Here is a 227,667-nt window from a genome sequence, read left to right on the forward strand (position 1 = left end):
TCGCGCTTCGCCGGGGCACCGAACGACATGAGATCGCCGACCTGAACGTCAGCATCGCGCTCTCCGGCGACCTCGCGGACACCCACCACACCGGCGACAACAGCAACGTGTTGCCAACCGATACGCAGAAGAACACCGTCTTCGCCTTCGCTCGTAAGCACGGCATCGACCAACCCGAAGAGTTCGGCCTGCTGCTCGCGAAGCATTTCGTCGCCAGCCAGCCGGCGATCACCCATGCCAGGGTGGCGATCGAGGAGTACTCCTGGCGAAGGTTGGGTGAGCACTCCTTCGAACGTGCCGGCGACGAGGTACGCACCTGCGTGGTACACCACGATGCGCGGGAAACCCACGTGGTATCCGGACTGCGCGAGCTGGTGCTGCTGAACACCACGAACTCGGAGTTCTGGGGTTACCCCAAGGATGCCTACACCACCTTGCCCGAAGCCTCCGATCGAATCCTGGCTACCGCGGTCACCGCGAACTGGCGACACAGCACCGAATCGGACTGGGCCGATTCCTACTGGGTCGATTCCTACTGGACCAAGTCCTATGCGGACGCCCGCAGCAACCTGATTGCCGCCTTCGCCGAAACCTACAGCTATTCCCTGCAGCAGACGTTGTACGAGATGGGCAGGCGAGTGCTCGACCAGCAATCGGGGCTCTGCGAGATCCGGCTTTCGCTGCCGAACAAGCACCATTTCCTTGTCGATCTCAGTCCCTTTGGGATGGACAATCCCGGCGAGGTGTTCTTTGCCGCCGATCGGCCGTACGGGCTGATTGAGGGCAGTGCGCTGCGCCAGGGCGCACCGGATGCCGGCAGGGCTTGGGAGTAAGTCATGGAATTCTATCGCCCGACCAGCTGGCGCGAAGCACTCGAGATCCGTGCGGCACAACCCGATGCCCTGCCGATCACCGGTGGCACCGACGTCATGGTCGAACTCAACTTCGACCGGGCCCGACCAGCAGCGCTGCTCGATCTGACCGGCGTCCCGGAGATCACCGGATGGTCCGAACGCGAAGGGCAGATCCAGATCGGCGCGTCGATGAGCTACACCGCGATCATCGCCGAGCTGGCCGACCGGCTGCCCTGCCTCGCGCTGGCCGCCCGAACCGTTGGCTCGCCGCAGATCCGGAACAGGGGCACCGCTGCGGGTAATCTCGGCGCCGGCTCGCCAGCCGGTGACTCGCATCCACCGCTGCTCGCCACCGGCGCGAAGGTCCATCTGGAATCGGTTCGCGGCAGCAGGGAACTATCCATTGATCAGTTCTATCTCGGGGTCAAACGCACCGCGCTGGAACCAGACGAGCTGATCCGCTCGATCGAGGTGCCTGCCGCGCGTGGTCCGCAACAGTTCGCCAAGATCGGCACCCGCAACGCCATGGTCATCGCGGTTTGCTCGTTCGCGATCGCATTGGACGCCGGCAGTCGCACGGTCGGTACCGGACTCGGCTCCGCCGCGCCCACGCCGCGCCAGGCTACCGATGCGCAGGATTTCCTGGCCGAAGCCTTGCCGTGGGCGGACCGCGACCCACTCGCCGAGGAGCTGGCCAACCGGTTCGGCGAGCTGGTCGCCGCGGCCGCGGTGCCCATCGACGATGTGCGCGGCAGCGCCCGCTACCGCAGGCACGCCCTAGCCGTACTGGCCCGCCGCACCCTTGGCTGGGCATGGGAGGAGTACCGATGCGCCTGACGATCCAGATCAATGGCGAGCAGCACCAGGTCGACGACGTATGGGCTGGGGAGAGCCTGCTCTACGTACTACGCGAACGCCTCGGGCTGCCCGGCTCGAAAAATGCCTGCGAGCAAGGCGAATGCGGATCCTGCACGGTATACCTCGACGGGACCGCGGTATGCGCCTGCCTGGTCGCGGCCGGGCAGGCACAGGACCGCGAGGTCGTAACCGTGGAAGGACTCGCACCCGGCGCCGGTGAACTGCATCCGGTACAGGAGGCCTTCCTTGCCGCCGGTGCCGTGCAATGTGGATTCTGCACGCCCGGGCTCGTGGTCGCGGCACACAACCTCGTGCGGCGCAACCCGGAGCCGAGCGATGCGCAGATCCGCGAGGAACTGGCCGGGAACCTCTGCCGGTGCACCGGCTACGAGAAGATCATGGACGCGGTACGGATGGCTGCCGCCAACACCCAGGAGGCCGGCGCGTGATTGTCATCGAGAACTGTGCCATCGCGACCGTGGACGGCGCCGGCACCGAGTACGAATCCGGGCATATCGCGATGGAGGGCGCGCAGATCACCTCGGTCGGCGCCGGGCCCGGCCCCAAGGGCGGTAAGCGGATCGATGGCAGCGGTTGCCTGGCCACTCCAGGGCTGGTGAACAGCCACCATCATCTCTATCAGTGGGTGACAAGGGGGCTTTCCGTCGAGTCCACTTTGTTCGAATGGCTGACCGAGCTGTATCCGGTGTGGGCGCGGATCGACGCGGAAGCCGTTTCGGCGGCCAGCCGCGCCGGGCTCGGCTGGCTCGCACTGTCCGGCTGTACTACGAGCAGCGATCACCACTACGTGTTCCCGGAGGGCGCGGGAGATCTACTCGCCGCCGAGATCGCGGCGGCACGGGAGATCGGGCTGCGCTTTCACCCCACCAGGGGTTCGATGGATCGCGGTCGCTCCGCGGGCGGGCTGCCCCCGGACAGTGTGGTTGAGGATGTGGACACCGTCCTCGCAGCTACCGAAGCGGCGATCGACGCCTACCACGACCCCTCACCAGAATCCATGCTGCGGATCGGTATCGCGCCGTGTTCGCCGTTCTCGGTTTCCAGCGAGCTACTGGTCAGTGCACGGGAACTGGCCAGTGCACGTAATGTCCGTCTGCACACCCATCTGGCCGAAACGCTGGACGAGGACGAGTTCTGCCTCGCCACGCACGGCTGCACGCCGACCGAGTACCTTGACTCCCTTGGTTGGCTCGGCGAAGACGTCTGGCTCGCGCACTGCGTGCACCTTTCCGACGCCGCGGTGAAGCGACTGGGTGCCACCGGCACGAGCGTGGCACACTGCCCCAGCTCCAACGCGCGGCTCGGCGCCGGCCTCGCCCCGGCACGCGCGCTTCTCGACGCGGGAGTCTCGGTTGGACTCGGCGTGGACGGCGCCGCGTCCCAGGAGTCCGGGATGCTCATCGAGGAGCTTCGGCAGGCGCTCTACGTGGCGCGGCTGCGCGGCGGCCCAACCGCACTGCGTAGCAGGCAGGCATTGGCCATGGGCACCATCGGTGGCGCGCGGGCACTCGGCAGAGAGCAGGAGATCGGCTCGCTGGAGCCGGGCAAGCTCGCCGATATCGCGCTGTGGCGTGTGGACGGTCTTGGACACGCGGACATCACCGATCCGGTCGCCGCACTCGTACTCGGCCCACCCGCGCCAGTCGAGCTGCTGACCGTGCAAGGCGAAACCATCGTGGAACGCGGCGAGCTGCGTACCGCCGACCAAACCGAGTTGGCCAGGCAGGCCCGCGCCACACATCTGCGGCTGACCAGGGAGGAGCAACGATGAGCGCCCCCGCGAATATCGACGCACCAACCAGGGACGGGGTAGGCGACAGTCCACAGCGGCCAGACGGGATCGGCAAGGTAACCGGCGAGTTCGCCTACGCCTCGGATCTGTGGCATGACGATATGCTGTGGGGCGCCACCCTGCGCAGCCCGCATCCGTACGCCCGGATCCGGTCGATCGATATCAGCGCGGCCCTTGCCCACCCCGGCGTTTACGCCGTACTGACCCACGAAGACGTTCCTGGCGCCAAGTACTACGGGCTGGACCATGTCGATCAACCCGTGCTCGCCATCGACACGGTGCGCTATCAGGGTGAACCGGTGGCACTGGTTGCCGCCGAGCATCCGGAGATCGCCCGGCGGGCCCTCGCCAAGATCGAGGTCAGCTACGACGTACTCGAACCGCTGACCGACCCGCGCAAGGCGGCATTCGACGCTACCGCGCCGGCTCTGCACGAACACGGCAACATCGTCCGCCACCAGCCGGTCCGGTTCGGCAAGATCAGCGAAGGGCAGCGCGCGGCAGAGGTAGTGGTGCGCGGCGAGTACCAGGTCGGTATGCAGGATCAGGCGTTCCTCGGCCCGGAGGCCGGCCTCGCCGTACCGACCGAGGACGGCGGGATCGAGCTCTACGTGGCCACCCAGTGGATGCACGTCGATCTGCGGCAGATCGCGCCATGCCTTGCCCTGCCCGAGGACAAGGTCCGGATGACACTGTCCGGTGTGGGCGGTGCGTTCGGTGCGCGCGAGGACCTGTCCATGCAGGTACACGCCGCCATGCTGGCGCTGCACACCGGTAAGCCGATCAAGATCGTGTACAACCGCGAGGAGTCCTTCTTCGGACATGTGCACCGGCACCCCGCGCTGATGCGCTACGAACACGGCGCGTGGCGGGACGGCACGCTGGTGTATGCCAAAGCTGAGATCATCCTGGATGGCGGCGCCTACACCTCGTCCACCATGAACGTGGTTGCCAACGCCGCCTCGCTTGGCGTTGGCCCGTATTCCGTGCCGCATATCGAGATCGACACCTACGGCGTGTATACCAACAACCCGCCGTGTGGCGCGATGCGTGGTTTCGGCGCGGTGCAGGCCTGCTACGGGTACGAATCGCAGATGGACAGGCTGGCCGCCGAACTCGACATGCATCCGCTCGAGGTGCGCCGGATCAACGCGATCAGCCAGGGCAGCGTGCTGGCGAACGGTCAGGTCGTGGATACGCCGGCCCCGCTCGCGGAGATGCTCGACCGGTTGGCCGCGACGCCGCAACCGGAACCGGCGGATCAGACGGATATCCGTAATCTGCCCGGTGGCGCGGCCAACACGACGCATGGCGAGGGTGTCCGGCGCGGCATCGGCTACGGCGTGGGGTTGAAGAACATCTGCTTCTCCGAAGGCGCCGACGACTACTCGACGGCACGGGTCCGGTTGGCCGCGGTCGGTGGCGAGCCGACGGCGCTGGTGCACACCGCCGCCGCCGAGGTCGGTCAGGGTCTGGTAACCCTGCAGGGCCAGATCGTGCGCACCGAGCTCGGCATCGAACGCGTCGTCATCGCGCCGGCCGACACCCAGATCGGCGACGCCGGTTCCACATCGGCTTCCCGACAGTCCTATATGACGGGCGGTGCGGTCAAGGTCGCCTGCGAAGCGGTTCGCGAGATGATCTTCGAACGAGCCGCCGACCAGTTCGGCGTGCCGGCCGACGAGCTGTCCCTCGCCGGCGGCAAGATCGTTGCCCAATGCGCCGGAGTGCTGGCCGCGCTGGCTGATTTCCTTGGCACGGAGCCGATCGAGGCGGTCCGCGAGTTCCATCACCGGCCAACCCAGCGCATGGATCCGGTAACCGGACAGGGCGACTCGCATACCCAGCTCGCGTTGTGCGTGCACCGCGCCGTGGTCGATGTGGACGTCGAGCTCGGGCTGCTCAAAGTGGTCGAGCTCGCCGCCGTGCAGGACGTCGGCAAGGTCCTGCACCGCAACTCCCTTGAAGGACAGATCCACGGTGGGACCGCACAGGGCCTTGGTCTCGCCGTCCTCGAGGAGATCCAGGTCGTGGACGGGTTGATTCGCAATCCGTCCTTCACCGACTACCTGATTCCAACCATCCTTGATATGCCGCCGATGCGGCTGGACATTCTGGAAAACCCCGATCCGCACGCGCCCTACGGGCTACGCGGTGCGGGCGAGCCGCCCACGCTTTCGTCCACCCCGGCGATCGCGGCGGCCATCCGGGACGCCACCGGTCTCCCGCTGACCCGGGTACCGATTGGCCCCGAGGACATCATCCACAGCGTCAAGTAGCAACGAGGCTAGCTCCCCAGCCCGTACGGATAGCCGCACGGGTGGGACAAGTATGTCCATTTCGGGAGGACGTAACCATGAGCACCACCGAAGCTCGCCGGAGTCAGCGCGGCTCCTTAGCCGATCGCTGGTTCCAGATCAGCGCGCGTGGCTCCACCCCCGGCCGTGAGGTACGCGGCGGCATCACCAACTTCGTCGCCATCGCCTACATCGTGGTGCTCAACCCGCTGATTCTGAGCGGTGCCACCGATGTCAACGGCGAACGGCTCTCGCTTGCCGGGCTCACCACCATGACCGCGCTGTCCGCTGGGCTGATGAGCCTGCTGATGGGCATCGTCGGCCGGGCACCGCTGGCCATGGCAGCCGGGTTGAGCGTGAACGCGGTAGTCGCCTACCAGGTGGCCCCGCAGGTCACCTGGCCACAGGCGATGGGCCTGGTCGTGGTGGAGGGCCTGCTGATCCTGTTGCTCGCCGCGAGCGGGATCCGCACCATGATCGTGAACGCCATCCCGCGCAGCCTGAAGCTGGCTATTGGCGTCGGTATCGGCATGTTCGTCGCGCTGATTGGCCTGGTACACGCCGGGTTCGTCAGCCGGAGGCCGGATGCCGCGGACACCGACGTTCCGGTACAGCTGGGCGAAGGTGGCCGGCTGGTCGGCTGGCCGATCGTGATATTCGCGTTCGGACTGATCCTGATGTTCGCGCTCTACAGCCGCCGCACCCCTGGCGCGATCCTGACCAGCATCCTCGGCGCCACGGTGCTCGCGGTAGTGGTCGAGGCCATCTGGCACCCGGGCGGCTGGGGCCTGGTCACGCCGACGCTGCCGGATCAAGTGGTTGCGCTGCCGGACTTCTCACTGTTCGGTCGGATCGACATCATCGGCGCGTTGACCACGATCCCGCTGGTGACGCTGCTGGTTTTCGTCTTCACCCTGGTGCTTTCCGGCTTCTTCGACGCGATCGGCGCGGTACTCGGTGTCGGCGAGGAGGCCGGACTGGTCAACGAGGACGGCCGGATGCCGACGCTTGGCCGGATCATGGTGGTGGACGGGATCGCCGCCGCCTTCGGCGGTGTCACCTCCAGCTCGGCGAACACCGTGTTCGTCGAATCGGCCGCCGGGGTGAAGGAAGGCGCGCGCACCGGGCTGGCCAGTGTGGTCACCGGTGGCCTGTTCCTGGTCGTGATGTTCATGGCGCCGCTGGCCGCGGTGATCCCGCAGGCCGCAGCGTCGCCGGCACTGGTGCTGGTCGGCGGATTGATGGCGATGCAGTGCCGGAATATCGACTGGTCCGATGTGGAGATAGCGCTACCCGCGTTTCTGGTCATCGCGATCCCCGCGTTCACCTACTCGGTCACCACCGGGGTTGGTGCCGGCGTGCTCGCCTACACGGTGATCAAGGCCGCGCGCGGCAAATGGCGGGAACCTGGCTGGCTGATCTGGTCGCTTTCCGTGGTGTTCCTTGCCTACTTCGCGATCGACGGTTTGGAGCGGCTGGCCAGCTGACCTTCCTCAAGGAGTCCTCGATGGTGCACATGTTTCTGAACGGTGGCGGGATGCGTGGCGGGCCACTGCACCACCAACTGTGTGGCGCCCCGCTGGTACGCGAAGCACGGACCGCGCCAAGGTACCGGTTCTACTCGGTGAACGACCAGTTCCCCGCGCTGGACCCGGTTCCGGCTGGTGGGGTCGCGGTACACGGCGAGGTTTATGACGTGCCGCTGGAGACCTTGCGGGATTCACTACTGCCGGCCGAACCGGCCGAGTTGGAGTTCGGGGTGATCGAGTTGGACGATGGCAGCGCCTCGCTCGCGGTGCTGCTGCGGCGCGAGTATCACCATACGGCGAGGCTGACCGAGATATCCGAGATCGCCGCATGGCGGACCTATCAGGAGGGACAACGAGAATGACCGCAGCGAGCATCCGCTTCGACCTGAACTGCTCGATCCAGCTCACCGACCTACCGCTGGCCAACCGCCCGGCGGCGGCGAAGGCCGCTGGTTTCGACGCGGTGGAGTTCTGGTGGCCGTTCTCCTCGGCCACCCCCGGTGACGCCGAAGTGGACGCTTTCGTGCGCTCGATCAACGACGCCGGGGTAGCGCTGGTGGGGTTGAACTTCGTGGATGGCCTGCCGGAGCATCGCGGGTTCGCCTCGGTTCCCGATGCCCGGCAGCGGTTCCGGGACAACGTGGATATCGCGGTCGGCATCGCCGAGGCGACTGGTTGCCGCGCTTTGAACGCGCTGTACGGAAACCGGATACCCGGTGTCGATCCGCGTACACAGGACGAGCTGGCACGGGAGAACCTGGTACACGCCGCGGCGGCGGCTGATCGGATCGGCGCGGTTGTGCTACTCGAGGCGCTGAACTCCTACGAGTCGCCGGACTATCCGATCGTCTCCGCCAAGGCGGCACTGGACCTGATCGCGGAACTGCCCGCGGGAAACATCCGGTTTCTCGCGGATCTCTACCACCTGGCCCGGATGGACGAGGACCTGCCCGCGCTGATCGCGGCGCATGCCAGCGAGTTCGGCCACGTGCAGATCGCCGACACGCCAGGAAGGGGCGCGCCAGGGACAGGAGAGCTGGACTTCGCCGCGCTGCTGAGCGGGCTGGTCGAACACGGCTACACCGGCTGCATCGGCGCGGAATACAAGGGATCGGCCAGCTTTGCCTGGCTACCGGAACTGAAGGGAAGTCAATGAGCAGTAGTGCGCAGACGATCGCGTTCATCGGGCTCGGCATCATGGGCGCGCCGATGGCCGGGCATCTGGTAGCCGCGGGGCACCAGGTGCGCGGGCACGATATCGCGCCGGCCGGACTGGCCCAGCTGTCCGCCGCTGGCGGCGAAACCGCCGGCAGCGTGGCCGAGGCGGTAGCCGAGGCCGATGTGGTGATCACGATGCTGCCGAACCACCCGCAGGTGGAGGCCGTGGTGCTCGGCGAGGACGGCGTGCTCAGCCACGCGAAACCGAACACCCTGCTCATCGATATGAGCACCATCCGTCCGGAGAGCTCGCAAACCATCGCCAGGCAGGGCGCGGAACGCGGCATCCGGGTACTCGACGCACCGGTTTCTGGCGGGCAAGCTGGCGCCGTCGAAGCTTCACTGTCCATTATGGTTGGTGGTAGCGACGATGACTTCGCCTCGGCGGAGGCCATCCTGGAATCACTCGGCACAACCATCGTGCACGTCGGGCCGGCCGGTGCCGGCCAGGTGGTGAAGGCGGCCAATCAGCTGCTTGTCGCCGGCATCATCGCGCTCAACGCGGAGGCGCTGCTGTTGCTGGAATCCTCCGGATTGGACGGCCGGAAGGGAATGGAGGTACTGGCCGGCGGGCTGGCCGGCAGCACCGTGCTGAACCGGAAGATCGACAACTTCGCGAACCGGGAGTTCAGCCCAGGATTCCGGATCGATCTGCACGACAAGGACATGGGCATCGTCGAGTCCGCCGCGCGGACGGCCGGTGTCGGGCTGCCGCTCGCCGGCCAGGTCGCACAGTTGGTCGCCGCGGCGAAGGCGCACGGCCTTGGCGGCCACGACCACTCGGCGCTGCTCGCGCTCATCGAGGACCTGAACGGAAAGGCGGCCGCATGACCGAGATGTGGGCATGCGAAGCGGTTGTCGGCATACTCGAATCGGAAGGCGTCGACACGGTGTTCGGCTGCCCCGGCGCGGCCATCCTGCCGTTGTACGCGGCGCTGCGCGGGAGCGGGATCGAACACCTCATCGTGCGCCATGAAGAGGGCGCCACCCATATGGCCGACGGTTGGGCACGTACCAACGGCAACGTCGGCGTCGCCTTCGGCACCTCGGGTCCTGCTGGCACGAACATGATCACCGGCCTGTACACCGCGCAGGCGGACTCCATCCCGATCATCTGCGTTACCGGCCAGGCGCCCACCACGAAGCTGCACCAGGAAGCTTTCCAGGCGGTGGATATCGTGGAGATCGCCAAACCGGTGACCAAATGGGCGGTGCAGGCGAAGGAGGCCGCGCAGCTGCCCTGGCTGTTCCGCGAAGCGTTCCGGATCGCCCGCTCGGGCCGGCCAGGGCCGGTACTCATCGATCTACCGCTGGACGTGCAGCGGCAGCGCATCGAATGGGACCCGGAGATCGACGCGCCGCTCGCGGTCAACCCGGTACGGCCGCATCAGCCACGGGTCGAGCGCGCACTGGACATGCTGCTCGCGGCACAGCGCCCGCTGCTCCTCGCCGGTGGTGGGGTGATCGGCGCGGAGGCAACCGAGGTGCTGCGCGAGGTGGCCGAGCTGCTGAACCTGCCGGTGCAGGCGACGCTGATGGGCAAGGGCGCGTTCCCGGAAGATCATCCACTTTATGCCGGGATGACCGGCGTGCAGACCACCCAGCGCTATGGCAATGCCTCCTTTTTGGAGTCTGATCTGGTGCTCGCCGTCGGGGCCAGGTTCGGTGATCGGCACACCGGCGCCCTCGATGTCTACAAGGGACAGCGGCAGTTCATTCAGGTGGATGTGGAACCGACCCAGCTGGGCAAGGTGTTCGGCCCAGACCTCGGAGTGGTTTCGGACGCTCGGTTGTTCCTGGAATCGCTACGGGATGCGGCACGCCGCCGGACCGAGATGCCGGAACGCGCCGGCTGGGTCGATCGGGTCACCGAGCTCAAGCAAACCCTGGTGCGCAGGGAAGACTACGACCAGGTACCGATCAAACCGGCGAGGGTGTTCGCCGAGATCAACGCGGCGTTCGAGCCGGACACGTATTTCGTGACGGCGATCGGGCTGTACCAGATCTGGTCCGGCATGTTTCAGAAGGCCTACCTGCCACGGCGTTATCAGGTGTGCGGGCAGGCCGGACCACTTGGCTGGGAGATACCTGCGGCGATCGGGGTGAAGAAGGCGAAACCCGAAGCCGAGGTGGTCGGCGTGGTCGGCGACTACTCGTTCCAGTTCCTGGTCGAGGAACTTGCCGTGGCCGCGCAGTACGACGTGCCGTTCGTACTGATAATGCTGAACAACACCTATCTAGGGCTGATCAGGCAGGCCGAGCTCGAGTTCGAGATGAACTACGAAGTGGACATTCACTACGACGAGCACGGCACGGACAACGTCCGGCTGATGGAAGCCTACGGATGTTCCGGGCGCCGGGTGCGCGAACCCGGCGAGATCGCCGATGCCCTTGCCTGGGCGCGGAAACAGGCGGAGGCGACGAGCCGGCCGGTGCTGGTGGAGATCATGGTGGAGCGGGAGGCGAACTCGGCGCGCGGCCCGGCGATCAACGCGGTGATCGAGCCGGAGCCGGTGCCGTGACCTCGGTGCTGGTCGCGCCGGACAAGTTCCGCGGGTCGCTGTCCGCGGCCGAGGTGGCCGAGCACGTGCTCACCGGGCTGCGCCGAACCCGGCCAGCGCTGGTTGGTGCCGCGTTGCCGGTGGCCGACGGCGGGGAGGGCACGGTCGACGCCGCCGTGGCCGCCGGCTTCCGGCGACAGGAGCGCACCGTGTCCGGCCCGGATGGGCGACCGGTGCGCGCGGCCTTCGCGGTGCGTGCGGACACCGCGATCGTCGAGCTGGCGCAGGCCTCCGGGTTGGCGTTGCTCGGCGGGAACCGAGCGCCGCTGACCGCGTGCAGCGGCGGGACTGGCGAGTTGATCCGTGCGGCGGATGCGTTTGGCGTCCGCCGGATCGTGCTTGGCCTTGGCGGTTCGGCGAGCACGGACGGTGGCGCGGGGATCGCGCGCGCGTTCGGCGCGCGGTTGCTGGACGCCCACGGGCAGGACCTGCCCGTGGGCGGCGGGGCCTTGGCCCGGCTGGCTCGGGTGGACCTCAGCGGGTTCACCCGGCCAGCCGCCGAGGTAGTGATCGCCTCCGATGTGAACAATCCGCTGCTCGGGCCGGCCGGCGCGGCGCCGGTGTTCGGCCCGCAGAAGGGCGCCAGTGCCGCACAGCTCGACACGCTGGCCGCGGGGTTGACCCGCTGGGCGGAGGCGCTGGCCGCGGAGCTGGGTCCGGTCCCCACCGAGCAGCGGGGCGCGGGGGCCGCGGGTGGCGCCGGGTTCGCCGCGCTCGCGCTGTTCGGTGCCCGGTTCGAGCCGGGTATCCAGGTACTGCTCGACCTGCTCGGGTTCCCCGAGCTGGTGGCCGGGGTGGATCTGGTGATCACCGGGGAAGGCTCGTTGGATGAGCAAACCCTGCGTGGCAAGGTGCCGGCCGGAGTCGCCGCGGCCGCGGCCGCTTACCAGGTACCGACCGTCGCGGTCGCCGGACGGTGCACCCTCAGCGCGACGCAGCTGCGCGGTATTGGCCTGCGCGCCGCGTATGCGCTCACCGATCTGGTTGCCGACGAGCGGCGCTGCCTCCGCGAGGCCGCCCCGCTGTTGACCCAGCTCGCCGCCACCATCCCGCTACCACCGCAAGATTACTGAAGAACGCGGTCACGGAGCGTGCTTTCGGTGGATCGGCGCGGGGCGATCTAGCATGGTGGGGACCTGAACTGCAACGACCGGGGGCGAGCCATGCGTGTCGCGTTATTCACCACGTGCCTCGCGGACACCCTGTATCCAAACACCCTGCGCGCCACCGTGCGCCTGCTGGAACGCCTCGGCTGCGAGGTGGCGTTTCCCGAGGAGCAGACCTGCTGCGGGCAGATGCACTACAACACCGGCTACCGGGAGCACGCGCGCTCCCTCGCGCGGCGGCACAACGAGGTGTTCCATGGCTACCAAGCCGTGATCGCGCCATCCGGGTCCTGTGTGGGTATGGTTAGCGAGCTGTATCCGGGACTGGCCGGCACACCGGCGCCCACCTACGAGCTGACCGAGTTCCTTGTCGATGTACTCGAGGTCACCGACGTTGGCGCCTACTTCCCGCACCGGGTGACCTACCACCCGACCTGCCATTCGCTTCGCATGCTTGGCGTCGGCACCCGACCGCACCAGCTACTTGCCGCGGTTCGCGGGCTTGACCTCATCCCGCTGCCGGAATCCGAGTCCTGCTGCGGTTTCGGCGGCACGTTCGCGCTGAAGAACGCGGATACCTCGACCGCGATGCTCGCGGACAAGATGCGCCAGGTACTCGGCACCGGCGCCGAAGTCGTGTCCGCCGGCGACAACTCCTGCCTGATGCACATCGGCGGCGGGCTGTCCAGGCTGCACAGCGGCGTACGGCCGGTGCATCTGGCGGAGATCCTGGCAAGCACGGAGGAGGACCCATGGCTGCCCGAAACCCGGTGACCTGGCTCGGTTCCCCAACCTTCCCAGCGGCGGCCAGAACCGCGCTGGATGACAGCCAGCTACGCAGGAACCTGAAGCACGCGACCGGAACCATCCGGACCAAACGCGCCGCTGCCGTATCCGAATTAGACGATTGGGAACAGCTACGGCTCGCCGGCGAGGCGATCAAGAACGAAGTACTGACCAGATTGGACACTTACCTAGTCCAGTTCGAGGAGGCGGTGACCGCACGCGGCGGGGTGGTGCACTGGGCAAGGGATGCCGCTGAGGCAAACCAGATCGTGCTGCGGCTGGCCAGGCAGGCTGGCGCCGGAGACGTAGTCAAGGTCAAGTCGATGGCCACGGCGGAAATCGAGTTGAACGAGGCGCTACAGGCCGGTGGCGTCACCGCGATCGAGACCGATCTTGCTGAGCTGATCGTGCAGCTCGGCAACGACCGGCCATCGCATATCCTGGTGCCGGCGATTCACCGCAATCGCGCGGAGATCAGGGAGATCTTCCGGCGCACCATGCCTGACGTGGACGCCGGGCTCTCCGACAATCCAGCCGAGCTGGCCGGGGCCGCGCGGGAGTTTCTCCGGCGCAAGTTCCTCACCACCAACGTCGCCGTCTCCGGAGCGAATTTCGGCGTGGCGGAAACGGGTTCGGTCGTGGTGGTCGAATCCGAGGGCAACGGTCGGATGTGCCTCACCGTGCCGGAGACGCTGATCACCGTCATGGGACTGGAGAAACTGGTGCCCAGCTGGCGGGACCTGGAAGTCTTCCTCCAGTTGCTGCCGCGATCCTCGACCGCGGAGCGGATGAACCCGTACACCTCGGTGTTCACCGGCGTGACCGAAGGCGACGGGCCACGCCAGTTTCACCTGGTACTGCTGGACAATGGCCGGACAAGCACGCTCGCCGACGAGGTTGGCCGGCAGGCATTGCGGTGCATCCGTTGCTCGGCGTGCCTGAACGTCTGCCCGGTTTACGAGCGGACCGGCGGTAAGGCCTACGGGTCCGTCTATCCCGGACCAATCGGCGCGATCCTCGCGCCGCAGCTTGCCGGCGATATGCACGATCCGCATGCCGCTTCGCTGCCTTACGCCTCCTCGCTGTGCGGCGCCTGCTTCGAGGCCTGTCCGGTGCGGATCGATATTCCCGAAGTTCTGGTGCACCTGCGGGAGCGGTCGGTCGAAGCCAAGGGACGCTCGCCAGAATCCGCCGCGATGGCAGCGGCAGCATGGATGTTCGGCTCCCGCGCGCGTTACGAGGCCGCGCAGCGGGCCGGTTCGCTCGCGCGGTTCGTCGCGCCGCGTGGCAAGCTCAGCCACCTGCCATGGCCTGGTTCAAAGTGGACAAATGCGCGCGATGTGCCTGTCCCGCCGAAGGAGTCGTTCCGCGGTTGGTGGAGGCGTAATCGTGGCTGACGCGCGCAGCGAGATTCTCGGCAGGATCGCGGCCGCCCAACCGGATCGCGACGGGGTAGCCATCCCGAGGGAATACCGGCGAAGTCGCGACTACCGCGATGTGGTCGAGTTGTTCACCGAGCGGGTAGCGGAGTACCAGGCCTGTGTGCACCGGGCAACGCCGCCCGAGACGATCGGCGCGCTGCTCCGTGCGCGCGGCCTGCGGCGAATCGCCGTGCCAGCCGACGTACCGCCGGACTGGCTGGTGGACGGGATCGATTGGCAGCCGGTCGAGGGCCGGCCAGACATCGAGCAGCTGGCCGGCTGCGACGGTGCGCTCACCGGATGTGCCCTGGCGATCGCGGAAACCGGCACGATCGTCCTGGACGCGGGCGCGGCACAGGGCGCGCGGGCGGTCACGCTGATCCCGGACTACCACCTCTGCGTGGTCCGACCGGAACAGATTGTTGGCACCGTGCCGGAAGCGATCGCCGCACTACCGCCCACTCGCCCGCTGACCTTCATCTCCGGACCATCGGCAACGAGTGATATCGAACTGGATCGGGTGGCAGGCGTGCATGGACCACGTACGCTCGATGTGCTGATTGGCTAAAGCTGAAGGACGGACGGGTATGGCGACCATCGTGCTGTTTCACGCGCATCCAGATGACGAGTGCATCGGCACCGGTGGGGTGATGCGCAAAGCAGCCGACGAGGGACACCGGGTGGTGCTGGTGGTTGCCACGCGCGGCGAACGCGGCGAGGTACCGGATGGTTTCCTCGCCGAGGGCGAAGCGCTCGCCGAGCGCCGGGTGCGGGAGACACATGCGGCGGCGGACATTCTCGGCGCGCACCGCGTGGCCTTCCTCGACTACGTGGACTCCGGCATGATGGGCGAGCCCACCAACGACACGCCGGGCTCGTTCTGGACCACGCCGGTCGACGAAGCGGCGGAAAAGCTAGCCGGTCTGCTCCGCGAGGAGCGCGCCGACGTGTTGACCTGCTATGACGATAACGGTGGCTATGGGCATCCGGACCATATCCAGGTGCACCGGGTCGCGCTGCGCGCGGCCGAGCTCGCCGGGGTCTCGCGGGTCTACCAGGGCACGATGAATCGTGACCAGGTGCGCGAAGGCATGGCCGCGCAGGCCGAGCAGATGCGCGCGGCTGGTCAGGAACCACCCGACTTCGAGGACAACAACGGCGCCGAATTCGGGAAACCCGCCGCGGAGATCACCGCGGCGGTGGACGTACGCCCGTACCTGGCGGCCAAGCGAGCCGCGATGCGCGCGCACGCGAGCCAGATCAGCGAGGAATCGTTCTTCCTCGCCATGCCGGATGAGGCGTTCGCGGCGGCCTTCGGCACCGAGTGGTTCATCCGCGCGGGCCAGGGCCCAGGAATCACCGAAACCACCCTGCTCCCCTAGAACCGCAAGATCCCTAAAGATTGCTGTTACTGGGCGCTAGCGGAGTTCGCGGCGGAGGATCTTCCCGGTCACCGTCTTGGGCAGCTCGGCAAGCAGCTCGACCGAGCGCGGATACTTGTAGGCGGCGAGGCGTTCCTTGGCGAAGGCGATCAGTTCGGCGGATTCGGCCGCAGTGCCCGGTTTCAGGCTCACGAAGGCCTTCACGGTTTCCCCACGGTACTCATCCGGCACACCGACGACGGCCACCTCGCGCACGGCAGGATGCTCGTAGAGAACATCCTCGACTTCCCTCGGCCACACCTTGTAACCTGCCGCGTTGATCTGGTCCTTCTTTCGATCCACCAGGTAGAACCAACCATCGGCGTCCATATAGCCAACATCGCCGGTGTGCAGCGCCCCGCCGGGTAATGCCTTCGCGGTCTCCTCCGGCTTGTTCCAGTAGCCGGGCACCACCACCGGACCGGAGACGACGAGCTCGCCGATCTCACCGGGAGGCAGCTCAGCCCCCGCGTCGTCCACGATGCGCACCACCGTGCTGTACACCGGAACACCGATGGACATCGCGCCGGTAGCCGGATCGACCGGCGCCCTGGTGTTCAGCGGCACCATATGCGCTGGCGAATTGGTCTCGGTCAGACCGTAGGCACAGTGAATATAGTGCCCGAACTTGTCGATGAACTGTTCCACTGTAGATGGTGGAATGGGCGCGCCGCCGGAGTACACCTTGGTAAGCGAGGCAAGGTGCTCGCGTTCCGCGCCCGGCGTGTTCAGCAGCGCGATGAACACGGTTATCGAGCCGATGGTGAAGGTGGCGCGGTGCTCGCGCACCGCTTCGAGCACGACGTTGGGCTCGAAGCGGCACGCGATGATCAGGGGGCACGGGATGAGCAGCGCCACCGCGACATGCCCAACCAGGCCGGTGATGTGGAACAGCGGAGCCACCCCGAAAATGGCGTCCCGCTCGTCGAGTTTGAGCCAGTCGCGGTAGGTCTGCGCGTTGAACACCATGTTTCCGTGCGTGTTCATCGCGCCCTTCGGCGGCCCGGTGGTACCCGAGGTGTAGGTGAGCACGGCGATATCGCTCGCCTCCAGCTCCACCGGTGCTGGCCGGTCGCGGCGGTGGGCCTCGATCAGCGTCGCCATATCCTCGGTGCCCTGCTGGCGGACCCTGCTGACACCGGCGAAGATCCGCTCGTCGTTGCGGGTCTGGTACTCCAGCTCCGAGGTGGTGATCGTCAGCCGGACGCTGGTCTTCGGCAACACCGCCCGCGCGATGTCGTAAAGGCTCTCCAGACACACCAGGGCGACGGCGCCGGAGTCGGTGAGCAGCTCGGTCAGCTCACGTTCCTTGTTCATCGGATTGATGGACACCGCGACCGCGCCGATCTTCCAGGAACCAAGCAGCGCGATCACGAACTGCGGCACATTCTGCAGGTAGAGCCCTACCCGGTCGCCCTTGCGCACGCCGCGCTCGCTCAGCGCGACCGCGAACGCATCCGCCATTTCGTCCAGTTTGGACACCGTGCAGGCGTAGTCGAAATACCTGATCGCCACGGCGTCGGGCGACCGGGTGGCCGCTGCCTGCCACGCGGCAAGCATCGTCGGATAGTCCGGCGCGGCATCGGCGGGCTGATCATCGGCATATCGCGCCAGCCAGGGTCGTTGCCCGTAGCTCATCGCTGCCTCGACGGTGCCGCCATGCCCGGGCTCCTTCCCGCTTCGCGGGGCCTGCTGCGCGAGCGCCGCACAGGGCCCGTCGCAAGCCAGTATTGGCCCCGTCGAGTGATAGTGTCAACGGTCACAAACCGATCGCGGCAACACGCCAGAATCAGTGGGGCATGCTCGACTCCGTGCGTACGCTCGGGGAAGGTGGCGCTGATGCGAGAAATGTTTGTGGCTGGCCTCCAGGTGGACGAGGAAGCAAGTGAGCACCTGCTCGTACTACAGGAGCGGGAAGGCAAGCGCGGGCTCGCGCTGTGGATTGGCGCGCCCGAAGCGGTAGCCATCGCCGTGGAGCAGCAGGGCACCCGGCCGGAACGACCCCTGACGCACAGCCTGCTCGGCGATACCGTGCAAGCCTTCGGCCGGAGCCTCGAACGGGTGATCATCACCGATCTACGCGAGGGCACCTTCTACGCCGAGCTGGTCTTCGACGGCGATGTCCGGGTTTCCGCCCGACCGAGTGATTCGGTGGCGCTCGCCCTGAACCTCGGGGTGGCGATTCACGCCGAGGAGGCGGTGCTCGACGAGGCCGGCGTGCTCGTGGTGACGGAATCCGACCGGGATACCGACGCGGAAGGGGCGGACGCCGAGGAAGAGGTACGCCAGTTCCGCGAGTTCCTTGATTCAGCCACGCCCGAGGACTTCGGGTCGAACTGAAGCACGGCCAGCAGAGGAGACGGCCCGTGCCCACCCCCATCGGGCACGGACCGCCAGTCCAGGAAGGCTGCGGGGAACGTCAGCTTGAGTTAACATCTTGCACGAGAAGGTTAGGACAGTAGCAATTGATGTCAACTGAAGCTGTCATTTCCTTTGTTGTTCACCCGGACGGCCCAGAGGTGAACTTGCTGGGGAGGACGTGCCATGGCTGAGCAAGCGACCCATCAGCTCGGCGCCAAACTCAACGCGCTTTTCGACATGATCCGTCGCCCGGACGGCAAGCCACACTCGAACGAAGAGGTGGCGGAGTGGTGCAGGGAGCACACCGGGGAACCGTTCAGCAGGGCCTACGTATCCCAGCTGCGCAAGGGTGAACGCAGCAATCCGACCAAGCGCAACCTCGAAGCATTGGCCTCGTTCTTCGACGTCAGCCCCGGCTACTTCTTCGACGACGCGAAGAGCGAGCAGATCAAGGCCGAGCTCGAGCTGCTCGGCGCGATGCGGGACAACGCGGTACGCCAGGTCGCGCTGCGCGCGATGCGCCTTTCCCCCGAGGGCCTGAGCACGGTCACCGATCTCATCGAGGCGATCGGCAAGCGAGAGGCCCAACGCAAGCAAGCCCATCGTGAACAGACCCATCGTGAACAGGCCCAGCGCGACCTCCCGCACGCTGGCGACTGATCATTTGTCGGCATTCCGTGCGACTATCAGATGACAAGCACGGTTGATCGACGAGGGACTGGTTGGCATGCGGGGTGCACGGCAGCTGCGGCGCGACTGCGCCCTCGCCGTGGCCAGCCTGGATTTTCCGGACCCTTTCGAGCTACCGACCTTCGTAGCTGACTTTGCCGCCAAGCGCGGCGAGGACATCCAGCTCGTCCCGGTGCACGCCGAGCCGGGCGCGCCATACGGCGCGACCATCCAGACCGACGACACCAGCTACATCTGTTACCCGGCCAACACCACGCCGCTGCATGCCGAGCACATCGTGTTGCACGAGATCGGCCATCTGGTGTTCGAACACGTCGGCCAGCCTCGACCGGTCACCGCCGACTGGGCTGCCTGGTTACCGAACGTCTCTCCGGAGCTGGCCAAACGGGTGTTGCGCCGCTCCGAGTACACCGCGGAGCGGGAGCTGGCCGCGGAAGTATTCGCCACTATCGCGCTGCACCGGGTCCGCAGGGTCCGCCGCATCGGCACGCCCGCGCGGACAGCGCCGCGTCCCGAGGTGGCGTTTCCGGTGGCCGGGCTAACCGCGGTATTCGACTCCCCGCCCCGGCCACCAGCCGATGGCTAGCGCGGTCATCTTCCCGGTCGCCGCGCTCGCGCTGCTCGTGGTCGGCTACAAGTTTGTCCGGTCAGGGGCAACCGCGGCACCTGTCGGGGTGCGTCATCTCTGTTTCGCGATCGCGCTGTTCAGTATCTCGCTGGCGCTGCTGACTCCGGCTAGCCTCCGGCTGGCCAGCGAGATCGAGCCGTTCCCACATTTCACCCAGCTACTCGCGAACGGCCTTGGGCTGATCGGTGCGCATCGGGTGCACGCCATGCTGGCCTACTCACTCGAACCGCCGGACCGGGCGCGCCGCCGGTTGCGCGCGCCGAGCTGCGCGCTGCTGCTGGTGCTCGCGGTGTTGATCGTCTGTGCGTTCGGTTCGCGCACCCCGGCTGGCGAACCGTTTGGTCCAGCCAAGATCGGGGACCCGTATGTCCTCGCATACCTACTTGTCCTGCACAGTTACCTGACCTGGACCATCGCCCTGCTGGTCAGCCGGATGCGGCGCTACCTCCCTGAGGTGACCGCGGCCGAGGTGCGCGCCGGACTGCGCGTCGCGGTCATCGGCGGGTGGTTCGGCCTGTGCTGGGTGCTCTGGCGCGGTGTTTCCCTGCTTACCGTGCATTTACTCGGGATGCCGGTATCGCTGACCAGGCTGGTGGATACGGTGCTGGCGGCGTGTGCGGTCGCGCTGCTTGCTATCGGGGGTTCACTCACCTCGCTTGGCGCTTGGTGGCAGCGACCGGCAAGCTGGTTGCGGCGCCGCCGCGCGCTACGCGCGATTACCCCGCTGTGGCTGGATATCCGCGCCACCGTGCCGGAAGTCGTGTTGCCAAGCGGCGGGGTGGTTGGCACGGAGTTGACGCTGTACCGGCGGATCATCGAGATCAGGGACGCGCAGCTGGCGCTGCGCTGGCATGTCCATCCCTCGGTCGCGGATTGGGTGCGCGAGAAGGAGATCGAGGATCCGCGCCAGCTCGCGGTGCTGACCGAAGCGGCCGCGTTGGCCACGGCACTGCTCGCGAAGGACGTGGGAAAGCGGTACGCGCAGGACGCGCCGATTGCTGAGCCGCCGGTAGCCGACGCCGATATCGACGCGGAGACAACTTGGCTCAGCGCCGTGGCCAGGGCATACGCCCAGGACCCGAGCATTGACGCGGTGCGCGAGCGGATGCGCGACACCTTGTCAATAGGTGAAGTTGTGGCTTAACAGCCTTGTCTTTTCGGCCGGACCGGTCAGGATGGCGGGTGTACCGGGGAGGTGCGTTAGCTTCCTGGATCGGCCGTGAACTATGTGGGGTTGCGGTCGGCCTAGGTTGCGGGGCCCGGTCAGCGTGGTCGTCCCGGCCACGCTGGCGCGGGAACCCCCACTATCCCGGAAATCGACTAACCGGGAAGCCTTCCTAACTCAACGCGGCCCGCACGTGTTCCGGAACCGGGGTCGGTTCGTGGGTGCCAGGACTGACGCTGACATAGACCAGATCCGCGCGGGCTATCTCTTGCGCACCGACGCGCATGATCACCCTGGGGTCAAACGAGGTGCGGCCCCAGCGGCCGACAAACGGCGTCGCCTCGACGATGTCGAAGGCCTTCGCCGGCGCGGTCCAGTCCAGCGTGACGCGTTTGACCATATAGTCGAACTCGGTCAGGAAATTCCCGCCGAGCGCGTGGCGGAACCAGTTGGCCAGGGCATGGTCCACATAGCCGAGGTAGTTGGCGTTGAATACCACGCCCTGCATATCGCAGTCGCCGTAGCGCACCTCGATCCGCTGGACGAACCCGTCCTTGTTCGCAACGTCAGCCATCCTCGCAGCCTAAGCGGTAGCCAGAGCTAGGCGAGGTCGCGGCGGCGAAATGCGGTCAACCCGACTCCGAGTGCCAGCGCCACGAGCGCGGTGAGCCAGACCAGTGGCGTCGCGGTGATCTCCGCGCCGGGCAGCTTGGGCACATGCGTGAACGGGGACGCATCCACGATCAGCTGCGGCAACCGCAGTACCGGCCCGAACAGGCTCAGCAGGATGGCTACCGCGACCAGCCCCCACGCCGCCGTCGCAAAGTGCGGCAGCGCCCCGAAAAGCACTACCGCCAAGCCCACGAGCAGCCAGCTTGCCGGCAGCTGCACCAAGCTGCCGGCAAGCACATCGGTCAGCCCGCCGCCGATATCCGCGCTCCGGAAGCCGTGCGCCAACCCCATCGCGAACCCGGCGGCCAGCAGTACCACCGCCGTGCCGAAGAACGCGAACACCAGATGACCCGCGGCCCACCGCAGGCGGGAAAGTTTGGTGGCAAGCAACGGTTCCAGCCGCAGCGTGGCTTCCTCGGCGCGCATTCGCAGCGCCGCCTGCACCCCGTACATCGCCGCGAGCAACCCGAAAACGCCGGCGACAGTAGCCAGGAAGGCATCCACCATCGCTTGCTGGCCACCAAGTTGGCGCATGATCTGCCGAACCTGCGGGCTATCCCCGAGCAGCTGGCCAATCCCGTCCGCCAGAGCGCCCATGATCGCGCCGCCCAGCATCATCGCGACCAGCCAGCCGATCAGCGATCCGCGTTGTAGCCGCCAGGCCAGCCCGAGCGAACCAGTCAACGCGCCGCCTGCCCGCGCCGGGCCGGCGCGCTCCGGGAGCAGCCCTGCCGCCAGATCCCTGCGCGGCAGCAGGAGATAGCCGATCAGCCCGAACAGTACGGCGCAGCCAACCGGCAGCGCGAACACCCACCAGCGCTCGCCCGCGAACGGGCGCAGTTGCTGTGTCCAGCCAATCGGCGACAGCCAGGACAACCAGGGCACGTCCGCGGTCGCATCGCCGACACCGCGCAGCACGAACGCGACCGCGACCACGGTGGCGGCAAGTGAGTTGGCGCTGCGCGCGTACGTCGCCAGCTGCACCGAGATCGCCGCCAACCCAGCGAACACCAGGCCGGCGCTGGCCATCCCGAATCCCAACGCGAGCGACCCTGCTACCGGTTCACCGATCCCGATCAGCCCGAGCGCCTGCAACACGCCGATCAGCAGGCTAGCGCCGCCTGCCACGATCAGCGCGGCGGTCAACATCGCGTACCGGCCGAGCACGGTGGAACCGAGCAGCTCGGCGCGTCCGGAGTCCTCCTCCGCCCTGGTGTGCCTGGTGACGGTGAAAATCGCGAACAGCGCGATGAGCACGGCACCGAACCCGCCGATCCGCCAGGCTACGAACCCACCGGGGCTGGACAGGTCGAAGGCGGGACCGTAGAGCAGCGCGATGGACGGATTAGCGCCAAGCGTGTCGGTCAACGCCGCGCGTTCGGCGACACTCGGGTACAGCTCGGTATAGGTACTGCCCATCATCGGTGGCAGCACGGAAAGCACCACGATCCAGCAGGGCAGGCTGACCCGATCCCTGCGCAGCGCCAGCCGCACGAGCTGGCCGGTACCAAGCAATCCAGCGCGGCTCATCCCCGGTCACCGTCCCCGGCCGCATAGTGCCGCAGGAACAGCTCCTCCAGTGTCGGCGGCTGGCTGACCAGGCTGCGCACGCCGACTTTGGTAAGCGCGGCAAGGGATTCGTCGAGCGCGGCCGTGTCCACATCGAAGCTCACCTGGCTGCCGTCGACACGTAGATTGTGCACACTGGGTAGCTCGGCAAGGCCGTTCGGGGATCCAGCCAACTCGGCGATGATGCTCGTCCTGGTCAGGTGGCGCAGTTCGGCAAGGGTGCCGGTCTCCACCGTCTTGCCAAGTCGGATGATGCTCACCCGCTGGCAGAGCGCTTCCACCTCGGCCAGGATGTGACTGGACAGCAGGACGGTCCTGCCCTGCTGGCGCTCCGCGCGAATCACCTCGCGGAAACTCTCCTCCATCAGTGGATCGAGGCCGGCGGTTGGTTCGTCGAGCACCAGAAGTTCCACATTGGACGAAAGCGCTGCGACGATCGCCACCTTCTGCCGGTTGCCCTTGGAGTAGGCGCGCCCCTTCTTCGTCGGGTCGAGGTCGAACCGGTCGAGTAGGTCCTTGCGGCGGCGTTCATCCAGCCCACCGCGCAGCCGCCCGAGCAGATCGATCGCCTCACCTCCGGAGAGGTTGGGCCACATGGTGACATCGCCAGGCACATAGGCGAGCCGGCGATGTAGTTGCGCCGACTCGCGCCAGGGGTCACCGCCAAGCAGCTCGACAGAGCCGCCGTCGGCACGCAGCAGACCGAGCAGGATCCGGATCGTGGTCGATTTGCCCGAACCGTTCGGCCCGAGGAAGCCATGCACCTCGCCGGTAGCCACGGAGAGGTCCAGCCCGTTCAGCGCTCTGGTCGCGCCAAAGGATTTCGTTAATCCGCGCACCTGAATCGCCTCGGTCATGACATTGAATGTAACGTCCTTTACAATGTTGTGAAATAAAGAAAATATATGGATTGACCGGGCAAACGGGATACGGAGAAGGTTAACCAGATGGCCAGCGACCAGCACGAGCGGCGGCGATTTGTGGAGAATGCGGCATTGTTGCTCAGCGACGCCGGCTTTCCCCGAATGCCGGCGCGGGTGTTCAGTGCGGTGCTTGCCTCCGAACCGGGCAGCCTGACCGCCGCGGAGATCGCGGAATTCCTGCAAGTCAGTCCGGCCGCCGTATCCGGCGCGGTGCGCTACCTGACCCAGATCCAGATGCTCAACCGGGAACGCACCCCAGGTGAACGGCGCGACCACTACAGCGTGCTGGATAACCAGTGGCATCAGATGTTCCTGGATCGAGACCAGATACTCGACGCATGGGCCACCCGGCTGGCCGAGGGAATCGACGTGGTCGGCCCGGACACCGCGGCCGGTACGCGGTTGCGGGAGACCGCGGAGTTCCTCGAGTACCTTGGCAAGGAACTCACCACGATCTACGAACGCTGGGCGGCCAGCCGAGGCTCCGCGACCGACTGACCGGCCGCGCTGCGCGCTATGTCGGATTTCCGGTAAACAGGTGCTGTGCGCCCGGTGGGGCGCGTGGATCTGTCGACGGAGGATGGATGACCGACCAGCCGGACACCGTAGCGACGCTCGGTGCGCAACTACAGGATGCCCAGTTCACCACGGAGCCGATCGGCGCGACCCTGCTCGGCGTGCCTGGCTACGACGACCAGCTTGGCGATCCCAGCGCCGCCGCCGAAGCCGAGATCCGCGCCCGGCTGGTGGATATCCGGGATCGAGCACGGGCGCTGCCAGCGCAGCCGGCGGATGCGGTTTCCCATGCGGTGTTGCTCCAGCAGGCCGAGGCAGCCATCGAACAGCTGGATGCCCGCCTGACCGAATACACCATCGCGGCACAGTTCTGGGCGCCCGCTACCCGGGTGGCCTACCTGGCGCCGATGGCCCCGCTTTCCACCGCACAGCGCGCCAGGGACTATCTGGCCAGGCTTGCCGGCATCCCGGACTACCTGACGGCACTGGCCGAACGGCACCGGGAGGGGCTGGCCGCCGGACGGACACCCATCGCACATCTGGTTCGCGGCACGATCGACTACTTCGGCAGGTACCTTGCCGCGCCGCAGGACGACCCATTCACCAAGCCGCGGCCACAGGAAGGCGACCCCGCCGCGTTCGCGAACCAGCGGGACCAACTGCTCAGCGAACTCGTCCGGCCGGCCTTCGCGAACTATTGCCGGGTACTCGCCGAGGAGATCGAACCGCACGCGCGGGACAAGGACAGGACCGGGCTGTGCTGGTTGCCGGACGGCGAGGCCAGCTACGCGGCGATGATCCGGGTGCACACCACGACCGAACGCACCGCCGACGAGCTGCATCAAACCGGCCTGGACATCATCGCGGGGCTGACCGAGGAATACGCCGAGGTTGGCGAGCGGGTATTCGGCACGAGAGACCAAGCGGAGATCTTCCGCCGGCTCCGCGAGGACCCCGCGCTGCGCTGGTCCAACGCGGCGGAAATACTCGCGGGGGCGCGTAAGGCGATCGAGAAGGCGGAGGCGGAAGCGCCCCGCTGGTTCGGCCGGCTTCCCGTGCAGCGCTGCCAGGTCGAGGCCATCCCGGACAGCGAGGCACCTGGCGCGCCCGCGGCGTACTACGTGGAGCCGGCCCTGGATGGCACCCGGCCGGGCACCTACTTCGCGAACACGCACCTGGCGACCGAGCGGGACCGCTTTACGAGCGAGGTCATCGCCTTCCATGAGGCGGTACCCGGCCACCATTTTCAGCTTTCCCTAGCCGGTGAGCTCACTGAGCTGCCGCTGTTCCGCAAGACGGCTTCGGTGAATGCCTACACCGAGGGTTGGGGGCTCTACAGCGAACGGCTCGCCGACGAGATGGGCCTGTACAGCAGCGATCTCGACCGGCTCGGCATGCTCGCCGAAGATTCGCTGCGCGCCGCCCGGCTGGTCGCCGATACCGGGCTGCACGCGAAGGGATGGACTCGCCAGCAGACGGTGGATTTCATGGTGGCGAACACGCCGACCGCGCAGGTGGATATCGAGTCCGAGGTCGATCGGTACATGTCCTATCCGGGGCAGGCCCTGGCGTACATGGTTGGTCGGCTGGAGATCCAGCGGGCCAGGGCGCGGGCCGAGGAACGACTCGGGGCGCGCTTCGATATCCGCGCGTTCCACGATCTGGTGCTCGGCAACGGTCCGCTGCCGCTGACGGTGTTGCACGATCAGGTGGCCGCCTGGACGCCCTGACCGCGTTCCTTGGGATACTTGCGGTTACGGAGCGCAGCCGTGGGCCGCGAGCTGGCCCCGAATGATGCCGGGCGGGCAACTGTGTCAGGACACTAGAATGTGGGTATCCGGCGAGATACCAGCCAATCATTGAGGAGTGCCAGATGGGTATCGATTTCAACGAATTGAAAAACAAGGCACAGAAGGCGGCCGAGGCCGCCCGAACCAAGGCCGGCGAACACACCGACAAATTAGATAAGGCCGCGGATTACGCAAAAACGAAATTCCATGGGCAATCGGACAAAATTGATGGCGCGGTAGGCAAGGCAAAGGAATTCCTCCGCAACGACAAGGATGGCGGAGCCGACGGCGGTACAGATGGCGGCCAGCCGAAGAACTCCTAGGGCGCCGGATCCGCCGCGGGGACCTGGCCGAATGCCGTGGTGCCGTCCACCGCGGTGATTCGGCCACCCTGGCTACCAAGTGCGGCCAGCGCGGCATGCGCGCCCGGCGCGCCCAGATCGATCCGCAGCTGCGCGGACCTCGCCTGCCGTGCCGCGTCAAATGCCCGCCGGCCGCGATGTCCCTCGCCGATCGTCGCGCCAAGCGATCCGGTGGAAGCGAGCGCGCCGCGTGCGGCACCCAGCTTGCCGAGCGCATCGTCCACAACAGACAGTAAAGCCGTCCCGTTTCCCTCGCACATCGCGCGAACCAGCTCCGGGTCGCTGCCTGCCACCCTGGTGCCGTCCGCGAAGGAACCGGCGGCGAGCGATAGCGCAAGCGGGCCACCGGCCGCGCCAACGGAGGCAAGAACAGCGGCAAGCAGATGCGGCAGATGCGAGATCCTGGCCACCGCGGCGTCGTGCTCCGCGCCGGCGACCGGCACAACCTCGGCGCCACAGGCCAGCGCCAGGGCAGCAACTTCGCGCCATACCGCCAGATCGCTGGTTTCGTCCACTGTGGCCACCCAGGCTGCACCATGGAACAACTCGGCCGAACTCGCCGACCAGCCGGATTCAGCCGTGCCGGACATCGGATGCCCGCCGACGTAGTTGGCCGCTGGCACGATCCGCCGAACGGAGTTCGCAACGGGCTCCTTCACGCTGACCACGTCGGTGAGCAAGCAGCGCGGCGCGTGCTCCGCGACCTGACGCAACACATCGTCCACGGCGAACAGCGGCACCGCCAGTACGACCAGCGCGTCCTCTTCCCGAGCGCGGCGTAACGCCTCGCCCAGATCCGCGGTGGCGGTGTAGCCAGCCGAGCTGGCCGCCTCGGCGTCCGCGACGTCCGCCGCGCCCCAGGCCGGCAAGCCAGCCGCCCGCGCGGCGCGCAGCACCGAACCGCCAATCAGCCCAAGTCCAAGGACACATATGGCACGCACGCCGATATCCTCGCAGAACCGGCCAACCGCAGGGAAACCGCGGGCCGATCGGGACGTCAGCGCAGTGTGTCCAGCGCGTAGGCCGCGTACATGCTGACACCAGTGGCGAGGGCGGATTCATCGAAGCAGACCCGGTTGGAATGATTCGGCGCCGCGTCATCCGGCTGAACACCCGGCGGGCAGGCACCGATGAAGGCAAACGTACCCGGTACTTCCTGGAGCACGTAGGAGAAATCCTCACCGCCGAGTATCGGATCAGCCATCTGCTCCACATGCCGCTCGCCGAGCAGTCCGGTAGCGAGTCGACTCGCCCGATCCGTCGCACCGGGATCGTTCACGGTGACCGGGTAGCCGGTCGTCAGATTCACCTGCGCGGTGCAACCGTGCGCGATCGCGACATGTTCACAGATCCGAGTCAGCTCGGCACGTAGCTGGGCCCTGGTTTCCTCGTTCAGCGTGCGGATCGTGCCCTGCAGCTCGGCGGTCTCCGGAATGATGTTCGTGGTGGTGCCAGCCGCGATCTTCGTGACGGATAGGACCGCTGGATCGAAGGCATCTACCCGCCTGGTAAGCGCGGTCTGTAGGGCGCCGACCATGTCGGCTGCCGCCGGCACCGGATCCACCGTGCGATGCGGCGCGGAGCCGTGACCACCTTTCCCCTGCACCGTGACCCGGAAATCGTCGGTCGAGGCCAGGATCGGTCCGGAACGAAAACACAGCGTGCCTGATTCCGCGCCCGAGGTGATGTGGAGCGCGAACGCGTCGGTTACTCGCGCGCCCGCGGCGTCGAGCACACCCTCATCGAGCATGTACCGCGCGCCGTGGTGCCCTTCCTCGCCCGGCTGGAACATGAAGACCACGCTGCCGGCAAGCGCGTCCCTGCGCGCGCTGAGCACGCGCGCCGCCGAGGCGAGCATCGCCACATGCGTATCGTGTCCACAAGCGTGCATCACGCCGTCCACTTGCGACGCGAATTGGACTCCGGTCTCCTCGGTGAGCGGTAGCGCGTCCATATCGGCGCGCAGCAGTACCGTCGGCCCTGGCTTGCTGCCGCGCAGCACGCCAACCACCGAGGTGGTCGAGTCGCCAGTGGTCACCTCGATCGGCAGATCCGCAAGCACGGCAAGTATCGCGGCCTGCGTTTCCGGCAGCTGTAAGCCCAGCTCAGGGTTCTTGTGCAGGCGACGGCGCAGTGCGACGGTTTTCGGCTGGAGTGCCTTCGCCTCGCCGAGTAGTCCGGTGAAGCGGGCCTCGGTGGCTGGCTCGGTGACAACTGGCTGCGATGCGGTGTCTGCGGCGTTCATAGAATTGATACTGCACCCTGTCCGGCCCAGCGAAAAGCGCTCAACCAGGTCTTCGGCGTGGCGAATCAGTGTGTTGCGGGTGAGACACACGCCCGGAATTCCCGATTCGGCTTTCCGCAGGCGAGCGAGCCGAATACGGTGTTGCTATGGCGCAGGAGGATGGCCTCGCGGGTTTCGCACTTGCCGTGGTCCGAGAAGACGGCAAGTGGCGGTGCGCGCCGCTGGAAAGTGGCGCGCTGAGCGATCTGGACCAGGCGATAACCGAGTTGCGCAAGATCAGATCGACCGGGGCAACCTTCGGCATGCTCGCGGTCGACGACGAGTTCTTCGTGCTGCTTCGTCCCGGCCCCGGCGGGGTTTCGGTGCTGCTCTCGGATGCCGCAGCGGCGCTCGACTACGACGTGGCCGCCGATGTGCTCGACCTGTTGCGGGTAGACCCACCGGACGAGGACGACGAGACCGTCTGGCTGGAGGGGGATCTGGAGATCCTTGCCGATCTTGGCATGCCGAGTGGCGAGTTGCAGGTGATCGCCGATGAGGTCGAGCTCTTCCCTGACGAGCAGCTGCAGATGATCGCGCAGCGCTGCGGCTTCGTGGATCAGTTCCGCGAGTACCTGGACAGCGCGTAGCGGCCGTGTTCGACCCGCGAGTGGCCGCGCCCGAACTGGTCGGCGAGGCGTTGGTGGTTGCGCGCGATTCGCTGACACATGGGGATGTGCCGATCGGCGCGGTGGTGTACGGCCCGGACGGCACGCGGCTTGCCGCCGCCTGTAACAGCAGGGAAGCCTCCGGTGACCCGACGGCGCATGCCGAGGTGTTGGCGCTGCGCGCGGCGGCCCGCGCGTATGGCGACGGCTGGCGGCTGACCGGTTGCACCTTGGCGGTGACCGTTGAGCCCTGCACGATGTGCGCGGGGGCGGCCGTGCTGGCCCGGATCGAGCACCTGGTTTTCGGCGCGTGGGAACCGCGTACCGGTGCCGTGGGGTCGCTCTGGGACGTGGTCCGCGACCAACGGTTGAACCACCGGCCCGAGGTGCGTGGCGGCGTCCGGGCCGAGGAATGCGCGGGTTTGTTGGCCGAATTCTTCGCGACACGCCGAACTGGTTCCGGACCGTGACGTAATTCCCAGCTCAGAAATATTGTGGCAACGCGGTTTTTCAGTTCCACTTGTAGTGATGTCTAATGGGTTTCTCGGGTGCTCCGCCGGTTCACCGGGCGGCGGAGCCGCAGCGGATATCCGTCTGGGGGCAAGTTATGCGCGATTCGCGTGACCTGCCAAAAGCCGCCTTGACGACAGCCGTACTCGAGCCAACTCGCGAAGAATTGTCCGACGATATTATCCCTGATAGCGAATTGGCCGAACGCACAGCCAATGGCGAGAGTTCCGCATTTAGCGCTTTACACGAGCGATACTTCGGGCCGATCTGCCGGATGGCGATGCGGATGCTCGGGGACCAAGCCGAGGCCGAGGACATCACCCAGGAGGTTTTCCTGATCGCCTGGCGCCGGATCGGCGATCTGGATGAGCCGGGTGCAATTGGTGGCTGGCTGTACCGGGTTGCCCGACGACGCTGCCTGCTCGCCATCCGGCTTGCCCGTCGCCAGCAGATGGCAACGGCCGACGATCTGTCGGGTGGCCACCCGGTCGCGGCGGCACGGTCGGTTGATCCGGTCGCGCGGGCGGAGATCGAGGCCTGCGCGCGTGACCTTGAGCGCGAGCTGGCCGAGTTGACCCGGCAACAGCAGGCCGTCTGGCTACTTGTCGAGGTGGATGGCTTCTCCTACGTCGAGGTCGCGCAGGCGCTTGGGCTCAGTCAACAGGCGGTACGCAGCACGATGACCCGGATCCGAACCCAGCTCGCCAAGTCGATGCGCGCCTGGCGGTGACGGCTGCCCCGGGGGTTGTCCGGGCCGATCCACCGGTCAGGTAGCCTTTCCGGCGGTAGCGTGTCCGAGCGGCCGAAGGAGCTCGCCTCGAAAGCGAGTGTGGTGCAAGCCACCGTGGGTTCGAATCCCACCGCTACCGCTCGCTGACCAGGGCGTTCGAGCGCAAGCGACTTAGCTCGCTGAAGCGGCCGAACACCCTGGTCTCATTTTTGGTCTCATTAGCCCGCGTTCGGCGGTTCCTCTGGCAGCCCTAGCGCGGTTGGTTCGTCCCATAGATGCCCGGCCACCTGATCCGCGATCGCCTGCCGGATCGGGTCGGTAAGGTGCTGATAGCGGGCGGCCATAGCCGAGTTAGACCAGCCCATCACACCCTGCGCTGCTCGGTGGTTGACGCCCAGTTCGAGGAGCACCGTTGCCGCCGTATGCCGCGCATCGTGCAATCGCGCATCTCGCACCCCAGCCTTCGCTAGCAGCTCCTTCCAGTGACTCCAATCAGTACGAAGCTGGATCTTGTGCCCCAGCTCGTCCAGGAAGATCCAGCCCTCCCCGTTCCAGAGCTCGCCAGCCTCCGCACGTTCTGCGTCTTGCTCGGCTCGGTGCCGCGTAAGCTCAGCAACCAGGGGCGCCGGAAGTCCGATGGTTCGGCGACCTGCTTTCGATTTCGTGTCCTTGGTGTCAGGACGTGTATTGATCTTCTGTGGGCAGAACCCGGGTTGCTTTCGACCACAGGACCCCGCGCACCCATGCTTGTACTTTGGACGCAGCCGGGTCCGCCGCACGCGTATTTTCTGTTCCTGAAAATTCACGTCGGACCATTTCAGTCCAAGTGCTTCACCTTGCCGAAGACCGAGCGCGATGGCTATCACCCAACGTGTGGAGTTCCGGTATTGGCGCGCTGTACTGAATAGCCTCCTGATCTCGTCATTGGTGAATGGCTCGACTTCGTCATCATCAGGCGCGGGGGCCTTAGCGATCTTCGCTGGATTCTTTGAGATGAACTCACGATTCACGGCCTCATTCAACGCGGTACGGATTGTGCGATGTACCTGATGAACCGTTCCAGCCCGGGCGCCCCCAGCAAGCATCTTCCGGTAAAGAGCCTCCAAGTGGTTCGCTCGCAGCCGCTTCAACCTGTGCTTACCAACCCCGGCAGACAGGTGCTTAACGGCGTAGTAGTAAGCGTCCCAGCCGTTCTCGGTGGTGCTGAGCACTGATATGTCGTTCAGCCAGTAGTCAAGCCACCTTTCCACGGTCCACGAAGCGCCGGCCTTTTCAACACTCCCCTCGTCACGCATCTTTTCTAGATCAGTAACCTTTTTCTCGACAACTTCAGGATCTTTGGAGCTGACATGTCGCCTGTCTGGATCTCCATTGTCTTTGACTCCGACTGTTACGCGGCCGTGCCAGCGCTCGTCACTGTCGCTCCAATAGATGGATGATTTACCATTTGCGGCACGTCCCTCTTTTTTGCGCGGCATCGAACCTTCTCTCAAGCTGCGTTCTGCTGGGAAATTACGCGAGCTGCGTACTCGTCAACCGCGTTTCTGGACACTCTGCGCAGCGTATTAATCTGGACGCTGGCTATCTGTCCATTTCTAATTAAGTCGTACATGAGCGTTCGACCTACGCCCAGGTATTGGGCTGCTTCTTCGACGGTGAGCAAGAGCCGTTCGGGCATCGCTCGTTCGGGCTCGCGCGGCTGCTCGCGCTCGCGTTCCGCGATCTTGTCGGCAAGGTTGGCGAGCGTTGCTGCTAGCTGGCGAATCTCGTCTGCGGTTGCCATCCGGAGCCCTCCTGGGGTGATGCGTGCGGGTACGGGGGGCAACGGGCATGGCTCTGTCCTCCTGGCAGTGACGGACTGTGATGGGTTGCGCGGGTTGTGCGTGGTGCGGCTGCGCGCGGGGTGCTTGGTGGGGCCGGCGGGTACGTAGGAAACGAACTAACGAACTAATGCGTTGACCTGGGGTTTTCCCGTGGGGTGTGGGTTCATTAGTTCGTTCGTTACGAACTAATGCCGCCGCCGTGTGGGGTGTTTGTGCTGGTCAGTGAGTTAGTTCGTTAGTTCGTTTAGTTCGTGGGGTGGCGTAGCAGCGGTGTAGATCTCGATGCTTCGGCCCTTGCCGCCTTCAGGCCTGCGGTTACTGCGGGTGATTTTGTCGGCGTGGGTGAGCTGGTCGAGGATTCCGCCTATGTCGGTGCGGTCGGTGTTGCCGCCGAAGAAGTCGCGGGTGATCTCCTTGCGGCTGCGTCCTTGTTCGCCGGCTTGGGCGATCCAGGCGACGAGTTTGCTGGGGGTCGAGGTGTCGACGAACAGCGCGCGGGCCGAGTCGATGGAGTAGCGGACCAGGCCGGCGGCTGCCTGTAGGTGTGTCGTATGGATGGCTGCGGCGCCGTCGAGGGCGGCGTGGATGCCGGCGATGCGTTTGCAGTAGGGCAGGGCTCGGGACACGAACTGTGCGACTTTTGGGTGGTAGGCGTCGGTGTTGAACTCGAGGTATAGCTGTCGCCACAGTGGGGTGGCGTCTTCGGCGAAGCCGAGCCTGTCGAGCCGCCCGCCCTGGTCGAGTCGTTCGGCAAGGCGGGCCGCCAGCGAACACACCAGTCCGGGGTCGGCGCCGGCGCTATCGGGTAGGGCCTTGGACCAGCCGACCGCGAGCGGCAGGAACCGGTTGTAGGTGCCGCCGGCCATGTCGGCATCGGATAGCTTCGCCCGGAACTCATCCGGGGTGATGTGCGCGACGATTCCCACGTGTGACTCGGGTGCCATGCGTGCCTTGACTGTGAGGGTGGATAGGTCACCGCCTTCCCAGGCTGCGCGCAGGATCTGGGACAGGCTGTTGCCCTCGCGGCGCATTTTGGCCATGACTCCACCCCATTCGTTTTCGTAGGCGACGAGTCGCAGGTCACGCGGTGGTTCGTCGGGGTCGGGTTCGTCTTCGACGGCGAACTGCTCGGCGAGACCTTCGCCGGAACTCAGCCCGGATTTGATGTTGGCTGCGGCGAAGCCGCTATCGGTGCTGGAAATGATCCGTTTGGACGCTGACCAGCTCGCGCCTTTCTTGCCGGTGTTGGTGTGGCCGATGATCAGCGGCCACACCAACAGGGGGTGCCGGTCATCGCCTGCTGTGACGTGGGGAGCCTTGCCCAGGTGCACCCCGGTGATGGAGGTGAGGGTCGCGAGGATGGCGACCGGGTCGGCCTCGCTGGTCGGCTCGATCTCCCGCGTGATCTCCCCTAGGTAGCAGTCGAATACGGCGGGATCCAGGCTCGGCAGCCACGCGCGGGCACGGGCCACGGCAGCGGCGGCTTTGGCCTCGAATTCATCGGCGTCATGCGGGATCGGCGCGGGGTGCACCAGCCGCACGGAGCGGGCGGTCATGGCGTCCTCCGGTGGTTAGGCGGCGTGCTGGTTGGGCTGGCGAATATAGGGCGGTAGGTCGTGGAGGTGGATTTCGTGCCAGCCTTCGCGGTGCAGCGCAGGTAGCGCCGCGGTGATGTGGGTGTGCATGGCCCAGATGCGGTGATCGGGCACGCGGCGCGCGCGTGCGCAGGTGCGGCAGGTGCGGTTGTCGCGGCGCGCGTTGCGCCGCAAGGCGTGGATGAGCGGCGGCAGGATCACCACGGCGATGGTGCGGGCGTGGTGGGCGGCGGCACAGGCCAGCATGCTGGCGCGGGCGGGGTAGCTGGCGGCGGTGGTGTCCCACACGACCGTGCCGCCGGTTTGGAGGGCCTGGTGGGTGATGCGCAGGCCGTGCGCGGTGGCTACCTGGTTAACGCTGTGATCTGCCGAGCATCCGCACGGCGAGAACCGCGCCCGGAGTTCGTCGAGCGAGACCACCGTGGCCGGTGTGGTGGCGAGGAACTGGCGGCGCCAGGTGGTTTTCCCCGCTCCGGGCGGGCCGATGGTGGCAATCAGCGTGCCGGCCGGTGCGCTGCCGGGTGGTGTCGCAGGGGTGAGGGTCACGCGGCCTCCGTGGTCAGGTTGGCGGGCTTGGTGCTGCCGGCGGTGAGGCCGGCGTCGACGACGCGGGTGATTTCGTGGGTGGTGCAGCGGCAGTCGGCGGTGGTCATGTGGTGGGCGGCGTCGATGAGGGCGGCGCGGGCGGTGGTGTGGTCGAGCAGGCCAGCGCCGACTTTGCGGCCGATGGCATACGCGGCGGTGGAAAGCACGTTGTTGTGGTGTTCGCGGGGTGCTTGGCGCACGCGGTCGGATTCGTTGCGCAGCGCGGCGTGTGCCCATCGGCTGGGTTCGGTGCGGATCGTGGTGGGTGCTGCGCTGGTTGCGGGTGGGCGGTGTTCGTTGGCTTGGATGAGCCAGCCGGGTAGTTCGGCAGGCTTGTGGTCGTGGTCGTCGTAGAGTTCGTATCCGCCTTCGGGCAGGATCGAGCCGGGCGCCACGACGTAGCCGCCCCATCCCCGGGTGTCCACCCGGTCGGCGATGTGGCCGCTGGTGCTGCGCAGGTGGGTGCCGGCGGGGGCGCGGTAGTAGAGGTGTTGTCCGCCGGATGGGGTGCTCACGGTGTAGGTGGCGGGTACGGGGGCGCCGCGTTCGGTGGCGAGCGTGTGTAGCGCGGTGTGCCCGTCCGGGCCGGTCTCGGTGTCTTTGGGCAGGTCGAGGTCGACCACCAGGAGCCCGGCGGGGCCGGTCGCTATGGCAATGTTCCAGGGTGTCTGGGACCAGGCTTCGGTGATCAGCTCGGGGTTGGTGGTGGCGCGTTGTTCCGGGGTGACGTGCCCGCGAGCGCAGCGCCCAGTTCCGGGACAGCGCGCGTGGGCGTGTCCGGTGGGGATCTTCGTTCCCGGGCGCAGCGGGAACACGGGCCAGCCGAGCGCGGCGAAGTACAGCGCCCACTCAGCGAGCGTGTCGGCGGCACTCATCCGGACTCCGTTCGCTGCGGGGCGGTGGCGATGTGGCGCAGTAACGCTGCGGTGGGCTGGTTAAGCGCGGGTTGGATCAGGGCTTTGTGGTGTGGGTAGCGGGTGTGCACGACCACGGGCAGCCAGTCGAGCCAGCCGCGCACGTTCAGGCGCATCGACGGGGTGTGCAGGGTGTGGTCGATGCGGTCGAGAACATCAACCCACCGCGCTAACACCGTGGTTTTGTCGGGCAGGTTTTCGTCGATGCCGAGTTCGGCCAGGTCACCAATGTGGACGGTGGCGATCGGTCCGAGGTCGTGCGCGTCGGCGAACTCGGCCAGTTCACGGGTCAGAGCGAGGACACACATACGGGACAGTCCTTTCGGTGAAACACCGGTAGAAGGGGCGTGTGGGGCCGGCCGCGTGTGACGGCCGCCGGCCCCACACGCCGGCAGTGAAGGGGTCAGGTCAGGCGGCAGGTGCAGCGGTGGAGTTCGGCGCGGGCGGCCCGGTGCCGGCGTGTTTGGGTGCGCAGGAGGTCCCACAGGTGGGCGGCCCGGGCGCGGGCCTCGGCGTGTCTGGCGGCGAACTCGTTCAGAGCCATGTTGGCCTCTTCGAGCCCTGAGTCGGTGCGGTCGAGGTCAGCGTGGGCGGCGTCGAGGTCATCGTGGGCGTCGGCGAGGTCAGCTAGGGCGGCGTCGAGGTCGGCGCGTAGTGACCGGTTCTCTGCGATGAGCGCGGCGTCGACGGGCTCGGCGTGGCGGCTGGGGTTCATCGGTTCTCCTTCTTGATGCGGCGGCAGCGTGGGCAGGTCGGCCCGTTCCAGGTGATCCAGACGCGCTCGGTCCGGCTGGCGGGGTATTTCACGCCGCAGAGCGCGGTCACGGTGTCGGATAGCCAGCTACGGCGGGCTTCGGTGTGGATGTAGTCATCGGCCATCGGTGCCTCCTGGGCTTGGTCGTGGGAAAGGTGCGCGTGGCGGCGGGTACTACTTGCGGGCGCAGTTGCCGCACATGAGTTGTCCGGCGGGTACGGGGGTGCCGCATCCGGCGGCGCAGGTGGCGGTGAGGTGTGGGCGCATGAGCACTCCTAAGTGTTGGTTACTTTCTGTGTCTGGCTTTGGGTGTGTTGGGGTACCGCGAGACCTGGTGAGGGGTGTCGCGTGAGGCGGGTGGCTGGATGCGCGGCCGGTGTGCGAGCCGGAAGGTCTAGGTGCTAGAGCCCTGGCCAGGGGATGTGTGGTTGTCTAGAGGGAGGCTCTAGACCTAGAGGGTGTGGGTGCTAGGGCGCGGGGTCGGCCCTAGCACCCACCGATGGTTACTTTCTGTTGTTTATTGCGGTGGTGATGGCGTCGCGGGTGTAGCCGTTGCGGTTGCGTGCCTTGCCGGTGTTGTCGTCCATCCAGACCTGGCCGGGGGCTAGGTCGAAGGGTTTCAACGCGGTAGCGAGTTGGGCGGGTTTCCACCCCTGGTAGACCTGCGGGCGTAGCTCGGCGAGCCGTTGCACGATGACTTCGGACCACAGTTTGTCGTCGCCGTGGTCGAAGACACTGGCCACGTCTTCGAGGGTGTTGATACGTGCGGTTTCGGTGTCGGGGGCCTCGCCGGCCGCGTGTCCGGTGATGGTTCCGGCTTTTTCGCGGAGTGCTCGCGCGGTGGCCACGATCTTTTCGGCGGCGGGACCGTCGATATAGTAGGAGCGGGCGATGATGGGGTCGTCCGTGGCGCCGACCAGGTAGCCGATGCCTTTGTCTTTGGCGGTGAACGTGGTTGCGCGGGTGCCGTTTTTGTAGGCGCTGGTGCCGAGCACCATGTCGTTTTCGGTTTGTCCCATGACGCGTAGGCAGTAGCGCAGTCCCGCGTTGGCCGACACCCCGGGCGGTAGGGACTGGGCATCGGGTCGTTGCGTGGCCAGCACGAGGATGATGCCCATGGCAGGGCCTCGTTTGATCAGCCCTTCGGCGAGTTTTTTGGCTTCGTCCTTGTAGTCGTCGTGGCTGAACAGCTCTTGGCATTCGTCGATGGCGGCGAACACGAGATGCAGCCCCAACTTGGGGTTACGGGATAGGTCGGGGGTGACCTTGTTCTCGGGGCAGGCGGCCCGGTCGGTTTTCGCGATGTGGGTGATGACTTTCGAGCGGCGTTCGAGGTCCTTGTACAGCTCCCGCAGGCTGTTCATCGCCCGTTCCAGGGTTTCGTCGTCCGGGCCAGACGCGTAGTCGTGCGCGACCGGCTCGAACATGCCCAGGTCCCCGGTGCCTTTGAGCTCGAACAAGCGCAGTTCGACGGTCGGATCCAGGGCGGCGGCCAGCACCAGCACACGCAGCGAGAACGTTTTGCCCATGCGCGGCATAGCACCGATGACCATGTTGTTGAACACCAGGTCAACGCCGACCGGTCGGCCCCGCTGGTCCGTGCCGAACGGCACCGGGCTGAACAGGTCGACCCGCTGACCACCGTTTTTCGCCAATGGCCAGCTCGGCGATTTCGCCTTGGACATTTCCTGGTCGCCAACCCAGATGACCAGCCGTCCCGCGTGCTCATCACTGACCGCTTCGGGCCACACGCACCCGAGTGGTCGGCGAAGCCCCGAGGCGAGCTTGTCGCGACGTTCCAGTATGTCGGTGACCACGACCCCGTGCGGCAAGTCGACCTCGGCACGCCAGCCCGGCCCGTCCCTGGTGATCGGTGATGGGAACGTGATTCCCGGGCCTTTCGTGACTGCCTGGTTGACCTGCGAGATACCCAGCGCGCTCAAGGCGCGCACCACCATGTCGCTGGTGAGCTTCTGGGCTTTCTGGGTGACCACTGCACGTCCGATGACCGGCTTGTCGGGGCGGCGTCCGAGGAGCCCGAACACCACGGTCACCACAAGTGCTGTGGCCAGCCACAATGCGGGTGTCCCGTAGGCCAGCAGCGCGGCCAACCCACCAAGTCCTCCCAGCGCGACCGGCACGGCGAGCAAGAGCCGGTGCCGCACGTGGTTGTCGTGCTCACGCAGCAACCGCAGGTATTCGTCGGTGTTCGACCGGTCCCGCGCGGCGTCTCGCAGCGGTTTCTGCTCGGTGTCATACACCCACCGGCAGGCTGTGGTGGTCACCCGCCAGACTCCTCGCGGGGAATGCGCGAGCAAAGTCATCGCGTACTTCGGTGTGCGCAACGCGTGGTAGGCGCTGGCGTGACCGCAGTAGCGAGTGACCCAGCGCGCCCGCTCGGCCAGTTCCTGGCGGTTACGCACCCACTGCGGAACAACGGGCTGCCACGAGCCGGACGTAGCCACACGCCGCATAAACGAGGAGCCGTCCCGCTCGGCGGGTGAGTCGACCGCGACCGGCTGCCGTGGCTGCCCGTCTTCGTCCTCGTCTTCCTCGACGATCTCGCCTTCCAAGGCGTCATCGGGAACCAGTTCCTTACCCGTCGCCCCCGGCCCCGCTGTCGTCGCCGCGTCGCCCTGCTGGGTGGTCGGTGCGATCTCCGACCCCGGGTAGAGCGGGATCACCTGACCAGTCGCCGCCTGGTCGGCCTGCCCGGTCACCGGCTGGTCGGTGTCGAGCTCGTTGGACTGGTCGGCTGGCTGGTCGGGTGTGTGGGTGGTGGGGTGGTCGGGTTGTGGTTCGTGGGCGCTGGTCATGCTGCGTGCCTCCCCTGGTCGGTGACCGGTGCGGGCCGGTCAATGTCGGTCGTGCCGGTGGTGGGTTCGAGTAGGTCGCGGAGTTCGGTGGCGCGGGTTTTGCTGGTGGTGCGGCCAATGTCGGGGAGCTGTTCACGCACCCACGCGGGCGTGATCTCGGTGCCCGGCTGCCATGCCTGCCGGAGGGTGTCGAGCTGCTGCTCGCGGCCACCGGCCGGCGCGCGCCGTGTTGCCGGTCGCCGCGTGGCGGTGCGTGGCTTGCTCGGCTTCGTGTTCGCCCGTAGGGGCGTGGTGTCCTCAGCCCGGTCGGGTTGGTGTGGCTCGTGGTCCGGCCGGGTGGTGTCGGCTTGGTCGGTGCCCGGTGTGCTCGGTGGGCTTGCGGGCGGCTGGGTGACTGGTGGGGCGGGTGTGCGCGGCTGGTCGGTGGCGTGGTGCCCGGCACGCCGCACGGCCTCGGTGAGTGCTTCGCGCAGGCGCGGTGCTGCCTCGGAGGCGCTGAGCACGAGCAGGGGCGGCACGGAGTGCAGCACGATGCCGGCCGCGTCGCCGTGTTCCCACGAACGCCAGGTGTTCATCACGTAGGTCGCGACGAACGCGAACCATTTGGTGAGCCGTACCCACCCTCCGGTGCGGACTTCCCACCGGCCGGTGACTTGTTCGGCGCGCAGGACTCCGATAAGGACAACGGAAACCATGGGGTCGAGTAGCCACGCGGCCAGCCATGCCAGCGACCAGGCGGGGGCGCCTTCGGCGGCGAAGGTTTGGACGTTGACCATCGTGAACCCCAGGCCCAACAGAATCCCGATCCACATCAGGCGATCGACGAACCGGCGTACCGCCTCAGTGCGCAACGCGATCACGTCGGGATGTTCGGCCGCGTGACGTAGGTGGGTGGCCTCGGCAGCTTCACGCCGCAACCGTTCCGCAGTGGACAGTTCTGCGGTCGCGGTGGGGTCGGGGTTCATCACTGGTCCTCCTTCCGGTGCGGTAGCGGTGTTTCCTGGTGGTGGGCGGTGCGGGTGTGTTGGGCGTGCGGGTTGGCGCGGCGAGCCAGGAACAGGCCGGCGAACACACTGGGCACGCCGAGCGTGACCAGCCACATCACCGGTTGCGGCCAGGAAGCCAGCAAGACCCACTGCACGCCGGTGATGGCGGCGGCGGTGACCAACGCACGGGATGTGTGGCTGGCGTGGCGTGGCCCGCTGCGTTGGCAGGCGCGGGCACTGCGGATACGGCGGGGGCGCATCACAACTCCTTGTGCTGAGGTCAGGCAGCCACCGGGTAGGTGGGTGTGCCGTCCACGTAGTCGTGCAGGTAGTCGTCGGTGTCGAGCCGGCCGAGTCGGTAGCGGCAGGGTTCACAGGTGCGGTGGGCTTTCGGGAGCTCGATTCCGGTGTCTTCGTCGCATTCGCGGCAGGTTCGGCGCGCGGCGAGCGCCCGGTCGATGGCGGCCCACTTGGCGGGCGTCATTTGCCGTACCGGCATGGCTTTGTCCACTAGGAACAGTTCAGCGAATACCTGTTTGCAGGCTCGCCGGCAGCGGAAGTACAACAGCGCCACCGGGTCCTGCCCGCCGGGCCGAAGCCCTTGTGCCCGCAGTTGCCTGCGGGTGGCCAGTTTGTCGCGGGGACCGATTCCCCAGGACAACAACACCAGCCCGTCCAGTTTGCCCCGGGTGAACTCGGGAAACTCGGACCAGGGGACCTCGCGCAGGTCCCACGGGTACTGTCGGGAACTCATGCAACGTTCACCATCCGCAGCTCGGCCGCATGGATGCGGGCGTGGTAGGCGCGCAGCCGCGCCCGGTCTTGCTCCTCGGGTGGTGTTGTGGTGTCGGCGGCGATCGCGTCGAACACGTCGGCTTTCGCCTCGTACCAGGCGGCGATCTCCGCGCTACCGGCCGTGGGGCCGGGTTGGGCCAGCCGCAACCGTTGGAAGTCGACGACATGGGCGCTCATCACCGATCACCCACCAACACCGTGATGTCCTCGCCAGCCTGGGCAAGATCCACCTCGCCCACGGTGGGGCTGGTGGGGGCCAGTGCCGCGATCCGACCGGCTAGGGCGGCGAGCTCGTTGTGGTCGAAGACCAACACGGTGCTGCCGCCGTGACCGTGCAACACGATGCGCAGGGCGCCGTCGCCGTCGCCGACCAGCACCACGTCCCCCTCACCACACATCGACGGTGGTGCGGCCAGAACCCCGGCGGCGAGCAGTTCGCGGGAAAACACCCAGTCCCGAAACCGGGAGGCGCGCGGCCGGCCAGCGTAGATGCGCAGCAGCACCGCCCACGGGTCCCGCGAGTCGTAGCAGACGGCCACCCGCACCCGGTGGTGTGTGTCATCGATCCGGGCCACCAGGATCGTGTGGAACTCGACGGTGGGTCTCATGCCGCGACACCCCCGGCAACCCGGGTGGCCACGTCGTGAACCAGGTCGATAGCGGAGTCGTACACCTCGTTGGCCTCCGCCGGAGAACCGCAGGAAGACAGCGCCTCGGCCAGGTCGAGCAGCCACGCCACCCGATCCGAGACCGGGGCGATCGACGCTGGCTTATCGTTGAGGACCTTCTTCAGGGCAGCATGTGTCGACGTGGGTAGCATGAAGATTCCTTTCCTGACATGTGGTGTGGAGGGATAGGACGCCTGGCCCGGCCGTCACGCCGGGCCAGGCCCAGCAATCCGGGTCAGCGCGGCTGGCGAACCCGACCACTGACCGACCGCACGGACGCGGCGACCGACACCCCGGGATCGTGGGTGATGTCGATATCGCCGGAGACCGACAAAGCCCGCACAAGCGCGTCACCGGTCGCGTGGGCGGCGATGTCGCCGGATGTGGTGTTCAGCTTGGCGAACTCGACGAACCGAGCGACGCGAACGTCACCGGACACTGACCTCCCGTGCACGCGCTGCGCGGAACGGACCAGCACCCCGCCGGACATGGTGCGGGCATGAACGTCGCGAGCCGTGCCGATCGCGATCTCACCGGAGACGGTGCGAACGTCCACATCCTCGAAGGTGCCCTCTGCGTCGAGCCGCGCTGCGGCGGTGGTCACCGTCAGAAACGATCGGCGCGGGACGTAGGCGATGACCCGCACTCCACCGCTCGGCGTGAGCTGCCGGCCGGTGTTGGTGATGACCTGTCCGTCGACGATGGTCACGCCGCCATGCGAGACAACCGAATTGACATGCACCGTGCCGTTCGAGCTGGTGACCATGCCGTTCGTGGCGGGGCTGTCCGGTAGCCGCACGGTCAGCCGTGGGCCGGCGGTCTCGGACCAGGCGCGCTCGATCACCTCAGTGGCGCGCGGGTCACCAGGCTGAACGGGTTCCAGAACGACGTTCGCGGCGGTGATGGTCGCATCGGCATACACCGTGACCTGGGTGGCTGACCCTGCCGACAAGACAAGGTGCATCGGTTCCTCGGTGGTGTGGGTAAAGGTGCGCATACATGGGTCCTTTCTGGGTTATGCGGCCGCAGCCAGCACACGACCGGTCGGCGTGGCGCGTCGGTGGAGACGGGTGACGGTGGCGATACCCGGGTTGTCGGCGAGCTGCTGCAACAGCGCATCCACGCGGGCCTTGCTGGTGATCACGCGGAGACAGTCCTGGTTGCTCACCGACCGGCGAGCCTGTCGCAGGTGCTCCCACGCGCTGCCCAGCCACCGCAGCGTTTCCGCGACGAGGGCGTCATCTCGACCGGCCCGCAGGACCTCGGTCAGCCGGCGATCCGCTGCCCGCAGACCGGCGGCGATCCCGGCCAGCGCCGTACGACGGTTAGCGCTCATCACAATCACTTCCTCGTAGTGGTGGGTTCAGTCCAGCGGTGGCCACATCCCTCGTGCATGCAGCGCTTCTCCAACCGGCTACCGCGACGTTTCGTGTAGAAAAACCAGTGCGTACAACGAGCCATGACGGTGTCCTTTCCGGACAGATGGTGTGGAGGGTTACTTGCCGAGCGCCAAATCCCACGCGGCGCGACGCTCACACGCGCCCCGGTTACACACGTTGGAGCGCTTGTTACAGCCGCGCCCGCACGCGATGCACTGGCCAGGCTTGCCCTTACCGCGATGGGTCGTCTTGACCGTCTTCGAACCAAACATGGGGGTACGTCCTTCCTGAAACTGTGGTGTGGAGGGAAAAACTGTGTGTGGTGTGGAGGAAACGAGGGTGGTAGCTCGGCGCTAGGCTCCCAGCGCGACGAGCTGGCAAGCGGCGCGATAGTAGGCATCGCGGATGATGTGGTGATGGTCGAAGGCCACCGCGTTCGGGTTCACTGCGGTGTCGATCGCTACCCACTGGGCAGCCTGAGCGTCATCGCCAGCAGTCGGAGCAGGCATGCCGTCCAGCACAGTGGTGTAGGCGATAGTGACCACATCGCCACGCGGATCCCGACCCGGATCGCCATAGGCGCCGACCTGCATCAAGTCCACATCGGTCAATCCGGTTTCCTCGGCGAGTTCCCGAGCCGCTGCCGTAGCGGGGCTTTCACCGTTCTCTTTGAAACCACCCGGTAGCGCCCAGCACCCCGCGAACGGGTCCCCATCACGCTGGACCAGCAACACATGCGTGGTCTGGTCCTGCGGGCGCACCGCGAACACGACAACATCGGCGGTGACGGCAGTCGTTGGTTCATCCATCGGTATCTCTCCTTGCTATCGATCAGCCAGAAACGAGGTTGTGCCAAGGGAAACGGGCTAGGAGTCAGCGTCCGAATCGTTGCGTGCGGCCATAAACTCATCGATCCGGACGTTGGCGTAGACCTGCACTGACCCAGCAGCGACCGCAGCCGCCAGAAGCGCGACACCAACCCACGCGTAGGAGTCGGTCAGTCCGAAGAACAGGACAGCGCAACCCACGGGCAACAACACCCACGCGACAATCGTCGAGATCACATACGTCACGACAGTGAGCCGGGGACTCATGCGATCACCCCCATGGCGATCCCGACGAGCACGACACCCAGCGCGAACGCCAACGCCGTCACCGCCGCATTGATCCGAAGCCACTTCGCGTGCACCACGCCAGCAACCTCGCCATCCGCCGCTTGGCCACTAGCCGGGGGCTGCGCCTCAAACCGCGGGCGAATCGCTGCCCACAGCAACACCAGCGCCGCCACGGTCGGAACCAGCGCCGCCCGTGTCGCGCCTACCGCGACACCGTGATCCGCCAACGCCAGCAGCGCCACCAACGACGTCCCAGCCAGCGCCAACCATCCGAACGCCCGACCATCAACCTGCTGCAGCTGCCGCTGTAGGCGAGCCCGACCAGCCGGCACCACAACCGCCGCGCTCATGCCGCCTCACTCCCCGACACACGAGGCAGACCGCGTACGACACGCTGCTCAACCCGCCGACGTGACCGCGTGATCCGGCGATGCGAACCACCCAGCCACGCCCGACGTGACCGCGCATCATGCGCCGCCAACTCAGCCTCAGCAGCATCAACCAGCGAATCCACCTCACGCTGATCCCCCAACTCCTCGGCAATCACCTGCTCAAGCTCGTACATGACGTCATCCCTTTCCTGCTCAACAACAAACGAGTCCACCCGCACCGCCAGAACCCTCCTGACCTGCGGATTACCTTCAGCGAACTTCATCGGGGCCGTTCCTCTCTCGTGCTGATACGTCTAACAGTAGAGCTATTATTAGCAATAACGCAAGAGGTTGTAGTCGGGTGAGTTTGCGGTGGAACAGTTCGAGCGCTGCCGGCGTTACCCAGTAGTGCTACTGTTTGTGCTGGTAATAGCGCTCATTGGAGGAGTCGATGGCGAAAGACTGGGCTGCTGTGGCGGAAGCTGTTAACACCCGTTTGGTGGAACTCGGGATGACTCAGACCGAGCTCGTCCGCAAATCCAGAGTGGCGCCGATGACCGTTCAGACCATCCGGAAGGGGGTCGACAAGGATCGCTCGCCCCACACACTTGGTGCGATATCGACGGCCCTTGGTTGGCCGCCGCGCCATCTCGAAGATATCTCGGCGGGCACGGGGGCTAGCGCTGGCGACCGCCTCGCCACCCTTGAAGCTGAGGTAGCTTCCCTCCGTGAGCGCGTCGAGCGAATCGAAGGTACGACCTAGCCCGCCATCTGCCGGATAAACGACGCCATCCCATCGACAGCCCCAAGAACCATATCGATCAGACCCTGAAGCCACCCGGCAGCATCGCCCGGGTACTTCACCACAACCACCAACAACGCGACTGCGACCAACGTACCGACAACCTTCGGCAGCAAACCGCCGCCCCGGAATCGCGTTCTTCGCCATGATGACCTCCGCCCTGCTCGATCGGTGTTTCCCTTGCCATGACTCAAGAAAACACCAGCGAGCGGGGCGGAACTAGGCGATTCCTAGTTGGTTGCGGCCTATTCGAGAACCGACTATTCGGGAGTTGAATACTTGCCGGTCAGGGCATTCCAGCCGTCCGCGACGATCTGCGAAATTTCTGACCTACGAGGTTGCCAACCAAGCTCACGCATGATCCGCGTGCTATCAGCAAGCAGGATCTCCGGCTCATTGGCTGGCGGCCGGTAGCGTGTGCGGACCGGGCGACCGGTCGCCTTCTCGGTAGCGGCCAGCACGTCAGCCACCCGAACATGCTGCCCGCTACCGACGTTGTAGGCGCGCCACGCCCCCGGCTCGCAGGCATCCAGAGCTAACAGGAAGGCATGCGCCATATCGGCCACATGCACGTAGTCGCGAACCACGCCACCGTCGCCGTTGACGACCATCTCTGTCGCGTGGCCGATTTGAACGGCTAGGACACGGGGAATTACTCGGCTCAAATCTTCATCGGGAACGCCGTCGACTGCGCCCGCCACGTTGAAACTGCGTAGGCTGACCGCCCCGATCGAGCCCAACGCGGCTACTTGCGCCGTCGCTTGGTCAGCTGCGAGCTTGCTCGCTCCGTACGGACTCAGCGGGACAGGTACTACATCCTCCGTGATCGGTTGGAGCTCTGGGACCCCATAGACGGCCGCTGTCGAAGCAAGAACCAACCGAATCGGCTGGGAGGGTGTCGAAACTGCGCTCACTGCGTCTAGCAGGTTGAGCGTTCCGGTCATGTTGAGACGCCAGTAATGCGCGGGCTGCTCGAAAGATTCTCGTACCCGGGTGGCAGCTGCAAGGTGGCACACCGCGTCAATGTTTCGAACGGCGGCACGCAACGTGCCAGGTATTAGCAGGTCGCCTGACAGCACTTCTGAGGCATGCGGAACCACTCCATTGCTGTGCACGAGCGCTACGACCTCATGCCCACGGGCGGCTAAGGCTCGGGACACCGCACGTCCGAGGAACCCGGCTGCACCGGTCACGAGCACGCGCATGCGCTTTAACTTGCCAGCAGGTTGTGGCGGTGCGTCCAGGCCAGCTCAAGGCATGCACGCGAAATGGGTGACAGCGGCTCAGTTTGCAGCCTTTCTCGGGCGTTCGCTGTAAACGGTATTCCGTCGAGTGGCGTGCCACCGTTCGCTGTGACGGCGTCGCCTTCGTCGTTCACATCAACCATTCCGGCGAAGACACGATCGAATACCTCTGCTTCCCATACGGCTACAGTTAGGAGCTCAACCCAGAGGGTCAAAGGTTCGAGTACTACGGCTGTTACCCAGACCCGGCAATCTCCGACTTGCCGTGCTTGCCGAAACGATCGGAATGGCTCTTCGTTCTCGTAATCGATCGGATCGGCTGAGTGTCCGTCATGCTCCGGATTTCCCAGGAACTCTTCAGAGTATTCCCGCTGTATGTTCCGCCAGACGCTGAAGTCGTTTGCCTGGTGGGCCGGATTCAGTGCTGCTGGCTGGAACACGCCGGCGGGTGCCACGTGGTACATGCCGCCGGCGACCGCTACCGATTTGGCATCGCGTCGGTGTAGGTATATTCGGTGCCCCTCGATCGGATCACGCCGAATGGTCAGTGTGTTGATGCTCGGCAAGAGCGGCCGTGCCGCTAGATCGAAAGGGTCGGCGATAGCTTTCCGCAGTGGCAAATGCGCCATACTTGGCCGCTTTCGCTGGGCTTGTACCCAAGATTCGGTGAACTCGTGAGCGGCCGCCTCGCATACGTCGAGTGTTTCAAAATAGTTGGTATATGCGAAACCAAGCTGCCCGCTCGAACGCGTCCAGTCGACATCCAGTATCCGGTAGCTGACTCGATTATCTAGCAACTTTGGTCTGGTCAGGTCTCGAAGCGCGCGAGAATAGCGAGGGTACCGCTGACCGTCCGCAGTCAGTGGTCGTGTCGCTTCGGTTTGCTTGATTCCGCCCGTTATGTCAGGCGCTCTCACCTCGCCGGCGTGCCAGTACAACTTCAGGTCCTTTAGCTCGACCGGCTCTTCAGGAATCCAGTCAGGCTTCGTGAGGACGCTAGAACCACCGATGCGGGTCGCTTTCGGGTAGAGCTCGGAAGCGAGGTCACCGAGTACTGCGCGGTTGCCATTCAGCTCCGCGCGAATCGCTTTCCAGCGCTCTTGACTGTCGCGCGCAGTGCCCGGTGAGCCGCTTACGGTCGCGGGTTCGGGGATGGCATCGGCCGAGTTGTCCGGGAGAATGCCCAGGCGCTCTGGTGGGATTTCTAGCTTGGCAGCGTAGGACCGCAGCTCATCAAGCCCGAGCTGCTGACGCCCCTTCTCGACCTTGGACAGAGTCGATTGGTTCGTACTCAGCAAGGCTGCGGCGGCATGCTGTGTGAGTCCTTGCTTGTTGCGGTACCAGCGGATCACCTCGCCAGCATCGGAACCATCCGGTGGCGCGGCAGCAGAGCTTGCGACTTGCAACCATCCTCCTGGTCTAGGCCCGGTCATCTACCAGTTCCCTTCGCCGCCCGATGCTTGCTTACAGTGTCCCAGCATCCGGCTACATTCATGTAGCGGGCAGTAACACGAGACCAACTCGCCGCCCTGAAGTGACCCCCCTGGCGGCATCTACCGGAGAGCGGCTAGCCAGAGGCCTGGTCTCATTATTGGTCTCATTCGCAGCAGTTCGCAGGCGTTCGCACCTGCTTCCAGCTTCCGCTGCACCGCAGGTCAGGATGCCTGCAAACCGACGCGAACAAGCGCGATCGGGGATCGACATACCTCGAAAGCGAGTGTGGTGCAAGCCACCGTGGGTTCGAATCCCACCGCTACCGCTCACTGACCAGGGCGTTGAGTTGAACGCTCTGGTCCTTTTTTGTGATCGCAAGATCCCTAAAGATTGCGGTTACCGTCCGTCGTTCCTGTTCAGAAGAGCGGCCCGTTGTCTAACGCTGGGCGCAGCCGGCGGGCCGCGGCTCGTAGCTCGGGAACGATCACCCGGTTGTACTCGTCGGCCGCGGTGTATGCCGCTTGTTCGCTCGCATGCCGGCCGGTGCGCACCAACCATTCATCGATCCGCCGGGCGCAGGTGAGCAGCTCGCCGGCGGCTGGGTGGGCCGGCCCAAGCGCGGTCGCGCCGGCGCGGAGTCGTTGCCGGGCCTGCGCGATGTCCTCCCGGTCGGCTTGCCAATCCTGGAGTTGCGCAGGTTCCTCCAACTCACGAAGCGCGTCCCACGCCCGTTGATCAGGACGGGTCATCTCCGCACGGTAACCCGTGTCATCCCGTTTTCCCAGGTATTCACGGGCGAGTCGAACGAAGGCGGCGCGGCGGTTAACAGTGCGTAGCCGCAGCCGAACACCTTTCCGGAAAAACTTCCTTCGCTCACTCGATCAGGGGAGGATGTGCGCGACCAGGAAACGTGGAGGGTGATATGGCCAACTGGGGGCGCCGCGGCGCGATAGTGGCAGCGGGTCTGGTGATCGTTGCGTTGCCGGCCGCGCCGGCGACCGCGGCGGAGCCCGCGCGCATCGCGGAGATCCAGGGCAGCACGCGAATCTCGCCGTTGGTGGATCAGTCGGTCACCGATGTGCCCGGAGTGGTCACCGCGGTTCGCGCGTTCGGTGCGGCGCGCGGGTTCTGGTTCCAGGACCCGGAGCCGGACGGCGATCCGCGCACCAGCGAGGGGCTGTTCGTCTTCACCGGGGAGCGCACCCCCGAGCTGCGCGTCGGGGACTCGGTCGCGGTTTCCGGGCAAGTGACCGAGTATTACCCAGGCGAGCCGGAGGACGCGCTCCAGTCCGTCACCCAGCTGACCGATGCGCGGTGGACCGTTTCCGCACGCAACGTCCCACTGCCAGCGGCGGAAACCCTGCGGCCGCACACCGTCCCCGAGTCGTATGCGCCAGAGCCGGGCGGGAGTATCGAGCAACTGCCGCTGCGGCCGGATCGCTACGCCTTGGACTACTACGAATCCCGTGAGGGGATGCGACTGCGGGTGGCCGACGCTCGAGTGGTTGGCCCGACAACGCAGTACGACGAGTTCTATCTGACGAGCAAACCGAAGCAGCAGCCGAGTGCTCGCGGCGGAACTGTCTACACGGGATACGACGAACCGAACAGCGGGCGGTTGAAGATCACTTCGCTGTTGCCGTTCGCGGAGCACCCGTTCCCGCGAGTCAACGTGGCGGACCGGATCGCAGGGCAGACCGTCGGGCCGCTTGACTACGACCAGTTCGGCGGCTACACGCTGCGGGCGACCGAACTTGGCCAACCGGTTTCCGGCGGGCTCACCAGGGAGCGGGCGAAACCCCAGTTGCCCGGCGAGCTTTCGGTGGCCACGTACAACGTGGAGAACCTTTCCGCGCAGGACGATCAGGCCAGGTTCGACGACCTTGCCAGGGGTATCACCGCGAATCTGGCGAGGCCGGACATCGTGGCGCTGGAGGAGATCCAGGACGATACCGGGCCGGCGGATGACGGGGTGGTCGCCGCGGATGAGACGTTGCGCAAGTTCACCAGGGCGATCGCCGCCGCGGGCGGACCCGAGTACAAGTGGCGCCAGATCGATCCGGAGGACAAGGCGGACGGTGGGCAGCCGGGCGGCAACATTCGCGTCGCGTTCCTGTACAACCCGGCCAGGGTGTCCTTTGTGGATCGGCCAGGCGGGGATGCCACCACCGCGACGCGGGTGCACACCGAACGTGGAAAGCCGGTGCTTTCGCATTCTCCTGGTCGGATCGATCCGGGCCACCCGGCTTGGGCCGACACCCGCAAACCGCTTGCCGGGGAGTTCAGGTTTGGCGGCCGTACCGTGTTCGTCGTCGCGAACCACTTCAGCTCGAAGGGCGGCGACCAACCGATGCACGGTCGCATCCAGCCGCCGGAGCGGGTTTCCGAGCAGGCGCGCGTCCAGCAGGCGGCGGTAGTGCGTGAGTTCACTGAGGAGATTCTGGCGGTCAATCCACGGGCGAACGTCGTGGTCGCCGGGGATCTGAACGACTTCCAGTTCTCCGACACGCTGGGCGAACTCACTGGCGGCGGGCTGCGTGCGCTGGTGGACGAGCTGCCGGAGAACGAGCGCTACGGCTATGTTTTCGAGGGCAACTCGCAGGTGCTGGACCACATGCTGGTCAGCGCGGCGCCGCGCAGGGTCAGCTATGACGTTGTGCACGTGAACGCCGAGTTCACCGAGCAGACCAGCGACCATGATCCGCAGCTGCTGCGGATGCGCCCGGTAGGGCGTTAAACGCGAACTGCCGGCCAGCCCGCGTGGGACTGACCGGCAGTTCGAACGTCTGGCGGAGGATGCGGGATTTGAACCCGCGAGGGGTGTTAACCCCAACACGATTTCCAATCGTGCGCCCTAGGCCACTAGGCGAATCCTCCGCCGAAGAGGCTACCTGACGGCTACTGGCCAGCGGAAACGGGGTTGGCTCGGCTGGGCGGAACTCGGTGACCAGCGAGCACGGCGCTCCAGGACAACACGATCCGACTGGTTAGGCCTGTTCGCCAGTCCGGGGTGATCGCCAGCTGGACACATTCCGAGCTCTGGTTGCTGCGGCTGCTCTCGCGCCAGGCGACGGGCAGACTCGAAGCGCGATCACCGTTCTTCACGCCAGCGCCTTGGGGAGGGAAACGGCATACGGTGGAGTGATGGTGACGTGGGCGCAGTTGGCCGTGTTCATACCGGCCGCGGTGGCCGTAGCCGCCTCGCCAGGCGCGAACAACCTGCTGGCCTTCCGTAATGGACTGCGAAGCGGGTTCACCAACGCCGTACTGGCACTTGTGGGCCGTTTCACCGCCTTCGTGATCATGCTCGGGATGGTGATCGCTGGGCTCGGCACGGTTCTGCATACTTCGCAGTTGACCTTCGAGGTCCTGAGAATCGTAGGCGCTGCAGTCATGGTCGCCATGGGGCTCTGGATCATCTGGTCCGCTCGCGCCAAGCCCACCGAGGACGACAGCGAAACTGCCTCGACTCACCGCAACGCGGCCAACTCATCGCCCGTGAAACTGGCGATCCAGGAATTCATCACCGCCGCAGCCAACCCGAAAGCCCTGCTGCTATTCACCGCGTTCCTACCCCCGTTCGTCAACACGACACCGAGCGCCACATCCGCCGGCGCACAGCTGGCACTACTCGGTGCGCTCTACATCGCGTGCGAAGCGGCGACCGCTCTGGCCTGGGCGGGATCAGGACGATTCCTCGCCACCCACGGCATCACAAGACGCACCCTGCGCCGGCTCGAGCAAGCCTCCGGAGCCGCACTAGCCACCTTCGGCGGCGGTCTCGCAGCCACCGATCTATCGCGTGAGCTTCAGAACTAGGCGACACCGTGCCCGACGACATCGCCCATCGGGGCGCCCGGCGCGACCCCGAAATACCAGTTCTAGTTTATATAAGTAATTACCGGTACTATTCTGGTTCGGCGCTCACCGATCCGCCGGCGAAAGGAACGTGGCATGAAGGACGTAATGGACGAACTGGCCGCCGCTCGCCGGGTTATGGGCGCCGCGACCCTGCCCGCCGGCGACGCGTACACCATGGAGCTGCGACGTCGCTACAACGCACCGGTCGAGGACGTGTGGAACGCCATCACCGACCCCGTGCGACTGGGCCGCTGGTTGAAGCCAGTCACCGGGGACCTGCGGCCCGGCGGCTCGTTCGAACTGGACGGCGGCGAGCACGGCGAGATCCTCCGATGCGACCCGCCTCGGCGGCTGCGGGTGTCCTGGCTCTTCGGGCCAGAAGCCGACGAGTGGCCGGGCACGAGTGAGGTCGAGGTGCGCCTGTCGCCGGACCCTGCTGGGGGCACTGAGTTCGAACTGGTCCATGCGGCCGCTGTCGGGGAGCCCATGTTCCCGACCTACGGCCCGGGTGCCGGCGGAGTCGGCTGGGACCTGCATCTGCTGGCCCTGGCCCAATTCCTGGCTGACGGCGCGCCCCTAGACCACGACGAGTTCCGGACTTTGCCCGAGGGACGCGAGTTCGCGCGGCGCAGCGCCGCGGCATGGGGTGAAGCTCACCTGGCCGCCGGTGGCGATCCGGATCAGGTGGCAGCCGCGGCCGAGGCCACCACCGCGTTTTACGTCCCCGGAGGCGACCGAGACCAGCACACCCCTGGAAGCTGAGTTGATCCGTCGCAATCAGCGGCGGGAATCCTCCCCAGCGAAGCGCTAGGGATCGTGGTGGTCCACGACAGCCACGACCACATCCGGTTTGTCATGCGCTGTACTTGCCCACGACGGTGCACGAGCGCGGCGCCGGATCGTCGTTGGTCTGGCTGGGCAGCCAACCGCGGAAGGCCGCCGCGACGGGGATCGACGGCAGTGGGTTGTCCGCTCCATCCGGGAGTTCGAGGATCAGGGTGAACTCGGGCTCGTCGGTCTCCCGCAGTGCGATGTACCGCATCCCTTGCGGTGCCGCGGCTGTTACCGCCGCGAAAAGCGCGTCGATCTCTTCGGTCATGGCCGGGACCTGTTCGGGTGTGGTCCGGAACCGGACTATCTGTACGCTCATTGGCGGGCACTCCTTCGGACTGCGGTGGACTGTCGGACGTGAGATTGGTGGTCTCGTCCGTCCCGACGTCTCCCGCTCCGGAAAGGTGACATCTGGTGGTACCGGCCTCAGAATTCGAAGCAGCCCGGCCACAGCTGACGGCGCTTGCGTTTCGCTTGCTCGGATCCATCCACGACGCCGACGACGCCGTACAGAACACCTGGATCAAGGCATCGACCGCGGACACCGACAGCCTCCGCAATCCGGCCGCATGGTTGACCACCGTGCTCACTCGCGTGTGCCTCGATCAGCTACGAATGCGGCACCGCCGCCGCGAGGAGCCGCTGTCCGCCGACATGATCCCCGCAGAGGCCGTTGCGGCGGATGAGCGCTACCTGCGGCGGGAGCACGTCTCCCGCGCGCTGTTGGTGGTCCTCGACCAGCTCACGCCTGCCCAACGCATCGCCTACGTGCTGCATGACCTGTTCGACACCCCGTTCCGGGAAGTGGCGAACACGCTCGACACCAGCCCGGACAACGCGAAGAAACACGCCAGCCGGGCACGCAGACGAATCGAACACGCCGAACCCACGCAAGGCGGTAAACCCGCCGACAACGCGGTAGTGGACGCCTTCCTCGCCGCAGCGGCCGGTGGCGACATCAACCGGATGCTCGCCCTGATGACCGACGACTGTGTGCGCACCGCCCAGGCCGACCTCGTCCCGCCCGGCACACCCACCGCCGTCAGCGGTGCCTCCGCCGTCGCCGAGGAAACCACGCTCTTCGCCGACCGGATCCGCGCCAGCGCGCCAATGCTCGTCGACGGACACCCGGCGTACGTCATCGCCCCCGGCGGCCACCCACTCGCGGTCATCAACATCGAGACCAGCAACAGCCACGTCGCCAGGATCAACATCATCCGAGCGTCCACGCACACCACGTTCGCCATGCCGGCCGCCGACACATCGCGTGAGCCGCGGACCTAGCCGGCGCCTTCACCGCCTCTTTCGTCTATTGTGGACCTAAATGATCGCCGGTCCACTGCGGCCATGAGATCGCCGGTGCTCATTGCACACTGAGGACGGTCCCGATCTCGGATGCGTCGCCCTCGGCGGGCATGAGCGGGGCCACGGTGTCGACGACCTGGGTACTCAGCGGGGTCTGCGCGGTGCGATCGATGCCGAACCGGAAGACGTCCGGTCGCGCGTAGTGCCCAGCCCCGTCGGCGAAGAACTTGGCGAACCGGATGGTGTCGAGTTCGAGATCGGCGGTGACGATCTTCTCGGTGTCCCGATGTGGTTTGGCGAGCCACTTGCCGTTGGGGCCGACGAATCCGGTCATCCCGCCGCCGAGGGACGGAGCGTCGGGACCGTCTGGAACACCGAGCTTGTCGATGATCTCCTGGGTGATCAAACCTTGCGAGATGACGACGAAGGTCTGGGAGCAGATCGCGTGCGCCTGCGCCAGGGTGGCGGAGTAGTGATCGAAGTCCCCTGCATTGGGGTCGGCGTGAGTCGCGTTGATCGCGGGCCAGGCAGCGACGTGGATCTGCTCCCCGAGAGTGGCCAGCGCATAGCGCGGCAGATCCATGCTGTGCTCAAAACAGATCAGCCCACCAAGACGGGCGAAGCCGGTGTCGACGACGAAGATGTCCCGCCCGTCCCCACGACCCCAGACCGTGCGCTCGGCGTTGGTCGGCTGCAGTTTGCGGTGCCGCGCGAGCAGGCGGCCGTCAGGGCCGAAGTACACCTGGCTGTTGTAGAGGGTGCCGCGCGCTCGCTCGTTCACGCCGAGCACCACCCAGACCCCGGCTTCGCGCGCGGCCGCGCCGATCGCGTCGGACTCCGGGCTCGGCAGCTCGATCGAGTTGGCATGGAGCTCGGCGAACAGCGGAGCCGCGTACTTGGCCGTGTGCGACCAGATCCAATAGGGATATCCCGGGAGGAAGGTCTCGGGGAACACGACCAGACGGGCATCGGCACGCCCCGCTTCCCGGATGAACTCACAGGTCTTCGCCACGCCTGCGGACAGGTCGAGGAACGGGGCGGCCGCGTGGACAGCGGCAACACGCACGATGCTGTCTGCCATCGCGTCAGCCTAGGTGAAACCAGGCACCCTGGTTTGACGATCCGTGCAACTCACGAGGCGTCGCGGTACCCGGACGGCGACACCCCAAACATGGCGTGAAACAGCCTGCTGAAGTGCGCAAGGCTGATGAAGCCGCAGGTGGCGGCGATCTCGGTGACCGTGTCCGGCATGGTCGGGCCGGGTGAGCAGGTCGCGTGCCCGCCCTAGCCTGGCACTGCGGATCGCCGCTGCGACGGACCTGCCGTCCTCGGCGAAGGTCAGCTGGTCGGGGGCCAGCCGCCGCTCGATCAGGTCATCAGCAACCCGCCTCGAACCTGAGGAAGCCAGGAGCCGCGTAGCCGTCGCGCGGCGATCGCCGCCAGCCGACCGTCGTTCGACCGCGCATCGAGCCCATTTTGCGGAAGTGGAGGGATTCGAACCCCCGGTACCTCTCGGTACGCTCGCTTTCAAGGCGAGTGCATTCGGCCGCTCTGCCACACTTCCCGGCCGGACAAGCGTAACGGTCGCGTTCAGTGCGCCGTGCCGTGCCTGTCCAGATGATCAAGCATCCTGCCAAAGACGGCGGCAAGGGTAGCCAGCTCCTGCTCGTCGAGCAGGTCCACCAGATGCGCCCGCACCCCTTCGACATGCGTCGGCGCTGCCTCGACCAGCTTCGCCAACCCCGCATCCGTGAGCTCAGCGAACACGCCTCGACCGTCACCGGGACAGGTCGTCCTGCGCAGCAGGCCGGACTTCTCCATCCGGGCGACCTGATGCGACACCCGACTCTTCGACCCACCGATCCCGGCGGCAAGCTCGGCCATCCGCATTCGATGGTCAGCACACTCCGACACCAGTACCAGCAGCTCGTAGTCACCAAGCGCGACGTTGTGCCGATCGCTCAGCTCGGAATGCAACTGCTGGCGCAACAGCGCGCTGCCCACGATGTAGGAGCGCCAGGCCCGCATCTCCGTCGAATCAAGCCATCTGGGGCCGCCATCATCTCCGACCATCCCTGCATGCTACCGAGAGTGTGCTTCTAAATCCCCTCGGCCACCCGACGGATTGACCTAGCGCGGCTAATCCAGACAAGGCAGACTTCCGCAGCGGTACGTCCCGCCACAACTACCGGCGGGCCTGGGAGGAGACGGCCATGCCCACACGGCTACCCCGACGCCGCACGCTCGCGGTCGGCGCGCTGCTGGCCAGCGCCGCCATACTGACCGGCGGCCTGCCAGCCACGGCTGCCCAAACAACAGCTGCCCAATCAACAGCAGGCAGCACCGACGTGCGGCTGATCGCGTTCAACGACCTGCACGGCAACCTCGAACCCCCAGCTGGCTCCTCCGGTGAGGTCACGCTGGACGATGGCAGCACCGTGCCCGCGGGCGGCGCCAGCTACCTCGCGACGCATATCAACCAGCTGCGCAAGGAAGCACCGAACTCCCTTGTACTGTCCTCAGGCGACAGTATCGGCGCATCACCGCTGCCATCCGCCCTTTTCCACGACGAACCAACGATGGCGCTACTCCGGCAACTGGACGTCCGCGCCTCGGCCGTTGGCAACCACGAGTTCGACGAAGGCCTCGCCGAACTGCGCCGGATGCAGCGCGGCGGCTGCCACCCCGAGGACGGCTGCCAGTTCCGCGACTCCTACCCCGGCGCCGGCTTCCCGATCCTCGGCGCAAACGTCAAACACGACAACGGGCTACCGGCCATGCCGCCGTTCACCATCGAGCTGGTCGGCGGCGTACCCGTCGGCATCATCGGCCTGCCACTCGAGGACACCCCCGAGGTCGTGGCCCCAGAAGCCGTCGAGGGACTGAAATTCGGCTCCGAAGTCGCGGCGATCAACCGCGCGTCCAAAGCGCTCAGCGCGCTGGGCGTACGCGCGCAAACCGTACTGATGCACAACGGCGACGAGGCCGAAGGCGGCCCCAATGCCTGCGCCGGCCCAGCGGGCCCGGCAAGGGAGATCAGCGAGCAGGCCGCGCCCGAGGTCGACGTGTTCTTCCAAGCACACAGCCACTCCCAGTACAACTGCACGGTCACCGACCCAGCCGGCGAACCGCGCCCGGTTATCCAGGGCCTGTCCTACGGCCGGCTGCTTTCCGTTGTGGACCTCTCCGTGGACAGGCGCACCGGCGATGTGCTGCGCGAGCAGACCACCGCGCGGAATCTGCCGGTAACCCGTGACGTACCGCCCGATCCGGCAACCGAGGAACTGGTCAATGAGGCCGTGGAGAAGTCCGCGCCGATAGCCAACGAACCGGTCGGCAGCATCACCGAGGACATCAACCGGGAGGCCGAGAAGTCCGGTGAATCGGCACTCGGCAACGTCATCGCGGACGCGCAACTGGTCGCAACCGCGGAAGCCGGCGCCCAGCTCGCGCTGATGAACCCCGGCGGGATCAGGGAAAACCTCAGCCACGCTGGCTCACCGGCGAACGAGGGTGATGGCGTGGTGACTTACGGCGAGGCCTATGCGGTGCAGCCGTTCGGCAACATCCTGCAGACCATCACGCTGACCGGCGAGCAGCTGCGGGCCGTGCTGGAACAGCAGTGGCGGCAGGACGAGGAAGACGTCGTCCTGCAGGTCTCCTCGACGCTGCGGTACAGCTGGTCGGCATCGGCGCCGGTGGGCGCCAAGGTTTCGGATATCACCATCGACGGCAAGCCGGTGGACCCGAACGCCGAGTACCGGGTGACCGTGAACAATTTCCTGTCCACCGGCGGTGACGGGTTCACCGAACTGCGTGAAGGCGCCGACTTGCAGGGCGGCGCCGTCGACCTGGATGCCTTCACCGCCTACTTGGGCGCCAATGAGAACCTCGGCGCGCCAGCCACCGACCGGATCACCGTGCTGGACTAACAGCGCAAGGGCTGAGCTGCGAAAATTCACCAGCATAGGCGAGGCCGTGACGGTTGTCACAAGCCGTGAAGTGGCGCATCCTGGATGCAAGCGGTGGCGGGCGGTGAGCATCCCGACACGTCGACCAGCACGTGACTCGACGTCGGCCGCTGGGAAGGGTCAGGTGATGCCGTGACTGATGGCAAACCAATGCGGTCGGCACTCGGCTGCGACCCCGCGAACTGGCTCGCGATTCTTGCCAGCGCGCGAATGCGAACAGTCGACGTCTAACCGTTCCGGGTGTCATCCGGTGCGCGCGCATCGAAGATGTGGCTTCTTGCGCACTAGGCGTGGCTTGTCCGCGCTTTTGACGGCATCTTGCGTCCCGCCGGCGCGGTACCCGCGTCGTCCCGGAACAAAGTTCCGACCGCCAACAACCGAATGAGCTACAACTAACGCCCGTGGGCGCGGTGCCTCGATCCGCCGGCACCGCGCCCACGGCCGTATTCAGCGTGGTTAGCGGACCTGCTCGCTACCCGAACCCGCGGTCGCCGTGGCCATCTTCGGCGTATCGGCACGCAGCTGTGCCCGCTGCTCCCTGGACGGCACGCCATTCACGCCCTCGGTACTGAGCCCGTAGGACGCCGTCACGTAGGCGATCGCCTTGGCGTTGCGCTCCAGCGCCGTCCGATCGATGTTGCGCAGGTTGTCGCACTTCTGGTGATAGCAGGGATCGAAGTTCTCGCCCGCCTGACCGCCCCACTTCGCGGCCTGCTCCTCGGTCTTGGTGCCGTCCCCGCCGGTGAACAACCCGCCGGACGGAATACCACTGTTCACGAATTCCAGGTAGTCCGAACGCCCGTCGAACTCGGTCGGCTCGGTGGCGATCCCGGTCGAGTCGAAGTACCTGGTGAACGCGTTCTGGATGTCGTCGGAACCAACCGGCCCAGGTTCACCGAACTCCTCGCCGCTCCCGTCGTAGACGAAGTAGCCCGCATTCGGCGAGCCGACCATGTCAAAGTTCAGGTACATGGCGATATCCAGCTGCTGCTCGAAGCTCAGCGACTGCACGTACTTGGTCGAGCCCTGCAATCCGAACTCCTCGGCACCCCACCAGGCGAAGCGCACCGCGTTCGGCACGTCGGGACTGCCGCCAAGTTTCAACGCGGTCTCCAGCAATGCCACCGAACCGCTGCCGTTGTCGTTGATCCCCGGACCGTCAAAGACACCGTCCAAATGCGCGCCCGCGGTGACCACGTTGTCCGCTCGGCCGGTCCTGGTCTGCGCGATCAGGTTTCGCTCGGTGAACTCACTGGTCGTACTGACCGTCACGAAGGTCACCTCCGCCCCCGACTGGTCAGCGAGCGCGTCACCGTCGGCTTGGGAGATGCCTCCGGTCGGGATGACCGCGTTCTCCGGTCCACCGAGCGTGCCGTTCAGTATCCCCGGCTCGTTGTTGGAGATCAGCGCGCCAATCGCACCCGCATCGGCGGCGGCCCGCTGCTTCACCGCGAAGTCACAGCCGCCCCTGCGGATCAACGCGATGGTGTCCGTGTAGTCGGCACTCCCATAGTCCGCCGCGGTGCATCCGGTCGCATCGCTTTCCGGCACCACGGCAAGTGGGCCGCGCACCCCGTCCTCATCGGTCGTGGCCGCGAAGGTCATCGTCCGCACCTCGATGTCCTTGCCGGACACCGCAAGGGATTCGGAGGTCACTTCGTGGGTGGCCGCATCGAAGGTCGGGGTGCTCACCTCGAAACCGGCGGCCGTGAGCTTACCGGCCATGTAGTCCAGACTGGCGTCATAACCGCTGGTACCGGCCGCGCGGTTGCCATCGTTGCGATCGGCGATGCGCTGCAACGCGATGAGATGCCGCTGCAAGCCATCCGCGGTTACCTTTTCCGCGAGCTGATCAGGCAGATCCGCCGGAGTGTTCTCGGCGCCAGCCGGTGCACAGGTCAGCACCAGTCCCGCGGTCAACATCAGGCCAGTGGCGCCGGTTCGCAGCGCTCTTCGAGAAACGGCCATGGATTCTCCTCAGTGATATTCGGTTCGAGTAATCCCGGTCGATCGACGTCCGGTTTGCCTACAATTATGAGACTTGCCAAGAAGGTCAATACGACATTTGGGTTCCGCTGATCCCACCTAGCGCTAACCTGGCCGCTCATCAAGCAGCCAGGCACGGCATTTCTCGAATCCCACCACCTCGAGTGACCACTGTGGACGCCGAAATTCCGGTTCGGTCAACTCGACGTTGTTCTCGATCGCCAGCTTGCCCCGCACGGCATGCCGCCGAGTTCCGGTTGTCCGGTAACCGAGCTTCGCACTCACCCGGTTCGAGGCCGGGTTATCCTGAAACGCGCCGGAAACCGCCAGCTCGACGCCGAGGTAGTCAAAGGCGAACAGCAGCGCGGCCGCGCGCATTTCAGTGCCCAACCCGGCACCCTGGTAACGCATGCCGAGCCAGGAACCGGTACCCACCTCCCGAGTCGTGGCGAAGTCAATGGTGGAAATGCCCTGCGTGCCAATTACCACGCCGTCCTTGCGCACCAGCAGGTTCAACTCCCAGTCCTGCGAAGTGCGGTCCGCCCGCTTCCGCCAGTAGTGCTGCACCATGTTCCGGCCGAGCTCCTCAGGTAGCGCGTCGGTCCACGGCTCCAGGAACGGCATCCGCTCCGGCGGATGAATACCCTGCTCAGCCAGCGCGGCGAGCTCGAACAACCCGGCGTCATCATCCGGTCGCAACTCGAGGCGCGGCGTACGCAACACAAGGTGCCGAACGGGCCACGGATCCATCCCATCCTCCTTTTCCGCAGGTGCCCACAATCACCCGCGCACGGCACGGGCGGCAACCAGATTTGCGCCTCCCCGCCACGGGTGGGACACGTGGCCGGCAACCGCTACGGTCGAAGTATGTATGCGATCACGATCCGCGAGCCTGGCGAACCAGACGTACTGGAATGGACCGAACAGCCCGACCCCGAGCCGGGCGAGGGTGAAGTGCTGCTGGACGTCGTGGCCAGTGCGGTGAACCGCGCCGATCTACTACAGCGCAGAGGTTTGTACCCGCCACCGCCTGGCGCATCCGAAGTGCCCGGCCTCGAGTGCTCCGGCACGATCGCCGCGCTCGGCCCCGGAGTGACCGGCTGGCAGGTCGGCGATGAGGTCTGCGCGCTACTCGCCGGCGGTGGCTATGCCGAGCGGGTGACCGTGCCAGCCGGCCAGCTCCTGCCGCTACCGGCCGAGGTGGATCTGATCACCTCGGCCGCGCTGCCCGAGGTTGCCTGCACCGTCTGGTCCAATGTGGTGCAGACGGCTGGCCTCACCCACGGCGAGTTGTTCCTGGTGCACGGCGGCGGCAGCGGCATCGGTACGCATGCCATCCAGGTCGGCAAGGCACTCGGCGCCACGGTCGCGGTGACCGCGGGCTCGGCCAGCCGGCTGGAACTCTGCGGCCAGCTCGGTGCCGACATCCTGATCAACTACCGGGAACAGGATTTCGTCGAGGAACTGAAGCAGCACACCGACGGCGCGAACGTCATTCTGGACATCATGGGCGCCTCCTATTTGGACAAGAACATCTCGGCGCTGGCCACCGGCGGGCGGCTGGCGATCATCGGGATGCAGGGTGGCGCCAAGGCCGAGCTGAACATCGGCAAACTGCTCGGCAAACGCGCGAGCGTTTCCGCGGCCGGGCTGCGCGGCAGGCCAGTCGACGACAAGGTGCGGATCGTCGCCGATGTACGCGAGCGCCTTTGGCCGATGCTGGACAACGGCTCGGTACTACCGGTGGTGGATCAGGTCGTGCCCGCGGCCGAAGCCGCCGCCGCGCACCGCGCGCTGGAAGGCGGCGAGATCTTCGGCAAGGTGGTACTCGCCGTGAAGTCCTGAACGCCGTCTGCTCAGCGGAGTTCGGCCAGCGCGTCGACCAGCCTGGTGACCTCGGTGGCGTTGGTGTAGTGCGCGAAGCCCACACGCACCGCGCCACCAACCTCACCGACGCCGAGCGTGCCGAACACTCCGGTCGGCGTGTCGTCGGCGAAGGCGCACAGCCCGCGCCGGGCAAGGTGTTCGACCACATCGCCGGCTTTCCGGCGCGCGATGGTGAAGGCGAGTACCGGGATCCGGCGCATCGCATCGCCGATCAGCTGGACGTGCGGCAGCATGCGCAGTTCGCTGAGCAGTTCGCCGAGCAGCCCGGAGTGATACGCGCGCGCCGAGTTCAACGAGGTGAGCAAACGTTCTCTACGCGATCCGCTTGCCACGTCGTCCAGTTCGGCAAGGTAGTCGACCGAGGCGACCAGACCGGCGAGCGCCGGATGCGCATGCGGCCCGACCTCCAACCGCTCCGGCCCACTTGCCTCGGCGGCCAACGCGTAACCGGGCAGCCGATCGATCGCTCGCGGGTCGGCGAACACCAGCGCGCCGAGCGTCGGGCCGCCCCAGCCCTGCGCGGAAAGCGCGAGTACATCGGCGCCGAGCTCGTCGATATCCAACGGCATAAACGGCGCCGCGAACGAGGCGTCCACGACCAGCATGGCGCCCACCCTGTGCGCGGCGTCCGCGATGGTGCTCAGGTCAGGGCGAGTGCCGACCGAACCGGAGGCCGCCGTCACCGCCACCACCTTGGTTCGCTCGGTGACCAGCCGGTCGTACTGCCAGCTCGGCAACTCGCAGGTCTCGATATCGATCTCGCCCCAGCGCACGTTCGCCCCCACGCGCTGGGCCGCGACCTGCCACGGCGCGATGTTCAACTGCTCGTCCAGCCGAGAGCAGACCACCTCGTCACCAAGCATCCAGTTGGTGGACAGCGCCTCGGCCAGCCGACCAAGTAGCACGGGCGCGTTCGGTCCGAGCACCACCCCAGCCGGATCGGCACCGACGAGGTCGGCCACGGCACGCCGAGCCGCGGCCACGATCGCTTCCGCGCGTTGCGAGGCAGGAAAGATCCCGCCCGGCGCGGAGACCGGCGCACGTAACGCGGTGGATACCGCGGTCGCGACCTGTTCGGGCACCTGCATACCGACCGTGCCATCGAGATGTACCCAGCCATCACCCAAGGCGGGGAACAAGCCACGAATTCGAGCGACGTCGAACGCCATGAGCACACCGTACGGAGCGGCGCAAACCAGGCGCGTTCGGGTCGGCGTCCATGGGACTACCCTGAGACACACAGGCGTTGTACGGCTCGCGAGACAACCGCACGTCAGATAGCGCAACTGACTCAGGACGGAGCATATGAACCAGCCGAACCCAACCGATCGGCCCGCGGATGCCGACAAGCAACAGCATGTGGTCGTCGTCGGCCCGGACGGCTCGCCAGTCGGTGCGGCACGGGTCCCCGGCGCGGGTGAGCACGGTGAGGAAACTGGCGAATCGGTGAGCGATTTCGTCGAACAGCCAGCGAAGGTCATGCGGATCGGCACGATGATCAAGCAGCTGCTCGAGGAGGTACGCGCGGCACCGCTGGACGAAGCGAGCAGGGACCGGATGCGGGATATCCACGCCTCCTCGATTCGGGAGCTGGAAGAGGCGCTTGCCCCCGAACTACGCGATGAGCTGGAACGGCTCACCGAACCGTTCACCGGCGACCATATTCCCTCCGACGCGGAGCTGCGGGTCGCCCAGGCACAGCTGGTTGGCTGGCTGGAGGGGCTGTTCCACGGCATCCAGACGGCGCTGTTCGCGCAGCAGATGGCCGCACGGGCACAGCTCGAGCAGATGCGCCACGGGGCGCTGCCACCCGGGCTCAGCGGCGGTCAGCCCGGCCCTGGCGGCCAAGGCACGCATATCAGCGGCACCGGCCAGTACCTGTGACCGAGCAGCAGCGGCTGAGCCATCTCGACGAGACCGGGCAGGCGCGGTTCGTGGATGTATCGGCCAAGTCGGTCACGGTCCGCGAGGCGGTGGCCGGCGGCGCCGTGACCATGGCTCCGCAAACGCTTGCCACGATCCGGGCAGGCGACGCGCCGAAGGGCGATGTACTCGGCACCGCCCGGCTGGCCGGCATCATGGCCGCGAAACGCACCGGTGAGCTGATCCCGCTGTGCCATCCGCTCGGCATCGATGGCGCGGAGGTCGACTTCGAGTTCGCTTCCGAGACGACGCTGCGGATCACCGCGCGGGTGCGGGTACACGGTCGGACCGGCGTGGAGATGGAGGCGCTGACCGCGGTGTCGGTCGCCGCGCTGACCATCTACGACATGGCCAAAGCGATCGACAAGGGCATCACCATCGGCGATATCGCCCTGCACAGCAAGACCGGTGGGAAAAGCGGCAGCTGGACCCGAACCGCGGACTAACGGGCAGCGCGGCGTCCCCAGCGGCGACGGGCGGGCGCGGCCTGCCCTTCCTGACTGGCCGTGGCGCCGTTCTCGGCGGAACCGTCCTCCTGCGGTGCCGGGTCCTGGGGTTCAGGGCGGATCACTGGGGCGTACACCCGCCCGGCCAGCTCGTCCTTCGCGGCCCGCGCGGTGCTCCGGAACTCCTCGGCGAACCCACCACCGACCGGTCGCTCCGGGATCACGTCCAGGTCCTCGTGCAGCGTCCAACCGGTACCGAGCTCGGTCAACGAGCGGTGCTTGGTCGTGTAGTAGTCCGGCCGCACGGACAGCGCTACCCCGCCGGCACCGGCCATGGCCGCGCCCAGATGCACGTGAAACCGCGTGGAAAGCCAGGTCTGCCCAGGTCGCGCGGGTAGTCCGCGGTCCCAGATGTCGCAGAACGGGTAGAACCGCGCACCCCGCAGCTCGTGCTCGAACAGCGCGAACACCTCACGGTCCACCCGGGGGATGCCTTCCACCACGCCGACCGAACTCGGCGGTACTTCCCAGGCGCGCAGCGTGTCCAGTGCCAGGCCGGCCAGCTTCGCGGCGCCATCCTCGAGCAGATCCGACTGCAGGCAGAGCATCACTTCGGGGTGCTCGGGCGAACTGTCGATCCAACCGTCGTCCAACGCGAGGAAGGCATCGTCCAACCGGTACTCGGCGGGCCCCAGCCCAAGCAACTCGGCCGAGGGGGTATCGCGGACGTCCACGATGTCGAACCGCGCCGCGAGCGCGCGGATCAGCCGCTCGGCCGTGCTGTCCACCGGCACCAAGCCCTGTCCGGTCATCGCCGTGCGGCCCCCGGAGAACCGCGCGGCCTCGACGACGCCGGCGACAAGCCCGATATGTCTTGGCCAGATCGCGTTCAGGTATCCGCCGCCGAGCAGGTGCAGCACATCCGCGCCGCGCAGCGCGGCGATGCCGTGGTGCAGCCGGGCAAGCATGCCGGGGTGATTGATCACCTCGCGGACCCATGCGGCGATCTCCCATGGCTGTTCGCTCGGCGCGGCCGCGCACAACTGCCACAGCGTGTCCACGAATCGCACCCGCGGATGCAGATCGCCAAGCAGCACCGCGGCCTGGCCAGGAGAATGCGTGTCGACCAGCACCTGGGCATCCGGCGCGGTCCACGCGAGGTGGCGCAGCCAGCCCGCGGTGATCAGTTCATCGCCATAGTTCGGCACGCCGGCCGGCGCAACCAGGTAGTACCGGGACGACGGTGCTTCCAGCATCGGGTCATCCTAGCCAGTGAACGCGCCGGATAACGCAGCCGGGCACTGCGGCAAACCGGACAACTCGCCGAGAACGGCGTAGGGCTGACCTGTCCCGCGCCAAGTCGCGATACGTGAGTACCCTCGCTATCGTGCAAGCGACTAGCACGGAGCCACCGATGGCCGAGCAGCAAACTCCGCTGCCACCAGACATTGCCTCCAGCCGAAGCTGGACCAGAGCGTTCGCGGATATCCGGGAAGGCCTCCACCGTCGCGAGCTGTGGAGCCATCTGGGTTGGCAGGACATCAAGCAGAAATACCGCCGCTCGGTACTCGGCCCACTGTGGATCACGATCGCCACCGGCGCGATGGTGCTCGGCCTCGGGTTGATCTATTCGACCCTTTTCGGCCAGGAAGTCAAATACTTCCTGCCGTATCTGACCACGGGTTTCATTATCTGGCAGTTCATTCTGAACTGTGTGACGGAGGGTTCGGAAACCTTCATCTCCAACGAGGGGGTGATGAAACACCTACCCGCCCCGTTGACCGTCTACGTGCTACGCACGCTCTGGCGGCAATGCCTGATGCTCGCGCATAACGCGATCATTTATCTGATCATTCTCGCCATCTTCTTCGCTGATCTGCTTCCCGAATACACCATGGCGGCGGACGGCGACAGCCCCGTGATGCCCGGGTTGAACTGGGAGGTTCTGCTCTTCATCCCGGCGTTCTTGCTGCTACTGGTGAACGCGGCCTGGGTGGTGCTGCTGTTCGGCGTGGTGTCCACCCGGTTCCGGGACATCCCGCAGCTGATCAACTCGCTGATCACGCTGGCCTTCTATCTGACGCCGATCGTCTGGTCGCCCGATCTGCTCGCGTCTGGTGGCCGCGGCTTCAGCCACTTCGTGGTGCAGTTCAACCCGCTCTACCACTTCGTGAACATCGTGCGCGCGCCGTTGATCGGCCAGCAGGTCGAGTGGTTGAACTGGGTCGTGGTCATCGGTTTCGCCCTTGTCGGGTGGACCGTGGCCCTGTTCGTCATGCGTAATTACCGTGCCCGCGTCTCGTATTGGGTGTGACAAATGGTCAGCATTGACGTCTGGAACGCCTCGGTCGACTTCCCGATCTTCGACGCGAAGACCCGGTCGTTGAAAAAGGCGGTACTCGGCAAGGTCGGCGGAAAGATCGCCAGTGATGCGAAGGTGCCGATTATCGAGGCACTGCACGACATCACCGTGTCCATCAAGGAGGGTGACCGGGTCGGCCTTGTCGGGCACAACGGTGCGGGGAAATCCACCCTGCTCCGGTTGCTCGCCGGGATCTACGAACCGACTAGGGGCGCCGCCCGTACGGTTGGCAAGGTCGCGCCGGTCTTCGATCTCGGGGTCGGCATGGACCCGGAAATCTCCGGCTACGAGAACATCCTGATCCGCGGCCTCTACCTGGGCATGACCCGCAAGGAAATGCAGAAGCGGGTCGATGACATCGCGGAGTTCACCGAGCTCGGTGATTACCTGTCCATGCCGCTGCGCACCTATTCCACGGGTATGCGGGTGCGCCTCGCGCTCGGCGTGGTGACCTCCATCGACCCGGAGATCCTGCTGCTGGACGAGGGCATTGGCGCGGTGGACGCGGCCTTCCTGGACAAGGCGCGGGATCGGCTTGTCGATCTGGTGCGGCGTTCCGGAATGCTGGTTTTCGCCTCGCACCAGGATGAACTGCTTTTCGAGCTCTGCTCATCAGCGCTCTGGATGGACGAGGGAAGAATCGTCAAGGAGGGCTCGCTGCGCGAGGTGATCGGCGGGTATAAGGGCAAGGACCCGTTCGCGCATATGAGCAAGGAAGCGCTGGAGCGGATCGGCGAATCCCCCGTCCTCACCACCAAGAGCGGCGAGGTCCAATGAGCACACCACAGGCTGATTCGGTCGTCGCCGTTGTCGTTACCCGGCATCGGCGCGAACTTCTCGCGGACTCGCTGAAGATGATCTCCACGCAGACCCGCGTACCCGATCACCTCGTGGTGGTGGACAACGGGCCGGACGTGCCGGCCAGAGACGTCGTCGAGGCCTGCCCGTTACCGACGACCTATCTCCCTTCGCAGCACAACCTCGGCGGCGCCGGCGGTTTCGCGCTCGGCATGCTGTACGCGCTTTCTCTTGGCGCGCAATGGGTCTGGCTGGCCGATGACGACGGCCGGCCAGCCGACGAGAACGTGCTCGCGGTGCTCCTCGAGGAAGCGCGCGGCAGGGGTTTGGCCGAGATCTCGCCGGTCGTGAGCAATATGGACGATCCGGGCAAGCTGGCCTTCCCACTGCGTCGCGGGCTCACCTGGAAGCGCTCGACCGCCGAGCTCGGGACCGATTTCCTGCCGGGCATCGCCTCGCTGTTCAACGGCGCCCTGTTCCGCGCGTCCACTTTGGAAGTGGTCGGGGTACCGGATCTGCGACTGTTCTTCCGCGGCGACGAAGTTGAGGTACACCGCAGGCTGGTGCGCTCCGGGCTACCGTTCGGCACCTCGCTGCGAGTGTCCTATCTGCACCCGGACGGATCGGATGAGTTCAAGCCGATCCTCGGTGGCCGGTTCCACGCGCAGGACCCTTCGAGCGACGTGAAGCGGTACTACACCTACCGCAACCGCGGCTATCTGATGGCACAGCCAGGTATGCGTAAGCTCGGCCTGCTTGAGCGACTGCGGTTCGGGCTCTACTTCGTGGTGATCAAACGCGATCCGCGCGCCTTCCGGCAGTGGTTGAAACTGCTGCGGCAGGGCCGGCGGGAGCGGTTCTTCCGCTACTAGTTGAACTGGCGAACGAAGCGGCGCTGCCATGGCGTCTCCACCGCGCGCCGGTGGTAGTTCGCACGCACGTAGTCGACCGCCTCCTCGGCAGGTACGCCGTCCAGCACGGCGATACTGGCCAGCGCGGTGCCCGTCCTGCCTCGACCGCCGGCGCAAGCCACCTCGACCCGCTCGTACTCCGCTCGCCGCCACGCAGCGGTGAACGCCAGCCGTGCCGCCGCGGTGTCCTTGGGCAGCCGGAAGTCCGGCCAGCGAATCCAGATCGACTCCCATTCGACGCGCGGTGGTTCCTTGCCGAGCAGATAGATCGCGAACGCCGGCTGCGGGCCTTCCGGGGTCGGGTGCGCTACCAGCCCGCGACCGCGGATCAGCCGCCCGGACGGTAAGCGCAGCACGCCAGGCCCAGCCGCATCCCAGGTTTCGCTCGTCATCCAGCACTCTCCGTAACCGCGTTCGCTAAGGTTAGCGGGATTGTCTGCTGGTGGCGAAGTTGCTTGCCAGTGGTCCGCGCGGGACGCGAACCTGGGCTTATGAGTGATCCACGACCAGCACTTGTGCTGCACGTTCCCGGCGCCAGCGAGCCACTGATGTTCGCGGTCTCCGACGCGCAGGCGGAAACCCTGCGCGGCGAACTCGACCAGTTCGTCGCCCTCGGCAAGACCAAAACGCTCGCGCTGGCCAATGAGTCCACCGTGATCGTCAACTTCGCGCATGTGGTCACCGCGCATATCGACGTGGTGCCACGACTCGCCTCCGTATACGGCACGCCGCCACGCAAGAACGAGTAACGCCTCAGAGCTCGTAGAGCCGGGTCCAGTTCTCCCTGCTGGTCAGCTGCGGCAGCGCCTGCCGGTAACGCTGCTGCACGGCCGGCGCCTCCTTGCGCACCCGGTTCATCAGCTCAGCCGCCCGCTTCGCCAGCCGGAACATCTCCTGCTTGTCGTAGCGCCGGATTCGCACGCCTTCCTGGTTCGCGTCCGTCACCACCGCGGTGTTGAACAGCGAGACGTGCCACCAGTGCGCCTCGTCGGCCGGGATCGCGCCAAGGTCGTGCACATGCTTGCCGAGCAACCGGTAAAGCACCCGCTTGAGCAGCACCGCGCGCTGCATCGAGGGGCGCGGAGCGGTGTTGATGATCGCCACGTCCGAGGACCGGATACCCGGCATGTCCGTCGCGGGGTGCCGCTTCGTCTCCGGGTACTCCGCCCGGATCCGCCGGATATCCTGCATCGCGGCCGCCCCGCCGTCGTGCAGGAACTCCGGTCCGGCCAGGAAGTCCTCCACCGCCTTGAGCAGCGTCGCGGCCAGGCCGTACTGCATCCCGAGCAGGTAGCGCACCAACTGCGCGAGCAACGTTCGGATCAGCACGGTCACGTTCAGCGGGCTGTGTAGCGCCGCGGTGATCATCGAGTTACGCAGGTTGAAGTACCGGTGCCACTCGTCCCAGTCCTTCCACCAGAAGTCCATATGCCAGACGCCCGCGCCCGGCAGCGTGATGGTCGGGAACCCGTACGCCCGCGCCCGGTAGCTGTACTCCGAGTCGTCCCACTGGAAGAAGAACGGCATCGGGTAGCCAACCGCCTTGACCACCTCGTACGGGATCAGGCAGGACCACCAACCGTTGTAACCCGCGTCCAACCGCCGTTCCTGCCGGTTGGGCAGCCCGGTCTCCTCGTCCACACCGAGCAGGTCCGCGGTCTCCAGGCTGTGCTCTACCGGCTTACCCGGCTGCAGCGCGTTCAGGTCCGCGTACTCGGCGCCGACGTGTAGCTGGTTCGGGTGCAGCAGGTTGAGCATCTGGCCGCCGATGATCGCCGGCTCGGTCACCTTGTTCGAAAACGCCGTCAGCCGGATCACCAGATCGGGCTCGAGCAGCACGTCGTCGTCCATGAAAAGCACGTTCGCGTGCTCGGTGTGACTCTGCCCGGCCACCTCGTAGAGCCCTCGGGTGAACCCACCGGCACCGCCGAGGTTCGGCTGCTTGAGGTAGCGCAGCTTCGCGCCGAGCGCGGCTGCCGCCTCGTTGAACCCGTCCCGGGAATCCACCGTGTCGTTGCCCTGGTCCACCACGTACACGGTGTCCAGGGTCTCCAGCGCGGCCATCTCGCTGGCCAGCGTGCGCAGCGTGGCCATGCAGTCATCCGCGCGGTTGCAGGTGCAGATGGTCACCGCGGTCGGGCGCACCTGCTCCGGCGCATCCACCGTCCAGCGCACCGCCTGCACACTCAGCCGCTCATCCACCTGGGTCTCCAGGTCCAGCCAGAGCGCGCCGCCGTCCAGGAACCGGTCGATCTTCGCGGTCAGCGTCACGCTGCCCAGCTCGGCGGCGTGTACCCGCTCGGCGGCGACGGTGCGGTTACCGCCCTGCATGTCCGAGGCGCCGATGGAGACCCGTCCGGACCCGCTGACCAGCAGCTGCACGGTGACCTCGGAAACCCGGGTCCAGCGCTGCCAGTAGCTGGCGGGGAAACGCCCGAAGTAGGTGTTCATGGAGACCGCGGTGGACGGTTCGAGCTCGACGCTGCCCCGTTCCCGATGCGCGATGCCCTGCGTCACCTCGGCGTAGAGGTCGCTGCTGACCACATCCGATGGACCGGCGAACAGCCCGCGCTGGGCGAGCAGCCGATCTGACGCGATCCGCTCGACGAGCGAGGTTGTGGTTTCGGGTTTGGCCACCCCGTTACCTCCCACTGAACCCGTGCCGGCCGTAGCCGAGGCGCCCGTCGTTGCCTTACCGGACATTCCGCGTCAGCCTCCAATGTGTTCTTCGCACGCGCACTCAACGGTACATGCGCAAACGGCCCAGTCGGCCGTTAGGTAGCTACTTACCGCTCCGCGGTCGTTGCCTTCGGCTTGCGGTAAACGACGGTTCGCAGCATGACGAAATTAATCACTGTCGCGGTGCCCTGCGAGATCACCCAGGCCACCGTGGACTTCCAGTCCATCTCGGGCAGCAGTTGCAGGCTCAGCCGGTTCACCCCGACCGCGAAAAGGAATGTGGTCGCGTACAGCAACGCGAAACCGAGTGGCTGTTTTGCTTCGCCAGTTACTGTCGCGGAGAAAGTAAAGCGTTTGTTAAGGAAGTACGCCGTCGTCGTGCCGACGATAAAACTGATAGCTCTGGCAACGTCTTCCCACGGCGCGATATCCATACCGAGCGCGCGCAACCCGGAGTAAATCCCCAGATCGATGAGCCCGCAAAAGCCGCCGATCAAACCAAATCGGATGACCTGCGCGAAGAAACCCAGCTGTTTGCTGGATTCTCCTGCGGACTCGGTATCGGATGTTTCTGTGCCGGACGCCACGGTAGTCACCACACAACCTCGCTATTGCCTAGCCAACCGTCGGGCCAAATCAGTGTAGAAGCGGCCACATCAAGATCACGTACCGGGCATCGCTACCCTGAACCAGGTGAGCTCCCCTAGCCCCGAAATCCACACCGAGCGGCGCACCCTCACCGGCTGGGGCCGGACCGCACCCAGCGCCGCGAATGTGCTGCGTACCAGGGATATCGACACGATCGCGCGAGCCGTAACGGAGGCCGACAGCCGGGGAGTCATCGCCCGTGGACTCGGCCGCTCCTACGGTGATCCCGCACAGAATGCGGGCGGTCTAGTCGTCGATATGACCGTATTGAACGAGATTCACGAAATTGATCCGGATTCCGGCCAGGTGGACGTGGATGCCGGCGTGAGTCTGGACCAGCTGATGCGCGCGGCGCTGCCCTACGGACTGTGGGTGCCGGTACTGCCGGGCACCAGGCAGGTGACCATCGGTGGCGCGATCGCGAACGATATTCACGGCAAGAACCACCACAGCGCCGGCAGTTTCGGCAACCACGTGCTGTCCATGGAGCTGCTCACCGCCGACGGCAAGGTGCGCACGCTGACCCCGGACGGGCCCGAGGCCGACCTGTTCTGGGCCACGGTCGCGGGCATCGGGCTGACCGGCATCATGCTGCGCGCCCGGATCCAGATGAAGAAGGTGGAAACCGCCTACTTCCTGGTGGACAGCGATCGCACCGCGAATCTGGACGAAACTCTCGAGCTGTTCTCCTCGGCATCGGATGCGGACTACGAGTACTCGGCGTGCTCGTTCGACTCGATCTCCACCGGCGCGAAGCTTGGTCGCGCCGCGATCACCCGCGGCTCGCTGGCGAAACTGGATGAGCTGCCGACGAAGTTCCGCGCCGAGCCACTGAAGTTCGACGCACCGCAGTTGCTCACGCTGCCGGATGTTTTCCCGAACGGGCTGGGAAACAAGCTCTCGTTCGGTCTGATCAGCGAGGCCTACTACCGGATGACCAAACCCGGTGGGCGCAACCAGGTCCAGAACCTCACGCAGTTCTACCACGTGCTCGATCTGCTTGGTGAGTGGAACAGGGCGTACGGCTCGAAGGGCTTCCTGCAGTACCAGTTCAGCGCCCCACTGGACGCGCACGACGCGATCCGCCGGATCATCACCAAGATCGCCCACTCCGGCCACTACTCCGCGGTGAACGTACTCAAGCGGATGGGCGCGGGTAATCGCGCGCCACTGTCCTATCCGCACCCCGGCTGGATGATCTGCCTGGACTTCCCGATCAAGAACGGGCTTTCCCGGCTGTGCCAGGAGCTGGACGAGGAAGTGCTGGCGATCGGTGGCCGGCTCTACACCGCGAAGGATTCGCGGACCAGCGCGGCAACGTTCCACCAGATGTATCCACGCGCCAAGGAATTCCGCAAGATCCGCGAATCCGTAGACCCCGACGGCGTTTTCGCCTCAGATATGTCCCGAAGGTTGGAACTGTGATCGACGCTGTAGGAAACCCCCAGTCCCTGCTGCTGCTTGGTGGCACCTCGGATATCGCGCTGGCGATCGCCGAGAAGTACGCGAAGGAACGTCCGCTGCGGATCGTGTTGGCCGCGCGCAAGACGGAGCGCGCGGAGCAGGCCGCGGAACGGTTGCGCGCCACCGGTTCGGACGTGTCCATCGTGGAGTTCGACGCCAAGGACACCGATTCGCACCCCGCCGTACTCGAGCAGTGCTTCGCCGGCGGCGATATCGACATCACGGTTGTCGCGTTCGGACTCCTCGGCGACGCCGAGGAGCTGTGGCAGGACCACGCGAAGGCCGTTGAACTCGCTCAGGTGAACTACACCGGCGCCGTTTCCGTTGGGGTGGCACTCGCCGCGCAGCTGAAGCGCCAGGGACACGGCAAGGTGATCGCGCTGTCCTCGGTCGCCGGTGAACGAGTGCGCCGCTCCAACTTCATGTACGGCTCGACCAAGGCTGGTTTCGACGGCCTTTACCTCGGCCTCGGCGAGGCCCTGCGCTCGCACGACGTGCGGGTGACCGTGGTGCGTCCGGGGCACGTGCACTCCAAGATGACCGAGGGCATGGCCGCCGCGCCACTGGCGCAGACCCCGGAGCAGGTCGCCGAGATCGCGGTGGACGGCGCCCGCAAGGGCAAGGATCTGGTCTGGGCACCTGGCAAGTTCCGGTTCGTGATGTCCGCGCTGCGCCACGTGCCGCGCCCGATCTTCCGCAAGCTCCCGATCTGAACTCGCTAACCTTAAAGAACGCGGTTACTGTGCGCGCACGTCACCGCAAGATTCCTCCAGAACACGGTCACTGGGTGTGCTCAGCGGTGAAACCTGGCTGTCGCGGCCGGGCTGAACAGCACACCGACCGTGCCGATGACCAGCAGGATGTTCAGCAGGGCAAGCACCGTGCTCGCCGTGCTGGTGGGCAGCGCACCGAACACCACGGGGACGAGCAGTAACACCCAGGCCGCGCCTGCCCCGGCGAGCAGGATCCGTGCCCAGTTGCGTCCGCGATACGCGAGTAACAACAGCACCAGCCAACCGATGGCCAGCGCCCCGGCTACGGACAGCGCGACGGTCATCACCGTGCGCACGATCTCCGCTAGTTCGGCCCTACTGACGAACTCGCCGTTACTCACCAGCTCGGCCTGCACCTGTACGAGCTGAGCATTGTCGATCGACAACCAGGCCACAACGAACACCAGCAGCCCGACGATCGGCGAAAGCACCCCTAGAACCACCGCGAGCCGCGTCGGCAGCGGCGCCCGCATGGCACCATCGGCCGGCTCCGCCGGGTCCTCGGCCGGCTCCGCCGGAGACTCCGCAGGCTCCTCCTCCGGGGACTCCGTCGCATCGGCCGGATCTTCCTGATCCAGCGTGACGTCCGGGGATTCGTCGCCCGTCGACGGGGCGAGCGCATCCGACATTTCCGTGTCGGAGTTCGCCGTATCGTCGGCTACCGCTGTGTCCTCGGCTTCGGACTTCGCTGCATCATCGGACATCACTGCTTCTGGGCCGGCGGCCCTAGACCTCCTCGCGTCTGCTGCTTCCGACGGTCATGCTGCCAGTCAGCACCGACGAACGCAGAACTACCCGACCGTCGGCGAACCAACACCAGGTCATCCTGCTCAGCAGCCGGATTGGTGCCGGATAGTGTAGGAAGCGAACACCCGTCGTACACCCTGAGCGAGGCGAGAACATGCTGGCCGATGCGCTGCCGGAAAGCGCCGACCCGGATGCCCTGTTCACCGCCTTCGCGGAACGCGCCGCCGAGAACGGCCTCGAACTGTATCCAGCGCAGGAAGAAGCGCTGATCGAGATCGTCTCCGGCGCGAACGTGATCCTGTCCACACCAACCGGGTCGGGGAAGAGCCTGGTCGCGGCCGGCGCGCATTTCACCGCGCTGGCGCACGGTATGCGTTCTTACTACACCGCGCCGATCAAGGCGCTCGTCTCGGAGAAGTTCTTCGCGCTGATCGACGAGTTCGGCGCTGACCGGGTCGGCATGCTCACCGGTGATTCCAGTGTGAACCCGGATGCGCCGATCATCTGCTGCACCGCGGAGATCCTGGCGAATATCGCCCTGCGACACGGTGCAGCGGCCGAGGTCGGGCAGGTGGTGATGGACGAGTTCCACTTCTATGCCGAACCGGACCGGGGCTGGGCGTGGCAGGTGCCGTTGCTCGAACTGCCGAACACCCAGTTCGTACTGATGTCCGCGACACTCGGCGATATGTCCTTCTTCGAAAAGGACCTCACCGCGCGCACCGGCAGGGCCACCGCGGTGGTCACCTCGGCACAGCGCCCGGTGCCGCTCACCTACCGCTACGCGCTGACGCCGCTGCACGAGACGATCGAGGAACTGCTCGGCGCCCGACAGGAACCGGTCTATGTCGTGCATTTCGCGCAGGCGGCGGCGGTCGAGCGGGCGCAGGCGCTGATGAGCATCAACGTGTGCACCCGCGCGGAGAAGGCCGCGATCGCCGAGCTGATCGGAGACTTCCGGTTCGCCGCGGGTTTCGGCAAGGCACTGTCCAGGATGGTCCGGCACGGCATCGGTGTGCATCACGCCGGGATGTTGCCGAAGTACCGCAGGCTCGTCGAACAGCTCGCCCAAGCCGGGCTACTGAAGATCATCTGCGGTACGGACACCCTCGGCGTGGGCATCAACGTTCCGATTAGGACTGTCGTGTTCACCGGACTCACCAAGTACGACGGCACCAGGGTCCGTCATGTGCGCGCACGGGAGTTCCACCAGGTAGCCGGCCGCGCGGGCCGCGCCGGGTTCGATACCGATGGCTACGTCGTAGTGCAGGCGCCAGATCACGTCATCGAGAACGCGAAGGCACTGGCCAAGGCTGGCGACGATCCGAAGAAGAAACGCAAGATCGTCCGCAAGAAGGCCCCGGAAGGCTTCGTGAACTGGACGGAGTCCACCTTCGAACGGCTGATCGGCGCTGAGCCGGAACCGCTCACGTCCAGTTTCACGGTCAGCAACGCGATGCTGCTGAACGTCATCGCCCGCCCTGGCAACGCCTTCACCGCGATGCGGCGACTACTCGAGGAGAACCACGAACCACGCGACCGGCAGCGTAAACACATCCTGCGCGCGATCGCGATGTACCGGGCGCTGCGTGCCGCCGGCGTGGTTGAGCAGTTGCCCGAACCGGACCCGGACGGCCGGATCATCCGGCTCACCGTGGACCTCCAGTTCGATTTCGCGCTGAACCAGCCGCTCGCGCCATTCGCGCTCGCCGCGATCGAGCTGCTGGACACGGCCGAACCGAACTACCCGCTGGACGTTGTGTCCATTGTGGAATCCGTAGTGGAGAACCCTCGGCAGATACTGGCCGCACAGCAGGACAAGGCGCGTGGCGAGGCGATCGCGGCCATGAAGGCCGAGGGCATGGACTACGAAGAGCGGATGACGCTGATCGAGGATGTGACCTACCCGAAGCCACTCGACGAGCTGCTTGACGCGGCGTACGAAACCTACCGGCAGGGGCACCCGTGGGTGTCCGACTACCAGCCGGCGCCGAAGTCCGTGGTCCGCGATATGTACGAACGCGCGATGAACTTCGTCGAGTTCGTCGGCTACTACGGCGTCGCTCGCTCCGAAGGCTTGGTACTGCGGTATCTCGCCGACGTGTACGACACCTTGCGGCACACCGTCCCAGTGGACGCCAAAACCACGGAGCTGCAGGACCTCATCGAATGGCTCGGTGAACTCGTCCGCCAGGTCGACTCCAGCCTGCTCGACGAATGGGAGGCGCTGCGGCACCCGGGCGAGGCGCAGCCGAGCACCCGGCCGGTGGAGCGCGGACCGGAACCGGTCACCCGCAACGAGCGAGCCTTCCGAGTGCTGGTGCGCAACGAACTGTTTCGCCGGGTGGAACTCGCGGCACGGCGGAACTACACCGTGCTCGGCGAGCTCTCCGGCGGCTGGACCTCGGCCGACTGGGAATCGGCGATCGAGCCGTACTTCGACCTGCACGACGAGATCGGTACCGGCCCGGACGCGCGCGGGCCGGCGTTGTTGATGATCGACAAGGACGAGCAGGTCTGGCGGGTGCGGCAGATCTTCGCCGACCCGCAAGGAGATCACGACTGGGGCATCAGCGCCGAGGTGGACCTCCCCGCCTCGGACGAGGCAGGTGAAGCCGTACTGCGGATCACCGACGTGGGCGAGCTACGGTCGTTCTGAGCTAACCGGCTCCGGGTCCACGTCCTGGGCAACCGGTTCGGGCAGCGGCGGGGCGAGGCGGGTAACCGCCGCCACCACGATCCCCGCGGCGAGACCAAGCAAGCTACTGGTTGTCTCCGGCGCGAGCATGGCGAATCCGGCGAGACCGCCAAGCAGTCGAGCAACCCAGTGCATCCGGCGGCCAACACCAACCAGCCAGCCCTCGAAGGAGCAGGCCATCAGCCATACGCCGAGGATGGCCATCCCGAAGGCGAACACGACCTCGCCGAACCCGCCCTGCCCGACAAGCACCGGATTGAGCGCGAAACAGAACGGGATGACGTACTTGACCATGCCGAACCGCATGGCCGTCAGGCTGGTCTGCATCGGTTTGGTGCCCGCGATACTCGCCGCGGCGAACGAGGCCAGCGCCACGGGCGGGGTGATGTAGGAGACCGTGGCCCAGTAGATCACGAAAAGGTGCGCGGCGATCGGGTTCACCCCGAGCTCAACCAGTGCTGGTGCCAGCACGATCGCCAGGAACACGTAGACCGCGGACACGGTCATCCCCATGCCAAGAACGAACGAGGTCACCGCCCCGGCGATCAACATCAGCACCAGGCTGCCGCCGACCACCGCGACCAGTTCCCTGGCGAGGGAAAGCGAAACACCGGACATGGAAAGGCCGCCGACGATCAGGCCAACCCCGGCGATGATCCCGATGATCTCGGCGATCGTCTTGCCGGCGCCGAACACCAGATCCAGGAACCCGCGCAGGGTCAGCCGGTCGGCACGCTTCAGCACCGACACCAGCAGCAGGGCGGCAACGATGATGAACGGCGCCTGGGATTCGTTGCGGTACACGACAAGTAGTGCGATCAGACCGAACAGCGCGAGCAGGTACGGCCAGCCGCCGCCAAGCACCGGGAGGAACCGGGGCAACTCGGCACGTGGCATACCGCGCAGTTTGGTGCTGCCCGCATGCGCATCGACCTGCAGGAAGATCCCCAGGAAATAGAGGAACGCCGGGATTGCCGCCGCCAGCGCGATCTCCGCGTACGGCACACCGACGAAGGAGACCATCAGAAAGGCGGCCGCACCCATGATCGGCGGGGTGATCGTGCCACCGGAAGACGCCGTTGCCTCGATCCCGGCCGCGTACTTGCCAGGGAAACCAGCGCGCTTCATTGCCGGGATGGTCATCGGCCCCGTGGTGAGCACATTGGACACCGCGCTGCCGCTGAGCATCCCGAGCGTGCCGGAACTGAGCACGCTCACCTTGGCTGGCCCGCCGCGCGAGCCGCCGAGCAGGGACTGGGCGAGCTGGTAGAAGAAGGTCGCGCCGCCGGTGTAGCGCAGCGCCGCGCCAAAGAGTAGGAACCCGATCAGGATGCTGCCAGCGGTCTGCAGCGGAAGGCCCAGGATGCTCACCGTGCCCATGGCGTGCATCTGCGCCGCGCTGTCCAGCTCGAACGCGATCCCCTGCAGGAAGCCGATCGGGATGACCTCCGCGAACAGTGGGTAGATCGAGGACACCCCGGCGATCACGGTCACCGCCACACCAGCGCACCGGCGCAGCGCTTCGAGCACCAGCGCCCACAGCGCGAAACTGAACACCACGGCAAGCGGTGGCGAAGCGTAGTCCCAGCCGAAGTTGATGATCTTCTCGGTGTTATATCCGAAGTAGACATTCACCACGATGGAAGCGAGGAACAGCAGTACGTCGTACCAGGGCACACCGCCGGTCGCGGACTTGCGCGCCGGGTAGATCAGGAAAACCAGCGAGAGGAAGAAGGCGAGGACGAAGTACAGGAACTGGTGCCGCAGCATGGAAATCCCGAACGGTTGCCAGAAGAAAACCTGGCACACCGTGAGCGCCACCCCCAGCACGGTAAACGCGATGACCACTGTTCGCCAGAAGGTGTTACACCGCTCGTTGCGCACCATCGCTCCTCTCACCGGCTTAGACATCCGTGCTGGAACCCGCTAGTTCGCTGGCAGGTTGCGCTCCTTCCACTTCGGCCACTCGCGGGCGATATCCGCCGGTTCGGTTTGCGCGATGAACCGTTGCCAACCCGCACGCAGCTGCTCACCCCGCTCGGTGAGTTCCCGGTTGCGCTCTTCGGCTTCGGCCGTCCATTCGCCACGCTCGCGCAGGAACCGGACAAGCGCGGGATGGAACGGCACGGTCTTCGGCGCCTTCTGGATCCGTTCGAACGACCAGTCCTCGGTCGTCGCGGTCGCATCCCGGTAGCTGCGGTAGTTTCGGTGGATCGCATTGATCGTTTCGGCGACCATCCGCTGATCGGCGTCCGCATAAGTCACCACCGGCACGGTGTAGACCATCCCCCAGTCGGTCTCGCCGTCTTGCTGGCCGGGCGCCCCGGAGAACTCGTCGATCTCCACCGAAGGCGCGATCCGCTGCACCTCGTCGATCCGCTCGGGCGACCGGTCGTCCATGCTCAACCAGCGCACCGCGAAGGCGCTTTCCAGCTCGTACAGCGAGGATCCGTAGACCTGCTGGAAGAGCACGTCGAGCTGACCAGCTTGCAGCGCGGCGGCCTGATCGCCGTAGCCGATGTCTACCGGATTCACATCCGCCCAGGTGAGCCCGCCGTAGGCAAGGTAAGCGGTGAGCTTGCCGTTCACCGAAGGGTTCGCGGTGATCCGCGGAAAATTCTTGCCGCGCAGGTCCGCGAAGCTGTCGATACCGGAGTCGTCCCGGACGAGCAGGCCGTGCGGCGCTACCGGTGTCCAGACCACCTGAACATCCTGCGGACCCCAGTCCTCGCTGGCGAACTCGTGTTCGGCCTCGAAGGCGAACATGTACTCGTCGCCGGTGCGGGCCATATGTGCCTTGTCCTCGCGTAGCGGGATCATCCGGCCGATGGCGGTGTCGGAGGTGACGATGCGGATGTTCGCCCCGTCATTGGACGTTACGGCGTTGGCCACGCTCGCGAGATCCGCGTAGGTGGAAGTGCCGGTGCCGTAGGTCGTCCACACGACGATGTTCGGCAATCCTGCTACGGCGCTTTGGCTGGTGCCGCAAGCGGTCAGCGCGACGGTCGCGGCTAGGGCGATACTGGCCAGGGCAGTCCGGTGTCTCATCGTGCTCCCTCGGCAGCCATTGCTGAGTGAAACGAGCTCGCGGTCCAGTCGTGTCCTGGATCACTCTGCCGGGTGAACTACCATTAATCCAATACATAACCGTGCGCTCATTATGTGCCGCACGGATATCAATCGCGTACCTGCGTACTCGCTGTAACCGCGTTCTTTAAGCTTAGCGGGGTTGCGCGGGTTCGAGCCGGAAGTGCCCGACGCCCTTGTTCGCGGAGTTCACTTCCCAGGTATCCGGGCCAGATCCCGGTCCCTCTTCGTACACCAGCTCGTAGTCGACCGGGCGTGGCTGCACCGAACGGTCCAGCCACAGGTAGTTGAACCGCCAGACGGCCTTACCGATCGCGTTCGACTCGTCGATCCGCTCGTCCACCCGGTCAATCGCCTGCCCACGGTCGGAGAACACGTCGACGATCGAGCATTCACAGAAGTACGCGAGTGTGCCGATCTCACCAGGGCTGGCCACCGTCGCCCCGGCCAACCGCTGGCCAAGTTCCTCGCCGACGCGCGCGTAATCCTGCGCGCTCGCCCAGTTTCCGAAGATCACCGGCGACTCCCACGGCACGCCGTGGCGCATATCGTTGGCCAGGTTTCCCAGCCCGAGCAGTGCGACCAGACCGAGCGCGCCGAGCGGCGCGGCAATCCGCAGCCGCTCCTGCTCCCGCGCCCGTGCGAGCCACCAGCCGGCCAACACCGCGAGAGCGCTGGAGAGCGCGACCATCGGCGGCACGTAGTACCAGTGGTACGGACCAACGCCCATCACCGTGTAGACGCCGTAGTAGGCCAGCCCGCCGAGGCCCAGCGCGAGCACCGGCCCCAGCGCGGGCGGCCGATTCGTCCAGCGCACCCCAAAGCGCACCAGCAGCCAGGCAAGCAGCGCCAGCACGCCGAACACCATCGGCAGGAAGGCGAACCCGACATCCCGCATCTTCCCGATGAAGTACATGATCGGGCCGGTCAGGTAGGTCCAGATACCGAACAGCCCGCCCTGCGACTGCTTGATCACCAGCGTGTCCGGCACCGCGGAACCGAGGTAGAACCAACTGAACAGGTACCAGGGCGCGCTGACCAGAACCGCGCTGAGCGCCGCGATATGCAGCTTGCGCCGGATCGCCTGGGTACACAGCGCCAGCAGCACCACGAAGATCACCAGGTCCAGCCTGATCAACAGCGCCAGCCCGGCGACAACCCCGAAGGCGACCGGGCGCGACTCCAGTACGAAGGCCACCATCAGCACCAGCACCGCCGGCACCAGCAGCACTTCCAGTCCGACCGCGGAAAGCACGAACGGGTTGGCCAGCACGAGCAGCAGCCCGACCGCGGCGGTGGCGATACCGACCCAGCCGGTCAACCGGAGCGCGCGCACCAACCGCGCCCAACCCCAGGCCTGCGCCATGGTCACCAGCACGGTAAGCACGCCGAGCCCGAAGACCGGGCTGACCTCACCGAACCAGGTCGTCACCCAGGCAAGCGCGCCAAGCAACAGGACGTTCAGCGGGGACGTCGCGGAGTTGCTGATCTGCTGTGGGATCAGCCCCCAATGTCCATCGGTCGCGAGATTCTTGGCGTACGCCAAGGTGATGTAGGCGTCGTCCGTCAGGCTGTCCTTGACGAGCAGGAAGACCAGCGCGGCGAATACCCCCGCCACCGCGACGAGGCCGAGGGTGCTCGACTGAGCCGACCAGCCGGACCGCGCCGCTGGCGGGTCCTCGGATGTGGTCTGCTCCGGTTCCATGGTCTGCGAGCTCATCGCGTTCGTTTGGCCTGTTCTGCCTAGCTACAGATAGATGGACATCGCCAGGGTGATCAGCCAGGTAAGCCCCAACACTTGAAGCACCCGGTCGCGCAGCGCGATCTCCTCGGGTTCACCGGCGTTCCCGCCGTCCACATCGACCGCGTAGCGCAGTACCGCGACGACGAACGGCACGATCGAGACCATTGCCCAGGTTGCCCCGCCTGCCTGGTTCTCCACCAGCGCGGTGCTGGTGTCGAAGGCCCACAGCGAGTAGGACATGATCAGCGCGGCTGCCGCGGTCGCCCAGACGAACCGCAGATAGCTCGAGGTGTACTTGCGCAGTGAGGAGCGGATGTTCGCGCCGGTCCGCTCGTAGAGCACCAGCTCCGCGTAGCGCTTACCCGCGACCATGAACAGCGAGCCGAAGGTCATCACCAGGTAGAACCACTGGGAAAGGAAGATGCCCGCGGCGACACCCCCGGCAAGCGCGCGCATCAGGAAGCCCGAGGCGACGATGCACAGATCGATCACCGGCTGGTGCTTCAGGCCGAAGCAGTAGCCGAGCTGCACCAGGGCGTAGGCCACCACGACAAGCAGCAGCGGCCAACCGGCGAGCAGCGCGACCGCGCCGGAAGCCAGGAAGAAGAACACCGAAGCCGCGTAGGCCAACGGCACCGGCACGATACCGGCGGCGATCGGCCGCCGGTGTTTCGTCGGATGCGCCCGGTCCGCTTCCACGTCCACCGCGTCGTTCACCAGGTAGACCGCGGAAGCGACCAGCGAGAAAGCGATGAACGCGATCAGCGTGTCCACCAGCACGGGAACATCGCTGAGCCGGCCGGCGGCCACCGGCGCGGCCAGCACGAGGACGTTTTTCACCCACTGCTTCGGGCGCGCTGCCTTGATCAGCCCGGTGACCACATTGCCGCCGGCTGGGGGCGTGGCTGGCTGGGCTGGCACCGCCGGAGTAGCCGGCTGCGCCGGACCGGCCGACTCGGCGTCCTGCTCGCCCTCCGGCTCCGCCGCGACGACCGCGCCTTCGGTCGCTGCCGTGTTCGCCGAGTCACCAGCAGCATCGGCGGCGGTCGCTTCATCCGCCGCTGCCGCGCCGACTGGGCCGTCCTCGGTCTCGTCGATCGTCTGCTCGCTGCGCTCAGTCACTCGCCTTGCCCTTTCGCCGGCTAAGTCGGCCACGCACCACACCACCGATCGTGGCGCCGAGCGCGGAACCGACCAGCACATCGCTTGGGTAGTGCACACCGAGCACCATGCGCGAGAGCAGCATCGGCGGCACCAGCAGGGGCGTCAGATTGCGCCCGGTAAGGCCGCTGTACAGCACGGCGGCCGCGGTTGTGGAGGTGGCATGCGCCGAGGGGAAGCTCAGCTTGCTCGGCGTGCCAACCAACACCCGTACCTCAGGATCGTTCGGCCGCTTGCGCTTGACCACGCGCTTGACCACGACCGAAGCGGCGTGCGCGGCGAACACCCCGCCAGCCGCGATGATCCAGTCCTTGCGCCGCTTGCGGTCGACCAGCGCGCCAAGCGCGCCGAGCGCCAGCCAGCCGCCGCTGTGCTCGCCAAAGACGGACATCCCCTGCGCGATCCGCACCACCGCCGGTTTGGCTATGACGTCCTGCACCCGGCAGAGCAGCACGGTTTCCGGGCTGCGCCGCACTTGCGAGGCGTCTTCGGCCGTGCCGTCCTGCGCGCCGTTGGGGGCGTGTTCAAGCATCCAGTGACCCATCCAGTGGTGCGCCCTCGGTCAGATGCGGCGCCACTTTGTTGTCGAACACGCTCAGCGCGGAGCCAATCGCCATATGCATGTCCAAGTACTTGTACGTGCCGAGGCGGCCGCCGAAGATCACGTTGCGCTCCTTGGCCTCGATCTTGGCCAACTCGCGGTAGCGCTCCAGCTTCGCGCGGTTCTCCTCGGTGTTGATCGGGTAGTACGGCTCGTCGTCGTCTTCCGCGAACCGGGAGTATTCCCGAACGATTACCGTCTTGTCCTTCGGGTGCCGGTCCTCGCGCTCCGGATGGAAGTGCCGGAACTCGTGAATCCGGGTGTAAGGGACATCCTCGTCGTTGTAGTTGACCACCGAAGTGCCCTGGAAATCGCCGGTGTCCCGGAGGACTTCCTGTTCGAAGTCCAGTGTGCGCCAGCCCAACCGGCCCGCGGAGTAGTCAAAGTAGCGGTCCAGCGGCCCGGTGTAGACCACCGGAGTGCCAGCCGGAATCTGATCCTGTAGGTCGAAGTAATCAACGTTGAGCCGCACGTCGATGTTCTCGTGCTCGGCCATCCGCTCCAGCCAGGCGGTGTACCCGTCGACGGGCAGGCCTTCGAAGTCATCGTTGAAATACCGATTGTTGAAATTGTAACGAACCGGCAGTCGGGTAATGATCGCCGGCGAGAGCTCCCGCGGATCGGTCTGCCACTGTTTGGCGTTGTAGCCGCGGATGAATGCTTCGTAGAGCGGGCGGCCAATCAGGGATACGGCCTTTTCCTCGAGGTTCTGCGCATCCTTGGTGTCGATCTCCGCGGACTGCTCGGCGATCAGCGCGCGCGCTTCGTCCGGCGTGAACGATCGACCGAAGAACTGGTTGATCAGTGCCAGGTTCATCGGAAATGCGTAAACCTGTCCCTGATACCGCGCGAACACCCGATGTTGGTAATTCGTGAAGTCGGTGAACTGGTTGACGTACTCCCAAACCCGTTTGTTCGAGGTGTGGAACAGGTGCGCCCCGTAGCGATGTACCTCGATCCCGGTTTCCGGCTCCACCTCGGAATACGCGTTACCGCCGATATGCGAGCGGCGTTCCAGCACAAGGACCCGCTTGTTCAGCTGGGATGCGGTTCGTTCGGCCACCGTGAGACCGAAGAAGCCAGAGCCTACGACCACGAGGTCGTAGCCTGCGAAATTGATTGCGGAAGTATCAGGCGAGCTCACGGACGCCCAGAGTACCCGCGGGGCTACTCGGCCTCGCACCGACCGGGGGCTATTTACCTGCCATTAAGGATATTCGGCGCGATCTGCCCCATGCCCACCGCATCGCGTGGATTTCCGGCTCAGCCGTTCGACTGACGCAACGTGCCGGCGAGCTTCTTGTCCAGCGCGACCCGAACCAGCGCGGCGGCAAACCGGGCAAGATCCTCGCCGGGCACCAGAGGCGCCAGCGTCGCGGCGTCGGTGGGCAGGCCGAGCAAGCGCGCCCCGTCCAGCGCCTTGACGTCCAGGTATGGGCGCAACTCCGGCCAGATCGACTGGACCTCACGGCAGAAGATGTCCGCGCCGACCGGACCGATCCGCGGAAAGGCGCGCAGCAACTCGCGAACTCGTGCCGGCTCGCCGGCCGCGCGTGCGCGTAACCGCCGTGGATCCCCGCCGTAGTCATCGAGCAACAGTTGCGCGCCGCGCCCCAACGCCGTCGCGGTGCTCTCGTCGTAGCGCACATAATGCGCCCTGCCCAGCGCGGCTACTCGCTCCTGCCAGCTTGCCGCCCGCATTTTCCTGGCCGTACCCAACCCTGATCGCACCAGCTCATGCGTCGCGGCAACCGCGATGGACGCCTTGATCCGGGTCGAAAGCAACAGGCTTAGCACCATGGTCTGGTACAGCGGTGCCGGCTTGTCGGTCAGCTCGATACCCGCCTCGGCCGCGTAGCTTCGCCCCGCGGTCGCCAGTAGGTCCCGCACCAGGGTGGACTGGTCGGCATTGGCCATACCCCGGTTGTACCCGCACATGAACGGTGTCAACACAGAAAAGGCCCTCGCATCTGCCGACTGCCCCGGTCGACCGATGCGAGGGCAACCCCCTCATACCCCCAATTACCCCTAACCCCCGGTACCCCTGTGGACATCCCAGTGTGGATATCCCAGTGCGCGGATCCCCGATATCCCCGCCGCCGCGCACATAGGTGTTGACGCGAAGGGACCACTACCGGTTCCACCGAAAACTGATGTCACCCAGATGGAGCAACCGATTGCTCGGTGACCTGCGCTCAGCGACCCTGCACACCCGGCAGTGCATCCCTGGCCACGCGTTCCAGCACCTGCTCGGAGCCCGCGTACGGTCCGCTTTCCCGTGGCCAGTGCACCACCACGTCGGTAAAGCCCAGCTCCTCGGCCCGCCCGACCGCTTCCTGCCAGGCATCCACGCTGGACAGCGCGTACCTCGGGCTGGCATCCAAGCTCAGGTACCTGTCCACCGTGGAGCGCTGCCGCTCCGATTCGTCCAGCGCCTCGTCGAACCGCGCGGACAGCTCGGCAACACCCGTCCACCACTGCTCAACGGTTTCACTCTGCTGACCGGTGGTGACCCAGCCCGCGCCGTAATGCGCGGCGAGCCGCACGCTGCGACTACCGTTCGCGGCCACCACGAAGGGGATCCGCGGGCGCTGTACGCAGTCCGGCAGGTTCCACGCCTCATGCGCGGTGTAGTAGTCGCCGGACCAGCTCACCTTGCTGACCCGAAGCAACTGATCGAGCAGATCCAGAAACTCGGCCAACCGGTCCACCCGCTGCCCTGGCGTCAACCGCGGCATGCCGAGCACATCGGCGTCATAACCACCACCGCCGGCACCGACTCCGAGCACGAACCGACCGTCCGAAAAATCATCGAGCGCGATCAGTTCCTTAGCAAATGGCACTGGGTGCCGAAAATTCGGCGACGCCACAAAAGTGCCCAGTCTGATTCGCTCGGTGACCAGAGCAGCAGCGGTCAACGTTGGTACGGCCCCGAACCATGGACCATCCACCAAACTGCGCCAACCGAGGTGATCATACGTCCAGGCATGATCAAATCCGTATTCTTCCGCAGCACGCCATTTCGGTTCCGCCGCCCACCAACGGTGCTCCGGCAAGATCACAATGCCCACACGCATTCGCCAGACCGTAGTAGTTCACCCCGTTCGGACGGGAGGTGATAACGCACACTATTCCGGGCGAATTAACCAGCCATGCACCGTATACCCGTTGTCATACCGACAATTTCGGAACACACAGTGACACTCCCCTTGCGGTAGGTCAGCGAAGCTGGCTGATCACGTGGACAGGCCAGGCATCATGGAGTTGTGCGCAAACCTGAACTAATCGCCTCGGATATCGACGGAACGCTGCTGGACCCGCTGGAGCGGATTACCGAACGCACGACACGAGTGCTTGACAAGGTGCGCACCGAAGGTACGCCGTTCGTACTGGTGAGCGGCCGGCCACCACGCTGGATTCCGCGCGTCGCCGACCCCGCGGACCTCAATGGCTACGCGGTGTGCGCGAACGGCGCGGTGCTCTACGACATCGCCGATGACCGGGTGCTCAGCGTGCACGGCCTGGAACCGGTACTGCTGCGGGACGTGGTGGACGCGCTCGACGGCGAACTCGGCGACGTCAGCTTCGCCGTGGAACGGGTTGGCGAACGCGCACATGACCACGAACTGGCCGAGTTCGTCACCGAGACCGGTTACCGGAACCCATGGGGCGATGAGGCGAGCCAGACCCAGACCCGCGCCGAGATGCTCGGGCGCACCGCGGTGAAGCTGCTTGCCAGCAACGGCAGGATGACCAGCGACGAGATGGCCGTGATCGCGAACGAACTACTCGGCGATTCGGTGGATATCACCTTTTCCACCGGCCATGGCCTGATCGAGATCTCCGCACACGGGGTCACCAAGGCAACCGGACTGTCCGAAGTGGCGTCCAGGATGGATGTCGCCGCACGGGATTGCATCGCCTTCGGGGATATGCCAAACGATGTGCCGATGCTGTCCTGGGCGGGGCATGGCGTGGCCATGGCGAACGCACACCCGGCCGTGCTGGATGTCGCGGACGAGGTCACCGGAGCCAATGCCGAAGACGGTGTAGCGATGGTGCTGGAACGCTGGTTCTGATCAGTTACGGGCAGCGCGCCGGCGTGAACTTGTCGCTTGCGGCCAGCTGGCCGGTCAGCTGGGACGCCTCGGTGCCGCGTAGGTAGACCGTCACCCAGTCGTCGCTGTCCGCGACTCGAAAGGCTTTCGGGATGTAGTCACCGCGAAACTCGGTGGCGATCGAACAGTTCTTGCGCGTGTCGTAGCCGGACTGCGTCGGTATCACCACGGACGGCCTTCGAGTGTCGACAATGTACTCAAAGTCGAAGGCGAGACTACCGCGGCCGCCGGTCTGCTCCGGCTCGACCTCCCGCGCGAGGTACTCATCGGTCAGCCCAAGCTGATCCACCACGGGCAGCCCGTTGCCGGCACGGTAGGAAAGCGCGCCGTTGGCATACGTGGAGATCACCGTCCCCCTCGGCAGTTCTTCGCCGAGCCAGGAGCCGATCTCGCCGAGCTGGTCGACCTGTGCCCGCCATTCCCGCACAGCGGAAAGCATCCCGTTCTGCCAGATGGACGCCACGAGCGAGAACGCGCAGGCAACGATGACGAGCGCAGGCGCCACCCGGTTCGCCGGCGCCGGAGTATCCACTTTGGATAGCAGGATCAGCCCGCTCGCGGCACCGGCAGCCAGCACCGGGCCGAGCGGCGCGAGCAACCGCCACGCTGGCATCCAGTCGCCACCAACCAGCACCACGAATCCGGCGAACACCACGCACAGCGTGACGACCAGCCAGTACTGCGCCCGCAGCGTCTCGGTATCCACCGCGCGGCGCAGTACCACCAGCACCATGCCGGCCAGCGCGAGCAGCAGTAACGCGGGCACCGCAAGCAGGTAACCGCCCAGATACTCCCAGCCCTGGCCGAGTTGCCAGCTGAACTCGCCGCCCTGCTTGGCCACCAGTGGATTGGGTAGGAAATGCCCGTAGTACAGCGCGCGCCACGCCGTCCAGGGCATCAGCACGACCAGCGAGGCCAGCACGAAGGCGGTCACCTGCCACCAGTTCGCCCGCTGACGTAGCACCCGCACGATCAACCAGCCAAGCAGCACGGCGCCGACCACCACGCCGTCTGGCCTGGTCAGCACGGCCATGGCAAGTAACAAACCGCCGATCACCCAGTGCTCGTAGCAGGCTGCCAGCAGCATGCCGAGCACCAGCAGGGCGAACAGCGAGGTCTCCAGGCCGGAGGCGCCGTAGGCGGCAAGGTTGCTCACCGTCGCGGTCAACGCGGCGGCGAGCACGCCAGCCGCGGACCGGCCGCTGAGCTTGCGGGCCAGGAAGTAGGCGGCCACCACACAACCGATCGTGCTCAGTACCCCGAGCACCCTGGCACTGAGTACGACATCCGCGCCAAAACCCGCCTTGAGGACCGAAAGCAGACCAAGCAACAGGAAGTTCGTGTAGCCCTCAACCGGTTCGCCGATGTTGAACACCGGGCCATGTCCCTCGGCCACGTTCTCCGCATACCGGAAGGTGATGAACGCGTCCTCGGCGAGCATGTCGAACATCAGCTGATGGACCAGCGACAGCCCGCTGATCAGTACCAGGGCGATCATGCGCGCGGACCGTTCGGCGACCAGCCGGGGCCAGGCGATGATCACCACCAGGGCGACCGCCACCCAGCTCGCGATTACGGCTGCGACCACGGTTCCCCCCTCCCGGCACACCGTCAATCACCCGACTGAGATTAAACGTACGCATAACCGTTATCTGGTAATCCGCCGGGGTCCCACAGTCGTTACACCATTTCGCGATCCGTCACTCGCGGCGGTGGCGCGGCCACACCGAGCGCCGCTCAGCAGGGCACCAGCGGCCGCAGTGGTCCCGCGCCACGCCACCGTTCGAAGACCTGGGCCAGCTGCTCCGGCAGCCTGCCGGACGGGCGCTTGCCCGCGGCGTAGGCCTCGGTGAGGGTGCGCAGCACGGCCCGTTCCAGGCCGGCCTTGGCCACGCCGAGCTCGTGCACGCCGTGCAGCTTCGCGGGGCAGCCATAGGCTTTGCCGAACGGTGGGATATCCCGGTCGACCACCGCGCCCATGCCGACGAGCGCGCCGGCACCGAGCACCCTGCGCTGGTGCACCACGGCGTTCATCCCGAGGTTCACCGCGTCATCGAGCGCCACGTTGCCGCCGATGCTCACCCCGGCGGACAGCGTCACGCCATCGCCTAGCTGGCAGTCGTGCGCGACATAACTGCGGTTCAGCAGCCAGCAGTCCGCGCCGATGGTGGTCGGCCGGTGGCTGCCCTGGTGCACCGTGCTGAGTTCGCGGATCACCGTGCGCGGTCCGATCCGCACGCCCTGATGGGCGAGCGCGCCATCCCAGCGGCGGTTGTGCGCGGTACTGGTGATCTCCGGCGGGGTACCGATGACACAGCCGGGCCCGATCCAGCAGCCATCGCCGAGCCAGGCGGGCCCGAGCACCACGGCGCTCGGCCCGATCGTGACATCGCTGCCCAGCTCAACCCCGTCACCGATCACCGCACTGGGATGTACCGAACTGGGATGTACCGAACTGGAGCGCACCGAATCCATGCGACTAACTCTAGTGAGCGACGCGCTGGCGGCCGCGCGCAGCATATCCGACATAACCGTCCGTAATCACTTTCCTGACGGTTCTCGCTGTCACCGCGCAGCGTGCCCGACCGACCGGCGAGGGTATCCGTCACTAGGCTGTGGGCGTCCAGCCCGCCGCATCCGATAACGAGATCACGTGCCCGAAAACCTCAGCGTGTTGAGCCAAGCAAGCACGATCATCGGCTACCTGCTCGTGCTGTTTCTTCCCGGGCTACTCGCGGGATTCGCCGCGGGGTTACGCGGCTGGGTACTCGCCGGGGTCAGCCCGCTGCTCACCTGCGCGATCGCCGGCCTGACCGGGCCGTGGCTGGCGCTACTCGGCGGCTCCTTCGGACTGCTCAGCTTTACGCTCGCCACGCTACTGACCGCGGCGATCTGCGCGGGCCTGCGGCTGGCCACCGACACGCTACTGACCAGGCGCGGGTACCGGCGTCCACCCTGGCCGACGCCGTGGACCCGCGGCGGTCATCTCGCCCTGCTCGGTTGCGTGCTGCTCGCCGCCGGCATCGGGCTGGCCACCGTGCTGCGCGGGATCGGCAAGCTCAACGCGATCCCGCAGGGCTTCGACGCGGTGATGCACGGCAACGGCATCCGCTATATCGCCGATACCGGCGACGGCGGGCTGTTCGGCCTGGCCAAGATCAACTGGTACGACGACGGTTCGTTCTACCCGAACGCCTATCACCTGATCGGCGCGCTGGTCTACGAGTTGACCGGACAGTCCGTACCCGCGGCGATCAACGCGAACACCGTGCTCATCCCGGGACTGCTGGGCCTTTCACTGGTAGTGCTGGTGCGGCAGTTTCGCGGCCGGCTCGCGCTTGCCTGCATCACCCCACTGATCGCGGTCGCGGCGACCAGCGCGACCTACGAGTCGATGTATCGCGGCCCGCTGCTGCCGTTCGTATTCGGCCTCGCGCTCACCCCGATCGCGGCCGTACTGCTGCAACGCTTCCTGCAGCGTCCGGGGCTGGACACCGGTTTCTGCTTCGCGCTCGGCGCCGCTGGCCTGCTCGCGGTGCACTCCAGCACGTTGTTCGGCGCTATGCTGTTCTGCCTGCCCATGCTGGTGCAGCGCTGGCTGACGCGCAGCTCCGAAACGACAAGGCCACGCCGGTTCGGCTGGGAGTTGCTGCTCATCCTGGCGGTGGCGATCGCCGGCGGGTTACTCGCGGCACCACATCTGTTTGGCGCGCTCGCGCTTGCCGGCGGCGACTACCCCTACGCGGGTTGGGATGCCGTGTACAGCGCCGGCGAGGCGATCTGGCGGTTGGTTTCCTTCCAGCATGTCTGGGACTATCCACAGTGGGCATTGTTCGGCTTGCTCGTGCTCGGTGTGCTCAGCTGCTGGAAACTGCGCGAGCTGGCGTGGCTGGTTGGCTCGGCGGTACTCGGTGCGGTGTTCTTCGTGTACGTCGCGGCGGATGACGCGGAGTGGGTGAAGAACCTTTCCCGGCCGTGGTGGAACGATCGTTTCCGGCTGATCGCCCTGGCCATGCTCGCGTTGTGCCCGCTGGCCGCGCACGGGCTCGCCGAGCTACAGCGGTGGCTCACCGCGCTGGTGCGGCGGCTGCGCAAGCGCCGGGTTCCAGCGGTGCCGGCACTGGTTGGCACCGGTCTGGTGGCCACGCTGGTGCTGTCCACCGGCTGGCTGTACCTCGCGCCGCATGCGAACAGTATCTCCGAGGCGTACCAGCGACAGCCGGGCGAGGAAATGGCGGTGAGCCCGGAGGAAGTGGAAGCTTTCCGGGTACTGCGCACCCTGGTCGGCCCGGACGAATGGGTGCTCAACGAGCGACCGGATGGTTCCGCCTGGATGTACGCGCTGGTAGGGATCCGGCCGATCGCGGGGCATTACGACGGCAGTATGCCGCCGAAGGACCAGCAGGTGCTGAGCCAACGGTTCCGGGATTACCGGAGCGATCCCGAAGTACGCCGGATCATCGCGAAGCGCAATATTCACTATGTCATGCTCAGCACCGGAACCATTCCCGATACGTTCGTCCGCTCACCGGGCTATGTCAGCCTGTACCGGCTGCCCTTCCTCGACGAGGTCTACCGCAACTCGACATCGGTGATCTACCGGATCGACCCGGCTGGCGCGCGTGAAGGGAATGACCGGTGAGGCAACGGTTGCACCGCGCATGGCCGGCGCTCGCGATGCTTGCCACGGTAGCCATCGCGGTGGCGCTGCCGCTGCTGCGCAACACCATTTTCTACTTCTGGGACGACACCGCCGCTGCCGCCGTACCGCAGTGGCGGCGGATCGCGGAAACGGTGCTGAACGGCTACTTCCCCGCGTTCCAAGTGGACATGTGGCGCGGCGGAAACTTCGCCGCGGAGATGGCTACGGGTATCTGGAACCCGGTCGTGCTGCTGCTTTCGGTTGGCACGTACTGGATCGACAATATGGCGCTGGCGATAACCGTCGCCAAGCTCGCCTTCCTGCTGATCTCCTCGGGCGGGATGTACCTGCTTGCGCGCGAGTACGGCGCGCGGCGCGGCCTTGCCGCGGTGGTCGGCGCGGCGCTGCCGCTTTCCGGCTACTCGTTCTTCATGGACAGTACGTCCTGGCTGAACGGGCTGATGGTCACCGCGTTCCTGCCGTTCGTCTGGTTCACCGCGCTGCGCGCGTCCCGGCGCGGCGGATCGCTGCTGTGGGTGATCCTTGCCGGGTACCTGTGCTGCTCGCTCGGCAACCCGTACGGCTTTCTCGGCACCGGGCTGGTGCTGTTCGCGCTGATCGTCGAGGCGCTGGTGGCCCGCAGGTACCGGCTCGCGCTTGGGCTCACCGGCTCCGGCATCGCCGTACTGCTGCTGACCGCGATGGTGTTCCTGCCGTTCCTGCTCACCTCCACGGTGGGCTTTCGGGCCGATGCCGCGCTGTACAACGATGGGTTCCTCGCGCCGGATCTGGCGGATCTGCTGATGCTGTCCACCCCGGCGGCGCAGCCGTGGATCACCGGGTTCGGGTTGCCGAACCTGACCTTCCCCGCGATGTATCTCGCCTGGTTCGTGCTGCCCACGCTGCCCTGGTTGCGCTGGAGCGTGCTCCGTACCCAGTGGCGCACGCTGCTGGCCGTGTTCGTGTTCGGCGGGCTGATGTTGCTACTCGTGCTCGGGCCTTCGCAGGTGTGGCTGTTCCGCTGGCCGCTGCGGCTGATCACGATGCTCTGGCTGCCGGTGCTGCTGTGCTGGGTGATCCTGGCCAGCGCGGGATTCGCGCGCGAGCGGGCACGGCTGCGGGCGGCGCTTTCCGCCGCGATCGTGCTGCTCGGCGGGTATCTTGCCTGGGCTGATCTGCCGGATAACCTGCTGCATCTGCTGCCGGGGTTGCTGCTGATCACCGGTCTGTTGATGTTGTTGCTGTGGCGCGATATTGGTCAGCGTTCCGGCATACTGGTGCTGCTGTTCGGGATCCTCGCCGTGCACAGCGTGCAGCTGGTGTTCCACCCGGCGAACCAGAGTGTGGCCAACTACCGGTTCCCGACCAGCCAGGCGATGCTCGAGGAGCGGTTCCAGAAATACACCGGGGTAACCGTGCAGATCGCCGATCTTGGTGAGCTCTCCGACGCGGATCGTGCGCCGGAGCGCGGCTACCAGGATCTGCTCTTCGGCAGTATGTACGGCGTGGCCGGAGTGGACAGTCCCAACGCGTACTCCGGGATCGGTTTCACGCCGCTGGATGCCGAACTGTGCATGAGCTATCAGGGGTCGGTCTGCCCGGAGGCTTGGGATGCGCTCTGGCGGGTGCCACCCGGCGCCACCGTGCCGCTTGCCGATCTGTTGCGCGCGGAAACCATCGTGGTGCACAACGACCTTGTGGATATCCGCGAGATCGTCCCGCCGGATGGGTGGCACCGCGATCGGACCGCGGAGGCCTCTGGTCTGGTCACCGTGCTGCGCAGGACCGAACCGCTGCCGTTGCCGGACGGCCGACTGTCCGAAACCTCCGGTGGGGTCACGGTGACCACGGATGAGTCGAGCGGGAGCGCGGAAAGCCTCCGGTACAGCCGGCGGGATGCGAGCTCGCCGGGCGAGCTGACCTTTGCCCGGCTGGGCTGGCCTGGCTACACCGCGACGGTGAACGGTGCCGAGGTGCCGGTGACCCGCGGCCCCGCCGGACTGCTGCGTGTCGAGCTGCCCACCGGCGTAGAGCAGGGTCGGCTGGAAGTTTCCTGGCAGATGCCCGGCTGGCCGGCCGCGCTCACTGCCGCGGGCGGTGGACTGCTACTGGTGGTCGCGCTCGGTACCGCCCAAGCAATCCACCGCCGCACCCAAAAACCGCAAGATCCCTAAAGATTGCGGCTACGGAGCGTTAGAGCCGGACCGGTAGGGCGGCGTAACGGTAGGTACCGAAGCCGGCGTCCAGCGGCAAGTCCGCCACCGGCACACCCAGCTCGACGTTCGGATACTTACGCAACAACGCGCGGAACGCGATATCGCCCTCCATCCGCGCAAGGGCCGCGCCGAGGCAGTAGTGCGGACCGTGCGAGAACCCGACATGCGTCTCCATCGGCCCGCTCGATTCGCGGGTGATGTCGAACCGCTCGGCCTCGGGAAACCGTGCCGGATCGAAGTTCGCCCCGGTCAGTGCCGGCATCACCGCCTCGCCCTTGCGAATCACCTCGTCGCCGAGCGGGACGTCCTCCTTCGCGTAAACCACGCTTGCGATGGTGACTACGGCGCACCAGCGCAACATCTCGTGCACCGCGCGGGGTATCCGGTCCGGATCGCTTTTCACCAGCGCGAGCTGATCCGGATGACTGAGCAGCGCAGCCGTGCCACTGCTGATCAGATGCGCGGTGGTCTCGTGACCCGCGAAGATCAGCGCGAACACCAGCGCGACCATTTCCTTGTCGCTGAGCCGATCGCCGTCGGCCTCCTGGGCGTGCACCAGCACGCTGATCAGATCGTCCTCCGGCGCCGCCCTGCGCAGGTTGATCAACTCATGCGAAGCATCGACCAGCCCGCAAACCGCGTCCACGAACGGCATCATGCCTGGCTTCTCGCCCAGGTTTGGTTGCAGCAGCGCATCGCTCGCCTGCCGCCAGAATTCCCGGTCGCTTTCCGGCACCCCGACCATCTCGCAGATCACGTTGATCGGTAGCGGGTACGCGAAATGCGCCAGCAGGTCCACCACGCCGTCCTCGGCGTGGTCCGGCAACCGATCAAGCAGATCCTCGGCAAGCCGCTCCACCCTCGGCCGCAACTCGGCCAACCGGCGCACCGTGAACGCCCGCGTCACCAACTTCCGCAGCCGCGCGTGGTCAGCACCATCGAAGTTGGTGATGACGTTCAGCAGGTACTCCTGGTACTCCTCGGGAACACCGAAGTGGTCCAACCGTTTCTGCCGGAGGCTGGTGACCTCGAGGCCGGGCACGTTTGAGGCGTCCTTGACGAAGCGCGGGTCCCCGAGCACGAAGCGCACATCGTCGTACCCGGTAACTAGCAGCAGCTCACCCACGCCCGGAAAACTGGCCCGGGTGAGCCGAGATTTGTCGGCCAGCTCGCGGAACGCACGGCCGGGGGCTTTGCTGAGCATCGGGTCGGTGAGGTCGATCTGCGTGGCGGTCATACGGCAGCCCTTCTCTTGTTCGACCATATCGACCCTACAAAAATTTCAGCTATTTGTGAATATTCAGGCCCTCGTTCTTGCGGGTGAACCGACCGCCCCCTGAGCTACAGTGGGCAGCCACAAGATCCCGGCGGAGGCGGACCGGGCGAGAAGGAGACATTGGCAGCCGTGGGGAACGGTGTCTGAGCGCAGCAAGCAACTGATCACGCTGATCGCGCCCGCTTTCAATGAGGCGGCAAACGCGAGCGAGCTGGCGGAGTTCTTTCGACAGGTGCGAACCTCGCGCCCGGATGTCGACTTCGAGCTGATCGTGGTGGACGACGGTTCGACGGATGACACCGCGCGGCTGGCCCGCGCGGCACTCGCGGACCAGGATCGGGTGACGGTGCTGTCGCTGTCCCGCCGGTTCGGCTCGCATGCCGCACTTTCCGCCGGGCTCGCGCACAGCGCCGGCGACTGCGCGATCACCGTGAGCACGGATATCCAGGAGCCGGTCGAGGTTATCGGTAGGTTTCTGGATTCCTGGCATGCCGGGCATGACCTGGTGTGGGGAGTGCGGGCGACCCGAGCTGATCGCCGGATGGTGCGCAACCTGGTGTCCCGGCGCTTCTCCCCGCTGTTCCGCAAAGCGTCTGGATTGGACGGATACCCGGCCGAAGGCCCTTCGCAAGCCCTGCTCTCACGCGCGGTGATCGATGTGCTGAACCGCCTGCCGGAGCGCAACCGGAACCTGTGGGCGCTGTGCGCCTGGCTGGGTTTCAGCCAGGACACGATCTCGTTCCACCAGCGGCCACGGCAGGCCGGCGAGTCAAAGTGGACGACCGCGGATCGGCTCAAGCTGATGACTGATTCGGTGGTGGGCTTCTCCGCGAAACCGTTCAACTACGCGTTGGCGTTCGGTGCGCTACTCGGCACTGGTGGCCTGATCGCGGTGGCATTACTGCTGTTTCTCGCGCCCGCCGGCTGGGCGCTGGTGCTCGGCGCGGTGATCGCGCTTGCCGGTATCCAGCTGGTGGTGCTCGGCGGGTTGGGACTGTATGTCTGGCGGATAGCGGAAGACGCCCGTGCCCGCCCGCTGTACGTGCTGCGCGAGCACGGGCCACCTACTCAGGAAGTTCCGTAGCTCCTACCACCGCAGCCCTGGTTGGCCACGCATACCCGCAGCTCGACTTCCAGCCCTTCCTTGAGCGAAAGGTTCTTCTTTCCGCATTCGGGTTTCGCACCGTTGCCATCGGTCACCGTGTAGGTTTTGCTGCCACCCAACGAATCCCGCACGATCAGCTCGGCGGTGACCGCGTCGCCGTCCGCGTTGCGATCACACACTGTCAGATGCTCGCCATGATGCTTGAAACTCGCATCGCCAAGCGTCACGGTGCCCGGCCGGTGTAGCGCGTAAGCGTCGCCGCCAGCGGCGGCGGGCTCGGCCGCGAATGCCTGCCCTGCACCAAAGAGCGTAGCGCCCAGCATCGCCGCGGCGGCGACACCAGCGGAACCAATCCGGACAAACCTCTTCTGTCGCACTATTTTCCTCACCTTCACGCTATGCCGGCAACAATCCCGGCACAGCGTGCGACACAACACCGACCGGCGGCGGGCAGCACCGGGCTGGCGCGCTGGCAAGGAAATCCCACGTCCAACTAGGACCAATCGCGAGATACCCGCGCCAAGTACGGGATGGCTACGGAAACCGGGGTCGCTACCGCCGCGCGCCGCGCTTCTTGCCCATCCGCAGCCCGGCAACGAAAACCAACAGGCCAATTGCGACAAACCCGACGGTTGCCACCGGCAGCGGCAGACCCAGCCAGTTGCCCAGAAAGAAGCTGCCCTCCGGGTCCCTGCCGAGTAACCGCTGAACCAGCGGACCGCCGCCCTGAATCATCAGAATGACTCCAATGACCTGAAGAAGTGTGCCCATGATCGATCCCCTCCCTCTTGGTAGTACAGCTGTACAGTATCTTATATGTACGGCTGTGCTATAAAAAGGGCATGCCGAAAAAGGTCGACCACGAGAGCCGGCGCAAGCACATAGCGGAGTCGCTGTGGCGGGTCGCTGCCCGCGATGGCATCCACGCCGTATCCGTCCGTTCGGTGGCCGCGGAGGCCGAGACCTCGCCCACCGCGCTGCGGTACTTCTTCGCTACGCAGGACGAGTTGATGGAGTTCGCCATGCGGACGGCGGCGCAACGGGTCGCGGAACGCACGGGGGCACGAAGCCAGCAAGTACGCGATGTGCCGAACGCCCTGGATCTGCTGGCCGAACTGATCCCTATCGACGAGGATCGGCGGCTCGAGCAAGAGGTCTATCTCGCGTTCATCCTGCACGCCAGGGATCACCCGAAGCTGCGGGCGATCCGCGATGAGATCGAGGCGCAGCTGTCCGCGCTGGTCCGCACGACGGTCCATGGCCTTGCCGAGGCAGGCCAGCTACGCGCCGATATCGAGGTAACCGACGCGGTGGACCGGACCTACGCCATCCTGGATGGCTTGGCTTTCCACGGCGCGCTCTGGCCCGCGCGGTATCCCGCCGAACGCCTACTAGCCGCGCTGCACAGCCACCTGTACTCGCTAGCTCCCCAGCCGCAAGATCCCCAGCCGCAAGATCCCTAAAGGTTGCGGTTCGGCGGCGGGTGCCGCAGGCGCAGCCGCACCGCCACGGCCGCTGCCAGCGCGGCCAACCCGACCACGGCGAGCACCCGACGTCCCCGCCGGCCAGAATCGCGTTTCGCGGGCGAACCGTGGTCTGCAACTGCCAGCGCCCGTGTCACATTGCCGGCGAACTCTTTGACGACGCGCTCGCTCACCGCACCGATAACGCCCTTGCCGAACCGCGCTACGGCACCGCGCACCACCAGATCGGTATCCAGCGAAACCAGCGTGCCGCTCGGCACGCCCCCATCCGTCGACACCGCAGCCGTCGACACCACATCCGCCGACACCGTGGCCGCTACCCGGGCAGCCGCATCGCCCTGCCCGGTCCGCTCCGCGCCGGAGGCCTTCACCAGCACGGTGCCCGCCTCCGGGGACACCGCAAGGAAGCGCGCCGTTCCGGTGTACTCCACCGCGCGCCTGCCCAGCCGCAACCGCAGCTCACCGGCGACGGTCCGCGCATCCACCCGGCCGGTGAGCACGGCATCCGGCAGGCATTCGGCCACCCGCTCGGCATCCGCGAGCAAGGCGAACACCTCCGCGGGCGGATGGGCTACCCGAAACTCATTCCGCAGTCGCATTACACGTCCATCAACGCCTTGCGCTGCCCGCCATCAACCGGAATGTGTGCCCCGTTGATGAAGCTTGCCCTCGGCGAGGCCAGGAACGCCACCAGCGCGGCCACCTCATCCGATTCACAGATCCGGCCAAACGGGATGGAACCGGTGGCAAGTTCGTGCGCGCGCTGCTGGCTCACCTTCTTGTCCCGCGCGAACGCCTTCTCCAGACCGTCCCAGCGGTCGGTGTTCACCGGGCCCGGATTCACCGTATTCACCCGAATTCCGTGCGGCGCGTACTGTTCGGCTACCGACGAGGCGAAGTTGAGATCCGCCGCGTTCGCCGCCCCTGCGGTCATCTCCCAGTAGCTCGGCTTCAGCCCGTCGTTGCCGACCACCAGCACGATGGAACCCGCGCCGCGTTCGCGCATATGACCGATGACGGCGCGCACCGCACGCACGTAGCCCATGAACTTCAGGTTCAGACTGGCCAGCCACTGCTCCTCGGTCAGCTCCTCGAGTAGCCCACCCGGCGAGCTACCCGCGCAGGTCACCAGCACGTCGATCTTGCCGAACCGTTCGATGGTGGCATCCACGCAGCGCTGCACATCCTCGGCGACGCTCATATCGCCGGCCATTGGCACAATCGTGCGGCCGGTCTCCGCGCTGATCTCCTTGGCGGTTTCCTCCAGTGCGTCCGCGGTCCGCGCGGTGATCACCACATCCGCACCCTCGCGTGCCAGGTGCTCGGCGGTAGCCCTGCCGATTCCCTTGCTCGCCCCGGTTACGAAAACCACCTTGTCGGTCAGCTGCAAGTCCATGGCCACTCCTCCGCGTCGGTTTGATATTTGGTATACCAAACATCCCGCCTGTCTGCTACCCCGCGTTCCCGCTCGCCTGCTCGATCGACCCGGCAAGCAGGCACAACAACGATTCGGCATGCCGGGGACCGATCAGCTGGGCGCCCACCGGCAGCCCGTTCGCGGCCAGCCCAACCGGCACGGAGAGCGCGGGGAAGCCGGTCACCGAGGCGAGCCCGGTCAGCCGGACGTACGCGGCATCCACACTTTCCGGCCGATCGGCCAGCCGCACCTCGGTCGTCTCCGCTCGCGCGGCCGTTACCGGTACCGTTGGCAGTAGCAGCGCGGAAACCTGGCCGAAGGCAGCGTCCAGTTCGGACGTCACTTCGGCGGCAACTCCGCGCGCTCGCTGATAGTCCACATCGGATATCTCGCTGCCGGCGCGCAACCGCTCGACCGTCGCGCTGTCCAGCCCGGCCGGCTCCGCGCGATAGGTGTCCCACCACAGCTTCGCCGACTCGGCGAGCAGGATCGTGTACGCCGCGCCACGGGCATGCTGGCGAGCCGCCGGCAAGCGCAGCTCAACCAGTTCCGCACCGGCTGCCACCAACCGGTCGGCCGCGGCCGTGACCACCCGCGCTACCTCGGGCTCGACCCGATCCGCCCACAGCATCGCCGGCCAGCCAACGCGCAAACCGGCAACCGATTCCGGCACCGGCCGCACCTGGCCGCCGAGCTCGCCGTGCACCCGTAGGCAGTCCGCCGCGGTCCTGGCGATCGGGCCGACCGTATCCATGGACGGCGCGAGCGGCGTGAGCCCACGGGTATCGATCGCCCCGACCGTCGGACGCAATCCGGCGACCCCACACAGCGCGGCGGGCACCCGGATCGAACCACCGGTATCCGAACCGAGCGCGATATCGACGACGCCGGCGGCGACCGCGGCCGCCGAACCACCGCTCGAACCGCCGGCATCCCTTGCCGCGTCCCATGGGTTACCGCAGCCAGGAGTGCGCACCGACCAGGCGAGCGCCGGTGTGCTGGTCTGCCCGATCACCCGGTAGCCCGCGGCGTGTAGCCGGGCAACCGCGGCTGAATCAGCCTCGGCATCCCGCCAAGCGAACCCCGAGGTCCCGCTGCGCACGGGATGTCCCGCGATATCGAAAAGATCCTTCACCGCGATCGGTACACCTGGCAGCGCACGTGAATCGAAGACCGCGCTGAAGGCACCGAACTGATCCCGCGTGGCTCGCGCGCTCGCCAGTCCAGCTGGAGTGTCGAGTTCGGACCGCGCGATCTTACCCATCTGGTTGCGTGGCAGCGCATCGATAAAGTAGATCCGTTTCGGACATTTATACGGTGCGAGCAGTTCCCTGCAGTGCCCCAGCAGATCCGCTTCGGACACCTCGCCGGACGGCACCACCCAGCCGGTGACCTGCTCACCCCAGTGCGCATCGGCAAGTCCGGCAACAGCAGCCTCCCGGACCAGATCATGCTGCTCCAGGGCGAGCTCCACCTCGCGCGGGTAGACGTTCAGCCCGCCGGTGATGATCAGCTCCTTGGTGCGCCCGCGGATAACCAGATGCCCGCTCGCCGGGTCTAGCTGGCCGATGTCCCCGGTACGAAACCAGCCATCCGCGGTGAACGACTCGGCGGTCGCCTCGGGGTTGTGCCAGTAGCCTTCGAACACCTGCGGGCCACTCAGCTGGATCTCCCCGTCCACGCCGGATGGCTCGGCGGACTCACCGATCCGGACCAGCACCCCCGGCAGCGGGATACCCACGGTCTCCGCGCGCGCGGCCGCGTACGGGTTGGACACATCCAACCCCGTTTCGGTCGTTCCGTAACGCACCAGCGGCAACTGGCCGAAGGTGTCCGCGACCCGGCTGGCGAGCTGGGGGCTCAGCGGCGCCGAACCACATACACAGAGCCGTAAACCCGCGAAGTTTTCCGCCTGCTGGTCTACCAACCGTTCGTACATGGTCGGCACGGCGAACAACACCGTTGCCTCCCGCGCGGCCTCGGCAAGCACGGCAGGGTCGAAACGGGCGAACAGCCTGGCCCGGGAGCCGGCGATCAATGTGGCGTGCACCCCGCCCAGCCCGTGCTGGTGGAACAGCGGTAGGGCATGCACCAGCAGATCGTCGGCCGACCAGCGCCAGGCGAGCATCGCGGCCCTGATCGAGACCACCAGCTGCCGGTGGGTAAGCGGGACACCCTTGGGTTTGCCCGTGGTGCCGGAGGTATAGGCGAGCAGCGCGTTATCGTCCGGACCTGGCACGGGAGCTACCGGTTCGCCGGCCAGCTGCTCGGCAAGCGCGCCGAACTCGACCACTGGCAGATCCCCGAGCCGCCGCGCCGGTTCGGCGCCGGCGAAGGCAAGCACCGCGCCGGAATCCGTGCGCAGCTGGGCGAGCTCGGCCGCCGTATACGCCGGGTTGGCCAGCACCACTACCCCGCCAGCACGCAGGATCCCGAGATAACAGCGCACGAAGTCCAAACAGGACGGGCCGGCGAGCAGTACCCGATCTCCGGGCTCGATCCGCGAAGCCAACCAGCCCGCGATGCGTCCGGCAGCGTCGTCAAGCGAGCGGTGCGTGCTGGATTCCGTGTCGACCCGCAACGCGATCCGGTCGGGTACCGCCTCGGCGCTGCGCGCGGCGAGTTCCGGCAGGCTGGCCGCGCCAAGTTCGGCCAGCAGTGCCTCGGGGTCGGCGGTATCGGGAAGGTGCCGCCGCCACGCCGCGTGACTCCATTGCCGTCCGGATGTCTCCGGTAGCGCCCGATCGGTCACCCGCAACACCTCCTCGACGCAATTGAAATATGGTATACCAGAACTGTCGACCCGTTCGCCCGCGAACTGATCGACCTTGGCTCCTCGGCATCGGCAGGGAAGGAGTTCCGTGAAACCAGCGGCGTTCACCTACCACCGGGCCCATGACGTACGCGAGAGCATCGAGCTACTCACCGAGCTCGGCGAGGACGCGAAGATCCTCGCCGGTGGGCAGAGCCTCGCGCCGATGATGAACTTCCGGCTGGCCAGACCGAGCGCGCTGGTGGATATCACCAGGGTCACCGGGCTCGACTACCTGCGCCACGGCGCGGACGGGTTGCGGATCGGCGCACTCACCACGCACCGAACCGTGGAAACCGCCAGCGAGCTGGCTGGATTCGACGTACTACCCCGGTCGGCGCATTGGGTCGGGCACTACCCGATTCGTTGCAGGGGCACCTTCGGCGGCAGCATCGCGCATGCCGATCCGACCTCGGAGTGGTGTCTGCTCGCGGTACTTCTCGAGGCGAATATCGTGCTCGCCGGGCCGCGTGGCCAGCGCACGGTACCCGCGACCGAGTTCTTCCACGGATTCTTCGCCACCGCGGCCGAGCCGGACGAGCTGATCGTGGAGATACATTTTCCGGAACCCGCCAGGCAGGCCGCACTCACCGAGTTCGCCCAGCGACAGGGCGACTTCGCGATCGTCGCGGCAGCCGTCCGGCTATCCAGTGTGGACGGTCAGTGCACTGGCGGCAGGGTGGTGCTCGGTGGCGTGGACCCACGGCCACTCGTGGTGGATATCAGCAACGCGTTGGACGGTGCAGCCGTCACCGAGTCCACATGGGACGCGGTAGGTGAGCTGGTTGCCGGCCAGCTCGATCCACCCACCGACGCGCATGGCAGCGGCGCGTACCGCAAGCAGCTGGCCGCCACCCTGGTCGCGCGTGCTTTCGCCGAGGCGGCAGCCAGATGAGTGGGAACGCGCGCGAGCCACGTTTGGACACCACGGGCCGCTGGATCGGCGCCGCCCTCCCCCGCAAGGAAGACGGCCGGATGTTGCGCGGTGCGGGTCGGTTCGTGGCCGACCTCGACCGGCAGGGCACGCTGCACGCGTGTTTCGTCCGCAGCCCGTTCGGCGCGGCCACTATCGCCGGTATCGATGCCAGTGAAGCGCTGCGGCTGCCCGGTGTCCGTCAGGTGTGTACCGCGGCCGAACTGGGCTCGGCCGGCCTGTGCGCGGCGCTGGAACGCGACGAGTTCGTACCAACCACCATGCCGCTGCTCGCGGCGGACCAGGTTCGCTACGCCGGTGAACCGGTGGCCGTGGTGCTCGCGGACGATCCGTACGCCGCCGAGGACGGCGCGGAAGCGGTACAGGTCGACTACTCGCCACACCCCGCGGTCGCCGATCTCGGTGCCGCTCGAGACGGCCGGAGCGTGCACGATGCGCTCGCCCAGAACACCTTCGTCGATCTGACCATGTTCGACGATCCACGGCTCGACCAGATCTTCGACACCGCGCCGCTGGTACTGGACGAGGAGTTCAGCAGCGCCCGGCTTGCCGCGCTGCCCATGGAAGGCCGCGGCTGCCTCGCCGAGTGGGACGCGCGGGACGATCAGGTGGTCGTGCACATCTCCACGCAAGTGCCGCACCAGGTGCGTTCGGCCATCGCCCAGGCCCTGCGGCTACCAGAGCGGACGATCCGGGTGATCGCGCCGGATGTCGGCGGTGGCTTCGGGCTGAAATGCGTGGTCGGCAGGGAAGAAGTGGTCGCTGCCGCGCTGGCGAGCCGGTTTCGTACACCGGTCAAATGGATCGAGGATCGGCAGGAGAACCTGACCGCCTCGTTCCACGGGCATGAGCAGCATTACGCGGTCCGTGCGGCCTTCGGTTCGGACGGCCGCATCCTCGGGCTTGCCGCGGATATCCGCTGTGACGTGGGCGCTTACTCGGCATTCCCGTTCACCTGCGCGGTGGAACCACTGATGGCGACCACCGAACTGCCTGGGGCGTACAAGGTGCCCGCATACCGGGCGCGCGGCCGAGCAATCGCCACCAACAAGCCACCAACCGCGCCCTATCGCGGGGTTTCCCGGCCGCAGCTGGTGCTCGTGATGGAACGGCTGATGGAGATCGCGGCGACGCGCTTGGCACTTGACCCGCTCGAGGTGCGCCGGCGCAACCTGATCTCCCCCGGCGAGTTCCCCTACACCGGGGTCAACGACATCACCTACGACGAGGGCAGTTACCGGGAATCCTTGGACCGCGCGGAAAGCACCGCGCGGTCAGCTGGCTGGTACACCGAGCGGGATCGGTTGCGCGCGGCCGGCACGCCAGCTGGCATCGGCTTCGCCTGCTTCTCCGAGCGCACCGCCTACGGCACGCCAACGATGTCGCAGCGACAGATGGCCATGACTCCCGGCTACGACACGGCTCAGGTACGGATGGACCCGACCGGCGAGGTCATCGTGACCACCGGAACCTGTGGGCACGGCCAGGGACACGAAACGACCTTCGCCCAGATCGTCGCCGAACGCCTTGGCATCCACCCGGACCAGGTTCGGCTTCGCCAGGGCGATACCGACCTCGCCGCCTACGGCTGGGGTACCTTCGCCAGCCGGTCGATCGTGATCGGGGGCACCTCGGCACGGCGCGCGGCGGACGGCGTGGCCGCGCAGCTTCGCCGGATCGCCGCGCACCTGCTCGAAGCCGATGACTCCGATGTGGAACTGAACGAGGGGATGGCTCGGGTGCGCGGGGTGCCGGGTGCCGTGCTGCCCATCGCGGAACTGGCCAACACGGCGTACTTCCGGGCGCACGAACTACCACAGGACACCCCGCCGAACCTGACGGCAAGCGGGTACGCGGATCCACCGAGCACGTTCTCCAACGCCAGCCATGCCGCGCTGATCAGCGTGGACCCGGGCACCGGGGCAGTCAGGATCCACCGCTACCTGGTGGTCGAGGACTGCGGCGTGGTGATCAATCCGTTGGTGGTGGACGGGCAGGTACGCGGCGGGGTCGCCCAGGGAATCGCGGCCGCGCTGTACGAGCGACTGCTCTACGATGCGGACGCGCAGCCAGGCACCGCCTCGCTGATGGATTACCTGGCACCGACCGCGACCGAAGTGTGCACCGTGGACATCGAGCATCTACAGACGCCTTCCCAGTTCAATGAGAGCGGCGCGAAGGGGATGGGCGAGGGCGGCACCATCGGCGCGCCGGCAACCGTGCTGAACGCGGTGAACGACGCCTTGGCGGATACCGGTTCGCAGCTCAACGATATTCCCGTACTGCCAGAGAAGGTACTGACCGCGTTGCGCCGCGAGCGTGTTCCTGTTGGAGGATAAGCGATGAAGGACCAGCATCTGGTTTCGCTGACGGTCAACGGCGCCGAGCATGAGATCGTCGTGGAGGCGCGCCGCACGCTCGCTGACGTGCTGCGGCACGACCTCGGCTACACCGGTACCCATCTCGGCTGCGAGCACGGTATCTGCGGTGCCTGCACGGTTCTGCTCGACGACCAACCGGTACGGGCCTGCCTGGTCTTCGGCGTACAGGCGGACGGCTGCCAGATTCGTACCGTCGAAGGGTTGGCGGACGAGTCGGAACTGTCCGATCTGCAGCAGGCGTTCAGTGACCATCACGGTTTGCAGTGTGGTTTCTGCACACCAGGGTTCCTGATGCTCGCGGAGGCGTATCTGGCCGAATCGGACAGCACCGCCGATCCGGGGCAGGTGCGTACGGCGATGGCGTCGAACCTGTGCCGGTGCACCGGCTACCAGGGCATTGTGGACGCCGTCTGCGCGGTTGCCAAGCAACGCGGCAAAGCGGGCTCGCCGTGACCGCGATCGGGCAAAGCCTGCCGCGCAAGGAGGATCCGCGGTTGCTGCGCGGCGCCGGACGGTTCGGCGACGACCTGCAACGGCCCGGTCAGCTACACGCCAGGATCGTGCGTGCACCGCAGGCACACGGGGTGCTGCGGTCCGTGGACGTGTCCATGGCGGTCGCCGCGCCAGGGGTTGTCCGGGTGCTCACCGCGGCCGACCTGCCCGATGACCCGCGCATTCCGGTGCGGTTGACCGTGCAGGGCATCGAGCTCACCGAGCATCTGCAACCGGTACTCGCCAGGGAGACCGTCCGCTACGTCGGCGAACCGGTCGCGGTGGTGCTCGCCGAAGATCCCTACCTCGCCGAGGATGCCGCCGAGCTGGTCGCGCTGGACATCGATCAGCTGCCGGTCGCCATGGACGCGGACGCGGGCACGGTGGCCGCCGAGTTCGAGCTCGGTTTCGGGGACACCGATGCCGCCTTCGCCGAGGCGGAACACGTGGTAGAGCTGGACTTCGACGTGGGCAGGCACAGCGCGGTACCGCTGGAGCCGCGCACGTTGCTCGTCGAGCCTGATCGGGCCACCGGCGCGCTCGAGGTCTTCGGGATGACCAAGGTCCCGGTGTTCAACCGGGGCGTGCTGGCGTCCATGTTGGACATCGACGAGGCGCGGATCCGGGTACACGCGATGGACGCCGGGGGCGGGTTCGGGGTACGCGGCGAGTTCTACCCGGAGGACTTCCTCGTGGCCTGGCTCGCGCTGCACACCGGCCGGCCAGTGAAGTGGACCGAGGATCGGGCGGAACACCTGGTGGCGGTGAACCATTCCCGCCAGCAACAACACCGGATCAGCGCGGCCTTCGCCGCGGATGGTCGGCTGCTCGGGCTACGTGCTGACGTCGCGCACGACAACGGCGCGTACTGCCGAACACACGGCATCATCGTGCCGGAGTTGACCCTTGCCATGTTGCCCGGCCCGTACCGGGTGCCGGCCTATCGTGGGCGGATCGCGGTGGTACTGACCAACAAGACGCCGTGCGGCACCTACCGCGCTCCCGGCCGGTTCGAGGGCACCGTGGTGCGGGAGCAGCTGCTGGATATGGCGGCGGATCAGCTCGGTGTCGATCCGGTCCAGCTGCGCCGGCGTAACCTGCTCGAGCCGGCCGAACTGCCGCATACCCGCCCGATGAGTACCTTGGGCACCGATGTGGTGCTCGACGCCGCTGACTATCCGGGGTTGCTGGACGCGGCCGTCGCGGAGGCGAAACGGCTCGGCTACTACGCGCAGGTCGAGCAATCCCGCGCGGCTGGTAAGCGGGTCGGTCTCGGTGTGGCGATGTTCCTGGAGAAAAGTGGCCTTGGCCCGCAGGAGACCGCGGACGTTTCGGTCGGCACTTCTGGCGCGGTACGCGTGCATTCCGGCGGCACCTCGCTCGGGCAGGGCATCGAGACGGTGCTCGGCCAGATCACCGCGGACGGTCTCGGTGTATCGGCAGCCGACGTTACCGTGATCAACGGGGACACCGCGCTGCAGCCGTTCGGCGCCGGTTCCTGGGCTTCCCGTTCCACTGTGGTCGGCGGGGGTGCGGTACACGAAGCCGCGCTTGCCGTTCGAGAGCGGGCGATCGAGGTGGCCGCGCGGATCCTCGAGGTGGCCGTGGCGGATCTGACCTTGCACGATGGCGTCGTCGAGGTACGTGGCGCGCCTGGGCAGCGGGTTAGCCTTGCCGAGGTAGCGCGGGCATGCCAGCCGGGCAGCGCGTGGCTGTATGCGGGCGAGCCAGCGGGGTTGGCCGCGCGGCGCCGGTTCGAGGTTGCGCATATGACGTACCCGTACGGCGCGCATCTTGCTGTGGTCGAATTGGACGAACAGACCGGCGGGGTGCGCGTGCTGCGTTACCTGGTGGCTTATGAGGTGGGTAGGGCGATCAATCCGGAGCTGGTGCGGGGTCAGCTGATCGGTGGTGTGGCGCAGGGAGTCGGCGGCGCGCTTTCCGAGGAGTTCGGCTACGACGAGTCCGGCCAGCCGCAGGCGGTAACGTTCATGGACTACTTGATGCCGACCGCGGCGGAGATACCGGAGGTGGATGTGCTGGTGACGGAGAACGCGCCGTCGGCGGACAATCCGCTCGGAGCGAAGGGCGCGGGTGAGGGTGGGCTCACCGCGGCCGGCGCGGCACTGGCAAACGCGGTTCGAAATGCGCTTGGCGAGGCGGGTTCGGTGGCACGACTACCGATGACACCGGCCCGCGTTCGCGCGATGTTGGCAGGGGAAGCAGGTTAGTGATGTCCAGTCCGGATAGCGGGCAGCCAGTTAGTTTCGTGAGCAAGACGGATATGGTCGTCGCGCTCATTCGCGAGATGATCATTACGGGAGAGCTGCCGGAAGGTAAGCAGCTGCGGCAACGGGATCTGGCCGCTCGGTTCCAGGTCAGCCAGACGCCGGTGCGCGAGGCGATGCGCCGGTTGGAGTCCGAGGGTCTGCTGGTTGGTGATGCGCACCGCGGATTCACCGTGGTGGAGGCGGAACTCGGGCCGACTGAGGAGAACTTCCTGATCCGGGCGGTACTCGAGTCGCTTGGTGCTTCGATGGCGGCGCCAAAGATCAACCAGGAAGCGATAGCCACCCTGGAGCGGCTGAACGAGGAGATGCGGCAACTCGCCGAGGACGATCCGCGCTATGCCGAGCTGAACAGGGAGTTCCACTTTGTCATCTACGAGCACGCGCACTCACCCCTGCTGCTCTCGCTGATGCGGCTGCTCTGGCATTCGCTGCGCGGTGGCCCGAAGGTCGCGCGTACCCGGCAGGAGTCAGTCGCGCAGCACGCCAAGATCATCGACGCACTGCGCGCGGGTAACGCCGATGCCGCGTCCACCGCCACCTACCAGCACATCATGCACGTCAGCCACCTGGACCGCCCCTGAACCTCGCTAACCTTAAAGAACGCGGTCACGGCGCGTGCTTGCGTCGCGCGCTGGCACGGTTAGTGCACGGCGTCCTGGGTGGGCGGCTCGGAGCCGATCTCGTCCAGCTCACGCCCCTTGGTCTCCGGTGCGGCCACGGCCATCCACAACACCGCGAGACCAAGCAGCACACCGATCACCAGGAAGGTGAGCGGTAGCCCAAGATGCGGCCACAGCAGCGAACCGAAGATCAGCGGCACGAATCCCGCGCCGATCCGGCTTACCGTCGAAGCCCAGCCGAACCCACTGGCACGCAGCGCGGTCGGGTACAGCTCGGAAACATAGGCGTACAACGCGGGAATGGTCAGCTCGACGACGAAACCGAAGATCCCGATCCACCATTTCGCCGCGGTCGGCACGTCCAGCTGCACCGCGAACAGCACCAGCCCGACGGCGGCGAGCGGCCCGGAGAGCCCGATCACCCACTTCCGCCCGATGAGGTCCACCAACCAGGCCGATACCAGCACGCCGATGATGCCGACCGCGGTCATCAGGGTGGTGACCATGAACGCGGCGTACTCGCCGTAGCCCTGTTCGGTCAGGATGCTCGGCAGCCAGGTCAACGCCCCGTAGTACAACAGGAACACGGTCAGGAAGAGCGCCCAGGACACCGAGGTGATCTTCGGGCTGAACCGCCACAGCCCCTTCAACTGCTTGGCCACATTGGACACTGTGAGGCGCGGCGCGGGTTGCGCCTCGGGTAGCCGCCATTCGCCAACCGTGGCACCGGTGCGCTCGATCATCTGCTGGATCACCTTGCGCGCTTCCTCGCCACGTCCACGCCGGACCAAGTACATCGGCGATTCGGGGACCGAGAGCCTGATCCAGAACAACAGCAGCGCCGGCAGCACCATCATCAGCAGCATCATCCGCCAGTTATCGATGAACGTAACGGTGAGCAGCGCGGTGGAAACCACACCACACAGCGTGGCGCCAATCGGCCACCACACGTCCATCGCGGTCAGCACCCTGCCGCGCACCTTGGCCGGGGTGAACTCGCCGACCAGCGCATAGTCCACCGGGATGCACCCGCCCAGCCCGACACCGGCGAGGAAGCGGAAGGCACAGAAGGTAATGAAGTCCGGCGATAGCGCGCCGGCAACGGAGAACAGGGAGAACATCAGCAAGGTCAGGCTGAACGCGCGCTTGCGCCCGACGATGTCCGCGATACCGCCCCAGAGGAACGCGCCGAGCGCCATCCCGATCAGGTTGGACGTGCTGACCCACGCCGCTTCCCCTGTGGACAGTCCCCATTCCGCGGCGACGAGCGGCATCAGGAAACCATTCAGGGTGACATCCCAGGCGTCGAACATGAACCCGAGGCCACCGATCAAGAAGATCACGCCCTGCGTTTTCCATCGCCAGGGCAGCTCCTGCACTACCTGATCACCGGTTTTCATAGCCACGCCTCCTAGCCGCCAGGGGCAGAGTCAATCGGGCACACCGTGGTGACATTTGGTATATCAGCTGGTATACCATATTTCAACGGCTAACTTCGGGCTACGAGGTGCTTTAGCGATTCCGTTACAACTGCAGTCATGCACTACGCAGTCATGCACAACACGGAAGGGACAATCGCGGTGACCACAATCAGCACTGACGACGGCGTTGCACTGCACGTCGAGGACACCGGGACCGGCGAGCCGATCCTGTTCATCCACGAGTTCGCCGGCGATCACCGCAGCTGGGAACCGCAGGTTCGACACTTCTCGCAGACGCATCGCTGCCTCACCTATGCGGCACGCGGATACCCGCCATCGGATGTGCCCACCGAGGAGACCGCCTACTCGCAGGATCGCGCGGTCGCCGACGCGGTGGCGGTACTCGCGGGCGTGGGCATCGACCGCGCGCATATCGTCGGGCTGTCCATGGGCGGGTTCACCGCGCTGCACCTCGCGTTGCGGCATCCGGAGCTGGTGCGCTCCGCGGTGGTCGCCGGCACGGGGTACGGCGCACAGCCGGAACGGCAGGAGTCCTTCCGCGCCGAATGCGCGGCCACGGCGGCGGCCTTCGAACAGGAGGGTGCCGCCGAGGTAGCGAAGCGGTACTCGCTCGGCCCGGCGCGCGTGCAGTTCCAGAACAAGAACCCGCGTGGTTGGGCGGAGTTCGCCGGCGCGCTCGGGGAACATTCCTCGCTGGGTTCGGCGCTGACGATGCGTGGCGTGCAGTCCGGGCGACCTTCGTTGTATGCGCTTACCGAAGAACTGGCCGCCATCCGGGTGCCCGTGCTGATCCTGACTGGCGACGAGGACGAGGGCTGCCTGGAGCCGGATCTGATGCTCAAGCGCACTATTCCCACGGCTGGGCTCGCGGTGCTGCCGCGCACCGGGCATACCGCGAACCTCGAGGAGCCGGCGGTGTTCAACGCGACGGTGGACCGGTTCCTCAGCACCGTGGAGCGCGGCGCGTGGACCAGCAGGGATCCGCGCTCGCTGTCCTCCTCCACCACGGGTATGCGCTAACTGCCACCGCAAGATCCCTAAAGGTTGCGGTCACGGAGCACACGAGCTTACGAGGCGAGCTCGATGCGGGCGAGCTCGTTCCGGGAAGTGACGCCGAGTTTCGGATACGCTTTGTACAGGTGATGTCCCACGGTTCGCGGGCTGAGGAACAGCTGCGCGCCAATATCCCGATTGCTCAGCCCATCCGCCGCCAGCCGGACCACCTGTAGCTCCTGTGGGGTGAGCCTGCTGAGCAGATCGGGTGCGGATTCCTTGGCCACCAGCGTTTCCCCGGTCGCGCGCAGCTCGCTCTGTGCCCGCGCCAGCCAGGGCGAGGCACCGAGCCGTTCAAATGCGTCCGCGGCCGAACGCAGTACTGGGCGTGCGTCCACGCGCCGCCGCTGCCGTCGCAGCCATTCGCCGTAAAGCAGTTCGGTGCGCGCCAGTTCGAACGGGCGCCCGCCCGGTTCGCGGCCGGCGAGCACCGCGGCGATGTACCGCTCCTCGGCCTCGTCATCCGAGCCGAGCAGCGCCGCGCAACGCTCACCGACACCGCGCGCCCACGGCTGCTCGACCAGCTCCGCCCAGCGGATATAACGCGCGGCCGGAACCCGCACGCAATCCTGCTGGTTCAGCCGCGCCGCCGCCTCGACCAGGTCCGGCACCGCCGAGAGCGCATCCATCCGGTTGGGCCCCTCGACCAACTCGGCCAGCCGGTCGAACACCGCCTCGTAACGACCAAGTCCCACTTCCAGCAAACCGAGCGCACAACCAGCGCGGACGTAGCTGTGCCCAACCCCTGGTTTGCGCGCCGCGTCCACCAGCTCAATGCACCGCTGCTCCGCACCTTCCTGCGCGGCCGCGAAAGCGAGCACAGTGGACAGATAGGTACCGGCCTGCTCCCTGCCGATATCCCGCGCGATCCGCAGTCCCTCGGTCGCGCCGGCCACGGCGTTATGCCGCTGGCCGAGGTGTAACTGCGTGCGGGTGAGAATGCCAAGGGCTGGGAGCAACGAGCCAACCGCGCCCTGTTCCCGGCATTCCCGTTCCGCGGCAAGCGCCCATTCGTAAGCCGTGCGGTGGTCGCCAAGCATCAGCTGCCACCAGGAAACCGTGATCCCGCTTGGGATATCGGGACCAACCGCGTTATCGATCAACTCGCGGAGCGCGGACACGCCCTCGGCCAGCTCGGCGGGTTCCGCCGCGTTGAGTCCAACCGCGGCCGCACTGAGCCAGCGCACCTCGCGCCCACCGTCCGGCAGCTCGAGCTCCTCGGCGCGGCGCGCGACATCGGCCGCGACGTCGAAATCGCCAGCCATCCACGCCGTTTCCACCGCGTAGAACAACATCCAGCTCGCGGTTTCCTTGTTGTGCTCGGCAATGGCGATACCGGCGTCCAGCAGGATCTGGTGTGCTTCGAGTGGCCGGTTCAGTTCGTCAACGAGCGTCGCCCGCAACGCAACGCATTCCGCGCGCAGCGTCGGATCCCGCAGATAGGACTGCGCTTCGTCCACAAGAGCCATTACCCGGTCCGATTCACCGGCTTCATACGCGGCGTAGGCGGCGGCGAGCAACCGTGAGCCGCGCGCTTCGGGATCGGGACTGAGTGCGGCGGCCCGCTCGTAGGCTGCCGTGACCGCGGAGTAGCCGCCAAACGCTCGGTCCGCTTCGGCAGCTTCGACCAGCGCCCTGGCCACCGCTTCGTCCGGCCCCGTTGCGGCAGCGGCTAGATGCCATGCCCGCTGGCAGGGGTTCCCCAGCTCGCCGAAGGCCGTCGCGAGTTCGGTATGCACCGTGATCCGCTCATGCGAGGAAGCAGCCTGGTAGACCGCGGATCGGATCAACGGGTGCCGAAAGTCCAGCCGACCGTCCACATAGCGCACTATCTCGTTCCGCTCGGCCGGCGCCAGGTCCGCCAGACCGGCGCCAAGATTTGTCGCCGCGCGTAACACCACATCCGGTTCCCCCGTGCTGTCCGCCGCGGTGAGCAGCAACAGGGTTCGCGTGGCCGCTGGTAGGTCACTGATCCGGTCGGCGAAGGCCTGCTGGATCCGGCTGTGAATCGGTAGCGGGGTGACGCCGTTTGGCTGCGCGGACAGCCGGCCGGCCCGCTGCGCGGCGGGAAACTCGTGCAGAGCCAGCGGATTTCCCTGCGCCGCGGCGACGATCTGGACTCGGACGTGTTTCGGTAGATCACTTGCGCTGTCGTCCAGTAACCCATCGGCCGCGGCGCTGGACAACGGCGCCATCCGTAGCTCAGCCAGTCCCTGCGCTGGAAACGGTGGGCCATCAAGGTCGCGCGCGCTGAACAGCAGGGCAACCTGCTCGGCTTCCAGCCTGCGCGCTACGAACAGCAGTGCCTCGGCCGAATCCTGGTCCAGCCAGTGTGCATCGTCCACAAGGCACAGCAAGGGGCGTTCCTCGGCGAGCTCCGCGAACAGCGTGAGCACGGCGGCACCGACAAGGTAGCGGTCGTTGCGCGGTATCGGTGTCAGCGACAGCGCCGAGCACAGCGCCGCCGCTTGGGGCTCGGGCAGTTCCCGAACCCGGTCGGTGAGCCCGCGAAGCAACAGATGCAGCCCGGCGAACGGCAGGGCGGATTCGGTCTCGATCCCGGTTCCGCAGAGTACCCGCATACCGCCGGCCAGCTCGTGTGCCCGCTCGAGTATCGCGGATTTGCCGATGCCCGCTTCGCCGCGCAGGACTAGCGCACGGCTACGCCCGGCGCGGGCGTCCGCGAGCAACTGCTCGACCGCGCCAAGCTCCGCCTCCCGCCCGTGCAGCATGCCGTCACTCTACTCAAATTGCCCAGCAGGCACCGATGGCCGTAGCACGACCTTGCCAAAGCTCGCCCGTGTGGCCAGCGCGTCATGCGCCTCGGCCGCCGCGCTGAGCGGAAATGACTGCACCGCCGGCACCAGGCCGCCGGTTACCGCGGTGGCCAAGGCGCGGGCTTCGGCGGTTCGAATACCCGTGCCCGAGCAGGGCACCGTGCACACGGTCAGGCCGCGCGCGAACACCGCACGGGTGGACAGTTCCGCCGGCCCTTCGGGGCCAGCGCCGCACATGACGAACCGGCCGCCCGGTGCGAGCAGGTCGAACGCCCGCGCTCCCTGCTCGCCACCGGCACTGTCCAGCACGGCGGTCACCGCACCGGACAGTTCCGCCGGCCAGTCGGCCGCGGTGTGCTCGAGGACGAAACTCGCGCCGAGACCACGGATCGCCGAGGGTTTCACCGGTCCGTCGACGATCGCGATCACTTTCGCGCCGCTGGCGCGCGCGCCACGTACCAGCATCGAGCCAAGGGCACCGGCCGCGGCGGTCACCGCCACCACGTCGGTCGCACTGAGCGCGGCGGCGTTCAGCGCGCTCAGTGCGCTGCGGCCGGTCTCGATCATCGCTACCGCGGCCGCGGAGCTCAGCCCCTGCGGAATCGGGTGCACAGCCGCGGCTTCCCGGATGACCAGTTCGGCGTAGCCGCCGGTGGCCAACCCGAGATGGGTGACAACCCGGCGACCGAGCAGCCACGGCGGCACCCCCGCGCCGAGCGCGTCCACCACGCCGGCGACTTCCTGGCCGGGAACCAGCGGGAACTCCGCGGCTGGGCAGTCGAGCGTGCCGGCGCGGAAGGCCAGATCCGCGCCGCGTACCCCGGCTGCCCGCACGGCGATCCGCAGCTGACCGTGGCCGGGCATGGGATCGGGCACCTGCTCGTAGCTCAGCTGTTCTGGCCCGCCGAACTCGTGCAACCTGATCGCGTACATCGCTCGCCTCACCTCCGCGGGGACTGCGCTGGCTACTTGCGCGTCCGGTACAACCGCATACTCAGCGGTGCGAATATCGCGACCAGTAGCGCCGATGCGATCAGCACCCAGCCGACCTGGCCGGCGGTGAGCGTGCCGCCCATCGCGCCGCGTACCGCGTCCACAACCAGCGTGATCGGGTTCACCGCAACGATTGCCTGCAGCACCTCGGGCATCGTTTCCGGCCGGACGAAGATGTTGCTGACGAAGGTGAGTGGGAAGAGCACCAGCATGCTCACCCCGGTTACGGATTTCTCCGAACGCAGCAACAGTCCAAGCGTCGTCCAGATCCAGGAAAGGCTGAACGAGAAGACCAGCAACAGCACGAAACCGATCAGTACGCCGAGCAACCCACCTTCTGGCCGGTAGCCCATCACCAGTCCGACCAGCACGATGATCGTGGAGGCACCGAAGTAGCGGACCACGTCACCGAGCAGTGATCCGACCAATGCGGACGGTCGCCAGGCTGGCAGCGAGCGGAACCTGTCGAAGATTCCTTTTTGGATATCGGTGTTCAAGCCGGACCCGGTGTACATCGTGATCATCACGACCGTCTGCACCAGGATTCCGGGAATAAAGAACTGTAGGTAGGCACCTACCGAGCCATCCAGTGCGCCACCGAAGATGTAGGTGAACATCACCGTCATCATGATCGGGAACAACGTGACGTCGAGCAGTTGTTCCGGTACATGTTTGATCTTCAGCATGGCGCGCCAGCCATGCGTGAGCGAGGCGGACAGCGCGCTCGGTCGCTTCGTGCGCACCCCGCCGCGGAGTACCTCGTGCAGTTCCTCGGTGGTGCCCGGTGGTTCGGTCACGGTGGTAGTCATATGTCTCTCCCCTGGTTGTCGCGGAAATCAGGCAGCGGGCTGGCTGGCATTTCCGGTAAGCGAAAGGAAAACCTCGTCGAGGCTCGGTTGACCGAGCGCGAAGTCGGCGATGCTGATTCCCGAGTACGTGAGTTCGGCCAGCGCCCTTGGCACGACGTCGTTGTCCTCGACCTGCACGCTGAGCGCTGCCGGGTCGGTGTCCAGTTGAACGTGCGCACCAAGCGCGGCGCCAAGGAGCTGGGCGGCCGCGCCGCGCCGCTCCGGATCGCGCAGGCGGACCTGCAGCACCCCGGACCCCACCGAGGTCTTCAGTTCGGTTGGGGTTCCCTCGGCGATCACCTTGCCCTTGTCGATCACCGCTATCCGATCGGCGAGCTGGTCGGCCTCCTCGAGGTACTGGGTCGTCAGCAGGACGGTGGTGCCGGCGCTGACCAGTGCGCGCACGATGTCCCAGACCTGGTTCCTGCTACGCGGATCCAGCCCGGTCGTCGGCTCGTCGAGGAAGAGCAGATCGGGCGTGTTCACAATGCTCGTCGCGATGTCGATTCGCCGCCGCATGCCGCCGGAGTAGGTTTTCACCTGCCGGCCGCCCGCTTCGCTGAGTCCAAACGCGCCGAGTAGTTGGGTCGCTCTGCGCTGTGCCGAGCTTCGGGAATGGCCGAGCAGCCTGGCGATCAACACCAGGTTCTCGACGCCGGTCAGGTCCTCGTCCAGCGAGGCGTACTGGCCAGTGAGGCTGATCCGTTCGCGGACCTTGCCGGACTCGCGAGCAACGTCGTGACCGAGCACGGTGGCCTGCCCACCGTCCACAGGCAACAGTGTGGCGAGCATCCGGATGGTGGTGGTCTTGCCCGCGCCGTTCGGTCCGAGCACGCTGTATACCCCGCCGGCTGGTATCGCCAGGTCCACGCCGTCTACCGCGCGATGCTGACCGAACACTTTGGTCAGCCCTTTGGTTTCAATCGCGTACATGTGGTGATCCCCTTCACAATCAGTTGGTGTACGGGCGTTTCGCTCGCGCTTCGGCGAGCGCCTGCCCCCACCAGGCAAGCTGGTCGAGCATCGCTTTCGCGGCGAACGCTCCCTTTTCCTGCTCGACCAGCCGACCGTCGTCGTCGAACTGCTCCCAGAAATTCACGAAGGCCACGCAATCCCGGACGGTGGTGGCATGTAGTTCGGCAAACACATGCCGGAGGTGTTCCACCGCGCGCAGCCCTCCGGCGATACCCCCGTAAGAGACAAAACCAACCGGCTTGGCCTGCCATTCCGTGTGGTGCCAGTCAATCGCGGTTTTAAGCGGCGCGGGGAAACTGTGGTTGTACTCGGGAGTGACCACCACAAAGGCATCCGCCGCGGTCAACCGCGGGCTCAGCTCATCGACCTCGGCTGGCACGGCGTCGGCGATGGTATCCGGTAACTGGGTATCGGCAAGGTCAATGACATCAACATGCATATCTGTCTGCCGGCGCGCTTCGTTAGCAAACCAGGTTGCCGCGGTCGGACCGAACCGGCCCTTGCGGGTACTCCCGATGATGATCGCCAGATTCAGCTGGTCGGTTGCCACGATGCCCTCCTTCGCACTGGCGTGTTCGTCGAGTACGAAGTTAGGCAGCGCGGGTACCGGGTGGCATCAGTCAGGCGACTGGCGTACCGACTTAAGCAGTAGCTACCCGGGCCAGTACGTCGTGACCCGCCTCACCAGTCACTCAGTAACCGCGTTCTTTAAGGTTAGCGAGTCTCTCGTGGTCGCCGGCGCCCCAGGATCGCGATCTTTAGGAATCTTGCGGTCACTTTCCGTGGTCGCGTTCTTCAAGGTTAGCGATGTTCTGGGGTGCTGCCGGGAACAAGCGACCACTGGTGCGCACCGGCTGGCTGGTCAAGCCACAGGGTGTGCTCGGTGCCGTCCACGGTCAGCCCGAATCGCTGGCGTTGCGGGCGGCCAAGTCGTACCCACTCCTGGTACGACGATTCGAGCTCGTCCCACAGCCGGCGCGGCCCGCCCTGGTAAACCTGGTGGATGCCATCCGGGTCGGTGCGATGGCAGACCCAGGCGCCGGACGGCTGCGTCAGCCAAGTCTCGGTAGGGGCGCCGTCCCTGGGCGTGAACTGTACCCAGGAGAATCCACCAACCAGCAGCGCGCCGAAGAACTGGAACGACTCACGGGGACTCGTAGCAAGGTCGGCTGGCAACTCGGTCCGACGACTTGCCAACTTGTCAAGGTCAACCGAGGGAACCCGGCTAGGCGTCGCGCCTTGATTCGCGCGAACCGGCATGAAGAACCCTGTGCCGGGTAGGAAACCGCCCTGTGCCCTTTTTCGCTGGGCTTTGCCATCCTCGGTAACGGTCAACAGGGCGAGTAAGCCGCCCGTGCCATGCCGGTCGACCGGGACGAGAATCTTGCCTCCCGGTTTCGTCTGCTCGATCCACTCAGCGGGTATCCGATCAAAGCCCACGGTCGCAAGCACCCGGTCAAACGGCCCCCTTGCCGCACAACCCTTCGCGCCGTCTGCCGCTTCGAGGTGCGGCCGGTATCCGAGTACGTCGAGGCGTGTTCTGGCCAGACTCACCAAGGCCGCGTCCACGTCAAGGCTTGTGACGTTGTCCGCCCCAAGGCGGTGCGCGAGCAGGCCGGCGTTGTAACCAGTGCCGACGCCGATCTCCAGCACGGTATGTCCATCGTGCACGTCGAGGGATTCCAGCATGCTGGCCATCAGTGTTGGGGAACTCGACGATGAGGTCGGAATACCGTCGACGCGGCCATTCTGTCGCGCCTGGGAAGCCTTGCCCGTATCGCCGTCAAGCTGGGTGATGAGGGCACGGCGGCTGTAGACGCCGGCAGCCCACTCGGCGCTTTCCGCCTCAACAAGAAACCAGTCGGGTATGCCCGCTTGCTGATCGAAGAAGTAGGGCACGAAGGCCGCCCTTGGCACTTCGGTGAACGCGGCAATCCAACCAGGATCAGTGAGCGCGCCACTGTCAACAAGATCGTGCACGAACTCCGACTGAAGTTGCGGCGACTCAAGCACGGCTGGCGGCCCCTTCCAGTGCGTCGGCGATGGCGCTGGCGATCGGCATTCCGGTTTCATCCTCGATCCATGCCCACTGCCCATTGGGATTGCATTCCAAGAACCACCACTCACCGCTGGGTGAAACCACGAAATCCAGGGCGGCGAACCGGAGGCCAGCCGCCGCAGCAGCTTCCCAACCGCAGACCGTATGGAACTCGGCGTCTGCACAATCGAGTAGGTCAGCGAGTCATAATCCGCACGCCAATCCAGATAAGACTCCGGAGACCCGCTATCGATGCGCGTAGCGAAGAACTGGTCCGCCACGACGGTTAGCCGCACCTCGTGCACCTTGGGCACCCATTCCTGGAACAGGTGCATTGTCCTGGCGATGTTTTGATCCACACACTGCTCGGGGACAACCAAGGTCGCATAGACCTGGCGGGTACCGTCCGAATCGGTGATCCCCGCGCCACCAAAGGGCTTGCAGACCGCCCTACCAAGTTCGGCAACGAAGTTCCGTGCCTTGTCAGCATCGTTTGTGACCAGCGTGCGAGGTACCCGTAGCCCGACATCGCGCGCGTAGCAAAGTTGCGCAGGCTTGTACTCAGCGAGCCCGATCCGGTGTGGATGGTTGAGCCATGGGCGCAGTGCCGACAGCAGGCCACCGAAACCCATCCTGGCTTGAACCGCTGCCCAGCGCTGCTCGTTCTCGGACATGTCCGGGTGGAATTGGAAGCTTGTCGGCCGCCGGTAGTAGATGCCGGAAATCCTGGAAAGTTCGACCGAACGTCGCGCGGTCCGCAGCGAACCTTCCCACTGCTCGTCGGCCAGCTCCGCGCTGACCATTAGTTGTTCCGGGAAGTCGCCGGCGTCGAAGCGAAACAGGTTCGCCTCGCGTTCGTTCAGTTTCTCGACCACCCTGTCCGCCGTCGGATCGAACCGGTGGGTCATGATCACCACGGACCGCGCATGGTTCATCGCTAGTCCTCCCGGTGATCGGTGTCCGAGTCGTAGCCCTGGTGACCGTCGCTGTTTGTCTGTGTGTTGGTCTGCCCGTCCGTATGCCTTCCGAGGCGGACCAGCTCGCCACCATGTCGGAGCAGCCCTACCTGGGCTTCCTCGTCGTAGGACAGCTCGGCGAGGTTGAGCCGATCAACCCGCTTCGGCCTGACTCCCAGTGTGAGTCCGAACGGCCGGGCCGTCGAAGCTGGTTCGCCTGTGGAGTCCACCCGACCGTACGCGCGGCCGAGCGGGAACTGGTCCGAAGCAGGGAAGACAACCGAACCAGGCCGGCCTTCCGGTTTCGCAATTGACATATTCACTACCTCCAACTCCCGTGTGCTGATCCGTCAACTTCCCGTCGCGTCCCGGTTGAACCACACGAGGCGAGCCCGAATATGGGCACCGAACTCGAACAACCGCATCGCTCGCTCCGGGGACCGCAACCGCAACCGCGCGCGGCGACCGACCGCGATCACTTCGGCGTGATCCTCGAAAGCCATACCCCAGCCAGCGATGCGGGCATCCACCCGCTCGCCGTACTCCTGCACGATCGCGAACAACCTCGGCGCTTCCTGGGCGACCATGCGCTCCAGCTCCGCGGCGAACTCTTCCTCGTCACACAGCGGTTCTATACCCGAGGGATCCAGCAGGGACCCGTCCTGCTGGTCCACCTCGGCGGACGATGCCGTCATATTCATCTCCATCCCCATACCCAGATGCAATGCCGAACAAATTACACCGGAAATTCCAGTTGAACAGACTCGGCAGAGTAAGTTACGCCATTAGGAGGACGGTTGGTGGCGTCAAGTCCGATACGGGAGACTGCAACGGTGGCAGAACAAGATCCAGGCCCGATCGTGCAGCGAATCCTGCTTGGCGCGGCGCTGCGGGACGCTCGGGAAGACAAGGGACTCTCCTCTACCGAGGCCACGAAGAAGCTCGGTTGGTATGCCGGCAAGCTGTCCAAGGTCGAGCAGGGCGACAAGGGCGTCACCGACAAGGACCTGGCGAAAGCGGTTGCGGTTTACGAGATCGCCAAGGATCGGGAAGGCGTGCTCAAGCAGCTCGCAGCCGAAGCGCGGCGCAAACTGCCGCCTTCCCGGGTGCCCGAGTGGGCGACCAAATACGTGAACCTCGTGGCCGCTGCCGCCGAGATCAAACTTCACTTGTCGGATTCGTTTCCTGGCACGGTGCAGACCATCAACTACGCACGCGCAGTCCTGGAACGATCCGTCGTTGTTTCTCAGGCCGACGTTGAACGCATGGCCGAAGAACGAACTCGGCGCGTCGAACGGCTTATCAGCGCCAACACACGTATTTGGCTCGTGGTAGGCGAGGAAGCCCTGTACCGGGAAATCGGCAGCAGAGAGGTGCTTCGCGAGCAGTTGGAGCATGTCAGGTCGCTTGCCACAGCAGCCAACGTGACATTGCAGGTCATGCCCTATGACGGCGGTGCCCATTCGTGCCATGGCACCCCGTTCACGATCATCAGCTTGATCGAAGGGCGCCCCGGAATCGTGTACACAGAAGGGCTAACTGGCAGTGACTACCTTGGCGGGGAACACGTACGCGTGTACAACCTTGCCTACGACAACCTGCGCGCAGCAGCGTTGAGCCCAGACAAGACACTGGCGCTCATCAATCGACGGATCAAAGAGTTGACCTAGGAGAGATCGACATGGCTGTCCACAAGGAACTCGGCAACCTGCACTGGCGGAAGTCGAGCTTCAGCGCCGGCGCGGAGAACTGCGTCGAGGTAGCCACGGCCCCCAGCGGCGGGCACTACCTCCGCGACAGCAAGAACCCCAGCGCGGGCACACACCACTTCACCAACAGCGCGTGGATCACCTTCATCCACGCAATCACCACCGCTGACACCCCGTAACCGCATTCCCTGGGGATCTTGCGGTCACTTTCGGTGGTCGCGTTCTTCAAGGTCAGGCGGCGCGTTCGTCCAGGATCTCGAAGGTCAGGCCGGCGCGTTGCAGGCGGTCGATGAGTGGTTGACCGAGCGCCACTGCCGGGGTTACCTGTCCCGCCGTCTCCGGCAGCTCGTCAACCGCCAGGCAGAGCGCGGCCTCGGCGAGCATCTTCGCGGTCTCCGAGTAGCCCGGATCGCCCCCGCTGACCTGTGTCACCACCCGGCGCCCGCCACCTTCGCCGACGAAGCGCAGCTTGAACCAGGACTGCGCCCGCTGCTCGGCGCTCGGTCCTTCGCCCGGCGCCAGCCGGTTGGACAACCAGGAGCGCACCGGCGGCAACTGCGCGAGCAGCACCGCACCCGCCGCCCCCACCCCGAGACCGGCGGCCACCGGCAGCCGGCGCACCGCGAGGAAGTGGCCATACCGGAAATCCGGACCATAGGCATCCAGCGCCCGCGCCGAGCGCCGCACCACCTGCGGATCGATCGTGGGCATCGGCAACAACCAGGCACCGAGCTCGCGATCCCGACAAACCCACAGCTCGGTCGAGCCCACCTTGCGACCAGCAGGCTTCGGCTCCAGCCTGCCCCTGGCCCGCGCCGCGCTGAGCGTCTGCTTCCCCCTGGCAAACGCCGTCAGTGCGGAAGCGAGCGTGCCACCAGAAAACCGGCCGTTCATCCGCAGCGAACCGGTCACCCGCAGGGGCACATCGGCCGGCAGCTGCTGGACCGTGAAATACGCGCCGAGGTCCGGCGGGATCGACTCGAACCCGGCCGCGTGAATCAGCCGAGCCCCGGTCTGCCGCGCCCGTTCGTGATACCGCAGGTACATCCGGTCCGGAAACTCTGGCTCACCGGTCAGATCCAGATAATCAGTACCCGCCTCGGCGCAGGCCGCCACCAGCGGCTCACCGAACCGCACGTATGGGCCAACCGTACTGATCACCACCCGCGCGGACCGCGCGAGCTCGGCAAGCGAATCCGGCCGCGTGACATCCGCTTCGAGCAAGCCAAGCTCCCCGCACGCGGGGTTGATCGCGGCAAGCCTGCCCCGCAGGTCAGCAAGCTTGCCCTGGTTACGCCCAGCGAGCGCGAGCCGGCAGCCCTCGGGGAGCGCACCGGCCAAGTACTCGGCGGTCAGCGCACCGGTGAACCCGGTGGCCCCGAACAACACGATGTCGTAATCCCGTCCGTCCCGCATGGGGACAGGCTACTCGCTAGTACGTACCGACGGTATGCCCTTGGCCGGACCCCGATATCCCCTGGCGAGCAGCGCCGCGGCACCAGCGGTGACCACGTCGGCCGCGGTGAACATCGCCCGCGAGGCAATCGCGTAGGCGCCGGCGGCGACCGGCCCGATGCTGGTGGCCAGCGCGGCCGTGACAACCACCTCACGCACCCCTGCCCCGGAGGGCAGGATGAAAAAGAACAGCCCCGCGGTCAGCCCGATCGCGACCGCCCCGGTGCACAACAGCAGCCCGCCCCACCCCGGCGTACCAAGGCTGTTCGCGAGCAACCACAGATGCGTCCCGAAACAGGTGAAGGTGAACAGCGAGTAGCCAAGCGCCTTGCCCACGGTCGCCCAGCGCAACCGGTGCGCCAGCGGTGCCTTACGCAAGATCCGCAGCACCAGGTTCACCGCCCAGGTGAGCAGCCGGGGATGCAGCGCGGCCAGACCAACCGGCAGCACGGCGTAGAGCCAGATCGCGCCCGGACTCTCATCCAGCAGCACCGGCAGGGCGAGCACCCCGAGCAGCAAGGAAGCCACGGTCGACACGCCAACCTGGATCAGCGAGGACACGAAGCTGCGCGCACGCGGCAGCCCAGCCTGCTTACCCAGCTCCATCTGCAACACATAGGCCCAGACGGCGCCGGGCAGGTACTTGCCTAGCTGGCCGACCAGATAGATCTGCGGACCCCGGATCGGGCCGAGCTTGGTACCCAGGTCATCCACGATCACCTGCCAGCCGAGGGTGCTCGACGCGATCCCGAGGATGAGCACCAGCTGGCTGAGCACCGCGGCCGGCCATGGCACCCGCGCAAGCGTGTCCCATACCTCGTCCCAGCGCGTCACCAGGTAGTAGCCGGCACCAACAAGCACGGCGGCGAGCAGGATCCGGCGCGCCCAGGTAACCGCCAGCGACCGCCAGTTCCGGGAGGTCGTCGACGCGGCGGTCTCGGCGCTCATCTGGCGCGCACCGTGACGAGCCGGCTGAACTCGCGCAGCAGGTCGTAACCGTCCCAGATCGGATCGAACCGCAATGCCGAACCGAACGGGACGATCCGGTCGATCCCCTTACCCGCGGCCGCCGCCACGAACTCGGCAAGCTCGTCCTCCGTGCAACCGAACTGGATCAGCGTCTGATCCGTTCGCCGCACCAGACCGGCCAGCTCGGTGAGGTTCGACAACGCGGTATGCGCGAAGGTGCCCGCCGCCAGCCATTGCCTCGGCGGATCGGCGGGGTCGGCCAGGTCGACGGTGGCCACCCCGGCGCCGAAATCGAGCCCGCGCACCCTGCCGTCCGCCGCGAGACCATAGCCGGCCACCCGCTGCTCTACCGCCATCGCGGGTTCCAGCGCGTAGCCACGCAGCGCGACTATCTCGGCGAGCAGCGCGTTGAACTCGTCCCGCGCCTCGGCCATTTCGCCCGCACCGATCCAGTACACCGCGCGTGGCGAAGCGCAGGCGGCCTGATCGAACCAGTAGGCATCCGCGTAGAACGCCTCCACCGCCGCGCGCCGTTCGGCCGCGCTTGCCGCCTGCCAGCCGGCAAGCGAGATCACCGCGAACGACGCCCGGTCCGGAAAGGTCAGGTCTCGAGCGTTCGGGGCAAGCCGGTGCTCGCGTAGCTCGTTGATCGCCCTGTCGCCACCCCACAGCACGCGAAGTTCGCAGGCCGCGGAAAACGCCCCGGTGGCCGCGGGGTCGCGCGGGTAGCTGACCATCCGCTGGGTGCTGGCCACCGCCGGCTCGGCACTATCCGCGATCTCCGCGAGCGCATCGAGCAACACCGCGCCGGCGCCGGAAACCCTTGGCGAGACCCGGACGATATTCGGGTTGCCGGCCAGTGCGGACAGCGCCCAGGAGTAGACGAACATGGTGTCCACATTGGCCGGTGGCACGTGGAAGCAGAGCCCTCGCGGGAACCGGTACCCGCCATCCGGCGCGGGAGCGGTATCCAGCACTTTGCGAAGTTCGCCTGGCCGCAGGAAGAACCCGAGTGCGGCGAGCTCTGGGTAGGCCCGCGCGGTATCCGGGGCGAGCAGTCTCCGCGCCAGTTTGCCGAGAAAGTCGATCACCCGCTCATCGCCGAACCGCAACGGGTTCTCCCCGGAGAGCTCGGCAACAACCCGCTCGGCGGTGGTTTCGGCAGGTGCGGGAAACAGTTGCCTCATGCGGCAGTCCCCCGCGTGGTGAAGGTGTCCGAGCAACCTCGCGCTTCCGCCCGTGGCAGCCGGCCTAGCACGGAGAACCGCTTACCCGGCCAGTCACCGTCGTCGATGCCATGCAGTACACCAAGATCCTCGGTGAGCAGCGCGTGCCCGGGATAGGATCGAGGTAGCGTGCTGAGCACCTCGATCACGCCCGGCTCACCGATCGGCTGCGGTTCGAAGGTCAGCGGATCACGGATGATCACGTCGGCGAAATCCGGACAGTACAGACCATCCCCGGACGGCCCCTCCAGGTACACCGTGCCGATCTGCTCGATCATCCCGTAGTAGTTGTGGATTCGGGTCAACCCGGTATCGGCGGCGAACCTGGCGCGGAACTCGGCGTTGTCCACCGCGCGATCGGCCAGCTTCTTCCACCCACCGGAGTGGATCAGGATGCCATTGGACAGATCGAGGGAATGCTCGCGGGCCACCTCGTAGAGGTACTGCCAGACGAGGAAGGTGAACCCGAAGATCAGGAACGGCTGGTCGCCGTGTTTCGCGAGAAAGTCCTTTAGTGCGGCGATATCCGGTTCGTCGTGTTCGTCGAGCAGGTAGGTGTGCGCCCTGCCGAAGGTGGCCATGCCGAGCACTCCGGCACCGCGCGCGGAGAATTCCCTGCGGTTGGTGATGATCCCGATCGTGTCCACAAGCAACATGGGCAGCCGTTTCGGGCCGAGCACGGCTCGCAGGCTCGCGCCGAGCCGTTTGGTCTGCGCACCGGCCGCGTCCCGGTCCAGGTAGATCCGCGAGGCGCCGGAGCCGGTGGTACCGGACGAGGTGAGCACTTTGAACACGTCAGAATCCGGAATACTGCGCAACTCGTGCGTTTTGAACATGCGTACCGGCAGCCACGGGAGGTCTTCGAGCCCGGCGCCGGGCAAGCCGCGCGGCACGTCCAGCGCGCGCAGCACGCGGTCGTATGGCGGGCAGCGGTCGCGGTGGTAGTCGGTGAGTTCGACAAGTTCGCGCAGTAGTCCGGTCATCCGCGTGCTTCCAGCTCGGGGTAGTCGATCTTGCCGTTGCTCCGCAACGGCAGGGCATCCACCGAGCGTACGTCGAAACCCCTGATGTGCAGATGCAGCCGGTCGGCCAGCGTGTGCGCGGCGGACTGGCAGGACTGCTCGGCGGCGCCGGCCAGCCAGACCACCACCTTGTCCGCGCCGGCCACGACGGCCACCTCATCCACCCCGAGATCGGCCTCGCGCACCAGCTGTTCGAGATCGTCCAGGTTGACCCGGTTGCCGAAGATCTTGCCGATCCGCTTCAGCCGCCCGGTGATGAACAGGTAACCGTCCTCGTCCAGGTAACCAAGATCGCCGGTATGCAGGACGCCGGCCAGCTGATCGCCTTCGCCCAGCTCCGCTTCCTGATCCGCGTATCCCATCATCACGTTCGGTCCACGGTAGACAACCTCACCACCGATGCCAGGATGCGTGGTCTCGTTGCCGTCCGCGCGCTTGATGGAAAACGCGCCGTCCGGCAACGCGCAGCCAACCGAGCCGACCTTGTCCGGCAGCCGCTCGGCCGGCACCGTGGCCATCCGCGGCGCCGCCTCGGTTTGCCCGTACATCACGAACAACCGGCCGCCCACCGCGCGCATCTTGGCGTGGAACTCCTCGACGAGCTCGACCCGCATCCGGCCGCCGGCCTGGGTGAGCGTGCGCAGGCTCGGATAGCGCGCCGGGTCGAACCGGAGCTTGCGCAGCATCTCGTAGTGGTACGGCACCCCGGCGAAGGTGGTCACCTCGTACTCGCCGACCGCGTCCCAGAACGAGCGCGCGAACAGCCCTTCGGGGTGCAGCAGGACGGCCGCGCCGCGCATCAGGTGGCTGTTCAGCACCGAGAGCCCGTAGCTGTAGTGCAGCGGCAGGCTGGTCGGCGCCACATCGGTGTCCGCGATGCCGAGTACCTTTCCGATCGTTTCGGCGTTGTGCAGCACCGCGCGCCGGGACAGGCGCACGAGCTTCGGGTTCCCGGTGGTGCCGCTGGTCGGCAACAGCACGGCGAGTTCCGGATGCGGCACCACCCCCTCGGTCGCCTCGCGCAACCAGGTTCGGCCTTCGCCATCCGGGTAGTAGCCGGCAATCGGCGGCACTCCGACGGCGCCGAGCAGCGCGGCCGGCCGGAACCGCTCGAGCAGCCCGGCAAGCAGGGTTTCCTCGAGCGAGGGGTCGAGCAGGGCGATCGACCGGCCTGCCGCGATCGCGCCGAGGTAGTCGAGCACGCTGGACAGCTCGGTGCTCGCGCGCAGGAAGACGACCCCGGGTGGCAGGTCGGCGAGTTCATCGGCGCGGCGGCGCACCGCCGTGCCGAGCTGCGCACCGCGCAGTACCTCACCGCTCGGCGCGTGGATCAGTCGCGCGTCCTCGTGCACCAGCACGGTTACCAACTCCGTTTCCGGCCGCCGGGTTACAGAACGAGCCCGCCGTCCACGCCGAGTACCTGCCCGGTGACAAACGATGCCTCGTCGCTTGCCAGGAAGCGAATCACCCGCGCGACCTCGTCGGCCTGGCCGAGCCGGCCGAGCGGGGTATCGGCGATCCGGCGCTCGAGCACCTCCTCGCCCAGATGCGCGGTCATCCGCGTTTCGATCACGCCGGGCGCGACCGCATTCACTCGAATGCCGTAGCGCCCGAGTTCCTTCGCGGCCGAGCGCGCCACGCTGGCCACCGCGGCCTTGGAGGCGGCGTAGGCGGTCTGTCCGGCGCTGCCGCGCTCCCCGACGATCGAGGCGAGCAGCACGATCGAGCCGCTGCGCTGCCGCATCATCGCGCGGGTGGCGGCCTGCACGGTGTGGATGGTGCCAGCCGCGTTCGTGCCGAGCAGCGCGTCCACCGCCTCGGCGCGGATCATCCCGAGCAGCGCGTCCTCAAGCACACCGGCGTTGGCCACCACGATGTCCAACCGGCCGTGCTCCTTGGCCACCCCACGCACCACCGTCTGCACGGCCTTGGCGTCGGTGACGTCTAGCGCCAGCCCGCTCGCCGCGCCGGCGGCCGCAGCCCGTTCGGCGGCTTCGGCGCCGTCCCTGCCGGTAAGCACTACGGTCGCGCCGGCGACGGCCAGCGCTTCGGCCGTCGCGTAGCCGATCCCCCGCGTGCCGCCGGTGACCAGCGCGACCTTTCCCGCCAAGGAAGCCGGGATCGGGTCCGGTTCAGCCATCGAGCATGCCCCGCAGCATGTCCACCGCGACCTTGAAGCTGCTCATGTCAATCACCTGATCGGTATCGAACTGCACATCGAATTCGTCTTCGATCGCCGCGACCAGCGCCATATGTCCGACCGAATCCCACGCCTCGATATCCCGGTACTTCAGGTTCTCCACCGCGGCGCCCTCGTCGAGCTGCAGAGACTCCACGAACACCCCGCGCAACCGCTCCTCGATCGCCATGTTCACCCTTCAGTCGTTCAGCGGCGAGCGTGCCGCCCACTCCACAAGCAGTGTGCCCAACTCTCCCGCATCGCCGGCCAGCTCGGCTTCCGGCCGGGCCTGCTTTCCCTTGAGAAACGGCCCAAGCGCCTCGATCGTTGCCTCATCGCAACCCTTTCGACGCAGGCCAACCTCGTTGATCCCGGACACCCGAGCGGGATTGCCCACGGCGATGGTGAAGGCGCCGACCTCACCGCGCACCGCGGCGCTCATACCAACCATCGCGCCGGGACCGATCCGCCCGTGCTGGTGCACCGTGGTGTTCATCCCGAGGTTCGCGTCCGCCCATACGTGGGTATGCCCGCCGAGCTGTACCGCGCAGGCCAGCGTCACCCGGTCGTCCAACCGGACATCGTGGCCGGTATGGCTGCCGCGCAACAGGTAGCAATCGTGGCCGATCCACGTTTCCCGCCAGGTTCCCTGGTGCACGCTGACGTACTCGCGGATCCGGTTTCGGTTGCCGATGCGTACCCCCGCGCCGTCCTCGGTGGCCGCGCCGGTTGGCGCGTCCGCCCAACCGGCCGGATGCGGGCCGCCGCGGTCCTCGGCTGGCGTGCCAATCGTCACGTGCGGGCCGATCCAGTTGTCGTCGCCGAGCACGACCGGCCCGACGATGACCGTGTATGGCCCGATCACGTTGCCGGTACCCATTTCCACGCCCGCGCCGACTACCGCGGTTGGGTGGATCTGGTTAGTCACGATTACCCCATCGGTTGCGTTTCGTCCGGAATTAGCCGTAAAGCACGGCGCGCACCGAAGGTACGCCCCCGCGCCGTCAGCGGCGCCGCCGCGCCCTCTACTGTGGAAGCTGGTCCACCGAAGTAGTTGCGCGCACCGAAAGGCCAGCATGATTCCGATCACCGTGGTCAATGTCGGCGCCGCCGAACCACTTGTTACCGAGGTGCTCCGCTCCGGCGCGATAGCGCAGGGCAAGATGGTGCGCCGGCTCGAAGAGGGCTTCGCCGAACTGGTCGGCACCCGGCACGCGATCGCGGTGAGCAACGGCACGACGGCGCTCGTCGCCACGTTGCAGGCGCTTGACCTACCGGCCGGGGCCGAGGTGATCACCTCGCCGTTCACCTTCGTCGCCACGCTCAACGCGATCCTGGAAGCCGGCGCCGTCGCCAGGTTCGCGGATATCCGCGAAGACGACTTCTGCGTGGACCCGGATGCCGTCGAGGCAGCGGTAACCGCTCGAACTGGCGCGCTGCTGCCGGTGCACCTGTACGGCCAGACCGCGGATCTTGGCCGGCTGACCGAGCTGGCGGACCGGCACGGCATCGCCTTGGTCGAGGACGCGGCGCAGGCCATTGGCGCGGATTTCGCCGGCCGCCAGGCTGGATCGGTTGGCATCGGCTGTTTCTCGCTGTACGCCACGAAGAACCTGACCACCGCCGAAGGCGGGATGATCACCTGCGACGACGACGAGCTCGCGGACCGGCTGCGCGTGCTGCGCAACCAAGGCATGCGCGGAAAGTACGAGTACGAAACGGTCGGGCACAACTACCGGATGACCGATCTGCACGCCGCGGTGGGCATTCCACAGCTGGCGAGTATCGCCGAGCTGACCACGGCAAGGCGGGCGAACGCCGCGGCGCTTTCCGCAGGGCTCGCCGGCACCCCCGGACTCGCACTGCCGGCGACCTTGCCCGGGCGTGGACACGTCTGGCACCAGTACACGGTGCGGGTTACCCCGGACGCCACAGTGGATCGGGCCGAGCTTGCCGCAAAGCTCGCCGAACGCGGCGTCGGCACCGGGATCTACTACCCGCGGCTTGTCTTCGACTACCCTTGCTACCAAAGGCACCCCCGGGTAATGGCGGAGTCAATGCCGGTTGCCGAGGCAATCGCAAGGCAGGCTCTCTCCCTTCCCGTGCACCCCGCGCTCGACAAGTCTGATGTGGACAAGATTGTGCACGAAGTCCGCGATATCCTCGGAGGTTGACCGGTATGCACCGGATCGCGCTGATCGGCGCCGGTTCAATGGGCGCGCTGCACGCCAGAGTGCTCAGTGCGAGCAGGCGCGCCAAACTGAGCAGGATCATCGATCCGAACCCGACGATCGGTCGAGCACTCGCCGAGGATCACGAGACTCAGTGGACACCAAGTATCGACACGTTGTCTGATGTGGACGCTGTAGTGATCGCATCGCCAACGGAAACTCACTACGAGCTGAGCATGGCGTGCATTCGCGCGGGCCTTCCGATCCTCGTGGAGAAACCGTTGTGCGACAGCCTTGCCGAGTGCACCAAGGTACTCGGCGCGGCCTCGGCCGCTGACGTGCCGATCCTCTGCGGGTTACTCGAACGCTACAACCCGGCGGTGCTGACCGTGCGCTCGCTGGTAACCGACCCGGTGCAGCTGACTGCCCGCCGGCACGGGCCATATGCCCCACGCATCAAAACCGGGGTTGCCTGGGATCTGCTGATCCATGATGTGGATCTGGCGATCCAGTTCTTCGGCGCCGAGCCGGTTCGCACCATCGCGGACACCGGCCAGTTCCACCCGGATTCCCAGCCGGGCGCCGAAGACGCGGTGGAGGCGGTGCTCTCCTTCGCGCCAGGACTTGCCTCGGTCTCCGCCTCGCGGATCGGCCAGCGCAAGGTGCGCACCCTGGCGATCACCGAGCTGGACCGGCTGATCGAGATCGACCTGCTGCGGCGGGATGTCGCGATCTACCGGCACGTCTCGCATGATGCGGAGGTCGGGGACTGGCGCGGTTACCGGCAGCAGACCGTGCTGGAGATCCCCGAGTTGAGCACCGCGCGGGAGCCGCTGGCCACCCAGCTGGACCGGTTCCTGGACATCCTGGACGGCACCGTGGACGCCGACGCCGAGCGTGACTCGATCCTGCCCGCGCATCGCGTGGTCGACGGCCTCCTCGCGGGTGAGCGGAACCCGAACCGCGTTCTTTAAGGTTAGCGCGCTTAAGATGCGCTGACCTGCGACAACAACGAAACGGAGCTGCGATGGCAACGACCATTCCGATCCCGGTGAACTTCCGGTTGCCGGATGGCTGGCAGGCCACCGACCCGGACTCGGTGGGCGCGGCCGGCGCGGCGTTCGTCGCGCTGCATCCGGAATCGCGTACCGACGACTTCACCGCGAACATCACGATCAACGGGGAGTACCGGCCGGATCCCGCGACACTGCATGAGATCGCCGATGAGTCAGTCAACCGACTCACCCAGGTATCCAGCCAGGTAGCGGTCAGCAACCGTACCGAGGTTGGCAGCCCGGAGGCGCCGGGTCTGACCCAGACGTTGCGGATCAACGCCGAATTGCGGGGCAGTATGCGGGAACTGCTGCAATCCCAGGTGTTGCTGGCCATCAAGGACATCCACAGCCCGGACCGCCGAGTCGTGCTAGAGCTGGGTTTCACCGCGACGCCCACACAGGCGCAACAGCTGATCGAGGACTTCCAGACGTTCGTTTCCTCGGTTCAACCGGTGCGAAGCGAAGGCCCGGCGCCGGACAACAGCTGACGGCGGGTACGGCCCTGCCGTCAGTACTGTCGCCAGACGAAATCCGGCACCTGATCCGCGATATCGCACAGGTAGTTGACGCCGTACTCGATCTCGTGCCCGGTCAACGCACCAAGCTCCCAGCCGATGAGTTCACCACCTTCGAACCGAAACGGGATCCGCTGCGCTCGCGAATCGGCGAGTAGCCACTGCATCATCCGCGGATGCAACACATCGAAGGCGAACCGGGGGCTCGCGGACAGCACGGTAAAGCTCTCGTTGAACTGGGTGCTCTCCAGTTCCACCTGCTCGCCGCCACGAAACAGCCCGGCCAGCGAGTTCGCTCGGCTCACTTGCAGCTCCGGTCGATGCGCCGGAGTAGGGATGACCCAGACCTTGAAATGCACCAACGGTTTGAGCCCGTAGGTGTCCTGGGGCTGCCGGTAACTGAACTGGAAACAGCAGAACCAGCGACCCCGATACTGGCCGGTGACCACATGTTGCGCGGTGCGCCGGTTCGGCAATGCCAGGTCGAACGGATCACCCTTGGCGAATCGGGCCAGCAGCGTGGGGTCGACCGGCGCGTACCGCCAGCCGTGGTAATGAACAAGTTGCTGGATTGCCATCGCGGCCACCTGGTGGCGACGCCGCAAGGATCGCTTGGCGAGCTGGCGCACCGCCAACAGGACACCCACAAGGCCAAGCAGGAAGAGCGTCGATACCAGCAGAGCCCACACCATGACACGCCCCAAGTCCGAAGCCCCAGTCCGAAGACTCAGTCCGAAAACTACTTCCAGACGAACTCGGGTACCCGCTCGACGAACTCGCAGAGGTAGTCGAGGCGCGGCTGCATCCACTCCAGATCGAACTTGCCGCGTTCCCAGGTCACCAGTCCGCCGTTTTCGAACCGGACCGGGGTTTCCGGCGCGCGCGGGTCGTGCAACATCCACTCCATCGTCCGTGGATGCAGTACGTCGTAGGCGAACTTGTCGTTCTCCGTCTTGATCTTGAACGCCTTGTTGAACTCCACGCTCTCCAGCTGCAGGTCACGCACCCCGACGAAGTCGAGCATCTTGCTGCCCCAGCCTTCCTTGCTGATCTCCAAGGTTGGCCGGGTGGCCGGGGTGCTTACCGAGGCGATGCGGAAGTAATAAGTCTGCGTGCGCCTGTTCGAACCACTGCCGCTGGTGACCTTGTAGGTGTACTCGTAGCAGCAGAACGGCTTGCCCCGGTGCTGACCGCTGAACACGTGCCGGGCACGCCGGGAATGCCCCCTGCTGTTGAACGGCGAGCCGCGAAAACGGCCGAGCACGCTGCTGTCCTTCGGGCGGTACTGCCAGCCGCGTTGCTGCGCAACCTGGGTGAAGTGGGCGATCTTCTTCTTGTTGTGCTGCCACTGCCAGACCATGTAGCCGGCCAGCAGGACACCGCCGATCACGTAAAAGACCCACGTATCCATGACGCGCTTCGAACCTCCCCCTCGTCGGGCGAACCGCATTTCTTAGGGATATTGCGGTCAGAGGTTAGTTCAGTAGCTCGCCGCCTTGCCATTCGGCGCGCACCTCGACGGGTTTGCCCAGCGTAGCCGCGGGGTTGGCGGCATCGAAGGAGCCGGAATGCGGGTACACGTACAGCTTGCCGTCCCGACTACCGAGGATGTCCGGGTTGCCGTCGTTGGTGACATCGCTAACCGAAATCGCATCGAGCAGATCCCAGCCGTAGCCGATGGTGAACGTCTTGCCCTGCTCACCATGGGTGAAGGAGAACAGCTCGAGCTCGCCGTTCGGGCGTTTGGCCAGCACGTCCAGCACGCCGTCGCCGGTGAGATCCGCGACGATCTGCTGCACGTCGTCCTCCGGACCACTGATCAGCAACACCGGCTCCTTGAACGTCGCGGTGCCGTTCAGTTCCCTGGTGTGCTCGTAGACGTAGGTGTCTCCGGTGCCCTTGCGGTGCGCGACCATATCGTCGTAGCCGTCGCCGTTCAGGTCGGCGGTGGTGATCAGATCGGTGGTGTTCCAGCCGTGGCCGAGCACTTCCGGTTCGCCGAGCGTGTCCTGCCCGGCGAACTCACCGGTGTGCGGGTACCAGCGCAGCGTGCCTTCCTGGTCAACGGCGAGCGCGTCGGCGAACCCATCCGCGTTCAGATCGCCCTGCCCGACCCAGCGCTGTGTTCCCCAGCCGTTGGCGATGGTGGCCGGATCGCGGTAGGTCTGCTTGCCGTCGAACGTGCCGCTGTGCGGGTAGACCCGCAGTGCACCCGCATCGTTCCGAGTGAGCATATCGGTGATCTGATCGCCGGTGAAATCGCCGCCGCGCCCTCCGGACGGCGCCGCCTTCGCCTCGGCCCGCGGGCTCGGCTGGTAGTGCGCGACTCGCTCGGCCGAGCTGGTCGTACCCGGTTCGGCGCCGGCCAAGCCTGGCACGACCAGTCCGGGCACGACCAGCGGCGCTGCCAGCGCACAGATCCCGCCGAGCACCCCGCATACCCGCCGTATTCGCATCCCGTCACTCCCGAGGTAGCCAGTTGCCGCCGTTCGTCAGGCTTTCACGGCTGCCGGCCGAATCGCATCACTCGGACGAGCGTCAGCCGTCCAACAGTGGGATCAGCTGTTCTTCCTCGTAACGCAGGTGCTCGTGCAGCTCGGCGGCGAGCCGATCCACCTCGCCGAGCACCTGGGCGCGCTCGGGACCGTCCGCCATGATCACCCGCTGCAGCTCGTCCAGGAGTTTCGCGATGACCTCGTGTTCCGCGCGTAGTCGCGCCAGGGTCGGTTCGAGTTCCGGGAAGCGCACCGCCAGGTTGGGGAACATCCCGGCGTCCTCGGCGGTGTGGTGAAATTCCAGTCCCTTGCACAGGTTCAGGCAGTTCACCCGTAGTTGGGCGCCGATCCCCGGCCCAGAACGCGCGACCTCCGCACGGACCAACTCGATTTCCCTGCGGAACACGTCGTGGATGCCACGCAGCATCTCGCCGAAGGATCCGCCACTGACCGGTGGGCCCGCATGTACCGGATCGAGCGCGACAACCGGGATGGCGCGGTTGGTGTTGGCCTGATACTCCGCCCAGCCCGGATCGGCCTCGACCGCACGGGCGAACAGCCGGTCCCGTTCGGCGCCGGTAACTTCGACCGCGTTCGCCTGGTAGCTATACAGTCCGGTTTCGACGGTCACCTGCGGGTTGGCGAGTACATTGTGGAACCAGTCGGGATGGTTCGGCGCGCCACCCGCCGAGCCGATCACCAGTACGCGGTCGTTCTCGTCCGGCAGGTAGCCGAGTGGTGTGGTGTGCTTGCCACCCGTACGTGCGCCGGTGGTGGTGAGTAGCAGCAGCCGAGCGCCTTCGAAGGGGCCGCCGACGCGACCCTTGTTGGCGCGGAACTCATCGATGATCTGTTGGTTAAAGTCAATTGCCATAAACATTCCTCCTTTTTGGACAGCACAGGGTGACCCTGGTCAGGGCAGGAAACAGCCGCGTTCGAGCGCAGGAAAGCGCGACGCGTCGAAGGGTGAAACGGGGAGAACTTGATGGATGGGCGGGCCTCTGGCCCGCCGGAGGCTCACGGCTGGGCCGGGAACCTTACTCGCTCATGCCTATTGGCAGACCCGGCAGTCACGGAACCGACAGTAATCGACGGGCAGGGTCGAGGCAAGGTGCACGGCACCGTCACACCGATCCCAACCAAGCGGGAACCGCCGGTACATCTGGCGCGTCTATGTCACAATAGGTGCGAGCGAGAGGCGAAGGACTCCAATGACCAAGTTCGACGTCCAGACCGGGGAGCTGCTTGGCGCGGCCTCCGGGATCAGCGAAGCCGTCAGCCCGATGGAGGGGTTCGACCTGTCCGGAGCGTGCGCCGACGGCGCCGCCTTCGGCGAGGGCGAGGTACACGGCGCGCTCACGGGGCTGTGCCGCGATATGCAGAACGCCGCCCGGTCGATGACGGCGGACGCGGCCACGGCCGGCACGATGTTGCAGCTCACCGCGCGCAAGTACGCGGCGGCCGACGATGCGGCCGAGGGCTGGATTCAGCGCGCGCCGAGCAGCGAGGGAGGCAACTGATGGCCGCCGAACTCGGGCAGTCGGAGAACCCGAAGGATCTCGTTCCCGGCGAGCCGGCCGGGGTGCAACAGCAGGGAAGCCAGCTGGCGCAGCGGGGCGCACAGGTCAGCGCGGTCGGCTCGGCGCTTGGCCAGGTGAAAGTGGCTGGCTGGGAGGGCGCGGCCGCGCAGGCGTTCAACGGCAAGTTCGCCGAGGAACCGCCGAAGTGGTCGAAAGCCGGCGAAGCGCTGACCAACGCAAGCAAGGTCGTCAACGAGTTCGGCGGCGTGCTCGAATGGGCGCAGGGCCAGGCCGCGGAGGCCATCGAGTTGTGGCGCCAGGGCGAGGCGGCGACCGCGAAGGCCAAGGCGGACCACGCCGCCGCGGTCGCGAAGAACCTGGTGCTGAGCACACTCGGCGATCCTCGGGCGAAGGCGGTCCCGCCGTTCAACGACCCGGGCGAAGCGCTGCGGCAGCAAGCAAGGGAACTACTCGAGCGGGCGCGTGCCCAGCTCGCCGAGGCGGACGCCGCGACCAGCTCCGCGCTGAGCGGGCTGCGCGAGCAGGCAAGCAACGTACCCGGCTGGGTCGCCGGAGTGGGCCAGTTCCTGCAGGACGCGGCTGGCAAGGCCGGCGATGGGCTGGGCGAACTCCGCGATATGTTCGGCAACTTCCTCAGCGGCCTCTTCGATGGCGGCGGCCCGAGCCCCGATGAGCCGCCGAAACCGTTCGACTGGCGCCTGGAATGGCCGAAGCTTGGTTGGGGCGAACTCCCGAACGGCGCTGGCGGTATCAAGCTCGACTCACTCGGCGAGGTCCATCTTGGACCCTTCAGCGTGGCCGTGCCAGACCTCGTGCTGGGTGGAAAGATAGACGAGAACGGCGGAGGATTCGGGCTGTTCGGCGAGTCCCGGCCGCGTGAATTCGATCTCGGCTTTGGCCCCATCGAGCGCAAGACCAACTACTTCTTGGGTGGCGAAGCTGGACTCAGCAAACCGACCTGGGGCATCGACCACACCGGCGCGGTCAGCATGGGAGCTGGGGCGAATGCCTTCGCCGGCGGCAAGATCAGCGAAGACCTGAAGTACCAGTTCGGCGAGGACGGTCTCAACGCGGGCCTGACTGGGGAAGTCCGCTACGGCATCGGCATTGACGCCCACGCTGGATTGCACAAGGGGCCGGACGGTAAGTACGAGATCGGCCTTGGTTTCAAGGGCGCTCTTGGCTTCGGCGGTGGGGTCAGCGGGAACATCACGTTGAGCGAAGAGCAGAGCGAATGGGTCGAGAAGACCGCCAAGGAAGCCGCGGACACCTTCGAGAAAACCGGCGAGTGGATCGGGGACAGGAAAGACGAAGCTGGCGAGTGGGTCGGGAACAAGAAGGAGCAGGCCGAGGATGCCGTCGAGTCCACCAAGGACAAGATCGGCGAGGTCGGCGAGAAGATCGGTGAGAAGCTACCCTGGTAACCCCGCTAACCTCAAAGAACGCGGTCACGCTCCGTGGCCGCAATATTCCTAGAGATTGCGGTTGGCGAGGTCGTGCAGCACGGTGAGGTGCTTGGCCAGCACGGCTTCCATGGTGAAGTTGGCGTCCACCAGCGCGGAACCCGCGGCCGCCAGCTCGGCGGAGGCTGGCGGATCGGTCAACACCTCGATCAGCCGCGCGGCGAGCGCGCTCGCCGAACCCTGCGGCACCAGATGCACGTTGCTCCGGTCCACCAGCTTGATGTCCAGGAAGTTGTCCGCACGCACCGCGGCGACCACCGGCACCCCGGCCGCCATGCTCTCCAAACTCGCCGTACCGAAGCCATAGCCCTGCAACTCGTGGCTTTCCACCGCCGCCGCCGCGAGGTAGTGCGGGATATCCCGCTTCGGCACGGCACCCGTGGTCAGCACCGAATCCCGCACGCCCAGCTCGCGAGCCCGCCGCAGGAACGCGTCGAAGTACACCCCGCCGACGACGACCAGCTTCGCCTTCGGCACGGACCGCAACACCTCGGGCATCGCTTCGACGAGCGCCATCCGGTCACGCAGCGGTATCACGTGCCCGGTGGAAAGGATCACCGGCTCGGAACCGAGCCCGTGCCGCGCACGAACAAGCGCCGCGTCCCCGCCGCGCACCCATTCCGGGTGCACCCCAACCGGAATAGGCACCATGCCGGCGATGCCGCCGCGATACTTGCGTTCGATGTAGTCCCGCATCTGCACGTCCATCACCACGAACGTCGGTTTACAGCGGCGCATGAACGGCGCGACCACAAACCGGTCCAGCACGTTGAACACCTGCTGGTACAGCTTGCGCGGGCTTTGCAGTCTGGTGTGGACACTGAGCAGCATCGGCACATCGTTCTTGCGGGCCCACAGCCCGCTCGCCCAGGTCAGGTCGAAGAACTGGCCATGCGCGTGGATGACGTCCGGGCGGAAATCATCGAGCAGCTTGCGCACCCGGCGCGGCAGGCTTGGCCGCGCGGTAAAGGGGATGTCGAAGTTCACCGCGAGCCGGGTCTCCGGCATCCGGAACGCCGGCAATCGGACGACCCGGACACCGTCCGCATCCTCGTCGGCCGGCGCCTCGGCATGCCGCGCGGTGAGCACAAGCACCTCGTGCCCTTCCGCCGCGTACCCCTTCGCGAGCGATTCGGACAGGTGTGCACTGCCGCCAACCCTGGGCGGGTAGAAGTTGTTCACCACGGCGATTCTCACGCCGAACCCCCATAATCAATGGTTCCATCGTCCCGCACCGTCCCGATTGGACGCGCTGGAACACCCGCTACCGCGGTACTCGCCGGCACATCGTGAGTAACCACGGCACCGGCGCCGATCACCGCGGAATCGCCGATCGTGACGCCCATCAACACCACCGCGTTCGCCCCGAAGAACACATGGTCGCCGATCCACACCGGCGCGCGGTCCACCTGCGGGTAACGCTGCCCGGTCACGCACCTGCGCACCGTGTTGTGCGTGTAGATCTGCACGCCACAGGAGAGATCGCAGCCAGCGCCGATCCGCAGTCCACCGGAACCGTCGACCACCGTGAACGCGCCGATCCAGGTCCCCGCGCCGATTTCCGGCTCGCCGGTGATCCACGCGTGCGCGTTGTATGGATTCGCGGGCAACCCGCGAGCCGACTCAGCCACTGGCACGCACCAGGTCGGTCATACCTTGCTCCACGGTGATCTCCGGAACCCAGCCAAGTACCTCGCGAGCCCGGGAGATATCCGCCGCCCTGCGGGAAACCAGCACATCGCGCGGGTTGAACGTGGGTTGCACGTCCACGCCGACCGCATCGATCAGGATCTTGGCCAGCGTCGCGATCGAGGTGTCCACCCCGGTGCCGATGTTGATCGGCAGGTTGGCCTGTTCCGACTCGAGCGCACACACCACGGAGCGAGCCAGATCGTGCACATGCACGAAGTCCATCGACTGCTCGCCCTTGCCGTCGATCACCGGCGGCAGGCCAGCCCGCAGGCGCTCGATGAAGTGGTTGATCACCGAGGTGTAGTAGGCCTCGATCTTCTGGCCGGGCCCGTAAACATTGAAGAACCGCAGCGCGTTCCAGGACAGTCCACTGTGTCGCTGGTAGAAACCGAGCAGGTCCTCCCCGGCACGTTTACTGATGCAGTACGGGGTGAGCGGGCGCAGCTGATCGTCCTCGTGCATGGGCAGCCGTTCCGGCTCGCCGTACACCGAGGCGGAGGAGGCGAACACCAGCCGCTGGACGCCCTCGTCAGCGGCCGCGGCGAACACGTTGTGGTTGCCCGTCATGTTGATGTCGATCGATTCATGCGGGTCCGCGATGGACTTGTTGATCGACACGGTGGCGAAATGGATCACGTGCGTGCAGCCGGTCATCGCGGAGCGCACCGCCCCGCCGTAGCGCACATCGCGCTCGACCAGTTCCACCTTGCCGGTTTGCTCCCATTCCGCGACGCGCTCGCGGTCCCCGCGCGTCATGTTGTCCAGGATGCGTACCCGGTAATCACGTTCAAGCAACAGCGGGATTACATGCCCGGCAATGAATCCAGCACCGCCGGTGAACAATACCGTCTTAACGGACATGAGTCTCCCTTGTGGACAATCTGACTAGGACAGTTCATGGACGACGTCGTGCAAGGTCCGCACGACCTTCGTCACCTCGTCATCGGTGAGGTTCGCATGCATGGGGATGGCAAGGCTGCGCCGGAACAGATCGGCGGAGACCGGGCAGTCCGCCGCGCTGCCGTACACCGGTTGCAGATGCGAGGCGTAGGTGCCGAAGTTGCACTGCACGCCGCGTTCCCGCAGGCCGAGCGCGACCCGGTCACGGCTCACCGCTGGTTCGATCAGCACCAGATAGGACTGCCACGGGTGGGTCCGGTCCGCGGGCACCTGGGGCGTGCGCACCTCGGCGAGATCGGCCAGCTCGCTGGTGTAGCGAGCGGCGACCCTTTGCCGCGCGGCGAGCAGGTCGGGCAGCCGGTCCAGCTGCGCGGTCATGATCGCGGCGTGCACATCGGACATCCGGTAGTTGTAACCGAGCTCGGCGAAGCTCGGGATGGGCAGCTCGGCGGCGCCCTCCCTGCTGATCGCCGGCTCGATACCGTAGCTGTGCAGTTTGCGTACCCGCGCCATGAAGCGCGCATCGTCCGAAGTGATCGCGCCGCCCTCACCCGAAGTGATGCCCTTGCGGCCGTGGAAGCTGAAGGTGGCCACATCGGCAAGGCTGCCGGCCGACGCGTTCCGGTAGCTGGCGCCCGCCGCGCAGGCCGCGTCCTCGACCAGGAAAAGTCCGTTGGCCTCGGCAATGGACCGTAGCTCGGCGTAGTCGGCCGGTAGTCCCGCGACGTCCACGGCGATGATCCCGGTGGTCCGCGGGGTGATCGCGGCGCGCACGGCTGCCGGGTCGACGGTGCCGGTCCCGGGCAGCACGTCGGCGAATACCGGGGTGGCACCGACCCAGCGCACCGCGTGCCCGGTGGCCGGGAAGGTGAAGTCCGCGACGATCACCTCATCGCCAGGGCGCACGCCGAGGCCGAGCAGCGCGAGGTGCAAGGCGGCGCCGCAACTGCTGGTGGTCAGCGCCGCAGCCGTACCGGCGACGCTGGCGAATCGCTGTTCGAACCGCTGGCAGGTGGGCCCGGCGCCGGCAAGCCATCCGGAGGCGAAGACCTCCGCGACGGCCGCGAGCTCCGCCTCACCCACGGTGGGCTGACCCAGTACGACCTCGGACACGACACTCCTACCAGACGGCACTCCCAGCAGACTGCGACTTCCGCGCAACCTCGCTGCGCACAACGGGTCACCAGCGGAAAGGCAGTTCCGAGTCTAGCCGTCCCGGATCCCCACCCAGCGCCGGCAGGGTTGCCCCGAGCGCGCACTTGCCAGGGATATTGCCCGTATTGCCCCGTTCACCCGGTCTTGCCAGCTAGGCTGGGCGGCGTGCGGGAAACGATCGTGATCGGCGGCGGCATCCTCGGGCTCGCGGTGGCGCGCGAACTGTCCGCCCGCGGCCAGCAAGTCACCGTCCTGGAGAAGGAGCCGCACTGGGCGGGGCATCAGACCGGCAACAACTCCAATGTGGTGCACGCCGGGCTGTACTACCCGCCTGGCTCGCTGAAAGCCCGAATGTCCGTAGCTGGCAATAGATCCATTGTGGACTACGCGCGGGCACAGCGGGTACCGGTCGAGGTATGCGGCAAGCTGGTCGCGGCGACGCACACCGATGAACTCCCCGCCCTGCACGCGCTGGCCGAACGCGCCGAGGCGAACGGGGTTCCCGCCAAACTGATCGGCCCCGCACAGGCTCGCGAGTACGAACCGGAGCTCGCCTGCGTCGCCGCGTTGCGCGTGGAGACCACCGCGATCATCGACTTCCCCGGGATCTGCCAGGCACTCGTCGATGAACTTGCCGAGGCGGGCGTCGAGCTTCGGTTGAACACGCCGGCGCGCGGTATCCGCAAGCGCGGCACGCGGATCGAGGTGGCCACCGGCGACACCGTGCTGCACGCCGATTACCTGGTGAACTGCGCCGGCCTGTACGCCGACCGGATCGCGCGGATGGCTGGTATGCGGCCGAGCGCGCGGATCGTGCCTTTCCGCGGCGAGTACTACGAACTGCGGCCGGCCGCCCGTGGCCTGGTGCGCGGGCTGATCTACCCGGTGCCCGATCCGAGCCTGCCGTTTCTTGGCGTGCACCTCACCCGGATGGTGGACGGCAGTGTGCACGCCGGGCCGAACGCCGTGCTCGCGCTGCATCGCGAGGGGTACCGCTGGTCGGATTTCTCCGCGCGCGATGTGGCCGAGGTGGCCAGGTTCCCTGGGATCTGGCGGCTCGCGCGCAAGTACGCGTACCCGACGGGGTTGGACGAGGTTCGCCGTTCGCTGTCCAGGAGGCGGTTCGCGGCCAGCCTCGCCAGGCTGGTTCCGGCGATCGGACCGGCCGATATCCAGCGGCACGGTGCCGGCGTGCGGGCGCAGGCGATGCGGGCGGACGGCTCGCTGGTGCAGGACTTTCTGATCGATACCGCACCCGGTCAGGTGCATCTGCTCAGCGCTCCCTCGCCGGCCGCGACCAGCGCGTTGGAGATCGCCAAGTACGTCGCGGATCAGGTCGGCGAGTGATCGGCAGCAAGTACGCGCGGCGGGTGGTGCACCCAGGGCGGTTCGTGGTCGGCGCGATCTGTCAGTGGTTCGGCATCCTGTTCACCGGCGCGTTCATCGTCGCGGTGATCGACCAGTTCAGCACCGCCTCGGATGCCGAGGACTGGGGTGTCGCACTGGTGATCGCCGTCGTGGCGCTGCCGCTACCCAGCGCACTGCTCGTGTTCGGCACGGTGCTGCTGCGTCGCCGACCGCTGGCGACGCTCGCCTGGGAACCGCTTGTCGGTCAGGGCCCGCTGCCCGCGGAGGCGTGGTCGGAACTGCCCGACCCGCTGGATGGCCGGCCGCCGGCGGAGCGGCACTGTCCGTTGCCGCCAGTTCCGGTTCCGCCGGATGCCTTGCAGCGACAGATCATCCTGGTGCGCACCGAACTGAACTGGCTGCAGCACAACAACAAGCAGCGACACGCGCTCGGGGTTGGTCGGCCGATCGCGGCGGGGTTGCTTGTGGTGCCAGCGTTGCTGTTCACCATCCTCGGCCTGGTCATGGCGTTCGACGGGGACAGTGCCAGTAGCACCACGCTGAACTGGGGACTTTCGTTGGTGATGCTCGAACTGGGGCTGGTGATGCTCACCGCCACCGGGAAACTGATCGTCGCGATGACCAACCCGTTCCGGCGGGCCAGGCAGCTACGTGCGCTGGAATCGCAGCTACTCAGCAAGCAGTACGGCCGCTACGTCCCACCGCGCGTCTGACCGCAAGATCCCTAAAGATTGCGGTTACGGGCGGTGATGGCTACGCGGTCTCGGCCAGGAAGGCGCGGATCTTCGCGGCCAGCGCCACCGGCTGATCAAGCGGGATCAGCGTGTAGCTGTCTGGAATCTCGGCGAACCGCCCCTTCGGCAGCAACGCGGCAAGTCGGCGCCCGGTGTCCACCGGCATCATCCGGTCCTCGGCAGCCCAGACGACCAACGCCGGGCGCGGGAACGAACGCAACCCCTCCGCCGCGGTCAACATCGCCGTCCGCCGCACGTTACGCAAGTATCGGACCAGGTCCCGGCGAATCGCGGGCTGCCGCAGCACGGGACGCAGCCAGGAACGCGCCATATCTCTCGGCACGCCACGCTTGGTCATCACACCCCAGGCAATCGGTAGCCGCTGCACGGCTCGAAAACGCAAACCCTGAAATGTCAGGAAGACCCCACCGGGAATCTTGCCGGCCAGTCCGATGAGCTTGCCAGGCAGCCCCGGCGGGTAGTTCTCCAACGCCTCGCAGGAGGCCACCACCAATCGGCCAATCCGGTCCGGTCGATTCGCGGCGAGAGTTTGCGCGTGTCCACCGTCGTTTTCCACCAGAGTCACATCGGTCAGCTCCAGCTTTTTCAGGAACTCGCCAATCAGCATGGCCACCGAATACGGACTCAACGGCACGTCCGGGCGCATCGAATAACGGTGTGAGCCATACGGCACGGTGGGCGCGAGCACCCGGAAACCGGCCAACTCCGGAATCACCGCACGCCACAGCTCGGCGTTCTGCCCGAGCCCATGCAGCAACACGATCACCGGCCCGGTACCACCGGTGTCCTGGTATTCGATCCGACCGGCGGACAGTTCGATCTCCGGCATAGCGCACGCTCCGCAGACTTTGACAGGAGATTTGATAGATCGCTCTACTGATAGACTAGCACGGTGGGCACCACCAAGGAACGCATCATGCTGGCCGGGTCCAAGCTGTTCCGGCGAAACGGCTACACCGGCACCGGAATGAAGCAGATCGTCGCCGAGGCCAGTGCGCCGTTCGGTTCGCTGTACCACTTCTTTCCCGGCGGCAAGGAAGACCTCGGCGACCAGGTAATTCGCAACTCCGGCCGGCTCTACGGCCAGCTCGTCGATGCCTTCTTCGACCCCGCGCCGGACCCGGAAACGGCGGTACGCGACGCCTTCGCGGGGGCCGCGACGACGCTGCGGGAAACCGACTTCGCCGATGCCTGCCCGATCGCCACCATTGCCCTCGAGGTGTCCAGCACCAACGAGAACCTGCGCCGCGCCTGCGCGGAGGTCTTCGAAGAGTGGATCGGCACTCTCGCCGCCCGGTTCAGCGCGGCCGGCATCGCCCAGGACCGCGCCCGCGAACTGGCTGTTTCGCTGATCTGCGGACTCGAAGGCGCGTTCGTACTGAGCCGCGCGCTACGCGATACGAAACCCGTCGAGATCGCCGGAGCCTCGGCCGCGGCCGAGGTGCGCGCGGCACTAGCCGCCGGGCTGTAGCACCTCGCGCCCGCCGAGATACGGCCGCATCGCCTCGGGCACCCGAATCGAGCCATCCGCCAGCTGATGGTTTTCCAGGATCGCGACGATCCACCGGGTGGTTGCCAGCGTGCCGTTCAGGGTGGCCGCGATCTGCGTACGCCCTTCCTCGTCCCGGTACCTGATGTTCAGCCGGCGCGCCTGGAACGTGGTGCAGTTCGAGGTCGAGGTGAGCTCCCGGTAGGCCTGCTGGGTCGGTACCCACGCTTCGCAGTCGTACTTGCGCGCCGCGCTGGTGCCCAAGTCGCCACCGGCCACGTCGATCACCCGGTAGGGCACTTCCAGCTTGCCCAGCATCTCCTCTTCCCAGGCGAGCAGCCGCTGGTGCTCAGCCTCGGCGTCCTCCGGCTTGCAGTACACGAACATCTCGACCTTGTCGAACTGGTGCACCCGGATGATGCCCCTGGTGTCCTTCCCGTACGAACCCGCTTCCCTGCGGAAACACGAGGACCAGCCGGCGTAGTGCCGAGGGCCGGCGCTGAGGTCGATGATCTCGTCCGAGTGATAGCCGGCGAGCGAGACCTCCGAGGTGCCAACCAGGTACAGGTCATCGTCGCGCAGCCGGTACACCTCCGAGGAGTGCGCGCCGAGGAAACCAGTACCGGCCATGATCTCCGGGCGCACCAGTACCGGCGTGATCATCAGCGTGAAACCGTGGTCGGACGCCTGCTGCGCGGCCATGTTCAGCATCGCGAGCTGTAGCTGCGCGCCGATGCCGGTGAGGAAGTAGAACCGGGCGCCGGAAACCTTCGCGCCCCGTTCGGTGTCGATGGCACCTAGCCCGGTGCCCAGGTCGACGTGATCACGCGGGGTGAAGTCGAACTCGCGTGGCGTACCGACGTGTTTGAGCACGACGTAGTCGTCCTCGCCGCCGGCCGGCGCCTCCGGATGCACCACGTTTGGCACGACGGCGTGCAGCTCGGCCAGCTTCTCCTCGGCCGTGGTGCGCTCCGCGTCCGCGGCCTTGACCCGTGCGGCGAGCTCCTTACCCCTAGCAAGGAGCTCTTCGCGTTCCGCGCCGGAAGTCTTCCCGACCTGTTTGCCGAGCTGCTTCTGCTCGGCGCGCAGCCCTTCCGCCGTGGACACCGCGGAACGACGCGTCTCGTCGGCGGACAGCAGGGCCTCTACCAGTGCCTCGTCCTCGCCACGGGCGCGCTGCGAAGCGCGCACCGCCTCCGGGTCGTCGCGCAGTGTCTTCAGGTCAATCACGGCATATAACACTAGCGGCGGGGTCGCGTGCGGTAGCCAGGACCCGGGCGGTGCCGTAACGGGGCTACCGCCGGGCGGCGAGGGGAGGTCCGGCCGACGGTAGCCGTTGAAGGCGCTGGGGGATCCGCCTTCCTCCTCCAGTGTAGGCGTCTTTCACCCGCATGGCCGCTGTTCAACGCGGCAACTCGCGCGTTGTACGCAGCCGGTGACCGCGTTCTTCAGGAATCTTGTGGTGCGGGCGCGACGTCCAGCGCGCGCAGCAGGGTCAGCATGGTGCGGGCGAGTGGCACCTCGATCCCGTAGCGCTCGGCGTAGCGCACGATCGGCCCGAGGATGAACTCGTGTTCCAGGGGCCGCCCGGCCAGCCGGTCGTAGAGCATCGACGAACCGCCGGCCGGGTCCATCCGACCCCACATCCGCCGGATGCGGTCCAACTCCCGCTCGGTCAACTCCGCGCCGTCCGCGCGAGCCACCCGCAGTGCTTCGCGCATCAACTCGGTGGCCATGGCGCCCACCTCCGGCTCGGTGATCACCTCCATCCTGCGCATCGTCAACGCGGTCAGCGGGTTGGCTGCCACATTGCTCAGCAGCTTGCGCCAGGCGGCCGCGCGAAAGTCCGGCACGGCCTGCACAGCCAGCCCGGTGCCGTCGAACAGCTCGCGAAACCGCGCCGCATGCACGCCTTCCGGGATCACCAGCTGACCGTCGGCATGGCTGACCACCTCGCCCGGCGCCACCCGCTCGACCGGGGCATACACCACGGTCGGCAGGATCGCGGCAGGCTCGACCAGGCCGTCCAGGCGCTCCGCGTGATCCACGCCGTTCTGCAACAGCGCCACCACGGTCTCCGGGCCGACCAGGTGCCGCAGCCATTCCGCCACACCCGGGGTGTCCTGCGCTTTCGTGGTGACCAGCAGCCAGGGCACGGGTCGTTGCGCGGCCGGCTCCGAGCTGATCGCCAGCTCGGGGCTGATGCTGCCGTCCGGAGTGCGCAGCCGTAGCCGCTCGACCGGGCTGCGCACACAGAGCGTCACCGCCCGACCTGCTTCGGCGAGCAACGCGGCGGTGTAGCCGCCGATCGCGCCGCCGCCGATCACGGCTACCTCGGGTTCCCGCCGATGCTCCAGCACACGTCGAACCTACCCAGTCGCGCAAGGCAATCCGCTGGTCAGCTGCTCATGACCGGTATCACTGGCTGCCCGGCTTGCTGAACAGGCATGATGGTCTCTGATGTCGCCGTCTAACTGGTTACGCCCGAGCCGCACGGGCCCTGGCAGAACCCGGCTGTTGATGACCGGGGCCTTCGTTGGCGCGCTCGTCGTACTCGGCCTCAGCCTCACCTTCTCCTGGCCGGCGCAGGTGCAGAACCCGATCGCCGTGGTGGACGAGGAGACCAAGCGCGCCGAGGAAGCCTTCAATTCACCCGCCGGCACCTGCGTGACCTGGACCAAGGGTGACAGCAGCGATATGCGCAAGGTGAAATGCGCACAGCCACATCTGTTCGAGATGGTCGGTTCGGTGAACATCGCCTCGGACTTCGGGCCGCAAGCCCCGCCGCCGACCACGAAACAGTGGCGCGAGCTCACCGAGCAGAGTTGCGGCAAGCTGGCCGAGGAACAACTCGGCAAGAAGCTTGACCCGGAAGGCAAGCTCTCGCTCGGCACCCTGCGGCCAAGCGAGGACCAGTGGCGCGACGGGGATCGCAAGCTGCGCTGCGGCCTCCAGTACGCCACCCCTGGCGGCCAGCTACAGGAACTGGAAGGCCCGGCCGCCGAGCAGGAGCAGTCGGATATCTACGAAGTGGGCACCTGCCTCGCGCTGGACGGGAAAACCGTCGGCGACCCGGTGGCCTGCGACAAGGCGCACGCCTACGAGATGATCGGCATCATCGACCTTGGCCACGAGTTCTCCGATGGCTATCCCAGCGTGGACGATCAGAACACCTATCTGGACACCACGTGTTCGGAAGAGGTCGACCGGTATTCCGGTGGCAAGAGCCTGAAGGACAACGGGCTGGTTGTCTCCTGGGACACCAGATCGCAGGAGAGTTGGGACGCCGGCTCCAAACTGGTCAACTGTAAGATCGCCGCGGACCCGAAGGACGGCGATTCATTGGCCCCGGTGACCGGTAGCTTCGCCAAGGAACCGGAACCGTCGGAGTCCGGGAAACCAGAAGAGTCAACCGAAAGCTCCGAGAAGCCCGGGGACGGTAACTGATAGATGCCGGTGGATATGCCGCCCGCCCGGTTCGAGGAACTGGTCGGTGACGCGCTGGACGCGGTGCCCGCGCAGTTCGCGCAGATGATGGACAACGTGGTCATCCTGGTGGAAGCGCGCAACCCCGAGGAACCGAGCCTGCTCGGGCTCTACGAGGGGATCGCGCTGACCGAGCGGATGTCCGACTACGGCGGCGTACTACCCGACACGATCACCATCTACCGGGACGCGATCCTGGATATCTGCGAGACCGACGAGCAGGTCGTCGACGAGGTCAGCATTACCGTGGTGCACGAGATCGCGCACCATTTCGGCATCGACGACGCTCGACTGCACGAGCTCGGTTGGGCTTGATCCAACCGTCCTATTCGTCTAGTGGTCGGCCGCGCCAGCGCCAGCCGGTTTGCGCCGGACGGCCAGCGAGCTGCACCCGGTCGGTCGCCCAGAGCAGCGCCGTCCATGGGTCGGTATCAGCGAGCTCTTCGGCGGCTACCGGGAACATCCGGGCGAGTACCCGTTCGCAGGTGGCGCGTGGCGGATCCAGCACGAGACCGAGATTGCGCGCGACATCCTCGCCGTGCACCAGCGTCTCCACGCAGCCCATGGCGGCGAAACCCGCGGGATCGGACATCCCGCTCGGGTGGTAGCCACGCGCCGACGGCGGCGCGGTGCGCACGACCGCGCCGAGCATGCCGCCGCCGGCAACGAGAAATTCCAGCAGGTCCGCGGGCGTCGCCTCGTCATCGGCGGTGGCCAGGAAGCGCACATAACGCTCCCGCGGCTGCGCGGCAAGCTGTGCGGCGTAACCGACCAAGCAATCGGCGGCATGCGCCACGGTGTACCAGCTGCTCCACTCGCCAATCCCCGGACTGGCCAGCCAGTCCCGGTCGGTTGCCTGGCGAAGGGTGGCCACGGTATGCGAAACGGCGGCGTCAAGATCTTCAGCGGTCACTGTCACGAAGTCGTCTCCCCAGCGATACCGAGCGTATGCATTGAACCTCACTTTGCCAGCTGAACGCTTGCCGGTAAATGTGTTTGCCGAACCGGCCTGGAATGCCTAACGTATGGGTACACGGGAAAGGAGGTGGTCCAACGTTGAATACGTATCGGACTCGTGAGGTGGCTGTCCGCTAGGACGCCAACGTTTCGTTCGACTGCCCTTTCGGGTGTCGAACTCCCTTTCGCGGAATCGCGTTGAGCGTTCGGCGAATACCAGGCAGTTACCCGGCCCTCGGGGTCCCGTGTGTGGTCCAACACGGGCCCGCCTGCCGTGCGGAGTAGGCGGGAGCACCCCGGGGGCCGTCTGCTAACCAAGGGCTCTCTCGCGGTCGAGTTGTGCGCGCGAACTATGATTCTGTCGCCTTATGAATGCGGACGGAATATCCGCGTGAATCGACAGGAGAGCACGATTAACCAGATCCGTACCACCCTGCTCGGAATCTGTGCCGTATCAACCATTCTGATAGCCGGCTGCGGTGGGAATGAAACCGAAGGTAGCGATTCGGCGAACGCGGAACAGGCTAACGCGTCGGCCCCGCCCACGAGTGTCGAACCAGTCGACCCGGCGGAACTCGATATCACCGAACCCGGCGCCGAGCTGCAACTCGGCGAACAAGCGATCGTGCCGTTCACGACCATGGACGAGTCCATTCGCTACGTCGGCATCACGGTGAGCGCGATCGAAGAGGCCGACCGGGACGAGTTCCGCGCGCGGTTCGGCGAGGATGCCGAAAACGTCGTGCCCTACTTCCTCCGCTACGAGGTCGAGAACGTGGACGGCACCGACCTCACCGCCGAGTCACCGCAGGTCGCCCTGGCCGGCGCGGATGGTGGCAGCAAGGGCGCCATGGTCACCGGCCAGCTCGCCGGTTGCGAGGAAGCACGCGGCGCGATGGAGACCACGCTCGGCAAGAGCTTCGAAAGCTGCAAGCTGGACGCCGCGAGCGAAGGCACCGACGTGGTGGCGGAGTACAAGCACGTGACCCCGGAAAGCGAAGAGTATTACGACAGCCCGGTTACCTGGACACGGTAGCCACCCGCAGCACCCTCAGCCAGGGCCACAGACCACAAGTAGGTCCGTGGCCCTACTCATACCCACGTAGCGTAGCTGGCGTTCCTGCGCTGAATCGGGGAAACCATTCAATGCCAGTACAACGGCCTTGCGTTCTAAGCCTTTGACGCTCTTGACGTGCCCGTAGAACGTGCTTGAACCGTCCCAAAAGGAATCCCGGTAGCCGTTCTTACCGAGCTCGGCAATCCGGCGCGCCTGCTGCGGATGCGCGGCTCGAGTCGTCAGTACCAGCACATCCGCCGGCTTCCACCCTTCCCGCAGTAGTTCGGCGAGCATCCGGTCCGCGGTTGGCACCGCTTCCCGCACGGCGCAGCGCACGAACCGGACCTCTGGGCCATCCACCCCGCGCGGGGTCACCGGCTGCGCGCCATAGGGCTGAAACGCGCGGGCGATCTGCTTGCTGTTCCGCACGTTCTCGTCGAGTCGTAGCGTCAGGAAACCCTCTTCGGGGATGGCGCCCCGATCGAACACCCGCTGCCCCTCGTCCGCGAAAGCGATCACGCTGCCCCGGTCCGGATTACGTAGCAGCGCATGCAGCGGCTCCCACCAGGTCGGTGCGAAATCCTGTACTTCGTCGATCACCAGCGCGTCGAACCGATCCCGGTTGGACAACTCCGCCGCCCCTGTCGCCATCAGCCTGGCGGCCTCCCGCTCGTAAAACTCCGGCCCCGGCTCGTGACCACCGGCGGGTCGGCCACCAAGCCAGTACGCGAAGCTGTGGAAGGTGCCGACGCGGGCTGGTCGGTGCCCTTGCGGCAGTGCGGCGACCTCGCGCCGCAGCAGCTCGGCCAGTCCTCGGTTGAAGCAGAGCAGCGCGACCCGCTTGCCCTGCTGCGCGAACCTGCTCGCCTGCGCGACCGCGAGGAAGGTCTTTCCGGTTCCCGCCCCGCCCATGACCTGCACCCGTGGCTGCTCGCGCAGCATTTCCAGCATCCGTCCCTGCTGGAGGGTGTAAAGCCGGCACTGTTCGCTGCGCTGTGCATCGTTTGCCGCGAGTTGGCCGGCCAGATCGATCTGCGGTTGATGCGGACCGCGCAGTACGTCGACCAGTTGGGCGGCTTCCGCCTCGGTGGGCGGCGCCGGCTGATCACGCAGCGCAAGGAGCTGGTCCCGGATTCGTTCCCCGAGCCGAGCGAGATCCCGCTGATCGGAGATCAGGTAGCGAGGGCACTCCGTGGTGCCGAAATCGTCCCGCAGGGTCGTGAACGGCACCGCCACGTGATGTGCCAGCCGCGGATCGCCGCCCGACCATCGGGGCAACGTCCGCAGTGTCCCCCGCAGGCCGTACTTGAACTCGCGGGCCTGGCGAGCCGGGTTGCTGATCGGCTTGCGCTTCTTCCCGATCACGTTCACCCAGCGACCGTTGGCGTAGTCGATCTGACCGCCCTTGACCTCGATGATCGCCACCCCGACACCCGGCCAGACCACCACGGCGTCGGCCTCCCGATCCTTGTCGACCCTGGTCAGCACCAGATTGGTGACCAAACTCGCGGATTCGGGCAGTTGCTCACGCAGAGCCGTGAACACGGCGTGTTCGGCCGGGCTGAGTCCTTCCGCATCGGGTGCGGCCGGTAGCGCGCTCATGGCCCGATAGTGCCGATCGAACTCGGTTGCGAAAAGTACTCGCCCGATTACTCACCCGCACGGCCCAACCGGTCACCAGGCCCGCCCGCACGCGACAGGGCCGAGGGCCACCACACCCGTTTGCCCAGATCGATGGTCAGTGCCGGAACCAGCAGCGAACGCACGATCAAGGTGTCAACCAGCACGCCGAACGCGACGATGAAGGCGAGCTGGGCGAGAAACAGGATTGGCAGCACCGCGAGTGCCGCGAAGGTGGCGGCGAGTACCACCCCTGCCGAGGTGATCACCCCGCCGGTGACGGTAAGCCCCCGTAACGTGCCGGCTCGGGTGCCGAGCGTCTTCGTCTCGTCACGGACCCGGGTCATGAGAAAGATGTTGTAGTCGATGCCGAGCGCCACCAGGAACACGAACCCGAATAGCGGTACCACTGGATCCGCGCCGGGAAACCCAAGTATGTGGTTGAACACCAGCGCCGACACGCCCATGGTGGCGGCGAACGAGAGCACCACCGTGCCAATCAGCAGCAGGGCCGCGAACAGCGCCCGCAGCAGTAGGGCGAGTACGGCAAAGACCACGAGCAACACAATCGGGATGATCACCGCGCGATCACGCTGCGAGGTTTGCTGCGTGTCCAGCAGCGTCGCGCTCTGTCCGCCAACCTTCGCTTCCGCCCCCGGTACGGCACGGACCGCGGTCCGGATGTCGGCGACCGTTTCGGTTGCGGCTGCCGTATCGGCCGCGGCATCGAGCGTGGCTTCGATCTGCACCAGTCGCCCCTCCACCCGAGGCTCTCCGTCTCGAGTGGAGGTCAGTTCCGCGCCGGATACCCCGGGCACCTGCCGCGTGGCCGCCAGAACCGGTTCCGCCGCGGAGGCGTCGGCAATCACTATGGTGGGTGTGCCGGAACCACCCGGAAAGTGCTCAGCGAGGATCTGCTGCCCACGGACCGAGTCAACCTCGGTGAGGAACACGTCCGACTGGGCCGTCCCTTCGGCATTGAGTTGCGGCAGGAATGCCGCGCCCACAAGCAGCACCACCGTCGTACCGATCCACACCGCGCGTGGCGCTCGACCAACCGCCCCAGCGATCCGCCCCCAGATGCTCCGTTGTTCCGGATGCGCCGAGCCGTATGCCGGCCTGAATGGCCAGAACGCGGCTCGGCCACAGAGCGCGAGAACCGCTGGTAGGAACGTCATCGAGGCGAGCACCGCCGCACCGATGCCGATCGCGGCCACCGGTCCCAGCCCCTGGTTGGACCGCAGATCACTGAACAGCAAGCACAGCACGCCAAGAATGACGGTCGCCGCCGAAGCCGCTACCGGTTCGACCGTCGCGCGCCACGCCCGGCGCATCGCGGGATAGCGATCCGCGGTGTCGCGTAGCTCCTCGCGGAACCGGGAGACGAGCAGCAGTGCGTAGTCGGTGGCGGCGCCGAACACGAGAATGAACAGGATGCCCTGGCTCTGGCCATCCAGGGTCAGTACGCCGCCGTCGGTGAGCAGATACACCACACCACTCGCCAACGCCAGCCCACATAGCGCGGACAGGATCACCAGGACGGGCAGTAGCGGGCTGCGGTAGACGATCACCAGGATCACCGCTACGGCGATTCCCGCCACAAGCAGCAGCATGCCGTCGATGCCGCCGAAGGCTTCGCCGAGATCCGCCGCCTGCGCGGCAGGTCCCGTAACGAGCACCGTGAGTCCACCTGGTGAGTCGGTGACCAGCTCGCGAAGCTCCGCCACCCCGCTGTCCGGCTCGCCGGCCAGCGGTACAACGACCTGGAGTGCCTTGCCGTCCGTCGAGGGAATCGCCGGGGACGGCGGTTGGATGCCAGGAATCGACTCGGCCGCATCGACGAACTGAGCGACGTAGCCCCGATCCGCGGGCGTGATCCCGGTCGACCGTTCGGCGACCACGATCGCCGGAATTCGCTCGGCTCCGCTGAACTGCCGCTGTAGGCCGGCGACCTCGGTTGCTTCCGCCGATTCGGGCAGAAACGATGCTCCGTCGTTTTCCGCCACCTCGCTGAGCGCGCCGGCATAAGGACCGCCGACGGCGCCGACGGCCAGCCAGCCGATCAGTAGCAGCGCTGGCACCAACCAGCGAAGCCTTCGGCGAGTGGGCGAACTGTTTCCTAATGCGGTCACGTTGGCATCTGTCCAATCTAAACTATTTCGATGATTGAACTATTGAAACGGTATGCTCGTTCGCGCAACCGCGGCAACTTTTAACGGGTGAGACGAAAGTGACACCGGCCAACCGGCGCCCTGTGCCGGATTCCGACCAGCTGGACCACGACGATCAGGCGTTAGTGCGAAAACTACGCCAACTAACCGTGGAGTCTGATCATTTCGCGGAGATCTTCCGCGAGGCACATGGCATGCACCGAACGGACCTCAACGCCCTAGCGGTGATCATGGACGCGGCGGCCACTGACCGGGCGATGAGTCCTGGCGAGCTGGCCGAAGCGCTGCACCTTAGCGCCTCGGCCACGACCGCACTACTTGACCGACTCGACGCGGCCGAACTGATCGAGCGAGTGCGCAGCCGGAGCGACGGCCGCCGAGTGGAGTTACGGATGCGGGAACAGGCTAAAGACCTCGGGCGCCAGTTCTTCCTTCCGCTCAGTGCGGCGTTATCCCGCGAATGGGCACAGTTCGACTCCGCCGAACGAAGAGCGGTCGCGCGTTTCCTTTCCGCGAGTATCGCCGCGACGGTACACACCAGGAGCGAGATGGCCAGGCAGTCTTGACGGCGTCACCGGATGTCGGCGCCGACTGGTACAACGACGAGCAGCGTCAACGAAGGGAGGCGAGTGAGCAGGCGAACCGGGGTGGGCGACACCGAACAGATCGCCGCGGCGATCCTGCACGCGGCCCGCACAGATGACGAGTTCGAGTGGAACCCAGTTCTGACCAGCCCGCGTGCCCTCGGTATCGGCGCGGATATCGCGCTACACCAGGCACTCGACGAGTTGTGGCAGGCCGGCTGGCTGCCGGTAGACCTCTGGCAGATCACCCGACGCCGCACCGACGATTCGGCGGTTCGCCTGGTCATCGACGCGATCGCCGGCAACCTTGCCCGGTACGCGCAGGCGAACCTGCCAGACCAGTGGCGCACTCAACTCGCCGAACTGGACGCGACCGTGTGGTGGGATCGCGATGAGCCACTGCTGACCCAGTGGGCCCGGCGAATGCGGCTGGATCTTCCCGATGCCCTCGGTACCGTGCTCGAACTACTCGCCGAACTGCTGGAACTGCCCGAGCTACCGGTGATCGCCCCACTGCCGGGCCATCTGCCGCGCTCCGGGGCCGAGCCGCCGCGCGGGCTCGACCAGAAGGTGCTCGGGCGAGTGCGTGCACTACTTGCCAAGGCGGAGCGCACCACGTTCCCCGAAGAGGCCGAGGCGTTGTCAGCGAAGGCACAGGAACTGATGAACCGGTATGCCTTCGAACGCGCCGTGCTCGACGAGGACGACGATGAGCGCCACGAGCACGCCGCGGCGTCGAGTCGCGTGTGGCTGGACAACCCGTACCTGGACGCGAAGGCCAGTCTGGTCCACGTGGTCGCCGAGGCCAACCGGTGCCGGGCCGTGCAGCACGGCAATCTGGGCTTCCTTTCGCTGATCGGCGATGATCTTGACCTCGAGATCACCGAGCTGCTGGCGACCTCGCTGCTGGTGCAGGCAACGACCGCGATGGTGGCCGAAGGCCGCACGGAAACCCCATCCGGAACCCGTGCGTTTCGACGGTCGTTCCTGTTCGCCTACGCGCACCGGATCGGTGAACGGTTGGCCGAAGCCGAGTCGGCGGCACGGGAGGCGGCCGATGACCCTCGGCTGCTGCCCGTTCTGGCCGACCGGGAGCGCGTCGTGGACGCCACGCTGTATGAGATGTTTGGCGACCCCAAGCCAAAAACCATCTCGCTGAGCGATCCGTCCGGTTGGCATGCAGGGCGGAACGCCGCCGACCGCGCCGACCTCGGCATCGACCATCCAGCCCTGGCCGCCACCAACCAGCCGTAACCGCGTTCTTTAAGGTTAGCGAGGTTAACGCGAGCGAACGGCTTTCTCGATGCGCTCGCCGATGTCTTTGTCCACATTGCGCCAGTAGTCAAAGGCACGCTTGAGCACCGGTTCGGTCACACCACCAGCCAGGTGTCCAGCCACATTGGACACTAGACGCTCGCGGGCCGCGTCGTCCATCACCTCACGGACCAGCGTGCCGGCTTGCCCGAAGTCGTCGTCCTCGGCGTGCGGCTGATACGCGGCGTGCACCATCTCGCCACTGGTGGGCCAACCAGCCACCTCGCCGTAGCGCTCGGAATCGGCCCGCGGTCCGCCCTTGGAGTTGGGCGCATAGACCGGATCAGCGACATTCCGGATCCGCATCGCGCCATCCTTGCTGTAACTGTGCACCGGGATCTTCGCTTCGTTAACCGGAATCTGCTTGTAGTTCACACCAAGCCGGGCACGATGCGCATCGGCGTAGGAGAAGATCCTGGCGAGCAACATCTTGTCCGGGCTCGGTCCGATACCGGGTACCAGGTTGTTCGGCTCGAAGGCAGCCTGCTCTATCTCGGTGTGGAAGTCGGTCGGGTTACGGTCCAACGTCATCCTGCCGACCTCGTGCAGCGGGTAGTCGGCGTGCGGCCAGACCTTGGTGAGGTCGAACGGGTTAAACCGGTAACTCGCCGCATCGGCAAACGGCATGATCTGCACGTAGAGTGTCCAGCTTGGATAGTCACCGCCGTGAATCGCGCTATGCAGATCCCTGGTGTGGTAATCGCCGTCCTGGCCGGCAATCTGATCGGCTTCTTGCTGGGTAAGGTAATCGATGCCCTGGTCGGTCTTGAAGTGGTATTTGACCCAGAACTTCTCGCCAGCGGCATTCACCCACATGTACGTGTGGCTGGAGTAGCCGTTCATATGCCGCCAGGTTTTCGGTATGCCTCGATCCCCCATCAGCCAGGTCACCTGGTGCGCGGACTCCGGGGACAACGTCCAGAAGTCCCACTGCATATCGTTGTCCCGCAGGTTCGTGTCGGCGCGCCGTTTCTGCGAGCGGATGAAATGCTGGAACTTCATCGGATCGCGAATGAAGAAGACCGGAGTGTTGTTGCCGACCATGTCGTAGTTGCCTTCGCTGGTGTAGAACTTCACCGCGAAACCACGAGGATCACGCCAGGTGTCTGGGCTACCGCGTTCCCCTGCGACGGTGGAGAACCGAATCATCATGTCGGTTTCGACACGTGGCTGGAACACCGCCGCCTTGGTGTACGAGCTTACATCGGCCGTGACGACGAACTTGCCGAACGCGCCCCCACCCTTGGCGTGCGGCTGGCGCTCCGCGATGCGCTCGCGGTTGAAATTCGCCATTTGCTCGATCAGATAGTGATCCTGCAGCAGGATCGGCCCGTTCGGCCCGACGGTGAGCGAGTATTCGTCGCTGGCGACCGGAATACCAGCATCCGTGGTCGTGATGCGCTCGGTTTCAGTCATTTTGCCGCGTCTCCTGGCGGTAGGCGAATCAGTCGGCAGCGGCGGACGTGGCGCTCCGCCCGCACCGGCACACTGCCCTCGGGTGTACCTCCACTGCACTACCGCTCGCGGGATCAGTCAAGGAAGGCCTGTTCATCCGCCACCCATTCGGGGGATGGCGGTCACTCGACCTGCTCGCGCGATCGACTGTTGGCCGATATACATGAACTGATCTCGCGGACGGCAGGAGCGATCAGTGGCGAATTTCGAGGTGACGGCGGACCCCGGCGAGCACGGCCTGGACGCGCGACGGTTGGGCCGGATCGACCAGCGGTTCAACCAGTACGTGGCAGACGGGTTACTGCCCGGCTGGCTGGCTGCGATCAGCAGGCACGGCAAGGTCTGCTATCTCGCCAGTGGTGGACAGCGCGACATGGAAGCGGGGCTGCCCGTCGAGTCGGACACCGTCTGGCGGATCTTCTCGATGACCAAGCCGATCACGTCGGTCGCGGCGATGATGTTGTTCGAGGAGGGCGCCTTCGACCTCACCGATCCGATCGAGCGCTGGTTGCCCGAGTTCGCGGATATGCGCGTGTTCACCAAGGGCTCGGCGCTGCGGCCGGTGACCGAACCGGCGCGCGAGCCGATCAGGGTGTGGCACCTGCTCAGCCATACGGCCGGCCTGACCTATGGGTTTCACCATGCGCATCCGGTGGATGCGATGCACCGTGCGGCGGGGTTCGAGTGGAGCACACCGCCGGGTAAGGATCTCGCGGCCTGCTGCGCGGCCTGGGCGGAACTCCCGCTGCTGTTTCAGCCGGGTGCGGAGTGGACGTACTCGGTGGCCACGGACGTGCTGGGCAGGCTCGTCGAAGTGGCTTCGGGGATGCCGCTTGACCGGTTTTTCGCCGAGCGGATTTTCGCACCGCTTGGTATGACCGAAACGGGCTTTCAGGTTACTGGCGAAGCGCTGGACCGCCTTGCCGCGCTGTATGTGCCACGACCGGGCAGCCGTAAGGCCGTGCGCAATGACAAGCTGGGCGAGGCGATCACCCTGACCCCCGACTGCTTGCAGGGCGGTGCCGGTCTCGCGTCCACTGTGGCCGATTATCACCGGTTCACCCAGTTCCTGTTGCGTCGTGGGGAACTGGACGGCGTGCGGTTGCTCGCGCCGCGCACCGTGGAACTGATGACGAGCAACCACCTGCCGAACGACGCGGATCTCGAACAGTTCGGCCGGCCGCTGTTCGCCGAGATGCCGTTCGATGGTTTCGGCTTCGGCTTGGGATTCTCCGTGCTGCGCGATCCAGTGAAGGCGAAAACCCTCGCCAGCAAAGGCGAGTTTGCCTGGGGCGGCGCGGCGAGCACGGCATTCTGGGTGGACCCCACCGAAGACTTGACCGTGCTTTTCTTCACCCAGCTGTTGCCGTCCAGCACGCATCCGTTGCGCCAGCAGCTGCGCCAGGACGTGTACCAAGCACTCTGCTGACCGAGATCTTCAGACTATTTTCATTTTTGGGACATGCGTGCCCTCGCCCATTCCAATGCGACGGCGGGAGCACAGGTATGCAGGATACGGACAACAACCACACGGCCAGTATCGACAGCGCGGCGGATCGCGCGGTCAGCTTCCGGCGGGCCGGATGGGTCCTGTTCACCGTTTCGGCGGCGTTGAGCGTGCTGAGCATGGCCGTGCCCGCGCTGATCGACCATCCACTAACTACGGAACGCGGCGAGATCCGCCGCTATGTCGACGTCTTCGAGGAAGCCAATCTGCCCACTTGGTGGAGCACCGGGCTGCTGGTCTTGGCCACGCTCACGCATCTCGTCGTCGCGGTGCTCGCGCGGGCTCGACGGGCGCCAAGCGCATGGGCGTGGTTCGGCAGCGCGGTACTGCTCGGCGCGCTGTCTCTGGATGACCACACGATGTTGCACGAACGGTTGGACCGGATCGGCGAGCGGTTCGTGACCTTCGATGGTTTCCCGTTCTACTGGCTGATCCCCGGGGTATTCGCGGGGGCACTGATCGCGATCGCTTTCGCGGTGCTGGCCGTGCGACTACGAGGTGCGGCGCGGTGGTGCATCGTGCTTGGCTGTGCGGTGCTGCTCGCCTCCGCGCTGGGTGGCGAGGTGCTACAGGGTGTACTCATCGCGGTCGGCGAAAGCGGGCCACTGTACGTGCTGACGTACCACGCTGAAGAGCTCGGCGAGAACATCGGGACGCTGCTGCTACTCGCGGCCGCCGCGCAGTCGGTGACCGTGACCGAACGGTCGGGTAACTACCAGCTGGCCTACACACAGCACTCGGCGAGCCGCTAGCGACGCACCAAGAACCTGGTCAGCCCCACCGACCGCACCGGCGCACACTCGACAGCCTTCGTTAAGGATCTTGCTGTAGCAGGGCGATCGACTCCAGGAACTCCTGAGTTTCCGGATCCGTCGAGTACAAACAGACACCGCGCATGCCCCTGGTGAGCAACACCTTGTAGGTATTGCGGATCAGGTTGGCGAACTGTGCACCATCGGACTTCCGCACGGCCGGATCGTGCGAGTATTGCGGCCGCGCGACCCAGGTTCCGTCCCTACGCACGAAGTCGTCGCCGAAGATCACGCCTGCCCAGTCGTACTCGAAGCCCTGTGCCGTGTAGATGCAGCCGACCTGGCCAAAACCACGTTCGTCGGACGCCCAGTAATACGACTCCGGTGCGTCGGAGACCCGCTTGCCTGGCTTGGCATTCCACGGCCGCCGCCAAGCACCGATCTCCACGTCCGGGACAAGTACCTTGCCGTTCTCGCTGGTCACCGGATCGCTCCAGGGCCAGCAGTAGCCAGCGGCGATCCGCGATGTGCCACCGAACGCATCTGCCTGACGCAGCAGCCACGCCTCAAGCTGTTCCGGCGACCGCGCCGTCGCCACGGCGAATCCCTCATCCAACGGCGTGGCGATCTTGCCCCAGGGCACCGGCGGCTGCCGGTCGATCTCCAGCAACCGGGCAACCCAACCGTCGAACGAAGCCGATCCTCCACATCGGAACCGGCCCGCGAGGTGCACCACATCAACGCGGCAGCCAAGCGCTTGTGCGGCCGCCTCGATCTGCGCACGGGAACCCATTTCACCTGGCCGCACCGTCTGATTCTCGTCCAGCAAGAAAACCGGAACCCAGGCCACATCGATCAACTCGTTGATCTGCGGTCGAGCGCGCTCACGGGCTTCGCGCTTGGTGTAGCGATTCACGCTCGTCTCGCGGATGCGGTGTGCCTCGTCGCAGATCAGCACGTCCAACTCGCGCGGTTCGGAGTCGATGTAGTTGTTGAAATACTTGAACAGGGTTTGCACGCGCTTGTCGCGCCGGCCGGCGATCTTGCGCATCGTGTTGGTGAAGGCGCTCGACCCGGTGGCGTGATGTGCCGGGCGCCCCTGCCGGGAAAGCTCACCGAGCAGGTTCAGCGCGATCACGCTCTTACCCGAACCTGGCCCACCGAGCACGATTACGACCGTCTGTGTCCGTGCTGCCCTTGCCCGCTCAACGGCCTGAAGTACAAGGTGATAAGCCACCCGTTGCTCGTCGAGCAGCACGAACTGCTCGCGTTCCTGCATCTCCTTCGCCGCCAGCGTCATCAACGGCTTCGAAACCGAATGCTGGAAGTTCACCAGGTCCTCGGCCGCTTTGCGGGCTTCGTCCCTACCGCTGTCCGGAGCGAGCACCGTGCGCAGATGGTCGATCAACGCGGCCTTGTCGTCCATCGTGAACAGCTGGCCACGCTGGTCGGGTTCGTACTGGGTCAGTGCCGAAACCGCGGCTCGGCTGGCGTTATGCAGGTAGGCGATGCCGTGTACGGCATGCGGTCGGTCACCGAGCGCGGGTGTTGAGTCAACGAGGTAATCGCAGTAGCCGCGTACCTGGGAAACCGGATGCAGCACGGGTTCGGCATAGGCGTCAAGCGAAACCAGCTCGGCGGCTAGCAGCTCGGCGCGCGACCACTGCTTCAGTTCGACGAGCAGATAGACGGGCTCACCGAGCCGCGGATGCGTGCCGCACAGAATCGCATCGACCCGTTTGGGACTGTGCGGGAGTTTATGCTCCAGCAACACTTCCACATGACCAAGACCAGCGTCGACGAGGTCGGCGAGCAACACCGGCAGGCTGCGCTGCCACGATCGGATTTCGGCAGCGCCGGCACGCGATTCGAACTGAATGCTGGCTTGTTCGGCAAGCACCTCGTGCAATCGACCTGCCCTGGCATCGGCGAGTAGCGCGGCAGCACTCTGCCGGACAAGAGCCACCTTGATCCCCCACTGGACGCACGTCTGCTACGTGCGGGTGGGGGCAGCGACGAAGTCGTGACTTCGGTGCCCGTCGGGCCGCGACCCCAAGGTTAGTCGACAAGCACAAGTTCTCGTTGGTAGTGGATTCGCGGAAGGTTCTCAGCTACCGCTGGCTACCGAGACCGCCTTCTTAAGGATCTTGTCGTTACAGTACGCGATCAACCGTCACTCAGCGTAATGAAACTTAAGCGGCGTTAGGTGTCATTAGAACCGCCCATCGGAAGTTAAGTATCAATGCGCACCGAAGACTCCGACTTGCCAGCGTCGCTATCTTCCAATCGCCGAAAGTCGACGTTCTCCCGACGTTCCTCCTCGTCAGGGCGACGAATCTGGGCAAGGTGAAGAGCCGAGGTGACGTCCTCGCCCCGATCAAACCGCTCGTCAAACTCGCTGGCCGCATAGAAGATCACGTTAACGACGGGGAGCCAGAGGCCGCTTGGCACGGTTAGCCCACGGGTCGGCGCGCCGGGGCTGCCGTGTCGCGGGAGCGCGAGCAGTTCGGTGATCACCTCGACCGGATCACTCCGTGACCGCGTTCTTTAAGGTTAGCGAGGTCGGCTAGTGGGCTGCCGTGCTTCGCCAAACCACAATCTTTAGGGATCTTGCGACCGAGGGAGGCTTCGTGATGACCGCGTCAGAACGCCGACCGTCGGATGAGGATCGACGTGCGGCTCAGTACGCCGCGCTGGAGGCGACGGCGACCGACGACGACGAGGACCTCGACACGGTGTTGGCAAGGATGCGCGAGGCCCGCAAAGAAATCGCACGCCGTCAGCGGTCCGGCTCGACGTAGTCTGAGCACGCTCCGTGAGCGCGTTCTTTAGGGTTAGCGAGGTCGGGCTGGCGGGCGGCACAATTCGATCAGGCAAGATACCGTCAGCGGGAACCAGGCCGGCGCATGGAGCGATATGACCCGAATCCCGGAACTCGTCATGAAGCAGGTTGAGCGGTGGTGTACCAACCGCGTGCCCGACCGGCTGCGCGAGGAGCTGCGCGTGACCTGCAAAAGGCGCGGGAACTCGATCACGATCGTGGAACAGCGTGCGCCAGCCACCGCCGAGCTCGGCGAGGACTGGTCCGAGCAGAAAGTCGCCCAGCTGCGCCTCGCCGAGGACGGTAACTGGTCGCTGCACTGGGCCGACCGCAACGGCCGGTGGCGCAACCTCTCCGGCGGGCCACGCGACGAAACGATCGCGCCGCTACTCGACGAGATCGACCGCAACCCGGACGGCGTCTTCTGGGGTTGAGCCTTCTGGGGTTGAGCGAGCTAACGGGCCGGAAACCGGTGCTCGTTGCGGTCGATCTTCGCGTTGGCCGCGGCCAACAAGTCCACCCCGAGCATGTCCGCCAGCCGCACCAGGTACAGCGTCACGTCGGCCAACTCATCGTGAATCTCCGCGGCCAGCTTCGGATCGTCCAACGCCGCCGCCGACTCCTCCGGGGTCAGCCACTGAAACAACGCGATCAGTTCGCCGACCTCCCCGGAAAGCGCCATCGCCAGGTTCTTCGGCGTGTGGTACTGCTCCCAGTCTCGCGCATCGGCAAAGTCCCGCAAGCGATTGCGCAGCTCGTCAAGTGTCACGAAGAGCTAGTATCCGGGTCCGCTCCCCACCTCCACCAACACGGCCGAACTTGGCAACAGTGCCAGGTCAGCGAACCAACCAACTCGCCATGATCGTGTGAATCCTTTTCGAACTAGTCAATCGATTAGTCACCAGATCTTGATTTCTGCGCCAAGAAACACGATGCTGACCCGAATGCGCGAGCAAACCCCGCGCAACGGAGTAATCGGATACTCAGCAACAGCAGGTGACGGGCCCCGTGCGGTACAGCATCCTCGGCTCCATGCTCGTCGACGGCGCGCCCGTCGACCCCAGACAGGTGCGCACGGTACTTGCCGTCCTGCTCAGCCAGGCCAACCAGCCAGTCACCACCCAGACCATCGCCGGTGAACTCTGGCGCGGCAGTAAACCCGAGTCCAGCGCCGCCGTGCTCCAGGGCAGGGTCTCCACGCTGCGCAAACTACTCTGCCCGGACCTGCCTGCCCGGTCCTCCGCACACGTACTGCGCACCCGGCACGGCTGCTACACCCTGCACGTCACCGAGGGTGAACTCGACGCCACGGAATTCCTCCGGCTGGCCGATGCCGGCGAAGCCGCGGCCTCCGCCGGCGACCCGGAAACCGCGAGCACACAGCTGCACGCCGCGCTCGAACTCTGGCGCGGCCCAGCGCTACAGGACGTCGGCGACGGGCCCGTGCTGCTCAGCTACGCGAGCATGCTCGAACAGCGCCGGATCACCGCCGAGGAAAGCCTGTTCGCCGCCGATATCGCCCGAGGTGACCTGAACTACGCGATCAGTGGTCTCACCGAACGGCTGAACCAGGACGCGACCCAGGAAAACTTCGCCGCACTGCTGATCGAGGCGCTGGTTGCCGCAGGGCGCAGCCGCGCGGCACGCGAAACCCTTGACGCCACCCGAAGCGCGCTACGCGCCGCTGACCTGCCGATCGGCCGGCGACTGCACACCGCGGCGGAACGGCTCCGCGCGGAGTCCACCCCGCTGGCGAGCCTCACCCCGGAACATTCCGCGCCGGCCCAGGTGCCCGCGCGGCTAGCCGACTTCACCGGTCGGGAGCAGCTACTCGCCCGCATCCATACCGAACTCACCGGTCCCGGCCCGCGAATCGTGGCGCTGAGCGGGCCGGGCGGCGTCGGCAAGAGCACCGCGGCGATCCAGGCCGCACACCACCTCCGGCACGAGTTCCCGGACGGTCAGCTGGTCGCGGAACTGGCCACCGAGCCAGGCAAGCCGTCCGAGGTACTGCGCCGCTTCCTGCTCGCCATCGGCATCAGCGCGGAGGCGATCCCACACGATTTCGTGGAACGGCGACAGCTGTGGCTCAGCCGTACCGCCGATACCCAGCTGCTGATCCTGCTGGATGACGCGCGGGACGAGGCACAGATCCGCGCGCTGCTGCCATCCGGCAATGCCTGCGGCGTACTGGTGACCTCCCGCCGGCGCATCCTCGGCCTTTCCGGCGCGAGCTCGATCCAGGTCGACGCCTTCGCGGAACCCGAAGCCAGCCAGCTACTCGCGAATATCGTCGGTGAAGGACGGCTCGCCGCCGAACCCGTCGCGGCCAGCCAATTACTCGCCCGCTGCGCTGGCCTACCGCTCGCGGTCCGCATCGTCGGGGCCAAGCTCGCCGCCCGCCCGCACGAAACCCTCAGCGAACTGCTCGCCAGGATCCGCGCGGCCCGTTCCCAGCTTGCCGAGCTACGCGCCGGCGATCTCGACGTGTACGCCACCATCGAGCTCAGCTACACCGAATGCGCCGAACCCACCCGCGCGACGCTGCGCCACCTCGGTGGACTACACCTGCCTTCGATCACCCGAACCACCGTTGCCGTCCTACTCGGACTGGACGACGCGGCAGGCGCGGAGGCGACCGAGGCACTGGTCGACGCCCAACTGCTCAACGTCGCCGGCAGGGACGCGCACGGCCAGGTGCGCTACAACCTGCACGATCTGATCGCCGAATTCGCCGCCGAACAGGCAAGCAGGGACACCGCGGAACTGGACGCGGGGCTGCGCCGGCTCATCGAGCACTACCTGGCCACCGCAAGGCAGGCGCACCAGATCCACGATCCCGCGCAGTGGTGGACCACCGAGGGCGGCAATGTGCTCGCCGTGGTCCGCGCCGCACTGCGCCGCGAGTGGTGGCAGCTGGGCTGGCAACTTGCCAACGCGGTTGCCGAACTCGCCAACGTCTGCCCCGGTTCGGCCGACTCGCGCAACCTGACCGTGCTCGCGCTCTGGGCCGCACGGCATCGCGCGGACGCGCACGCCGAAGCGGTCAGCCTACGCAGGCTCGGCGAACGACACTGGAACCAGCTGAAGACGCCGAGCGCGGTGCGCTACCTGACCACGGCCGCGCGCCGGTTCCAGGACCTCGACCAACCCGGCGAGCTTGCCCGTACCCTTGCGCTCGAAGCCGATGTGCTCGCCGAGACCGGGCGGGTCGGCGAAGCACGGGAACGCCTGCAGCGAGCGATCAAGGCCGCCGAGGAAGCAGGGGACAACTGCGCGCATGCGACCGCGCTGGACGGGATGGCCGGCCTGCTCTCCGATGCCTGCGAATTCGACTCCGCGGAGGCCTGTTTCACCACCGCGCTGCGGCTGGCGAGCGCCGCGCACGACCAGCGAGCCACGATCGCGATCCGGAAACGGCACGCGGATATGTTGCGCCGGGTCGGGCGTGGCGACGATGCGGCCGAGCTGCTGCATCGCGCGCTTGCCGACGCCCGCGCCACCGGTGACCGGCACTGGGAGGCGCACGTCCTGCGCAGCCTCGGTGAACTACAGCGATTCACCGGGGATATCGCCGCCGCACGGGAAAACCTGACCCGCTCGCTCGAGCTGTTCACCGAACACGGGCATCGGCACGCGACCGCGTACTCGCTGCGCAGCCTCGGTGATCTGCACGCCCAGCTACACGAGTACCCGGAGGCCGACGAAGCGCTCTCCCGCGGTTGGGAGATCTTCGAGGCGCTGCGCGATCGCCGCGGCCAGGCCTACACCCTGCGCAGTATCGGTGCGCTGCGGGTGCGTACCGGGTGTCTCGCCGAGGCCGAAGCGGCGCTGTCGCGGGCCCAGCGCATCGTCGATGAACTTTCCCTGCGCTGGCACAGCCAGGACGTCAGCAAGGCATTGGCGCAGACGCGGCATTGGTCACGCGCGGCCGGCTCGACGACTGCCCCAGCCAGACCGCTGACGGCCGGTCAGCCCAGATAATTTCCAAACCAGCGGTCAACGAGCTCCGCAATGGTGCTTATTTTCCAATCCTGTCGAGACTTTGCCGATTTCTTGCGGTACTTATAGCCCATTGGGCACGACAACCAGCCGCAACGAACGAAAGGCAGGGGAGCTCATGCGTAAAGCGCTGGCCGGACTGGCCGCCGGCGTACTACTCGCCGGCGCGGTGGCCGCGTTCACCGGGCCGCAGGCGGGCACCGCCGCTGCCGCACCAACCCCGCAACCAACCGCAAGTTCGAGTAGTGCCGCACCGCCAAGCGCAAGCGAGCTGAGCGACGCGGTTGCCGACTGCACGGAACAGGTATCCAACGGCAAGTACGCCGAACGCTCCGGCCAGGAGCGCACGATTCCCATTTGCGCCACCGGAAACGCGGTGCACTGGCGCTCCGGGATGACCATCGTCTGCGACGGCCAGGCCACCGACAAATGCAACAGCTCAACCGATCCGTGGTGGCAGGAAGGCACCGCATGGCCGCAGTCGGACGGGAAACCGCTGAACGCGGAGAAACTACCGTTCGTTGTCGTGCCGATCAGCAGCTCGATCTGGGACCACGCCGACTCGGAGATCACCGGCGGCACCGTGGTCGCCGCGGTGTACAAGGACAAGGTCGCCTACGCCGTGGTCGGCGATCGCGGTCCGGATGACGCGATCGGCGAGGGCTCCTACGCCCTGGCGGAAGCCCTTGGCATCGACCCCGACCCGGCCAGCGGCGGCGTCGCCGGCAAGGTCGTCGACTACATCGCCTTCCCCCGGGTGGAATCGAGCCCCATCGAGGACAACGCGGATGCGGTGGCCAAGGGTGAGGAAGCGGCCGCGGACCTGGTCGCCGGCCGGATCGGCTGCATCAGCGCCCAGCTTGGCTTCACCAACTACGACGAGTTGAGTGACGGCGCGAACGGCAACAAGGTACGGGCGGCACAGTGCCTCCTGCGTACGGCTGGTGCCGACGACGGCCAGGAGGCACCGAGTGGCGAGTACGACAAGGCGACCGCGGACGCGGTGACCAAGTTCCAGGAGCAGGTCGGCCTGGATGCCACCGGCAAGGTCGATTCGAAGACCTGGACCGCGCTGCTGTCCTTCGGTGACACGCCACAGGTGGGTAGCGGCGCCAGCGGCGAAGCGGTGGGCCGCGTGCAGCGCGCCCTGAACGCGGCCATCTCCGCCGGGATCGACACGGACCGCCAGTTCGGCTCGAAGACCGCCGAAGCGGTCAAGGAGTACCAGTCCAAGCAGGGCCTGGACGCCGACGGCATTGTCGGCAAATCCACCTGGGAGGCGCTACAGGCCGGTAAGTAGTCACCGCACGAGCAGTCGGGCGGCCACCGCCGCCCCATCCGTGGACATCCAACCTGCTACGGCCCTTGCCTGGACACGCGTTTCCGGGTCAAGGGCCGTACGCAGTTCGCGGGACAGTGACTCGACCGTTGACGGCTGGCCAGGATGCGCCGCGCCAATCCCCAGTTCGGCCACTCGCCGCGCCCAGTGCGGCTGGTCGGCTATCTGCGGAAGCACCACCTGGGGCGCGCCGGCCAGCGCCGCCGTCGTGGTGGTGCCCGCGCCGCCGTGGTGCACCACCGCCGCGGCGCGCGGGAACAGTGCCTGCTGGTTGACCTCGCCGACCACGAAACAGTCGGCTTTCGCGTCGGACGGTGCCAGCTCGGCCCAACCGCGCGCCAGCACCAGGCGACGGCCGTGCGCGCGGGCCGCCTCGATCGCCACACCGGCGAGATCGGGCGAGGAACGCATCGCCATACTGCCGAAGCCCACGTAAACCGGTGGGTCGCCGGCGTCAAGGAACTCCACCAGCTCGGGCGGCAACGGGCGCTCGTCCGGCCGGATCCAGGCACCGGTTTGCACCAGGTCCAGTTCGGTGCTGTCCTGCCAAGAGCCGAGGATCGGGTCGGCGGCCAGCAACGGCCGGTCACCAAGAGCCCCGTCCGCAAGAGCCCCGTCCGCAAGAGCCCGGTCACCAAAAGCCCCATCGCCAAAGACGTAATCCCGTACATTCTCGACTGCTGGCAGACCGATCGCCGTCCGGTGGCTGTTCAGCGCATCCCGGTACAGGTCGTTGACCCGCCTGGCGTCGTGATCCCACAGCACCTTCGGGTCGGTCTCACCAGCTGGCAGTGGCTGACCCGGTCGCTCGCCGGGGCGGAAATGCCGGGACGGCAGGCCGAACGGGTGGAAGCAGGCGAACACGTAGCGGATACCCAGTTTCTCCGCGACCGACCGTGCCCCCGCCGGCATCAACCCGGTCGCCAGCAGCACATCGCAGTCCGCTGCCGCGGCGCCGAGCGTGCTGAATCGTGCCGCGACCAGTTCCGCGGCCAGCCGGAACGCGTCCTGTGTGGTCGGCCGCGTCTTGCCTGCCGTCACCGAACGCACCGCCGGTCCGAGTGGCACAAAAGGTATCCCGAGTTCGGTGAACAGTGCCGCGAACTCCGCATCCGGCGGCGCGCATACCCGTACCTGTGCGCCGAGTTCACGGATTCCCAGCGCGAGCCCGGCAAGCGGTTCCACGTCGCCGCGCGAGCCCCAAGTGGACAGTAGTACTCGCATTTCTTCGCACCCCCGTTTCCGTAGGCCGGTTATCTTCCGACAGGACCCGGGTCTTGCCGCAAGCCCAGGGGTGCGCTATATGTTGAAAGTGGCAGGGGGTACTCCGCGCGCGGCAGACGCTGGCGCCAGGGGTCGATCGTTGTTCGCTATCGAACTGTTGATCGCTGGGATTTCCGGCGGCGCGCTGTTCGCGGTGACCGGCCAAGAGGTGATCTGGCTACTCGGCGGCGTGTTCGGTGGCTGGCTTGCCTGCCGGATCGCACTCGCCCGAGGGAGGCCTGCCGCGCCGAGCCCCGGCGCCCGGAAAAGCGGTCAGGTTCTGGTCGGTGCCGCGATCGGCCCAAGTATCGCGAGCCAAACACTGCACATCTCGGCTGGTCAGCTCGTCCTGCTCGGCACGGCGGTGCTCGCCGTACTGCTCTGCTCGATTCTGGTTGCCCGGGTGTACTACGCGGCGAGTCCGGTCGACGGGGTCACCGCGGGCATGGCCACCCTGCCGGGCGGAATCGGCATCATGCCCGCCGTCGCGGCCGAATACGGCAAGCCAGTCGGACTGGTGGCGATCGTGCAGTCCTTCCGGATGACCCTGGTCGTCGCGCTCGTCCTGGTTGCGCACGAAATATGGTCCACTTCGGACAGTTCAACGACTGGCGAGCGCGCTGGCAACGCGCTGCTGCCTGCCGGCCTGCCCGGCTGGGGCTATGTGGCCGGTCTGTTGCTCGGCGCGGTTTGCGCCGCCTGGCTCGCCGGCAAGCTGCGGATTCCGGTCCCCACACTGCTCGGCCCGCTACTGTTCGGTTGCGGGCTCGCGCTCGGCTTGCGCGCGCTCGGCGTAGACGCGGACCTGCTCACCGCCCCATTCCTGCAGGAGATCATCGGTCAGGGCCTGCTCGGCCTGACTGTTGGCGAGTACCTGGCGCAGCGCTACTGGGGCAGTGCGGCCGCACTCTCCGGCGGGATCGTCGGCGTGCTGGCCAGTTGCGCCCTTGCCATCGGCATCGCACTGGGGCTGGCCGCGATCGGACCGTGGCCGTTCCTGACCACCTTGCTGATGGTCGCACCTGGCGGGGCGCCAGAGATGGCGATGATCGCCGCCGCGACCGGCGGTGAACTCGCGCTGGTGCTTGCCGCGCAGACCGGTCGGCAGGTACTGGTAAACCTGCTGATACCGCTGTGGATCAACGTGTTCAACCGGTTCGACCAAGGGAGAAACTGATGCAGGCTCGTGGCGTCGCGATCATTACCGGAGCCAGCCGGAATATCGGTAGGGCGATCGCATTGGCCCTTGCCGTCGACGGCTACCATCTCGGACTGCTCGCCAGGAAGGATCAGCAAGCGCTGGATGAGGTCGCCGAAGAGGCACGAAGCCAGGGCGTTGATGTCCATACTGGACTCGTTGATGTTCGCGATGGTGCCGCGGTGCACGCCGCGATCGCCGAGGTGCGGGACCGGTTCGGCCAGATCGACGTGCTGGTGAACAACGCGGCGGTACGCAGGGAAACCCCGTTCGAGCAGATTACCGAGCAGGAGTGGCGAGAGATCCTGGATATCGTGCTGGATGGCGCGTTTCACGGTAGCGCCGCGGTGCTACCTGGCATGCGGGAAGCCGGCGGTGGTCGGATCGTGAACATCGCCGGAGTCACCGGCCAGAGCGGCGCGGCGCGGCGCGCGCATGTGGTGACCGCCAAGGCCGGGTTGATCGGTCTGACCAAGGCGCTGGCCTCCGAGTACGCCGAACACGGCGTCACGGTGAACGCCGTCTCCCCCGGGTTGATCGACACAACTCGCGCCGAGGTGCCCGCCCATCACCAGAGCAAGCACATCCCGGTCGGCCGACCTGGTGCTCCCGGGGAGATCGCCGCCGCAGTGCGGTACCTGATCTCCCCGGAAGCAGCCTTCGTGACCGGCCATACCCTCAACATCAACGGCGGGATCTACCTCGGCTGACCCCGCTAAAGAACGCGATCACGGGGAGTGCTCACGTCCAGCGGAACAGCTTCGCGGCGAGTGCACCGGCGAGCAGCGTCGTACCAGCGAGCACCCCAAGATGCAGCGCATCCGGTGCCACCCCCATCCAGGTGGCGCTCAACGCCTCCACTCCGGCGCCGTACGGCAGGTATTCACCCACGGTCGCCAGTGCGTCCGGCAACGCGTCCCGTCCACCGAAGCCGCCGCCGAGCGCCAGCAGCGCGAAGAACAGCACGAGTCCAATCGCGACGGCCGAGTTGGTCGTCGGCGCGATCGCCGCGACCAGCATGCCGAGCGCGTACATCGCGACGGAGATCAGCAAGAACACCCCGATCGCACCGAGGATATTGCGCGGCATCGACACATCAAAGGCCGCCCTTGCCAGCACCAGTGCCATGATCAGACCGCAGATCGCCTGGATCATGCTCACCACGACCTGCGCGACCAGGACCTGGATCGGATGCGCCGGAGTCACCGCCAGCCGTCGCAGCACTCCCGTCTTGCGGTACGCGGCGAGGAAAGACGGCATGTTCACCACGCCGATCACGGCGATCATCATCACCAGCGTGAGGGGGACGACGTAGGCATCGAGCGGCGGTAGGCCGTTGAACGCCGGCACACCCTCGCCATCAGCACCGAGCCCGTTCATCACCATGATCAGCATCGGCAACCCGAGCGGCACGATCAGCCCCGCGGTATCCCGTGCCACGAGCTTCCCCTCGGTGCCGACCATCATCGCCCAGGATCGCAAACCGGGCCTTGCTGCTTCGATCTGCATTGTGCTATCCCCTTTAGACATTCTCGTGGGCATCCATCGCGCGCCCGGTGAACGCGAGAAACGCGTCGTCCAATGTGGCGTGTTCGACCCGCGTCTCGGTCGCGGCGATACCGTGGTTGGCCAGTTCGGTGCTCACCACGCGGAGCAGGTCACCGGTGCCGAAAACCACCATCTCGCCCCGCTCGGCGCGCACCTCGGACACCTCGCCCAGCCGCTCGAGCACCGCCGTGTCGAACGACTCGCTGGTCCGGAAGCGCACGCGCTGCTGCGCACCGGCGGCGGCGATCAGCCCACCCGGGGTATCCAGCGCGACCACCTTGCCGCGATCGAGAATCGCGATCCGGTCACATAGCCGCTGTGCCTCGGCCATGAAGTGGGTAACCAGCAACACCGTCACCCCGGTCGCCCTGATCTGCTCGATCAGCTCCCAGGTGTCCTCCCGTGCCCTCGGGTCCAGCCCGGTAGTCAGCTCGTCGAGGATGGCGATGCGCGGTTTGCCGACCAGCGCGAGCGCGATCGCCAACCGCTGCGCCTGCCCACCAGAAAGGTCTTCGAACGCGGTGTTTCGCTTCTCGGTCAACCGCAGATCGTCCAGCAGCCGATCGATATCGGCACCGTCCCGGTAGAACGACCGGTACAGCGCAAGCGCCTCGCGCACCCGCAACTTCTCCGGCAGCATCCCCTTTTGCAGCTGGACGCCGAGCACCTGGCGTAGCTTGGCGCGCTCCCGGTGCGGGTCCAAGCCGAGCACCCGAACGTGTCCAGCATCGGGAACCCGCAAGCCTTCCAGGCATTCCACCGTGGTCGTCTTACCCGCGCCGTTCGGCCCAAGGATGCCGAAGATCTCCCCTTGCGCAACGTCGAAACTGACGTCATCCACAACCACCGTGTCGTCGTACTGCTTGCGCAAGCCGTCGACTTCGAGTACCGCCATAGATCCCTCCTGCACCTGCGATGTCCCCAGTACGGCCAACGCTAGTGAGCGCACGGCGCCATGTCGGGTGCCGGAAGTCATGACTCGCACCCATGACTTCCGGCACGGGTAGCCAGTAAGCAGGGACACGTAGGCTGTCGCTATGTCGCGTTTGGAACGTTGGGGACTTACGAGCTTGTTCGCGGTCTACCTGCTCGTCGGCGTTCCCGTGCTGCTGAACCAGCTGGACGGTGGCGACCTCACCGTCGGCCCGAACTGGCTGTGGTGGCTCGCCTACGTCGGCTACCTGGTGATCCTGCTCGCTACCTTCGTGCTGAACGAACACTCGTGGGCCAAGCCACTCCCGCTGGTCGGTGCGCTGAGCGCGACCGCGATGGCCGTGGTGTTCCTCGCCCCGAGTGCGGGCTGGACGGCGATCCTGCTGGTGTTCACCACGGCGGCCGCCGCGCATGTGGTCTCGGTACGGGCGACCATGGCGCTGCTCGTGCTGCACAGTGTCGCGGTGCTGGCCTCCGCTATGCTCGTTGGCGCGCAGTTCGGCGAAGCGGCACTCGGCGGGATGATCTACGCCATGCTGCAGGGCTGCTCGGTGTGGGCCGTCTACAACGAGCTGCGCGCGAACGCCGCATCGGAGCGGCTCGCGGTGACCAACACCGAGCTGCGCGCGGCCACCGCGCTGCTCGCTGAATCCAGCCGGTCTACCGAACGGCTGCGGATCGCGCGGGAGCTACACGATGTGGTTGGCCACCAGCTCACCGCGCTGGCGCTGGAACTCGAGGTGGCCGCGCATAAGAGCACCCCGCCAGCCAGTGAACACGTGCAGCGGGCGCGCGGCCTCGCCAAGGATCTACTGACCGATGTCCGCACGGCCGTTGGCGAGCTGCGCGAGCGCCCGCCGGATCTGCGCGAGGCGCTGGCCAGTATCGCCGCGGACCTGCCCCGCCCGAAGGTCCATCTGTCGATCGCGGAAACCGTGTCGCCGGACGAGGATCGCGTCGCCACGCTGATCCGCTGTGTACAGGAGATCGTGACGAACACGATTCGCCATTCCGATGCGAGGAACCTGTGGATCGAGATCGATGGCTCGGCCGCCGGCGAGCTCAAGCTCAGCGCGCGGGACGACGGTCAGGGCGCGGTGTTGCTGCGGCTCGGCAACGGTCTGACCGGGCTCACCGAACGCATCGAAGCGCTGCATGGCACGGTAGGATTTGACACCCGCTCCGGATTCCAGCTCAACGCGGAGGTTCCCGCACCGTGATCAAAGTGTGCATTGTGGACGATCAGACGCTGGTGCGGCAGGGAATCCGCAGCCTGCTCGAACTGTCCACGGACGTCGTGGTGGCCGCGGAGGCCGGCGACGGCGACGAGGCACTGGAGATCATCGCCACCGACCCACCGGATGTGCTGCTGCTCGATCTGCAAATGCCGGGCAGGGACGGTATCGCCACCCTGGAAGCGCTGCGCGAACGGCAGCTCGAACTGCCTACCCTGGTGCTCACCACGTTCGATGACGACGAGCTGGTGCTCGGCGCGGTGCGCGCGGGCGCGCATGGCTACCTGCTCAAGGACGTCACGCTGGACCAGCTGATCGGCGCGATCCGCACGCTGGCCGAGGGTGGCACGCTGGTACAGCCCGCGCTCACCGCACGCTTGCTCAGGGCCACCAGGCAACTTCGGCCGCCAAACACAGCGGAGGAACAGCAGGCGCAGCCGCTCACCGAGCGCGAGCAGGAAATCCTGCGGCTGCTCGCCGGCGGCTACGCGAACCGGGAGATCGCGGACGCGCTACACCTCGCGGAGGGCACGGTGAAAAACCACGTATCCAGCCTGCTCCTCAAACTCGGCGTACGGGATCGCACCCGGGCCGTGCTGCGCGCCCTGCACCTCGGCCTGCTCACCGAGAAAGCGCCGTAGAACCCGACCAGGCAAGTAATCGTTCGGCGCTCGCCCGATATGCGAGCTAGAGTGCCGATACGTGACTACCGAACGAATTCTGGTTACTGGAAGCGCTGGCCATCTTGGCGAGGCACTGGTTCGCGTGCTGCGTGCCCAAGGGCGCGACGTCGTCGGGATCGACCTGCTGGAGTCGCCGTACACCACGGCAACCGGTTCGATCGCCGATCCCGCGTTCGTCCGCGACTGCATGGCTGGGGTGACCGGCGTACTGCACACCGCTACGCTGCACAAGCCGCATGTGAGCTCGCACAGCCGACAGGCCTTTGTGGACACGAACATCACGGGCACGTTGACCTTGCTGGAAGCAGCTGTCGCCGCAGGCGTTTCCGGGTTCGTGTTCACCAGCAGCACCACCGCGTTCGGCAGAGCACTCACCCCGGGCGAAGGCGCACCAGCCACCTGGATTACCGAAGACGTCGTGCCGGTACCGAAGAACATCTACGGGGCGACCAAGACCGCGGCCGAGGACATCGGCGAGCTGTTTCACCGCGACCACGGGCTGCCGGTACTGGTATTACGCACCTCGCGCTTCTTTCCGGAGCTCGACGATCGCCCGGCCGTCCGGAATATCTACCCGGACGCGAATCTCAAGGCCAACGAGTTCCTTTACCGGCGGGTGGACATCGCGGACGCGGTGGACGCGCATCTGGTGGCGTTGGCACAGGCGCCACGGATCGGTTTCGGTCGCTATATCGTCAGCGCGACGACCCCGTTCGGCCTCGCGGATCTACCTGAGCTGCACGGCACGGCACCCGAGGTGGTCGCCAGGTACTTCCCCGACCAGCCGGATATCTACCAGCGACTCGGCTGGCAGATGTTTCCCAGCCTGGATCGCGTCTACGTCAACGAACGTGCCCGTACCGACCTCGGCTGGAGTCCGAAGTACGACTACCGGCATGTCCTGGACTGCGTCCGGTTGGGCGATGACCCGCGCAGCGAGCTGGCCAGGCAGGTCGGCGCCAAGGGGTATCACGCCGAGAAACATGACGTTTACACGACGTGATCCCCACGGTGGCGCCGGAAGGCGATCCGGTTAAGGGATGCCCTGCTGCACGATCGGCGGGTAGTTCTCCCAGCCGAACTGGGCGCACCAGCCATCCGGGAACTCATCGTTCTGCTTCAGCTGCAGTGGCAGTTCCTGCTCGGGACCGCCGGTGGGCGGCTTGCCGACCAGGACCACCGTCGCGGTGCCGGCGTCCTCATTGACGTTAGGCTCACTCTTGACCGAGTATTCGCCCGGCAGGGACCCGACGACCTGATTGAACGCCTCGGTTTCCTCCTGGTTCGGCTTCCGGCAGGTGAGTTCCGCGAGCGGGGCGGCCTTGTTCTCGCTGAAAGCCGTCGCAAGCTTGTCCGCGGCAGCCTTCGCGTCGCCACCCCCGCCACCGAGCAGCAGGATCAGTGCCGTCGCTCCGCCGCCAAGTACCACGACCGCGGCCACCACGATGCCGATGATCAGCCCGGTCTTCTTCTTCGGCGGTGGCCCTCCCATGGGTGGCCCGCCCATCGGCTGGCCCGGCGGAAACGGCCCACCAGGTGGTCCATACCCAGGGTCACCCGGCGGTTGCTGGCCGTACGGCGGTTGCCCTGGTGGCGGCTGCTGGCCGAACGGCTGCTGCCCAGGGGGCGGCTGCTGCCCGTATGGTTGCTGGCCGTACGGCGGCTGCCCCGGCGGGGGCTGGCCACCTGGCGGCTGCGGCGGGTAAGTCATGACGCCCCTTCGTGCTGTTCTGTTTCGCACGTTGAGCCTATCTCCGCCAGTCACGCCCGGCCCATCAGCTGATCCACGTCACAGGTCGGGTCGCCCGTTTCGTGTCCTTTCGCCCGGACTGAGTACTTGTGTCCGGGATCTGATTACGGGATGCCCTGCTGCTCCGCGAGCTTGGGGTAGACCTCCCAGGCGAACTGGGTGCACCAGCCGTCCGGGAACTCATCATTCCGGTTCAACCCGATTGCCGCCTGCTGCTTACCGCCTCCACCAGTCGGAAAGCTGAGCGTGATCGTCGCGGTGCCGGCATCCTCATCCACCTGCGGCTCGCCCACCAGCGAGTATCGGGCTTGGTCATACGCGGCGACCTGCTCCCACGCCTCGGATTCCGCGCTGGTTGGCTTGCGGCAGGTGAGCTCGCCGACCTGCGCGACGTTCCTCCCGTTGAGCGCGGTGACGAGCTTGTCCGCGGCAACGTGCACGTCGCCGCTTCCTCCGCCGCCGAGCAGCAGGATCAACGCCGTGGTGCCGCCGCCGAGCACCACGACCGCGGCCACCACGATGCCGATGATCAGCCCGGTCTTCTTCTTCGGCGGTGGCCCTCCCATGGGTGGCCCGCCTATCGGCTGGCCAGGCGGGAACGGCCCGCCGGGTGGCCCATAGCCTGGAGCGCCCGACGGCGGCTGGCCGAACGGCGGCTGCCCTGGCGGTGATGGCTGACCAAACGGCGGTTCCCTGGCGGCGGCCCGTATGGTTGCTGGCCGTACGGCGGTTGTCCCGAGCCTAACTCCGCGCGAGGCGTTCAGACCCATTCGATGGTCGCGCTGCCGGCTCGCTTGGCGCCAGGGTTAACCTGCGCTGAGTTCCCGGACGAACAGCCCCGCCGCCACCTTGGGGTCGAACCAGGTTGATTTCGCCGGCATCACCATGCCCGCATCCGAAACCGCCATCACCTGCTCGATGCTCGGCGCGTGCAGCAGGAAACCGATCGCGTCATGCGCGGCGCACCACCGCCCGGCCTCGGCGCTGTCGCCGCCGCCCGGCAGTAGCGTGAGCGCGCCGTGGGTATCCGCCCCGGTCACCCCGAACAGCGGGGCAAGGATGCCTTCATCCAGCACGACCACATCGAGCTCATCGCGAGGTGTTGCCGATTCGCGCGGCGGCCGCAACCACAGCCGGTACCACCGCCCGTCCAGATATACCGCGACGGCCCCTGGTGCCGGCGCCGCCGCCACGCATTCCTCGATCCGCGCCGTTCCCGGCAACGCGGCAAGCGCGGCGAGGATGTCCGGTGTGGACATTCCAGCCGGCCGGGTAACGCACCGGTGATACCCGAGAATCCGCATCTCCTCGCTGGGGAACAGCGCGGCCATCGTGTAGCCAGGCGTGGCGCGCCTGCTCGCATAGCGTTCCGCCGCGGCCATCCGATGGTGTCCATCCGCGATGTACAAGGCATCGATCTCGTCCAGCTCGCGCTGTACGGCATCAGCCAACCCAGCGTCGTGCCTGGTCCAGACCGAATGCGCCAGCCCGCCGGCGACTACGTGCACGTCCGGCTGACTGCTGGCCACCTCGGCAAGCAACCCGCGCAGCGTGGCCCGCGTCGGATGGGTCAGCGTGACCGGGACCTGCTCGATACCGGCCGCTTCGGTGTACTCATCGAGCCTTCGCTCCCGCTCCGGCTGAGTACTCTCGTGCCGCCGGATCCTACCCGCCCGGTAGTCCTCAATAGACACTTCGGCGATCACGCCGGTCTGCCAGTGCGCACCCGAACCAACCCGGTACACCACGACCGAGGGAACCGGTACTGAGGTATACGCACCGTCGGCGCAGAGCTGCCGCACCCGCTCCGGCGGTACCGGCTCGTGCACCGCGCCGGCGTAGTTCTGATTCGCCACGAACACCCGTGGCGGGCGTACCGCTATCCGCGGCGCGTCCACCGGTTGCCGCGCGGGCACCGCCGCGTGCGCGGTGCTCACGGCGCGCCGCCGGAACCGGCAGCAGCCAACTGGGCCGCGTCCAGCGCGGCCAGGTTGACGCAGTGTGGCGGTGCGCCCTGGGTGAACGCGCCGATCATCCGCACCACCTCGTCGGCGACCGCCTGCTGAGCCTGCTCGGTGGACGCTCCGATGTGGTGTGTTCCGTACACATTGGGATGCTTGGCAAGCCGGGACTCGATCTGACCCGTAGCTGTCCCCGGCTCATCCGCGTACACGTCCAGCCCGGCACGCACCCCCTTGGTTTCCATCGCCTCGATCAGCGCATCCTCGTCAACAAGTTCACCACGCGAGGTGTTCAGGATCAGCGCGCCAGCCGGCACCTTGGCAAGCAGGTCGCGGTTGATCAGCTGCCTGGTGTTCTCCGCCGCGGGCAGATGGAAGGAAAGCACATCGCAGGTGCGCGCCAGTTCGTCCAGATCGGACACGAACTCGATACCGGCGCCGGCCGCACGACGCGCGGATTCCGTGTCCCTTTCGGCTTTGGCCACCGCGTACACCTTGGCACCGAAGGCCGCGGCGCGCTCGGCGAAGGCCAGGCCGATCTGGCCAAGGCCAACCACGCCGATCCGTCGACCGAGAATGCCGTTCGCCCGCGAATAGCGCTTCTTGTCCCACCGCCCGGCACGCAGGTCAATCACGTTGTCCGGGATGTTGCGATCAAGCGCGAGCAGCAGGCCAAAGGTCAGCTCGGCGACGGCTACCGCGTTACGACCGGGCACATTGCACACATAGATGCCGCGCTCCGCGGCCGCCGCGCAGTCGATCGTGTTGGTGCCGGAGCCAGCGCGGATGATCAGCCGCAGGGATTCCGCCGTCTCGATCGTGGCCGCGGTGACCTTGGTACTGCGCACTACCAGTACGTCGTAGCCGGTCAGCCGCTCGGCAAGCTGGTCAGCGGTGGTGTCCGGCTGATACTCGTACTCATGCCCACCGTCGGCGAGCTCGGCGAGCGACGCGGCCGGGAAAGCGTCGGCGACAAGGATCCTCATCGGCAGCTCCCTTGCGGTTGGCGGGCGTACCCGTTGGGTACCCGGGACACGCCGAGGCGACACCGTGCGCGAAGGCTCGCCGGTTATCGCCAGGGGTTCCGGATCTGTTGCGTATTAAGAAGCGTGTTCCTTATAGCGCAATAGTGACGCGCAAGGGGCTGTCTCGTCAACACCTCGACGACATCGGCAGGACCACGGCCGAGCCATTGGTAACGCTGCGTACGCGGATCTCGGCAACACTGCTCTACCGGCATGAATTCACTGATTGAGAACCCACCAAATTCGCGATCGGTGCGAAAATTGGTAACACCAGCGTGTCACCGGATCCGGGAGTCCCCATGACTGACTACGGAATCGACGTATCCCATTGGAACGCCGTGGACGACTGGAATGCCGTACGGGGCAACAACATCACGTACAGCATCGCCAAAGTGACCGAGTCCACCGAACATGTGGACTCGGCCGTCGGCAGCCATGTCAACGGTGCCCGCGGCGCGGGAATCGCCACCGGCGGTTACCACTTCGCGCGCCCCGTCGATGTCGCGGCCCAGGTCGCGCACTTCGCGAATAACCTGAACCAGCACGGTTTGCTCAATGCCGGCAGCATCTGGCCAGCGCTGGATATGGAAGCCGAGGGTTTCGGCGACGCCAACGCGTTCATCCGCGATTTCCGCGACCAGTTCCGCGCGCGCACCAACACCAATGGCCTACTCGTCTACGCGAATCTCAACTGGTTCCAGAACATTCTGCGACCAGACGAATGGGCCGATGACGGCGTGCTGCTATGGATCGCGCGTTACAACGGCGACCCGGGTAACCCGGGGTGGGCGCATCCGCGGCTGGCCATTCACCAGCACAGCAGCGAGGGCCAGGTGCCGGGTATCCCCGGCCCGATCGACCGCAACGCCACGGTCGGCGAGTACACCAGGGGGCATTTCACCAGTTAAGAGCATCAACCGGCACCGAAGTACGACTGTCCCGCTGGCTTTGCCAGTATGTCCGCATGACGCCGGTGAGCCGTGGACGCAAAAAGGATGGAAAGGCGATCGCGCGCCCGGCGCGATCCGAGAAACAGGAGGCATACGCCGAAGCGATTCGAGAATTTCTCGCGCTGACCGACGAGTCGGACGCCATCACCGCGGAAATAGTCGCTTCGGATCTGGTTGGCGTCGAATGGCTCGAACGCCTCGCGGGCGCGGATGGTCCGTACTTCACTGCCGAGCTGATCAGCTACGCCAAGGGCACCAGCACGCCGGCAGCGCTGGCCTTGCTGCGCGCCCTGCAATCGGTCGCAACCACCGAGGACGATCGAAAGGCGGCCGAACTCGCCGGGGACGAGCTGGCCAGTAAGGGAGTTGCCGAACCCGCGTGGGGCAGCTCGCTCAGCGCGGTCGAGCCAACCGAATGCTGGCTGTTCGCCGACGTCTTCGGCGACAGCGCATCGCTGATCTGCGTTTTCGACCGTGCCGGTACCCAGCACGGAGTCGTCTGCCTGCTGTCCTTCGAGTGGGGTAAGACGATCGCGGCCGATCTGTACCCCATGCTCGAGCCCGCCGAAACACTCGAGGAGATGCGCGAGCGGGTAGCGCAGAGCGCGGGCGCGGTCCGGGTGGACAGTGTCCAGCCGGCAGCGGCCAGCCGGCTGCTCATCGACGGCATTGAGACCCTGGACGACGAGTATGGCGAGGAGTTCGAAGACTCCGTGGCCAGCAGTCGTGCGCTGGTGCTCGCCAGGTATCGGGCACTGCCGGCGGCCGCACCGCGCCCGGACCCGGCCGCGGTGCCCGCGGAGACCGAGATCAGCAATACGCTCGAGGAGTTCCTCCGCGCGGCGGAGAGCCTGGACGCGACCGACCCGGCGACCAGGAACTGCGCCGAGCTGCTGGTGCGCTTCGGCTATGCCTTCGATCCGAAGCAGCCACGCAAGTCCAGCCCGCGCAAACTGCTCACCTTCGTCGAGGACTTCCTGCCGGGCCGACCGGAACTGGACGAGGAGCTTGCGGAGATCCTGCCGTGGGTGTTGACCGCGTGGACCAACTGGGTCATCGCGAACGAGGAGCTGCCCGAAGGGGCGCGCGCCGAGCTGGTGACCGTCACCGAGGATCTGTTCGCGCAGCTCGCCGTGGACGATGTCGAGGACGATGAGTTGTCACTGTTCGCCGACGAAGATGACGAAGACGGCGAAGACGATGAACTCGATGACCTCGACGAGGACGAATTCGGCGACGAGGAACCGACCGTTATCGACTACTACCTCGACGATGTGCAGGAAATCCCGGATGTGGACACGCTGCGGGACATCCTGGACCGCCGCGCGTTCGCGATACCCGACCACAATGTCCAGATTGACGACACCATCGTCGAGCTCGACCCGCGCGACCCCGAGTACCGGCAGACGCTCATCGTCGCGGAACATCCGGAACTGCACGAAGCCTTGACCGATCCGGACTTCGTGGGCGAGATCAACGGCGTCGATCCAAAGGTCTTTCTACTCGGCCAGGAAGTAGTCGCTGAGCACCTGTGGCACGACGAGCCGATGGAGGTGTGGGCTGCCGTGAAACGGCTCAAGGAAAAGGGCCAGAAGCGCACGGAGATCCTTGCCGCGCTGGGCGCCGCGGCGATCGCCAACGGGTATGTCACCGACGAGGAGGATGCCGGCGAGCCGGACGAAGTGGGCTATCGCGCCGCGGTGGATGGGCTGTGATCTACCCGCCACCCGCACGTCCCAACTGGTATGTACTAAGCTGACGCCGCCAGCCGTTACGGCTGGTGTTGAGCCCCCGGTCCCTCCCCCCTGGATCGGGGGCTCGCCTTACTCCACGTTACTCCATAAAGGACAATAGTCAGCTGTCGCTGGAGATGGCGGCGGACTGGGCACGGTCCGTGTTGTGGTGCGCTCCCCAGCCGAGCCAGCGGTCCACCTCGATCAACGCGCTGATCCGCGCACGCTCCCGGTTCGGATACTGACTGCCGACGAAATGCCTGGCCAGCCGATCGATATCGGCGAGTTCCGGATCAGCACGGAACTCGACGACCTTGCCTTGCAGACTGACGTGGGTGTGCCAGTCCTCGGCGAGGACGGTGAGGGTCACCCGTGGGTCGGCCCGCAGGTAGTCCAGCCGGCGCCGCGCGCTGTCCATGTTCACCAGGATTCGCCCGCCTTCCCACAGGTACCAGGTGGCCACCGACACCGGCTGACCGTCCGGGCGAACCACAGCAAGTACCGCGGGATTCGGCTTGGCAAGAAAGTCGCTGACTTCGGGTGGAAGTGGCGGTTTGGGCACGGTTGCCCTCCTTAGCTAGCTCCAATAAGCACGCTAACCCTAAAGAACGCGGTTACGGAGCGTGTGGCGGCACGTTGAGGCCGAGCAGCGCGGGCCCCTCGGCGCGAAACTCCACGGTGGTCAGTGCGGTATTGCGGAGCGAGGGAAACAGCCTGCGGTAGGCGTCCAGCGGCAGGTCGAACAACCGGCACAGCACCAACCGCAGCAGCGTGCCGTGCGCGACGACCAGCGTCGTCCCCGGCCGCGCGGCCAGCTCGGTGATCAGCGGCCATACCCGATCCAGCGCGGCCACCCCCCGCTCGCCGCCGGGCAGGGCGCGCGCTGCCGGCGCGGCCAGCCAGTCACTCAACTCGTCCGGAAACCGCTCGGCCATCTCCGCGCGCGTGATCCCCTCGGCATCGCCGAAGTCCACCTCGACCAGCCGGGCATCAGTACGCAGCGGCAGTCCAAGCGAGAGTGCCGCCGGTTCGGCCGTCCGCGCCGCGCGGGACAGCGGCGAGCAGAGCACCTGGGTGATCGGCTGGCCAGCGGCCCACCGACCAAGCTGCTCGGCCTGGCTTCGACCACGCTCCGTCAGAGCCACATCACTCGACCCGGCGTAACGGTTCTCCGCATGCCATACCGTCTCGCCATGCCTGGCGAGTTCCAGCCGGGGCGGCGCATCGTCGGTCATGACGCTTCGTAGCTCCTGATCGCGGCGACCTTCTCGGCGGACGGCGAACTCTCGTCGAAGTGGTGATCCAGCCATTCGCTGGCAAGCGTACGCGCCAGCTCCACACCGATCACCCGCTGGCCGAAGCACAACACCTGCGCGTTATTGCTCAGCACCGCCCTGCGCACCGAGTAGCTGTCATGCGCGGTGACCGCACGAATCCCCGGCACCTTGTTGGCGCTGATCGCCACGCCCAGCCCGGTGCCACAGATCAGCAGCGCCCGGTCCGCCTTACCTTCCGCGACCAACCGTGCCGCCCGTACCGCGACATGCGGGTACGCGGTGTGTTCCGCAGTGCCCACGCCGATATCGGTGACCTCGGCGACCCTCGGGTCCTCGGCAAGGTCGCGTCGCAACACGTCCTTGTAGTCCAGTCCGGCATCGTCACTGCCGACCACGATCCGCCATCCGGAATCATTCGTCATTACATCTACTCCCCACTTGCTATTGCGCGCAGTACCAGGCTCAGTGAGATCGCGCCCGGATCCGGGGTGCCAACGCTGCGTTCGGCGAGTGGGCGAGCCCTGCCAACCTTCGGCCGCAGCTCGGCCGTTCGCTCCGCGGCCGCACTCGCCTCGGCTACCGCGATCGCCGCGGAAGCCGCGATCGCCTTACCCGCGGCCACTTCCCGCTCGAACGCGTGGCAGAACGGCTGCAACGCGTCCACCAGCGTCTTGTCTCCGAGTTCCGCTTTGCCAAGCGAGGTGACCGCGGTCAGTGTGGCCCGGACGCCGTCAGCCAACTCAACCGCGCTCGGCGCCCGGTCGTTCGGCAAGGACTGGCCGACGGCCCGCAGTCCAGCGCCCCACAGCGCGCCGGACGTGCCGCCGGCCTCAGCCGCCCAGGCATCCCCTGCGGCGGCCAGCAGCGCCGCAGGGGCGGCACTCTCGGCGCGTTCGGCCGCGGCAAGCGCGGCGTCCACGCCCTTGCACATTCCCCTGCCGTGATCGCCATCGCCGGCGATGGCGTCCAATTTGCCCAGTTCCGCGGCCCGCTCGTGCAACACGTCGCGGGCTGAGCGCAACGCCCACGCCACCCAGCGCGATACCTCGACCGCACCGCCGCTCGCGGGCACCGCGTTCCGGTTGCCGGCCGCGGGTCGGTTCTCCGTCTTGTGCCCGTTCTGCCGCGCTCCGGTGCCAAGCTGGTCCTGGCGTACCGCGCCCTTGCGGTATGCGGGCGTATCCACCGGCGCCTGCCACAGCCGCTCGAGCTCGGCATCCAACCAGGTCACGGTCAGCGAGCAACCTGCCATGTCCAGGCTGGTTACCAGCTCGCCGACGTCCGGTTGCACCACGTCCAGGCCGGCTTCGGTGAGCAGCCGGGAAATCTTGCCCCACAGCACGAAAAGCTCTTCGTACTTCGTCGCGCCGAGTCCATTGAGGATCACCGCGACACGGTTACCCGCGCCTTCCGGGGTTTCCGCGAGTACGCCATCCACGAGCGTGCGAGCCAGCTCCGAAGCGCTCGGCATATCCCGTTCGGCGATGCCCGGTTCGCCGTGAATGCCGAGCCCCAGGCCCATCTTCCGCTCCGGCACGGTGAACAGCGGATCGTGCGCACCCGGCATGGTGCAGCCAGCGAAGGCCACGCCCAGGCTGCGGGTGCGGTCGTTGGTATACGCGCAGATCCGCAGTACCTCGTCCAGCGAAGCGCCCTCTTCGGCCGCCGCGCACGCCGTTTTGAACACCACGAAGTCGCCGGCGATCCCGCGCCGCTTGCTGCTCTCCGCCACCGGCGCGCTGGCCACGTCATCGGTGACCGCGAAGGTACGCGCGGGGATACCTTCCTCGGTGAGCCGTTGCGCGGCAAGGCCGAAGTTCATCACATCGCCGGCGTAGTTACCGAAGAGATACACCACTCCCGCACCCGACTCCGCGGATACGCCAACGGAGTAAGCCTGCTCGGCGGACGGCGAGGTGAAGATGTTGCCGATCACCGCGCCATCGGCGAAGCCGGGCCCGACGACGCCACAGAACGCGGGGTAGTGCCCGGAGCCGCCACCGGTGAGCACCGCGACCTTCGGCGTATCCGGCCGGCTCGCCCGGACCACGCCGCCGGGGACCTGGTGCACGTAGTCCTGGTTCGCCGCGACGAACCCAGTGACCATATCCTCGGTGTAGTTGGCTGGATCGTCGAAAACCCTTGTCATCACCCGCTCCTTTGCGTCCAGCTCGTTCGCGCGAGGTCAAGCGTGTCGTGATAGCCGGCGAAACACCGCTCGTAAAACTCCACATTGGCCGGATTGGCGCGCACCACGGTTCGCTCGGCCCGCCAGCCAGCCGCGTCGACCGGATCGCCGAGTGCTTCCCAGGCCAGCTGGGCGGCCCCGCGCACGCCAACGCTGTCGTCCGCGGGTATGTGCAGATCGGTACCGATCACATCGGCGAAGATCTGGCTCCACTGCGCGGATCGCGCACCACCACCGCAGGCGGAGAGCTCCCCGGCGTGCCCGAGGGTGTCCAGGCAGTGCCGCGCGGAGAAGGCAACCGCCTCACACAGCGCGCGCACCAGATCGGCGCGTGCGGTGCTCACCGAAAGACCGGTCAGCTGGCCGCGCGCACGCGCGTCGACGAACGGCGCGCGCTCGCCGGATGGCGAGAGGAACGGTAGCGCGGACACCCCGTTCGCCCCCGCCGGCGATGCGGCAAGCAGCGTGTCCAATTCGTCCAGCTGTACCCGCAGTACCTGAAGTAGCCAGTCAAGGCCTGCCGTGCCGACCATCGCGGGCATCACCCGCAGGTACTTTTCCGGGTACGGCGTGGCCAGCCACATGCCAGCAGGGTCGGCGCTCGGATCGATGTTCACTTCTTCGGTCAGCACCTGGGAGGCCAGCGTGGTCCCGATAATCAGGTTCCCGTCGCCGGGTTTACTCAGCCCGCAACCGAAACCACAGGCGGGAATGTCGAACGGCCCGGCGGTTACCGGCAACCCGGACGGCAGGTCGAGCAGTGCGGCCGCTTCCGCGCCGAGCGCGAACAGTGCCCCTGGCGCCGCTGGTTCGGCAAGTAGCCTACGTTGCTCGCCAATGCCACACATTTCAAGTGCCTCGGCCGCGTACGCGCGGCCGGGTACGTCCAGAAACGGCAGCGAGGCGTCCGAAGCGTCCACCGTGCGCGCCCCGGTGAACCGTTGCACGATGGCGTCCACGCAGTAGCCGGCAACATCCGCTCGGGCCAACCGTTCCGGCTCGTGTTCGGCGAGATGTGCGAGCAACGGTCCCGCGCTGCCGGGAAACATCCCGGAACCGGTCCGCCGGTAGACCTCCGTGGTGATCCCGGTTTCCGCCCACTGCTCGAGGATTGGCGCTGCCCGACCGTCCAACCAGGAGATCTGCCGGCCAACCGCGTGTCCGTTGCCGTCGCGCAGCCAGAGCCCGTCGCCTTGGCCGGTAATCGCCAGGGCCTCGATCGGCTCGCCGAGCTTTCGCGCGTCGGCGACCGCGGCGCGCACCACGGTCACCACGGTGTCGATCACTTCGTCGAGGTCCTGCTCGACCCGCGCGCCGGATTCGTAGTGCAGGGTGCTGCGCGCGTTGTGCGTCGGCGATCCGGTGCCGTCCCTGGCGATCAGCCGGGCCTTGGTCACCGAGGTGCCCACGTCCACCCCGACGATCACGACGCGGCTCCCGCGTCCAGCACCTCCGGGTTCGCCAGATGCGCGGGTCGTTCGCCACGCAGGAAGCGGGCGACGTCAGCGGCGACGATCCCGGCCGCGCGATGCGCGGTCTGTTTCGTCGCGCCGCCGAGATGCGGCGTGGTGATCACGTTCGGCGCGTCGTGCAGCGGCCAGTCCGGCGGCGGCGGTTCCACGTCGTAGACGTCCAGGGCGAGCGCACCGAGCCGACCGCTGCGCAGTAGTTCCGGCAACGGCGCGTAGTCGAGCAGCCCGCCGCGCGCGGTGTTCACCAGCGCCGCGCCTTGCGGTAACAGCGCCAGGTTGTCCGCGTTCAGCAGCCGGGTGGTTTCCGGGGTGAGCCGCGCGTGCAGGCTCACCACCGAGCTGGACCTCAGCAGGTCAGCCAGCTCCACCAGTTCGACGCCGTCCACGGCGGCCTTGGCCTGGTCGGTGTACGGGTCGTAGACGAGGACCCGCGCACCGAAGGCCCGCAGCACCCTGGCCACCCGTGCACCGATCGCGCCGTAGCCGACGAGACCGGCGGTTGCGCCGTCCAGTTCGAGCCCCGCGTTGTCGTAGGCATAGTAGTCACCGCGCCAGTTGCCCGCCTTGAGTTCCGCGTCCGAGCCGGGAATCCGCCGTAGTGCGGCGAGAATCATGCCGACCGCGAACTCCGCGGCCGCTGCCGCGTTTCGACCTGGCGCGAAGGACACCGCGACGCCGGCCTTCGTTGCCGCGGATATGTCCACATTGACCGGACCACCGCGACAGACGCTGATCAGTTTCAGGTCCGGGGATGCCTCGATCACCCTCCGGGTGAACGGGGCCATCTGGGTGACCGCGATCCGCGCGTCGCCGAGCGCGGCCAGCAGTTCCTCCTCGGTTCCGCTGGCCTCGTGCACCTCGCCGACCGGACCGAACGGTTCCACCGGCCATCCGGTACGCAGCGTGCGGAAGGTCAGCTCGCGCTCCGGCGCCGCTTCGCGTACCGCGTCAACAAATAGTTCGGGGGCGACGAAGCCATCGCCCGCGGCAAGCACCGTGGTCATCGTCCGGTCACCGTCCCTTGTGGTTCACTCTGCCCATCCAACGCGTTGACAAGGAACTCGCGTATCTTGTCGTGCTCCGAACTGGCAAAGGTGGCCAGCGCGAGCGCGTCCTCGGCCGGCGGGTACTGCGGATTCGGGATAGCGAGCACGGTCATCCCGGCCGCCGCTGCCGCGCGCAGGCCGTTGCTCGAATCCTCCACCGCGAGGCAGTTGTCTGGTGCCACCCCCAGCCGGCTTGCCGCGGCAAGGTAGACGTCCGGATTCGGCTTACCGCGCGGCACCTCCTCGCTGGACACGGTGGCGGTGAAGTTCGCGCTGATCCCGTGATGCACAAGCACCGCGTCGATCACCCTGCGGGCGGCCGAGGAGGCCAGCGCGATCGGACCGCGCGCCGCGGCGGCGAGCACCATTTCCCTGGCACCAGCCAGCAGTTCGATCCGGCCCTGCTCGAGCGCGCCGATCATGTCGTCGACAACCAGGCGTTCGGTCTCCGCCGCGGTTTCCCGTGCGCCGGCGAACTCGGCGAGGAAGGCGGACCACTCCGGTGAGCTCATCCCCTGCACCTTCTTGGTCTGCTCCGGACCCCAGCTCGCGCCACGCGCGGCGGCGAACTTGGCCCAGAACTCCTCCCATAGGTGCTCGCTTTCCACGAGCACCCCGTCCATATCGAACACCACCGCGTTGACCACTGAGCGCACTCCTAACATGCTGATGTTTAGAAATTAACATCTAAACTGTTAAAACGCACCCCCTGTAGGTTGGATTTGCCGGGCCACGTACCCGGACGGCGAGATCAGGCAGGATGATGTACTGATGAGCAAGCGCGCGAGCCGGCAGGAGCGGCAGCAGGAGATCGTGGACCACGTCGTCGCGCATGGTTTCGCCAGCGCGGCCGATCTTTCCGAGCTCACCGGGGTCAGTTTGATGACCGTGCACCGGGATATCGGCGAACTGGGCGCGCGCGGCATCCTGCGCAAGTACCACGGCGGGGTCTCCGCCCAGCCGTCGACCGTTTTCGAGTCCAGTTCGGACTTTCGGCTGCATACCAATGTCGCGGCGAAGAACGCGCTTGCTGCCGAGGCGGTCCGGTTCATCAGCCCGGGTATGTCGGTGATGTTCGACGACTCGACCAGCGCGCTCGCGGTGGCCAGGCTACTGCCGGAGATCGGGCCGCTGACCGTGGTGACCAACTACCGGCAGATCACCGAGGAACTGCGCGCGCACGAGGACATCCGGTTGATCGGGATCGGCGGCGAGTACTCGCGTACGCACGATTCCTTTCTCGGCCTGCCGGCGCAGGAGATGGTCGGCAGCCTCTCCGTGGATCTGACCATCCAGTCGACCTCGGGGATCACCACGGATATGACCTATCACCAGGAGCAGGAGATCGTGCTGATGAAACGCGCGATGCTCGAGGCAGGCAAGGTGAACGTGCTGCTGATGGACGGCAGCAAGGTGGGCAGGAACGCGCTGCACCGGCATACCCCGGTGAGCCAGTTCGACCATGTGCTGCTCACCGGCCCGATCGAGGAGACCATGCTGGCCGCGATGCGCGAGCACACCGACATCCAGCTGGTCGAGGTGGACTAGCACGCCCCGTAACCGCAATCTTTACCGATCTTGCGGTAACTGAGCGCGCGTTCGACGCAGTTCGCCCGGGCTCACGCCGGCCGGGGTCGTAAACCGCGTTCCGTGGGGATATTGCGGTTGGGGGCGCCATGGGTTATAACATCTTGCGCGATAAATTCACATCCGTCATGATGTTCGCGCCGAGCACGCCCGGCATACCTCAGCTACCTGGAGGACAGTGATGTCCACACGACACTGGCTAGAGCGCATTGGCATCCCCCGCCCGCTGGTCTGGGGATTCGTCGGCGTGTTCATCTTCATGATCGGCGACGGCGTGGAGATCACCTACCTTTCGGACTTCCTGCAGCAACCGGACGGCGGTGGGCTACCGGGTAGCCAGGCATCGTTTGCCACGGTGACGCTGTACGGCGTCGCGGTGATGATCGGTTCCTGGTTCTCCGGAACGCTTTCCTCGATCTGGGGACCGCGCAGGGTGATGTGGCTCGGCGCCGCCTGGTGGGTGGTTTTCGAGCTGCTCTTCCTGTTCATCGCGATCCCCTCGCAGAACGCGACGTTGATCATTGCCACCTACGGCATCCGCGGCTGTGCCTACCCGCTGTTCGCCTTCGCCTTCCTGGTCTGGGCGCAGATCGCCAGCCCGGTTCGGATGCGCGGCTCGGTCGCCGGCTGGTTCTGGTTCGCCTTCACCGGTGGTCTGCCGACCCTTGGTGCCGCCGTTGCCGCGGTCGCCATCGGCGTATTCAACGCCTCGCCGTACTCGACCCTGGTGCTTTCCCTGGTGTTGGTGGTGATCGGTGGGGTAATCGGATGTTTCTGCGTGCGGGAGCGGCACGGGGATCTGCCGATCGCGGATGAGACGGTGCAGAATCCGCGCAGCCCGAAGCGGCTACTCGAGGGCGTGGATATCCTGTGGCGGGACAAGCGCACGATCGCCGGCGGGCTGACCCGGATCGTCAATACCTCGCCACAGTACGGGTTCTTCGCGATGTTCCCGTTCACCTTCGGGCCGAGCGCGGATGACGGTGGCTTCCTCAGCGCCGCCGAGGTGGCTTCCCTTGCCACCGTTGCCTATGCGGCGAACATCCTGGCGAACCTGATGTTCGGGGTGGTCGGGGACTACTTCGGTTGGCGGCGCACGGTTACCTGGTTCGGCGCGGTCGGCTGCGCGATCGCCACACCGCTCTGGTACTTCACGTCGATGAGCGCGCAGAGTTTCGGTGTGGCCGCGACGCTCGGTGCGGTCTACGGCATCCTGCTCGCGGGCTTCGTACCGCTATCCGCGCTGATGCCGTCGATGGTGCCGGCTAAGGACAAGGGCGCCGCGCTTGCCGTGCTCAACTTCGGCGCCGGTACCGCCGCTTTCCTTGGACCACTGATGGTCACGCTGCTCTACCCGCTGTTCGGCGGTGGCGGCGTGGCGATCTCCTTCTCCGTGCTCTATCTCCTGGTTGCGTTGCTCTCCACCCGGATCAAAGATCCGAGCGATCCCGCCGAACAGCGCCGCGTGCAACGCGCCGAAGCGGTCGCCTGACCGCGTTCGCCAGGGATCTTGCGGTCAACCGGGTGGGCGGCCATGCTCGGTGAGATGACTACTGGTCTGGAAGTTCGCCTCGCCGAGCGCCCACATGGTTGGCCAACCGAGAACACCTTCGAGTTCGCCGAAGTCCCCGTGCCCACCCCTGGTCCCGGCCAGCTGGTGGTCCGCAACGCGGTGATGAGTGTGGATCCTTCGATGCGCGGCCGGATGGTTGATCGCCGCTCCTACGTACCGCCGTTCCAGCTCGGCAAACCACTCGAAGGCGGCGCCGCCGGCGAGATCGTGGCTTCGGAGGCACCCGACTTCGCGGTTGGCGAGCACGTCGTGCACCGGCTCGGCTGGCGGGAGTACGCCGTGGTGGATGCCGATGCGGCGATCCGGGTGGACCCGACCGAGGCACCACTGAGCGCCTATCTTGGCGTCCTCGGGATGACGGGGATGACCGCCTACGTCGGGCTGCTCGATATCGCCCAGTTCCGTGCGGGCGACACCGTGTTCATCTCGGGCGCGGCCGGCGCGGTCGGCTCCATCGCCGGCCAGCTGGCCAAGCGGTACGGAGCGGCCAGGGTGATCGGCAGCGCGGGCTCGGCGGAGAAGGTCCGGCATCTCGTTGCTGATCTTGGCTTCGATGCCGCGTTCAATTACAAGGACGGCCCGGTGGCCGAGCAGCTGGCCGCGGCGGCACCGGACGGTATTGATGTTTACTTCGACAATGTTGGCGGGGACCACCTCGAAGCGGCTTTGGGTGTTATGCGCGATTTTGGCAGAATCGCTTGCTGCGGCGCGATTTCCGCATACAACGCCGAGCAGCCACCACCCGGCCCGCGGAATTTGTTTTTCATCGTTTCGAAACGGCTGAGCCTGCGCGGCTTCATCGTGATCGACCATCCGGAGCGGCGAGCGGATTTCCTCCGCGATGTCGGCGCGCTACTCAGGGACGGTTCGATCACCCATCGGGAAACCGTGCGGCATGGGCTCCGCGCGGCGCCGCAGGCACTGCTGGACATGATGCGCGGGGAAAACATCGGCAAAATGCTTGTTACGCTGTGATCTCCGCTCGACCGGATGACATGGCGTTCGCCACTTGAGGGCCGCCGCGGGCCGCCAACTCCGTGTTGGACCGCCAGAATGGGCGTATGAGCAACACTCCGACGATCAAGCTTGGCGACGCGGTGGAAATCCCGCAACTCGGTTTCGGCGTATACAAGGTGCCGCCGGACGAGACCGAGGCGAGTGTGCGCGCCGCCATCGAAACGGGGTATCGCGCGATTGACACGGCGACCCTTTACCAGAACGAACGGGAGGTCGGCGCCGCTATTCGGGCCAGCGGAGTGGCCCGCGAAGACATTTTCGTCACGACTAAATTGTGGAATGACGCACACGGCTACGACGAGGCGATCCGCGCATTCGAACGCAGCGAATCCGAGCTCGGCCTCGATTACCTTGACCTGTTCCTGATTCACTGGCCGGTGCCGAGTACCGATCGCTATGTGGAGACCTGGCGAGCGCTGCTCGAACTGCGGCGTTCCGGCCGGGTGCGCGCCGTGGGTGTGTCCAATTTCGAACCGGAGCACCTGCGCAGGCTGGTCGAGGAGACCGGCGTCGCGCCGGCGATCAATCAGGTCGAGCTACATCCACTGTTCCAGCAGCGCGCGCTGCGCGATGCGCACGATGAGCTCGGTGTGGTCACCGAAGCATGGGCGCCACTGGCAAGGGGCAACGTGCTGACCGACCCGATGCTGGTCCGGCTGGCCAAGAAGTACGACAAGACGCCAAGTCAGATCGTGCTGCGCTGGCACCTGGACATCGGCAATGTGGCGATCCCGAAATCGGTTACCCCCAGCCGGATCGCGGAGAACTTCGATGTCTTCGACTTCGCACTGGAGTCCGATGACATCGTGGAGATCTGCGCGCTCGATGATGAACACGGGCGCACCGGTAAGCATCCGAACGATATGTGAACAGCTGGACCGTGCCGGTCGCAGGCCCGTTCGGCACGGTCCAGCTAGTCAACCGCGGATCAGTAGTAGGTCACGTCCCAGTGGTTGCCCTCCAGCGTGTAGAGATTGCCACTGTCGTCCTTCCACTGCTCCGAGCCCCAGGCCGGCGAGTCGACTTCGCTGAAGTTGCCACGGATGTAGTCCGCGGTGCAGCTCGTCGGGCTGAAGTCCACTTTGTACCCGTTCCAGTGCGAGTGCGTCCCGTCCGCGTGCCCGGTCTCCGTGCCGCCGGTCAGCGTCAGCGCGCAGTCGCTGGAACCCTTGAAATCGATGATCCCGTCGATAGTGGCCTCATTGACCTGTTCGAACGAGGTGCAGTTCGGCTGGTCCCGGTCACTACAGTTACCGCTGGACTGCCACTTGATTCCGGCATCCTCGAGCTTCGCGGTAGCTTCCGAGTGGCTGAGTTTGGCCGGGGCCGCGCTGGCGGCCGGGGCCGCGATCCCCAGTGTTGCCACGGCCAATGCGAGCGCACCGAGGGTGCCGGCAAAGATCTTCCGAGACAAGGCGACCTCCATGAGTTTCGTCGGCCCGCCGATGATTCGACGAGCGGTCGCCCTCGGATGTTAAGACGAAACGGCAACAGAAGTCAGTGGGTTACTTGCCGTCGCTTACTACAATGGAAAAAATTTGGCCAATGGGAAAGCTAGGCGGGTATCGCCGATTGCACGGTCAGCTGGGGATCCGGCACCGCGCCCGCGCAACCCGTCGTGGCCAGCGGCACGAACATCGCATTGGTTTCCTGCGGCGGGTATATCCGCAGCCCGCGCACATCGGTGGGTTCGCACTGCGCAGGGTCAAAGTTGTGCACGTTCACGAAGCCAACGTCAACCCGAGCGCTCGCCCCGGGCGCCAGCTCTACCGGGCCACCCTTGGTGCCTACGCGCTTGGCTGGTTCGCCGACCTGCCGCCCGTCACCACCGGTTACATAGGACACCCCAGGGAACCCCTGGAAGGCACAGGAAACTTCACCCTGATTGGTGAACTTCAACCAGCGATGCACCGTGCCCGCCCCGGCATCTCCCGCCACGACCTGGGCATCGAGCATATCCGCGGTGCAGTCCGCACCGGCGGCCCGCTGGTTGGTCGGCGTCTGCTCGCTGGTGCTCGGCGGCGCGCTGCTGCTCGGAGCATCACTGGCCGTGGTCGTCGGTGCCGAGCTGGCCGAGACTGGCGCGGTCCGGTCCGCGGCTGGGTTCGTCTCGCCGTCCTGTCCACATGCAACGGCCACGATCACGAAAAGCACGCTCGCGGTCAGTGCGCTGGTTCGTCCAACGCGTGCTCGCCAGGTACGCATCTCGCACCTCCCAATCGCCACCCAGTAGACGCCTGAGCATTGGTCAAGGTTGCGTGGCAGCTGATAGAACCGGTCTTGGTCGGGGTAGGCGGATGGAGGTGCGGTGAGCGGTTTCTGCGCGCAGGCGTGGCGGCATACGGAACGGATTCAGCAGGCGGTACTTGAGCTGCCGTTCAACCTGGAACTCGCGGATGGATCGCTGTCCAGGCAGCGGTTCCAGTTCTACCTGGCGCAGGACTCGCGCTACCTGCTCGGCTTTGGCAGGGCGTTGGCTGTCGCGGCCGCCCGCGCCGACCAACCCGAGGAGCTGGCCTTCTTCTCCGGCGCGGCGCAGGAGGCGGTGCTGGTCGAGCGGCAGCTACACGAGAGCTATTTCCGCCAGTTCGGTCTTTCCCAGGACGAGGTGGATCAGATCGAGACCTCGCCGACCTGCCTTGGGTACACCTCGTACCTGCTCAGCTGTGCCCAATCGGCGAGTTACGGCGAGCTGATCGCGGCGCTGCTGCCCTGTTTCTGGGTTTACCACCATGTGGGCACCGATATTCTGCGCAGGCAGACCAGCGCGGAGAACCCGTTCCAGGAGTGGATCAACACCTACGCGGACGATGAGTTCGCCGCCTCGGTGACCCGCTGCCAGCAGGCGGTGGACCGGGCCGCCGAGCACGCCGACCTGGCGACAAGGGATGCCATGCTCGCCGCCTTCACCAAGGCAAGCGAGTACGAATGGATGTTCTGGGACAGCGCCTACCGCCTGGAAGGCTGGCCAACCGCACACCTGCGGTAAGGCGCGGTCAGGCTAGTTCGCCCCGCCGAACGGCGGCCAGCCATTCGGCCGCCGCGTCGAAATCGGCGTCGCTGGCGGTCTCCGGCACATCGGCGGGCAACCTGTCCGCGCGCGGATAGGAGCCGAGGAACCGCACGTCGGCGCACCGCCGGCGCAGCGCCGCGAACGCGTCACCAACCCGCTGCTCCGCGATATGCCCGGCGATATCCAGAAAGAACCGGTACTCGCCGAGCCTGCCCTTGGTCGGGCGCGATTCGATCCTGGTCAGGTTGATACCGCGCAACATCAACTCGTTGAGCAGTTCGGCGAGCGAGCCGACCCGGTCCGCGGCCACCGCGGCGAGCGAGGTGCGGTCCGCGCCGGTCGGCGCCGGTAGCTCACCCGGCTGGCTCACCAGCAGGAACCTGGTGCGCGCATCGGCGACGTCGGCGACGTTCTCGGCGAAGAGAGACAACGGGTAATGCTCGGCGGCTACCGGTGCGGTCACCGCGGCGTCGTACTGCCCGTCGCGCACCGCCACCGCGGCCGCCGCGGTGGACGAGGCGGCGATCAACTCCGCCTCCGGCAGTTCGGTTGCCAACCACTCCCGCACCTGGGCGAGTGCATGTGGGTGGCTCGCGACCGTGCGGGGTTTGGTGCAACCAGGGCGGGTCAGCACACTGAACCGCACGGGCAGCACGGCCTCGGCGAGCGCCACCAGCGGCTGGCCATCGGCCAATCCGTCCAGCGTGGCGGGTACGGCGCCCTCCACCGAGTTCTCCACTGGTACGCAAGCACGTTGCACCGCACCAGCGCGGACCGCGTCCAGGGCCTGCGGCACGGTGTCCATTGGCACTAGTTCGGCGGCGTCATCGGTGTCAACAAGAATTCGGGTCGCCTGCTCGGTAAACGTGCCTTGCGGACCAAAGTATGCGGTGCGGAACACGCCCATAGCCTACCGAGAACGCGCTTCGCCATTGGCGAACTTGGCAGCCGCACCACCCGCGAATACCTGGGATGCGACGAGATTCACTCGTACGTCCGGTACACGACGTGGTTACGCCTGCTGCCGTTGTTTGTCATAGTTGGGCTGTGACCGCGGATTCAGAGACGCATTGGACAAAGCGGGGGGATACGGCGACGGCCGCACGGGCCGTACCCGAACTCGTATTGTGCGCCGTCGATGAGCCGCTCGAACGGGCCTGGCAGTCGGTGCTCGAGGCGACTTCCGGACCGTTACGGGTGCACCGGGGGTCGGTGCTCGATGTGTCTGCACAGGCACTAGTAAGCCCGGCCAATTCCTACGGCTGGATGCGCGGGGGCATCGACGCCGTGTACGCCAAGGCATTCCCCGATGTTGAGCAGAACGTGCGCAGCGCGGTGCTCGCCTATCACGGCGGCGAACTGCCGGTCGGCGAGGCGTTGGTGGTGCCGACCGGCGAGCCGGAGCCGGCCTGGCTGATCAGCGCGCCAACCATGCGAGAGCCAGGCGAGCGGTTGCCGGAAGACACCGTGCACCCCTATCTGGCCGCGCGTGCCGCGCTGCGACTGTGGCAACACGGTGAGGCCGAGGACGGGACCAAGCTGCGCGATCTGGTGCACACCATCGCACTGCCCGGCCTTGGTACCGGGGTCGGCGGGGTAGCGCCGGAAACCTGCGCCAAACAGGTCGCGGCGGCCTGGAACGAGGTCTTCCAGGCCGCTCCCGACCAGCGATAACTCAGTTCTTGCCGGACTCGAGGTCGCCAGCGCGGCGGACCTCGATCTTGCGCGGTTCCACGGTCGGCTTGGTCACGTTGCGCACCCGCACCCGCAACACACCGCGGTCGTAGTCGGCCGCCACGTCATCCGGGCTGACATGGTCCGGAAGGGTGAACTCCCGGCGGAACTTGCCGGCCACCGTCTCGCGGACCAGCACCTTGGCGTCACCTTCTTGCGACTCGGTCGACGCGCTCGCCCGCTCGCCGGTGATCACCAGGCGCCCTTCGGACACCTCGACGGAAACGTCGTTGGCTACGTCCACACCCGGAACATCCAGGGAAACCAGTACATCCGCGCCATCGCGGCGAATCTCGGCCGCTGGCACGAACGAACCAGCGTGGGTACCGAACGCGCGACGCACGATGCCGTCGAAGTCGCCGTCCAGCTGACGAACCAGGGCGCGGAACGGGTCCCGCGGGGAACGAACTGCCAGAGCCATTTGTTGCCTCCTTGCTGCGAACTTTGCCGATTAGCACTCGGCCGTTATGAGTGCCAACGGCTAGTACTACAAACTTGTTCCCGATCGACTCAACTTTTCTACCGAGTGACAGGCTCACATCGCTAACCTTAAAGAACGCGGTCACGCACAGTTATCGCTTGATCTCCAAAGAGTGCGGTTCGGCGTAGCCCAACGGCTCGCCGAGCCTCTCCCCGCGGAATGCGCACTATGTCGCACCGTGCGGTTCGTCACTGCGACAACGGCGATCGACCACCTACGGTGGCTGGGTGCGAATCCCGGTTCCCATGGTGGTAGCCAACTATGCCGCGCGTTCGTGATCACACGCCGTACGTCGAGCTGCACCGCGCTCAATGGCGTGACCTGCGCGAATCGACGCCGCTGACCCTGACCGCGAGCGAGTTGCGCCGGCTGCGCGGGCTCGGCGATCCGGTCGACCTGGACGAGGTCGCGGACGTCTACCTACCGCTATCCCGAATGATCAACTTGCAGGTGGCCGCGCGTCAGCGGCTGCATTCGGCGACGAACACCTTTCTCGGCGAGGAAACCAGCCGCAAGATGCCGTTCGTGATCGGCGTCGCCGGCTCGGTCGCCGTCGGCAAGTCCACCACCGCGCGTCTGTTGCGCACGCTGCTGGAACGGTGGCCCGATCACCCGAATGTCGACCTGGTGACCACCGACGGCTTCCTGCTGCCAAAAGCCGAGCTCATCCGCCGCAACCTGCTGCATCGCAAGGGTTTCCCGGAAAGCTACGACCGCAGGTCGCTGCTCCGGTTCGTCACCGAGGTGAAATCAGGAGCGCGCAGCGCCCGCGCACCGGTGTACTCGCATCTGAGCTATGACATCGTGCCGGATGCGGAACAGGTCGTCCGGCGGCCGGACATTCTCATCGTGGAAGGCCTGAACGTCCTACAACCCGGACCAGGGCTGGCGGTCGCGGACTTCTTCGACTTCTCCATCTATGTGGACGCGCACGCCGAGGACATCGAGCGCTGGTACGTCGAGCGATTCCTCGCCCTGCGCGATACCGCGTTCACCAACCCGGAGTCACACTTCCACCACTACGCGAGCCTGCCGGATTCGCGGGCAAGGGCCGAGGCCGCCCGCCTGTGGTGGGAGATCAACCACCCGAACCTGGTGCAGAACATCCTGCCGACCAGGCCGAGGGCGACGCTCGTACTGCGCAAGGACGCCGACCACGGCATCAGCAGGGTGCGGCTGCGCAAGCTCTAGAGCTTGTGGGCCCTCGCCGGCCGGCGCAATCCTGGAAAACCGCGCCGAGCGAGCATGTGTCACGCTCAGCCACCGCAAGATCCCTAAAGAACGCGGTCAGGTGTACCCCGGCGACCGCACCCCGCACCAACGCCTTCTCTTCAACAGGGCGCGGTTGCGCAAGCTCTAGACAGCACTACGACTGCGCCACCCGCAAGCTCGCCGGCGCGCTGTTCGGCGATTCGAAGATCACCGTGCTGCCCTGCTCGCTTTCGCTGCCGTAGCGCGCGTCCATGGTGTCCACCACCAGCGTGAGTTGGTGTCCAGCCGGCACTTTCCAGGCAATCGAGTTCAGCTCCAGGTCGATCTCCCGCGGCTGGCCGGGCGTCGCATCCCGCAGGGTCATCGGCGCGTGCGTGATCAGCGAGCCCTTCCCGTGCGGCCCGGTGTCGTAGAGGTAGGCGACCAGGGTGGTGTTCGGCGCGCTCGGTGTGACGGCCGCACGCAACCGTGGGCTACCGGTCACCATGGTGTCTTGCGCAAACGCTTGCCCCGACCATACGGCCGCGCGGGAGCGGTCAATCAGCGGGGTAGCGACGCCCACGGGCAGCTTCAGGTAACCCTGTAGTGCCCCGCTGAGGATCATGACACCGCTGTTCGCGATGGTGTCCTTGCCCGCCTGGATGGTGCGCTGCCAGCCGCTCGCGGGCTGCTCTCCGAGTTCCTGCTCGCCGAGGTAATAGCGCTTTTCCGGCTGCTGCGCGGCGGCCCAGTCCGGGTAGCCCTCCCAATCTGGGTAGCTCTGCCAGCCTTGCTCGTTGACCGCCTTGAGCCGTACGGGTTCTTCCTTGTCAATCCCGTTCTGCTCGTCGCGCAGGTAGCGATCGAACCACCTGGTGGTATCCGCCCAGATCTCGTTGGGCAGCCCGAACAAGCCAGTCAGCTCCAGGGTGGCATGGTCACCAGGGCTGAACATCAGCCGCTTGGGTACCTCGAGCCGTTCGTAGAAGTCGGCGTACTGGTTGGGCGCGAAGATGCCGTCCTGCCAGGCGTTGGCCAGCATGACCGCGGGCCGGTTCGCGTTCAGCTCGGCGACCTTGGTGGACGCGGAACGCTCCGGGGCGGCTTTCAGCGCCTCCTCGATATCGCCCGCGCGGTAATCCGCCTCGAGTTTGCGCAGCATCGGGCTCGGCCGCCCAGTGATCTTGCCCAACGCGAGCAGGGCTTCAATGGACTGCGTGGTCAGCGTTTCGTTCCGGTAGAGCGATTCGGTGAGGTCGGCCCAACCACTCAGTGCGGACACGGCGCGTACCCGATTGTCCTCGGCGGCGGTGAGCAGGCTGAGGCCCGCGCCGTAGGAGACACCGGCCATGCCGACGCGCGCCGGATCAGCCGGCAGGTTCGCCAGACCCCAGTCGATCACCTTGCGCGCATCGGACACATCCGAAGGACCAGCCACCTCGATCCCGCCGCCGGAGGTCCAGAACCCCCTGGCGGCGTAGCTGATCACCGCGTAGTCACCGGAACCAGCGAGCCGCAGCGCGGCGCCGACGTATTCCACGCTCGGCATGCCCCAGCTGCCCGGCATCACGAGTAGCGGATGCGGGCCAGGGGTTTTCGGCGTGACCGTGACCCCGCTCAGGCTGATCCCGTCATGCCCTGGGATGCGCTCGTAGCTGATGTCGACGCCCTGTGCGGCCGCCTGCTCGGCGAATTCGGCGGGCGCCGCGCCGGGGGTTTCGCCCGGCCGCGCCGCCGATTCGGTGGCTTGCGCGGGGACGGTGCCCAATCCAAGCAGTGCTGCCAAGACCAGTAGTGCGACCGCTCGTAAAGCCCGCATCTCGCCCTCCGCTGGCTGTCCTTTTTTGGCTACCCGTTAGTAGATACCGGACAGTAGCCTGTGTTGTGATCCAGAGCATCCCCCATCCGTAGGACACTCGCGCGCGAGCGGCGGCGCAGTACCGTGAGGTTGTGCCGATCCGTGTGCTCCTCGTCGACGACCATGAGCTGGTGCGGCGCGGCCTGCGGGACGTGCTGGACACCGAGCGGGATATCCGCGTGGTCGCCGAGGCCGCCGGGGTGGGTGAGGCGCTTGCCCAGGCGAACGCGAACCCGGTGGATGTGGCGGTGGTGGATGTCCGGCTGCCGGATGGGGACGGTGTCGCGCTGTGCCGCGAACTGCGTGCCGGTTCGCCAGCGCCGGCCTGCCTGGTACTTACCGCGTTCGATGACGAGGAGGCCGTGGTCGGGGCGATCATGGCGGGTGCGGCGGGGTATCTGCTGAAGCAGGTACGCGGGCAGGACCTGGTGACCGCGGTACGGGAGGTCGCCGCCGGCAGATCGTTGCTCGATCCGGCCACGACGACACGGGTGCTCGACCGGCTGCGCAACGCTGATAACCAGGATGCGCTCGCCCAGCTGAGCGAACGCGAGCGCGCGGTGCTCGAGCTGATCGGCGAAGGGCACTCCAACCGGGAGATCGCCGAGCGGCTGTTTCTCGCGGAGAAGACCGTCAAGAACTACGTGACCTCGGTGCTCGCCAAACTGGGGATGCAACGGCGCACGCAGGCGGCCGCATGGCTGGCGCGGCGCGCGCACGAACGCCGACACAACGCTTGATACCGCGCAGCGTGCACGGAGACCGCAATCTTTAGGGATCTTGCGGTTGTGGGGCGGCCGCTTGTGCGCATGGGGCATAAAGTTGTGGGGTGCGGGACATAGGGCGCTCGGCGGGGGAACGTATACCCCCCCCCCCAACGTTTTTGGCGGAACGTGCTGCTCGATGAGCGGCTACGCCCGTGGCGCACGGTTGATTTCACCCGCCGCGTGCTTGTGCTCGCCCGCACCGTCACCACGCTGACCCGCTGCCTGGACATCCTGGCGCTGCTGCACGACGATCCGCGCCTGCAGGTGTTGTTCAGCTATGACCAGGACCATCCGGCGCGGTTGGGCACCGGTGTCGCGGAGTATCTTGCGGCGCTGGATGCCCCGGTGATCAGCTGGGCGCAGGCCCGCGCGCACCGGTTCGATCTGATCATCGCGGCCAGCGAGAACGATCAACTGGCCGAATTGGACGGACCGATTCTGCTGCTGCCGCACGGGATCGGTTTCCAGAAGTACTACCCGGACACCTCGGTGATCGCGGGCATGGACCCGGCGCGGCTACTCCACGAGGGCAACGTGCTGCCGGCCGCGATCGCGCTTTCCCACCACGATCAGCTGAACCAGCTGCGCGCCAGCTGTCCGCAAGCTACCGCCGCGGGCACGGTGATCGGCGACCCGGCACTTGACCGGCTACTCGCTTCGCGCCGGCATACCGGGGTGTTCCGCGATCGGCTCGGTACCGGCGAGCGCAAGCTGGTGGTACTGGCGACAACCTGGGGACCGGATTCACTACTGGGTAGTTGGCCGGAACTGCCGGAGCGGCTGCTCGCCGAACTACCTGCCGATGAGTACGCTGTGGCGGCGATTCTGCATCCGGGTATCGCCGCCGCGCACGGCGGTTGGCAGCTGCGGTCCTGGTTCGCCGGCGCCAGCGCGGCAGGGCTCCTCCTGGCTGGTCCGGACGAGTGGCAGGCGATCCTGTTGGCAGCGCACTGTGCCATTGTGGATGGTGGCTCGCTCGCGCTGTACGCGGCGGCACTGGATATCCCGCTGTTACTCGGCGCGGAGAACGCGAACACGGTCGCCGGTTCGCCAATGGCGGAGCTGGCGGCGTGCGCTCCGTGGCTACGCGGCGCCGATCCGCTTGCTGGGCAGCTCGGCGCGGTGGTGCATAACCATCCGGCACGGGCTTACTGGCCCATCGTCAAGCAGGCGGCCGCGTATGCCGGCGAGTCGGCCCCATTACTTCGCGCGTTGCTTTACCGCCTCGTTGGCCTGTCCGAACCGGACACTCCGGCGGAGTTCGAACCGGTGTCACCGGTGGCCGCCAGCCCGGCCGAGCCGGTGAGCTATCTGGTTGGCGGCGTACCGGGTCCCGAAGGTGTTGCCATTACTCGCTTTCCCGCCAACACCCGGAGTTCCACCAGACCACCGGTGGATTACCGGCATCTGACCGCGGCGATGGACCGGGCCGGGCTGGCGGCGCTGGAGGCAGCCAGCGTGCTGTATCTACCTGTCGATGCGGCGTGGCCGGATCGGGCGCACCGCGCGCTGCGCGAGTGGCCGCACGCGAGGCTGGTCGCGCAGCGCCGCTCCGATCGGGATTGTGTGGTGTACGCACGGGACGGTACGGAGCTGGTGCTGAGCGCGGCGGGTTCCGGCTTCGACCCGTTGGTGCTTGCCTCGCTCGGCTACGTGCGATTGGCCGAGCGCGGTGCTGTCCCACCAAGAGATGAGCTTCGGCTTGCGGAGCGCCGGATTCCGGTCAGTGTTCGGCCAGCGCTTTGAGTTCGGCGAGGTAGCGGTTCAGCCTTGGCAGTCCGGCACGGATCGCCGCTTCGGCGAGTCCGCCCCAGATGCGGCGCGCCTCGGTAAACTGGCCGGCGGCACTGGCCAGCCCGGCGGACAGCTCGGCGATTTCCCATTCGTACTGGGTGTTGCCTTCCCGGGCGAGGATGTCGCGGGCGCGGTTCAGTTCGTACTGTCCCCAGTCGGGTTGGCCGTTCGCGTCGTGGACCTTGGTGCGCACCATGTGGATCCTGGCGAGGTTGCGGCCCGCCGCCTGCGGTAGCCGCTGCGCCTCGTCGAGCAGTTCCATGGGCGACCCTCGTTGCTCGACAAGGATATTGGCGAGCATCCGCAGGTGAATCACCAGGGCGGCACCGTCCTGGTCGGCCCGGTCGATGCGCACTGCCTCGTTGAGCTGTGCCACGGCTTCCCTGAGATCCGGCGAGTCTGGACTGTCCAGTTTGGCGCGGATCTCTTCGTAGCGCCCGTGGAATTCGTGCATGGATGCGCGCAACCGGCGGAAGTTGTCTTCGGGCAACTGGCCGAATTCCTGCCAAGCCAGCTCGAGATTGGTTTTCGCCGAGGCTAGTTCCGCGCGCAGGAAGAACATCCTGGCCTGCATCGCGTAAGCCCTGGCGAGCATCGCGCGATGCTGATCAGCGGGTTCGCCGGCAAGCAACTGTCGCGCCGATTCGAGCACTACTTCGTTCAGCGCCTGATACCAACCATACTGCGCATCGTTGAGTACGCTGATCTCCAGCGCGCCGCCCAGCTGGCATACTTCCAGGTGCATACCCAGTTCCGCCGCCTTGTGCACGGCGTCGAGTAGCACCCAGCGAATCGAGTCCACAGCGGATTCTGCTACCGGCTGGAACCGTTCCGGATAGAGCCGCAGCCGATCCGGTTTGCCATGGACGTCGGCGGTGACCGCGCGGTCCCGCAGATGCCCGATCACTCGGCGATAAGCATCGGTACATTGCGCTTGGCCCGGCTCATCGAGCGTCGCGAGCAGCTGCCCGCGTACCGGTTCGTCCACGCGGAACCATGTGGCGCCAGTCCTGTTGACCAGATGTAGATCCCGCAGCTGGCGCAGGGTTCGGCTGGTGTCTGCCTCGTCCTGGTTGAGCACAATGCCGGCGAGCTGGTGATCGAAGCCGCGTGCACAGCAGCCGGCGAGCAGCGTGATTGCCTGCCGTAGCCGAGGATCGATCTTTTCCAGCGACTGGTCGATCGCCGCGCCGAGTACCGCGTCGAGATGCGCCAGGCCACGCTCGCGTAGCCGGTTCACCAGCCGGGCCACTGGTTCGCTGCCGGTCGTGCCGAGCCGCAGCTCCAGGCCGAGGTACTGGATCGGCTCCGGCAGATAGCCGGCCAGATCGAGCAGCTGGGCCACGGCTGCCGGTTCCCGCTCCAGCATCGCGCGATCGCGGCAGTGATCCGCGAGCAGCAACCAGGCGCCCTCGGCGTCCATCTCCGCCAGCACCACGCACGTATAGTGCAGCCGTAGCTCGCCGGTCAGCTGGTCGGTGCAGACGAGCAGTTGGTTAGCCGGATGCGCCGGTTCGAACGGGACGATTTCCTCCATTCCGCGCGCGCCACGCAGGATGATCAGCACGTTGCCGGCGAGCAGGGCCTTACGGAATTGCAGTTTCAGTTCGGCTGACTTCTCGGCGATATCGGTATCGGCTATCCCGAGCTCGCCGAGCTGTTCCCGGTATACGCCGGGCCAGTTCACCTCCTCCCCGCCGATGCGGTGCTCGTCGAGGTTGATCTCGAGCACCGCTCGGTGGAATCGCTCCCGGTGCACCTCGGCGTAGTGACGCGTAAACGCCCCTCGTCCGCTGCCGGAACGGCCGCTGATGATCGTGACGTCGCCGTCCGGGGTCTGGGCGAGTGCGGCCATGCGGTCCCGCAATGGGTTGGGCGCGGGGAGAGCGCGCGGATGACGGCTGATCGCGCTGCGCGCGGCGAGCACCTTGCCGAGTTCGGCGGCCCATTCGGGGTCCTGTTCGGCCAGCTCACGCACCTGCTCGGCAAGCGCCTCCTGGTCCACGGAGGGCTCGCCGCGCTTCGCCCGGAACACTTTGACCAGGCCGTCTTTGCTTTTCGTGTACAGCTCAGTAAGCATGATGCCGGTCACCTGCGTGAGCATGTCCCGCGTTAGTTCATCCACCGCCGCCCCCAGGTTCGCGATACGCCGTCTAACAAGGTGAGTCGATCACGTCACGTCATGCTACCGGGATACGGAAGAGCACGCGGGTGCCCCGGCGGGCCGAGGTGTGCACCTCGCAGTACCCGCCGGCGGCGGTGGCCCGCTCTTCGAGGTGGGCCAACCCGCGCCGAGTGACACCGCCGGGGATACCGCAGCCGTCGTCGGTCACCTCGAGCGACAACCAGCCATCCGCGCTACCTATCCGCACCGTGGTGTGTGCCGCACCGGAGTGTCTGACCACATTGGACAGTGATTCGCGGAGCGCGGCACGGGCATGGTCGGCGGACTCCGCTGGCACGTTCGCCAAGCCGCCGGAGAGCTTGAGGGATGGCGCGTAGCCGAGCAGTTCGCCGGCGACGTCCACCTCGGCATGCGCGGAGGCTGCGAGGTCGCTTGTGGACGGTTGGCCGCCGGGGTCGGGGTCGCGCAGCGCGCGCACCGTATCGCGGACTTCGGCGATGGTGCCGTCCAGCTGGTCAACGGCGTCGGCGAGCCGGGCGGAATCCTGCCGGCCGAGCTTGCCGCCGAGTTTTCGGCCGAGCAGATCGAGCTGCACGCCGACCGCGTAGAGCCGCTGCACCAGCACGTCGTGCAGATCGCGGGCGAGGCGTTCGCGTTCCTCGTAGACCGCGATCCGGCGGCGCGCGGTGGCGCCTTCGGCGAGCACCTGCACCAGCGCTGCCTGGGTGGCGAAGGCGGTGAGTACTTCCACGCTTGCCGGTTCGAATCCGGCCGCGCCGCGCCTGCGGTACACGGTGAGCGCGCCGAGCCGACGATCCTTGGTGCCGAACGGCGCGGCGGCGAACGGCCCGTAGCCACGAAGTTCCTTGGGCACATAGGGAGCGGTGCGCGGATCGGAGGTGAAGTCCTGCACGACCAGCGGCACGCCACGGCGGGCCACCCGAGCCGCGGAGGAGCGCGCGGACAGGGTGAGCCCGACCGGATTGCTCGCCGCGTATTCCGGGGCGCCCGCTCCGGCGGTGCCGTGCGCGGCTTCGACGGTGAGCTGGCCGTCCGCGCCGCTCGCCATCACCAGGCCAAGGTCCGCTTCGGCAAGTTCGGCTGCTTTGCGCACGATCAGTTCGAGTACTTCGCCAGGGTCATCCACGGTGAGCGCGGCATTGGCGATCGCGGTGGACGCGCTCAGCGCGCGTGTGGCGAGTGTGGTGTCCATTGTGCTTTCAGGCATACGCGGGTATGCCGTCCGGGGCAAGGACGACCTGCACCCGGCCGCGGTTGACCTCGATGAGCATCTCGGCTTCGGCTGCTTCCTCGGCGCGATGCGTTACGTGCAGCACGGTCTTGCCAGCGAACTCGGTGCGCAGCCGGTCCAGTACCGCGCGGGCGGTTGGCCGGTCCAGATGCGCGGTCGGTTCGTCGAGGACCAGCGCGTCGGCGGTTTTACCGGCAAGTAGTGTGCGGGCGAGGGCGAGCCGGCTGGCTTCGCCGCCGGACAGCGTTGCGCCGCCGGTGCCGACCTGGCGATCTGGGGACCAGCCGGCGAGCCCGGCCAGCTCCAGTACTTCGGCGAGGTCGGTTTCGCTGGCGTGTGGGTCGGCGAGCTTGAGGTTTTCCCGGATGGTTGTGGACATCAGCTGGGCGTCCTGCGGGCACCAGGCAAAGTGGCCGGGCAGTATGGTGCGACCGTTGTCCGGGGTGAGGAAGCCGAGTAGCAGGGCGAGCAGGGTGGATTTGCCTGCGCCGGATGGTCCGACGATGGCCACGTGCGTACCGCGGGGGATATGCAGGGTGACCTCGCGCAACGCGGGGGCGCTCGCGCCCGGCCAGCGCACGTCCACCTGGTCCAGCCGGATGTCTGCGCTGCTGGTGGCTGGCGCTGGCGGCGGCGGGGTTTCGGTGAGTTCAGCGACGCGGGCGCGGACCGCGCGCAACTGCTGGTACTGCTGGGCGGCCGGCGGCAGCAGGGCGAGCGTTTCGGCCAGCGCCAGCGGGACGAGTACGGGTAGTGGCGCGAGCACCGGCAGCAGCGCGCCAGCAGCGACGGCCACGGCCGCCTGGGCCGCGCCGTATACCGCGGCTGCGCCGGTGGCCAGGGTGATCAGGAGTGTGCCGGTGCCCGCGGCGAAGGCCTGCCGGCGCGCCTGCCTGGCGAGTTCGGCGTCCTCGGCGGCCAACCTGGCGCGCTGCTGCCGGTCGGCGCCGCAGGCGAGCAGTTCGGCTGCCGCGTCCAGCGAGACGAAGGTGCCGGCGGCAACCCGGATCCGGCCGCGGTCCATGGCGCTGGTTGCTTGCCGTTGCGCCCATACCGCCAGCGCGGGAGCGCCGAGGCCGGCCACCAGTAAGGCGACCGCCAGCCCGAGCCCGGCGCCGGGTAGCACGATTGCCTGCACCGCGACGGCGGTGAGGCAGACCGCGCCGACCAGGAACGGTGGGGCAAGCACGCGGGGCACCAGGTCGCGCACCGTGTCCACGTCGGCGGTGAGCCGGCGCAGCCCTTCGCCGCCACGCAGCTGGGTGGTGCGGGCGGGGCCGAGCCGCACGAGCGCGTCCCATAGTCGCTCGCGTAGCCGACCGGCGATCCGGAACGCGGCATCGTGCACGGCCAGCCGTTCGAGGTAGCGCAGCGCGGCGCGGGCAAGACCGAAGGTGCGTACCCCGACGACCGCGACGGACAGCGTCAGGATCGGCGGCTGCTCGGAGGCTTTCGCGATCAACCATGCCGAGGTCGCGGTGAGCGCGATGCCACAGATCAGCGCGGCCGCACCGGCACCGATGCCACCGGCGAGCCGGCGATCGAACAACCCGCGCAACCAGCGGCCGGACGTCCCGCGATGCGGAGTGCCCGCTGGCGTGGCGCTGCCCCAGTCTGGCGCGGGCGCTGGCGGCTGCTCGGGTGTGGCTTCCGGAGCGCGGTGCGTGGCCAGGACTACCGCCGCGCCGGCTGCCGCGGCGCGCTGGATAGCGTCCTGCACCAGCTCCGCGTGCGCCGCATCCAGATGCGCGGTCGGCTCGTCGAGCAGCAGTAGCCAGGCACCGGTGCGGCAGCGCAGCAGGGCACGGGCGACGGCCAGCCGCTGCCGTTCGCCGGCGGAGAGCTCGCTCACCGGGCGGTCCAGCAGCCCTGCGATACCGAGTTCGGTCGCGACGTCGGTCAACAACCGCGGATCACCGGGTTTGCGGTCGGCGAGCGCGAGTTCCAGCTCTGCGCGCGCGGTACCGCCGGCGAACGCTGGGCGTTGCGGCACCCAGCCAATTCCTTGCCGCCATGTCGACAAATCTATAGTCGATTTATCGATATTGTTCACGGTGATGTTGCCTGAGCTTGGCTGGACGAAGCCGAGTAGTGCGGCGATGGTGGTGGATTTTCCGCTGCCGCTTGGCGTGTCGAGCAGGTGGATCTCGCCCTTGCTCAGTTCGAAGCTTTCGCCTGCTGGGGCGGGACCGTCCGCGCGGTCCACGGTGAGTTGCTGGACGCGGAGGGTTTTCCGGCCATGCGGTAGGTCGGTGGTCGGTGGTGGGCCGACGCTGGTTGGGTTTGCCGCGCCGCGGGCTTGCAGGATTTCGGTGACCCTGCGGACGGCTTCGACGCCGTCTTCGCTGGCGTGGTGTGCGGCGCCGGCGGTGCGCAGCGGCAGGTAGCACTCGGGGGCGAGGACGAGCGCGGTGAGGCCGATGGCGAGGGTGAGGTCGCCGGTGACCAGTCGCAGTCCGATTCCGACGGCGACCAGTGCCACGGACAGTGTGGCGGCGAGTTCGAGCACGAAGGCGGAGCTGAACGCGACGCGTAGGTTGGCCATGGTGGTGCGGCGGTACCGTTCGGCTGCTTCCCTGACGAGCTTGCGTTGCGCGGCCGCGCGCCGGAAGGCGGCGAGTACCGGGAGGCCACGAATGAGTTCGTGCAGGTGCGCGGACAGTCGCTCGGTGTCGTCGGCGGCGTTGCCTACCCGGTCGGCGGTGTATTTGCCGACGAGGATCGCGAACAGCGGCAGCAGGGGCAGGGTGAGCGCGACGATTCCGGCGGAGAGCGGGTCGGTGAACAGCAGCACGGCGCCGATGGCTGGCGGCACGATCACACAGGTGACGAGTGCGGGTAGATATTTGGTGAAGTAGGCGTCGAGCGCGTCGAGTCCTCGGGTGCACAGCGTGCCGAGTTCGGCTGGTCCGCGGGCGGCGATCCATTCCGGACCGAGTTGGTGTGCGGCGTCCAGCACCTGGCCGCGGAGTTCTTCTTTCGCGCCGGCGGCTGCGCGGGCGGCTGCGACGTCGACGGCCCAGCCGAGCAGGCCGCGGGCGAGTACCGCACCGGCGGCGATGCCGAGCCTGCTGGCGTAGTCGGCGCTGCCGGTGGTCACTACTTCGGCGAGCAGCGAGCAGAGTGCGACGGCTTGGACGACGAGGGCAAGGGTGTGCAGCGTGGTGAGCACTCCGAGCAGGACCAGTGCTCGGCGCGCCGCGCGGGAAAGGTGCGGCAGCGCGCCGAGCGGCCCCCGCCCGGGGCGGGGTTCGGCGGGAAGGTACCGCCCCGGGGAGTTCTGGGTGCGCCTCATGGCACGTGCACCGGCGGGATGTGGCTGGTGCTGATGCGTTTCCGGAATACCCAGTAGGTCCAGCCCTGGTAGACCAGCACCGCGGGTGCGCCGAAGGCGGCTACCCAGGTCATCACGGTCAGCGTGTAGTCGCCGGATGCGGTGTCGGCGATGGACAGCGAGAAGTTCGGGTCCACCGTGGACGGCAGGACGTTCGGGTAGAGCGCGCCGAACAGTGCGACGACGGTGGCGGCGATGGCGACGCCCATTGCGGCGAAGGCTTGGCCTTCGCGGTCGGCGAGCAGCCGGAGGTAGCCGAGCGCGGCGGCGAGCAGTACGAGGCCGAGCGGTATCCAGGACCAGGCGGAGCCGACCCGTAGCTGTACGAGCAGCAGTAGCGCGACGAGTGGGGTGAGCGCGATCGGGGCAATGCGCAGGGTTAGCTGACGTGCGCGGGCGTGTAGTTCGCCGGCGGTTTTCAGGGTGATGAAGATGCCACCGTGCACAATGGAGAAACCGGCGACGGCGAGCGCGCCGATCAGGGTTTCCCAGCCGAACGCGGCGAAGGCGGAGCCGACCCGGTCACCGGCGGCGTCCAGCGGTAGTCCGAGCACGTTCCAGGAGAGCAGTAGGCCGATGCCGAGTGCGGGGATGACCGAGCCGGCGAGGATGACGCGGTCCCAGTTGCGTCGCCAGCGATCCGAGTCCACTTTGCCGCGGTACTCGAAGGCGACGCCTCGACCGATCAGCCCGGCCAGGATGAGCAACAGTGGCAGGTACGCCGAGGAGAACAGTGAGGCGTACCACCCTGGGAATGCGGCGAAAGTGGCTCCCGCGGCGACGATCAGCCACACCTCGTTGCCGTCCCACACTGGGCCGATCGTGTTCACCAGCACCCGGCGTTCGGTGTCCGTGCGGCCCAACCGGTGCAGCAGCATGCCTACACCAAAGTCGAAGCCTTCCAGGAAAAGGTAGCCGAGCCACAGGAAGGCGATAATGCAGAACCAGATGGTCGCGAGGTCCATTAGCACCGACCCCCGACATCCTGGTGGACAGCGCGGAAAGCGCGACCACTTATCCACAGATTCCCTAGTTGTCCACAATTCCTGTGCACAACTCCCCCGCGAGCCCCACAACAACTAGACTGGGCGTGGGGTCGCCCCCCGGAGAGGGTGGGGGATGTGGTGTTGCGCGAGAACGAGGTTTGCGGTGCCACCACGCTGAGGTTGGTCATCGTGCTGCCTCCAACTCAGTAGGCGAACGTGAGCTTGTCGCTCGGCTCATCGGGATCCTTGGGTTTCTCCGGCGGCATAACGCCTTCCACTCCAGCTCGGGCGTATCTGCGCAACAGGAAGAACTCCACCACCGCAAGTCCGCCATACAGCGCGGTCAGCACGATCAACGAGGTCAGTACCTCGCCGACAGTCAGACCCGAGACGCCTTGCGCGGTGTACATCCACACTCCATCCACACCGGACGGATTCGGGTTGGGCACCACCACGAACGGTTGACGCCCCATCTCGGTGAAGATCCAACCGAAGCTGTTCGCCAGGAACGGGGTGGCGATGCCGGCCAGCGCGAGCCGGGGGAACCACTTCGTGCGCGGCACGCGCCCCTTCCTCGTGACCCACAGCACGAAGGCGGCGGCACCGGCCGCGAGCGCACCGAACCCGATCATCAAGCGGAATCCCCAGTACGTCACCGGCAAGTTCGGCACATAGTCCACTGGCTGCCCGGCAAGCTCGCCCAACCTCGGATCGTCCGGGTAATGCGTGCCGTACTTCTCGCCGTACTCCTCCCGCAGATCCTCGATACCCTTCACCTCGGTGGTGAAGTCGTTGTGCGCCAAGAAAGAAAGCAGCGCGGGCACGGTGAGCGATTTGACGCTCTCACAGTCCGGCTGCGACACGTCGCCGTAGGCGAACACCGAGAACGAGGCCGGTTGCTCGGTGTGACACAACGCCTCGGCCGCGGCCATCTTCATCGGCTGCTGCTCGAACATCAGCTTGCCCTGGAAATCGCCGCTGATCGCCACCCCAAGGAAAGCGACCAAACCAACCCAGCCACCGAGCCGCAGCGAACCCCGCCACACCTCACGGTCCGCCGGATCGCCGGTGTTGTCCCGGTGCTTACGCCATAGATGCCAGGCCGCGATGCCCACCAGGAATGCGCCGCCGACCGCGAACGCGCCCGCGATCGCATGCGGGAAAGCCGCCAGCACCGTGCTGTTGCCGAACACCGCCCAGATCGACGTCAGCCGGGGCTGACCATCCACGATTTCCGCGCCGACCGGATGTTGCATCCACGAGTTAGCGGCCAGAATGAAGTACGCCGAGGCGATCGTGGCCAGCGAGAATGCCCAGATGCACGCCAGATGCACCCGTTTGGACAATCGATCCCAGCCGAAGATCCACAATCCGAGGAAAGTGGATTCCACGAAAAACGCGACCAGCCCTTCCATTGCCAGTGGCGCACCGAACACGTCCCCGACGAACCGCGAATACGCGCTCCAGGACATGCCGAACTGGAATTCCTGAACAATCCCGGTCACCACGCCCATGGCAAAGTTGACCAGCATCAACTTTCCCCAGAACTTGGTCATCCGGAGATACTTCAGCTTCCCGGTTCGCACCCACGCCGTCTGCATTCCGGCGACGAGCACGCCGAGGCCGATGGTCAGCGGGACCATCAGAAAGTGGTAGACGGTGGTGATGCCGAACTGCCACCGCGCGAGATCGAGCACGTCCACGTAATCGATCTTGCGTGGCCGCCGGGGTGCTCCGGTAGGTACCGCCGTCCCGACCCCGATGGGACCTAAGTCCCGCCTTCAGCGCAGGGTGGCGGCGACCGAAGTAGCCGCACGTACCAACTGCGGCCCCACACTTTCCGCGTGCAGCTCGGCGAAGCTGAGCATGCCGACACAGGCACGCACCCCTGGCACGCCACGCACCGGCGCGGCCAGCTCGGCGGTGCCCACCTCCAGCTCACCGCGGGCCGCCACCCACGGTGGACCGTCCTCGGCGAGCTGGAGCGCCCGCCCGGTCGCGCCACGATCGATCGGCTGCCGGCTGCCCACCCGATACCCGACGTGCAGCACGGTCCACGATGGCTCAACAACCGCGACCACCTGCGACTCCGCGCCCTCGGCGAGGCTCAGAAAAGCCGTCGCGCCCACCGACTCGGCGAGCTCCCGCAAGATCGGCAACACCGCGACCCGCAGTTGCGGCAGCACTCTGCCGGCGAGCACGAGCAGGCCGGCCCCGAGTCGCACCCGGGTACCGTCCCGCCACAACAGCCCGCGCTCCACCAACGGCACCAGCAGCCGGTACACGGCCGCCCGGCTCACCCCGACCGCCGTGGCCAGCTCGCTGATCCCCACCGAATCGGTCTCGGCGTCCGCAACGGCCTGCAGCAGCGCCAAACCGCGCTGCAGGGTCAGCGAGCTCTCCCCGGTCGCGGCCGACCTACCCGTCGGCACGCCGGGCCACCAGGGTCACAGCAAGCCCAACTCCTCAAGATCCGTGAGCGGGCTGGCCAGTGAGCCGGAACCGAATGAGGCACACAGGCCACGCACCGCACGCGCGGCCGCGTCGGTAAGCGCTCCCGCTTCCTTGGCCAGCGCGGCGGCATCCGTGCTCGCCAGCGCCTCCCGGACATCCTGCCCCGCCAATGTGCGCGCGGCGGCGACCAGGAGGTTCACGAATCCGTGGTGGGTGAACCCGCTGTCCGGATCGACGTGCCGCACCGCGCGGTGCAAACCGGACGTCGCCTTGAACGAGGCACCATTGCTCCCGCTGACCACGGAAAGGAAGTCCGCGATCTCGTCCACGCTCGGGAAGTTCTCCGTGTTCGCACCACCACACCGGATCTTCGGCCAGCTCCCGTGCTCGACGACGCGGCGCACCCCGTCCAGCCATTCGGCGCCCCCGCGTCGCGGTTCCACCACGCGGATCACGTCCTCCGGCACGAACTCGGAGACCCGTTCCAGCCACACCTCGTCCACATCGGAGGGCGCCGGCATCTCGACCATGCGCAACGCGAGCAGCTCGGTCCGGGATTCCACGATCGAGATCGCCTTCGGCACGCCACCGAGTCCGGTATCGATCACCAGGGACAGCGCGATCGGCTTCACCGGCTTCGCCTTGATCAGCTCGGTGATCAACTCCGGTAACCGGGAAGCAGGGCAGAGGAACAAGCTGTAGACACCGGCACGCTCGCTGGCGCGAGCCTGTAGGTGCGCTTCGATCGCGTCCGACATCGACGCGTTGGTCGGGGGGAACAGTGCGGCATCGTCGACGAGGCGCGCTAGCAGGGGTGGAACACCACGGGGCCCTGGGGGATGTAGTTCGGCAGCGCTTGACACGGCTGACACGCTAATAGTTTACCTGTGATTGAACAAAGATGTCCGATAAACGGACGTACGGCAAGTCGTCGCACCGGCCGTGACCGGCCAAGGAAATCCGCTCACGAACTTCGACCTGCCACTGGTTACCCACTGCCCTACATGGCACGCTCAGCGTGAGCGAGTAGTTGCCGTGACACCAAGGTCCCCCGCCGGAGGTCTTCCGCTCGCGTACACAGGAGGTTAGGCTTACCTAAGTAGGAGGTGAGTGGTGAGCGAACCCGAGGTATGCGCTGGACGGCGCCCGCCGGCGCCCACACCGGCCGAACGGGCCCGCACGATTGCCGCCAGGGGCGGCAAGGCCACCCTGCTGCCATGGGTCGGGTATGGGACCGAAGGCAACCGGGTCCTTCCGTTGTTGCATCACGTACACGCCGATGGCACGACCAGCCTGCTGCTCGACGACAAGCATCCGCTTGTGGAGAGCGCCTGGCTGGCGCCACGCGACGAGCTGACCGTGATGCTGGAGCTTGCCGATCCCGCCCCGGTGCCGCTGCGCGAGCCGGTTCGCGGGCTGCTGTGGATCACCGGCTGGTTGCGGCCGCTCGAACCAACCGCGGCAAGGCAGCGGGCCGTCGAACTCGCCAAGGACCGCCCTGATCCTCGGCTGCTGGACATCGGCTACGGCTCCACGTTGCTGCGGCTCAGCCCAGCCTCACTGGTGCTCGCTGACGCCGAAGGCACCCAGTCGATGCGCCCGGCCACCTTCGCCGAAGCCGTGCCAGACCCGTTCCACAGCTACGAGAACGGCTGGTTGCGGCACCTCGAGCTGTCCCACCCCGATGTGGTCGGCCTGCTGGCCAAGCACCTGCCGGAACGGCTGCGCGGTGGGCATATCCGCCCGCTGGGCCTCGACCGGTTCGGGCTCCGGCTACGCGTGGAGATGCTCGGCGACGATCACGACGTGCGGCTCGCGTTCTCCCGCACCGTGCACACCCAGGAGGAGCTGGCAGCCGAGCTGCGCCAGCTGCTCGGCTGCCCGTTCCTGGCACACGCCAAATAGTCCATGAATTCCGAATGATCCAGGAACCCAAATAGTCTGAAACGCAGAACGGCGGCGCAGGAAGCGCCGCCGTTCTGCCGCTAACTACGGTCCACTAGCTCGAGCTGTGCCGCCCGCTGCCGGAACCGCCGTTCGCTGGGGCATCGTCGGCATTCGGCTCGACGAGCCCCTCGTCGATCAGGCTCTCCGTGACGTGCTCGGTGAGCTCCTGCCGTTGCATGCGCCGCTGGATGCGGAGCATCGTCTTGCGTTCTCGGCTGAGCTCCTTGTAGATCGACACGCACATGAACACGATCACGACACTGAATGGCAGCGCGATCACGATCGCCATGGTTTGCAGCGCGACGAGACCGCCGGCGAGCAGCAGTGCGATCGCCACCGCGCCCTCCATGACCGACCAGAACACTCGGCTCCACGTCGGCGGTTCGGTGTTACCACCCGAGGCCAGCATGTCGATCACCAGCGAACCGGAGTCCGAAGAGGTGACGAAGAACAGCCCGATCAGGATGATAGTGCCGCCGACGACAAACGTGCCCGCCGGTAGATCGCCGAGTAGTCCGAACAGCGAGCCTTCCGGATCCACGGAGCCGTCCGAAGAGATCAGCCCGCCTTCGCCGAACAGCTCGCGGGCCAGCGCGCTGCCGCCGAACACGGTGAACCAGAGCAGGCCAACCACGGTCGGCACGCCGAGCACACCGGCGACGAACTCGCGAATGGTCCGACCACGGGAAATCCGGGCGATGAACACACCGACGAAGGGCGCCCAGGAGATCCACCAACCCCAGTAATACGTGGCGTTCGCACCCTGCCACGCGACGCCGTCATCACCTTGCATCGCAGTGGTGTCGAAGCTCAGCTGCAGGATGTTCTGCAGGTAGAGCCCGAAGGTCTGCACCGACTCCCGGAAGATGAACAGCGTCGGGCCGGTGATCAGTACGAAGATCATCAACGCGCCAGCCATGCTGATGTTGATGTTCGACAGCCACTTGATGCCCTTCTTCACCCCGGTGACCACCGAGAAGATGGCGAAACAGGTGATCACGCCGATCAGGATGATGTAGACCAGGTTGCTCGGTTCCTGGATGATGTCCAGGAAGGTCAGACCGGCGGTAATCTGCAGCACGCCGAGACCGAGCGAGGTGGCGACACCGAACAGGGTGCCGACGATCGCCGCAATATCAATCAGATCGCCGAGCCAACCCTTGACCCGGTTGCCAAGCAGCGGTTGCAGCGTCCACCGGATCGAGATAGACCGCTTCTTCCGGTGCACCATGTAGGCGACCGCAAGGCCAACGACCACGTAAATCGCCCACGGGTGCAGCCCCCAGTGCAGGATCGTCTGCACCAACGACTCTTGGGCGTTCTCCTCCGGCGTGCCTTGTCCGGCCCCGGGCTTCGGGTCAGCGAAATGACCGAGCGGCTCGGCGACACCGTAGAACACCAGGCCGATTCCCATACCGGCGGCGAACAGCATCGCGAACCAGGAACCCCGACTGAACTCGGGTTCCTCATCGTCCGGGCCGAGCTTGATATCCCCGAAATGTCCGATCCCCAGCCATAGTGAGAACACCACGAAGCTGGTCACGATCAGGGTGTAGTACCAGCCGAAGTAGCCGACCACACGGTCCTGGATCGAAAGAATGATCTCCTCGGCCGTCGCCGGCATGGACACCGCGAACACCACGAACGCCAGGACAATTATCCCCGCCGGGTAGAACACCCGGGGCGCGATCGCGCCCCCGCGTGGTTCTGCCCCGGCGCGTGGCTTGTCGTCTGGCTTAGTTGCCACTGGACAGCGCCTCCCTTACGCAGATCCCTACAGAATGTCGTCGGGCAGTCTTTCGTGAACGGTCAAACAGACACAAGTGGGCGGAACGGCGATAATCGCCGATAGCTTGCTGAGGTGGACAACCAGCGGCACCCAATCGCTCGGATAAACGCAGAGTTACGAGGGTTCTCGACATCGAAAACATTGCTCCCGGTGCTCGGGTCTCATATACATAACAAATGCTCAGCCGGTGAGTTGCGCCTCAGTGAAACACCGCGGGGCAACGACCGCTCACGTTCCGCGAATGGTCCATCCGGACGAGTGCACGGAAACTGTCCGACAATCCGGCGCCGCCCGATCCGGCACCGGTAGCGTTCGGCCGTGACCTCCCGCCTGCGCGCCTGGCTCGCTCCCGAGCGGCCAGTCGAACCAGCCACCCTTGAAGATCCGCGCGAGCGCCGCGCGATCTACTTGGAGCTAGTGATCGTTTTCACCATCACGCTCGGACTGTCCGGACTGAGCAGTGTCGTGTCACTTGTGGACTCGCTACTGCGCACCGAGGCGCTCAACGAGCAAAGCGTGGCGATCAACAGGCCGGGCGCGACACTCAGCATCCTGGATCTGTTCAGTCAACTGCTCTCCGCGCTGCGCCTGTTCGCCTGGGGCGCACTCGCGGTCTACCTGCTCTGGCGCTCCGGAATCGGGCTGGCGAAAATCGGTCTCGGTCGCATCAGGATCGGCAGGGATGCCGCCGCGGGTGTCGGATTCGCCGCCTTGATTGGGATTCCCGGCCTCGCGTTCTACCTGATCGCCTGGCAAACCGGATTCAACCTCGCCGTCCAACCCTCCACTTTGGATGAATCATGGTGGCGACCGATAACGTTGAGCGTCTCGGCGGCCGGTAATGCCTGGGCGGAACAGGCACTGGTGGTCGGCTACCTGCTCACCCGGCTGCGCCAGCTTGGTTGGCGAGAGAACACGGCGCTACTGTTCGCCGCGATACTCCGCGGTTCGTACCACCTGTACCAGGGTTTCGGCGGGTTCATCGGCAACATGATCATGGGATTGGTCTTCGGCCGCGTGTGGCAGCGCACCAACCGGTTGTGGCCGCTGGTCATCGCGCACACCCTGCTGGACTTCATCGCCTTCGTGGGTTACTCGCTGCTTCGGGACAACATCAGCTGGCTCCCCTAGCCGGCTAGACAGAGATAGACCTAGATAGCGATAGACCTAGATAGCGATAGACGCAGTACCGAAGGCCACGTTGAACCTGTCGCACCAGAGAACCGCGCTGCGCATATCTCCGATCCGCGCGCCCTCTGGCAACGCATAGTTCTGGTCGCCGTGCGTCGCCTTCATCTTGCCAAGCGGAATGTAGCGGCCGTCGTCATAACTGCCCCATTCACCGCCCGACTCCTGATCACTGAGCCATACGTGCACATCCGGGCCATCCGAGGTGGCGAGCCCCTCCAGCCGCAGCACCCGCGTCCCGTCGGGAAGTTCCAGTAACCGGGCGGTGCCGCTCGTGGCGTGCTCGCCGTCCTCGAACTGGCCGCGCGCCAACTCGTGTGGTCGCGCAGGGGTGTTTGTCGGCTGCGCCGTGCCTGATGACTGGGTTACCCCTGGCGACGAGGTAGATTCTGGCGCCGCGCCTGGCAGCTCCTCGTGCACGGTACTGCTGGTGAACGCCTTCCACGGCTGAAACGCCCATAGCCCGCCAGCCAATAGCACCGCGACCAGTGCGGTAATTGTCCAGGTCCACGGCGAGCGGACGATCTTGCTGGGCACGGTTACCTCCTGGTGTTGGCGGCCAACGCAACCATTGGAACGAAGTAACCGGATAAAACGGTACCAACCTGCCAATTACCGAACTCTTACGTCGCCACGGCTGGCCCGCGACCAAGTAAGCTGCGACGTCGTGTACACCGATTCGGCGAGTACCGCCCCGCCAACGAAGCCAAGGGTGGACAGTGAAGTCGGCAAGCTGCGCACGGTGCTGCTGCACCGGCCAGGCGCGGAACTGAAACGGCTTACTCCGCGCAATAACGACAAACTGCTCTTCGACGGCGTGCCGTGGGTGGACCGCGCGCAAGCGGAGCACGACGCCTTCGCCGAGGTGCTGCGTGGCCGTGACGTGGAAGTGCTGCTGCTCGCGGACGTCCTACGCGAAGCGCTCGACGACTCCCGCGCGCACAGCGCCGGTGTCACCACCGCGGTGGACGAGCGCAAGCTTGGCACCCAGCTCGCCGACGCGCTGCGCTCCTATCTATCCACAGTGGATCCCGCCGGTCTTGCGGATGTGCTCACCGCGGGGCTCACCTTCGAGGAACTTCCGGTCGCCGAGGGCGCTTCGCTGGTACGCCGGATGCACCACGCGCACGATTTCGCCATCGATCCACTGCCCAATCTGCTGTTCACCAGGGACTCCTCGGCGTGGATCGCTGATCGTGTCGCGATCGCCTCGCTTTCGATGCCGGCACGGCGCAGGGAAACCAGCGTGCTGGACCTGATTTACGCGTATCACCCGCGATTTCGCGCGAGCGCCCGCGCCTACGGCGCGCATTCCGCACCCGTCGAGGGTGGTGACGTGCTGCTGCTCGCGCCCGGGGTACTTGCCATTGGCGTCGGCGAGCGCACCACTCCGGCCGGTGCCGAATCACTCGCTCGCTCGGCCTTTGCCGAAGGGCTCGCGCATACCGTGCTAGCCGTGCCGATCGCGCAGGATCGCGCGACCATGCACCTGGACACGGTGTGCACGATGGTCGATAGCGACGCGGTGGTGATGTACCCGGCGATCCGCGATTCGCTAACCGCCTTCACACTGCGACCGCAGGATGACACCGTCGCGGTAAGCGGGCCAGCGCCGTTCCTTGAAGCCGCGGCGAACGCGATGGGAATCGACCGGCTCCGGGTGATCGATACCGGGCTTGACCCGGTCACCGCCGAACGCGAGCAATGGGATGACGGGAACAACACGCTGGCGCTGGCGCCCGGTGTGGTGGTCGCGTACGAGCGGAACGCGGAAACCAACGCACGACTGGCACACGCCGGTATCGAGGTACTGCCGATCGCCGGTTCCGAACTCGGTTCCGGGCGTGGCGGGCCGCGCTGTATGTCCTGCCCGATCATCAGGGACGGCGACCAATTCACCGCGACAAGCGATTAGGAATACCTAACCTAATAATTGTTTTAGAAGCCTAATCTAAGCAATTTCACGAAAGGTTGATAAGGCTTTCCTAGCTGGAAATCGCCGCACTGGCAAGCGTATCTTTGAATTATGTCGACGAGCACGAAGAAACCGCATTCCAAGTTCACCGAGTTGCTGCACACCCAGGTGCGCAACGAGTTCAACGCCTCACAGCAGTACATCGCGCTTGCCGTGTGGTTCGACAAGGAAGACCTGCCCCAGCTTGCCAAGTTCTTCTACGCGCAAGCCCTGGAAGAGCGCAATCACGCAATGATCATCGTCCAGTACCTGATGGACAATGATCAGCCAGTGAACATCCCGTCGATCGACGAGGTGCGCAATGACTTCAGCAAGGCAGCGGAACTTGTCGAGCTGGCACTGAAGCAGGAAAAGGAGGTCACCTCCGATATCACCACGCTCGCCAAGGCCGCGCGGGACGAGGATGACTACCAGGGCGAGCAGTTCATGCAATGGTTCCTGAAGGAACAGGTTGAGGAAGTGTCCTCAATGTCCACTTTGCTGAACGTGATCAAGCGCTCGAATGGCAATCTGTTCGACGTCGAGGCCCATCTGGTTCGCGAAGGCGGCGGCGAGGGCGCCGACCCGACCATGCCGCGCGTCGCTGGCGGCGCGGTGTAAGTACCGCACCCACCCCGGTCCCCAGAATCGACGGGCGGATCCGAACTCCGGGTCCGCCCGTCGCCTGCGCTCCGCGACCGCATTCTTCAGGGATCTTGCGGTTTAACAAGCAGAGCTGCTCAGCGCCAACCGCACACTGACGACCGAACCATCCGGTCCGTCGAACTGGAAGGTGTACATCCCACTGGTGTTGCCTGGCACCGTGGCGGACGCGGTACTGCCCTGGTCAGCCAGCCCCGGGTAGGCATCCACTACCTGCTGCTTGGCAGAGCCGACACCGACACCCTCTGGCGTTCGATTCCCCGGCCCCGCGGTGATCGCCTGAAGCCCGCCGCTGGTCATGGCCACACTTGCCCCGGAGTCGCCATACACCGAGTAGGTCTGGCAGCCAGCGCCCGGTGGTTGCGCATCCGGGCCGAGATGCCCAGTCTCGATAGCCGCCTCCGCCGTCATCCCGAGCTGCAACGAACCGAGCCCCGTGGGGCCAATCGCGGTATTCGCCGATAGCGGAAGGCCGAGCACCCTGGCGCTCGGGCCGGGAGACCGCGTTTCGGTGGTGCTCGTGGCCGGCGGTGGCTGCTCGGGTTCCGCTGGCGGCTCCGGTGCTTCGCTGGTCGGGGGCGGCGGCTCCGGCGGGCTCGAATCCTTCGTCGAGCTGGTCGGTTTCGAGCTGGAGCTGGTGGCCACCGGGCCCAACCCGCTCGGCGGCTGCTGGTCTGACCCCTGGTTCGCGGTCAGCGTGAACCCGACGACCAGTACGGCGGCCACCGCGGAGGCCCCCGCCACGCCGCTGAGCATGGCCCGGCGCCGGCGGATCCGCTTCACCCCGGCAAGCACCGCCATATCGGCGTCCGGACGCGCGGGCAGGGCGAGCCGGTCATCCTCGAACAGCCGGTGCAACTCCTGATCGAGTTCGTCATCGGTGAAGCTCATTGCTCGCCCCTCCCCTCGTAATGTCCGTCCAGCTTGACGCGTAACGAACCCATCGCCTTGCTTGCCTGGCTCTTGACCGTGCCCTGGCTCACCCCGAGCGATTCGGCGATCTCCGCCTCGGAAAGCCCCTCGTAGTAACGAAGCACCACGACCGCGCGTTGCCTCGGCGGTAGCTCACGTAGCGCCTGCCAGAGCGGTTCGTTCTCGAACGAGTCGGGGCTCTGTGGCCCCACGGCGTCCGGAATATCCGCGACCAGGTTCTCCTTGCGGGTGCGCCGCCAGCGGGAGATATGCGCGTTGGCCATCGACCGGCGGATATAGGCGAGCGGATCGCCGGTTTTGCGCTGCACCATGGTCCACCGGGAGCCGACCTTCTCCAGCACCGTCTGCACCAGATCGGCGGCGTCATGCGGATTACCGGTCAGCGCATGCCCGTAGCGCAGCAGTCCAGGTAGGGCGGTCCGGACAAACTCGCCGAAATCCGCCACCTCACCCACCTGGTACCCCCTGACCAGCGCACACTCGGGCCCTTCGACACCGCCGTCCACGGCACGCGTCAGTTTGCCCGCCGGCGCGGCCGGCTGTGCCATCAGCACTCCGTGGACCTCCCTCCTGCCGGTGTCGGTGCGCTCGTCTGCGTTATGCACGCACCAACTGACAGAGGGGTTGCCTGTTACTCGGCACACAGCGTAACGGCTTACCGTGAACGCCGGGCAACGAACGGCGCAGGCCTTTACCCGGTCGAGTCAACCCAACGCTCGACCAGACCAGCTTTAGCGGATGGTGATCTGCCTGCCGATCAGGCCGTCCCGCGCGCGCCGCTCGGCACCGCTGAGTGGTTCCTGTTCCAGCGAGGCCAGCGCGGTCTCCAGCCGCTCGCCCAGCTCCGTCGCGGGCTGCGTCCACTCCCGTGGATGCGACTCACGATCCAGATCCCAAACCGGAACAAGCAGACCGTGTGCGCGGAACGAGCCCGCGTACCGCGAGCCCTCCCCGAGGTCCAGCTCGCCCCGGGCGGAGAGCCGCGCCAGCGCGGGCAGCAGTCGCTCCTCTGGTTCAGCCCGCGTCCACCGCAGATGCGCCTTCTCTCCCGCGTCGACCCAGTACGCGCCCGGTGCGAGGCGTTCGGTGGGCATGATGGCCGAGTTCGCGCGTTCGAGGGACATCGCGACGTCCCCGGTTGCCTCGGTATCGGCCGGTATCCACCAGGAGAAGTCGGTATGCAACTCGGGTTCGAGCTGCAGGTTCGGATCGATCAGATCCTGCAGGCGCTCGATGTCCGGGGTAGCCGCGTCGGGATCCGCGGTTTCCGGGCCGACCACTGGAAGTACCGCGCCGAGCTCGGCATCGAGTGCCCAGCGGATCGCCCGCGCGAGGTCCCTGCTGATGTCCGAGGAGCGCGTCTGTACCTGCATGCCGACGAACACCGAACCATCGGAGCGGACCAGCGCGGCCGCCGCCATGGGCAGCACGGTCGCCAGGGTGATCTCCCGTTCGGCTGACACGGTCAGCGGCAGCGGCGCGGTCGCCGAAGGTACGAACTCGCGCAGTGCGACGAGTTCACACTCGGCAGCAAGACCGTCGAACGGACGGGCCACTGGTACGTCGACGACACCACCAGCGACGCCATGACAGGCCTTGTACCGCTTGCCCGAGCCGCAGGGGCATGGCTGGCGGGGATTCGGCCCATCACCGGCCTTGGCAGCTTGGCCCTTTCGCTTGACCGCCGTCCGCTTGGCCACCGCGTACTCCTCGTGCGTCATCGTCGGGTTACTAGCTGGGTCGATTTACCAGCTGGGTCCGGTCTGCTAGCTGGCCGCGAGCCTAACAGTGCGCCGCCGCATCACTCGGCGCGCAACACTTCCCTGGCGCGCGCTGGTCGGTTCGTAGCGAGATAGCGCACGCCGAGCCGCTGGCACAACGCGATATCCGCCGGCTCGTCCACCGTCCAGCAGTAGGTCGGATTGCCCCGCTGTGCCGCCCTTGCCACATAGTCCGGGTCCGTGCGGAGCAACCGGATCCCCGGGCCGGCGATATCCGCGTAGCCGGGCAGTTCACCATCTTTTCGACCGGGCGCGCGTGGCGCGAACAGCAGCACAGTGGGCACCGCGGGGGCCAGTTGTTTGCACCTGCGGACAGCGCGCTGGGAAAACGACATCAGCACCACCTTGGAGTCCGAAGTGGACTCTGGGCGGGCCAGGCCGAAGCGCTCGAGTAGCGCGACAAGTTTCGCTTCCACCAGCCCTGCCTGCCGCACCGGATGTTTGGTCTCCACGAACAGTGTCGTGTTCGGCCGTGCGGTGGTCAGGTCAAGTAGCGCTTCCAGGGTAAGCACGCCGGGCGGCGCACCGGCGCCGTTCTGATGCCAACCAGCGAAGTCCAGTTCGGACAGTTGGTCGAGCGTGTAGTCGCTGACCAGGCCGACACCGTTGGAGGTGCGGTTGATCCGGCGGTCGTGCACACAGACCAGGTGACCATCCTTGGTCAGCCGGACGTCACATTCCAGGCCGTCCGCGCCCTGTTCGAGGGCGAGTTCATAGGCACCCATGGTGTGTTCGGCTCGATCCGCCGAGGCCCCACGGTGCGCGATCACTTCGGGCAGCACACCGCGATCATGCCAGGCAGACACCACACCACATGGGCGCGGGAAGGGTTGTCCACAGGGCGGCTAACGATCCACAGGACGGAAAACAAGGCCTTTCAACTTCGGTCTTGCTCACTAGAGTCGGATGCATGCCCGAACCAACCGATCTCTTCGACCCAGCGGATCTCGATTTTCTCGCCGACCCTTACCCGACCTTCGCGCGGTTACGTGCCGAAGGCGAGGTGCACTGGCATGGTCGGCTCCAGCTCGCGATCACCACATCCCATGCGGCCGCTTCGGCGGTACTCCGACATCGCGGACTCGGCCGGCTCTGGCAGGACGCCACACCGCTCGACCGGTTCGTTTCGTTCAACCTGCTGCATCGCAACTCGCTGCTGGAGAACGAACCGCCGGCGCACGGCAGGTTGCGCCGGTTGATCGCGGCCGCCTTCACCAGGGGACACGTCGAACGACTACGTCCCACGGTGGCGAAGGTGGCCGAAGGGATGGTGGACGAACTCGCCGAAACGAGCGCCGCGCACGGGCAAGCTGATCTGCTCGCCACCTTGGCCCAACCCCTGCCGATCGCGGTGATCACCGAACTTCTCGGTGTCCCTCGCTCGGATGGTCCTCGGCTGGTCGAGTTGTCCAATGCGATCGTCAAGATGTACGAGTACGGGCTCGCGGAGGAGCGCAAGGCCGAAGCCGAGCGCGCGGCCGAGGAGTTCGTCGAGTACCTCCGCCGGCAGGTCACCGAACGGCGGGCGAGCCCTCGGGAGGATCTACTCAGCGATCTGGTGGCGGTGCGCGATACCGATGGCACCCGCCTCACCGAGGACGAGCTGGTGGCCACGGCGGTCCTGGTGCTGATGGCCGGGCATGAGGCGAGCGTGAACGTACTTGGCAACGGGATGCGCGCGTTACTCGAGGAACCCGCGCAATGGCAGCGGCTCACCAAGGACCCGGCGCTGGTCGAATCGGCGGCCGAAGAGCTGATCCGCTTCGATGCACCACTGCAATTGTTCGAGCGCACCGCGACCGAGCCGGTAGAGATCGCCGGCTACCGGCTGGCCGAGGGGGACAAGATCGCGGCGCTGCTTGGCGCGGCGGCAAGGGATCCCACGGTGTTCACCGACCCGGATCTGCTGGACATCGGCCGCTCACCAAACCCGCATCTCGGCTTCGGCGGCGGGATCCACTACTGCGTGGGAGCCCCGCTTGCCCGGTTGGAGATCACCGCCGCGCTCACCGCGCTCGCGACGCGGGCACCCGGGCTGGCGTTGGCCGCCACACCTCGGCGACGCCCGGAGTTCGTCATTCGCGGACTGCGAGATCTGCCCGTCCGGGTCGATCAGCGCGGGTAGGCCCGGGGTAGCCGCATCCCGCGTTCGGCGAGCAGGTCACGGAGCCGGTTCGGGTAGTCGGTGATGATGCCGTCCACCCCGAGGTCGAGCAGGTGCGTCATGGTGGGCTTGTCGTTGACCGTCCACGGCACCACCCGCAGGCCAGCCGCCTGTGCCTCGGCGACCAGTTCGGCAGTGGTGAACGGTTGGTAGTCCGGATCGGTGATCGCGCCGTCCTGCGGGTTGCCATGCACGGGCGACAGCGCGGCGGCGCCGAACGAGCGCACCGCTTTGACGGGGCTGCCGGCGAAGTCGTCGATGTCCAACCCGCCGAGCCACGGCGACTTACCTGACTGGCCGACTTCAAGGAACTCCGGCTGGGTCAGTGCGACCAGTGGGATCAGTGGCTGCCGTTGCCGCATCAGCATGAGCGCGCCCCAGTCGAAGCTCTGCACGGTGACATTCGGCAGGAATCCGGAGCGTTCGATTTCCCTGGCGGCAACCGCCACGAACTGCTCGCGTGGCGCGGTCTCCTCCGGCGCCGCGGCTTCGACCTTCGTTTCGATGTTGAACCGGATTCCCCAGGCGCGATGCTGTCTGGCCAGCGTGAAGACCTCGCGGAGCGTGGGCATCCGCGCGCCAGGGTCGAGCTCCTGGTCGGGGTGGCTGGGGTGACGCTGGGAACCGCAGTCCAGGGTGCGCACCTGCGCGAAGGTCAGATCCTTGATGTACTTGCCGGCATAGGGGAACTGCGGGTCGCCCGGCCGCACCGGCGTGGTGTCCCGGCATTTGCTCGGGTCGATCTGCCGGTCGTGGGTGACCACGTCCCGACCGTCCGCGGTGATCTGGATGTCCAGCTCCAATGTGGTCACCCCGAGTTCGAGCGCCTTCGCGAACGCGGCAAGGGTGCCCTCCACGGTGAGTCCGAGTCCGCCGCGATGCGCCTGTAG

220 protein-coding genes and 3 tRNA genes (2 of these 223 running past the window's edge) are annotated in these 227,667 nt (G+C 66.5%); 95 read left to right on the forward strand and 128 right to left on the reverse strand.

All coding sequences use genetic code 11. From position 1 onward, the window contains the following. The 15 genes from pucL to EV191_RS04445 form a co-directional block, all read left to right on the forward strand. On the forward strand, window positions 1-833 hold the 3' portion of the coding sequence (gene pucL / locus EV191_RS04375) for a factor-independent urate hydroxylase (protein WP_132875469.1). It extends 61 nt beyond the left edge of the window; the window shows 833 of its 894 coding nt (coding positions 62-894); its start codon lies off the left edge, out of view; it ends in the stop codon at window positions 831-833. Window positions 834-836: 3 nt separating this feature from the next. After that, a complete protein-coding gene (locus EV191_RS04380) occupies window positions 837-1,691 on the forward strand; it encodes an FAD binding domain-containing protein (protein ID WP_132875470.1) in 855 nt (284 codons plus the stop codon). After that, on the forward strand, window positions 1,682-2,161 hold the full coding sequence (locus EV191_RS30310) for a (2Fe-2S)-binding protein (protein ID WP_207894382.1): 480 nt from the start codon (window positions 1,682-1,684) through the stop codon (window positions 2,159-2,161). Before EV191_RS04380 ends, EV191_RS30310 begins: the two co-directional genes overlap by 10 nt. Beyond that, a complete protein-coding gene (locus EV191_RS04390) occupies window positions 2,161-3,504 on the forward strand; it encodes an 8-oxoguanine deaminase (protein WP_481557247.1) in 1,344 nt (447 codons plus the stop codon). Before EV191_RS30310 ends, EV191_RS04390 begins: the two co-directional genes overlap by 1 nt. Then, window positions 3,501-5,804 (forward strand): xanthine dehydrogenase subunit D, encoded by a 2,304-nt coding sequence (pucD, locus tag EV191_RS04395; RefSeq protein ID WP_132875473.1) that lies wholly within the window; start codon window positions 3,501-3,503, stop codon window positions 5,802-5,804. Before EV191_RS04390 ends, pucD begins: the two co-directional genes overlap by 4 nt. Window positions 5,805-5,881: 77 nt before the next feature. After that, window positions 5,882-7,309, forward strand: coding sequence for an NCS2 family permease (locus EV191_RS04400; protein WP_132875474.1), 1,428 nt, complete (start codon window positions 5,882-5,884; stop codon window positions 7,307-7,309). Between the two features lie 20 nt (window positions 7,310-7,329). After that, complete coding sequence (locus tag EV191_RS04405) at window positions 7,330-7,713, forward strand: allophanate hydrolase-related protein (protein ID WP_132875475.1); 384 nt, start codon at window positions 7,330-7,332, stop codon at window positions 7,711-7,713. Beyond that, on the forward strand, window positions 7,710-8,507 hold the full coding sequence (locus EV191_RS04410) for a hydroxypyruvate isomerase family protein (RefSeq protein ID WP_132875476.1): 798 nt from the start codon (window positions 7,710-7,712) through the stop codon (window positions 8,505-8,507). The genes EV191_RS04405 and EV191_RS04410 overlap by 4 nt, the downstream gene beginning before the upstream one ends. Beyond that, entirely contained in the window at window positions 8,504-9,400 is an 897-nt protein-coding gene (locus tag EV191_RS04415; protein ID WP_132875477.1) for a 2-hydroxy-3-oxopropionate reductase, read from the forward strand. The genes EV191_RS04410 and EV191_RS04415 overlap by 4 nt, the downstream gene beginning before the upstream one ends. Continuing rightward, window positions 9,397-11,091 (forward strand): glyoxylate carboligase, encoded by a 1,695-nt coding sequence (gene gcl, locus EV191_RS04420; protein WP_207894384.1) that lies wholly within the window; start codon window positions 9,397-9,399, stop codon window positions 11,089-11,091. Before EV191_RS04415 ends, gcl begins: the two co-directional genes overlap by 4 nt. Then, window positions 11,088-12,203, forward strand: coding sequence for a glycerate kinase (locus EV191_RS04425; RefSeq protein WP_207894385.1), 1,116 nt, complete (start codon window positions 11,088-11,090; stop codon window positions 12,201-12,203). The genes gcl and EV191_RS04425 overlap by 4 nt, the downstream gene beginning before the upstream one ends. A gap of 90 nt (window positions 12,204-12,293) precedes the next feature. After that, complete coding sequence (locus tag EV191_RS04430) at window positions 12,294-13,010, forward strand: (Fe-S)-binding protein (RefSeq protein WP_132875478.1); 717 nt, start codon at window positions 12,294-12,296, stop codon at window positions 13,008-13,010. Further along, a complete protein-coding gene (locus tag EV191_RS04435) occupies window positions 12,989-14,419 on the forward strand; it encodes a LutB/LldF family L-lactate oxidation iron-sulfur protein (RefSeq protein WP_132875479.1) in 1,431 nt (476 codons plus the stop codon). Before EV191_RS04430 ends, EV191_RS04435 begins: the two co-directional genes overlap by 22 nt. Next, a complete protein-coding gene (locus EV191_RS04440) occupies window positions 14,412-15,011 on the forward strand; it encodes a LutC/YkgG family protein (protein ID WP_132875480.1) in 600 nt (199 codons plus the stop codon). Before EV191_RS04435 ends, EV191_RS04440 begins: the two co-directional genes overlap by 8 nt. 19 nt (window positions 15,012-15,030) lie before the next feature. Next, window positions 15,031-15,825, forward strand: coding sequence for a PIG-L family deacetylase (locus tag EV191_RS04445; RefSeq protein ID WP_132875481.1), 795 nt, complete (start codon window positions 15,031-15,033; stop codon window positions 15,823-15,825). Between the two features lie 36 nt (window positions 15,826-15,861). On the opposite strand, the gene EV191_RS04450 is transcribed toward EV191_RS04445, so the two are convergent. Then, complete coding sequence (locus tag EV191_RS04450) at window positions 15,862-17,502, reverse strand: class I adenylate-forming enzyme family protein (RefSeq protein ID WP_132875482.1); 1,641 nt, start codon at window positions 17,500-17,502, stop codon at window positions 15,862-15,864. A gap of 201 nt (window positions 17,503-17,703) precedes the next feature. Here EV191_RS04450 and EV191_RS04455 point away from each other — a divergent pair, with 201 nt between their 5' ends. The 4 genes from EV191_RS04455 (at window position 17,704) to EV191_RS04470 (ending at window position 20,687) form a co-directional block, all read left to right on the forward strand. Beyond that, window positions 17,704-18,204: a bifunctional nuclease family protein gene (locus tag EV191_RS04455; protein ID WP_132875483.1), complete on the forward strand. Its 501-nt coding sequence runs from the start codon at window positions 17,704-17,706 to the stop codon at window positions 18,202-18,204. Window positions 18,205-18,408: 204 nt separating this feature from the next. Further along, window positions 18,409-18,885, forward strand: coding sequence for a helix-turn-helix domain-containing protein (locus EV191_RS04460; RefSeq protein WP_132875484.1), 477 nt, complete (start codon window positions 18,409-18,411; stop codon window positions 18,883-18,885). Between the two features lie 67 nt (window positions 18,886-18,952). Next, on the forward strand, window positions 18,953-19,501 hold the full coding sequence (locus EV191_RS04465; RefSeq protein ID WP_132875485.1) for a hypothetical protein: 549 nt from the start codon (window positions 18,953-18,955) through the stop codon (window positions 19,499-19,501). Continuing rightward, on the forward strand, window positions 19,494-20,687 hold the full coding sequence (locus tag EV191_RS04470) for an MAB_1171c family putative transporter (protein WP_132875486.1): 1,194 nt from the start codon (window positions 19,494-19,496) through the stop codon (window positions 20,685-20,687). Before EV191_RS04465 ends, EV191_RS04470 begins: the two co-directional genes overlap by 8 nt. Window positions 20,688-20,880: 193 nt before the next feature. Here the strand turns inward: EV191_RS04470 and EV191_RS04475 are convergent, their stop codons facing one another. Genes EV191_RS04475 through EV191_RS04485 form a run of 3 tightly spaced genes read right to left on the reverse strand, consistent with a single transcriptional unit; the run spans window position 20,881 to window position 23,806 of the window. Then, a complete protein-coding gene (locus EV191_RS04475; RefSeq protein ID WP_132875487.1) occupies window positions 20,881-21,282 on the reverse strand; it encodes an acyl-CoA thioesterase in 402 nt (133 codons plus the stop codon). 26 nt (window positions 21,283-21,308) lie between these two features. Next, on the reverse strand, window positions 21,309-22,910 hold the full coding sequence (locus EV191_RS04480; RefSeq protein WP_132875488.1) for an ABC transporter permease: 1,602 nt from the start codon (window positions 22,908-22,910) through the stop codon (window positions 21,309-21,311). Beyond that, a complete protein-coding gene (locus EV191_RS04485) occupies window positions 22,907-23,806 on the reverse strand; it encodes an ABC transporter ATP-binding protein (RefSeq protein ID WP_132875489.1) in 900 nt (299 codons plus the stop codon). The genes EV191_RS04480 and EV191_RS04485 overlap by 4 nt, the downstream gene beginning before the upstream one ends. Window positions 23,807-23,896: 90 nt before the next feature. Between EV191_RS04485 and EV191_RS04490 the strand changes: the two genes are divergently transcribed. The 3 genes from EV191_RS04490 to EV191_RS04500 all read left to right on the forward strand — a co-directional run bounded on the left by EV191_RS04490 (window position 23,897) and on the right by EV191_RS04500 (window position 26,501). Further along, the gene (locus EV191_RS04490) at window positions 23,897-24,370 is read left to right on the forward strand and encodes a GbsR/MarR family transcriptional regulator (protein ID WP_132875490.1); all 474 of its coding nucleotides are present in this window, start codon (window positions 23,897-23,899) and stop codon (window positions 24,368-24,370) included. Between the two features lie 86 nt (window positions 24,371-24,456). Further along, window positions 24,457-26,118, forward strand: a complete 1,662-nt coding sequence (locus tag EV191_RS04495; RefSeq protein WP_132875491.1) for a DUF885 domain-containing protein — start codon at window positions 24,457-24,459, stop codon at window positions 26,116-26,118. Between the two features lie 143 nt (window positions 26,119-26,261). Next, window positions 26,262-26,501, forward strand: coding sequence for an antitoxin (locus EV191_RS04500; protein WP_132875492.1), 240 nt, complete (start codon window positions 26,262-26,264; stop codon window positions 26,499-26,501). Here the strand turns inward: EV191_RS04500 and EV191_RS04505 are convergent. Together EV191_RS04505 and EV191_RS04510 are read right to left on the reverse strand one after the other, a co-directional pair. Beyond that, on the reverse strand, window positions 26,498-27,481 hold the full coding sequence (locus EV191_RS04505; RefSeq protein ID WP_132875493.1) for a prephenate dehydrogenase: 984 nt from the start codon (window positions 27,479-27,481) through the stop codon (window positions 26,498-26,500). The genes EV191_RS04500 and EV191_RS04505 overlap by 4 nt on opposite strands. A 56-nt stretch (window positions 27,482-27,537) precedes the next feature. Then, a complete protein-coding gene (locus EV191_RS04510) occupies window positions 27,538-28,785 on the reverse strand; it encodes a M20 metallopeptidase family protein (RefSeq protein ID WP_132875494.1) in 1,248 nt (415 codons plus the stop codon). 146 nt (window positions 28,786-28,931) lie between these two features. Here EV191_RS04510 and EV191_RS04515 point away from each other — a divergent pair, with 146 nt between their 5' ends. From EV191_RS04515 to EV191_RS04530, 4 genes are all read left to right on the forward strand, one after another. Further along, window positions 28,932-29,414 carry a tRNA adenosine deaminase-associated protein gene (locus EV191_RS04515; protein ID WP_132875495.1) on the forward strand — a complete coding sequence of 161 codons (483 nt, stop codon included), beginning with the start codon at window positions 28,932-28,934 and terminating at the stop codon, window positions 29,412-29,414. Between the two features lie 35 nt (window positions 29,415-29,449). Beyond that, window positions 29,450-29,902, forward strand: a complete 453-nt coding sequence (locus EV191_RS04520; protein WP_243658807.1) for a nucleoside deaminase — start codon at window positions 29,450-29,452, stop codon at window positions 29,900-29,902. A 236-nt stretch (window positions 29,903-30,138) separates the two neighbouring features. Then, window positions 30,139-30,672 (forward strand): RNA polymerase sigma factor, encoded by a 534-nt coding sequence (locus EV191_RS04525; protein ID WP_165912815.1) that lies wholly within the window; start codon window positions 30,139-30,141, stop codon window positions 30,670-30,672. A gap of 54 nt (window positions 30,673-30,726) precedes the next feature. Continuing rightward, a tRNA-Ser gene (locus tag EV191_RS04530) sits at window positions 30,727-30,811 on the forward strand. A gap of 79 nt (window positions 30,812-30,890) precedes the next feature. Here the strand turns inward: EV191_RS04530 and EV191_RS04535 are convergent. The 24 genes from EV191_RS04535 to EV191_RS04650 form a co-directional block, all read right to left on the reverse strand. After that, window positions 30,891-32,150, reverse strand: a complete 1,260-nt coding sequence (locus tag EV191_RS04535; protein ID WP_132875497.1) for a tyrosine-type recombinase/integrase — start codon at window positions 32,148-32,150, stop codon at window positions 30,891-30,893. Between the two features lie 11 nt (window positions 32,151-32,161). Then, window positions 32,162-32,455, reverse strand: a complete 294-nt coding sequence (locus EV191_RS04540; RefSeq protein WP_132875498.1) for a helix-turn-helix domain-containing protein — start codon at window positions 32,453-32,455, stop codon at window positions 32,162-32,164. A 267-nt stretch (window positions 32,456-32,722) separates the two neighbouring features. After that, entirely contained in the window at window positions 32,723-34,051 is a 1,329-nt protein-coding gene (locus EV191_RS04545) for a DUF3987 domain-containing protein (RefSeq protein WP_132875499.1), read from the reverse strand. 15 nt (window positions 34,052-34,066) lie between these two features. Further along, a complete protein-coding gene (locus EV191_RS04550; protein ID WP_165912816.1) occupies window positions 34,067-34,636 on the reverse strand; it encodes an ATP-binding protein in 570 nt (189 codons plus the stop codon). Next, complete coding sequence (locus tag EV191_RS04555) at window positions 34,633-35,550, reverse strand: bifunctional DNA primase/polymerase (protein ID WP_132875501.1); 918 nt, start codon at window positions 35,548-35,550, stop codon at window positions 34,633-34,635. Before EV191_RS04555 ends, EV191_RS04550 begins: the two co-directional genes overlap by 4 nt. Then, window positions 35,547-35,897, reverse strand: coding sequence for a hypothetical protein (locus EV191_RS04560; RefSeq protein WP_132875502.1), 351 nt, complete (start codon window positions 35,895-35,897; stop codon window positions 35,547-35,549). The genes EV191_RS04555 and EV191_RS04560 overlap by 4 nt, the downstream gene beginning before the upstream one ends. 95 nt (window positions 35,898-35,992) lie before the next feature. Continuing rightward, entirely contained in the window at window positions 35,993-36,304 is a 312-nt protein-coding gene (locus EV191_RS04565) for a hypothetical protein (protein WP_132875503.1), read from the reverse strand. Beyond that, complete coding sequence (locus EV191_RS30010; protein WP_165912817.1) at window positions 36,301-36,468, reverse strand: hypothetical protein; 168 nt, start codon at window positions 36,466-36,468, stop codon at window positions 36,301-36,303. The genes EV191_RS04565 and EV191_RS30010 overlap by 4 nt, the downstream gene beginning before the upstream one ends. 378 nt (window positions 36,469-36,846) lie before the next feature. Next, window positions 36,847-39,159, reverse strand: a complete 2,313-nt coding sequence (locus tag EV191_RS04570; protein WP_132875504.1) for an FtsK/SpoIIIE domain-containing protein — start codon at window positions 39,157-39,159, stop codon at window positions 36,847-36,849. Beyond that, the gene (locus tag EV191_RS04575) at window positions 39,156-40,124 is read right to left on the reverse strand and encodes a hypothetical protein (protein WP_132875505.1); all 969 of its coding nucleotides are present in this window, start codon (window positions 40,122-40,124) and stop codon (window positions 39,156-39,158) included. Before EV191_RS04575 ends, EV191_RS04570 begins: the two co-directional genes overlap by 4 nt. Then, complete coding sequence (locus EV191_RS04580; protein WP_132875506.1) at window positions 40,124-40,405, reverse strand: hypothetical protein; 282 nt, start codon at window positions 40,403-40,405, stop codon at window positions 40,124-40,126. Before EV191_RS04580 ends, EV191_RS04575 begins: the two co-directional genes overlap by 1 nt. 20 nt (window positions 40,406-40,425) lie before the next feature. Continuing rightward, the gene (locus tag EV191_RS04585) at window positions 40,426-40,899 is read right to left on the reverse strand and encodes an RRQRL motif-containing zinc-binding protein (RefSeq protein ID WP_132875507.1); all 474 of its coding nucleotides are present in this window, start codon (window positions 40,897-40,899) and stop codon (window positions 40,426-40,428) included. Then, window positions 40,896-41,117, reverse strand: a complete 222-nt coding sequence (locus tag EV191_RS04590; RefSeq protein ID WP_132875508.1) for a hypothetical protein — start codon at window positions 41,115-41,117, stop codon at window positions 40,896-40,898. Before EV191_RS04590 ends, EV191_RS04585 begins: the two co-directional genes overlap by 4 nt. Continuing rightward, window positions 41,117-41,548, reverse strand: a complete 432-nt coding sequence (locus tag EV191_RS04595; RefSeq protein ID WP_132875509.1) for an SsgA family sporulation/cell division regulator — start codon at window positions 41,546-41,548, stop codon at window positions 41,117-41,119. The genes EV191_RS04590 and EV191_RS04595 overlap by 1 nt, the downstream gene beginning before the upstream one ends. Beyond that, the gene (locus tag EV191_RS04600) at window positions 41,545-41,760 is read right to left on the reverse strand and encodes a hypothetical protein (RefSeq protein ID WP_132875510.1); all 216 of its coding nucleotides are present in this window, start codon (window positions 41,758-41,760) and stop codon (window positions 41,545-41,547) included. Before EV191_RS04600 ends, EV191_RS04595 begins: the two co-directional genes overlap by 4 nt. 83 nt (window positions 41,761-41,843) lie before the next feature. Next, on the reverse strand, window positions 41,844-42,605 hold the full coding sequence (locus EV191_RS04605) for a DUF4097 family beta strand repeat-containing protein (protein ID WP_132875511.1): 762 nt from the start codon (window positions 42,603-42,605) through the stop codon (window positions 41,844-41,846). 18 nt (window positions 42,606-42,623) lie between these two features. Next, window positions 42,624-42,944, reverse strand: a complete 321-nt coding sequence (locus tag EV191_RS04610) for a hypothetical protein (RefSeq protein ID WP_132875512.1) — start codon at window positions 42,942-42,944, stop codon at window positions 42,624-42,626. Window positions 42,945-43,340: 396 nt separating this feature from the next. Continuing rightward, window positions 43,341-43,796, reverse strand: coding sequence for an NUDIX domain-containing protein (locus EV191_RS04615; RefSeq protein WP_132875513.1), 456 nt, complete (start codon window positions 43,794-43,796; stop codon window positions 43,341-43,343). A 57-nt stretch (window positions 43,797-43,853) separates the two neighbouring features. Then, entirely contained in the window at window positions 43,854-44,081 is a 228-nt protein-coding gene (locus tag EV191_RS04620; RefSeq protein ID WP_132875514.1) for a hypothetical protein, read from the reverse strand. Beyond that, entirely contained in the window at window positions 44,078-44,452 is a 375-nt protein-coding gene (locus EV191_RS04625) for a hypothetical protein (protein WP_132875515.1), read from the reverse strand. The genes EV191_RS04620 and EV191_RS04625 overlap by 4 nt, the downstream gene beginning before the upstream one ends. Beyond that, window positions 44,449-44,757 (reverse strand): hypothetical protein, encoded by a 309-nt coding sequence (locus EV191_RS04630; protein ID WP_132875516.1) that lies wholly within the window; start codon window positions 44,755-44,757, stop codon window positions 44,449-44,451. Before EV191_RS04630 ends, EV191_RS04625 begins: the two co-directional genes overlap by 4 nt. A gap of 778 nt (window positions 44,758-45,535) precedes the next feature. Continuing rightward, the gene (locus tag EV191_RS04640; protein ID WP_132875518.1) at window positions 45,536-46,480 is read right to left on the reverse strand and encodes an NAD-dependent epimerase/dehydratase family protein; all 945 of its coding nucleotides are present in this window, start codon (window positions 46,478-46,480) and stop codon (window positions 45,536-45,538) included. A gap of 5 nt (window positions 46,481-46,485) precedes the next feature. Continuing rightward, the gene (locus EV191_RS04645) at window positions 46,486-47,925 is read right to left on the reverse strand and encodes a helix-turn-helix domain-containing protein (protein WP_165912818.1); all 1,440 of its coding nucleotides are present in this window, start codon (window positions 47,923-47,925) and stop codon (window positions 46,486-46,488) included. Between the two features lie 444 nt (window positions 47,926-48,369). Next, window positions 48,370-48,702 (reverse strand): hypothetical protein, encoded by a 333-nt coding sequence (locus EV191_RS04650; RefSeq protein ID WP_132875520.1) that lies wholly within the window; start codon window positions 48,700-48,702, stop codon window positions 48,370-48,372. 173 nt (window positions 48,703-48,875) lie between these two features. Between EV191_RS04650 and EV191_RS04655 the strand changes: the two genes are divergently transcribed. Then, a complete protein-coding gene (locus tag EV191_RS04655) occupies window positions 48,876-50,690 on the forward strand; it encodes an endonuclease/exonuclease/phosphatase family protein (protein WP_132875521.1) in 1,815 nt (604 codons plus the stop codon). Between the two features lie 50 nt (window positions 50,691-50,740). On the opposite strand, the gene EV191_RS04660 is transcribed toward EV191_RS04655, so the two are convergent. Beyond that, window positions 50,741-50,830: transfer RNA gene (locus tag EV191_RS04660), tRNA-Ser, on the reverse strand. Window positions 50,831-51,139: 309 nt separating this feature from the next. On the opposite strand from EV191_RS04660, the gene EV191_RS04665 reads away from it, so the two are divergent. Together EV191_RS04665 and EV191_RS04670 are read left to right on the forward strand one after the other, a co-directional pair. After that, window positions 51,140-51,772 (forward strand): LysE family translocator, encoded by a 633-nt coding sequence (locus tag EV191_RS04665; RefSeq protein WP_207894386.1) that lies wholly within the window; start codon window positions 51,140-51,142, stop codon window positions 51,770-51,772. Between the two features lie 135 nt (window positions 51,773-51,907). Beyond that, a complete protein-coding gene (locus EV191_RS04670; protein ID WP_243658744.1) occupies window positions 51,908-52,576 on the forward strand; it encodes an SRPBCC family protein in 669 nt (222 codons plus the stop codon). 91 nt (window positions 52,577-52,667) lie between these two features. Here EV191_RS04670 and EV191_RS04675 read toward each other — a convergent pair whose 3' ends face one another. Continuing rightward, the gene (locus EV191_RS04675; protein WP_132875523.1) at window positions 52,668-52,964 is read right to left on the reverse strand and encodes a hypothetical protein; all 297 of its coding nucleotides are present in this window, start codon (window positions 52,962-52,964) and stop codon (window positions 52,668-52,670) included. A gap of 95 nt (window positions 52,965-53,059) precedes the next feature. Between EV191_RS04675 and EV191_RS04680 the strand changes: the two genes are divergently transcribed. Beyond that, window positions 53,060-53,929, forward strand: a complete 870-nt coding sequence (locus EV191_RS04680; protein WP_132875524.1) for a sigma-70 family RNA polymerase sigma factor — start codon at window positions 53,060-53,062, stop codon at window positions 53,927-53,929. 79 nt (window positions 53,930-54,008) lie between these two features. On the opposite strand, the gene EV191_RS04685 is transcribed toward EV191_RS04680, so the two are convergent. From EV191_RS04685 to EV191_RS04700, 4 genes are all read right to left on the reverse strand, one after another. Next, complete coding sequence (locus EV191_RS04685) at window positions 54,009-55,031, reverse strand: carbon-nitrogen hydrolase family protein (RefSeq protein ID WP_132875525.1); 1,023 nt, start codon at window positions 55,029-55,031, stop codon at window positions 54,009-54,011. Window positions 55,032-55,081: 50 nt separating this feature from the next. Continuing rightward, the gene (locus tag EV191_RS04690; protein ID WP_132875526.1) at window positions 55,082-55,201 is read right to left on the reverse strand and encodes a helix-turn-helix domain-containing protein; all 120 of its coding nucleotides are present in this window, start codon (window positions 55,199-55,201) and stop codon (window positions 55,082-55,084) included. A gap of 228 nt (window positions 55,202-55,429) precedes the next feature. Next, window positions 55,430-55,514: transfer RNA gene (locus tag EV191_RS04695), tRNA-Ser, on the reverse strand. Window positions 55,515-55,540: 26 nt separating this feature from the next. After that, window positions 55,541-56,023, reverse strand: coding sequence for a MarR family winged helix-turn-helix transcriptional regulator (locus EV191_RS04700; RefSeq protein ID WP_132875527.1), 483 nt, complete (start codon window positions 56,021-56,023; stop codon window positions 55,541-55,543). Between the two features lie 140 nt (window positions 56,024-56,163). Here EV191_RS04700 and EV191_RS04705 point away from each other — a divergent pair, with 140 nt between their 5' ends. Beyond that, window positions 56,164-57,882 (forward strand): bifunctional metallophosphatase/5'-nucleotidase, encoded by a 1,719-nt coding sequence (locus EV191_RS04705; RefSeq protein WP_132875528.1) that lies wholly within the window; start codon window positions 56,164-56,166, stop codon window positions 57,880-57,882. Window positions 57,883-58,377: 495 nt separating this feature from the next. Here EV191_RS04705 and EV191_RS04710 read toward each other — a convergent pair whose 3' ends face one another. Together EV191_RS04710 and EV191_RS04715 are read right to left on the reverse strand one after the other, a co-directional pair. Then, a complete protein-coding gene (locus tag EV191_RS04710; protein WP_243658745.1) occupies window positions 58,378-59,889 on the reverse strand; it encodes a M28 family metallopeptidase in 1,512 nt (503 codons plus the stop codon). A gap of 123 nt (window positions 59,890-60,012) precedes the next feature. After that, window positions 60,013-60,657, reverse strand: coding sequence for a GNAT family N-acetyltransferase (locus tag EV191_RS04715; protein ID WP_132875529.1), 645 nt, complete (start codon window positions 60,655-60,657; stop codon window positions 60,013-60,015). A gap of 117 nt (window positions 60,658-60,774) precedes the next feature. Between EV191_RS04715 and EV191_RS04720 the strand changes: the two genes are divergently transcribed. After that, window positions 60,775-61,752 carry an NAD(P)H-quinone oxidoreductase gene (locus tag EV191_RS04720; protein ID WP_132875530.1) on the forward strand — a complete coding sequence of 326 codons (978 nt, stop codon included), beginning with the start codon at window positions 60,775-60,777 and terminating at the stop codon, window positions 61,750-61,752. An 11-nt stretch (window positions 61,753-61,763) separates the two neighbouring features. Here the strand turns inward: EV191_RS04720 and EV191_RS04725 are convergent, their stop codons facing one another. Further along, complete coding sequence (locus EV191_RS04725; RefSeq protein ID WP_132875531.1) at window positions 61,764-62,963, reverse strand: cysteine desulfurase-like protein; 1,200 nt, start codon at window positions 62,961-62,963, stop codon at window positions 61,764-61,766. 136 nt (window positions 62,964-63,099) lie between these two features. On the opposite strand from EV191_RS04725, the gene EV191_RS04730 reads away from it, so the two are divergent. Both EV191_RS04730 and moaC read left to right on the forward strand, forming a co-directional pair. After that, a complete protein-coding gene (locus EV191_RS04730) occupies window positions 63,100-63,678 on the forward strand; it encodes a bacterial proteasome activator family protein (protein WP_132875532.1) in 579 nt (192 codons plus the stop codon). Continuing rightward, window positions 63,675-64,163: a cyclic pyranopterin monophosphate synthase MoaC gene (gene moaC / locus EV191_RS04735; protein WP_132875533.1), complete on the forward strand. Its 489-nt coding sequence runs from the start codon at window positions 63,675-63,677 to the stop codon at window positions 64,161-64,163. Before EV191_RS04730 ends, moaC begins: the two co-directional genes overlap by 4 nt. Here moaC and EV191_RS04740 read toward each other — a convergent pair. Continuing rightward, window positions 64,160-65,419 (reverse strand): polysaccharide pyruvyl transferase family protein, encoded by a 1,260-nt coding sequence (locus EV191_RS04740; RefSeq protein WP_132875534.1) that lies wholly within the window; start codon window positions 65,417-65,419, stop codon window positions 64,160-64,162. The two genes, moaC and EV191_RS04740, sit on opposite strands and share 4 nt — an antisense overlap. 158 nt (window positions 65,420-65,577) lie before the next feature. Here EV191_RS04740 and wzm point away from each other — a divergent pair, with 158 nt between their 5' ends. Genes wzm through glfT1 form a run of 3 tightly spaced genes read left to right on the forward strand, consistent with a single transcriptional unit; the run spans window position 65,578 to window position 68,195 of the window. Then, window positions 65,578-66,477, forward strand: a complete 900-nt coding sequence (gene wzm / locus EV191_RS04745) for a galactan export ABC transporter permease subunit Wzm/RfbD (protein WP_132875535.1) — start codon at window positions 65,578-65,580, stop codon at window positions 66,475-66,477. A gap of 3 nt (window positions 66,478-66,480) precedes the next feature. Continuing rightward, window positions 66,481-67,302 carry a galactan export ABC transporter ATP-binding subunit Wzt/RfbE gene (gene wzt / locus EV191_RS04750; protein ID WP_132875536.1) on the forward strand — a complete coding sequence of 274 codons (822 nt, stop codon included), beginning with the start codon at window positions 66,481-66,483 and terminating at the stop codon, window positions 67,300-67,302. Continuing rightward, window positions 67,299-68,195, forward strand: coding sequence for a galactofuranosyltransferase GlfT1 (gene glfT1, locus EV191_RS04755; protein WP_132875537.1), 897 nt, complete (start codon window positions 67,299-67,301; stop codon window positions 68,193-68,195). The genes wzt and glfT1 overlap by 4 nt, the downstream gene beginning before the upstream one ends. On the opposite strand, the gene EV191_RS04760 is transcribed toward glfT1, so the two are convergent. Further along, window positions 68,192-68,626: a protein-tyrosine phosphatase family protein gene (locus EV191_RS04760; RefSeq protein WP_132875538.1), complete on the reverse strand. Its 435-nt coding sequence runs from the start codon at window positions 68,624-68,626 to the stop codon at window positions 68,192-68,194. The two genes, glfT1 and EV191_RS04760, sit on opposite strands and share 4 nt — an antisense overlap. Before the next feature lie 99 nt (window positions 68,627-68,725). On the opposite strand from EV191_RS04760, the gene EV191_RS04765 reads away from it, so the two are divergent. Next, complete coding sequence (locus tag EV191_RS04765; RefSeq protein ID WP_132875539.1) at window positions 68,726-68,983, forward strand: hypothetical protein; 258 nt, start codon at window positions 68,726-68,728, stop codon at window positions 68,981-68,983. Window positions 68,984-68,987: 4 nt separating this feature from the next. On the opposite strand, the gene EV191_RS04770 is transcribed toward EV191_RS04765, so the two are convergent. Both EV191_RS04770 and EV191_RS04775 read right to left on the reverse strand, forming a co-directional pair. Further along, a complete protein-coding gene (locus tag EV191_RS04770) occupies window positions 68,988-70,937 on the reverse strand; it encodes a glycosyltransferase (protein WP_132875540.1) in 1,950 nt (649 codons plus the stop codon). Between the two features lie 83 nt (window positions 70,938-71,020). Next, window positions 71,021-71,500 (reverse strand): GtrA family protein, encoded by a 480-nt coding sequence (locus EV191_RS04775; protein WP_132876152.1) that lies wholly within the window; start codon window positions 71,498-71,500, stop codon window positions 71,021-71,023. Window positions 71,501-71,627: 127 nt separating this feature from the next. On the opposite strand from EV191_RS04775, the gene dprE1 reads away from it, so the two are divergent. Continuing rightward, window positions 71,628-72,986, forward strand: a complete 1,359-nt coding sequence (gene dprE1, locus EV191_RS04780; RefSeq protein ID WP_132876153.1) for a decaprenylphosphoryl-beta-D-ribose oxidase — start codon at window positions 71,628-71,630, stop codon at window positions 72,984-72,986. Beyond that, window positions 72,983-73,738, forward strand: a complete 756-nt coding sequence (gene dprE2, locus EV191_RS04785) for a decaprenylphospho-beta-D-erythro-pentofuranosid-2-ulose 2-reductase (RefSeq protein ID WP_132875541.1) — start codon at window positions 72,983-72,985, stop codon at window positions 73,736-73,738. The genes dprE1 and dprE2 overlap by 4 nt, the downstream gene beginning before the upstream one ends. Before the next feature lie 80 nt (window positions 73,739-73,818). Here dprE2 and EV191_RS04790 read toward each other — a convergent pair whose 3' ends face one another. Next, window positions 73,819-74,502, reverse strand: coding sequence for a hypothetical protein (locus EV191_RS04790; RefSeq protein WP_132875542.1), 684 nt, complete (start codon window positions 74,500-74,502; stop codon window positions 73,819-73,821). Between the two features lie 197 nt (window positions 74,503-74,699). Between EV191_RS04790 and EV191_RS04795 the strand changes: the two genes are divergently transcribed. Beyond that, window positions 74,700-77,204 (forward strand): DEAD/DEAH box helicase, encoded by a 2,505-nt coding sequence (locus tag EV191_RS04795; RefSeq protein ID WP_132875543.1) that lies wholly within the window; start codon window positions 74,700-74,702, stop codon window positions 77,202-77,204. Here the strand turns inward: EV191_RS04795 and EV191_RS04800 are convergent. The 8 genes from EV191_RS04800 to EV191_RS04835 form a co-directional block, all read right to left on the reverse strand. After that, the gene (locus tag EV191_RS04800) at window positions 77,190-79,127 is read right to left on the reverse strand and encodes a TRAP transporter permease (RefSeq protein WP_207894387.1); all 1,938 of its coding nucleotides are present in this window, start codon (window positions 79,125-79,127) and stop codon (window positions 77,190-77,192) included. The genes EV191_RS04795 and EV191_RS04800 overlap by 15 nt on opposite strands. Window positions 79,128-79,169: 42 nt before the next feature. Continuing rightward, window positions 79,170-80,291 carry a TAXI family TRAP transporter solute-binding subunit gene (locus EV191_RS04805; RefSeq protein WP_132875545.1) on the reverse strand — a complete coding sequence of 374 codons (1,122 nt, stop codon included), beginning with the start codon at window positions 80,289-80,291 and terminating at the stop codon, window positions 79,170-79,172. 172 nt (window positions 80,292-80,463) lie between these two features. Further along, window positions 80,464-82,050, reverse strand: a complete 1,587-nt coding sequence (locus tag EV191_RS04810; RefSeq protein WP_243658746.1) for a hypothetical protein — start codon at window positions 82,048-82,050, stop codon at window positions 80,464-80,466. Between the two features lie 27 nt (window positions 82,051-82,077). After that, on the reverse strand, window positions 82,078-83,196 hold the full coding sequence (locus EV191_RS04815; protein ID WP_279388405.1) for a decaprenyl-phosphate phosphoribosyltransferase: 1,119 nt from the start codon (window positions 83,194-83,196) through the stop codon (window positions 82,078-82,080). Then, window positions 83,189-83,767, reverse strand: coding sequence for a phosphatase PAP2 family protein (locus tag EV191_RS04820; protein WP_132875547.1), 579 nt, complete (start codon window positions 83,765-83,767; stop codon window positions 83,189-83,191). Before EV191_RS04820 ends, EV191_RS04815 begins: the two co-directional genes overlap by 8 nt. Further along, entirely contained in the window at window positions 83,760-84,956 is a 1,197-nt protein-coding gene (gene glf, locus EV191_RS04825) for a UDP-galactopyranose mutase (RefSeq protein ID WP_207894436.1), read from the reverse strand. The genes EV191_RS04820 and glf overlap by 8 nt, the downstream gene beginning before the upstream one ends. 143 nt (window positions 84,957-85,099) lie before the next feature. Then, the gene (locus tag EV191_RS04830; RefSeq protein WP_132875549.1) at window positions 85,100-85,753 is read right to left on the reverse strand and encodes an endonuclease; all 654 of its coding nucleotides are present in this window, start codon (window positions 85,751-85,753) and stop codon (window positions 85,100-85,102) included. 278 nt (window positions 85,754-86,031) lie between these two features. Next, window positions 86,032-86,913, reverse strand: coding sequence for an LLM class flavin-dependent oxidoreductase (locus EV191_RS04835; protein ID WP_132875550.1), 882 nt, complete (start codon window positions 86,911-86,913; stop codon window positions 86,032-86,034). A gap of 189 nt (window positions 86,914-87,102) precedes the next feature. On the opposite strand from EV191_RS04835, the gene EV191_RS04840 reads away from it, so the two are divergent. Then, window positions 87,103-87,915 carry an HAD family hydrolase gene (locus tag EV191_RS04840; protein WP_132875551.1) on the forward strand — a complete coding sequence of 271 codons (813 nt, stop codon included), beginning with the start codon at window positions 87,103-87,105 and terminating at the stop codon, window positions 87,913-87,915. A 4-nt stretch (window positions 87,916-87,919) separates the two neighbouring features. Here EV191_RS04840 and EV191_RS04845 read toward each other — a convergent pair whose 3' ends face one another. Continuing rightward, window positions 87,920-89,542: an ArnT family glycosyltransferase gene (locus EV191_RS04845; protein WP_132875552.1), complete on the reverse strand. Its 1,623-nt coding sequence runs from the start codon at window positions 89,540-89,542 to the stop codon at window positions 87,920-87,922. A 149-nt stretch (window positions 89,543-89,691) separates the two neighbouring features. Beyond that, window positions 89,692-90,429 carry an LbetaH domain-containing protein gene (locus EV191_RS04850; RefSeq protein WP_207894388.1) on the reverse strand — a complete coding sequence of 246 codons (738 nt, stop codon included), beginning with the start codon at window positions 90,427-90,429 and terminating at the stop codon, window positions 89,692-89,694. A gap of 178 nt (window positions 90,430-90,607) precedes the next feature. On the opposite strand from EV191_RS04850, the gene EV191_RS04855 reads away from it, so the two are divergent. Together EV191_RS04855 and EV191_RS04860 are read left to right on the forward strand one after the other, a co-directional pair. Further along, window positions 90,608-92,596 carry a DUF6541 family protein gene (locus tag EV191_RS04855; RefSeq protein ID WP_132875554.1) on the forward strand — a complete coding sequence of 663 codons (1,989 nt, stop codon included), beginning with the start codon at window positions 90,608-90,610 and terminating at the stop codon, window positions 92,594-92,596. Continuing rightward, window positions 92,593-94,770: a hypothetical protein gene (locus EV191_RS04860; protein ID WP_132875555.1), complete on the forward strand. Its 2,178-nt coding sequence runs from the start codon at window positions 92,593-92,595 to the stop codon at window positions 94,768-94,770. Before EV191_RS04855 ends, EV191_RS04860 begins: the two co-directional genes overlap by 4 nt. Window positions 94,771-94,789: 19 nt before the next feature. On the opposite strand, the gene EV191_RS04865 is transcribed toward EV191_RS04860, so the two are convergent. Continuing rightward, the gene (locus EV191_RS04865) at window positions 94,790-96,049 is read right to left on the reverse strand and encodes a cytochrome P450 family protein (protein WP_132875556.1); all 1,260 of its coding nucleotides are present in this window, start codon (window positions 96,047-96,049) and stop codon (window positions 94,790-94,792) included. 178 nt (window positions 96,050-96,227) lie between these two features. Between EV191_RS04865 and EV191_RS04870 the strand changes: the two genes are divergently transcribed. Beyond that, complete coding sequence (locus EV191_RS04870; RefSeq protein WP_165912819.1) at window positions 96,228-97,172, forward strand: glycosyltransferase family 2 protein; 945 nt, start codon at window positions 96,228-96,230, stop codon at window positions 97,170-97,172. Here EV191_RS04870 and EV191_RS04875 read toward each other — a convergent pair. Further along, a complete protein-coding gene (locus EV191_RS04875; RefSeq protein ID WP_132875558.1) occupies window positions 97,157-97,570 on the reverse strand; it encodes a hypothetical protein in 414 nt (137 codons plus the stop codon). The genes EV191_RS04870 and EV191_RS04875 overlap by 16 nt on opposite strands. A 175-nt stretch (window positions 97,571-97,745) precedes the next feature. Further along, window positions 97,746-97,964, reverse strand: coding sequence for a hypothetical protein (locus tag EV191_RS04880; RefSeq protein WP_132875559.1), 219 nt, complete (start codon window positions 97,962-97,964; stop codon window positions 97,746-97,748). A 71-nt stretch (window positions 97,965-98,035) separates the two neighbouring features. Here EV191_RS04880 and EV191_RS04885 point away from each other — a divergent pair, with 71 nt between their 5' ends. After that, complete coding sequence (locus tag EV191_RS04885; protein ID WP_132875560.1) at window positions 98,036-98,656, forward strand: TetR/AcrR family transcriptional regulator; 621 nt, start codon at window positions 98,036-98,038, stop codon at window positions 98,654-98,656. Here EV191_RS04885 and EV191_RS04890 read toward each other — a convergent pair. Genes EV191_RS04890 through EV191_RS04900 form a run of 3 tightly spaced genes read right to left on the reverse strand, consistent with a single transcriptional unit; the run spans window position 98,653 to window position 102,846 of the window. Then, entirely contained in the window at window positions 98,653-99,276 is a 624-nt protein-coding gene (locus EV191_RS04890; protein ID WP_132875561.1) for an SRPBCC family protein, read from the reverse strand. The two genes, EV191_RS04885 and EV191_RS04890, sit on opposite strands and share 4 nt — an antisense overlap. Beyond that, window positions 99,276-100,073 carry an SDR family oxidoreductase gene (locus EV191_RS04895; RefSeq protein ID WP_132875562.1) on the reverse strand — a complete coding sequence of 266 codons (798 nt, stop codon included), beginning with the start codon at window positions 100,071-100,073 and terminating at the stop codon, window positions 99,276-99,278. The genes EV191_RS04890 and EV191_RS04895 overlap by 1 nt, the downstream gene beginning before the upstream one ends. Window positions 100,074-100,128: 55 nt before the next feature. Beyond that, window positions 100,129-102,846, reverse strand: a complete 2,718-nt coding sequence (locus EV191_RS04900) for an amidase family protein (protein WP_132875563.1) — start codon at window positions 102,844-102,846, stop codon at window positions 100,129-100,131. A 109-nt stretch (window positions 102,847-102,955) separates the two neighbouring features. Between EV191_RS04900 and EV191_RS04905 the strand changes: the two genes are divergently transcribed. From EV191_RS04905 to EV191_RS04925, 5 genes are read left to right on the forward strand one after another with little or no spacing between them, the layout of a single operon-like run. Then, the gene (locus tag EV191_RS04905) at window positions 102,956-103,801 is read left to right on the forward strand and encodes an FAD binding domain-containing protein (protein ID WP_132875564.1); all 846 of its coding nucleotides are present in this window, start codon (window positions 102,956-102,958) and stop codon (window positions 103,799-103,801) included. Next, a complete protein-coding gene (locus tag EV191_RS04910; RefSeq protein ID WP_132875565.1) occupies window positions 103,798-106,179 on the forward strand; it encodes a xanthine dehydrogenase family protein molybdopterin-binding subunit in 2,382 nt (793 codons plus the stop codon). The genes EV191_RS04905 and EV191_RS04910 overlap by 4 nt, the downstream gene beginning before the upstream one ends. 3 nt (window positions 106,180-106,182) lie before the next feature. Further along, entirely contained in the window at window positions 106,183-106,674 is a 492-nt protein-coding gene (locus tag EV191_RS04915) for a (2Fe-2S)-binding protein (protein ID WP_132875566.1), read from the forward strand. Further along, complete coding sequence (locus EV191_RS04920; protein ID WP_132875567.1) at window positions 106,671-108,944, forward strand: xanthine dehydrogenase family protein molybdopterin-binding subunit; 2,274 nt, start codon at window positions 106,671-106,673, stop codon at window positions 108,942-108,944. The genes EV191_RS04915 and EV191_RS04920 overlap by 4 nt, the downstream gene beginning before the upstream one ends. Before the next feature lie 2 nt (window positions 108,945-108,946). Beyond that, window positions 108,947-109,585 (forward strand): GntR family transcriptional regulator, encoded by a 639-nt coding sequence (locus EV191_RS04925; protein ID WP_132875568.1) that lies wholly within the window; start codon window positions 108,947-108,949, stop codon window positions 109,583-109,585. 59 nt (window positions 109,586-109,644) lie between these two features. Here the strand turns inward: EV191_RS04925 and EV191_RS04930 are convergent, their stop codons facing one another. Further along, window positions 109,645-111,024 carry an MFS transporter gene (locus EV191_RS04930; protein WP_132875569.1) on the reverse strand — a complete coding sequence of 460 codons (1,380 nt, stop codon included), beginning with the start codon at window positions 111,022-111,024 and terminating at the stop codon, window positions 109,645-109,647. A gap of 138 nt (window positions 111,025-111,162) precedes the next feature. Between EV191_RS04930 and EV191_RS04935 the strand changes: the two genes are divergently transcribed. Then, window positions 111,163-112,086 carry an alpha/beta fold hydrolase gene (locus EV191_RS04935; RefSeq protein WP_243658747.1) on the forward strand — a complete coding sequence of 308 codons (924 nt, stop codon included), beginning with the start codon at window positions 111,163-111,165 and terminating at the stop codon, window positions 112,084-112,086. 47 nt (window positions 112,087-112,133) lie between these two features. Here EV191_RS04935 and EV191_RS04940 read toward each other — a convergent pair whose 3' ends face one another. The 8 genes from EV191_RS04940 to EV191_RS04980 form a co-directional block, all read right to left on the reverse strand. Beyond that, on the reverse strand, window positions 112,134-114,851 hold the full coding sequence (locus EV191_RS04940; RefSeq protein ID WP_132875570.1) for an ATP-binding protein: 2,718 nt from the start codon (window positions 114,849-114,851) through the stop codon (window positions 112,134-112,136). A gap of 9 nt (window positions 114,852-114,860) precedes the next feature. After that, window positions 114,861-115,829 (reverse strand): zinc-binding dehydrogenase, encoded by a 969-nt coding sequence (locus EV191_RS04945; protein WP_132875571.1) that lies wholly within the window; start codon window positions 115,827-115,829, stop codon window positions 114,861-114,863. Between the two features lie 32 nt (window positions 115,830-115,861). Next, window positions 115,862-116,698 (reverse strand): ABC transporter permease, encoded by an 837-nt coding sequence (locus EV191_RS04950; protein ID WP_132875572.1) that lies wholly within the window; start codon window positions 116,696-116,698, stop codon window positions 115,862-115,864. Between the two features lie 27 nt (window positions 116,699-116,725). Next, on the reverse strand, window positions 116,726-117,670 hold the full coding sequence (locus EV191_RS04955; protein WP_132875573.1) for an ATP-binding cassette domain-containing protein: 945 nt from the start codon (window positions 117,668-117,670) through the stop codon (window positions 116,726-116,728). 19 nt (window positions 117,671-117,689) lie between these two features. Then, window positions 117,690-118,262 (reverse strand): NADPH-dependent FMN reductase, encoded by a 573-nt coding sequence (locus tag EV191_RS04960; RefSeq protein WP_165912820.1) that lies wholly within the window; start codon window positions 118,260-118,262, stop codon window positions 117,690-117,692. A 251-nt stretch (window positions 118,263-118,513) separates the two neighbouring features. Continuing rightward, the gene (locus tag EV191_RS30315) at window positions 118,514-120,685 is read right to left on the reverse strand and encodes an MvdC/MvdD family ATP grasp protein (RefSeq protein ID WP_207894389.1); all 2,172 of its coding nucleotides are present in this window, start codon (window positions 120,683-120,685) and stop codon (window positions 118,514-118,516) included. 2 nt (window positions 120,686-120,687) lie between these two features. Beyond that, on the reverse strand, window positions 120,688-121,023 hold the full coding sequence (tgmA, locus tag EV191_RS04975) for a putative ATP-grasp-modified RiPP (protein WP_132875576.1): 336 nt from the start codon (window positions 121,021-121,023) through the stop codon (window positions 120,688-120,690). Window positions 121,024-121,056: 33 nt separating this feature from the next. Beyond that, a complete protein-coding gene (locus EV191_RS04980; RefSeq protein ID WP_243658748.1) occupies window positions 121,057-121,401 on the reverse strand; it encodes a hypothetical protein in 345 nt (114 codons plus the stop codon). Between the two features lie 138 nt (window positions 121,402-121,539). Here EV191_RS04980 and EV191_RS04985 point away from each other — a divergent pair, with 138 nt between their 5' ends. Both EV191_RS04985 and EV191_RS04990 read left to right on the forward strand, forming a co-directional pair. Beyond that, window positions 121,540-122,376 (forward strand): helix-turn-helix domain-containing protein, encoded by an 837-nt coding sequence (locus EV191_RS04985; RefSeq protein ID WP_165912822.1) that lies wholly within the window; start codon window positions 121,540-121,542, stop codon window positions 122,374-122,376. A gap of 11 nt (window positions 122,377-122,387) precedes the next feature. Continuing rightward, window positions 122,388-122,594 carry a DUF397 domain-containing protein gene (locus EV191_RS04990; protein WP_132875578.1) on the forward strand — a complete coding sequence of 69 codons (207 nt, stop codon included), beginning with the start codon at window positions 122,388-122,390 and terminating at the stop codon, window positions 122,592-122,594. A gap of 52 nt (window positions 122,595-122,646) precedes the next feature. On the opposite strand, the gene EV191_RS04995 is transcribed toward EV191_RS04990, so the two are convergent. Genes EV191_RS04995 through EV191_RS05030 form a run of 8 tightly spaced genes read right to left on the reverse strand, consistent with a single transcriptional unit; the run spans window position 122,647 to window position 130,194 of the window. Continuing rightward, a complete protein-coding gene (locus tag EV191_RS04995) occupies window positions 122,647-123,831 on the reverse strand; it encodes a saccharopine dehydrogenase family protein (protein ID WP_132875579.1) in 1,185 nt (394 codons plus the stop codon). Window positions 123,832-123,840: 9 nt separating this feature from the next. Beyond that, entirely contained in the window at window positions 123,841-124,818 is a 978-nt protein-coding gene (locus tag EV191_RS05000) for a lysylphosphatidylglycerol synthase transmembrane domain-containing protein (protein WP_132875580.1), read from the reverse strand. Further along, complete coding sequence (locus tag EV191_RS05005; protein WP_132875581.1) at window positions 124,815-126,026, reverse strand: acyl-CoA reductase; 1,212 nt, start codon at window positions 126,024-126,026, stop codon at window positions 124,815-124,817. The genes EV191_RS05000 and EV191_RS05005 overlap by 4 nt, the downstream gene beginning before the upstream one ends. Then, window positions 126,023-127,048: a LuxE/PaaK family acyltransferase gene (locus EV191_RS05010; protein ID WP_132875582.1), complete on the reverse strand. Its 1,026-nt coding sequence runs from the start codon at window positions 127,046-127,048 to the stop codon at window positions 126,023-126,025. The genes EV191_RS05005 and EV191_RS05010 overlap by 4 nt, the downstream gene beginning before the upstream one ends. Then, window positions 127,045-128,445: an AMP-binding protein gene (locus tag EV191_RS05015; protein WP_132875583.1), complete on the reverse strand. Its 1,401-nt coding sequence runs from the start codon at window positions 128,443-128,445 to the stop codon at window positions 127,045-127,047. The genes EV191_RS05010 and EV191_RS05015 overlap by 4 nt, the downstream gene beginning before the upstream one ends. 29 nt (window positions 128,446-128,474) lie before the next feature. Next, window positions 128,475-129,227 carry an SDR family oxidoreductase gene (locus EV191_RS05020; RefSeq protein WP_132875584.1) on the reverse strand — a complete coding sequence of 251 codons (753 nt, stop codon included), beginning with the start codon at window positions 129,225-129,227 and terminating at the stop codon, window positions 128,475-128,477. Then, the gene (locus tag EV191_RS05025; protein ID WP_132875585.1) at window positions 129,220-129,456 is read right to left on the reverse strand and encodes an acyl carrier protein; all 237 of its coding nucleotides are present in this window, start codon (window positions 129,454-129,456) and stop codon (window positions 129,220-129,222) included. The genes EV191_RS05020 and EV191_RS05025 overlap by 8 nt, the downstream gene beginning before the upstream one ends. A 9-nt stretch (window positions 129,457-129,465) precedes the next feature. After that, a complete protein-coding gene (locus tag EV191_RS05030; protein ID WP_132875586.1) occupies window positions 129,466-130,194 on the reverse strand; it encodes an acyl-ACP--UDP-N-acetylglucosamine O-acyltransferase family protein in 729 nt (242 codons plus the stop codon). Window positions 130,195-130,342: 148 nt separating this feature from the next. Here EV191_RS05030 and EV191_RS05035 point away from each other — a divergent pair, with 148 nt between their 5' ends. The 3 genes from EV191_RS05035 to EV191_RS05045 are packed head-to-tail and all read left to right on the forward strand — an operon-like array spanning window position 130,343 to window position 132,980. Further along, complete coding sequence (locus tag EV191_RS05035) at window positions 130,343-131,440, forward strand: DegT/DnrJ/EryC1/StrS family aminotransferase (RefSeq protein WP_132875587.1); 1,098 nt, start codon at window positions 130,343-130,345, stop codon at window positions 131,438-131,440. 5 nt (window positions 131,441-131,445) lie between these two features. Then, window positions 131,446-132,411, forward strand: a complete 966-nt coding sequence (locus EV191_RS05040) for a Gfo/Idh/MocA family protein (protein ID WP_132876157.1) — start codon at window positions 131,446-131,448, stop codon at window positions 132,409-132,411. Window positions 132,412-132,464: 53 nt separating this feature from the next. After that, window positions 132,465-132,980, forward strand: a complete 516-nt coding sequence (locus EV191_RS05045) for a hypothetical protein (protein ID WP_132875588.1) — start codon at window positions 132,465-132,467, stop codon at window positions 132,978-132,980. Window positions 132,981-133,000: 20 nt separating this feature from the next. On the opposite strand, the gene EV191_RS05050 is transcribed toward EV191_RS05045, so the two are convergent. From EV191_RS05050 to EV191_RS05065, 4 genes are all read right to left on the reverse strand, one after another. Continuing rightward, window positions 133,001-133,699 (reverse strand): DUF3137 domain-containing protein, encoded by a 699-nt coding sequence (locus EV191_RS05050; RefSeq protein WP_132875589.1) that lies wholly within the window; start codon window positions 133,697-133,699, stop codon window positions 133,001-133,003. Between the two features lie 47 nt (window positions 133,700-133,746). Continuing rightward, entirely contained in the window at window positions 133,747-134,418 is a 672-nt protein-coding gene (locus tag EV191_RS05055; RefSeq protein ID WP_132875590.1) for a type III secretion system chaperone family protein, read from the reverse strand. Between the two features lie 64 nt (window positions 134,419-134,482). Further along, the gene (locus EV191_RS05060; RefSeq protein WP_132875591.1) at window positions 134,483-135,463 is read right to left on the reverse strand and encodes an FG-GAP repeat domain-containing protein; all 981 of its coding nucleotides are present in this window, start codon (window positions 135,461-135,463) and stop codon (window positions 134,483-134,485) included. An 82-nt stretch (window positions 135,464-135,545) separates the two neighbouring features. Beyond that, window positions 135,546-136,376, reverse strand: a complete 831-nt coding sequence (locus EV191_RS05065) for a nitroreductase/quinone reductase family protein (RefSeq protein WP_132875592.1) — start codon at window positions 136,374-136,376, stop codon at window positions 135,546-135,548. Window positions 136,377-136,713: 337 nt separating this feature from the next. Here EV191_RS05065 and EV191_RS05070 point away from each other — a divergent pair, with 337 nt between their 5' ends. After that, window positions 136,714-137,022 (forward strand): hypothetical protein, encoded by a 309-nt coding sequence (locus tag EV191_RS05070; RefSeq protein WP_132875593.1) that lies wholly within the window; start codon window positions 136,714-136,716, stop codon window positions 137,020-137,022. Further along, a complete protein-coding gene (locus tag EV191_RS05075; protein WP_132875594.1) occupies window positions 137,022-138,467 on the forward strand; it encodes a putative T7SS-secreted protein in 1,446 nt (481 codons plus the stop codon). Before EV191_RS05070 ends, EV191_RS05075 begins: the two co-directional genes overlap by 1 nt. Before the next feature lie 48 nt (window positions 138,468-138,515). Here EV191_RS05075 and EV191_RS05080 read toward each other — a convergent pair whose 3' ends face one another. The 4 genes from EV191_RS05080 to EV191_RS05095 are packed head-to-tail and all read right to left on the reverse strand — an operon-like array spanning window position 138,516 to window position 142,211. Next, entirely contained in the window at window positions 138,516-139,703 is a 1,188-nt protein-coding gene (locus EV191_RS05080) for a glycosyltransferase family 4 protein (RefSeq protein ID WP_132875595.1), read from the reverse strand. After that, complete coding sequence (locus EV191_RS30800; RefSeq protein WP_279388406.1) at window positions 139,700-140,137, reverse strand: acyltransferase; 438 nt, start codon at window positions 140,135-140,137, stop codon at window positions 139,700-139,702. Before EV191_RS30800 ends, EV191_RS05080 begins: the two co-directional genes overlap by 4 nt. Then, window positions 140,130-141,059 carry an NAD-dependent epimerase/dehydratase family protein gene (locus EV191_RS05090; protein ID WP_132875597.1) on the reverse strand — a complete coding sequence of 310 codons (930 nt, stop codon included), beginning with the start codon at window positions 141,057-141,059 and terminating at the stop codon, window positions 140,130-140,132. The genes EV191_RS30800 and EV191_RS05090 overlap by 8 nt, the downstream gene beginning before the upstream one ends. A 24-nt stretch (window positions 141,060-141,083) precedes the next feature. Next, window positions 141,084-142,211, reverse strand: coding sequence for a DegT/DnrJ/EryC1/StrS family aminotransferase (locus EV191_RS05095; RefSeq protein WP_424565424.1), 1,128 nt, complete (start codon window positions 142,209-142,211; stop codon window positions 141,084-141,086). Window positions 142,212-142,418: 207 nt separating this feature from the next. On the opposite strand from EV191_RS05095, the gene lhgO reads away from it, so the two are divergent. Further along, window positions 142,419-143,600: an L-2-hydroxyglutarate oxidase gene (gene lhgO, locus EV191_RS05100; RefSeq protein ID WP_132875598.1), complete on the forward strand. Its 1,182-nt coding sequence runs from the start codon at window positions 142,419-142,421 to the stop codon at window positions 143,598-143,600. After that, window positions 143,597-144,334, forward strand: coding sequence for a hypothetical protein (locus EV191_RS05105; RefSeq protein ID WP_132875599.1), 738 nt, complete (start codon window positions 143,597-143,599; stop codon window positions 144,332-144,334). The genes lhgO and EV191_RS05105 overlap by 4 nt, the downstream gene beginning before the upstream one ends. A gap of 40 nt (window positions 144,335-144,374) precedes the next feature. Here the strand turns inward: EV191_RS05105 and EV191_RS05110 are convergent, their stop codons facing one another. Further along, window positions 144,375-145,205 carry an alpha/beta fold hydrolase gene (locus tag EV191_RS05110; RefSeq protein ID WP_132875600.1) on the reverse strand — a complete coding sequence of 277 codons (831 nt, stop codon included), beginning with the start codon at window positions 145,203-145,205 and terminating at the stop codon, window positions 144,375-144,377. 63 nt (window positions 145,206-145,268) lie between these two features. On the opposite strand from EV191_RS05110, the gene EV191_RS05115 reads away from it, so the two are divergent. After that, on the forward strand, window positions 145,269-145,847 hold the full coding sequence (locus EV191_RS05115) for a TetR/AcrR family transcriptional regulator (protein WP_132875601.1): 579 nt from the start codon (window positions 145,269-145,271) through the stop codon (window positions 145,845-145,847). Here the strand turns inward: EV191_RS05115 and serS are convergent. Next, entirely contained in the window at window positions 145,830-147,095 is a 1,266-nt protein-coding gene (serS, locus tag EV191_RS05120; protein ID WP_132875602.1) for a serine--tRNA ligase, read from the reverse strand. The genes EV191_RS05115 and serS overlap by 18 nt on opposite strands. A gap of 218 nt (window positions 147,096-147,313) precedes the next feature. Then, entirely contained in the window at window positions 147,314-148,225 is a 912-nt protein-coding gene (locus EV191_RS05125) for a 2-dehydropantoate 2-reductase (RefSeq protein ID WP_132875603.1), read from the reverse strand. 160 nt (window positions 148,226-148,385) lie between these two features. Here EV191_RS05125 and EV191_RS05130 point away from each other — a divergent pair, with 160 nt between their 5' ends. After that, on the forward strand, window positions 148,386-149,312 hold the full coding sequence (locus EV191_RS05130; RefSeq protein ID WP_165912823.1) for a septum formation family protein: 927 nt from the start codon (window positions 148,386-148,388) through the stop codon (window positions 149,310-149,312). 3 nt (window positions 149,313-149,315) lie between these two features. Further along, window positions 149,316-149,666: a metallopeptidase family protein gene (locus tag EV191_RS05135; RefSeq protein WP_132875605.1), complete on the forward strand. Its 351-nt coding sequence runs from the start codon at window positions 149,316-149,318 to the stop codon at window positions 149,664-149,666. A 10-nt stretch (window positions 149,667-149,676) separates the two neighbouring features. Here EV191_RS05135 and EV191_RS05140 read toward each other — a convergent pair whose 3' ends face one another. Continuing rightward, on the reverse strand, window positions 149,677-150,270 hold the full coding sequence (locus EV191_RS05140) for a DinB family protein (protein WP_132875606.1): 594 nt from the start codon (window positions 150,268-150,270) through the stop codon (window positions 149,677-149,679). A 429-nt stretch (window positions 150,271-150,699) separates the two neighbouring features. Here EV191_RS05140 and EV191_RS05145 point away from each other — a divergent pair, with 429 nt between their 5' ends. Further along, complete coding sequence (locus EV191_RS05145; protein WP_132875607.1) at window positions 150,700-151,344, forward strand: hypothetical protein; 645 nt, start codon at window positions 150,700-150,702, stop codon at window positions 151,342-151,344. Between the two features lie 15 nt (window positions 151,345-151,359). On the opposite strand, the gene EV191_RS05150 is transcribed toward EV191_RS05145, so the two are convergent. Together EV191_RS05150 and EV191_RS05155 are read right to left on the reverse strand one after the other, a co-directional pair. Further along, window positions 151,360-152,967, reverse strand: a complete 1,608-nt coding sequence (locus tag EV191_RS05150) for a nuclease-related domain-containing DEAD/DEAH box helicase (protein WP_132875608.1) — start codon at window positions 152,965-152,967, stop codon at window positions 151,360-151,362. A gap of 47 nt (window positions 152,968-153,014) precedes the next feature. Continuing rightward, window positions 153,015-155,066: an MMPL family transporter gene (locus EV191_RS05155; RefSeq protein WP_243658749.1), complete on the reverse strand. Its 2,052-nt coding sequence runs from the start codon at window positions 155,064-155,066 to the stop codon at window positions 153,015-153,017. Between the two features lie 173 nt (window positions 155,067-155,239). On the opposite strand from EV191_RS05155, the gene EV191_RS05160 reads away from it, so the two are divergent. Then, window positions 155,240-155,722: a MarR family winged helix-turn-helix transcriptional regulator gene (locus tag EV191_RS05160; RefSeq protein WP_132875610.1), complete on the forward strand. Its 483-nt coding sequence runs from the start codon at window positions 155,240-155,242 to the stop codon at window positions 155,720-155,722. Window positions 155,723-155,785: 63 nt separating this feature from the next. Further along, the gene (locus EV191_RS05165; protein ID WP_165912824.1) at window positions 155,786-156,994 is read left to right on the forward strand and encodes a DUF2786 domain-containing protein; all 1,209 of its coding nucleotides are present in this window, start codon (window positions 155,786-155,788) and stop codon (window positions 156,992-156,994) included. 24 nt (window positions 156,995-157,018) lie between these two features. On the opposite strand, the gene EV191_RS05170 is transcribed toward EV191_RS05165, so the two are convergent. Further along, entirely contained in the window at window positions 157,019-158,470 is a 1,452-nt protein-coding gene (locus EV191_RS05170) for a catalase (protein WP_132875612.1), read from the reverse strand. A 235-nt stretch (window positions 158,471-158,705) separates the two neighbouring features. On the opposite strand from EV191_RS05170, the gene EV191_RS05175 reads away from it, so the two are divergent. Further along, the gene (locus EV191_RS05175) at window positions 158,706-159,938 is read left to right on the forward strand and encodes a serine hydrolase domain-containing protein (protein ID WP_132875613.1); all 1,233 of its coding nucleotides are present in this window, start codon (window positions 158,706-158,708) and stop codon (window positions 159,936-159,938) included. 77 nt (window positions 159,939-160,015) lie between these two features. Then, the gene (locus tag EV191_RS05180) at window positions 160,016-160,768 is read left to right on the forward strand and encodes a hypothetical protein (protein WP_243658750.1); all 753 of its coding nucleotides are present in this window, start codon (window positions 160,016-160,018) and stop codon (window positions 160,766-160,768) included. A 61-nt stretch (window positions 160,769-160,829) separates the two neighbouring features. Here the strand turns inward: EV191_RS05180 and EV191_RS05185 are convergent, their stop codons facing one another. Next, on the reverse strand, window positions 160,830-162,734 hold the full coding sequence (locus tag EV191_RS05185) for a DUF2075 domain-containing protein (RefSeq protein WP_132875614.1): 1,905 nt from the start codon (window positions 162,732-162,734) through the stop codon (window positions 160,830-160,832). 266 nt (window positions 162,735-163,000) lie between these two features. Continuing rightward, complete coding sequence (locus EV191_RS05190) at window positions 163,001-163,285, reverse strand: hypothetical protein (RefSeq protein ID WP_207894390.1); 285 nt, start codon at window positions 163,283-163,285, stop codon at window positions 163,001-163,003. Window positions 163,286-163,401: 116 nt separating this feature from the next. Between EV191_RS05190 and EV191_RS05195 the strand changes: the two genes are divergently transcribed. Both EV191_RS05195 and EV191_RS05200 read left to right on the forward strand, forming a co-directional pair. Then, entirely contained in the window at window positions 163,402-163,569 is a 168-nt protein-coding gene (locus EV191_RS05195) for a hypothetical protein (RefSeq protein ID WP_243658751.1), read from the forward strand. A 115-nt stretch (window positions 163,570-163,684) separates the two neighbouring features. After that, window positions 163,685-164,023 (forward strand): DUF3024 domain-containing protein, encoded by a 339-nt coding sequence (locus tag EV191_RS05200; protein WP_132875615.1) that lies wholly within the window; start codon window positions 163,685-163,687, stop codon window positions 164,021-164,023. 20 nt (window positions 164,024-164,043) lie between these two features. Here EV191_RS05200 and EV191_RS05205 read toward each other — a convergent pair whose 3' ends face one another. Further along, on the reverse strand, window positions 164,044-164,358 hold the full coding sequence (locus EV191_RS05205) for a nucleotide pyrophosphohydrolase (RefSeq protein ID WP_132875616.1): 315 nt from the start codon (window positions 164,356-164,358) through the stop codon (window positions 164,044-164,046). A gap of 239 nt (window positions 164,359-164,597) precedes the next feature. On the opposite strand from EV191_RS05205, the gene EV191_RS05210 reads away from it, so the two are divergent. Further along, on the forward strand, window positions 164,598-167,573 hold the full coding sequence (locus EV191_RS05210; protein ID WP_132875617.1) for an AfsR/SARP family transcriptional regulator: 2,976 nt from the start codon (window positions 164,598-164,600) through the stop codon (window positions 167,571-167,573). 136 nt (window positions 167,574-167,709) lie between these two features. Next, window positions 167,710-168,891, forward strand: a complete 1,182-nt coding sequence (locus tag EV191_RS05215; RefSeq protein WP_132875618.1) for a peptidoglycan-binding protein — start codon at window positions 167,710-167,712, stop codon at window positions 168,889-168,891. Here the strand turns inward: EV191_RS05215 and EV191_RS05220 are convergent, their stop codons facing one another. Further along, complete coding sequence (locus EV191_RS05220) at window positions 168,892-170,154, reverse strand: glycosyltransferase (RefSeq protein ID WP_132875619.1); 1,263 nt, start codon at window positions 170,152-170,154, stop codon at window positions 168,892-168,894. 79 nt (window positions 170,155-170,233) lie between these two features. Here EV191_RS05220 and EV191_RS05225 point away from each other — a divergent pair, with 79 nt between their 5' ends. Next, window positions 170,234-171,370: an AbrB family transcriptional regulator gene (locus EV191_RS05225; RefSeq protein ID WP_132875620.1), complete on the forward strand. Its 1,137-nt coding sequence runs from the start codon at window positions 170,234-170,236 to the stop codon at window positions 171,368-171,370. Continuing rightward, window positions 171,370-172,101, forward strand: coding sequence for an SDR family NAD(P)-dependent oxidoreductase (locus tag EV191_RS05230; RefSeq protein WP_132875621.1), 732 nt, complete (start codon window positions 171,370-171,372; stop codon window positions 172,099-172,101). The genes EV191_RS05225 and EV191_RS05230 overlap by 1 nt, the downstream gene beginning before the upstream one ends. 31 nt (window positions 172,102-172,132) lie before the next feature. Here the strand turns inward: EV191_RS05230 and EV191_RS05235 are convergent, their stop codons facing one another. After that, window positions 172,133-172,900: an ABC transporter permease gene (locus tag EV191_RS05235; protein WP_243658752.1), complete on the reverse strand. Its 768-nt coding sequence runs from the start codon at window positions 172,898-172,900 to the stop codon at window positions 172,133-172,135. Between the two features lie 13 nt (window positions 172,901-172,913). Further along, window positions 172,914-173,834, reverse strand: coding sequence for an ABC transporter ATP-binding protein (locus tag EV191_RS05240; protein WP_132875623.1), 921 nt, complete (start codon window positions 173,832-173,834; stop codon window positions 172,914-172,916). A 142-nt stretch (window positions 173,835-173,976) separates the two neighbouring features. Here EV191_RS05240 and EV191_RS05245 point away from each other — a divergent pair, with 142 nt between their 5' ends. The 3 genes from EV191_RS05245 (at window position 173,977) to EV191_RS05255 (ending at window position 176,793) form a co-directional block, all read left to right on the forward strand. Further along, a complete protein-coding gene (locus tag EV191_RS05245; RefSeq protein WP_132875624.1) occupies window positions 173,977-175,092 on the forward strand; it encodes a sensor histidine kinase in 1,116 nt (371 codons plus the stop codon). 14 nt (window positions 175,093-175,106) lie between these two features. Continuing rightward, window positions 175,107-175,748 (forward strand): response regulator, encoded by a 642-nt coding sequence (locus tag EV191_RS05250; protein WP_243658753.1) that lies wholly within the window; start codon window positions 175,107-175,109, stop codon window positions 175,746-175,748. 61 nt (window positions 175,749-175,809) lie between these two features. Next, window positions 175,810-176,793: an NAD-dependent epimerase/dehydratase family protein gene (locus tag EV191_RS05255; RefSeq protein ID WP_132875626.1), complete on the forward strand. Its 984-nt coding sequence runs from the start codon at window positions 175,810-175,812 to the stop codon at window positions 176,791-176,793. 30 nt (window positions 176,794-176,823) lie between these two features. Here the strand turns inward: EV191_RS05255 and EV191_RS05260 are convergent, their stop codons facing one another. From EV191_RS05260 to EV191_RS05280, 4 genes are all read right to left on the reverse strand, one after another. Further along, window positions 176,824-177,501, reverse strand: a complete 678-nt coding sequence (locus EV191_RS05260; RefSeq protein WP_165912766.1) for a hypothetical protein — start codon at window positions 177,499-177,501, stop codon at window positions 176,824-176,826. A 143-nt stretch (window positions 177,502-177,644) separates the two neighbouring features. Continuing rightward, window positions 177,645-178,106, reverse strand: coding sequence for an Rv0361 family membrane protein (locus EV191_RS05270; protein ID WP_165912767.1), 462 nt, complete (start codon window positions 178,104-178,106; stop codon window positions 177,645-177,647). 240 nt (window positions 178,107-178,346) lie between these two features. Further along, window positions 178,347-179,477, reverse strand: a complete 1,131-nt coding sequence (locus EV191_RS05275) for a DUF1015 family protein (protein WP_165912825.1) — start codon at window positions 179,475-179,477, stop codon at window positions 178,347-178,349. Continuing rightward, window positions 179,474-180,487, reverse strand: coding sequence for an NAD(P)-dependent oxidoreductase (locus tag EV191_RS05280; protein WP_132875630.1), 1,014 nt, complete (start codon window positions 180,485-180,487; stop codon window positions 179,474-179,476). Before EV191_RS05280 ends, EV191_RS05275 begins: the two co-directional genes overlap by 4 nt. A 143-nt stretch (window positions 180,488-180,630) precedes the next feature. On the opposite strand from EV191_RS05280, the gene EV191_RS30805 reads away from it, so the two are divergent. The 3 genes from EV191_RS30805 to EV191_RS05290 all read left to right on the forward strand — a co-directional run bounded on the left by EV191_RS30805 (window position 180,631) and on the right by EV191_RS05290 (window position 183,191). Continuing rightward, entirely contained in the window at window positions 180,631-180,756 is a 126-nt protein-coding gene (locus tag EV191_RS30805) for a hypothetical protein (RefSeq protein ID WP_279388407.1), read from the forward strand. 69 nt (window positions 180,757-180,825) lie between these two features. Further along, window positions 180,826-181,434 (forward strand): glycoside hydrolase family 25 protein, encoded by a 609-nt coding sequence (locus EV191_RS05285; RefSeq protein ID WP_132875631.1) that lies wholly within the window; start codon window positions 180,826-180,828, stop codon window positions 181,432-181,434. Window positions 181,435-181,490: 56 nt separating this feature from the next. Further along, window positions 181,491-183,191: a hypothetical protein gene (locus EV191_RS05290; RefSeq protein ID WP_132875632.1), complete on the forward strand. Its 1,701-nt coding sequence runs from the start codon at window positions 181,491-181,493 to the stop codon at window positions 183,189-183,191. Window positions 183,192-183,330: 139 nt separating this feature from the next. On the opposite strand, the gene EV191_RS05295 is transcribed toward EV191_RS05290, so the two are convergent. The 7 genes from EV191_RS05295 to EV191_RS05325 are packed head-to-tail and all read right to left on the reverse strand — an operon-like array spanning window position 183,331 to window position 189,857. Beyond that, window positions 183,331-183,771 carry a TIGR03618 family F420-dependent PPOX class oxidoreductase gene (locus tag EV191_RS05295; RefSeq protein WP_132875633.1) on the reverse strand — a complete coding sequence of 147 codons (441 nt, stop codon included), beginning with the start codon at window positions 183,769-183,771 and terminating at the stop codon, window positions 183,331-183,333. Window positions 183,772-183,823: 52 nt separating this feature from the next. Further along, window positions 183,824-184,444, reverse strand: a complete 621-nt coding sequence (locus tag EV191_RS05300; RefSeq protein WP_132875634.1) for a histidine phosphatase family protein — start codon at window positions 184,442-184,444, stop codon at window positions 183,824-183,826. Beyond that, window positions 184,441-184,908, reverse strand: coding sequence for a ribose-5-phosphate isomerase (locus tag EV191_RS05305; protein ID WP_132875635.1), 468 nt, complete (start codon window positions 184,906-184,908; stop codon window positions 184,441-184,443). The genes EV191_RS05300 and EV191_RS05305 overlap by 4 nt, the downstream gene beginning before the upstream one ends. A 5-nt stretch (window positions 184,909-184,913) precedes the next feature. Beyond that, window positions 184,914-186,635, reverse strand: a complete 1,722-nt coding sequence (locus EV191_RS05310; RefSeq protein ID WP_132875636.1) for a dihydroxyacetone kinase family protein — start codon at window positions 186,633-186,635, stop codon at window positions 184,914-184,916. Beyond that, window positions 186,635-188,101, reverse strand: a complete 1,467-nt coding sequence (locus EV191_RS05315) for an FGGY-family carbohydrate kinase (protein WP_132875637.1) — start codon at window positions 188,099-188,101, stop codon at window positions 186,635-186,637. The genes EV191_RS05310 and EV191_RS05315 overlap by 1 nt, the downstream gene beginning before the upstream one ends. Continuing rightward, on the reverse strand, window positions 188,098-189,150 hold the full coding sequence (locus EV191_RS05320; RefSeq protein ID WP_132875638.1) for a 2-hydroxyacid dehydrogenase: 1,053 nt from the start codon (window positions 189,148-189,150) through the stop codon (window positions 188,098-188,100). Before EV191_RS05320 ends, EV191_RS05315 begins: the two co-directional genes overlap by 4 nt. Then, on the reverse strand, window positions 189,147-189,857 hold the full coding sequence (locus tag EV191_RS05325) for an HAD family hydrolase (protein WP_132875639.1): 711 nt from the start codon (window positions 189,855-189,857) through the stop codon (window positions 189,147-189,149). The genes EV191_RS05320 and EV191_RS05325 overlap by 4 nt, the downstream gene beginning before the upstream one ends. Window positions 189,858-189,963: 106 nt before the next feature. Between EV191_RS05325 and EV191_RS05330 the strand changes: the two genes are divergently transcribed. The 4 genes from EV191_RS05330 (at window position 189,964) to EV191_RS05345 (ending at window position 194,238) form a co-directional block, all read left to right on the forward strand. Next, window positions 189,964-190,740 carry a DeoR/GlpR family DNA-binding transcription regulator gene (locus tag EV191_RS05330; RefSeq protein WP_132875640.1) on the forward strand — a complete coding sequence of 259 codons (777 nt, stop codon included), beginning with the start codon at window positions 189,964-189,966 and terminating at the stop codon, window positions 190,738-190,740. A 220-nt stretch (window positions 190,741-190,960) separates the two neighbouring features. After that, the gene (locus EV191_RS05335; protein WP_132875641.1) at window positions 190,961-192,271 is read left to right on the forward strand and encodes an MFS transporter; all 1,311 of its coding nucleotides are present in this window, start codon (window positions 190,961-190,963) and stop codon (window positions 192,269-192,271) included. A gap of 54 nt (window positions 192,272-192,325) precedes the next feature. Further along, on the forward strand, window positions 192,326-193,327 hold the full coding sequence (locus tag EV191_RS05340; RefSeq protein WP_132875642.1) for an NADP-dependent oxidoreductase: 1,002 nt from the start codon (window positions 192,326-192,328) through the stop codon (window positions 193,325-193,327). 86 nt (window positions 193,328-193,413) lie between these two features. Then, a complete protein-coding gene (locus EV191_RS05345; RefSeq protein WP_132875643.1) occupies window positions 193,414-194,238 on the forward strand; it encodes an aldo/keto reductase in 825 nt (274 codons plus the stop codon). 59 nt (window positions 194,239-194,297) lie between these two features. Here the strand turns inward: EV191_RS05345 and EV191_RS05350 are convergent, their stop codons facing one another. Beyond that, window positions 194,298-194,783, reverse strand: a complete 486-nt coding sequence (locus tag EV191_RS05350; RefSeq protein ID WP_132875644.1) for a hypothetical protein — start codon at window positions 194,781-194,783, stop codon at window positions 194,298-194,300. 140 nt (window positions 194,784-194,923) lie between these two features. Continuing rightward, window positions 194,924-195,574: a DUF4232 domain-containing protein gene (locus EV191_RS05355; protein WP_132875645.1), complete on the reverse strand. Its 651-nt coding sequence runs from the start codon at window positions 195,572-195,574 to the stop codon at window positions 194,924-194,926. A gap of 103 nt (window positions 195,575-195,677) precedes the next feature. On the opposite strand from EV191_RS05355, the gene tenA reads away from it, so the two are divergent. Further along, window positions 195,678-196,358, forward strand: a complete 681-nt coding sequence (gene tenA, locus EV191_RS05360) for a thiaminase II (RefSeq protein WP_132875646.1) — start codon at window positions 195,678-195,680, stop codon at window positions 196,356-196,358. Between the two features lie 7 nt (window positions 196,359-196,365). Here the strand turns inward: tenA and pheA are convergent, their stop codons facing one another. Further along, entirely contained in the window at window positions 196,366-197,283 is a 918-nt protein-coding gene (gene pheA / locus EV191_RS05365; protein ID WP_132875647.1) for a prephenate dehydratase, read from the reverse strand. A 146-nt stretch (window positions 197,284-197,429) separates the two neighbouring features. On the opposite strand from pheA, the gene EV191_RS05370 reads away from it, so the two are divergent. Next, a complete protein-coding gene (locus tag EV191_RS05370; RefSeq protein WP_243658754.1) occupies window positions 197,430-198,056 on the forward strand; it encodes a macro domain-containing protein in 627 nt (208 codons plus the stop codon). A 1-nt stretch (window position 198,057) separates the two neighbouring features. Here EV191_RS05370 and EV191_RS05375 read toward each other — a convergent pair whose 3' ends face one another. Continuing rightward, complete coding sequence (locus tag EV191_RS05375; RefSeq protein WP_132875649.1) at window positions 198,058-198,537, reverse strand: Hsp20/alpha crystallin family protein; 480 nt, start codon at window positions 198,535-198,537, stop codon at window positions 198,058-198,060. A 321-nt stretch (window positions 198,538-198,858) separates the two neighbouring features. On the opposite strand from EV191_RS05375, the gene coaA reads away from it, so the two are divergent. Next, window positions 198,859-199,788 (forward strand): type I pantothenate kinase, encoded by a 930-nt coding sequence (gene coaA, locus EV191_RS05380; protein ID WP_132875650.1) that lies wholly within the window; start codon window positions 198,859-198,861, stop codon window positions 199,786-199,788. Window positions 199,789-199,963: 175 nt separating this feature from the next. On the opposite strand, the gene EV191_RS05385 is transcribed toward coaA, so the two are convergent. Continuing rightward, window positions 199,964-201,607, reverse strand: coding sequence for a CocE/NonD family hydrolase (locus tag EV191_RS05385; protein WP_132875651.1), 1,644 nt, complete (start codon window positions 201,605-201,607; stop codon window positions 199,964-199,966). Between the two features lie 131 nt (window positions 201,608-201,738). Here EV191_RS05385 and EV191_RS05390 point away from each other — a divergent pair, with 131 nt between their 5' ends. Together EV191_RS05390 and EV191_RS05395 are read left to right on the forward strand one after the other, a co-directional pair. Further along, window positions 201,739-202,386 (forward strand): response regulator, encoded by a 648-nt coding sequence (locus EV191_RS05390; RefSeq protein ID WP_132875652.1) that lies wholly within the window; start codon window positions 201,739-201,741, stop codon window positions 202,384-202,386. A 153-nt stretch (window positions 202,387-202,539) separates the two neighbouring features. Further along, entirely contained in the window at window positions 202,540-204,159 is a 1,620-nt protein-coding gene (locus EV191_RS05395; protein WP_132875653.1) for a hypothetical protein, read from the forward strand. On the opposite strand, the gene EV191_RS05400 is transcribed toward EV191_RS05395, so the two are convergent. The 7 genes from EV191_RS05400 to EV191_RS05430 form a co-directional block, all read right to left on the reverse strand. Continuing rightward, complete coding sequence (locus EV191_RS05400) at window positions 204,137-206,332, reverse strand: hypothetical protein (protein WP_132875654.1); 2,196 nt, start codon at window positions 206,330-206,332, stop codon at window positions 204,137-204,139. The two genes, EV191_RS05395 and EV191_RS05400, sit on opposite strands and share 23 nt — an antisense overlap. 55 nt (window positions 206,333-206,387) lie before the next feature. Further along, entirely contained in the window at window positions 206,388-207,545 is a 1,158-nt protein-coding gene (locus EV191_RS05405; RefSeq protein WP_132876161.1) for a GAF domain-containing sensor histidine kinase, read from the reverse strand. A gap of 7 nt (window positions 207,546-207,552) precedes the next feature. Then, window positions 207,553-210,879 carry a thiol reductant ABC exporter subunit CydD gene (cydD, locus tag EV191_RS05410; RefSeq protein ID WP_132875655.1) on the reverse strand — a complete coding sequence of 1,109 codons (3,327 nt, stop codon included), beginning with the start codon at window positions 210,877-210,879 and terminating at the stop codon, window positions 207,553-207,555. Beyond that, a complete protein-coding gene (gene cydB / locus EV191_RS05415; RefSeq protein WP_132875656.1) occupies window positions 210,876-211,883 on the reverse strand; it encodes a cytochrome d ubiquinol oxidase subunit II in 1,008 nt (335 codons plus the stop codon). Before cydB ends, cydD begins: the two co-directional genes overlap by 4 nt. A gap of 224 nt (window positions 211,884-212,107) precedes the next feature. Next, a complete protein-coding gene (locus tag EV191_RS05420) occupies window positions 212,108-213,607 on the reverse strand; it encodes a cytochrome ubiquinol oxidase subunit I (protein WP_132875657.1) in 1,500 nt (499 codons plus the stop codon). Between the two features lie 78 nt (window positions 213,608-213,685). Further along, window positions 213,686-214,336, reverse strand: coding sequence for an IclR family transcriptional regulator (locus EV191_RS05425; protein WP_132875658.1), 651 nt, complete (start codon window positions 214,334-214,336; stop codon window positions 213,686-213,688). Window positions 214,337-214,351: 15 nt separating this feature from the next. Beyond that, complete coding sequence (locus tag EV191_RS05430; RefSeq protein WP_279388412.1) at window positions 214,352-215,221, reverse strand: hypothetical protein; 870 nt, start codon at window positions 215,219-215,221, stop codon at window positions 214,352-214,354. 250 nt (window positions 215,222-215,471) lie between these two features. Between EV191_RS05430 and EV191_RS05435 the strand changes: the two genes are divergently transcribed. Further along, entirely contained in the window at window positions 215,472-216,263 is a 792-nt protein-coding gene (locus EV191_RS05435) for a DUF2470 domain-containing protein (protein ID WP_132875659.1), read from the forward strand. A gap of 94 nt (window positions 216,264-216,357) precedes the next feature. Here the strand turns inward: EV191_RS05435 and EV191_RS05440 are convergent, their stop codons facing one another. Next, window positions 216,358-218,052: a BCCT family transporter gene (locus EV191_RS05440; protein WP_243658755.1), complete on the reverse strand. Its 1,695-nt coding sequence runs from the start codon at window positions 218,050-218,052 to the stop codon at window positions 216,358-216,360. 360 nt (window positions 218,053-218,412) lie between these two features. Here EV191_RS05440 and EV191_RS05445 point away from each other — a divergent pair, with 360 nt between their 5' ends. Continuing rightward, window positions 218,413-219,225, forward strand: a complete 813-nt coding sequence (locus EV191_RS05445) for a CPBP family intramembrane glutamic endopeptidase (RefSeq protein ID WP_132875660.1) — start codon at window positions 218,413-218,415, stop codon at window positions 219,223-219,225. 36 nt (window positions 219,226-219,261) lie between these two features. On the opposite strand, the gene EV191_RS05450 is transcribed toward EV191_RS05445, so the two are convergent. After that, window positions 219,262-219,819, reverse strand: a complete 558-nt coding sequence (locus tag EV191_RS05450) for a DM13 domain-containing protein (protein WP_243658756.1) — start codon at window positions 219,817-219,819, stop codon at window positions 219,262-219,264. Between the two features lie 175 nt (window positions 219,820-219,994). On the opposite strand from EV191_RS05450, the gene EV191_RS05455 reads away from it, so the two are divergent. Continuing rightward, on the forward strand, window positions 219,995-221,197 hold the full coding sequence (locus tag EV191_RS05455; protein WP_132876165.1) for an arginine deiminase: 1,203 nt from the start codon (window positions 219,995-219,997) through the stop codon (window positions 221,195-221,197). Between the two features lie 111 nt (window positions 221,198-221,308). Beyond that, a complete protein-coding gene (locus EV191_RS05460; protein ID WP_132875661.1) occupies window positions 221,309-221,857 on the forward strand; it encodes a ferritin in 549 nt (182 codons plus the stop codon). A 102-nt stretch (window positions 221,858-221,959) separates the two neighbouring features. Here the strand turns inward: EV191_RS05460 and EV191_RS05465 are convergent, their stop codons facing one another. The 4 genes from EV191_RS05465 to EV191_RS05480 form a co-directional block, all read right to left on the reverse strand. Continuing rightward, the gene (locus EV191_RS05465) at window positions 221,960-222,790 is read right to left on the reverse strand and encodes a hypothetical protein (protein ID WP_132875662.1); all 831 of its coding nucleotides are present in this window, start codon (window positions 222,788-222,790) and stop codon (window positions 221,960-221,962) included. Beyond that, a complete protein-coding gene (locus tag EV191_RS05470) occupies window positions 222,787-223,380 on the reverse strand; it encodes a SigE family RNA polymerase sigma factor (RefSeq protein WP_132875663.1) in 594 nt (197 codons plus the stop codon). The genes EV191_RS05465 and EV191_RS05470 overlap by 4 nt, the downstream gene beginning before the upstream one ends. 183 nt (window positions 223,381-223,563) lie before the next feature. After that, window positions 223,564-224,532 (reverse strand): DUF5926 family protein, encoded by a 969-nt coding sequence (locus EV191_RS05475; protein WP_424565434.1) that lies wholly within the window; start codon window positions 224,530-224,532, stop codon window positions 223,564-223,566. Window positions 224,533-224,633: 101 nt separating this feature from the next. Beyond that, entirely contained in the window at window positions 224,634-225,395 is a 762-nt protein-coding gene (locus EV191_RS05480; RefSeq protein WP_207894392.1) for a glycerophosphodiester phosphodiesterase, read from the reverse strand. Window positions 225,396-225,523: 128 nt separating this feature from the next. Here EV191_RS05480 and EV191_RS05485 point away from each other — a divergent pair, with 128 nt between their 5' ends. After that, on the forward strand, window positions 225,524-226,738 hold the full coding sequence (locus tag EV191_RS05485) for a cytochrome P450 (protein WP_132875665.1): 1,215 nt from the start codon (window positions 225,524-225,526) through the stop codon (window positions 226,736-226,738). Here the strand turns inward: EV191_RS05485 and EV191_RS05490 are convergent. Continuing rightward, window positions 226,726-227,667: the 3' portion of a glycerophosphodiester phosphodiesterase family protein gene (locus tag EV191_RS05490; protein ID WP_132875666.1), read on the reverse strand. The gene runs 171 nt beyond the window's last position; the window shows 942 of its 1,113 coding nt (coding positions 172-1,113); its start codon lies off the right edge, out of view; its stop codon occupies window positions 226,726-226,728. The genes EV191_RS05485 and EV191_RS05490 overlap by 13 nt on opposite strands.

Source organism: Tamaricihabitans halophyticus (assembly GCF_004340875.1).
Lineage (GTDB): Bacteria > Actinomycetota > Actinomycetes > Mycobacteriales > Pseudonocardiaceae > Tamaricihabitans > Tamaricihabitans halophyticus.

Excerpts from the sequence above, each read along its gene's own strand:
- EV191_RS05460 (WP_132875661.1), top strand. The coding sequence starts at position 221,309 with ATGTCGACGAGCACGAAGAAACCGCATTCCAAGTTCACCGAGTTGCTG.
- EV191_RS04945 (WP_132875571.1), bottom strand. The coding sequence starts at position 115,829 with ATGTACGCGATCAGGTTGCACGAGTTCGGCGGGCCAGAACAGCTGAGC.
- EV191_RS04770 (WP_132875540.1), bottom strand. The coding sequence starts at position 70,937 with ATGTCCGGTAAGGCAACGACGGGCGCCTCGGCTACGGCCGGCACGGGT.
- EV191_RS04540 (WP_132875498.1), bottom strand. The coding sequence starts at position 32,455 with ATGGCAACCGCAGACGAGATTCGCCAGCTAGCAGCAACGCTCGCCAAC.
- cydB (WP_132875656.1), bottom strand. The coding sequence starts at position 211,883 with ATGGACCTCGCGACCATCTGGTTCTGCATTATCGCCTTCCTGTGGCTC.
- EV191_RS05245 (WP_132875624.1), top strand. The coding sequence starts at position 173,977 with ATGTCGCGTTTGGAACGTTGGGGACTTACGAGCTTGTTCGCGGTCTAC.
- EV191_RS04730 (WP_132875532.1), top strand. The coding sequence starts at position 63,100 with ATGAACCAGCCGAACCCAACCGATCGGCCCGCGGATGCCGACAAGCAA.
- EV191_RS04430 (WP_132875478.1), top strand. The coding sequence starts at position 12,294 with ATGCGTGTCGCGTTATTCACCACGTGCCTCGCGGACACCCTGTATCCA.
- EV191_RS04710 (WP_243658745.1), bottom strand. The coding sequence starts at position 59,889 with ATGGCCGTTTCTCGAAGAGCGCTGCGAACCGGCGCCACTGGCCTGATG.
- EV191_RS05465 (WP_132875662.1), bottom strand. The coding sequence starts at position 222,790 with ATGAGCTTCACCGATGACGAACTCGATCAGGAGTTGCACCGGCTGTTC.
- EV191_RS05320 (WP_132875638.1), bottom strand. The coding sequence starts at position 189,150 with ATGACCACGGTGCTTGCCGCGGGCGATGGCTTCGTCGCCCCCGAACTA.
- EV191_RS04850 (WP_207894388.1), bottom strand. The coding sequence starts at position 90,429 with ATGGATTCGGTGCGCTCCAGTTCGGTACATCCCAGTTCGGTACATCCC.
- EV191_RS04835 (WP_132875550.1), bottom strand. The coding sequence starts at position 86,913 with ATGCGTGTGGGCATTGTGATCTTGCCGGAGCACCGTTGGTGGGCGGCG.
- EV191_RS05050 (WP_132875589.1), bottom strand. The coding sequence starts at position 133,699 with ATGGTGTGGGCTCTGCTGGTATCGACGCTCTTCCTGCTTGGCCTTGTG.
- EV191_RS05235 (WP_243658752.1), bottom strand. The coding sequence starts at position 172,900 with ATGCAGATCGAAGCAGCAAGGCCCGGTTTGCGATCCTGGGCGATGATG.
- EV191_RS04405 (WP_132875475.1), top strand. The coding sequence starts at position 7,330 with ATGGTGCACATGTTTCTGAACGGTGGCGGGATGCGTGGCGGGCCACTG.
- EV191_RS04585 (WP_132875507.1), bottom strand. The coding sequence starts at position 40,899 with ATGAGTTCCCGACAGTACCCGTGGGACCTGCGCGAGGTCCCCTGGTCC.
- EV191_RS04685 (WP_132875525.1), bottom strand. The coding sequence starts at position 55,031 with ATGGCAGACAGCATCGTGCGTGTTGCCGCTGTCCACGCGGCCGCCCCG.
- EV191_RS04925 (WP_132875568.1), top strand. The coding sequence starts at position 108,947 with ATGTCCAGTCCGGATAGCGGGCAGCCAGTTAGTTTCGTGAGCAAGACG.
- EV191_RS30310 (WP_207894382.1), top strand. The coding sequence starts at position 1,682 with ATGCGCCTGACGATCCAGATCAATGGCGAGCAGCACCAGGTCGACGAC.
- EV191_RS04460 (WP_132875484.1), top strand. The coding sequence starts at position 18,409 with ATGGCTGAGCAAGCGACCCATCAGCTCGGCGCCAAACTCAACGCGCTT.
- gcl (WP_207894384.1), top strand. The coding sequence starts at position 9,397 with ATGACCGAGATGTGGGCATGCGAAGCGGTTGTCGGCATACTCGAATCG.
- EV191_RS04415 (WP_132875477.1), top strand. The coding sequence starts at position 8,504 with ATGAGCAGTAGTGCGCAGACGATCGCGTTCATCGGGCTCGGCATCATG.
- EV191_RS05355 (WP_132875645.1), bottom strand. The coding sequence starts at position 195,574 with ATGCGTACCTGGCGAGCACGCGTTGGACGAACCAGCGCACTGACCGCG.
- EV191_RS04535 (WP_132875497.1), bottom strand. The coding sequence starts at position 32,150 with ATGCCGCGCAAAAAAGAGGGACGTGCCGCAAATGGTAAATCATCCATC.
- EV191_RS04915 (WP_132875566.1), top strand. The coding sequence starts at position 106,183 with ATGAAGGACCAGCATCTGGTTTCGCTGACGGTCAACGGCGCCGAGCAT.
- EV191_RS04560 (WP_132875502.1), bottom strand. The coding sequence starts at position 35,897 with ATGTGTGTCCTCGCTCTGACCCGTGAACTGGCCGAGTTCGCCGACGCG.
- EV191_RS04765 (WP_132875539.1), top strand. The coding sequence starts at position 68,726 with ATGAGTGATCCACGACCAGCACTTGTGCTGCACGTTCCCGGCGCCAGC.
- EV191_RS04655 (WP_132875521.1), top strand. The coding sequence starts at position 48,876 with ATGGCCAACTGGGGGCGCCGCGGCGCGATAGTGGCAGCGGGTCTGGTG.
- EV191_RS04495 (WP_132875491.1), top strand. The coding sequence starts at position 24,457 with ATGACCGACCAGCCGGACACCGTAGCGACGCTCGGTGCGCAACTACAG.
- EV191_RS04475 (WP_132875487.1), bottom strand. The coding sequence starts at position 21,282 with ATGGCTGACGTTGCGAACAAGGACGGGTTCGTCCAGCGGATCGAGGTG.
- EV191_RS05040 (WP_132876157.1), top strand. The coding sequence starts at position 131,446 with ATGCACCGGATCGCGCTGATCGGCGCCGGTTCAATGGGCGCGCTGCAC.
- EV191_RS30010 (WP_165912817.1), bottom strand. The coding sequence starts at position 36,468 with ATGGCCGATGACTACATCCACACCGAAGCCCGCCGTAGCTGGCTATCC.
- EV191_RS04580 (WP_132875506.1), bottom strand. The coding sequence starts at position 40,405 with ATGCGCCCCCGCCGTATCCGCAGTGCCCGCGCCTGCCAACGCAGCGGG.
- wzm (WP_132875535.1), top strand. The coding sequence starts at position 65,578 with ATGGCCGAGCAGCAAACTCCGCTGCCACCAGACATTGCCTCCAGCCGA.
- EV191_RS05005 (WP_132875581.1), bottom strand. The coding sequence starts at position 126,026 with ATGAGGCAACTGTTTCCCGCACCTGCCGAAACCACCGCCGAGCGGGTT.
- EV191_RS05230 (WP_132875621.1), top strand. The coding sequence starts at position 171,370 with ATGCAGGCTCGTGGCGTCGCGATCATTACCGGAGCCAGCCGGAATATC.
- EV191_RS04865 (WP_132875556.1), bottom strand. The coding sequence starts at position 96,049 with ATGACCGCCACGCAGATCGACCTCACCGACCCGATGCTCAGCAAAGCC.
- EV191_RS04935 (WP_243658747.1), top strand. The coding sequence starts at position 111,163 with ATGCACTACGCAGTCATGCACAACACGGAAGGGACAATCGCGGTGACC.
- EV191_RS05020 (WP_132875584.1), bottom strand. The coding sequence starts at position 129,227 with ATGGCTGAACCGGACCCGATCCCGGCTTCCTTGGCGGGAAAGGTCGCG.
- EV191_RS05340 (WP_132875642.1), top strand. The coding sequence starts at position 192,326 with ATGACTACTGGTCTGGAAGTTCGCCTCGCCGAGCGCCCACATGGTTGG.
- EV191_RS04690 (WP_132875526.1), bottom strand. The coding sequence starts at position 55,201 with ATGCCGGACACGGTCACCGAGATCGCCGCCACCTGCGGCTTCATCAGC.
- EV191_RS05180 (WP_243658750.1), top strand. The coding sequence starts at position 160,016 with ATGCAGGATACGGACAACAACCACACGGCCAGTATCGACAGCGCGGCG.
- EV191_RS04510 (WP_132875494.1), bottom strand. The coding sequence starts at position 28,785 with ATGAACGCCGCAGACACCGCATCGCAGCCAGTTGTCACCGAGCCAGCC.
- wzt (WP_132875536.1), top strand. The coding sequence starts at position 66,481 with ATGGTCAGCATTGACGTCTGGAACGCCTCGGTCGACTTCCCGATCTTC.
- EV191_RS04740 (WP_132875534.1), bottom strand. The coding sequence starts at position 65,419 with ATGCTGGAAGCACCGTCGTCCCGGTACTACCTGGTTGCGCCGGCCGGC.
- EV191_RS04955 (WP_132875573.1), bottom strand. The coding sequence starts at position 117,670 with ATGTACGCGATTGAAACCAAAGGGCTGACCAAAGTGTTCGGTCAGCAT.
- EV191_RS04565 (WP_132875503.1), bottom strand. The coding sequence starts at position 36,304 with ATGAACCCCAGCCGCCACGCCGAGCCCGTCGACGCCGCGCTCATCGCA.
- EV191_RS04810 (WP_243658746.1), bottom strand. The coding sequence starts at position 82,050 with ATGAGCTCGCAGACCATGGAACCGGAGCAGACCACATCCGAGGACCCG.
- EV191_RS05110 (WP_132875600.1), bottom strand. The coding sequence starts at position 145,205 with ATGCCGGAGATCGAACTGTCCGCCGGTCGGATCGAATACCAGGACACC.
- EV191_RS05280 (WP_132875630.1), bottom strand. The coding sequence starts at position 180,487 with ATGAGGATCCTTGTCGCCGACGCTTTCCCGGCCGCGTCGCTCGCCGAG.
- EV191_RS04885 (WP_132875560.1), top strand. The coding sequence starts at position 98,036 with ATGCCGAAAAAGGTCGACCACGAGAGCCGGCGCAAGCACATAGCGGAG.
- EV191_RS05385 (WP_132875651.1), bottom strand. The coding sequence starts at position 201,607 with ATGCGGGCTTTACGAGCGGTCGCACTACTGGTCTTGGCAGCACTGCTT.
- EV191_RS04715 (WP_132875529.1), bottom strand. The coding sequence starts at position 60,657 with ATGGATCCGTGGCCCGTTCGGCACCTTGTGTTGCGTACGCCGCGCCTC.
- EV191_RS05405 (WP_132876161.1), bottom strand. The coding sequence starts at position 207,545 with ATGGACACCACACTCGCCACACGCGCGCTGAGCGCGTCCACCGCGATC.
- EV191_RS05310 (WP_132875636.1), bottom strand. The coding sequence starts at position 186,635 with ATGACAAGGGTTTTCGACGATCCAGCCAACTACACCGAGGATATGGTC.
- EV191_RS04930 (WP_132875569.1), bottom strand. The coding sequence starts at position 111,024 with ATGAAAACCGGTGATCAGGTAGTGCAGGAGCTGCCCTGGCGATGGAAA.
- EV191_RS05045 (WP_132875588.1), top strand. The coding sequence starts at position 132,465 with ATGGCAACGACCATTCCGATCCCGGTGAACTTCCGGTTGCCGGATGGC.
- EV191_RS04830 (WP_132875549.1), bottom strand. The coding sequence starts at position 85,753 with ATGGCCAATGCCGACCAGTCCACCCTGGTGCGGGACCTACTGGCGACC.
- EV191_RS05345 (WP_132875643.1), top strand. The coding sequence starts at position 193,414 with ATGAGCAACACTCCGACGATCAAGCTTGGCGACGCGGTGGAAATCCCG.
- EV191_RS04675 (WP_132875523.1), bottom strand. The coding sequence starts at position 52,964 with ATGAGCGTACAGATAGTCCGGTTCCGGACCACACCCGAACAGGTCCCG.
- EV191_RS04615 (WP_132875513.1), bottom strand. The coding sequence starts at position 43,796 with ATGGATGAACCAACGACTGCCGTCACCGCCGATGTTGTCGTGTTCGCG.
- EV191_RS05300 (WP_132875634.1), bottom strand. The coding sequence starts at position 184,444 with ATGACCGACGATGCGCCGCCCCGGCTGGAACTCGCCAGGCATGGCGAG.
- cydD (WP_132875655.1), bottom strand. The coding sequence starts at position 210,879 with ATGAGGCGCACCCAGAACTCCCCGGGGCGGTACCTTCCCGCCGAACCC.
- EV191_RS05485 (WP_132875665.1), top strand. The coding sequence starts at position 225,524 with ATGCCCGAACCAACCGATCTCTTCGACCCAGCGGATCTCGATTTTCTC.
- EV191_RS04880 (WP_132875559.1), bottom strand. The coding sequence starts at position 97,964 with ATGGGCACACTTCTTCAGGTCATTGGAGTCATTCTGATGATTCAGGGC.
- EV191_RS04725 (WP_132875531.1), bottom strand. The coding sequence starts at position 62,963 with ATGGCGTTCGACGTCGCTCGAATTCGTGGCTTGTTCCCCGCCTTGGGT.
- EV191_RS05150 (WP_132875608.1), bottom strand. The coding sequence starts at position 152,967 with ATGAGCGCGCTACCGGCCGCACCCGATGCGGAAGGACTCAGCCCGGCC.
- EV191_RS04435 (WP_132875479.1), top strand. The coding sequence starts at position 12,989 with ATGGCTGCCCGAAACCCGGTGACCTGGCTCGGTTCCCCAACCTTCCCA.
- EV191_RS04980 (WP_243658748.1), bottom strand. The coding sequence starts at position 121,401 with ATGACGGCATCGTCCGCCGAGGTGGACCAGCAGGACGGGTCCCTGCTG.
- EV191_RS04670 (WP_243658744.1), top strand. The coding sequence starts at position 51,908 with ATGAAGGACGTAATGGACGAACTGGCCGCCGCTCGCCGGGTTATGGGC.
- EV191_RS05065 (WP_132875592.1), bottom strand. The coding sequence starts at position 136,376 with ATGGCAATTGACTTTAACCAACAGATCATCGATGAGTTCCGCGCCAAC.
- EV191_RS05025 (WP_132875585.1), bottom strand. The coding sequence starts at position 129,456 with ATGGCGATCGAGGAGCGGTTGCGCGGGGTGTTCGTGGAGTCTCTGCAG.
- EV191_RS05000 (WP_132875580.1), bottom strand. The coding sequence starts at position 124,818 with ATGAGCGCCGAGACCGCCGCGTCGACGACCTCCCGGAACTGGCGGTCG.
- EV191_RS05010 (WP_132875582.1), bottom strand. The coding sequence starts at position 127,048 with ATGACCGGACTACTGCGCGAACTTGTCGAACTCACCGACTACCACCGC.
- EV191_RS04470 (WP_132875486.1), top strand. The coding sequence starts at position 19,494 with ATGGCTAGCGCGGTCATCTTCCCGGTCGCCGCGCTCGCGCTGCTCGTG.
- EV191_RS04555 (WP_132875501.1), bottom strand. The coding sequence starts at position 35,550 with ATGAGTGCCGCCGACACGCTCGCTGAGTGGGCGCTGTACTTCGCCGCG.
- EV191_RS05325 (WP_132875639.1), bottom strand. The coding sequence starts at position 189,857 with ATGTTAGGAGTGCGCTCAGTGGTCAACGCGGTGGTGTTCGATATGGAC.
- EV191_RS05055 (WP_132875590.1), bottom strand. The coding sequence starts at position 134,418 with ATGGATACGTGGGTCTTTTACGTGATCGGCGGTGTCCTGCTGGCCGGC.
- tgmA (WP_132875576.1), bottom strand. The coding sequence starts at position 121,023 with ATGTCAATTGCGAAACCGGAAGGCCGGCCTGGTTCGGTTGTCTTCCCT.
- EV191_RS05130 (WP_165912823.1), top strand. The coding sequence starts at position 148,386 with ATGACCGGGGCCTTCGTTGGCGCGCTCGTCGTACTCGGCCTCAGCCTC.
- EV191_RS04575 (WP_132875505.1), bottom strand. The coding sequence starts at position 40,124 with ATGAACCCCGACCCCACCGCGACCGCAGAACTGTCCACTGCGGAACGG.
- EV191_RS04380 (WP_132875470.1), top strand. The coding sequence starts at position 837 with ATGGAATTCTATCGCCCGACCAGCTGGCGCGAAGCACTCGAGATCCGT.
- EV191_RS04705 (WP_132875528.1), top strand. The coding sequence starts at position 56,164 with ATGCCCACACGGCTACCCCGACGCCGCACGCTCGCGGTCGGCGCGCTG.
- EV191_RS04590 (WP_132875508.1), bottom strand. The coding sequence starts at position 41,117 with ATGAGCGCCCATGTCGTCGACTTCCAACGGTTGCGGCTGGCCCAACCC.
- EV191_RS05260 (WP_165912766.1), bottom strand. The coding sequence starts at position 177,501 with ATGACTTACCCGCCGCAGCCGCCAGGTGGCCAGCCCCCGCCGGGGCAG.
- EV191_RS04490 (WP_132875490.1), top strand. The coding sequence starts at position 23,897 with ATGGCCAGCGACCAGCACGAGCGGCGGCGATTTGTGGAGAATGCGGCA.
- EV191_RS05335 (WP_132875641.1), top strand. The coding sequence starts at position 190,961 with ATGTCCACACGACACTGGCTAGAGCGCATTGGCATCCCCCGCCCGCTG.
- EV191_RS04640 (WP_132875518.1), bottom strand. The coding sequence starts at position 46,480 with ATGCGCGTGCTCGTGACCGGTGCAGCCGGGTTCCTCGGACGTGCGGTG.
- EV191_RS04485 (WP_132875489.1), bottom strand. The coding sequence starts at position 23,806 with ATGACCGAGGCGATTCAGGTGCGCGGATTAACGAAATCCTTTGGCGCG.
- EV191_RS04600 (WP_132875510.1), bottom strand. The coding sequence starts at position 41,760 with ATGCTACCCACGTCGACACATGCTGCCCTGAAGAAGGTCCTCAACGAT.
- EV191_RS05215 (WP_132875618.1), top strand. The coding sequence starts at position 167,710 with ATGCGTAAAGCGCTGGCCGGACTGGCCGCCGGCGTACTACTCGCCGGC.
- EV191_RS04910 (WP_132875565.1), top strand. The coding sequence starts at position 103,798 with ATGAGTGGGAACGCGCGCGAGCCACGTTTGGACACCACGGGCCGCTGG.
- EV191_RS04620 (WP_132875514.1), bottom strand. The coding sequence starts at position 44,081 with ATGAGTCCCCGGCTCACTGTCGTGACGTATGTGATCTCGACGATTGTC.
- EV191_RS04605 (WP_132875511.1), bottom strand. The coding sequence starts at position 42,605 with ATGCGCACCTTTACCCACACCACCGAGGAACCGATGCACCTTGTCTTG.
- EV191_RS05285 (WP_132875631.1), top strand. The coding sequence starts at position 180,826 with ATGACTGACTACGGAATCGACGTATCCCATTGGAACGCCGTGGACGAC.
- coaA (WP_132875650.1), top strand. The coding sequence starts at position 198,859 with ATGCCGCGCGTTCGTGATCACACGCCGTACGTCGAGCTGCACCGCGCT.
- EV191_RS05225 (WP_132875620.1), top strand. The coding sequence starts at position 170,234 with ATGTTGAAAGTGGCAGGGGGTACTCCGCGCGCGGCAGACGCTGGCGCC.
- EV191_RS04515 (WP_132875495.1), top strand. The coding sequence starts at position 28,932 with ATGGCGCAGGAGGATGGCCTCGCGGGTTTCGCACTTGCCGTGGTCCGA.
- EV191_RS05090 (WP_132875597.1), bottom strand. The coding sequence starts at position 141,059 with ATGTCCGTTAAGACGGTATTGTTCACCGGCGGTGCTGGATTCATTGCC.
- EV191_RS04790 (WP_132875542.1), bottom strand. The coding sequence starts at position 74,502 with ATGTCCGATGATGCAGCGAAGTCCGAAGCCGAGGACACAGCGGTAGCC.
- EV191_RS04950 (WP_132875572.1), bottom strand. The coding sequence starts at position 116,698 with ATGACTACCACCGTGACCGAACCACCGGGCACCACCGAGGAACTGCAC.
- EV191_RS04400 (WP_132875474.1), top strand. The coding sequence starts at position 5,882 with ATGAGCACCACCGAAGCTCGCCGGAGTCAGCGCGGCTCCTTAGCCGAT.
- EV191_RS04760 (WP_132875538.1), bottom strand. The coding sequence starts at position 68,626 with ATGACGAGCGAAACCTGGGATGCGGCTGGGCCTGGCGTGCTGCGCTTA.
- EV191_RS05240 (WP_132875623.1), bottom strand. The coding sequence starts at position 173,834 with ATGGCGGTACTCGAAGTCGACGGCTTGCGCAAGCAGTACGACGACACG.
- EV191_RS04995 (WP_132875579.1), bottom strand. The coding sequence starts at position 123,831 with ATGCGGGACGGACGGGATTACGACATCGTGTTGTTCGGGGCCACCGGG.
- EV191_RS05375 (WP_132875649.1), bottom strand. The coding sequence starts at position 198,537 with ATGGCTCTGGCAGTTCGTTCCCCGCGGGACCCGTTCCGCGCCCTGGTT.
- EV191_RS05070 (WP_132875593.1), top strand. The coding sequence starts at position 136,714 with ATGACCAAGTTCGACGTCCAGACCGGGGAGCTGCTTGGCGCGGCCTCC.
- EV191_RS05200 (WP_132875615.1), top strand. The coding sequence starts at position 163,685 with ATGACCCGAATCCCGGAACTCGTCATGAAGCAGGTTGAGCGGTGGTGT.
- EV191_RS05195 (WP_243658751.1), top strand. The coding sequence starts at position 163,402 with ATGACCGCGTCAGAACGCCGACCGTCGGATGAGGATCGACGTGCGGCT.
- EV191_RS04895 (WP_132875562.1), bottom strand. The coding sequence starts at position 100,073 with ATGGACTTGCAGCTGACCGACAAGGTGGTTTTCGTAACCGGGGCGAGC.
- EV191_RS05135 (WP_132875605.1), top strand. The coding sequence starts at position 149,316 with ATGCCGGTGGATATGCCGCCCGCCCGGTTCGAGGAACTGGTCGGTGAC.
- EV191_RS04410 (WP_132875476.1), top strand. The coding sequence starts at position 7,710 with ATGACCGCAGCGAGCATCCGCTTCGACCTGAACTGCTCGATCCAGCTC.
- EV191_RS04820 (WP_132875547.1), bottom strand. The coding sequence starts at position 83,767 with ATGCTTGAACACGCCCCCAACGGCGCGCAGGACGGCACGGCCGAAGAC.
- EV191_RS04595 (WP_132875509.1), bottom strand. The coding sequence starts at position 41,548 with ATGAGACCCACCGTCGAGTTCCACACGATCCTGGTGGCCCGGATCGAT.
- EV191_RS04445 (WP_132875481.1), top strand. The coding sequence starts at position 15,031 with ATGGCGACCATCGTGCTGTTTCACGCGCATCCAGATGACGAGTGCATC.
- EV191_RS04480 (WP_132875488.1), bottom strand. The coding sequence starts at position 22,910 with ATGAGCCGCGCTGGATTGCTTGGTACCGGCCAGCTCGTGCGGCTGGCG.
- EV191_RS04990 (WP_132875578.1), top strand. The coding sequence starts at position 122,388 with ATGGCTGTCCACAAGGAACTCGGCAACCTGCACTGGCGGAAGTCGAGC.
- EV191_RS04545 (WP_132875499.1), bottom strand. The coding sequence starts at position 34,051 with ATGACCGCCCGCTCCGTGCGGCTGGTGCACCCCGCGCCGATCCCGCAT.
- pucD (WP_132875473.1), top strand. The coding sequence starts at position 3,501 with ATGAGCGCCCCCGCGAATATCGACGCACCAACCAGGGACGGGGTAGGC.
- EV191_RS04630 (WP_132875516.1), bottom strand. The coding sequence starts at position 44,757 with ATGAAGTTCGCTGAAGGTAATCCGCAGGTCAGGAGGGTTCTGGCGGTG.
- EV191_RS05170 (WP_132875612.1), bottom strand. The coding sequence starts at position 158,470 with ATGACTGAAACCGAGCGCATCACGACCACGGATGCTGGTATTCCGGTC.
- EV191_RS05330 (WP_132875640.1), top strand. The coding sequence starts at position 189,964 with ATGAGCAAGCGCGCGAGCCGGCAGGAGCGGCAGCAGGAGATCGTGGAC.
- EV191_RS05305 (WP_132875635.1), bottom strand. The coding sequence starts at position 184,908 with ATGACGAATGATTCCGGATGGCGGATCGTGGTCGGCAGTGACGATGCC.
- EV191_RS04610 (WP_132875512.1), bottom strand. The coding sequence starts at position 42,944 with ATGAGCGCTAACCGTCGTACGGCGCTGGCCGGGATCGCCGCCGGTCTG.
- EV191_RS04500 (WP_132875492.1), top strand. The coding sequence starts at position 26,262 with ATGGGTATCGATTTCAACGAATTGAAAAACAAGGCACAGAAGGCGGCC.
- EV191_RS04650 (WP_132875520.1), bottom strand. The coding sequence starts at position 48,702 with ATGACCCGTCCTGATCAACGGGCGTGGGACGCGCTTCGTGAGTTGGAG.
- EV191_RS04940 (WP_132875570.1), bottom strand. The coding sequence starts at position 114,851 with ATGCTGCACGGGCGGGAGGCGGAGCTTGGCGCGGTCGAGCAGTTGCTC.
- EV191_RS04720 (WP_132875530.1), top strand. The coding sequence starts at position 60,775 with ATGTATGCGATCACGATCCGCGAGCCTGGCGAACCAGACGTACTGGAA.
- EV191_RS05035 (WP_132875587.1), top strand. The coding sequence starts at position 130,343 with ATGATTCCGATCACCGTGGTCAATGTCGGCGCCGCCGAACCACTTGTT.
- EV191_RS04570 (WP_132875504.1), bottom strand. The coding sequence starts at position 39,159 with ATGACCAGCGCCCACGAACCACAACCCGACCACCCCACCACCCACACA.
- EV191_RS30315 (WP_207894389.1), bottom strand. The coding sequence starts at position 120,685 with ATGAACCATGCGCGGTCCGTGGTGATCATGACCCACCGGTTCGATCCG.
- EV191_RS04450 (WP_132875482.1), bottom strand. The coding sequence starts at position 17,502 with ATGAGCTACGGGCAACGACCCTGGCTGGCGCGATATGCCGATGATCAG.
- EV191_RS05470 (WP_132875663.1), bottom strand. The coding sequence starts at position 223,380 with ATGGCACAGCCGGCCGCGCCGGCGGGCAAACTGACGCGTGCCGTGGAC.
- EV191_RS04890 (WP_132875561.1), bottom strand. The coding sequence starts at position 99,276 with ATGCGACTGCGGAATGAGTTTCGGGTAGCCCATCCGCCCGCGGAGGTG.
- EV191_RS05270 (WP_165912767.1), bottom strand. The coding sequence starts at position 178,106 with ATGGGAGGGCCACCGCCGAAGAAGAAGACCGGGCTGATCATCGGCATC.
- EV191_RS05075 (WP_132875594.1), top strand. The coding sequence starts at position 137,022 with ATGGCCGCCGAACTCGGGCAGTCGGAGAACCCGAAGGATCTCGTTCCC.
- EV191_RS04625 (WP_132875515.1), bottom strand. The coding sequence starts at position 44,452 with ATGAGCGCGGCGGTTGTGGTGCCGGCTGGTCGGGCTCGCCTACAGCGG.
- EV191_RS05060 (WP_132875591.1), bottom strand. The coding sequence starts at position 135,463 with ATGCGAATACGGCGGGTATGCGGGGTGCTCGGCGGGATCTGTGCGCTG.
- EV191_RS04795 (WP_132875543.1), top strand. The coding sequence starts at position 74,700 with ATGCTGGCCGATGCGCTGCCGGAAAGCGCCGACCCGGATGCCCTGTTC.
- glfT1 (WP_132875537.1), top strand. The coding sequence starts at position 67,299 with ATGAGCACACCACAGGCTGATTCGGTCGTCGCCGTTGTCGTTACCCGG.
- EV191_RS04700 (WP_132875527.1), bottom strand. The coding sequence starts at position 56,023 with ATGGTCGGAGATGATGGCGGCCCCAGATGGCTTGATTCGACGGAGATG.
- EV191_RS04465 (WP_132875485.1), top strand. The coding sequence starts at position 18,953 with ATGCGGGGTGCACGGCAGCTGCGGCGCGACTGCGCCCTCGCCGTGGCC.
- EV191_RS05290 (WP_132875632.1), top strand. The coding sequence starts at position 181,491 with ATGACGCCGGTGAGCCGTGGACGCAAAAAGGATGGAAAGGCGATCGCG.
- EV191_RS04805 (WP_132875545.1), bottom strand. The coding sequence starts at position 80,291 with ATGAGACACCGGACTGCCCTGGCCAGTATCGCCCTAGCCGCGACCGTC.
- EV191_RS05220 (WP_132875619.1), bottom strand. The coding sequence starts at position 170,154 with ATGCGAGTACTACTGTCCACTTGGGGCTCGCGCGGCGACGTGGAACCG.
- EV191_RS04455 (WP_132875483.1), top strand. The coding sequence starts at position 17,704 with ATGCGAGAAATGTTTGTGGCTGGCCTCCAGGTGGACGAGGAAGCAAGT.